The 215,180-nt window shown below is 58.1% G+C and carries 189 protein-coding genes and 2 pseudogenes (1 of these 191 only partly in view); 80 read left to right on the forward strand and 111 right to left on the reverse strand.

Features of this window, described 5'->3' with window-relative positions:
* From nspC to IFT84_RS07575, 3 genes are all read left to right on the forward strand, one after another.
* On the forward strand, positions 1-916 hold the 3' portion of the coding sequence (gene nspC, locus IFT84_RS07565; RefSeq protein WP_192118043.1) for a carboxynorspermidine decarboxylase. The gene continues 182 nt to the left of window position 1, outside the view; only the last 916 of its 1,098 coding nucleotides appear in the window; its start codon lies beyond the left edge, outside the window; it ends in the stop codon at positions 914-916.
* Between the two features lie 56 nt (positions 917-972).
* Positions 973-2,214: a saccharopine dehydrogenase family protein gene (locus IFT84_RS07570; protein WP_192118044.1), complete on the forward strand. Its 1,242-nt coding sequence runs from the start codon at positions 973-975 to the stop codon at positions 2,212-2,214.
* A 181-nt stretch (positions 2,215-2,395) separates the two neighbouring features.
* Positions 2,396-2,719 carry a hypothetical protein gene (locus IFT84_RS07575; RefSeq protein WP_192118045.1) on the forward strand — a complete coding sequence of 108 codons (324 nt, stop codon included), beginning with the start codon at positions 2,396-2,398 and terminating at the stop codon, positions 2,717-2,719.
* A gap of 143 nt (positions 2,720-2,862) precedes the next feature.
* Here IFT84_RS07575 and IFT84_RS07580 read toward each other — a convergent pair whose 3' ends face one another.
* Genes IFT84_RS07580 through IFT84_RS07590 form a run of 3 tightly spaced genes read right to left on the reverse strand, consistent with a single transcriptional unit; the run spans position 2,863 to position 4,650 of the window.
* Positions 2,863-3,351, reverse strand: a complete 489-nt coding sequence (locus tag IFT84_RS07580; RefSeq protein WP_192118046.1) for a nuclear transport factor 2 family protein — start codon at positions 3,349-3,351, stop codon at positions 2,863-2,865.
* 34 nt (positions 3,352-3,385) lie between these two features.
* Entirely contained in the window at positions 3,386-4,381 is a 996-nt protein-coding gene (locus IFT84_RS07585; RefSeq protein ID WP_192118047.1) for an SDR family oxidoreductase, read from the reverse strand.
* Positions 4,378-4,650: a hypothetical protein gene (locus IFT84_RS07590; RefSeq protein WP_192118048.1), complete on the reverse strand. Its 273-nt coding sequence runs from the start codon at positions 4,648-4,650 to the stop codon at positions 4,378-4,380. The genes IFT84_RS07585 and IFT84_RS07590 overlap by 4 nt, the downstream gene beginning before the upstream one ends.
* A gap of 142 nt (positions 4,651-4,792) precedes the next feature.
* On the opposite strand from IFT84_RS07590, the gene IFT84_RS07595 reads away from it, so the two are divergent.
* Entirely contained in the window at positions 4,793-5,011 is a 219-nt protein-coding gene (locus IFT84_RS07595; protein ID WP_192118049.1) for a DUF3072 domain-containing protein, read from the forward strand.
* Positions 5,012-5,051: 40 nt separating this feature from the next.
* Here IFT84_RS07595 and IFT84_RS07600 read toward each other — a convergent pair whose 3' ends face one another.
* On the reverse strand, positions 5,052-5,945 hold the full coding sequence (locus IFT84_RS07600; RefSeq protein WP_192118050.1) for a LysR family transcriptional regulator: 894 nt from the start codon (positions 5,943-5,945) through the stop codon (positions 5,052-5,054).
* Between the two features lie 123 nt (positions 5,946-6,068).
* Here IFT84_RS07600 and IFT84_RS07605 point away from each other — a divergent pair, with 123 nt between their 5' ends.
* The 14 genes and pseudogenes from IFT84_RS07605 (at position 6,069) to pta (ending at position 23,063) form a co-directional block, all read left to right on the forward strand.
* Positions 6,069-7,121 (forward strand): NAD(P)-dependent alcohol dehydrogenase, encoded by a 1,053-nt coding sequence (locus IFT84_RS07605; RefSeq protein ID WP_192118051.1) that lies wholly within the window; start codon positions 6,069-6,071, stop codon positions 7,119-7,121.
* Between the two features lie 38 nt (positions 7,122-7,159).
* The gene (locus tag IFT84_RS07610) at positions 7,160-7,555 is read left to right on the forward strand and encodes a (R)-mandelonitrile lyase (protein ID WP_192118052.1); all 396 of its coding nucleotides are present in this window, start codon (positions 7,160-7,162) and stop codon (positions 7,553-7,555) included.
* Positions 7,556-7,720: 165 nt separating this feature from the next.
* A complete protein-coding gene (locus IFT84_RS07615; RefSeq protein ID WP_192118354.1) occupies positions 7,721-8,710 on the forward strand; it encodes an aldo/keto reductase in 990 nt (329 codons plus the stop codon).
* 13 nt (positions 8,711-8,723) lie between these two features.
* Positions 8,724-9,482: pseudogene (locus IFT84_RS07620) on the forward strand (carboxymuconolactone decarboxylase family protein); the annotation flags it as partial.
* Between the two features lie 159 nt (positions 9,483-9,641).
* Positions 9,642-10,814 (forward strand): efflux RND transporter periplasmic adaptor subunit, encoded by a 1,173-nt coding sequence (locus IFT84_RS07625; RefSeq protein WP_192118054.1) that lies wholly within the window; start codon positions 9,642-9,644, stop codon positions 10,812-10,814.
* A complete protein-coding gene (locus tag IFT84_RS07630; RefSeq protein WP_192118055.1) occupies positions 10,811-12,748 on the forward strand; it encodes a MacB family efflux pump subunit in 1,938 nt (645 codons plus the stop codon). The genes IFT84_RS07625 and IFT84_RS07630 overlap by 4 nt, the downstream gene beginning before the upstream one ends.
* Positions 12,745-14,139 carry an efflux transporter outer membrane subunit gene (locus IFT84_RS07635; protein WP_192118056.1) on the forward strand — a complete coding sequence of 465 codons (1,395 nt, stop codon included), beginning with the start codon at positions 12,745-12,747 and terminating at the stop codon, positions 14,137-14,139. The genes IFT84_RS07630 and IFT84_RS07635 overlap by 4 nt, the downstream gene beginning before the upstream one ends.
* 133 nt (positions 14,140-14,272) lie before the next feature.
* Positions 14,273-15,403 (forward strand): metallophosphoesterase, encoded by a 1,131-nt coding sequence (locus tag IFT84_RS07640; RefSeq protein WP_192118057.1) that lies wholly within the window; start codon positions 14,273-14,275, stop codon positions 15,401-15,403.
* Between the two features lie 12 nt (positions 15,404-15,415).
* On the forward strand, positions 15,416-16,012 hold the full coding sequence (locus IFT84_RS07645) for a DedA family protein (RefSeq protein ID WP_192118058.1): 597 nt from the start codon (positions 15,416-15,418) through the stop codon (positions 16,010-16,012).
* Positions 16,009-16,506, forward strand: a complete 498-nt coding sequence (locus tag IFT84_RS07650; protein WP_192118059.1) for a 2'-5' RNA ligase family protein — start codon at positions 16,009-16,011, stop codon at positions 16,504-16,506. Before IFT84_RS07645 ends, IFT84_RS07650 begins: the two co-directional genes overlap by 4 nt.
* 126 nt (positions 16,507-16,632) lie before the next feature.
* The gene (locus IFT84_RS07655) at positions 16,633-18,105 is read left to right on the forward strand and encodes an MDR family MFS transporter (protein ID WP_192118060.1); all 1,473 of its coding nucleotides are present in this window, start codon (positions 16,633-16,635) and stop codon (positions 18,103-18,105) included.
* Positions 18,106-18,210: 105 nt separating this feature from the next.
* Positions 18,211-19,545: a solute carrier family 23 protein gene (locus IFT84_RS07660; protein ID WP_192118061.1), complete on the forward strand. Its 1,335-nt coding sequence runs from the start codon at positions 18,211-18,213 to the stop codon at positions 19,543-19,545.
* Between the two features lie 70 nt (positions 19,546-19,615).
* The gene (locus IFT84_RS07665) at positions 19,616-20,848 is read left to right on the forward strand and encodes an acetate/propionate family kinase (protein ID WP_192118062.1); all 1,233 of its coding nucleotides are present in this window, start codon (positions 19,616-19,618) and stop codon (positions 20,846-20,848) included.
* A gap of 70 nt (positions 20,849-20,918) precedes the next feature.
* Positions 20,919-23,063, forward strand: coding sequence for a phosphate acetyltransferase (gene pta / locus IFT84_RS07670; protein WP_192118063.1), 2,145 nt, complete (start codon positions 20,919-20,921; stop codon positions 23,061-23,063).
* A gap of 98 nt (positions 23,064-23,161) precedes the next feature.
* On the opposite strand, the gene IFT84_RS07675 is transcribed toward pta, so the two are convergent.
* The 9 genes from IFT84_RS07675 to IFT84_RS07715 form a co-directional block, all read right to left on the reverse strand.
* On the reverse strand, positions 23,162-24,862 hold the full coding sequence (locus IFT84_RS07675; protein ID WP_192118064.1) for a GMC family oxidoreductase: 1,701 nt from the start codon (positions 24,860-24,862) through the stop codon (positions 23,162-23,164).
* 9 nt (positions 24,863-24,871) lie between these two features.
* Positions 24,872-25,261, reverse strand: coding sequence for a RidA family protein (locus IFT84_RS07680; RefSeq protein WP_197975472.1), 390 nt, complete (start codon positions 25,259-25,261; stop codon positions 24,872-24,874).
* Between the two features lie 20 nt (positions 25,262-25,281).
* A complete protein-coding gene (locus IFT84_RS07685; protein ID WP_192118065.1) occupies positions 25,282-26,808 on the reverse strand; it encodes an aldehyde dehydrogenase family protein in 1,527 nt (508 codons plus the stop codon).
* Positions 26,805-27,602 carry a creatininase family protein gene (locus IFT84_RS07690; protein WP_192118066.1) on the reverse strand — a complete coding sequence of 266 codons (798 nt, stop codon included), beginning with the start codon at positions 27,600-27,602 and terminating at the stop codon, positions 26,805-26,807. The genes IFT84_RS07685 and IFT84_RS07690 overlap by 4 nt, the downstream gene beginning before the upstream one ends.
* Positions 27,599-28,573 (reverse strand): ABC transporter permease, encoded by a 975-nt coding sequence (locus IFT84_RS07695; RefSeq protein ID WP_192118067.1) that lies wholly within the window; start codon positions 28,571-28,573, stop codon positions 27,599-27,601. Before IFT84_RS07695 ends, IFT84_RS07690 begins: the two co-directional genes overlap by 4 nt.
* Positions 28,570-31,131 (reverse strand): ATP-binding cassette domain-containing protein, encoded by a 2,562-nt coding sequence (locus IFT84_RS07700; protein ID WP_192118068.1) that lies wholly within the window; start codon positions 31,129-31,131, stop codon positions 28,570-28,572. Before IFT84_RS07700 ends, IFT84_RS07695 begins: the two co-directional genes overlap by 4 nt.
* A gap of 126 nt (positions 31,132-31,257) precedes the next feature.
* Positions 31,258-32,277 (reverse strand): sugar ABC transporter substrate-binding protein, encoded by a 1,020-nt coding sequence (locus tag IFT84_RS07705; RefSeq protein ID WP_192118069.1) that lies wholly within the window; start codon positions 32,275-32,277, stop codon positions 31,258-31,260.
* A 125-nt stretch (positions 32,278-32,402) separates the two neighbouring features.
* Positions 32,403-33,341 carry a threonine ammonia-lyase gene (locus IFT84_RS07710; RefSeq protein WP_192118070.1) on the reverse strand — a complete coding sequence of 313 codons (939 nt, stop codon included), beginning with the start codon at positions 33,339-33,341 and terminating at the stop codon, positions 32,403-32,405.
* Complete coding sequence (locus tag IFT84_RS07715; protein ID WP_244651129.1) at positions 33,331-34,422, reverse strand: succinylglutamate desuccinylase/aspartoacylase family protein; 1,092 nt, start codon at positions 34,420-34,422, stop codon at positions 33,331-33,333. The genes IFT84_RS07710 and IFT84_RS07715 overlap by 11 nt, the downstream gene beginning before the upstream one ends.
* Before the next feature lie 131 nt (positions 34,423-34,553).
* On the opposite strand from IFT84_RS07715, the gene IFT84_RS07720 reads away from it, so the two are divergent.
* Positions 34,554-35,366: an IclR family transcriptional regulator gene (locus IFT84_RS07720; RefSeq protein ID WP_192118071.1), complete on the forward strand. Its 813-nt coding sequence runs from the start codon at positions 34,554-34,556 to the stop codon at positions 35,364-35,366.
* A gap of 22 nt (positions 35,367-35,388) precedes the next feature.
* Here the strand turns inward: IFT84_RS07720 and IFT84_RS07725 are convergent, their stop codons facing one another.
* Complete coding sequence (locus IFT84_RS07725; RefSeq protein WP_192118072.1) at positions 35,389-36,978, reverse strand: putative N-acetylmannosamine-6-phosphate 2-epimerase; 1,590 nt, start codon at positions 36,976-36,978, stop codon at positions 35,389-35,391.
* Positions 36,979-37,139: 161 nt separating this feature from the next.
* Between IFT84_RS07725 and IFT84_RS07730 the strand changes: the two genes are divergently transcribed.
* Positions 37,140-37,910, forward strand: a complete 771-nt coding sequence (locus IFT84_RS07730; RefSeq protein WP_192118073.1) for a GntR family transcriptional regulator — start codon at positions 37,140-37,142, stop codon at positions 37,908-37,910.
* A 123-nt stretch (positions 37,911-38,033) separates the two neighbouring features.
* Here IFT84_RS07730 and IFT84_RS07735 read toward each other — a convergent pair whose 3' ends face one another.
* The 11 genes from IFT84_RS07735 to IFT84_RS07785 all read right to left on the reverse strand — a co-directional run bounded on the left by IFT84_RS07735 (position 38,034) and on the right by IFT84_RS07785 (position 51,282).
* The gene (locus tag IFT84_RS07735) at positions 38,034-39,059 is read right to left on the reverse strand and encodes a Gfo/Idh/MocA family oxidoreductase (RefSeq protein ID WP_192118074.1); all 1,026 of its coding nucleotides are present in this window, start codon (positions 39,057-39,059) and stop codon (positions 38,034-38,036) included.
* 145 nt (positions 39,060-39,204) lie between these two features.
* Positions 39,205-39,990 carry a TIM barrel protein gene (locus tag IFT84_RS07740; RefSeq protein ID WP_192118075.1) on the reverse strand — a complete coding sequence of 262 codons (786 nt, stop codon included), beginning with the start codon at positions 39,988-39,990 and terminating at the stop codon, positions 39,205-39,207.
* A 77-nt stretch (positions 39,991-40,067) separates the two neighbouring features.
* Positions 40,068-41,054: an inositol 2-dehydrogenase gene (iolG, locus tag IFT84_RS07745; protein ID WP_192118076.1), complete on the reverse strand. Its 987-nt coding sequence runs from the start codon at positions 41,052-41,054 to the stop codon at positions 40,068-40,070.
* A 113-nt stretch (positions 41,055-41,167) separates the two neighbouring features.
* Entirely contained in the window at positions 41,168-42,109 is a 942-nt protein-coding gene (locus IFT84_RS07750; protein ID WP_192118077.1) for a sugar ABC transporter substrate-binding protein, read from the reverse strand.
* 47 nt (positions 42,110-42,156) lie between these two features.
* Positions 42,157-43,212, reverse strand: coding sequence for an ABC transporter permease (locus tag IFT84_RS07755; RefSeq protein WP_192118078.1), 1,056 nt, complete (start codon positions 43,210-43,212; stop codon positions 42,157-42,159).
* Positions 43,213-43,229: 17 nt separating this feature from the next.
* A complete protein-coding gene (locus tag IFT84_RS07760; protein ID WP_192118079.1) occupies positions 43,230-44,750 on the reverse strand; it encodes a sugar ABC transporter ATP-binding protein in 1,521 nt (506 codons plus the stop codon).
* Between the two features lie 188 nt (positions 44,751-44,938).
* On the reverse strand, positions 44,939-45,751 hold the full coding sequence (gene iolB / locus IFT84_RS07765; RefSeq protein ID WP_192118080.1) for a 5-deoxy-glucuronate isomerase: 813 nt from the start codon (positions 45,749-45,751) through the stop codon (positions 44,939-44,941).
* Positions 45,748-46,659, reverse strand: a complete 912-nt coding sequence (gene iolE, locus IFT84_RS07770) for a myo-inosose-2 dehydratase (protein WP_192118081.1) — start codon at positions 46,657-46,659, stop codon at positions 45,748-45,750. Before iolE ends, iolB begins: the two co-directional genes overlap by 4 nt.
* 1 nt (position 46,660) lies before the next feature.
* A complete protein-coding gene (iolD, locus tag IFT84_RS07775; RefSeq protein ID WP_192118082.1) occupies positions 46,661-48,481 on the reverse strand; it encodes a 3D-(3,5/4)-trihydroxycyclohexane-1,2-dione acylhydrolase (decyclizing) in 1,821 nt (606 codons plus the stop codon).
* Positions 48,478-50,394, reverse strand: a complete 1,917-nt coding sequence (locus tag IFT84_RS07780) for a bifunctional 5-dehydro-2-deoxygluconokinase/5-dehydro-2-deoxyphosphogluconate aldolase (protein WP_192118083.1) — start codon at positions 50,392-50,394, stop codon at positions 48,478-48,480. Before IFT84_RS07780 ends, iolD begins: the two co-directional genes overlap by 4 nt.
* Positions 50,395-50,472: 78 nt before the next feature.
* Complete coding sequence (locus tag IFT84_RS07785; protein ID WP_192118084.1) at positions 50,473-51,282, reverse strand: SIS domain-containing protein; 810 nt, start codon at positions 51,280-51,282, stop codon at positions 50,473-50,475.
* A 120-nt stretch (positions 51,283-51,402) separates the two neighbouring features.
* Between IFT84_RS07785 and IFT84_RS07790 the strand changes: the two genes are divergently transcribed.
* The 3 genes from IFT84_RS07790 to IFT84_RS07800 all read left to right on the forward strand — a co-directional run bounded on the left by IFT84_RS07790 (position 51,403) and on the right by IFT84_RS07800 (position 53,774).
* On the forward strand, positions 51,403-52,410 hold the full coding sequence (locus tag IFT84_RS07790; RefSeq protein ID WP_192118085.1) for a Gfo/Idh/MocA family oxidoreductase: 1,008 nt from the start codon (positions 51,403-51,405) through the stop codon (positions 52,408-52,410).
* Positions 52,411-52,419: 9 nt separating this feature from the next.
* Positions 52,420-52,806: a VOC family protein gene (locus IFT84_RS07795; protein ID WP_192118086.1), complete on the forward strand. Its 387-nt coding sequence runs from the start codon at positions 52,420-52,422 to the stop codon at positions 52,804-52,806.
* Between the two features lie 92 nt (positions 52,807-52,898).
* Complete coding sequence (locus IFT84_RS07800; protein WP_192118087.1) at positions 52,899-53,774, forward strand: alpha/beta hydrolase; 876 nt, start codon at positions 52,899-52,901, stop codon at positions 53,772-53,774.
* A 6-nt stretch (positions 53,775-53,780) separates the two neighbouring features.
* Here the strand turns inward: IFT84_RS07800 and IFT84_RS07805 are convergent, their stop codons facing one another.
* The 8 genes from IFT84_RS07805 to IFT84_RS07840 form a co-directional block, all read right to left on the reverse strand.
* Positions 53,781-54,881 (reverse strand): hypothetical protein, encoded by a 1,101-nt coding sequence (locus IFT84_RS07805; RefSeq protein ID WP_192118088.1) that lies wholly within the window; start codon positions 54,879-54,881, stop codon positions 53,781-53,783.
* A 177-nt stretch (positions 54,882-55,058) separates the two neighbouring features.
* Entirely contained in the window at positions 55,059-56,747 is a 1,689-nt protein-coding gene (locus IFT84_RS07810; RefSeq protein WP_192118089.1) for a dihydroxyacetone kinase family protein, read from the reverse strand.
* A gap of 16 nt (positions 56,748-56,763) precedes the next feature.
* Complete coding sequence (locus IFT84_RS07815; protein WP_192118090.1) at positions 56,764-57,858, reverse strand: ABC transporter ATP-binding protein; 1,095 nt, start codon at positions 57,856-57,858, stop codon at positions 56,764-56,766.
* Positions 57,849-59,222 (reverse strand): FGGY-family carbohydrate kinase, encoded by a 1,374-nt coding sequence (locus IFT84_RS07820; protein WP_192118091.1) that lies wholly within the window; start codon positions 59,220-59,222, stop codon positions 57,849-57,851. Before IFT84_RS07820 ends, IFT84_RS07815 begins: the two co-directional genes overlap by 10 nt.
* An 86-nt stretch (positions 59,223-59,308) precedes the next feature.
* On the reverse strand, positions 59,309-60,349 hold the full coding sequence (locus IFT84_RS07825) for an alcohol dehydrogenase catalytic domain-containing protein (protein WP_192118092.1): 1,041 nt from the start codon (positions 60,347-60,349) through the stop codon (positions 59,309-59,311).
* Positions 60,346-61,167, reverse strand: a complete 822-nt coding sequence (locus IFT84_RS07830; protein ID WP_192118093.1) for a carbohydrate ABC transporter permease — start codon at positions 61,165-61,167, stop codon at positions 60,346-60,348. The genes IFT84_RS07825 and IFT84_RS07830 overlap by 4 nt, the downstream gene beginning before the upstream one ends.
* Positions 61,164-62,093 carry a carbohydrate ABC transporter permease gene (locus IFT84_RS07835; protein ID WP_192118094.1) on the reverse strand — a complete coding sequence of 310 codons (930 nt, stop codon included), beginning with the start codon at positions 62,091-62,093 and terminating at the stop codon, positions 61,164-61,166. Before IFT84_RS07835 ends, IFT84_RS07830 begins: the two co-directional genes overlap by 4 nt.
* Positions 62,094-62,167: 74 nt before the next feature.
* Entirely contained in the window at positions 62,168-63,532 is a 1,365-nt protein-coding gene (locus IFT84_RS07840; protein WP_192118095.1) for an ABC transporter substrate-binding protein, read from the reverse strand.
* A gap of 253 nt (positions 63,533-63,785) precedes the next feature.
* On the opposite strand from IFT84_RS07840, the gene IFT84_RS07845 reads away from it, so the two are divergent.
* From IFT84_RS07845 to IFT84_RS07855, 3 genes are all read left to right on the forward strand, one after another.
* Complete coding sequence (locus tag IFT84_RS07845; RefSeq protein ID WP_192118096.1) at positions 63,786-64,562, forward strand: GntR family transcriptional regulator; 777 nt, start codon at positions 63,786-63,788, stop codon at positions 64,560-64,562.
* A 250-nt stretch (positions 64,563-64,812) separates the two neighbouring features.
* Positions 64,813-65,595, forward strand: coding sequence for a class I fructose-bisphosphate aldolase (locus IFT84_RS07850; RefSeq protein WP_192118097.1), 783 nt, complete (start codon positions 64,813-64,815; stop codon positions 65,593-65,595).
* An 88-nt stretch (positions 65,596-65,683) separates the two neighbouring features.
* Positions 65,684-66,619 carry an ABC transporter substrate-binding protein gene (locus IFT84_RS07855; protein WP_192118098.1) on the forward strand — a complete coding sequence of 312 codons (936 nt, stop codon included), beginning with the start codon at positions 65,684-65,686 and terminating at the stop codon, positions 66,617-66,619.
* A 147-nt stretch (positions 66,620-66,766) separates the two neighbouring features.
* Here the strand turns inward: IFT84_RS07855 and IFT84_RS07860 are convergent, their stop codons facing one another.
* The gene (locus IFT84_RS07860) at positions 66,767-67,054 is read right to left on the reverse strand and encodes a hypothetical protein (protein WP_244651131.1); all 288 of its coding nucleotides are present in this window, start codon (positions 67,052-67,054) and stop codon (positions 66,767-66,769) included.
* A 59-nt stretch (positions 67,055-67,113) separates the two neighbouring features.
* Between IFT84_RS07860 and IFT84_RS07865 the strand changes: the two genes are divergently transcribed.
* Entirely contained in the window at positions 67,114-67,890 is a 777-nt protein-coding gene (locus IFT84_RS07865) for a phosphodiester glycosidase family protein (protein WP_192118100.1), read from the forward strand.
* A 6-nt stretch (positions 67,891-67,896) separates the two neighbouring features.
* Here the strand turns inward: IFT84_RS07865 and IFT84_RS07870 are convergent, their stop codons facing one another.
* Complete coding sequence (locus IFT84_RS07870; protein WP_192118101.1) at positions 67,897-68,772, reverse strand: alpha/beta fold hydrolase; 876 nt, start codon at positions 68,770-68,772, stop codon at positions 67,897-67,899.
* A 61-nt stretch (positions 68,773-68,833) separates the two neighbouring features.
* Entirely contained in the window at positions 68,834-69,535 is a 702-nt protein-coding gene (locus IFT84_RS07875; protein ID WP_192118102.1) for a glutathione S-transferase, read from the reverse strand.
* A gap of 170 nt (positions 69,536-69,705) precedes the next feature.
* On the opposite strand from IFT84_RS07875, the gene IFT84_RS07880 reads away from it, so the two are divergent.
* Complete coding sequence (locus tag IFT84_RS07880) at positions 69,706-72,087, forward strand: diguanylate cyclase domain-containing protein (protein ID WP_192118103.1); 2,382 nt, start codon at positions 69,706-69,708, stop codon at positions 72,085-72,087.
* A gap of 95 nt (positions 72,088-72,182) precedes the next feature.
* On the opposite strand, the gene IFT84_RS07885 is transcribed toward IFT84_RS07880, so the two are convergent.
* Positions 72,183-73,592, reverse strand: coding sequence for an FAD/NAD(P)-binding protein (locus IFT84_RS07885; protein WP_342212843.1), 1,410 nt, complete (start codon positions 73,590-73,592; stop codon positions 72,183-72,185).
* 196 nt (positions 73,593-73,788) lie between these two features.
* On the opposite strand from IFT84_RS07885, the gene IFT84_RS07890 reads away from it, so the two are divergent.
* Entirely contained in the window at positions 73,789-74,250 is a 462-nt protein-coding gene (locus IFT84_RS07890) for an RrF2 family transcriptional regulator (RefSeq protein ID WP_192118105.1), read from the forward strand.
* Positions 74,251-74,262: 12 nt separating this feature from the next.
* Here IFT84_RS07890 and IFT84_RS07895 read toward each other — a convergent pair whose 3' ends face one another.
* Entirely contained in the window at positions 74,263-74,847 is a 585-nt protein-coding gene (locus IFT84_RS07895) for a hypothetical protein (RefSeq protein ID WP_192118106.1), read from the reverse strand.
* A 361-nt stretch (positions 74,848-75,208) separates the two neighbouring features.
* Between IFT84_RS07895 and IFT84_RS07900 the strand changes: the two genes are divergently transcribed.
* From IFT84_RS07900 to IFT84_RS07910, 3 genes are read left to right on the forward strand one after another with little or no spacing between them, the layout of a single operon-like run.
* Complete coding sequence (locus IFT84_RS07900; protein WP_192118107.1) at positions 75,209-76,687, forward strand: DUF4153 domain-containing protein; 1,479 nt, start codon at positions 75,209-75,211, stop codon at positions 76,685-76,687.
* A gap of 15 nt (positions 76,688-76,702) precedes the next feature.
* Positions 76,703-77,392, forward strand: coding sequence for a response regulator (locus tag IFT84_RS07905; RefSeq protein ID WP_192118108.1), 690 nt, complete (start codon positions 76,703-76,705; stop codon positions 77,390-77,392).
* A complete protein-coding gene (locus tag IFT84_RS07910; RefSeq protein ID WP_192118109.1) occupies positions 77,389-78,414 on the forward strand; it encodes a sensor histidine kinase in 1,026 nt (341 codons plus the stop codon). Before IFT84_RS07905 ends, IFT84_RS07910 begins: the two co-directional genes overlap by 4 nt.
* Before the next feature lie 8 nt (positions 78,415-78,422).
* On the opposite strand, the gene IFT84_RS07915 is transcribed toward IFT84_RS07910, so the two are convergent.
* From IFT84_RS07915 to IFT84_RS07940, 6 genes are all read right to left on the reverse strand, one after another.
* On the reverse strand, positions 78,423-79,799 hold the full coding sequence (locus IFT84_RS07915; protein WP_192118110.1) for an FAD/NAD(P)-binding protein: 1,377 nt from the start codon (positions 79,797-79,799) through the stop codon (positions 78,423-78,425).
* A 79-nt stretch (positions 79,800-79,878) separates the two neighbouring features.
* The gene (gene msuE, locus IFT84_RS07920; RefSeq protein ID WP_192118111.1) at positions 79,879-80,439 is read right to left on the reverse strand and encodes an FMN reductase; all 561 of its coding nucleotides are present in this window, start codon (positions 80,437-80,439) and stop codon (positions 79,879-79,881) included.
* A gap of 176 nt (positions 80,440-80,615) precedes the next feature.
* The gene (purU, locus tag IFT84_RS07925; RefSeq protein ID WP_192118112.1) at positions 80,616-81,509 is read right to left on the reverse strand and encodes a formyltetrahydrofolate deformylase; all 894 of its coding nucleotides are present in this window, start codon (positions 81,507-81,509) and stop codon (positions 80,616-80,618) included.
* Positions 81,510-81,609: 100 nt separating this feature from the next.
* Complete coding sequence (locus tag IFT84_RS07930; RefSeq protein WP_342212844.1) at positions 81,610-81,963, reverse strand: MarR family winged helix-turn-helix transcriptional regulator; 354 nt, start codon at positions 81,961-81,963, stop codon at positions 81,610-81,612.
* Positions 81,964-82,181: 218 nt separating this feature from the next.
* Positions 82,182-82,550, reverse strand: a complete 369-nt coding sequence (locus tag IFT84_RS07935) for a DMT family transporter (protein WP_192118114.1) — start codon at positions 82,548-82,550, stop codon at positions 82,182-82,184.
* Between the two features lie 30 nt (positions 82,551-82,580).
* The gene (locus IFT84_RS07940) at positions 82,581-82,901 is read right to left on the reverse strand and encodes a DMT family transporter (RefSeq protein ID WP_192118115.1); all 321 of its coding nucleotides are present in this window, start codon (positions 82,899-82,901) and stop codon (positions 82,581-82,583) included.
* 181 nt (positions 82,902-83,082) lie between these two features.
* Here IFT84_RS07940 and IFT84_RS07945 point away from each other — a divergent pair, with 181 nt between their 5' ends.
* Positions 83,083-83,583 (forward strand): ferritin, encoded by a 501-nt coding sequence (locus IFT84_RS07945; RefSeq protein ID WP_192118116.1) that lies wholly within the window; start codon positions 83,083-83,085, stop codon positions 83,581-83,583.
* A 50-nt stretch (positions 83,584-83,633) separates the two neighbouring features.
* Here the strand turns inward: IFT84_RS07945 and IFT84_RS07950 are convergent, their stop codons facing one another.
* From IFT84_RS07950 to IFT84_RS07985, 8 genes are all read right to left on the reverse strand, one after another.
* Complete coding sequence (locus IFT84_RS07950; RefSeq protein WP_192118117.1) at positions 83,634-84,089, reverse strand: response regulator; 456 nt, start codon at positions 84,087-84,089, stop codon at positions 83,634-83,636.
* A 1-nt stretch (position 84,090) separates the two neighbouring features.
* On the reverse strand, positions 84,091-85,179 hold the full coding sequence (locus IFT84_RS07955) for a histidine kinase dimerization/phosphoacceptor domain -containing protein (protein WP_192118118.1): 1,089 nt from the start codon (positions 85,177-85,179) through the stop codon (positions 84,091-84,093).
* A 107-nt stretch (positions 85,180-85,286) separates the two neighbouring features.
* Positions 85,287-86,549, reverse strand: coding sequence for a capsule biosynthesis protein (locus IFT84_RS07960; RefSeq protein WP_244651132.1), 1,263 nt, complete (start codon positions 86,547-86,549; stop codon positions 85,287-85,289).
* On the reverse strand, positions 86,515-88,056 hold the full coding sequence (locus tag IFT84_RS07965) for an LTA synthase family protein (protein ID WP_192118119.1): 1,542 nt from the start codon (positions 88,054-88,056) through the stop codon (positions 86,515-86,517). Before IFT84_RS07965 ends, IFT84_RS07960 begins: the two co-directional genes overlap by 35 nt.
* A 259-nt stretch (positions 88,057-88,315) precedes the next feature.
* Complete coding sequence (locus IFT84_RS07970; RefSeq protein ID WP_192118120.1) at positions 88,316-89,131, reverse strand: SDR family NAD(P)-dependent oxidoreductase; 816 nt, start codon at positions 89,129-89,131, stop codon at positions 88,316-88,318.
* 7 nt (positions 89,132-89,138) lie between these two features.
* Positions 89,139-90,509, reverse strand: coding sequence for an aminotransferase class I/II-fold pyridoxal phosphate-dependent enzyme (locus IFT84_RS07975; RefSeq protein ID WP_192118121.1), 1,371 nt, complete (start codon positions 90,507-90,509; stop codon positions 89,139-89,141).
* On the reverse strand, positions 90,506-98,005 hold the full coding sequence (locus IFT84_RS07980) for a type I polyketide synthase (RefSeq protein WP_192118122.1): 7,500 nt from the start codon (positions 98,003-98,005) through the stop codon (positions 90,506-90,508). Before IFT84_RS07980 ends, IFT84_RS07975 begins: the two co-directional genes overlap by 4 nt.
* Positions 98,006-98,273: 268 nt before the next feature.
* Positions 98,274-98,621, reverse strand: a complete 348-nt coding sequence (locus IFT84_RS07985) for a hypothetical protein (protein WP_192118123.1) — start codon at positions 98,619-98,621, stop codon at positions 98,274-98,276.
* Between the two features lie 277 nt (positions 98,622-98,898).
* Between IFT84_RS07985 and IFT84_RS07990 the strand changes: the two genes are divergently transcribed.
* The 5 genes from IFT84_RS07990 to IFT84_RS08010 all read left to right on the forward strand — a co-directional run bounded on the left by IFT84_RS07990 (position 98,899) and on the right by IFT84_RS08010 (position 104,498).
* On the forward strand, positions 98,899-100,269 hold the full coding sequence (locus IFT84_RS07990) for a glycosyltransferase family 4 protein (RefSeq protein ID WP_192118124.1): 1,371 nt from the start codon (positions 98,899-98,901) through the stop codon (positions 100,267-100,269).
* A gap of 5 nt (positions 100,270-100,274) precedes the next feature.
* Complete coding sequence (locus IFT84_RS07995) at positions 100,275-101,480, forward strand: hypothetical protein (protein ID WP_192118125.1); 1,206 nt, start codon at positions 100,275-100,277, stop codon at positions 101,478-101,480.
* A gap of 1 nt (position 101,481) precedes the next feature.
* A complete protein-coding gene (locus tag IFT84_RS08000) occupies positions 101,482-102,303 on the forward strand; it encodes an ABC transporter permease (RefSeq protein WP_192118126.1) in 822 nt (273 codons plus the stop codon).
* Between the two features lie 74 nt (positions 102,304-102,377).
* Entirely contained in the window at positions 102,378-103,136 is a 759-nt protein-coding gene (locus IFT84_RS08005; protein ID WP_192118127.1) for an ATP-binding cassette domain-containing protein, read from the forward strand.
* A gap of 93 nt (positions 103,137-103,229) precedes the next feature.
* On the forward strand, positions 103,230-104,498 hold the full coding sequence (locus tag IFT84_RS08010) for a hypothetical protein (protein ID WP_192118128.1): 1,269 nt from the start codon (positions 103,230-103,232) through the stop codon (positions 104,496-104,498).
* 147 nt (positions 104,499-104,645) lie between these two features.
* On the opposite strand, the gene IFT84_RS08015 is transcribed toward IFT84_RS08010, so the two are convergent.
* The 6 genes from IFT84_RS08015 to IFT84_RS08040 all read right to left on the reverse strand — a co-directional run bounded on the left by IFT84_RS08015 (position 104,646) and on the right by IFT84_RS08040 (position 113,449).
* Complete coding sequence (locus IFT84_RS08015; protein WP_192118129.1) at positions 104,646-106,145, reverse strand: glycosyltransferase family 61 protein; 1,500 nt, start codon at positions 106,143-106,145, stop codon at positions 104,646-104,648.
* A 90-nt stretch (positions 106,146-106,235) separates the two neighbouring features.
* Complete coding sequence (locus tag IFT84_RS08020; RefSeq protein WP_192118130.1) at positions 106,236-108,353, reverse strand: polysaccharide pyruvyl transferase family protein; 2,118 nt, start codon at positions 108,351-108,353, stop codon at positions 106,236-106,238.
* Between the two features lie 3 nt (positions 108,354-108,356).
* Positions 108,357-109,460: a polysaccharide pyruvyl transferase family protein gene (locus IFT84_RS08025; protein ID WP_192118131.1), complete on the reverse strand. Its 1,104-nt coding sequence runs from the start codon at positions 109,458-109,460 to the stop codon at positions 108,357-108,359.
* Positions 109,457-110,917, reverse strand: coding sequence for a glycosyltransferase family 4 protein (locus tag IFT84_RS08030; RefSeq protein ID WP_244651133.1), 1,461 nt, complete (start codon positions 110,915-110,917; stop codon positions 109,457-109,459). The genes IFT84_RS08025 and IFT84_RS08030 overlap by 4 nt, the downstream gene beginning before the upstream one ends.
* Positions 110,918-111,000: 83 nt before the next feature.
* Entirely contained in the window at positions 111,001-112,134 is a 1,134-nt protein-coding gene (locus IFT84_RS08035; protein ID WP_192118132.1) for a polysaccharide biosynthesis/export family protein, read from the reverse strand.
* Positions 112,135-112,540: 406 nt separating this feature from the next.
* Complete coding sequence (locus tag IFT84_RS08040; protein WP_192118133.1) at positions 112,541-113,449, reverse strand: LysR family transcriptional regulator ArgP; 909 nt, start codon at positions 113,447-113,449, stop codon at positions 112,541-112,543.
* 99 nt (positions 113,450-113,548) lie between these two features.
* Between IFT84_RS08040 and IFT84_RS08045 the strand changes: the two genes are divergently transcribed.
* Both IFT84_RS08045 and IFT84_RS08050 read left to right on the forward strand, forming a co-directional pair.
* On the forward strand, positions 113,549-114,157 hold the full coding sequence (locus IFT84_RS08045; RefSeq protein WP_192118134.1) for a LysE/ArgO family amino acid transporter: 609 nt from the start codon (positions 113,549-113,551) through the stop codon (positions 114,155-114,157).
* Positions 114,158-114,267: 110 nt separating this feature from the next.
* Positions 114,268-115,305 carry a LacI family DNA-binding transcriptional regulator gene (locus IFT84_RS08050; protein WP_244651134.1) on the forward strand — a complete coding sequence of 346 codons (1,038 nt, stop codon included), beginning with the start codon at positions 114,268-114,270 and terminating at the stop codon, positions 115,303-115,305.
* A 13-nt stretch (positions 115,306-115,318) separates the two neighbouring features.
* Here the strand turns inward: IFT84_RS08050 and IFT84_RS08055 are convergent, their stop codons facing one another.
* Positions 115,319-116,350 (reverse strand): L-idonate 5-dehydrogenase, encoded by a 1,032-nt coding sequence (locus IFT84_RS08055; protein WP_192118136.1) that lies wholly within the window; start codon positions 116,348-116,350, stop codon positions 115,319-115,321.
* Positions 116,351-116,359: 9 nt separating this feature from the next.
* Positions 116,360-117,304 (reverse strand): 2-hydroxyacid dehydrogenase, encoded by a 945-nt coding sequence (locus IFT84_RS08060; RefSeq protein ID WP_192118137.1) that lies wholly within the window; start codon positions 117,302-117,304, stop codon positions 116,360-116,362.
* A 117-nt stretch (positions 117,305-117,421) separates the two neighbouring features.
* On the opposite strand from IFT84_RS08060, the gene IFT84_RS08065 reads away from it, so the two are divergent.
* Positions 117,422-118,189, forward strand: coding sequence for an SDR family oxidoreductase (locus IFT84_RS08065; protein WP_192118138.1), 768 nt, complete (start codon positions 117,422-117,424; stop codon positions 118,187-118,189).
* A 61-nt stretch (positions 118,190-118,250) separates the two neighbouring features.
* Here the strand turns inward: IFT84_RS08065 and IFT84_RS08070 are convergent, their stop codons facing one another.
* From IFT84_RS08070 to IFT84_RS08095, 6 genes are all read right to left on the reverse strand, one after another.
* Positions 118,251-118,925 carry a 4-carboxy-4-hydroxy-2-oxoadipate aldolase/oxaloacetate decarboxylase gene (locus IFT84_RS08070; protein WP_192118139.1) on the reverse strand — a complete coding sequence of 225 codons (675 nt, stop codon included), beginning with the start codon at positions 118,923-118,925 and terminating at the stop codon, positions 118,251-118,253.
* A 90-nt stretch (positions 118,926-119,015) separates the two neighbouring features.
* On the reverse strand, positions 119,016-119,852 hold the full coding sequence (locus IFT84_RS08075) for an ABC transporter substrate-binding protein (RefSeq protein ID WP_192118140.1): 837 nt from the start codon (positions 119,850-119,852) through the stop codon (positions 119,016-119,018).
* 36 nt (positions 119,853-119,888) lie between these two features.
* A complete protein-coding gene (locus IFT84_RS08080) occupies positions 119,889-120,656 on the reverse strand; it encodes an amino acid ABC transporter ATP-binding protein (protein ID WP_192118141.1) in 768 nt (255 codons plus the stop codon).
* Positions 120,653-121,411: an amino acid ABC transporter permease gene (locus tag IFT84_RS08085; protein ID WP_192118142.1), complete on the reverse strand. Its 759-nt coding sequence runs from the start codon at positions 121,409-121,411 to the stop codon at positions 120,653-120,655. The genes IFT84_RS08080 and IFT84_RS08085 overlap by 4 nt, the downstream gene beginning before the upstream one ends.
* The gene (locus IFT84_RS08090) at positions 121,408-122,115 is read right to left on the reverse strand and encodes an ABC transporter permease subunit (RefSeq protein WP_192118143.1); all 708 of its coding nucleotides are present in this window, start codon (positions 122,113-122,115) and stop codon (positions 121,408-121,410) included. Before IFT84_RS08090 ends, IFT84_RS08085 begins: the two co-directional genes overlap by 4 nt.
* Entirely contained in the window at positions 122,112-122,891 is a 780-nt protein-coding gene (locus IFT84_RS08095; protein ID WP_192118144.1) for an SDR family oxidoreductase, read from the reverse strand. The genes IFT84_RS08090 and IFT84_RS08095 overlap by 4 nt, the downstream gene beginning before the upstream one ends.
* Positions 122,892-123,120: 229 nt before the next feature.
* On the opposite strand from IFT84_RS08095, the gene nac reads away from it, so the two are divergent.
* The gene (gene nac / locus IFT84_RS08100) at positions 123,121-124,026 is read left to right on the forward strand and encodes a nitrogen assimilation transcriptional regulator NAC (protein WP_192118145.1); all 906 of its coding nucleotides are present in this window, start codon (positions 123,121-123,123) and stop codon (positions 124,024-124,026) included.
* Positions 124,027-124,038: 12 nt separating this feature from the next.
* Here the strand turns inward: nac and IFT84_RS08105 are convergent, their stop codons facing one another.
* From IFT84_RS08105 to IFT84_RS08140, 8 genes are all read right to left on the reverse strand, one after another.
* Complete coding sequence (locus tag IFT84_RS08105) at positions 124,039-125,241, reverse strand: pyridoxal phosphate-dependent aminotransferase (RefSeq protein ID WP_192118146.1); 1,203 nt, start codon at positions 125,239-125,241, stop codon at positions 124,039-124,041.
* A gap of 48 nt (positions 125,242-125,289) precedes the next feature.
* The gene (locus IFT84_RS08110) at positions 125,290-126,057 is read right to left on the reverse strand and encodes a 5-oxoprolinase subunit PxpA (RefSeq protein WP_192118147.1); all 768 of its coding nucleotides are present in this window, start codon (positions 126,055-126,057) and stop codon (positions 125,290-125,292) included.
* 51 nt (positions 126,058-126,108) lie between these two features.
* The gene (locus IFT84_RS08115; RefSeq protein ID WP_192118148.1) at positions 126,109-127,104 is read right to left on the reverse strand and encodes a 5-oxoprolinase subunit C family protein; all 996 of its coding nucleotides are present in this window, start codon (positions 127,102-127,104) and stop codon (positions 126,109-126,111) included.
* A complete protein-coding gene (pxpB, locus tag IFT84_RS08120) occupies positions 127,101-127,805 on the reverse strand; it encodes a 5-oxoprolinase subunit PxpB (protein WP_192118149.1) in 705 nt (234 codons plus the stop codon). The genes IFT84_RS08115 and pxpB overlap by 4 nt, the downstream gene beginning before the upstream one ends.
* Complete coding sequence (locus IFT84_RS08125; protein ID WP_192118150.1) at positions 127,802-128,197, reverse strand: acetyl-CoA carboxylase; 396 nt, start codon at positions 128,195-128,197, stop codon at positions 127,802-127,804. Before IFT84_RS08125 ends, pxpB begins: the two co-directional genes overlap by 4 nt.
* Positions 128,194-129,564 (reverse strand): acetyl-CoA carboxylase biotin carboxylase subunit, encoded by a 1,371-nt coding sequence (gene accC, locus IFT84_RS08130; RefSeq protein WP_192118151.1) that lies wholly within the window; start codon positions 129,562-129,564, stop codon positions 128,194-128,196. The genes IFT84_RS08125 and accC overlap by 4 nt, the downstream gene beginning before the upstream one ends.
* On the reverse strand, positions 129,561-129,989 hold the full coding sequence (locus IFT84_RS08135) for an acetyl-CoA carboxylase biotin carboxyl carrier protein (protein WP_192118152.1): 429 nt from the start codon (positions 129,987-129,989) through the stop codon (positions 129,561-129,563). The genes accC and IFT84_RS08135 overlap by 4 nt, the downstream gene beginning before the upstream one ends.
* Before the next feature lie 167 nt (positions 129,990-130,156).
* On the reverse strand, positions 130,157-131,227 hold the full coding sequence (locus IFT84_RS08140; RefSeq protein ID WP_192118363.1) for a substrate-binding domain-containing protein: 1,071 nt from the start codon (positions 131,225-131,227) through the stop codon (positions 130,157-130,159).
* Between the two features lie 193 nt (positions 131,228-131,420).
* On the opposite strand from IFT84_RS08140, the gene IFT84_RS08145 reads away from it, so the two are divergent.
* From IFT84_RS08145 to IFT84_RS08170, 6 genes are all read left to right on the forward strand, one after another.
* On the forward strand, positions 131,421-132,410 hold the full coding sequence (locus tag IFT84_RS08145; RefSeq protein ID WP_192118153.1) for an autoinducer 2 ABC transporter substrate-binding protein: 990 nt from the start codon (positions 131,421-131,423) through the stop codon (positions 132,408-132,410).
* Between the two features lie 82 nt (positions 132,411-132,492).
* Positions 132,493-134,007 (forward strand): sugar ABC transporter ATP-binding protein, encoded by a 1,515-nt coding sequence (locus IFT84_RS08150; protein WP_192118154.1) that lies wholly within the window; start codon positions 132,493-132,495, stop codon positions 134,005-134,007.
* The gene (locus IFT84_RS08155; RefSeq protein ID WP_192118155.1) at positions 134,000-134,992 is read left to right on the forward strand and encodes an ABC transporter permease; all 993 of its coding nucleotides are present in this window, start codon (positions 134,000-134,002) and stop codon (positions 134,990-134,992) included. The genes IFT84_RS08150 and IFT84_RS08155 overlap by 8 nt, the downstream gene beginning before the upstream one ends.
* Positions 134,989-135,984 (forward strand): ABC transporter permease, encoded by a 996-nt coding sequence (locus IFT84_RS08160; RefSeq protein ID WP_192118156.1) that lies wholly within the window; start codon positions 134,989-134,991, stop codon positions 135,982-135,984. Before IFT84_RS08155 ends, IFT84_RS08160 begins: the two co-directional genes overlap by 4 nt.
* Positions 135,985-135,988: 4 nt before the next feature.
* Positions 135,989-136,837 (forward strand): sugar phosphate isomerase/epimerase family protein, encoded by an 849-nt coding sequence (locus IFT84_RS08165; protein ID WP_192118157.1) that lies wholly within the window; start codon positions 135,989-135,991, stop codon positions 136,835-136,837.
* Positions 136,838-136,895: 58 nt separating this feature from the next.
* Entirely contained in the window at positions 136,896-137,531 is a 636-nt protein-coding gene (locus IFT84_RS08170; RefSeq protein WP_192118158.1) for a nucleoside/nucleotide kinase family protein, read from the forward strand.
* A 14-nt stretch (positions 137,532-137,545) separates the two neighbouring features.
* Here the strand turns inward: IFT84_RS08170 and nadC are convergent, their stop codons facing one another.
* The 8 genes from nadC to IFT84_RS08210 all read right to left on the reverse strand — a co-directional run bounded on the left by nadC (position 137,546) and on the right by IFT84_RS08210 (position 144,594).
* The gene (gene nadC / locus IFT84_RS08175) at positions 137,546-138,406 is read right to left on the reverse strand and encodes a carboxylating nicotinate-nucleotide diphosphorylase (RefSeq protein ID WP_192118159.1); all 861 of its coding nucleotides are present in this window, start codon (positions 138,404-138,406) and stop codon (positions 137,546-137,548) included.
* Positions 138,403-139,923, reverse strand: a complete 1,521-nt coding sequence (locus IFT84_RS08180) for an L-aspartate oxidase (RefSeq protein WP_192118160.1) — start codon at positions 139,921-139,923, stop codon at positions 138,403-138,405. The genes nadC and IFT84_RS08180 overlap by 4 nt, the downstream gene beginning before the upstream one ends.
* A 3-nt stretch (positions 139,924-139,926) precedes the next feature.
* On the reverse strand, positions 139,927-140,994 hold the full coding sequence (nadA, locus tag IFT84_RS08185) for a quinolinate synthase NadA (protein WP_192118161.1): 1,068 nt from the start codon (positions 140,992-140,994) through the stop codon (positions 139,927-139,929).
* A gap of 96 nt (positions 140,995-141,090) precedes the next feature.
* Positions 141,091-141,459, reverse strand: a complete 369-nt coding sequence (locus IFT84_RS08190; protein WP_192118162.1) for a YkvA family protein — start codon at positions 141,457-141,459, stop codon at positions 141,091-141,093.
* 49 nt (positions 141,460-141,508) lie between these two features.
* Positions 141,509-142,066 (reverse strand): VTT domain-containing protein, encoded by a 558-nt coding sequence (locus IFT84_RS08195; protein WP_192118163.1) that lies wholly within the window; start codon positions 142,064-142,066, stop codon positions 141,509-141,511.
* A gap of 113 nt (positions 142,067-142,179) precedes the next feature.
* A complete protein-coding gene (locus tag IFT84_RS08200; protein ID WP_192118164.1) occupies positions 142,180-143,406 on the reverse strand; it encodes an FAD-dependent monooxygenase in 1,227 nt (408 codons plus the stop codon).
* A 31-nt stretch (positions 143,407-143,437) separates the two neighbouring features.
* Complete coding sequence (locus tag IFT84_RS08205) at positions 143,438-143,908, reverse strand: MarR family winged helix-turn-helix transcriptional regulator (RefSeq protein ID WP_192118165.1); 471 nt, start codon at positions 143,906-143,908, stop codon at positions 143,438-143,440.
* Positions 143,909-143,991: 83 nt separating this feature from the next.
* Positions 143,992-144,594, reverse strand: coding sequence for a TetR family transcriptional regulator (locus IFT84_RS08210; protein WP_192118166.1), 603 nt, complete (start codon positions 144,592-144,594; stop codon positions 143,992-143,994).
* Between the two features lie 250 nt (positions 144,595-144,844).
* Here IFT84_RS08210 and IFT84_RS08215 point away from each other — a divergent pair, with 250 nt between their 5' ends.
* The 4 genes from IFT84_RS08215 (at position 144,845) to IFT84_RS08230 (ending at position 151,244) form a co-directional block, all read left to right on the forward strand.
* On the forward strand, positions 144,845-146,146 hold the full coding sequence (locus IFT84_RS08215; protein WP_192118167.1) for an MFS transporter: 1,302 nt from the start codon (positions 144,845-144,847) through the stop codon (positions 146,144-146,146).
* A complete protein-coding gene (locus IFT84_RS08220; RefSeq protein ID WP_206757398.1) occupies positions 146,146-148,665 on the forward strand; it encodes a beta-glucosidase family protein in 2,520 nt (839 codons plus the stop codon). The genes IFT84_RS08215 and IFT84_RS08220 overlap by 1 nt, the downstream gene beginning before the upstream one ends.
* On the forward strand, positions 148,662-149,903 hold the full coding sequence (locus IFT84_RS08225; protein WP_342212845.1) for a multidrug effflux MFS transporter: 1,242 nt from the start codon (positions 148,662-148,664) through the stop codon (positions 149,901-149,903). The genes IFT84_RS08220 and IFT84_RS08225 overlap by 4 nt, the downstream gene beginning before the upstream one ends.
* Positions 149,904-150,065: 162 nt before the next feature.
* Positions 150,066-151,244 carry a porin gene (locus IFT84_RS08230; RefSeq protein ID WP_192118171.1) on the forward strand — a complete coding sequence of 393 codons (1,179 nt, stop codon included), beginning with the start codon at positions 150,066-150,068 and terminating at the stop codon, positions 151,242-151,244.
* Positions 151,245-151,578: 334 nt separating this feature from the next.
* Here the strand turns inward: IFT84_RS08230 and IFT84_RS08235 are convergent, their stop codons facing one another.
* Positions 151,579-153,969 carry a membrane-bound PQQ-dependent dehydrogenase, glucose/quinate/shikimate family gene (locus IFT84_RS08235; RefSeq protein WP_274603591.1) on the reverse strand — a complete coding sequence of 797 codons (2,391 nt, stop codon included), beginning with the start codon at positions 153,967-153,969 and terminating at the stop codon, positions 151,579-151,581.
* A 465-nt stretch (positions 153,970-154,434) separates the two neighbouring features.
* Here IFT84_RS08235 and IFT84_RS08240 point away from each other — a divergent pair, with 465 nt between their 5' ends.
* Positions 154,435-155,634 carry an MFS transporter gene (locus IFT84_RS08240; protein WP_192118174.1) on the forward strand — a complete coding sequence of 400 codons (1,200 nt, stop codon included), beginning with the start codon at positions 154,435-154,437 and terminating at the stop codon, positions 155,632-155,634.
* A 63-nt stretch (positions 155,635-155,697) separates the two neighbouring features.
* On the opposite strand, the gene IFT84_RS08245 is transcribed toward IFT84_RS08240, so the two are convergent.
* The 7 genes from IFT84_RS08245 to IFT84_RS08275 all read right to left on the reverse strand — a co-directional run bounded on the left by IFT84_RS08245 (position 155,698) and on the right by IFT84_RS08275 (position 163,123).
* Positions 155,698-156,720: a hypothetical protein gene (locus IFT84_RS08245; RefSeq protein WP_192118176.1), complete on the reverse strand. Its 1,023-nt coding sequence runs from the start codon at positions 156,718-156,720 to the stop codon at positions 155,698-155,700.
* A gap of 65 nt (positions 156,721-156,785) precedes the next feature.
* Complete coding sequence (locus tag IFT84_RS08250) at positions 156,786-157,898, reverse strand: mannonate dehydratase (protein ID WP_192118178.1); 1,113 nt, start codon at positions 157,896-157,898, stop codon at positions 156,786-156,788.
* Positions 157,899-157,916: 18 nt separating this feature from the next.
* On the reverse strand, positions 157,917-158,702 hold the full coding sequence (locus tag IFT84_RS08255; protein ID WP_192118180.1) for an SDR family NAD(P)-dependent oxidoreductase: 786 nt from the start codon (positions 158,700-158,702) through the stop codon (positions 157,917-157,919).
* Positions 158,703-158,718: 16 nt separating this feature from the next.
* Entirely contained in the window at positions 158,719-159,711 is a 993-nt protein-coding gene (locus tag IFT84_RS08260) for an ABC transporter permease (RefSeq protein WP_192118182.1), read from the reverse strand.
* Entirely contained in the window at positions 159,708-161,252 is a 1,545-nt protein-coding gene (locus IFT84_RS08265; RefSeq protein ID WP_192118184.1) for a sugar ABC transporter ATP-binding protein, read from the reverse strand. Before IFT84_RS08265 ends, IFT84_RS08260 begins: the two co-directional genes overlap by 4 nt.
* Before the next feature lie 57 nt (positions 161,253-161,309).
* The gene (locus IFT84_RS08270; RefSeq protein WP_192118186.1) at positions 161,310-162,275 is read right to left on the reverse strand and encodes a substrate-binding domain-containing protein; all 966 of its coding nucleotides are present in this window, start codon (positions 162,273-162,275) and stop codon (positions 161,310-161,312) included.
* Between the two features lie 116 nt (positions 162,276-162,391).
* Positions 162,392-163,123: a FadR/GntR family transcriptional regulator gene (locus tag IFT84_RS08275; RefSeq protein ID WP_192118188.1), complete on the reverse strand. Its 732-nt coding sequence runs from the start codon at positions 163,121-163,123 to the stop codon at positions 162,392-162,394.
* Positions 163,124-163,590: 467 nt separating this feature from the next.
* On the opposite strand from IFT84_RS08275, the gene IFT84_RS21735 reads away from it, so the two are divergent.
* Positions 163,591-163,737: a BBE domain-containing protein gene (locus IFT84_RS21735; protein WP_192118369.1), complete on the forward strand. Its 147-nt coding sequence runs from the start codon at positions 163,591-163,593 to the stop codon at positions 163,735-163,737.
* Here IFT84_RS21735 and IFT84_RS08285 read toward each other — a convergent pair.
* A complete protein-coding gene (locus IFT84_RS08285) occupies positions 163,734-164,618 on the reverse strand; it encodes an NAD(P)-dependent oxidoreductase (RefSeq protein ID WP_192118190.1) in 885 nt (294 codons plus the stop codon). The two genes, IFT84_RS21735 and IFT84_RS08285, sit on opposite strands and share 4 nt — an antisense overlap.
* A 286-nt stretch (positions 164,619-164,904) precedes the next feature.
* On the opposite strand from IFT84_RS08285, the gene gcvA reads away from it, so the two are divergent.
* The 9 genes from gcvA (at position 164,905) to dhaL (ending at position 174,600) form a co-directional block, all read left to right on the forward strand.
* A complete protein-coding gene (gene gcvA, locus IFT84_RS08290) occupies positions 164,905-165,846 on the forward strand; it encodes a transcriptional regulator GcvA (RefSeq protein ID WP_192118192.1) in 942 nt (313 codons plus the stop codon).
* A 331-nt stretch (positions 165,847-166,177) separates the two neighbouring features.
* The gene (locus IFT84_RS08295; protein WP_192118194.1) at positions 166,178-167,185 is read left to right on the forward strand and encodes a TRAP transporter substrate-binding protein; all 1,008 of its coding nucleotides are present in this window, start codon (positions 166,178-166,180) and stop codon (positions 167,183-167,185) included.
* Between the two features lie 2 nt (positions 167,186-167,187).
* Entirely contained in the window at positions 167,188-167,781 is a 594-nt protein-coding gene (locus tag IFT84_RS08300) for a TRAP transporter small permease (protein ID WP_192118196.1), read from the forward strand.
* Positions 167,781-169,040: a TRAP transporter large permease gene (locus IFT84_RS08305; protein WP_192118371.1), complete on the forward strand. Its 1,260-nt coding sequence runs from the start codon at positions 167,781-167,783 to the stop codon at positions 169,038-169,040. Before IFT84_RS08300 ends, IFT84_RS08305 begins: the two co-directional genes overlap by 1 nt.
* A 160-nt stretch (positions 169,041-169,200) precedes the next feature.
* Positions 169,201-170,052: a transketolase gene (locus IFT84_RS08310; RefSeq protein ID WP_192118198.1), complete on the forward strand. Its 852-nt coding sequence runs from the start codon at positions 169,201-169,203 to the stop codon at positions 170,050-170,052.
* Positions 170,053-170,066: 14 nt separating this feature from the next.
* A complete protein-coding gene (locus IFT84_RS08315) occupies positions 170,067-171,107 on the forward strand; it encodes a transketolase family protein (protein ID WP_192118200.1) in 1,041 nt (346 codons plus the stop codon).
* A 71-nt stretch (positions 171,108-171,178) separates the two neighbouring features.
* Positions 171,179-171,937 (forward strand): SDR family NAD(P)-dependent oxidoreductase, encoded by a 759-nt coding sequence (locus tag IFT84_RS08320; protein ID WP_192118202.1) that lies wholly within the window; start codon positions 171,179-171,181, stop codon positions 171,935-171,937.
* Between the two features lie 37 nt (positions 171,938-171,974).
* On the forward strand, positions 171,975-172,793 hold the full coding sequence (locus IFT84_RS08325) for a sugar phosphate isomerase/epimerase family protein (RefSeq protein ID WP_192118204.1): 819 nt from the start codon (positions 171,975-171,977) through the stop codon (positions 172,791-172,793).
* A 37-nt stretch (positions 172,794-172,830) separates the two neighbouring features.
* Entirely contained in the window at positions 172,831-174,600 is a 1,770-nt protein-coding gene (gene dhaL, locus IFT84_RS08330) for a dihydroxyacetone kinase subunit DhaL (protein WP_192118206.1), read from the forward strand.
* Between the two features lie 22 nt (positions 174,601-174,622).
* On the opposite strand, the gene IFT84_RS08335 is transcribed toward dhaL, so the two are convergent.
* Both IFT84_RS08335 and IFT84_RS08340 read right to left on the reverse strand, forming a co-directional pair.
* On the reverse strand, positions 174,623-175,267 hold the full coding sequence (locus IFT84_RS08335; RefSeq protein WP_192118208.1) for a pyridoxine/pyridoxamine 5'-phosphate oxidase: 645 nt from the start codon (positions 175,265-175,267) through the stop codon (positions 174,623-174,625).
* Positions 175,264-176,052, reverse strand: coding sequence for a class I SAM-dependent methyltransferase (locus IFT84_RS08340; protein ID WP_192118210.1), 789 nt, complete (start codon positions 176,050-176,052; stop codon positions 175,264-175,266). Before IFT84_RS08340 ends, IFT84_RS08335 begins: the two co-directional genes overlap by 4 nt.
* A gap of 145 nt (positions 176,053-176,197) precedes the next feature.
* Between IFT84_RS08340 and IFT84_RS08345 the strand changes: the two genes are divergently transcribed.
* A complete protein-coding gene (locus tag IFT84_RS08345) occupies positions 176,198-177,097 on the forward strand; it encodes a LysR family transcriptional regulator (protein ID WP_192118212.1) in 900 nt (299 codons plus the stop codon).
* Between the two features lie 17 nt (positions 177,098-177,114).
* On the opposite strand, the gene IFT84_RS08350 is transcribed toward IFT84_RS08345, so the two are convergent.
* From IFT84_RS08350 to dapA, 7 genes are all read right to left on the reverse strand, one after another.
* Positions 177,115-177,651 (reverse strand): MAPEG family protein, encoded by a 537-nt coding sequence (locus tag IFT84_RS08350; protein ID WP_192118214.1) that lies wholly within the window; start codon positions 177,649-177,651, stop codon positions 177,115-177,117.
* Positions 177,651-178,532, reverse strand: a complete 882-nt coding sequence (locus tag IFT84_RS08355) for a GGDEF domain-containing protein (RefSeq protein WP_192118216.1) — start codon at positions 178,530-178,532, stop codon at positions 177,651-177,653. The genes IFT84_RS08350 and IFT84_RS08355 overlap by 1 nt, the downstream gene beginning before the upstream one ends.
* 146 nt (positions 178,533-178,678) lie before the next feature.
* On the reverse strand, positions 178,679-179,449 hold the full coding sequence (locus tag IFT84_RS08360) for an amino acid ABC transporter ATP-binding protein (RefSeq protein WP_192118218.1): 771 nt from the start codon (positions 179,447-179,449) through the stop codon (positions 178,679-178,681).
* Positions 179,450-179,456: 7 nt separating this feature from the next.
* Complete coding sequence (locus tag IFT84_RS08365) at positions 179,457-180,119, reverse strand: amino acid ABC transporter permease (RefSeq protein WP_192118219.1); 663 nt, start codon at positions 180,117-180,119, stop codon at positions 179,457-179,459.
* Positions 180,120-180,177: 58 nt separating this feature from the next.
* Entirely contained in the window at positions 180,178-181,032 is an 855-nt protein-coding gene (locus IFT84_RS08370; protein ID WP_192118220.1) for a transporter substrate-binding domain-containing protein, read from the reverse strand.
* An 81-nt stretch (positions 181,033-181,113) separates the two neighbouring features.
* The gene (locus tag IFT84_RS08375; RefSeq protein ID WP_192118221.1) at positions 181,114-182,532 is read right to left on the reverse strand and encodes an FAD-binding oxidoreductase; all 1,419 of its coding nucleotides are present in this window, start codon (positions 182,530-182,532) and stop codon (positions 181,114-181,116) included.
* Positions 182,533-182,544: 12 nt separating this feature from the next.
* Positions 182,545-183,444, reverse strand: coding sequence for a 4-hydroxy-tetrahydrodipicolinate synthase (gene dapA / locus IFT84_RS08380; protein WP_192118222.1), 900 nt, complete (start codon positions 183,442-183,444; stop codon positions 182,545-182,547).
* A 256-nt stretch (positions 183,445-183,700) separates the two neighbouring features.
* Between dapA and IFT84_RS08385 the strand changes: the two genes are divergently transcribed.
* Entirely contained in the window at positions 183,701-184,357 is a 657-nt protein-coding gene (locus IFT84_RS08385; protein ID WP_342212846.1) for a helix-turn-helix domain-containing protein, read from the forward strand.
* An 80-nt stretch (positions 184,358-184,437) separates the two neighbouring features.
* A complete protein-coding gene (locus IFT84_RS08390; protein ID WP_192118223.1) occupies positions 184,438-185,589 on the forward strand; it encodes an alpha-hydroxy acid oxidase in 1,152 nt (383 codons plus the stop codon).
* On the opposite strand, the gene IFT84_RS08395 is transcribed toward IFT84_RS08390, so the two are convergent.
* The 6 genes from IFT84_RS08395 to IFT84_RS08425 all read right to left on the reverse strand — a co-directional run bounded on the left by IFT84_RS08395 (position 185,586) and on the right by IFT84_RS08425 (position 194,531).
* Entirely contained in the window at positions 185,586-186,278 is a 693-nt protein-coding gene (locus IFT84_RS08395) for a response regulator transcription factor (protein ID WP_192118224.1), read from the reverse strand. The two genes, IFT84_RS08390 and IFT84_RS08395, sit on opposite strands and share 4 nt — an antisense overlap.
* Positions 186,275-188,974: a sensor histidine kinase gene (locus IFT84_RS08400; RefSeq protein WP_192118226.1), complete on the reverse strand. Its 2,700-nt coding sequence runs from the start codon at positions 188,972-188,974 to the stop codon at positions 186,275-186,277. The genes IFT84_RS08395 and IFT84_RS08400 overlap by 4 nt, the downstream gene beginning before the upstream one ends.
* Positions 188,975-189,031: 57 nt before the next feature.
* Positions 189,032-189,592, reverse strand: a complete 561-nt coding sequence (locus IFT84_RS08405; RefSeq protein ID WP_192118228.1) for a potassium-transporting ATPase subunit C — start codon at positions 189,590-189,592, stop codon at positions 189,032-189,034.
* Between the two features lie 12 nt (positions 189,593-189,604).
* Positions 189,605-191,281, reverse strand: a complete 1,677-nt coding sequence (kdpA, locus tag IFT84_RS08410; RefSeq protein ID WP_192118230.1) for a potassium-transporting ATPase subunit KdpA — start codon at positions 191,279-191,281, stop codon at positions 189,605-189,607.
* Positions 191,282-191,391: 110 nt separating this feature from the next.
* Positions 191,392-193,461 carry a potassium-transporting ATPase subunit KdpB gene (gene kdpB, locus IFT84_RS08415; protein ID WP_192118232.1) on the reverse strand — a complete coding sequence of 690 codons (2,070 nt, stop codon included), beginning with the start codon at positions 193,459-193,461 and terminating at the stop codon, positions 191,392-191,394.
* A 464-nt stretch (positions 193,462-193,925) separates the two neighbouring features.
* Positions 193,926-194,531 carry a CDP-alcohol phosphatidyltransferase family protein gene (locus IFT84_RS08425; protein WP_192118236.1) on the reverse strand — a complete coding sequence of 202 codons (606 nt, stop codon included), beginning with the start codon at positions 194,529-194,531 and terminating at the stop codon, positions 193,926-193,928.
* A 114-nt stretch (positions 194,532-194,645) separates the two neighbouring features.
* Between IFT84_RS08425 and IFT84_RS08430 the strand changes: the two genes are divergently transcribed.
* The 5 genes from IFT84_RS08430 to IFT84_RS08450 are packed head-to-tail and all read left to right on the forward strand — an operon-like array spanning position 194,646 to position 199,728.
* Positions 194,646-196,382: a bifunctional alpha/beta hydrolase/class I SAM-dependent methyltransferase gene (locus tag IFT84_RS08430; protein ID WP_192118238.1), complete on the forward strand. Its 1,737-nt coding sequence runs from the start codon at positions 194,646-194,648 to the stop codon at positions 196,380-196,382.
* A gap of 8 nt (positions 196,383-196,390) precedes the next feature.
* Positions 196,391-197,725: a phosphatase PAP2/dual specificity phosphatase family protein gene (locus tag IFT84_RS08435; RefSeq protein ID WP_192118240.1), complete on the forward strand. Its 1,335-nt coding sequence runs from the start codon at positions 196,391-196,393 to the stop codon at positions 197,723-197,725.
* Positions 197,722-198,144 carry a hypothetical protein gene (locus tag IFT84_RS08440; protein WP_192118241.1) on the forward strand — a complete coding sequence of 141 codons (423 nt, stop codon included), beginning with the start codon at positions 197,722-197,724 and terminating at the stop codon, positions 198,142-198,144. Before IFT84_RS08435 ends, IFT84_RS08440 begins: the two co-directional genes overlap by 4 nt.
* On the forward strand, positions 198,144-198,806 hold the full coding sequence (locus tag IFT84_RS08445; protein WP_192118243.1) for a lysophospholipid acyltransferase family protein: 663 nt from the start codon (positions 198,144-198,146) through the stop codon (positions 198,804-198,806). The genes IFT84_RS08440 and IFT84_RS08445 overlap by 1 nt, the downstream gene beginning before the upstream one ends.
* The gene (locus tag IFT84_RS08450) at positions 198,799-199,728 is read left to right on the forward strand and encodes a phosphatidate cytidylyltransferase (RefSeq protein WP_192118245.1); all 930 of its coding nucleotides are present in this window, start codon (positions 198,799-198,801) and stop codon (positions 199,726-199,728) included. Before IFT84_RS08445 ends, IFT84_RS08450 begins: the two co-directional genes overlap by 8 nt.
* A 62-nt stretch (positions 199,729-199,790) precedes the next feature.
* Here IFT84_RS08450 and IFT84_RS08455 read toward each other — a convergent pair whose 3' ends face one another.
* On the reverse strand, positions 199,791-200,483 hold the full coding sequence (locus IFT84_RS08455; protein WP_192118247.1) for a class I SAM-dependent methyltransferase: 693 nt from the start codon (positions 200,481-200,483) through the stop codon (positions 199,791-199,793).
* Between the two features lie 134 nt (positions 200,484-200,617).
* Here IFT84_RS08455 and IFT84_RS08460 point away from each other — a divergent pair, with 134 nt between their 5' ends.
* The gene (locus IFT84_RS08460; protein WP_192118249.1) at positions 200,618-201,067 is read left to right on the forward strand and encodes an Rrf2 family transcriptional regulator; all 450 of its coding nucleotides are present in this window, start codon (positions 200,618-200,620) and stop codon (positions 201,065-201,067) included.
* A 161-nt stretch (positions 201,068-201,228) separates the two neighbouring features.
* On the opposite strand, the gene IFT84_RS08465 is transcribed toward IFT84_RS08460, so the two are convergent.
* Positions 201,229-202,143, reverse strand: coding sequence for a LysR family transcriptional regulator (locus IFT84_RS08465; protein ID WP_192118251.1), 915 nt, complete (start codon positions 202,141-202,143; stop codon positions 201,229-201,231).
* Positions 202,144-202,274: 131 nt separating this feature from the next.
* Between IFT84_RS08465 and IFT84_RS08470 the strand changes: the two genes are divergently transcribed.
* From IFT84_RS08470 to pyk, 4 genes are read left to right on the forward strand one after another with little or no spacing between them, the layout of a single operon-like run.
* Positions 202,275-203,573: a D-galactonate transporter gene (locus tag IFT84_RS08470; protein ID WP_192118253.1), complete on the forward strand. Its 1,299-nt coding sequence runs from the start codon at positions 202,275-202,277 to the stop codon at positions 203,571-203,573.
* 24 nt (positions 203,574-203,597) lie between these two features.
* Positions 203,598-204,671 carry a tartrate dehydrogenase gene (locus IFT84_RS08475; RefSeq protein WP_192118256.1) on the forward strand — a complete coding sequence of 358 codons (1,074 nt, stop codon included), beginning with the start codon at positions 203,598-203,600 and terminating at the stop codon, positions 204,669-204,671.
* Positions 204,672-204,680: 9 nt separating this feature from the next.
* A complete protein-coding gene (locus IFT84_RS08480; RefSeq protein WP_192118258.1) occupies positions 204,681-205,949 on the forward strand; it encodes a glycerate kinase type-2 family protein in 1,269 nt (422 codons plus the stop codon).
* A 56-nt stretch (positions 205,950-206,005) separates the two neighbouring features.
* Positions 206,006-207,409 carry a pyruvate kinase gene (pyk, locus tag IFT84_RS08485; RefSeq protein ID WP_192118260.1) on the forward strand — a complete coding sequence of 468 codons (1,404 nt, stop codon included), beginning with the start codon at positions 206,006-206,008 and terminating at the stop codon, positions 207,407-207,409.
* A 169-nt stretch (positions 207,410-207,578) separates the two neighbouring features.
* Here pyk and IFT84_RS08490 read toward each other — a convergent pair whose 3' ends face one another.
* Entirely contained in the window at positions 207,579-208,385 is an 807-nt protein-coding gene (locus tag IFT84_RS08490; protein ID WP_192118375.1) for a MerR family transcriptional regulator, read from the reverse strand.
* Positions 208,386-208,493: 108 nt separating this feature from the next.
* On the opposite strand from IFT84_RS08490, the gene IFT84_RS08495 reads away from it, so the two are divergent.
* Positions 208,494-209,765: a 4-aminobutyrate--2-oxoglutarate transaminase gene (locus tag IFT84_RS08495; protein ID WP_192118262.1), complete on the forward strand. Its 1,272-nt coding sequence runs from the start codon at positions 208,494-208,496 to the stop codon at positions 209,763-209,765.
* Between the two features lie 40 nt (positions 209,766-209,805).
* Positions 209,806-211,284: an NAD-dependent succinate-semialdehyde dehydrogenase gene (locus tag IFT84_RS08500; protein WP_192118264.1), complete on the forward strand. Its 1,479-nt coding sequence runs from the start codon at positions 209,806-209,808 to the stop codon at positions 211,282-211,284.
* Positions 211,285-211,354: 70 nt separating this feature from the next.
* Here the strand turns inward: IFT84_RS08500 and IFT84_RS08505 are convergent, their stop codons facing one another.
* A complete protein-coding gene (locus tag IFT84_RS08505; RefSeq protein ID WP_192118266.1) occupies positions 211,355-212,668 on the reverse strand; it encodes an amidase in 1,314 nt (437 codons plus the stop codon).
* A 15-nt stretch (positions 212,669-212,683) separates the two neighbouring features.
* Positions 212,684-213,487, reverse strand: a pseudogene (locus IFT84_RS08510) (transporter substrate-binding protein); the annotation flags it as partial.
* A gap of 74 nt (positions 213,488-213,561) precedes the next feature.
* On the opposite strand from IFT84_RS08510, the gene IFT84_RS08515 reads away from it, so the two are divergent.
* Together IFT84_RS08515 and IFT84_RS08520 are read left to right on the forward strand one after the other, a co-directional pair.
* The gene (locus IFT84_RS08515) at positions 213,562-214,632 is read left to right on the forward strand and encodes a hypothetical protein (protein ID WP_192118268.1); all 1,071 of its coding nucleotides are present in this window, start codon (positions 213,562-213,564) and stop codon (positions 214,630-214,632) included.
* Entirely contained in the window at positions 214,613-214,918 is a 306-nt protein-coding gene (locus IFT84_RS08520) for a hypothetical protein (RefSeq protein WP_192118270.1), read from the forward strand. Before IFT84_RS08515 ends, IFT84_RS08520 begins: the two co-directional genes overlap by 20 nt.
* Positions 214,919-215,180 lie beyond the last annotated feature (262 nt).

A 215,180-nucleotide genomic window follows, 5' to 3' on the forward strand; every position in this document is an offset into this window, starting at 1 on the left:
TGAGGTGAAGCTTGGTCGCCAGAAATTCGGCGGTGAGACCCACGCCTATTCCGTGGCCTATGCGGACAATGAAATTGCCGAGGTTCTGGACAACTGTGACAAGATCATTTTCAACTCCATTGGACAATTGACCCGTTTTGCCGACGTATCCAAGGGCAAGGTGCGCGGTTTGCGTGTCAACCCGCAGGTGTCCAGTTCGGATTTCGATCTGGCTGATCCGGCACGGCCGTTCAGCCGTCTGGGCGAATGGGACCCGGCCCGCATCGAAACCGTCATGGACCAGATTTCCGGCTTCATGTTCCACAACAATTGTGAGAACGGTGATTTTGCCCTGTTTGACAGCATGTTGGGCGTGATCGAAGAGCGGTTCGGCGATCTGATTGCGCGGGCTGACTGGGTTAGCCTTGGCGGTGGCATCCACTTTACCGGCGACGATTATCCGCTGGACGCTTTCTGCGATCGACTCAAGGCCTTTGCGGAAAAATATGGCATTCAGGTCTATCTGGAGCCCGGCGAAGCGGCAATCACCAAAAGCACGACGCTGGAAGTGTCCGTGCTGGACACGCTCTATAATGGCAAGAACCTCGCCATCGTCGATAGTTCCATCGAAGCTCACATGCTGGATCTGTTGATCTACCGCCAGAGCGCCAAGATGGAGCCGAACACCGGTGACCACAGCTATATGATCTGCGGCAAATCGTGCCTCGCCGGTGACATCTTCGGCGAATTCCAGTTCGACCACCAACTGAAAATTGGTGAACGTCTGTCCATGGCCGATGCTGCCGGGTACACGATGGTCAAGAAGAACTGGTTCAATGGCGTTAAAATGCCATCCATCGCCGTGCGCCAGCTGGATGGCACGGTTGAGGTGATCAAGCAGTTCACTTTTGATGATTTTGCGGCCAGCCTGTCGTAAGGCTGGTGCGAAAAAGACCCAATCAACACACCATTTAATGGAGGCTTACGTGTGAGATGAAGAAGAATGTCCTTATTATCGGCGCCGGTGGCGTAGCTCAGGTTGTCGCGCACAAATGCGCACAAAACAACGATATTCTCGGCGATATTCACATTGCGTCGCGCACAAAATCGAAGTGCGATGCCATTGTGGACAGCGTGCGCGAGAAGAACAGCATGAAGGTGGAAGCGGGCTTGACTGCCCATGCGCTCGACGCTCTCGACATTGCCGCGACAAAGGCGCTGATCGAGACCACGGGCGTGGAAATCGTCATCAATGTCGGTTCAGCTTTCGTCAACATGTCGGTTTTGCAAGCCTGCATCGAAACCGGCGTGGCCTATATGGACACTGCAATCCACGAAGACCCCGCCAAGATCTGCGAGACCCCGCCGTGGTACGGCAACCACGAGTGGAAGCGCCGCGAACTCTGCGCTGAAAAAGGCATCACCGCTATTCTGGGCGTCGGGTTTGATCCGGGCGTGGTCAATGCCTATGCCAGGCTCGCCAGTGACGACTATTTCGACACGATCACCGATATTGACATTGTCGATATCAATGCCGGTAGCCATGGCAAGTATTTCGCTACCAACTTCGATCCCGAAATCAACTTCCGCGAATTTACCGGCGTTGTGTATTCCTGGCAGAACGGCCAGTGGCAGACCAACACAATGTTTGAGATCGGCAAGGAATTCGATCTTCCGGTCGTCGGCACTTGCAAGGCCTATATGACCGGCCACGACGAAATTCATTCCCTGTCCAGGAACATGGGCGGTGCCGATGTGCGCTTCTGGATGGGATTTGGCGACCATTACATCAACGTTTTCACGGTGCTGAACAATCTTGGCCTGCTGTCCGAGCAACCGGTGAAAACCGCCGAGGGGCTGGACGTGGTGCCGCTCAAGGTGGTGAAAGCCGTTCTGCCCGATCCGTCCTCGCTTGCGCCGGGCTATGAAGGCAAGACCTGCATTGGCGATTTCGTCAAAGGCTCGAAAAATGGCGAACCGCGCGAAGTTTTCATCTACAATGTAGCCGACCACAAGGAAGCTTACGAGGAAGTCGGCTCGCAGGGCATCTCCTACACAGCCGGTGTTCCACCGGTTGCCGCTGCGCTGCTGATTGCATCCGGCGAATGGGATGTGAAAACCATGGTGAATGTTGAGGAACTGCCCCCCAAGCCCTTCCTCGACATTCTGAACCGGATTGGCCTGCCAACCCGCATTAAGGATAGCGAAGGCGACCGCGCTTTGTCGTTCAGCTAAAGCATTTCCAGTGAAAACGAAGGGGTTTTCACGTCGGACAATGCGATAAAACAATGCTAGAGCATTTCCAGTGAAAACGAAGTCGTTTTCACGTCCGGACAATGCGACAAAACAAAGAGTTAGAGCACTTCCGGTGAACACGTGTTTATCGGAAGTGCTCTAGCGGCCGGGTAGGATCGATATGACCAAATCACCGACCTACCCGGATACGCCCGATGGCCGCTACTTTATCGTGCGCGGTCGCCTGTGGCGCAAAAGCAATCCTGCCCTCGACGATGACGAGCGGCAGGTGCTGGTGCGGCAATTGATGGCCGCAAGGCGCGCCGTGCGGGATGCAAAGGGCGACCCGGTTGCCACAGCGGCCGCACGCCAGCACGTGGATCACGCAAAAATAGGGCTTGGCGAGCGTGGGCCAGTTTGGTGGTCGGACGGCGCACCGGATTACAACCGCCATCTGGTGAAGAACACCCCTTATGCCGAATGGTTTGAAACCCTGCCGTTGTAATTCGGGAACCATTCGGGTGAGCAACCGTTTCATAGACGGCTATGACGACGCGGTGCGATTTGGGTCAAGGACTTCCCCGGCAATGACCGGATAGCAAATGACCTGAACACGCCGCGTCAGCCGCTTTCTTTCATCAATATCGATCAGCTATAGCCGCCTTCGGCGCGTTGTACTGCGGCATCTCGCTGGGCTTCGTCGAGGTCCTCCGGTGTTTCTGATGTCCGGGTGACCGGTTTTGACGCCTTGTGATCGTCGGCCTCATTTTCCGATACCGTCAGCTGCTTGGAGTCGAAATAGGCCCGAAACGCAGTAATCTTGTCACCGCTGATCTCCAATACGCTGACACCGCCGTAGTTTACCGGTTTGCCATCTATCGACCCTTCGCTCCGCCATTCCAGAAATGCTGCTCCATCGCCATCTACGATATGCAGAAATTCGGAATGGATGGTCTCGAAGGCTTCGCGGTAACCGCTCCAGAATGCCTCGGCAGGGTTGCCTTCCGTAGCTGCATGTTTGACCAGCGGGTTGGAAAGTTTCGCGTCATCCGAAAACAGCGAGGCGATGGTCTCCACATCCTTGCTCTCTTCCAGACTATGCAGGGCATTTACAAAATCGTCAGTTGTCTTGCTCATTGCAGTGTCCTTTTTTTGATGGTTATCGTCTCATTTATCGGTGGCGCATGCGCGACACCGCCGCGCCCAAAATGGTGCCAAAGCCGATCAGGCCTCCGGCAAGCCCCAGTTTCAGCATGTCGCGCTGGCGCGATGTGAAGAACTCGGACCGGGTGGTAATCGTCCTGTCTGTCGATTGCCCGTCAATCCGGGCGGGACCGGATACCGGCACATCCAGATTGCCGGTCTTGTCGCCGGTCTTTTTGCCGAGCTGCTTGTCGCGCATGCCGCTCGCCTGCCTGTCGGCAAAACCCGGCATCAGCGCCTGAGCGATGCTCATCATGACCGTGGAACGCCCCACCCAGATTTCCCGCTGCGGATCATCAATGGCCGATACAATGGCCTTGGCGCACAGGCGCGGATCAAACAATGGATCGGGCAGAACCTGGGCGTGGCCCGTATGGTTGCGTGCCCAGCCCGGCTGTGGCGTGTTGACCGCTGGCAAGTATACAACGGAGAGCGTCACCGGTACATCGTCGGCAATCAGCTCCGAGCGCAAAGAATCCGTAAAACCGGAAACAGCGAATTTCGCGCCGCAATAGGCAGCCTGCAGTGGTGCGGCCCGAATACCCAGCCCCGATGATATCTGAATGATCGCACCCTTGCGTCTTGGCTTCATATGGCGAAGAGCAGCAAGTGTGCCATGGACCTGGCTGAGATAGGTTGTGGCGGTCACGCGGGCATATTCTGCCGCGGTGATTTGATCGGCGGGGGCCACTACGGTTGACATGGCGTTGTTGACCCATGCGTCAATGGGCCCAAGCTCCCGCTCGATGCGGTCTGCGGCGGCGTCGACCGCTTCTGCATCAGCCACGTCAGCGGAGATCGCCAGCACCTTGGTCCCGGATGTGGCAAGCAGTTTACGTGCCCCGTCCAGCCGGGCCTCATCGCGCGCGATGATGGCGACATTCCAGCCAGCGGAAGCCAGATGCTGCGCTGTCGCCAGCCCAATTCCGGCGCTGCCGCCGGTGATAACTGCGGTCTTGCTCATTCGTTTTCCTTAAATGCTTCGCCCGTTACATTCGGTGGAACCCGACCCGTGTGGTGCGTGGGGTTGGTCTGGGCCGTCTCAACCGGTGCTTCATCATTGCGTGTGGACGCACCGAATGGCAGCGGTGGCTTGGTGTTTGTGTTGGATTCGGTATCCGGCGCCGTGTCGGGCAGCGCTTCGCGCTCCACATCCACGGCAGATGGCGTCGGCGCATCGGTTTGAATCGTCATCGGCGTTGATGGGTTGGTCGGTTGCTTTGAATCGCTCATCGTTTTGCTCCTCGCTGATTGTGCGGACCAACCCCCGCACCTTCGAAAGGTTCCGCCAGCGCGCGCGAGACCGCTAAATTAAGAGCTACGCGGAACCCGATCTGGAGCAGAACGTTTCAGATACAACCAAGGGAGAAACACAATGGTCGACAACGTCAAAACAGATACATCTTCGAATACCGAGAAAGACCCGGATGACTGGGTCAGCGGCGATGAACCCATGACCGGCGCGCAGCGCTCATACCTTAAAACGCTGTCCGAGCAGGCTCATAAGCCGGAAGCGTTTGCCGAGGATCTAACCAAGGCCGATGCGTCCAAGCGCATTGACGAGCTGAAACAGGCACTCGACCTGAATTCCTGAACGCATAAATGCCGGCCTGACAGCCGGCATTTTCGCCTGCCTACTTGCGATAGCGCAACGCATTGACCAGTATCTCGAACGCCGGGGATTGTTGTCGGCGGCTGGGATAGTACAGGTGATAGCCGGGAAACGGCGGGCACCAGTCTTCCAGCACGCGGATAAGGCGGCCATCGTCCAGCATTGGCTGTAGCTGGTCCTCCGGCAAACATACCAGCCCCAGGCCTTTCGTTGCTGCGCTGACAATCATTGCCACATCATTGCAGATGAAATTGCCATCCACCCGCACATTGAGCGCGCGTCCGTCCTTTTCCAGTTCCCATGCATAAAGACCGCCCAGCGTAGGCAGGCGCAGGTTGATGCACACATGCTGGGTCAGGTCATGGGGCAGCTTAGGTGCCGGATGCTTGGCGAAATAATCCGGTGAACCGGCAACCGCCATGCGCATATCGGGGCCAATCGGCACCGCGATCATGTCTTTTTCCACCTGCTCACCCAGTCGCACACCGGCATCGTAGCGTTCCGCCACCAGATCGGTTAGCTTTTGATCAACGGAGAGTTCCACCTTCACATCCGGGTAATTCTGCATCAGTTGGAGCACCACCGGCATCAGAATTGCTTCGCCCGCCGTGCGGCTGGTGGTAATGCGAATGGTGCCTGCCGGTTTGTGGCGCAGCGCCGTCATCGAATCCAGCCGCGCCTGAATGTCGTTGAATGCCGGTTGCAGCGTGGATAGCAATTGCTCGCCCGCCTCCGTGGTGGAAACATTGCGTGTGGTGCGGGTCAACAATCGTAGACCCATGCGCTCTTCCATCCGCCGGATCGTATGGCTAAGCGACGATTGCGAGGTGCCGAGCTTGGCCGCTGCGCGGGTAAAACTGCATTCTTGTGCCACGGTTAAAAACACGGCAAGATCACCCAGTTCATCGCGTTTCATTTATGAATTCTCCGCATAAGCTCATGTATCATAACCTCCCTAATCACATAGGTGCGACGGTGCTAGTTTGACAGTCAAACGGCGCATCCGTTTTGCGACCGATAACAATGACTGGTGATCTTCATGAAAACACTTGGCTTTGCCTGCACCTCCGCCGATGCCCCTCTGGCTCCGTTTTCGTTTGAGCGGCGCGCCCCGCGCCCCGATGATGTGGTGATGGAAATTCTCTACTGCGGCGTTTGTCACTCCGACCTGCACTGGTCGCGCAATGATTGGGGCTGGACTATCTTTCCGGCCATTCCAGGCCATGAAATCATTGGCCGTGTCATCGAGATCGGAAGCGCGGTGACGCAGTACACGGTGGGGGATCATGTGGCTGTTGGCTGCATGGTCGATAGCTGCCAGCAGTGCGACCAGTGCCGCAAAGGCCAGGAGCAGCTTTGCCGGGAAGGCAATACCGGCACCTATGGCGGGTTTGATCGCTACACCAAGGAGTACACGCTGGGGGGCTATTCCAAAAATCTGGTCGTGCGTCAGGAATTTTGCCTGCGTATTCCCGAAGGGCTGGATATTGCCCGTGCGGCACCTCTGCTGTGCGCGGGCATTACCACGTACTCACCCCTGAAAACATGGGATGTGCGCCCTGGCAGCCGCGTCGGCGTCATTGGTCTTGGCGGCCTCGGCCATATGGCAGTCAAGCTGGCTGCCGGCATGGGTGCCCACGTCACCGTGCTCAGCCGGTCGGCAGACAAGGCAGACGATGCTCGCGCACTGGGTGCCCACGCCCTGCTGGTTTCCAGCGATAAAGCAGCGATGGAAGCCGCAGCCGACAGCTTTGATCTGATCATCGATACGGTTCCGGTCAAGCACGACCTGAATCCCTACATGCCGCTCCTGGACGTCGACGGCACTCTGGTCATCGTTGGGCAGATCGGCCCCCTGGCCGAGCCCAGCACGGTGCCGCTGGTTCTGGGTCGACGCAGGATTGCCGGCTCCCCCATCGGTGGCATTGCCGAAACACAGGAGATGCTGGATTTCTGCGCAGTGAACAACATTCTGCCTGATGTGGAAATGATCCGGATGGACGAAATCAACCACGCATTTGAGCGGATGGAAAAATCCGATGTGCGCTATCGCTTTGTCATCGACATGGCTTCGCTGGAACTGGCGCAATAAGCATTTGAAGCCCCATTAGGGCTTGAGGGAGACTTTCTATGAAAATCACCAGATCGGGCTCGGCCCCGTCGCAAAAAGGCCCTGCCGAATATTTCACCGGTACGGTGCGCATTGATGCGCGCTTTCAGGCCGATGCCCCGGCAAAGGTTGGCGGTGCCACCGTCACGTTTGAGCCGGGAGCACGCACCGCCTGGCACACACACCCGCTCGGCCAGACCCTTCTGGTCCTGTCGGGGCTGGGCCTGACCCAGCGCGAAGTTGGCCCTGTCGAGGAGCTCCGCCCCGGCGATATCGTATGGTTTTCACCCGGAGAACGACACTGGCACGGCGCTTCGCCCAGCACCGCCATGAGCCATATTGCCATCGCCGAGGCGCAGGATGGTTCATCTGTCGAGTGGCTGGAACACGTCACCGACGCTGAATACCAGCCTTGATCGAATGGCTAGAGCATAATCCGACCGGAGCGAAGCGAGGATCGAAAAGATTATGCTTACAAGTAAAGGACTTAGAGCTCCGATCTGATTCAATCAGATCGAACAGCGCTCTAACGCCTGCGTCGCATTCAAAACCCGGCTGTTAAGAAAGATTCGATCATGACAATGGAAAAACGGACACTTGGAACAAATGGCTTGACGGTTTCCGCCCTCGGTTTCGGCTGCATGGGCCTGAACTTCGGCTACGGCACCCAGCTTCCCAAAGCAGAAGCCATCGGCCTCATCCGGCAGGCCGCAGACCGTGGCGTCACGCTGTTCGATACGGCAGAGGTCTATGGTCCTTACACCAACGAGGAAATTGTTGGCGAGGCGCTGGCACCGATCCGGGATCAGGTGGTTATCGCCACCAAATTTGGTTTCGATATCGTCGATGGCAAATCTGTCGGCACGAACAGCCGTCCCGAGCAGATCAGAAACGTTGCCGAAGGCTCGTTGAAACGGCTGGGCGTGGAGGTGATCGACCTGTTCTATCAGCATCGCGTCGATCCCAATGTGCCGATTGAGGACGTGGCGGGTGCCGTGAAGGACCTGATTGCGCAAGGCAAGGTCCGCAATTTCGGGCTATCCGAGCCGGGTGCGCAGACCGTGCGCCGTGCTCATGCGGTGCAGCCTGTGGCCGCGTTGCAAAACGAGTATTCACTCTGGACACGCGGACCGGAAACCAACGGCATTCTGGAGGCGTGCGAGGAGCTGGGCATCGGTTTTGTTGCCTACAGCCCGCTCGGAAAGGGCTTCCTGACGGGCGCGATGAGCAAGGACACACAGATCAGCGACGGTGATTTTCGCAAGATCCTGCCACGCTTCACAGCCGAGGCCATGGAGAAAAATCAGGCGCTGATCGACCTGATCAAGCGGATTGCGCACGACAAAGGCGCAACGGCTGCGCAAATCGCTCTGGCATGGCTGCTGGCGCAAAAGCCGTGGATCGTGCCCATTCCCGGCACCACCAAGCTGCATCGTCTGGAAGAAAATCTGGGCGGTGCGCAGATCGCTCTGTCCGCTGCCGACATTTCGCAGATTCAGTCCGCCGCTGCTGAGATAGAGGTGGAAGGCGAACGCTACCCTGAGCAGATACTCAAGGGCACCGGGCTTTAAAGGAGGTTTTCCCATGAAGACAATTGCGGCCAGCATCGCCTTGTCGGCCTTCGCCGCTTCTGGTGCCGAAGCACAGGAGGGTAAACGCCCGCGGGTAGCCCCCGCAGCGGTTTATGAGGTGGCACCCGGCCTGGGGCATTTCACCGACGATGTTCTGTTTGGGGAAGTGTGGCTTCGCAAGGACCTGTCGCCCCGCGACCGCAGCCTTGTCACGGTTGCGACGCTGGTAGCGACCGGCAAATCCGCGCAGATTGGTGGCCATGTCGGCAGGGCGCTGGACAATGGCGTCACGCCCGCTGAAATTGGCGAGCTGATAACCCATCTTGCATTCTACACCGGTTGGCCCAACGCTATCTCTGCCGTTAACGAGACGAGGGCGGTGTTTGAAAAGCGCAGTATTGCAACCGTAACAGAGAGCGATGCTGGCAGACTCACGCTTGAGCCAGAGGCCGAAGCAGCGCGCGCCCATACCGTCAACACCACCATTGCCCCCACTGCCCCCGCGTTGGCGGATCTTACCAATCGTGTCGTGTTCGGCGACCTCTGGCAGCGCCCCGACCTCTCGGCGCGCGACCGCAGCCTCGTGACCATGGCGGCACTGATTGCCATCGGGCAACCGGAACAGTTGCCCTTCCATGCCAACAGGGCCATGGATAACGGACTAACGCAAAAGGAAGCGGCGGAGCTCGCGGCGCATCTGGCGTTTTACGCTGGCTGGCCTCGCGCCATGTCTGCCGTGCCGGTGCTTCAAAAAGTCTTCGAGACACGCAAAACACGTTAGTTGCCAGAGGGTGCTGCCTGACCGGATGCCTCACGGCGGTATCAACGGCTCATGATGAAAATAATATATATATTTCTGCTAATAACAGGTTTATGACACGGTCAAATGCTGGCTATCCAGCGATAGAATCTGTTTTTATCGAATGTCGTCATGAAATACCGTTTTCTTGTTACAGTTGTGGTTCTGGCGGGACTATCATTCGCGCTATGGACCTATCTTGCTGGAAGCCGTGAACCGGATACCGCCAGCCTGCTCACGGCCAAGGTTCGCCGTGGTCCCCTCGCAGACATCGTCAGCGCGACCGGCATCCTTGAGCCCTCCCGTCTGGTCCAGATCGGCGCACAGGTTTCCGGCCAGCTGAAAACCGTTCATGTGCGGTTGAACGACACCGTGCGAACCGGCGATCTGATTGCAGAAATCGACTCGCTGCAACAGCAGGATGAGTTGCGTCTGGCACAGGCGTCCCTTGCCGAAATACAGGCAGCGAATCGCTCGCGGACGTTCCAGTTGGAGAAAGCGGAAGAGACCCTGCGTCGCCAACGCGCACTGTATGCCGGTCGTGCCGGCTCCGGCGCGGAGTTGAAAGACGCACAATCCGCCGTCCACATCGCCCGAGCCGAGCTGGATCTGTCGATCGCGCAGATCGAGCGAGCGACCATCGAAGTCAAAAAGGCGCAGACCAAGCTGCAATATACCCGCATCACCTCCCCCATGGACGGCCGGGTTATCGGGCTGATATCCAAGCCGGGTCAGACGCTGAATGCTGCCCAAACAACGCCGGTCATTGCACTGATTGCACAAACCGACCCGATGCTTGTGAAGGTGCAGATTCCGGAGTCCGATGTCAGCCGGGTGAAAGCCGGACAGCCGCTTGAATTTACCACGTTTTCTGAAAGAACCGTCAATCGTGCCAGCACACTGACGGAGGTCCAGCCTGCCCCAGCCTCCATGCTGACCAGTGCCGACACCGTTGCGTCCAGCCAAAGCGGGTCTTCAGCGCAAGCGGTTTACTACAGCGCACTGTTCCATGCCGACAATGCCGATAGCAAGCTGTTGCCGATGATGACAGCGGACGTAACCATAACCACATCCAAGCTGGAAAACGTGGTGGTCGCACCGTTGACAGCGTTGGATGGGCCAGATGACGAAGGCGTCTTTACGGCAACGGTTAACAAGCCGGACGGGGCACTTGATGAGCGCAAGGTGCGCGTGGGGCTGACCACCCGCGACGATGCGGAAATTCTTGAAGGCCTGACCGAGGGTGAAGAGGTGGTGCTGAACGCTGACAGCGGCCCGACAACAACCGAGATGCTGCTGGAATGACGGCTGCGCGTCTTGACCTGTCCGGCATCCGGCGGCTCTACCGCAATGGTGAGGAAACCATTGCCGCGCTCGATGGCATAGACTTGACAATAGAACCGGGAGAGCTGGTTGCCATTGTCGGTGCGTCCGGCTCGGGCAAATCCACGCTGATGAATATTCTTGGCTGCCTCGACAAGCCGGACCATGGCACCTACCGCGTTGGCGGGCAGGATGTTGCCGCGCTTGATCCGAACGGACTGGCCTATCTGCGGCGCGAGCATTTCGGCTTCGTGTTTCAGCGTTATCATCTCGTAGCCGCGCTAACGGCGAGCGCCAATGTGGAACTGCCGGGTATTTACGCCGGTCTGTCCACCGATCAGCGCCGCTCTCGTGCGGCAGGCCTGCTCAGGCGGCTTGGTCTGGCAGATCGCCTGCAATCGCGGCCAAACCAGCTTTCGGGCGGCCAGCAGCAGCGCGTTGCCATAGCGCGTGCGTTGATGAACGGTGGCGGCGTGATCCTTGCCGATGAGCCGACCGGCGCGCTGGACAGCCGTTCGGGTGAAACCGTGCTGGCACTGCTCAAGGAGTTGAATGCGGAAGGCAGAACGGTCGTCATTATCACGCACGACCGGGCCGTGGCGGCCCATGCCCACCGCGTTATCGAGATTGCCGATGGGGTCATCCAGTCCGATAGCCGGATACCGAAAGAAGCCTCCGTTTCGCCATGCCAGACAGACAACACTGCGCCCCGGCTGCCCCGCTCGGTGTCCCTTTCCGGCGTTGGCAGTGCGTTCAGCATGTCACTGCGGTCTATGGCTGCACAGAAAATGCGCAGCGCACTGACCATGATCGGGATTGTCATCGGCATCGCCTCCGTTGTGTCGGTTGTCGGCCTTGGGGAGGGCATGAAGGCCGAATCCTTGGCGCAAATGAGCGATCTGGGCAGCAGTACGCTCACCGTTTACCGGGGTAAGGATTTTAGCGATCCGAACTACGACAAGATCACCAGCCTGACGGTGGCGGATTCGCTGGCTCTGGCGCGCCAGCCCTATGTTGAAAGTGTAACGCCGGAAACGGTGATCACCCAAAAGGTGCGGTATGCAAGCATCAGCACCGATGCGCAAGTGTATGGCGTAGCGCCGTCCTATTTCCATACAGGGGGTTATTCGCTGGAGAAAGGCATTGGCCTGATGGACCGGGACATGAATGAAGCGCGCGCCAATGTGGTGCTGTCGCCTGTTGCCGCCACCACCTTGTTCAAGAAAGCCGATCCTTTGGGAAAGTCGATCATGATTGGCAATCTCAAGGCCACCGTGGTTGGCGTGCTGGCCGAACGGGCCAATTCCGGACGCGTTGTGGCGGTCTACCTGAGCTATAATGCCTTGCGCGAACGACTGACGGGAGCCATGCCGCTGGGCAGTATCGTGGTGCGCATCAGGGATCATATCGATACCAAATCAGCAGAACGCGCCATCATGCACTTGCTGACGCGCCGCCACGGCCTCAAGGATTTTTTCATCTACAATCAGGATGAGATCCGCAAATCAATGATGCGGATGATCGGCCTTTTCAACGTGCTGATCACCGCACTGGCCGCCATTGCGCTGGTTGTCGGCGGGGTTGGTGTCATGAACATCATGCTGATTTCGGTGACTGAGCGCACCCGCGAAATTGGCCTGCGCATGGCCGTGGGTGCCAGACGACAGGATATTATGATGCAGTTCATCATCGAGGCACTGGCTGTGTGCTTCGTCGGCGGCGCCATCGGCATGGCAACTGCGTTTGCCATTGCCGGGCTTGCCGGTGCGCTCGGACTGCCGCTTCCCATCCTCATCAACGGCCAGGCTGTTGCCCTTGCAAGCGTGGCAACACTGCTGATCGGCCTGATCTTTGGCTACCTGCCCGCACGCAATGCGGCACGGCTTGACCCGGTCGAGGCCTTGGCACGCGAATGACAGGTTTTTACGCAATGTTCCGCCGCTTCATTCTCCTTTTCCCGCTGCTTCTTCTGGCTGGCTGCTTGAACCCAGCCCAGTATATCCGCCCGGATGTGCCCGCCGGTATCGCCTGGCCAACGACCGAAAACACATCACAACCGACGCCCGTGGATGAATGGTGGCGGAGTTTTGGCGATGCCGGTTTGAACAAACTGATCCCCGTCGTGCTGGCCGCCAACAATGATCTGTTCGCCGCCAGCCTCCGTGCCCGCCGGGCGCTGCTTGATGCAGATTCCACCAATCTGAATGCCATTCCTCAATTCAACGGCACAACCAGTCTGTCGGGCAGCAAACAACTTCAAGGTCAACCATCATCGCGCAGCGTCAGTTCCAGCCTTGGCTTGTCCTACGATCTGGACCTGTGGGGAAAACTGGCAGCAAAACGCGACATGGCGGCATGGGAAGCAACAGCCACACGTGAGGACCGGGAGGCAATGCGCCTGACCGTTATCGCCAACACCATGACCGCATGGTGGCAGCTTGCACACACCAACCAGACAATTCGCAGTGCCGAAAGCAGCCTTGCGGTCGCACGTCGCATCCAAAGCATTGTTAACACGAAGATCGCGGCAGAAACCGCATCCGATCTTGAAGCGTCCCAAGCCACATATTCGATTAACATGCAGCTCGCTGCGCTGGAGAGTCTTAAATTGCAGCGCGATAGGCAGCGTGTGGAATTGGCGGTGCTGCTGAATGGTGCAAACAGTCCCGCACCGGAGCCGACACGTCTTCCTTCAAGCAGTCTGCCTCCTTTACAACCCGGCCTGCCCGCTAGTCTTATTGGGCGTCGGCCTGATTTGCGTGCCGGCGAACTACGGCTGCGTTCCGCGTTGCGCAACGTGGACGAGAAAAAAGCCAGCTTCTACCCGTCGATACCTTTAACCGGCAGTCTGGGCACCAGCAGCCGTGATCTCGCAAATTTTCTGGCCAACCCGGTCGGTTCGCTCGGCGCAAGCACAGCCCTGCCTTTCCTGAACGTTGCCGACATGAAGCTGCAAATTCGCGTGTCAGAGGTGCAGTATGAAGCGGCCGTGACGGCATTTCGGGGCGCCATGCTAACGGCTCTTTCGGAAGTTGCGAACGGCATCGCCGCGCGGCAATCCTACCAGCGGCAGGCGGTGCACCTTGCCCGTGCACTCGCCACGCAACGAAGGGTGGAAGCATTGTATGAAACCCAGTTCAAAGAAGGATCGATCTCACTGCAACCCCTGCTGGACGCGCAGGAACGGACACGCTCGGCACAGACAGCCGTTATTGATCTCGCTTTGAAACGCCTTCTGAACGAAGCCACATTGTACCGCGCTCTGGGCGGCACGCCCAGCCCGGCCTCATCCGTTATGGCGCCGTGACGATCATCATGCTTTTCTGTGTCTGGAACCTAACTCCGCCCGAATCCTACGAGAACGGATAGTGTTTAAGGCATCTGTGGATTGATCCTTTTCCTCAATCTATCGTATGCAGCACAACAACACAGGCGTTCTCATGTTTCATCTTATATTCGGCTTTCCATGGCTGGTTGTCGTTCTGCGATTTATTCTGCCGCTGCCATGGGTCTGGACCGCCAAGGTGGGGCTGGCGCTGGTCTTGCTGCTGGCCTCGCAATATCACATGGTCGCCAAGCTCTCGTCCGGGTCCGTGTTTTCGCCGGAATTTCCGCGCCCGTTTATCCTGATGTTCAACGTGGCGTTTGGTGCCATTCTGCTGTTAATGGTGTTTCAACTGCTGCTGGACGTCGTATCTCTGGCTCTGTTGGCTGTCAGAGGTCATTTCCCCGCAGTCCCGGCAACCCTGCGCTATGCCATGGGCGTCACTGCCCTCGCTTTGGCTGGCTTTGGGGTCAGTCAGGCTGTGCGGGTTCCGCCGATCAAGGATATCGACATTGCCATCGCAGACCTGCCACCGGCATTTGATGGCTACAAAATTGTTCAACTGACTGACCTTCATATCAGCCGCCTGTTTCCTGCCGCATGGACTGAGCGAGTCGTCACCCGCGCAAATGGGCTTGACGTTGATCTCATTCTCATGACCGGCGACCTGATTGACGGACGTGTGGAAGATCGCCGCCTTGACGTTGAGCCGTTGCTCAAACTGCACGCACGCGACGGTATCTATGCCGTTCCCGGCAATCATGAGTATTTCTTCGGCTATCCGCAGTGGATGCAGGAGTACGAACGGTTGAAGCTGCGGCCTCTCATCAACAGCCACACAGCGCTGGAACGGGGCACAGACCGATTGATGATTGCGGGTGTCACGGACGTATCGGCCCCGGCCACCGGCTTTCCGGGTCCGAATGTGGCGGCGGCCATCCGTGGCGCACCAGAGCGAGTTCCGGTCATCCTGATGGATCACCAGCCGCGTGAGGCGGACAAAACGGCGAAACTGAACATTGCCCTTCAACTGTCCGGACACACCCATGGCGGCATGATCATCGGGTTTGATCGCATTTTGGCCCTGTTCAACAACGGCTTCGTTTCCGGCCTGTATCAGGTTGGCGCCATGCAACTCTATGTCAACAATGGCACGGCGCTGTGGCCCGGCTTTGCGCTGCGGCTCGGCAAACCCGCCGAGTTGACCCGCATCACGCTGCGGCGCGCACCAACCGGCAATCAATAAGGATCAATCATCATGGAGGCTTTTGTCCATTCGACCATGGAGCAATTCGGCGTTTTCGGCATAGCGTTTTTAATGTTTCTGGAAAACATCTTTCCGCCGATCCCATCCGAACTGATCATGCCACTGGCTGGCTATCTGGCCACGCGGGACGGTATCAGCATCTTCGGCGTCATTGCCGCAGGGTCGGTCGGTTCCGTGCTGGGCATTATTCCGTGGTATTTTCTGGGCCGTTATCTGGGGGAGCAGAGGCTGAAATCCCTCGCCGCCCGCCATGGCCGGTGGTTGACCATGTCTCCCGGTGATATTGACGAGGCCAAGCAGCGCTTCCGCAGGCATGGACGAACTTCGGTGCTGTTCGGTCGCCTGATACCGACCGTCAGAACCCTGATTTCGGTGCCAGCGGGCGTGGTGCATATGCCATTCTGGCAGTTTCTGAGCTATTCGGCGGTCGGCAGTGTTATCTGGACATCCGCTCTGGCACTGGCCGGATTTGCGCTGGGTCAAGCCTATGAAACCGTTAAGGATTATGTCGATCCCGTTGCAACCGGCGTTCTCATTGCCATCATTATCGCCTATGTCTACCGCGTCGCGACGTTTAAACCTCAATGACACACCCGCTTATCCTCACAGCCCGTATCAGCGACGGCGATCTTGAGCCGTTTGATCGGCTCCGCCGCCAGCATTTTCCGGCGGAGCGCAATTTTTTGCGCGCGCACCTGACCTTGTTTCATCACCTGCCTGCGGACGAGTTCGACCGAATTGTTGAACTGGCGCAACAGGGCTTATCGCGTGTGGATTTGCCGATGCCCGTCGAAGTCACCGGCGTGCGCCATATGGGCGCTGGTGTAGCTTATACACTGGAGAGCCCGGCGTTGCAGGCGGTTCGCGCACATCTGGTCGCAGGCGTTCGTGCATGGTTAAAACCGCAGGACCTGCAAGGCTGGAGACCGCACATCACCGTGCAAAACAAAGTTTCGAAGGCCAAGGCTGACACTCTGTTTCAGGACTTGAGAACATCCTTTCGACCACAAACAATCGCCTCCACAGGGCTGGATATCTGGAGTTACCTCGGGGGCCCATGGCGGCTTGAGACGTCGCTATAAGTTGTACTTCCAGCGTTTGTTTCTTGACGACAGGATCAAGGGGACTAAATAACGGCTAACACTCCATCTTGCTCTGGCCAGACAACCGTTTTTCAAACGGGTCTTTGCTGGTTTTGAAAGTTCCCCATGAAAGAAAAGACGTCCCATCGCGGGCTTGTTGTTGCCGCGATTATGGCCAGCATGGCGATGATTGCCATTGAGGCGACCATTGTTTCAACAGCAATGCCGCAGATCGCCGCACAGTTCGGCCAGATCGAACTGTACTCCTGGGTCTTTTCGTCCTTCCTTCTGACCCAGACCGCCACGACCGTGGTGTTCGGCAAGCTTTCCGATATCTATGGGCGCAAGCCGATGATGCTGTGGGGCATTGGCCTGTTTCTGTTTGCCTCCATTCTGGCGGGCTTTGCGTGGTCCATGCCGTCGATGATTGCCTTTCGTCTGCTGCAAGGCATTGGCGCGGGCGCCATTCAGCCCGTTGCCATGACGATTGTTGCCGATCTCTTCCCCGGAAATCAGCGCGGCAAGGTGCAAGGCTATCTCGCCAGCGTGTGGGCACTGTCAGCCGTTATCGGTCCGCTTCTGGGCAGTCTGATCATCCATAATCTCCCCTGGGCCTGGGTGTTCTGGATCAACGTTCCCGTCGGCATTCTGGCCGCACTGGGCTTTGTGTTCTTTCTCCATGAGGAAAAACGACCCCGTATCGTCTCGATCGATATTTTGGGCGCTGCGTTTTTCGCCATCTCCATCTCCGCGCTGATGATTGCGCTGACGAAGCTCGAAAGCGCCATTTCCGGGCAGGCGATTGCCGCAGCAATCGTCTTTGTTTTCGCGCTTGCAGCCTTTCTCTGGCAGGAACGAAGGGCGGAAGCGCCGATGGTTGCGCCTGATCTGTGGCTGAAACGACCCGTTGCCTTTTCCAACATAGCGGTGTTTTTCGCCAGCATGTCCATCATGGGCCTTACCACCTTCCTGCCCATGTATGTGCAAACGGTCTTGAACCGCTCGCCGCTTGTGGCGGGTTTTGCCTTGACCATGCTGCTTCTGGGCTGGCCGCTGGGCGCGACCATTGCGTCGCGCCAGTTCGCACGCATCGGCCTGCGGCCCATCATGATCACTGGTAGCCTCTTCATTCCCGTGGGCACGTTTCTTCTGGTCCTGCTGACGCCGTCAAGTTCACCTATACTGGCCGGTGCTGGCTCGCTGATCATGGGTCTTGGCATGGGCCTGCTCAACATCGGCGCACTCATTCTAACGCAGGATAGTGTTGGTGCGATGGAGCGCGGCAGCGCCACGGCCTCCAATGTCTTTTCCCGCAATCTTGGCAGCACACTGGGCGCAGCCGTGCTGGGTGCCGTGCTGACCTACGGCCTGGCCCATACCACCAACGGGCAGGCCATTACGCCGGAGCAGTTGCGCGGGCTTTTGAACGGTGCAGGTGCTGCGCTGAGTGATGCGGGCGAAATCCGCTCGGCACTGCAACAGGGGCTGCACGCAACCTTCATCGCCATGCTGTTCATCGCGGTGCTGATCGTCCCCACCTGCCTGCTTGTCCCCTCCCGTCTTCCAGCTTCCCAGCCAAAATCAGCCGAACAGGCCTGATGACATTGCCTGCTGGACTCTGTATCGAAGAGAAGAGAGCGGATTTATCCCTGTGAAAACAGGGGTTCCAATCCGGGGCAGATTCCAGAATACGGGGCAAGAACAATGCGTGATACGGGTGGCTATTTTCCGCGCTGGCGGCTGAAGACGGAAGGGCGCATTCTGCCCGATGAGCGCTTGCCTGCGGGGCAGACCGCCGTGCTGGGGCTGCAACATGTGGTGGCCATGTTCGGCTCCACGGTGCTTGCACCTATCATCATGGGGTTTGATCCTAATGTCTCCATCCTGTTTTCCGGGCTATCGACCCTCATTTTCTTCATAGCGGTCGGTGGTCGGGTGCCGAGCTATCTCGGCTCGTCGTTCGCCTTTATCGGTCCGGTTCTGGTGGCAACCGGCGCGGTGGCGGGATCGCCCAACCCCAACATTGCCCTGGCGCTCGGCGGCATCATTCTGGCCGGTGCCCTCTATACGCTGATCGGCCTGATCGTGATGTTTGCAGGGCACCGATGGATCGAAAGGCTGATGCCGCCGGTGCTGACCGGCGCGATCGTGGCCGCCATTGGCCTTGTGCTGGCACCGATTGCCATTGCCAGCGCGTCCGGCACCGGCCCGGCAACGCCCGATGGCAACCAGCTTTCGCGCTGGATTGCCATTCTGACATTTGCTGCTGTTGGCCTCGTCGCGGTCTATGCGCCCGGCATGACACGTCGCTTGCCCATTCTGATTGGCGGCGCGCTCGCCTATATCGCCTATCTTATCCTCACCAACGGGTTTGGGCTCGGTGAGCCCATCGATTTTTCCGGTGTCGCCAACGCGCCTTGGTTCGGTTGGCCTCAGTTTACCGCACCGGTGTTTTCGGCCTCAGCCATGACATTGATTGCGCCCGTGGTGGTTATTCTCGTGGCCGAAAACCTCGGCCATATCAAAGCCATTGGCGCGATGACGGGCCGTAATCTCGATCCGTATCTCGGCCGCGCCTTTATCGGCGATGGTCTGGCGACGATGTTTTCTGGCGCCTTTGGCGGTACGGGCATGACGACCTATGCCGAAAACATGGGCGTAATGGCGGTCACGCGTATTTTCTCCACGCTCGTGTTTCTGGTGGCCGCCGCCGTTGCCATCCTGCTCGGCTTTTCGCCAAAATTTGGCGCGCTCATTCAAACAATTCCCGGTCCGGTCATCGGTGGTCTGTCTATCGTCGTATTTGGCCTCATTGCAGCCACAGCCGGACGCATTTGGGTGGAAAACAAGGTGGATTTTGCCGAGCCCCGCAACCTCATCACCGTGGGCGTGGCGCTTGTTCTGGGTGCGGGCAATTTCAAGCTGAATCTCGCAGGCTTCACGCTCGATGGCATCGGTACCGCCACCATTGGTGCTATCATACTCTACCATGCGCTCGGTTGGGGTCGCTCCATCAAGGAACCGGATGAGGTAATTTAGATCAACTCGTTTATTGTATACCAGAAGAGTCTACTATAAGGAGTGACGCGCGTCGGCGTTAAGACTGTTCATGCCCCAGACAGAAGGAGCCCTTGGCTTGGTCGATCATCGCTCACTCGTTCTCGTGATCAATTGCGGCAGCTCGTCCTTGAAGTTCTCGCTATTTTCCGGGGACGACAGCTCGTCCCTCCTGTCCGGGCTGGCGGAAAATCTGGGGCAGGCTGACAGCCGCCTGACTTTGAAGGAGAACGGCGGAAAGACCACGGTCGCGCTCGATGGTGGGCACGAGGTTGCGCTTCGCACCCTGATGACCATTCTGGATGAGAAGAATCTTCTCCATTCCATCGGCGCGGTCGGCCATCGCATCGTCCATGGCGGCGAGCGCTTTACCGCCTCCATCCGCATTGATGACGCGGTGCTGGCTGATCTGGAATCCGTGTCGCGTCTGGCCCCGCTGCACAACCCGGCCAATCTTCTGGGGGTAAGGGTTGCACGGCAAGTGCTCGGTTGGGTGCCACACGTGGCGGTTTTCGATACGGCCTTCCACGCAACCATGCGGCCTGGAGCCTATCGATACGCCATTCCCACCGAATATTACCGTGATCATGGCGTGCGGCGCTACGGCTTCCACGGCACCAGTGCCCGTTACGTGGCGGCTCAAGCTGTTGAGTTTCTGGGCCTCGATCCCGACGATCATGGGCTGGTGATCGCCCATCTCGGCAACGGTGCTTCTGCCACCGCCGTGCGAAACGGACAAAGCGTTGATACCTCCATGGGGCTGACCCCGCTGGAAGGTCTGGTCATGGGAACCCGCTCCGGGGATATCGACCCCGGCGCGATTTTCCACATTGCCCGCTCCGCCGGTTTGAGCATCGACGATCTGGACGCGATGCTGAACCGCAGGAGCGGACTGCTCGGCCTGTCCGGCCTTTCAAACGATTGCCGAACGCTGGAAACAGCGGCCTCAGAGGGACACGAGGGCGCACAATTGGCTCTGGATGTTTTCGTCCATCGCCTTGCGCGCATCATGGCCGGTCTTGTGACCTCGCTCCATCGTCTGGATGCTGTTGTCTTTACTGGCGGCATTGGTGAGAACTCCGTACTGTTGCGCCAGAAGACCGTTGAACGCCTTGGGCTTCTGGGCCTGACGCTGGACGAACAGGCCAATGCACGGATGTTTGGGGGCGTATCTGGCCATATTGGTTCAGCGGACCGCAAACCGTCCTCGCTGGTGATTGCAACCAATGAAGAATGGATGATTGCCTGTGACACGCGATCCTTAAGCAGCATGAGCATCTCATAACCGCGTCACGGACTGCGGATTTGGGAGGAGTCCGCAGTCATTCGATAAATTGTAAATTGAAGGAAACGACATGGCCGCACGTATCATCTTCCTCGCCCCGGTTGCGCAGAATGTTGGCCTGACATCCGTAACCCTTGGTCTGGTGCGCGCGCTGCAACGCGATGGCTTGAAAGTGGGCTTCGTCAAGCCCATCGCCCAGCCGTCCACCGCCGAACATACCGGGCCGCGCGATGGCAGTGGCGATACGTCCAGCTATTTTGCCCGCACACTGTGCCTGACGGATTCCCCGGAATCGATCCCCTTTACCCAAGCCGAAGATATGGTGCGCAAAGGCGAAATCGACGGTCTGCTGGAAGACATCGCCAAGATGACCGATGCGCTGCGCATCGAGCACGACGTGGTGGTGGTGGAAGGGCTGATCCCGCTGGCCAGCATGCAGATCGCCATTCGGCTGAACCTGCGCATTGCGCGAAGCCTTGGCGCGGAAGTTATTCCGGTGCTGAATGGCGGGGAGCTTGACCCCAAGGCGCTGGCCGATACGGCATCCATTGCGCAGCGCCAATACCTGCGCGAGGGAAACCTGAACTTTCCCGGCGTGTTGATCAACAAGCTGCCCGAGAGCAGCGACTTGACAGCGTTGCAGATGGAACTATCGAAACTCAATGCGTCCTCCGGCACCATTATCGGTGCCATTCCCTTCCAGCCGAATCTGAACGCGCCGCGCTTGTCCGATATCGTATCCTCGCTGGGCCTCACCATCGAGCAGGGCGAGGATCTGAACGCCGTGCGGGTGCACGATATTGTGGTGGCGGCCCGCTCCGTTGAAAAGATGATTGACCGTCTTGGCCCCGCAACCCTTGTGGTGATGCCGGGGGACCGAAGCGACGTTGCGCTTGCCACCGCGCTTGCGCATATGCGCGGCATTCCGATTGCCGGGATGCTTTTGACCTGCGGCGCGCTGCTGGCGCCCCCGGTTGCCGAACTCATCGCCTCCTCCGGCCCCACAAGCCTGCCGATCCTGTCCACGCCGGATGATACCTATATCACAGCCTCGCGTCTGTCCCACCTCAGCTACCATGTCAGCAAGGATGACAACACGCAGATGGAGCGGGTCATCGACTTTATGGCCGAGCATATTGACACCAGTGCGCTGCGCAAACGCATTGGCATGCCCTCGGAGGCGCGCCTGTCGCCGCCCCGGTTCCGCAATCAGTTGATCGAGTTTGCCCGTCGCGCCAATAAGCGCATCGTCCTGCCGGAAGGCGAAGAGCCGCGCACCCTGCAAGCCGCCGCCATATGCCACCGCAAGGGCATTGCCCGTTGCGTTCTGCTTGGCAACCCGAACGTCATCCGCGAAGTGGCGAAAGCGCGCCAGATCGAACTTCCCGACGATCTGGAAATTCTTGATCCACAGGATGTGCGCGCACACTATGTGGATGCGATGGTAGAACTGCGCCGCTCCAAGAACATGACACCGCCGCAAGCGCTGGCGCAACTGGAAGACGCCGTGGTGCTCGGCACCATGATGCTGGCCGTTGGCGAGGTTGACGGGCTGGTGTCCGGTGCGGTTCACACGACCGCCAGCACGGTGCGCCCTGCCCTGCAGCTGATCAAGACCGAGCCGGGCCAGAGTATTGTATCCTCGGTTTTCTTCATGCTGATGCCGGATCAGGTGCTGGTGTATGGCGACTGCGCCATCAATCCCAACCCGACAGCCGAGCAACTGGCTGAAATCGCCGTTCAGTCCGCCGATACGGCCAAGGCATTTGGCATAGAGCCGCGTGTCGCAATGATCTCCTACTCCACCGGCACGTCCGGCACGGGTGGAGATGTGGATAAGGTGCGCGAGGCGACAGCACTGGTGCGCGCGCGCCGACCTGATATCGTCATCGACGGCCCCATGCAGTATGATGCCGCAAGCGTGGAGAGCGTTGGACGCTCCAAGGCACCCGACAGTCCGGTTGCAGGCCGCGCCAGCGTGTTCGTTTTCCCGGATCTCAATACCGGCAACACAACCTACAAGGCCGTGCAACGCTCCGCCGATGTGGTGAGCGTTGGCCCCATGTTGCAGGGCCTGCGCAAGCCGGTCAACGACCTGTCACGCGGCGCTCTGGTAGACGATATTGTCTTTACCATCGCGCTCACCTCCATACAGGCGGACCGCCAGCCCGCGGGTGGGTTTGAGGGCGCAACGACGATGTCTGCGAAACGCTAGAGCATAATCCGATCGGAGTGAAACGAGGATCGATAAGATTATGCTTACTTACCAAGGGGTTAGAGCGCCAACCTGATTGAATCAGATCGAATGGCGCTTTAAACCTTCGCCTTTATCGCATCGGCGATCTTTTCCGCCATCATGATTGTCGGCACGTTCGTGTTGGCGCAGGGAATGGTGGGCATGAGTGAGGCATCGCAGACGGACAGGCCCTCCATGCCGCGCACCGCACCAGTCGCATCGGTCACCGCCATACGGTCCCCGGCAGCACCCATGCGGCATGTACCGGAAGGGTGCCAGACGCCGCCAACGGTCTGCGAAATATAGGCTTCCAGATCTGCGCGGTTGGACGCCAGGCGCTTGGGGTCGTCATAATTGGCGAGCATGAAGGGCAGAACTTTTTCCCGCAGGCTTCCGATTGCATCCAGTCCGACCGCGCCGACAGCGGTCACGATCTTCCCGAAGGTAGAAGGCTTGGAGAACCGCTTTCCAATCTCTGACATGCCGCCTGCATAAATGCCCGAGATCACCGCGCCAAGGCTCGGATCGGAGGTGAGACGCACGGCACGTTCAAACGCATCGGCCAGACGCACGAGGTCGCGGCGGTCGGACAACATGCGGAAATCGATCCGGGGCGGTCCGTCCGGTGACGCCGGGTTCAGCAGCAACTGGCCACGGGAATAGGATTTGTTGACCCAGAAAAACACAGAGCCCAGCTGTTTGCCGACAGAATGCCATGCTGCACGGGTTACGAAGTTCATGTGCATATCACCCTCTGGACAGCCGTTGAGACCGGAGGAGAAACGGTAGCCAATGGGGATGTGGTAGTCCGGCACGCCTTTCTGGCGGGCATCCCGCTTGAGATAGGGCACGAGACCGGCCGAAGGATGCTCCATAAGGTTTTGCCCGATGCCCGGAAGGTCATTCAACACCTCCACGCCGCAATCGACCAGATGGGTGGCCGGACCAACGCCGGAGCGCATGAGGATGGCAGGCGTCGCCAGCGCGCCCAGCGACAGGATAATGCGCCCGGCACGCAACTCTTCTTTGACCCCGTCGCGCACCGCAATCACGCCCTCGGCTTTTCGCCCGTCGAAAAGGATGCGCGAGACCGTGGTTTCCGTGCGGATTTCCAGATTGGGGCGTCGGCGGACCTCCGGCGTCAGATAGGCCCAGGCGGTGCTGACCCGACGCGCCTTCTCGTCCATGTTGACAGCCATTTCAAACAGCCCCTCCTGCCAGACGCCATTCTGGTCCGGCAAAAAGGGAATGCCCCGCTTCTCGCAAATGGCGAGCATGGCCCGGGTAAATGGCGTCCACAGCACTTCGCCACGGCGGCGAATGGGAAACGGCCCGGTCTGGCCGTGCAACTCATTGTCAAAATCGAGGTCACGCTCCAGCTTTTTGAAGTATGGCAGGCAGGCCTCCCACGACCAGCCCTCCACGCCCATCGCGCCCCACTCGTCATAGTCCTCAGGGCTGCCCCGGTTGGCACCGACGCCATTAATGGCGGAGCCGCCGCCCAGCACCCGGGCCTGCTCATAGCGTGCGGCTTTTCCCTCCGGGCGATTGGACCCGGTAAACCCGTAGGATGCCGTCATACCCGCCCAGGTATAGCGCGGGTTGGAATAGGCAACGCCTGGATAGGGGTTGGCGAGATCGGGAAAATCCTCCGGACGCGCTGCGTCGATGCCCGCCTCCAGAAGAAGCACGCGTACGCCCGGGTTTTCCGATAGCCGGGACGCCAGAACGCAGCCTGCGGACCCACCGCCGACAATGATGTAATCCGCAACAGTCATGGTCCGTCCTTAATTGGCTTTGAAGGCGATACAATCGACTTCGACCTTGCAGTCGACGACCATGCGGGATTCGACGCAGCACCGTGCCGGTGGATGGTCCCCGAAATAGCCTTCGAACACGGCGTTGAAGCTCCAGAAGTCGCGGGCATCGTCCAGCCACACACCAACCCGCACGATATCGGACGGCTGATAGCCTGCGTCGCGCACGATGGTCAGCATGTTTTCAATGGCTACCTTGGCCTGCTCGGCAATGGCAGTGCCGATGATTTCGCCGTCACGCATCGGTGTCTGGCCGGAGACATACAGCCAGCCATTCGCCTCTACCGCCTTCGCAAACGGCAAAGTCTTGCCGCCTGAACCACGCCCTTCGCCCACGCCGTGCCGTGTAATTGTCGTCATAGGTTCTCTCTCTCCCAATGTTAACGTGTCACGTCGATTGTCATGGTTTTGAGATCGCACATCTCCACCAGCGTATGCCGCCCGCCAGTACGCCCGAGCCCGCTATTGGTGCCGGACGCGCCGCCCGCCGGAATATGCGGCTCCCAGTAGCAGCTCTTCTCGTTGACGTTGACGATACCGACCCGCAGATTTTCGGTGTAGAAAAACGCCCGCTTGATGGAGCTGGTAAACACTGCCGCACTCAGGCCGTAGGGGCTGGATGCCGCCAGTTGCAGCGCCTCTTCATCGCTGTCGAAGGTCAGGACCGGCGCGACCGGGCCAAAGGATTCCTCCTTGTTCAACAGGCTGTCTGAGGTCAGGCCCGTGACGATGGTCGGCTGGAAGTAGAGGTTGGTGGGCATGTCTGCGGCGACCTTGCCACCGCGCACCACATCGGCCTTTCGTTCGTGGGCATCCTCCATGTGGCTCAACATCTTGTCGAGTGCGGTGGCATTGTTGATCGGGCCCATCGTGGTTGCGGGATCAAAGGGGTCGCCCATGCGAACCTTTTCAGCGGCCTTGATCAGACCGTCGATGAAGCGGTTCTCAATGGACTTGTGCACCAGCACACGCTCGGTTGCCGTGCAGATCTGCCCTGCATTGGCAAAGCAACCTGCACCCACCAGTTCAGCTGCCATATCGACATCGGCATCCGAGAGCACGATTGTCGGGCCATTGCCGCCCATTTCCAGAAGCAGGGGCTTGCCCGCACCGCGCCGCGCAATGGTTGCACCGGTGGCAGAGCTGCCGGTAAAGCCAACGGCATGGGTGCCCGGATGAACGACAGCCTCGTCCCCTACTTCCGCGCCATCGCCCAGCACGAGGTTGATGACGCCATCAGGCAGACCGGCATCGATCATGCACTCCATCAGCGCAACGGCAATCAGCGATGTGGTGGGTGCCGGAACCCAAACGACCGTGTTGCCGGTCGCAACGGCGGGACCGAGATAATAGAGGCAAGGCAAGCCCAGCGGGAAATTCCACGGGGTGATAATGGCCAGCACGCCCTTCGGCTGCAAAAAGCTGAAGGCGCGCTTGTTGGCATCGGCCACCGGAAAGGCTGCGGTCTCCAGCCATTTCATCTGCTCGCCCGCATTGCGAAACCCGAGCGAGGCACTGCCGACTTCGCCCTTGGCCTCGGTGTGGAACGGCTTTCCCTGCTCCAGGCACAACAGGCGCGCCAGTTCATCGGTGCGGCGGTCGATCTCGTCGGCAATTTTGAAGCACAGGGCAGCGCGCTGAAACACACCCATCTTGCCGATCAACGGGCGGGCAGCCTCCGCCGCAGCAACGGCCTTACCAACATCGGCGCGGGTGGAGAGAGCGAGATAGCCCAGTTCCTCCCCGGTGGAGGGGCTATCCACCCGCAGGAACTTGCCGGAACTGCCGGGTATCCATTGGGAACCAATGCGGTTGGTTCCGACACGCAAGCCGCTTGCGGGTTCCAGTACGATAGGCATGCCCCGCAAATGGGGGACGTCCAGCGAGGACTTGAATTGAACCGTCATGGGATACTCCTTTGACCGAATTCCGATTGAATTTTGAGAATGGTTTGACGACTGCGCGTGACGGCCTCGGCAAAAAGACGGGCACCGGCTTGCGGTGTTGCCTGCGACGGCGTGCCGATCACGCCGTTGTCGCGGATCGCCTCGAACGGACGCCACACGCTGACAGCAGGCCCGGCATAAAGATGCGGGTCCGGCCAGCACGGCGGGGTCGTGCCTTGCGGGATCAGGTCCGTGCGCACACTTTGCGCCAGCACGCGCATCATCAGCGAGGTTTCCAGCGCGCAGGCATGGCCGGTGCCACCAGCGGCATCCGGCAAGACCTCCGCTGCGACATCGGCCAAAAGATCGAAATAGGAAAACCCTGCGGATACGATGCCCTGCCCGCCCAGCGTGGTAATCGCCACCTGAATGGCCGCACGGTTGCCACCATGGCCGTTGAGGATGACGGGCAGAAACCCGTCTTCCCACAGGCAGGCGCAGAGATCGACCAGCACTGCGATGAAGGTTTGCGGCTTGAGGCTCATCGTTCCCGCAAATGCCCGGTGGTGCTGTGAGGAGCCGTAGGGCAACGGCTCGCATACGCGGATACCGGGTTGCGTTTCCGCTGCCGCGAAGGCAACGGCGGTTGCCAGCCAGATATCTAGACCGAGCGGCAAATGCGGCCCGTGCTGCTCGACCGCACCGGTCGGCAGAAGGGCTACCGGACGCAAGGCAGCTTGCCCGGCCATTGCAGCAGCCTCCCGCGACGTCATGAAGGCGAATGCGTCGGGCCCGCGCTCCCACAGGCCGCTCATCGGGCTGGCTCCATCAATCGCGCCTTGGCAAGGGTCATGCCGGTATCTGCCAACAGCGCGGCCATGATGATCGCACCCTTGTAAAGCTCAAGGCTGGAGGGATCGGTGCCAAAGATTCGGAGCGCGGTCGTCAACAGGCTGACAATCAACGCGCCCGTCACCGTGCCCCAGACCGTGCCGCGCCCCCCGAAAATGCTGGTGCCGCCAAGCACCGTTGCCGCGATGGCATCCAGCAGAAGCGTGGTGCCGCCGATATTGGGCGTGACGACCGGCACACGGCTGATCATGACGACTGCTGTCAGAAACACAAACAGCCCGGAGACCGCGTAGATCATGATGGTGTGCCGGGTCACAGGAATACCTGCCAGTTCCGCAGCACTCGCATCCGAGCCGAGCGCGTAGGTGCGCAGGCCAAACCGCGTCATCCGCATCAGCACCCCGGCGCCCAGAATGATCATCAGGGTCGCAAACACGACATGCGGCATACCGAATGTCCGCTCAATGCCGACAAAGCGCAGCACCGGATCCTTTAGCATCAACACGCCTTTTGAGGCGACGGCCAGCGTTGTTCCCTGCAGCACCACCATGGCGGCAAGCGTGGTGACGAAAGGCGGTATTTTCAGGAGTGCAATGACCACACCGTTGATAAAGCCAACGAACACCATGACCGCCAGCCCGATGGCGAGCGACGCCGGCAACCCGAACCCCGCATCCACGAGACTGGCAATCAGCACAGCGCAAAAGGCAACGCCGACGCCTGCCGCAAGATCAATGCCGCCGGTCAGAAGCACGATCAATGCGCCGAGCGCCAGCACGGCAATCGGCGTTGCCTGTGCCACGATGTTGATCAGGCTCTGGCTGGAAACGACGCGCGGATCGACTACGGCAAAGACGATCATCAACGCAATGAGTAAAAGAAGCGGAGAGAGATCGAGAACACGTTTCGTCATAAGGTTGTGTGAGGACATCATACCGCGCTTGCTCCCAGAACGAATGGATGGGCAGGGACTGTTGCTGGCGGCACCTTTGTCCGCCGGACACGCGTGGTCTCGCCAAAGGCCAGCGCCATCACCTCTTCTTCCGTCGCGCCGCGCTTGAGCTCGCCGACAGAGCGGCCCTCGCACATGACGATGATGCGGTCCGCGACACCCAGCACCTCCGGCAGTTCACTGGACACCATGAGAATGGCCGCCCCCTGCTGCTTGAGCTTGGCGATGAGGTGGTGCAGATCGGATTTTGCGCCGACATCCACGCCTCGGGTCGGCTCGTCCAGCAGGATGATACGCGGCTTGGTTGCCAGCCATTTGCCGATGACAACCTTCTGCTGATTGCCGCCGGATAGCTCTATGGTCATCTTTTCCGGTTGTGCCGGACGCACGCCGAGCGAGCCGATTAACTCACGCGCCATCTCGCCGATTTTGCGCATGGGCAGAAGGCCAAAGCGGCTGTGCTCGCGTATCCATGCCAGCGACAGGTTCTCCCGGATGGACAGCGTGCCGACAAAGCCTTCCAGATGACGGTCTTCGGGAATGTAGACGATTCCCGCGCGGTTGGCCGCTTTGATATCTCCGCCGCTTTCGCGTTTGCCGAAAACATCGATGGTTCCGTTTTGCGGGGTTTCCAACCCGGCAATCAGGCGCAGCACTTCAGAGCGTCCGCTGCCCATCAGTCCCGCCAGCGCAACAATCTCACCGCACCGCACCGAGAGTGATGCCGATGTCAGCAGCTTGCCGTTGGAAATGTCCTTCACCTCAATAGCGGTTTCGCCAAGTTCGGCAGGCAGATGCGGGAAGATGTCACCGACATCGCGACCCACCATCATGGACACGATTTCCGCCTCGGTGGTTTCATCCGTGGCACGCTCGCCGATGAATTTGCCATCGCGCAAAACCACCACGCGGTCACACTGGTTGAAGATCTCTTCCATCTTGTGGGAGATATACAGAATGCCCGCACCGCGCGCTCTGAGCTTGGCAATGAGCACATACAACTGGTCGCGCTCACGGTTCGACAAGGCGCTGGTGGGTTCATCCATCACCATGAACCAGGCATCGGCCAGCACGGCGCGCGCAATTTCCACCATTTGCTGACGCCCGACCGAGAGAGTGCGCAACTGCGCATCGACATCAATATCCAGCGACAGTTCCTGTAAAATGGCCTGCGCTTCGATGCGCATCTTGCGACGGTCGAGCAGCCCTAGAACGGTGCGCGGCTCGCGCCCAACGAACATGTTCTCTGCCACTGTCAGGTCGGGTGACAGACTGAAATGCTGGTGAATGACACTGATGCCCTTGGCATCGTTGGGCGAGGCGAATGTGACCGGCGCTCCGTCGATCACGAGTTGCCCCTCATCAGGCCGGTAAACACCGGAGATACACTTGACCAGCGTGGATTTACCAGCACCATTCTCGCCGGCAAGCGCGACAACTTCACCCGCCGAAACGGTAAAAGACACGCCATCCAGTGCTTTTACGCCGGGGAATATCTTGCCGATACCCTGTAGGGATATCGAATGTGCGCCGGTCGTCTGCGGAACGGTGGGGGATGTGGCGGAAGCGGTGCGGCGACGGATGGAACGCAGGAGCTGCGCCACACTTTCCGGCTGGCTGGACAGCACGGCAATCACAATCAGCGCGCCGGTGATGTAATAAATGATGATCTGCGGAACCTGCAAAAAAGACAGGCCGGTATTGATGACGCCCAGCAGCAACGCCCCAATGGCCGTACCCCAGATGGAGCCCTGCCCGCCCGACAGCTTTGTGCCGCCGATGATCGCCGCCGTGATGGCGGTGAATTCCAGCCCGGCGCCCGCAAGAGGCTGCGCCGAGCCGAGGCGACCGATGGTCAGGATAGCACCAAGCCCTGCTGTTGCACCGGCAATGAGATACACGGAGATGCGCACGAGGTTGACCGGAACCATGGAAACACGGGCGGCTTCTGCATTGCCGCCGATGGCATAGATCCAGCGCCCGTAAACAGTGCGGCGCAGCACGAACCACCAGATGCACAACAACAGCGCGGCAATGATCACCGACACCGGCAGCAGACCCACGCTCGCACGTCCCGCGTACAGAACGGCGGGATCGGGAATGGACAAACTGGATGCGCCCGATAGAGACAGCGACAGGCCGCGCGCAAAAGCCATCGTGGCCAGCGTGGCGATGAAGGGTGAAATACCGGCAAAGCCGATCAACAACCCGTTGAGAAGGCCGATGCTGGCACCGCTGACAATGGCGGCCAGCAGCGTAAGCGTTGCCGAGCCTGTGGAAGTGAATACGATGCCTGCGGCCACACCGGCAAAAGCCAAGGTGCTGCCAACGGAAATGTCGATACCACGGGCGATGATCACCGCCGTCATGGCGAACGCCACCAGCGCGATCACCGCGCTTTGCTGGGCAATGCTGACGAAATTACCGGCTGACCAGAACCGGGGATCGAGCCAACCGAAGACGAGGACGGCGAGCGCCAGCACGACAACCAGAACCGGTTCGTTGCGGCGCAAGAGTGATGTGATCCGGGAATGGGACATGGGCACCCTTCTTCGAGTTGGGTGGCACGCCTCGCCGTCGGCAAGGCGATGCGGCAAGGCAATGCGGATGTGAAACCATGGGCGACCGGCGTGGGAGTGCGCGCCGGTCGCCCGGGATGACGTCGCTTACTTTCCGACAGTCATCGCCGACGCCGCGACCTTCGGTCCCAGCTGCTCGGTATAGTTTTTCGCCTCAACAGCCTGTTTCTCGGTGTTGATGGACTCGAAGGTCAGACCAGCCGCCTTCAGTTTCGCCGCCGTCTCATCCGACGTGACGAAATAGGTCGGCATATAAAGATCCTTCGGCAGTTTCTCGCCATTGGCAAGACGTGCCGCCACCGCGATGTTCCAGTATCCGACACGGTACGCGCCGGTCATGACATCCATGACCATCTTGCCGCTATCGATCAGGTCTTTCATCTCCGCGTCACCGTCATAGCCGCCATAGATCAGCTCCGTACCGGTTGCGCTGGCAACGGAGTCGGCGGCAAGGCACAAACTATCGGAAATACAGGCAATAGCCTTGAGATCAGGATAGGTGGTGAGCCACGTCTGCGCGGCATTGGTGGCCTTGGCGGCATCCCAGCCGGTTGGCTCCACACCGACAATCTTGATATCGGGGAATTCCTTGGCCATGGTTTCGACAAAGCCCTTTTCACGCGTATCGGACACGAAATTGCCGCGTGAGCCGACGAGAAGCGCAATCTCTCCCTTCCCGCCAAGTGTCGTGCCAATAGCGCGTGCGACCATCGCCATGTTCTCGTAATCCGGGTAGAGCGTGGAGAAATTATCGCCCGCTTCCACCTTGTTGCCCATGGTGATGACGGGAATGCCCGCCGCCGTAGCTTTCTGGATGGCCGGGATCACGGCATTCTTGTCAATCGGATCAATCAGAATGGCGCTGACGCCCTGATTGACGAAGTTCTCGATAATGCCAACCTGTTTTTCCAGGCTGCCTTCGGCGCTCTGCCAAGTGGATTTCACGCCGTAGTCGGAGGCTGCTACATCGCCTGCTTCCTTCATACGGACAAAGAACGAGTTCTGGAGATCGATGGCCGCAAGGCCAAGGACCTTTTCCTGTGCAAGCGATGGCGTGGCCAGTGCAAGGGCAATCAAGGCGACAGATGTTTTGAGAAGTGTACGCATGTTTCGGTTCCCTCCTGCTTTCAGCAGTTTTTGAATGATGACATTCCGGGCGTTTGCCGCCTCTTTGTCTTTCTCCTGAAACCGTTTGTGTTTTCAGGAGTCATGCTCTTCGAAAAGCATCCGCGCTAACCGCCGATGCCATCCACTCCGGCGCCACAAACCAGCCCGGCAATTCTTTCACCTTTCTTCGGTGTTACAGCACCCGCCATCAGCGCCGCCAGTGAAGCGGCCCCGCTGAGATCGGCAGCGATGCCAAACTCGAACCACAACAGGTCGGCAGCGCGTTGCATGTCGTCATCCTCGATCAGAACGATGTCATCAACCAGATGCCGCGACGTCTCGTAGATCGCCTCATCCGTACGGCCGCACGCCATGGTCGCTACGCGCGTGGTGATCTGCGGCAGACGCACAACCTTACCGGCCTGAAAAGACGCGTGCAGCGTTGGCGAACCGACCGGTTCCACACCGATGATGCGCGCGTCGGGATTGGCGGCCTTGATCACCTGCGACATGCCCGTAATCAGCCCACCACCGCCGATCGCGATGATATAGACATCGGTTTGCGGGATTTGCTCCAGCATTTCCACAGCCACGGTGCCTTGGCCGGACACAATCGCATCATCGGCAAAGGGGTGCATGTAGAACGCGCCGCATTCGCTCGCAAAGGCTTGGGCCGCCTCATGCGCCTCATCCCAGACGGACCCGGCATAGCGCACATCCGCACCCCATTGTTTGAGCTTGCGCTCCTTGATGGGGCTGGCATTGGTTGGCAGAAAAATGGTTGCCGGAACGCCACTCTGGCGCGCCATATAGGCGGTGGCAAGGCCGTGATTGCCGCCGGATGCTGCCACCAGACCATTGGCCAACTGCTCCGCCGCCAAGGTCTTTACGCGGTTGACCGCGCCCCGTGCCTTGAAAGACCCGCTGATCTGCAAGCATTCAAGCTTCAGGTAAAACTCGTCGGGCAGCGTTGCGCCGGCGCAGTGCTCCAGTTTGAGAACCGGCGTACGACGAATATAGGGTTGAATGCGCTTGGCTGCGGCAGTGATGCTGTCAACTGTCATCCGGCCCTCCCTCATCGGCAAAGGCCTCAGGATATTCATTGGCCAGCACGAAGCAGCAATTGCCGGGGCGAACCCGTCCGGGCCAGCGTTTGGCAAACACGGTTCCGTCGATGGGATGGGTCAGTACCACCGGTTCGCGTTGCGGGGTGCGCAGAAAATGGATGCGTCCGGCAATATCGCCTTTCTTCACCGTGGCGCCCAGTTCGCTGATCGGCTCAAATACGCCGTCCTCGTCTGACATGATGTAGCCTTCTGCACCCGGAACTTTCAGCACGCGGGCATTGGCATTGGCTGGCGTATCCAACTCGCCTTTGAGAATACCGGCATGTTTCAGCACATTGCGGATACCACGACGGCAGATTGCCAGCGCGTCCGGGCTCACCAGACCACCGCCCGCCATTTCGCTGCCAATAACGATCAGGCCCTGCAAGTTGGCCGACGCGGTCGACGTGCGGGTCTCGCCGAGATTGTCGACCATGACCACAGTCGGCGCACCGAAGGCCAAGGTGGCCTTGATGTTTCGCTTGTGGCCATCGGGCGTTGGCGAAGGCTCGATGATGGCGCTCGGCAGGATCATCAGTGACGAGCCACCGGAGTGAAGATCGAGAAAGTAATCCGAGATCGGAAACAGGCAATCATGCACGTAGGCGGAAATCTGGTTCGTTAGGGTTCCGTTGAAATCGCCGGGAAAGGTGCGGTTGAAGTTCAGCCCATCGACTGGCGAGGTGCGCGTGCCTGCCTCGACCGCACGCACATTAATGGCAGGAATGGCGATAATGCGTCCGCTGATATCGGCAGGATCAATATCGCGCAGCAACTCGCCCAGCGCAATCGGGCCTTCATATTCATCACCATGGTTGCCCGCCTCGATCAGAATTGTCGGGCCGACGCCGTTCTTGACAACCGCCAGCGGCACCTGCACCGAACCCCATGCATCATCATGCGGGGACTGGGGAATGTTGAAAGTGCCGATCTGCTTGCCGTCGCGCTCGAAATCAACCGCTGTGAAGACGCTGTGACGACGCGGAACAACCCGGCTGCGTTCGGATGTGACGGTTTTTACCACTGTCAGATTGGTCATTGAACCCACTCATTATCTTGTCGTTGAGGTCAGCATGACAGTTTTATATATGATGTCAAGTTCCGATATAAAACAGATGACACCATCAATGTTTGTTCTTTATGGTGGGATGCAACGTAAGGATTCGATGTATGAGCACGCTTGAAAACGAGCCGGGCAAGCCCGCCTATTCCGCGCCCGCCCTGACCAAGGGGCTGGAAGTGCTGGAACTGCTGGCCGAGGCCCGTAACCCGCTGACAATGAAGGAAATTGCCGATGGTCTCGGCCGTTCCAAGAGCGAAATTTTCCGCATGCTCGTGGCCCTTCAGGACCGCGCCTACATTGATCGCGACCCGGAAACCGACGCCTATCGTCTGACGGACCGACTGTTTAAACTCGGCCTGCATACGCCAAGCGCGCAGGACTTGATGACCGCGGCGATGCCGGAACTCTCGACTATCGCCTATGAGTGCCGCCAGTCGCCCCATCTGGTTGTTATCAACCATGGGCTGACCGTGGTGACTGCCGCCGTTCCGGGCGGGGACGACATGTCGTTTACCCTGCGGCTTGGGTATGGCCGTGTGGCGTCTGATTCCACCTCCGGGCAGGTGATGCTGGCGTTCCAGACCCCGGAGATTGCCGCGCGGATGATGGATGCCTGCGATGCCCATGCAGCCAGCCCAATCGACCGGGTAGCGCTTGGCACTTATCTTTCGACGATCCGGGCGCGTGGATACGAGTTGCATGACAGCCGGGATTTTGTCGGCATCACCGACATTTGCTGCCCGGTCATGGGCGCCGATGGCAATGCCGTGGCCGCCGTCATCATTGCCTATGTCAATCGCCATCGCCATGAAAATCGTCATGCCCACACCCTCACCGTGTTGCAGGCGGCGTGCAACCGCATGTCCGCCAAACTGTCAAACCGCATCCGGCCGATGCAGGATTTAGAGCATTTCTGGTGAACACGGGTTCACCGGAAATGCTCTAACCTCTTGTTTTGACGCATTTTCCGGACGTAAAAGCGATTCCGCTTTTCCTGGAAATGCTATAGAGCGCCATCCGATCTGATTGGGCCAGATCGGCAATACCGATAATTCCTGCCTCGTGCCCCAGTCGTGCCGCCTGCAACTGCGGCGCTGCCGCCGGACACATGCGCGCAATGTGCTGCTGCACCCGCTCTATGAAACCGTCGGCCAGTCCCACACCGCCGCCGATGACGATCCGTGCGGGATCCAGCATGACCTGAATATCGCAGCACAGCCGGGCAAACCGGGCACTGACGGCATCGATAATTCCCATTGCCCAGTCTTCACCTGCAATGGCTGCATCAAACACATACTTTGGCTGACACGCGTGGCCAAGGCGGTGCGCCTCTGCCGCAATCCATGGGCCGCACAGCGTTGCTTCCAGCGGCTCGTCTCCAACGCGCATCTGGCCGAAATGCCCGGCAAGGCCCTGCATCAGCCTGCCCTGCGCGACGATACCGCCGCCAAGCCCCGTCGATAGCGTCAGGAAAACCAGATCGGACGGATCGGCACTCGCGCGAAATTCACCCCACGCCGCTGCCTGCGCATCATTGGCGATGGTCACCGGCACACCGAATATTGCTTCCGCCTGCGCTTGAAGAGGAAAGTCGCCTTCAAGTCCCAGAGTCGCCGTGTTCATGGCCCTCCATGCACCATTGCGCACAGCGCCTGTTACAGCCATGCCGACCCGCGCATAGCGCCCGCGCCAGAGCAAGGTTGCATCGGAAATAGCACGAAGCCAGCCATCCGGCTGGCCCGCACGGTCTGTCGCAAACACAACCGTATCCAGCACCGCACCGGCCTGTACCAGAGACGCACGGATTTTCGTGCCACCGAGATCGACCCCCAACACCATTGGCAACACGACAGGCACGGGTGCATACACCGCATCCAGCGCTCGGGCGAACCAGTCCGTCACATGCTCGGTGCGCGTGATGGCGGAGCCAACCACCACGCAGGCAGCCCCCGCCTTGGCCGCGGCCTGCGCCTGTTCCGGCGTGCGGATGCGGCCTTCGGCGATTACGTTGGGGGTCAATGCGCGCAGGCGCGCCACCAGTTCAATATCCGGCTCTGTCGGCTCCGGCCCACCGGTATAGCCGGACATGGTGGAGCCCACATAATCGACACCGGCGGCCAAGGCCCGCCGCGCGTCGTCCACGGAGGAGCAATCGGCCATTGACAATTTGCCCGCATCGCGCACTGCCTGGGCCAGCGCCTCCACGTTAGCAGGGCGAACCCGGTCTGTAGCATCGAATGCGATGATATCAGCCCCGGCCTGCGCAAGGGCGAAAACGTCATCAACAAAGGGGGTGATCCGCACCGGGCTATCGGTAAGATCACGTTTAACCAGGCCGATGATCGGTGCGGGCGTTGCTTGCCTCACCGCCGCAACATAGCGCGCCGATTCGATACGAACGCCGCGAGCCCCTGCTGACAGTGCCGCCAGCGCAAAGCCGACCACATAAACGTCGTCGTCCATGGCCCCACCCGGAACCGGCTGGCACGATACAATCAAACCGTTGTTCAAAGATTCTATCTGCACGTTCATCCAGCCTTATCGTTGTCAGAACGCTATGCCAGATAATACCAGATTACAACCAGTTTAATTCCTAAATTTGTACTGGTATTGTCTCTCCTGCTAAGCGCTTGATAAGTGACGCTATAATGCGCCATATGTTACGTGAGCCATGTAACCGAGGTATCCCACTGTTGACCGAGCGCGCCGAGCAAACCGGGGCCACCGCCCTTCTGGACCGTCTGGCCGCTGGCATGGAAAGCACGGACGACCACTCGCCAATCTACGCCCGACTGGCGTTGGCACTCGCGCAGGCAATCGATGATGGCCATATCGTGCGCGGCGGTAGCCTACCCGGCGAGCGGCTGCTGGCCGAGCGACTGAACATTTCCCGCGTTTCGGTGCGCCGTGCCATTGCGGAACTGGAAAGCGACGGGCGCGTCAGCCGCCGCCATGGCGCGCGCACCGTGGCGGTGACGCGGGTGCGAAAAGACCTCCCCAATCTCACTGGTTTTTCACAGGATATCCGCGCACGCGGCATGGAGCCCAGCGTGTCCTGGATTTTTCGCGGCGCGGTTGTTGGTAGCCTGCATGAAACAATGGCGCTCGGGTTGCCAGCGCACAGCGAGGTTATCCGGCTGATACGGGTGCGTCTGGCCGATGGCTCCCCCATCGCGCTGGAACGAGCCGTGGTACCAAAATCGATCCTGCCCGACGCCATGCTTGTCACACATTCACTTTACGACGCGCTGGCGTCTCTGAACGCGACACCGCACCACGGATTCCAGCGCATCCGCGCCGATGTCATGTCGGCAGCCGAGGCAGAACTGCTACAGGCAGCCCCCATGACCCCCATGCTGGTGGCCGACCGCCGGTGTTTTCTGGAGGATGGGCGCGCCGTGGAGTTTACCGAAACCCGCTACAACGGCAGGGTCTACGATTTCATTTCAGATCTGCATATTTAGAGCATAGTCCGACCGGAGCGCAGCGAGGATCGAAGAGATTATGCTTTAAGACGATAGATTTAGAGCGCCGATCTGATTCAATCAGATCGAACAGCGCTCTAAAGAGACCAGTCCGGCACCAGTTTACCCCACCACCAGCGCATCGCGCATCCGCGCCGCCAGTGCGGTAGCCTGACGCGCGTCGTGCAGGCCGAGGGGGGAGGGTTGTCCGGTCTGGATGGCGGATACGAAGGCGCGGGCCTCGGCCAGAAAAGCGTCGTTGAAGCGGTCGAAGAAATCAGTCTGTCCATGAACATGGCGTGCGCCATCGCTGTCCAGCACCAGCGGCAGTTTGCTGAGACCCCGCCCGATTTCCAGCGTTCCTTTCGTGCCAATAATCGTCATCGTGGCTTCGTAACCGCGATGCGATGTGCGTGATACGTGGAAAGTGGCCACTTTTCCGCCGTCGAAATTTACCGTCGCAAACGCCGTATCCACATCGTTGCAGGCAGCGAGGTCCGGATACATCACACGGCTACCGGCAGAGGACACATGCGTGGCGGACGCGCCATCCAGCATCCAGCGGACCAGATCGACATCGTGGATGCAGCAATCAAGGAAAATGCCGCCGGATGTTGGGGCAAATCGCACGAAAAAGCCATTGGGATCCACCGGATCTTCCGAGCGGCAGGCGATGGCGAAGACGTCCCCCAACGCGCCCGCGTCGATGCGCCGCTTGGCTTCGGCGTAAGCCGGATCGAAACGCCGCATAAACCCGACCATGGCAACCTGATCGGGGAAGCGGTCGGCGACCGCGATCACGCGGTCGCAATCGCCGATCTCCAGCGCCAGCGGCTTTTCGCAGAACACGTGTTTGCCAGCTTCCAGTACGGTAATAATCTGGTCCGCATGGAGTGAGGTTGGCGTGACCAGCCAGACAGCATCAAGCCCCTCATGGGCCAAAAGGCCGGGAAGGTCCTCGTAAACGGCGATACCGGGAAACGCTCTTTGGGCCGTTGCTCGCTCCTGCTCCACGGGGCTTGCAGCGGCCACAAGGCGCGCGCCCGCAACCCGATCGCTGAGATTCTCGGCGTGGCGGCTTCCGAGGCGGCCAAGGCCGACAATGCCGATGCGGACGGGAGGTGCGGAACTGGCTAAAGCTTCAGTCATGGGACATCCTGAACGTTAGAGCATTTCCGGTGAAAACGGAGAGGTTTTCACGTCCGGACAATGCGACAAAGCAAGGGAGCTAGAGCATTTCCGGTGAACACATTTTTATCGGAATTGCTCTGGCTAAAAGAAGGGCGGCAAAGCGCTATTGCAGGGTGAAAGCACTGTGGAACGCTTCCAAAGCCTGCTCAACATTGCCCTTGGCAAAGGCTTCCATGCCCACCGGGCCGCGATAGCCCATATCGTACAGCGCTCTGGCGATAACCGGGTAGTTGATTTCACCCGTCCCGGGTTCAAACCGTCCGGGCACATCGGCAACTTGCACTTCACCAATCCAGGGCAGGCAGGATTTGCAGGTTTCGATCAGGTTCCCCTCGCCGATCTGCACATGGTAGAGATCGAGATTGAGCCGCAATCTCGGATGATTGACCGCCGATACCAGCGCCAGCGTGTCCTGCACCCTGCCAAAGGGCGTCCCGGGATGATCCACGGGCAAATTGAGGTTTTCGAGCGTAAAGACAACGCCCTCCTCTTCCGCCATATCGGCAATCCGGCACAATGTATCGCGCGCCTTCAGCCACATCTGGCCGGTGACGACCTCACTGGGCTGCACCGGCAGACCACCCTCTCCCAGCCCCGTTCCGTGCAGATTAAGCCGGGCAACGCCCAGCCGTTTGCCCACCTGTGCCGTCTCGCGTGCGGACCGCAACAGTTCCTCGGCACCATCGTCATCGGCCAGACGGCCGGTGAGGTAACCATTCATAATGGAGAATGTTGCGCCGGATTGCTCAAGGGCGGTCAGGTCGTGCTCCGGCCAGTTCCAAAGCCCCACCTGAAAATTCATCTCCGCAAGGCGCGAGCAACGCCATGCGATCGGCTTGTCGCGCCAGATCATCTCGGCGCAAACGGCGAGTGCGAAAGGTTCAGTCATGCGTTCGGTTCCTGCAATAGATGTCGGCGGCGGTTTCGGGCGAGCGCGTCTGCGCGCACCCGCCACAGAGCCTGTCATTAGAGATGGACGGTTGACCCTGATTTTGCCGATTGCGTGGCCGCTTCGGCCAGTTCCAGCGCAAGAACACCGTCGGCAAGGGTAACGGGTATCTTGCCTTCGTCCTGCACAGCGCTGACGAATGCGTTCCATTCGGCAGCATAGGCGCGCATGTATCGCTCAAGGAAAAAGTACTCGGGCTTGGCGCTGGTAACACCCGCAGTCGTTGCCTTGGAAACGGTGTTTTCCAGAACATTGGCAGCCGACAGCAAGCCTTCTGATCCCAACAGTTCCACGCGCTGGTCGTATCCATAGACCGCGCGGCGGCTGTTCTTGATCACCGCAATGCACCCATCATCATAGGTCAAGGTCACAACAGCGGTATCAACATCGCCGGCGGCACCGATTTCAGGATCAACGATAGACGTTCCAACGGCATGAACGGACTTCGGGCTACGCCCCATGATGAAGTTGGCCATGTCAAAATCGTGGATCATCATGTCCCGGAACAACCCGCCCGAGACTTTGACATAGCTGACCGGTGGCGGGGATGGATCGAACGAGGTGATGGACAACAGTTCCGGCCTGCCGATCTCGCCCGCATCGGCAGCGGCCTTGACCTGTGCGAAATTTGGATCGAAGCGCCGGTTAAACCCGATCATGATGGGCTTGCTGGCATCCTTGACCGTATTCAGGCACGCCTTGGCGCGGGCCAGAGACAGGTCAACCGGCTTTTCGCACAGAACAGCCTTGCCGGCAGCGCTTGCCCGCTCGATCAGGTCCGAGTGTGTATCGGTTGACGATGCAATCAGTACGGCATCAATCGTGTTGTCCTGGAGAATGTCTTCAACGGTGCGCGCTTGTGCGCCATACGTTTGCGCAAGGGCCTGTGCCGCTGAGGCATTCACGTCCGATACCGCTGCCAATTGGCTCGCCGCATGTCCGGCGATGTTTACAGCGTGGACATGGCCAATACGGCCTGCCCCAATCAAAGCCACTTTCAGCATAAAACCTCCATTATCGGCAGCGCCCCCGCTGCCATGTACACATAGAATTCTGATAGAACGCACTGGGATATTGGAGCACAGACCCTTCGGCGTGCTCCAATAGTGTTGCTCGCTTATTTTACCTTGCTACGGAAATCGACCAGTTCCTGTGCATTGTCTTTGGTGATGAGCTTTGCACCGGAATCGATCCGTTTCTCGATCTCCTTGCCATTGATGACCTCAAGTGCTTTCTCGACAGCAATCTGGCCCATTTCGTAATTGCCCTGTGCAATCGTGCCGTACATATCGCCCGCCAGAATGGCTTTCAGGTTATCGCTGTTGCCATCGACACCAAGGACGGGAATCGACTTGTTGGACTGTTGAAGTGCGCGCAATGCACCCAGCGCCATTTCATCGCTGGACGCAAATACGCCAGCCACATCCGGTGTTGATTGCAGAATATTCTGCATGACGGTGTAGGCCTTCTCGCGGTCGGAATAGCCGGGCTGCTTGCTGGCGATTTCCAGCCCTGCGTCAACCAGCACCTGTTCTGCACCCTTGATGCGGTCGTTGGTGGCGGGGTTGCCAGGTGTGCCATCGATCAGCACAACCTTGTCACCCTTTTTCAGGATCTTGGCGAGGGTTTCCCCACCCACCTTTCCGGCTGCGATATTGTCCGTACCGATGAAGGTCGAGTAATCGGTAAATTTCTCAGGCAGGCCGGTATCCACCAGCAAGACCGGGATACCGGCCTTGCGGGCTTTCGTAACGACGTTCACTGCGGTTGTCGGCTGCGACGGCGAGAAAATCAGCGCCGCTGGCTTCTGGGCGATAACATCCTCAACCATGTTGATCTGCTGCTCAACCGCGTCTTCGGTTGGTGGTCCGAGTACGATCAGTTCCACATTGTTAGCATCTGCGGCGGCCTGCGCACCCGCAGCCACAACTTTCCAGTACTGGCTGCTGAGCGTTTTCAGCACCACGGCAATCTTGACCTGTTCGGCCGCGCTCGCCGCTGTTATTCCGAAGGCTGCGACACCTGCAATCAGTGACGCGATAAACAATCTTCTTTTCATCGTCTCTCTCCCGGTTGATATCTTTTCTGGACTTGCCCGACGCCTCCTCAGCGACCGGATTTCAGAACGTTCTGGCGCAACACATCGATGGCAACCGCAATGACGATGACGGCACCGATGGCAAAGGTCTGGTAAGCACTATCGACGTTGAGAAGATTGAGGCCGTTGCGAAGCACCGCAATCAACAGCACGCCGATAATCGTATTGCCGATGGAGCCGACGCCGCCGAAGAAGCTGGCACCACCGATGATAACCGCCGCAATGGCATCGGTCTCATAATCAAGACCCGCCAGCGGGTAGACCGCATTGACACGGCCCGCCAGCACAAGGCCTGCCAGCGCTGCGGTCAAGCCGCTGATCGTGTAGACGAGGTTCAGTATGCGATCCACCTTGATACCCGACAGACGCGCCGCTTCCTTATTGCCACCCACCGCATAGATATGACGCCCGGTGGAGGTGCGCGTCAGAAACAACCACATGCCGATATACAGAACCCCGACCAGCAGAAAGCTGACCGGCATACCGCCGACCGACGCACTGCCGAGATACTGAACCTGATCGGGGAACATGCTGATCGGGGCGGCGGCTGTGACCACCAGCGCAATGCCACGCGCCATTTTCTGCATACCGAGCGTGGAAATAAACGGATGCGGCAATCGCAGTTTCGTGAGCAACAGGCCGTTGATCAGGCCAAGACCGGCCCCTGTACCAAGGCAAATCGCGATGGACGTATAGGGCCCAAAGCCCCAGCGATCGGACGCGATGCCCATCATCATGGCGGACAGCGCCAGAACCGAGCCGACCGACAGGTCGATACCCGCCGTTAGAATGGCCAGGAACATGCCAATGGAAATGATGGCGCTGACGGCGGCTTGCGCTGCAACATTTGTGAGATTGTCAAGCGTCAGAAACCGCGGTGACAGGAAGCTCATGATAACGCAAAGGATGACCAGACTGAGCAGCACGCCGAGCTGATAGAGCTTATCGCCCACCAGCTGCTTGCGTCCGGGTATTGCCAGCCCCTTTGGCTCTGGCCCTGTTGACTCAATCGCTGCCGTTGTGACGCCCGCATTCTCCGGCGGCTGTTGTGTTGTATTGGCCATAGCCCTCTCTCCCAAAATCAACCGGCTTTTGCAGGCCGGATTTCCATCCCCGATGCCGCATACATGATCTTCTCCTGCGTCGCCTCCTCGCGGCTCAGCTCGCCGGTAATGCGGCCCTCGTGCATAACCAGAATGCGGTCTGCCATGCCCATCACCTCCTCCATTTCCGAGCACACGATGATGACGCCCGCGCCCTTGGCCACCAGCTCGTTGATCAACCGGTATACCTCCACCTTCGCGCCCACATCGATGCCGCGCGTCGGCTCGTCGAAAATGAAAATCTTCGCCTTCGACATCAGCCATTTGGCGATGACGACCTTCTGCTGATTGCCGCCGGATAGCTTGCCCACCGGCGTGGCAAGGCCCGCCGCCTTCAGCCGCAGGCCGTTGACGACCTTCATCGCCTCATCGCGCGCACGACCGAGCGACAACACGCCGAATTTCGAGAAATCGCCCAGCTTCACCAGAGTGGCATTGAACTCCACGCTCTGGATCAACACGAGGCCTTGTTCCTTGCGGCTTTCTGTCAGAAACGCGATGCCTGCCTTGATCGAATCCTCAGGCGACCTGATAGTGGTGTCCTTGCCAAACACCTTGATCTTGCCCGCATCGGATGGGTCTGCGCCGGTGACGAGCCGCATGGTTTCGGTCCGGCCTGCCCCCACCAACCCGGCAAAGCCCAAGACCTCACCGGCATGAAGCTGGAACGACACATTGTTGACAACACCTTTGCGCGTCAGCCCCTGCACGTCCAGTATCACATCGCCGCGGTTGGCCACTTCTTTGGGATATTTGTTCTGAATATTGCGCCCGACCATCAACTGGATAATGTCGTCGATGGACGAGTCCTTCATGGCAAAGGTGGAGACGGATTTGCCATCCCGCATGATCGTCACACGGTCGCAATTGGCGCGCACCTCATCCAGCCGGTGCGAGATGAACAGAACGGAGACGCCGCGCGACTTGACCCGCGCTATGATGCGAAACAGGTCCTTGGCTTCCTTCTCCGATAGCGATGATGTCGGCTCGTCCATGATTATCAACTTGGCATCGGCCCAGACAGCGCGGCAGATTTCCACCATCTGCTGGTGGCCGACGCCAAGCGTGCCGAGGCGTGCCTCCGGGCGGATATGCAGATCCAGATCAGCCAGCAATTCGGCGGCCTTCGTATTCATCGTCTTTCGGTCGAGGATATCGAAGGCCTTGGAGCGAAAAATCTCGCGACCGAGAAAAATGTTTTCGGCAACGCTCAAATGCGGGATGAGGTTCAATTCCTGATAGATGCAGGCGATGCCGATATCCATGGCCTTGCGCGGGCTCAGCGCCGGGCAAACCTCGCCTTCAAACGCAATCGTGCCTTCGTCGGGACGGTACGCGCCGGTCAGCATTTTGATGAGCGTGGATTTGCCCGCACCGTTTTCTCCGCAGATGGCATGAACCTCGCCGCGCGCGATGTCGAGGTTGACATCATCCAGCGCCAGCACGCCCGGAAAGCGTTTGGTGAGGCCCTCAACCTTCATCAACAGGGTGTCGGTCATGCAGCGTCCTCCTCGCAACAATCACAGGCAGCACGGACTCTCCCGATCCGGGCCAGTGTCTCGGCGGCACAAAAGAATGTATGTGCCAATTTTTGAAACAATAGAATATTTAAATCATAACTAATAGGCGGCGTCAATTGAATTTGTTTATTTCCGGCGACACAGGCACCCAAAATGGAACGAAAATATTATTCCTGCCGGTCGCGCTGGAATATCCAGTCGTGATCGGGGTGGTTCTGAAATCGCCATTTGCGCAGCGGTCCGGCCATGACGTTCAGATAATACATCTCATAGCCATAGGGTGCGCCGCAGGGGTGGTGTCCTTTTGGGACCAGCACCACGTCGCCATCCGACACCGCCATGGTTTCATCCAGCGAACCGTCGTCGGTAAATACGCGCTGAAAACCAAAGCCCTGCGCCGGATTCAGCCGATGGTAATAGGTTTCTTCCAGATAGGTCATGTCGGGGAAGTTGTCCTCGTCATGCCGGTGCGGCGGGTAGGAGGACCAGTTGCCCTGCGGGGTAAACACTTCCGTCACCAGCAGGCTGTCGGCCACATCCCGGTCTTCCATGGCAATGGCGTAGACCTCTCTGGTATTGGCGCCCTTGCCACGGGTGGCAAGCGTTATGCCCTGCGGGCCGATGATCTGCGCTTCCCGTCCCGGTTTTGCCGGTGCGGTGCAGACTGCCAGCACGCAATCGGTCGTCGCCGTGGCGGACCAGGACGATCCCGCCGGGATATACACGCAGTGCGGCGGCTTCTTTTCAAACACGCTCATCCGGTCGCCCAGTTCGCCGAAATCGGTATCCTCGGAGCGGATCGTTGCCTTGCCTTCAACCAGAACCAGAATGACTTCCGTATCGCCAGTCGGCTCAACGGCCGCCTCGCCTGCAGACAGCCGGTAGAGGCCGAACCCGACATACCCCCAGTTCGCGGTTTCGGGCGTTATGTCATGGACCTTGCCGGTTTTTGCGACGGGTTTGCGCAGAAGCGAGGTCATGCCGACACCCCTTCTGCCACCAGCCCGCCTTCAGCCGCAAAGGCTTTCAGCGATTTCAGGCCAAGGCTCTGGTACTGGAGGGGATTGCGAACAGACGGGTCCTGCTCCGCTTCGATCACAAGCCAGCCGGAATAGTTGTGGTCGGCGGCAACTTTCAACACGGACACGAAGTCCACACCGCCTTCGCTATCGCCCGGCACCGTGAAGACACCCCGGCGTACCCCTTCCAGAAACGACAGTTTTTCATCGCGCACCTGTTGGGCGATCACGGGCCGCACGTTCTTGGCGTGGATATGGCCCACGCGGTGCATGTACTTCTTCGCCACCCGCTCCGGGTCACCACCACCAAACAGGCAATGACCCGTGTCCAGCAGCAGGTGGGTTTTTGGCCCCGTATGCTGCATCAGCAAGTCAATTTCCTCTTCACTTTCGACCACGGTGCCCATGTGGTGATGATAGACGAGCGTGATACCCTGACCTGCCGCAAAGTCTGCCAGCGCTTCCACGCCTGCGCCAAACTCCGCCCACTGGGTATTCGCCAGACGGGGGCGGTCTGCCAGTGCCTGATCATCCGCGCCGTGAATGGCATTGGAGGTTTCGCAGACGATGATGACCGTAGAGCCCATGGCTTTCAACAGGTCCAGAGCCGGTTGCATGGCCTGTTTTTCTGCCTCAACGCTGTTGGTCAACAGGTTCAGCGAATGCCAGCCGGACACGAACCGGAGGTTTCGTGGCTCAAGAACGGCTTTCAAGGATTCCGGTGTTACCGGAAATTTATGGCCCTTTTCAATTCCGTCGAAACCGATCTCGGCTGTTTCATTCAGGCAGCGCTCCAGGCTGATATCGGAACCCAGCGAACGGTCATCATCATTGGACCAGGCAATCGGATTGGTGCCGAAAAGGATCATGTTACTGTCTCTCCTGTAGCTGAGCTTCATAGCGGGCGCGCGCTTCGTTGACTTCCGGGCGTTTTGAGACTTCCGGAACGGCAACGTCCCAGAAATATCCACCGGCCTCCGGCGTGGGATAAGGGTCTGTGTCAATCACGATGACGGTGCTGCGCGTGGCGTCGCGGGCCTGCGCAAGGGCTGCGTCAAGGTCCGCAATGGTGGCAACTTTCACCGCGTCTGCACCCATCGAGCCCGCATGGGCGACGAAATCAATCGCAATCGGGCTGACATTGGTATGGTTATAAAGATTGTTGAACTCGGCCCCGCCGGTGCCCATCTGCAAACGGTTGATGCAGCCGTAGCCCCGGTTGTCGGTGATGACGAGCGTGATCTTCAGCCCCATGCCCACAGCGGTCGCCAGTTCCGAATTCATCATCATGTAGGAGCCATCCCCCACCATGACGATGACATCGCGGTCCGTCTCGGCCATCTTGATGCCAAGCCCGCCAGCCACCTCATAGCCCATGCAGGAAAACCCGTATTCCATATGATAGGACAGGGGCGCACCTGCCTTCCAGAGCTGGTGCAGTTCGCCCGGCATGGTGCCTGCCGCGCACATCACCACCGTATTGTCGCGGGCGGAGCGCTGCACCGCGCCGATAACCTGCATGTCGGTCGGCAGCGCATTGGTATCATGGGGCAGGTTGGTGGTTGCATCGGCCTTGGCAAACCAGTCGGCGCGCAGTGCCGCGTCCGGTTCGCTGTACCGGTGGTCCCCGAGCGCCGCCGTCAAGCGTTCCAGACCGATTTTCGCATCCGCTGTCAGCGGTAGAGCATCGTGCTTGGTGCTGTCATAGGCCTGTACGTTCAGCGCCAGAATGCGCCGGTCCGGGTTTTTGAACAGCGCCCAGGAGCCGGTGGTAAAATCCTGAAACCGCGTGCCGATGCCGAAGATGAGATCGGCCTGCTCGCAGACGATATTGGCGCTTGTAGACCCGGTCACGCCGACGGGGCCGAAGTTGAGATCGTCATCCCATGGCAGCGCGGATTTGCCGGCTTGCGTTTCCACCACGGGAATGCGGTGCTTGGCCGCGAATGCTTTCAGCGTATCCGTGGCACCGGCAAAATGCACCCCGCCACCGGCCACGATCACCGGATTGCTGGCCGCCTTTAACGCCGCGACGGCGGCTTCCAACTCACGCGCATCCGGCTCCGGGCGGCGCTGATACCACATGCGCTTGTCAAAAAATTTTACTGGATAGTCATAGGCTTCCGCCTGCACGTCCTGACAAAAGGCCAGTGTTACCGGTCCGCAATCGGCGGGGTCGGTCAGCGTGCGCAGCGCGCGCGGCAGCGCGGTCAACAGATGTTCAGGCCGCATGATCCGGTCAAAATAGCGGCTGACGGGGCGGAAGCAGTCATTGACCGAGACCGTGCCATCGCCGAAATCTTCCACCTGCTGTAACACCGGGTCTGGCCCACGATTGGCAAACACATCGCCGGGAATAAACAGCACCGGCAGGCGGTTGACATGGGCCACGCCCGCCGCCGTCACCATGTTCAGCGCGCCGGGGCCGATGGACGAGCTGACCGCCATGGCTCGTCTGCGCCGCAACTGCTTCGCATAAGCGATAGCCGCATGGGCCATGGACTGCTCGTTCTGGCCGCGAAAGGTCGGCAATTCATCGCGGATTCCGTGCAGCGCTTCCCCAAGGCCCGCCACATTGCCATGGCCGAAAATAGCCCAGACCCCGGCAAAATAGGGCTCGTTATCCTCGTTATATTGGTTGGCGAGATAGCGAACCAACGCCTGCGCCGCTGTCAGTCGGATCGTGTTCACGCTGCTTCTCCTTTTTGCGCTCGCGCTTCATTCCAGATTGCGCAAAGCTGCCGGTAACGCTGCGCCATATCGCTGATCGCCGCATCATCCCCGATACTTCCAGCAAACCATTGGCGTGCCGCCTCACCGAAGATCGTGCGACCCACCGCAAAGCCTTTGACCAGATCAAACCCGGCGGCCAGCCGGAAGCTTGCTGCCAGATCGGCCTCCGGCGCATCCAGCCCCAGCACCACAATGCCGCGCGTATAGGGGTCGTTGCGCGTGACCGCATTGCACGCGTTCTCCCAGGAGGCCCGGGTTTTCATCGGCTCCAGCTTCCACCAGTCAGGATAGATGCCGATGGCGTAGAAGCGCTCGATAATATCAGCCACGGTGTTGTCATCGGTGGGCGCCACCTTGGACGGAATGATTTCCAGCAGCATTTCCAGCCGGTTGCGCCGCGCGGCGTGAAACAGGCGGGTGACGGTTGCTTCCTGCTCGGCGCGCATCTCGTCCGTATCGTCCGGGTGGTAGAAACACAGCACCTTGACGACATTATCCAGCGGCCATTCCGATAGACCACCGAAATCCGGGCCGATTTCCGGCTCCAGCGTCAAGGGCCTTGAACCCGGCCATTCCACCGGTCGCCCGATCCACAAGCCGCTGCCACTGGCGGCATGAAGCGCATCCCGGCCCAGCCGGTTGTCACATAAGATACCATAGCCGGTTTGCCCGCCCGATACGGTGAGCGCCACCTGCAAGCACAATTCCTTGAACCGACCGATCTCAGCCTCATCCGCCCCGGCTTCCTCTGCGATAGCCTGCAACTGCATGCGGTGATCGAATGCGAAGACACGCATGGTCGGCCAGTCCACCTTGCGGTTGGTGGACCAGTGCACCTGTTCCAGCGCTTCATCCTTGCGCAGCGCCTTGTTGCGAATGCCAGTGCGGAAGAAATATTGCAGTTCTTCCCAGCTTGGATAAGCGGGCGTGCAGCCATGGCGCGACACCGCGAAGGCGCCGCAGGCATTGGCGTATTTCAGTATCGTCGGCCAGTCCTCGCCCGTCAGCCAGCCACGAAACAGGCCGGCCATGAAGCCATCGCCCGCGCCCAGCACGTTGAACACCTCAATGGGGAATCCTTCGCCGGTCTGGCCCTTATCGAAACTCTCCGGAATAGGCCCATCAAACACCACCGCGCCCATTGGCCCGCGCTTGCACACCAGTGTGGCGGAGGAGACCTGCCGCACGGCGCGGAGCGCCGCCAGCGTATCGGTGGAACCGCCTGCAATATGGAATTCTTCTTCCGTGCCGACGATCAGGTCAAACAGATGCAGCGTGGATTGCAACTTGGCGGTCACTTTTTCCGACTCGATGAACCGGCTTTCCCCGGCATCGTGCCCTGCGAGACCCCAGAGATTGGGCCGGTAATCGATGTCGAGCGCCGTTTTGGCCCCGTTTTCGCGCGCCAGTCTGAGCGCTTTCAGCACAGCAGCCTCGGTTCTGGGGTGGGAAAGGTGCGTTCCCGTGGCGCAGACGCAAGCTGCCTCGGCAATGTAGGCCGGGTCGATATCCTCTTCCGAGAGGGCCATATCGGCGCAGTTCTCGCGGTAGAAGATCAGCGGAAACTGGTTGCTGTCGCGAATGCCCAGCAGCACCAGAGCGGTCAGCCGTGCCGGGTCGGTTTTCACCCCGCGCACGTCCACGCCTTCGCGCACCAGCTGCTCGCGAATGAAGCGGCCCATATGCTCGGCCCCGACGCGCGTGATCAGCCCAGATTTCAGACCGAGACGGGCAACGCCGGCTGCGATGTTGGTGGGGGAGCCGCCGATATATTTGTTGAAGGAGGACATATCCTCCAGCCGCCCGCCAACCTGCGCGCCGTAAAGATCCACGGACGAACGCCCGATGGTGATCAGATCGAGTGTCTTCACGGTTCCCCTCCCAGGACATGTACCAACCGTTTTAGACTTTAAATTCCATTTATAAGAATTTCAACAGAAATATTCGATCTATTTTTTCGTCCCTACAGCCACGGCCAGCGTGATGGCAATACAGAGCGTTGCCGAGAGTGAGCGGAACGCGCCAAAATCCACCTCACTGACCGAAATCAGCATTGCACCCAGCTTGCGCAACTGGCTGACGGTGGTGTCCGTCAGCGCCACCACGGGGATATCGCGGGCGCGGGCGGCGGTGATAAACTCCACCGTTTCATCCGAGTAGGGCGAAAACGTTACGGCCAGCACCGCATCACCGGAGCGCACCGCATTGCGGTTGTCCAGCTTGCCCACGGTATCATGCAGAATGGCGGGTACGTTCATCTTTTCAAAGGCATAGGCCAGGTAGCTGGCCACTGGAAACGACCGCCGCAGGCCCATGATGTGGATCATCTCTGCCTTTGCCAGAATGCTCACCGCCGCGTCCAGCTCTTGGGGATTCACGGTTTTCAGCAGGTTTTCCAGCGAAGCGCGCCCCGCCTCCACAAACTCCGCCACGAGACCGGCAGCACTCTCGCCACCCTTTTCACGCAGGTGATCGAGCCGCGTAGTATAGTCCGGCCACCCGCCCACATAGGATTCGCGAAACAGCCGCTGCATTTCCGAAAAGCCGGAAAACCCCATGATTTGACAGAACCGCATGAAAGCAGAAGGCTGCACGCCCGCACCTTCCGCCATTTCAGCCACGGTGGACACGGCAATGCGGTCCTGATTGGCGGCCACATACTGCGCACACTGGCGCAATCTCTTTGGTAATGCGAGGGATATCTCGATCAGTTTATCTTCAAATTCCTTTGCCGTACCCGGTGCTTGCGGTTCACTCACGCGCCATCCTTTCTTGCTTGACTTCACTTCAGCACCATTCTAACAAAATGGAATTTATATTCCAGACCGTTTTGTAAAACTAATGGCTTTGCTTTTCAGGCTTGAGGGAGGGCTTGCGCCATGACAGTGCGAATTGCGATCATCGGCGCAGGCATTATGGGGGCGGACCACGCCCGTATATTGGCACAGGACGTGCCGGGAGCCGTGCTTCAAGTGGTGTGCGATGCCTCGCAGGACCGCGCGCGCGCCGTTGCTGATGCATGTTCGGCGGCGGATGTCTCCACCGATCCCTTAGCGACCATCAGCCGTGATGATGTGGACGCTGTCCTGATTGCCAGCCCCGATGACACACATGCGCCGCTTGCGCGCGCGGCCATTGCCGCTGGCAAACCGGTGCTGTGCGAAAAGCCGCTGTCGCAAAGCCCCGAGGATTGCCTTTCGGTCATCGAAGCCGAGACGGCACACGGCCAGCGGCTGGTACAACTGGGCTTCATGCGGCGGTTTGATCCATCCTACCGCGAGATGAAGGATGCGCTGCTTCGAGGGCTGATCGGCAAGCCGATCATGATGCACAATTTCCACCGCAACGTGGAAGCCCTGCCCAACTTTACCGGCAAAATGGCCATCACCAATTCCGCTCCGCACGAGTTTGACGTGGCGCGGTTTATTCTGGATACCGACTACCGTGCCATATCTGTGTTCCAGCCGTCCGCCATCAATACGGCGAAAGCGGGTGCGCCGGTGTTCATGGTGCTGGAAACGGACGGTGGGCAACTGGTCAACATCGAAATCAACAACAATGCGGCCTACGGTTATGATGTGCGCGGCGAACTGGTTGGTGAAAGCGGTTCTGTTGAGATCAACACGCCGGTGCACACGCGCGTCAACAGCGCGATGACGGCATCTGAACGCTATGCTCCGGACTGGCGCCCCCGGTTCGCGGAAGCGTACCGCCTGCAAAATATTGCCTTTGTCCGTTTCGTCCAGACCGGAATATTTCCGGATATCGCATCTGACGCATGGGATGGCTACTGTGCTACAGTCGTTGCGGCGGCGGGTGTAAAGGCGCTGGAAAGCGGCCAGCGCATTCTCATTTCCCATATCGGCAAACCCAAGCTTTACGCTTAAGGCTTCGTCATGTTTTCACACATTACCATCGGCGTAACAGATGTCGCTCGGGCAACGGATTTCTACGCGCCGATCCTTGAAGTCCTTGGGCTCACTCTAAAATTCTCCGATGATCGCTGGTCCGGCTGGAAACATCCGCAAGAAGACCGCCCCTTGTTTGTCATCACCCGGCCGTTCGACGACCAGCGCCCTGCGCCGGGAAATGGAAACATGGTCGCATTTCTGGCCGAAAGTCGCAGCCTTGTGCAGCGTTGTTACCATATGGCCATCGCTTGCGGCGGCACCGACGCAGGGCAGCCCGGCTTGCGGCCTCAGTACCACGCGCACTTTTATGGCGCTTATTTTCGCGATCTGGATGGCAACAAAATCTGCATCTGCTGCCACGCGCCTGAATAGACGTCGGCACTTTTGGCGCACGCCCGTAAACTGGACAGTGCCGATAAGACCGATTAGATCGGCCTCGTCACATTTCAGCAAGCGAGACCGGCATGAACGAAGCGCGCCCCTATTCCATCAGCGGAACCACCTGTTTCGATCTGGCTCCCTCAAATGGCGGCGCGGCATACCGTATTTTCCTGTCCATCCCAACAGGTGCGCCGCCACCGCAGGGCTGGCCACTGCTCGTTTTGACCGATGGAAACGCCATGTTTCCCTTTGCTGTTGCCTGTCAAGCCACGCAAGCGCCCTATACCGCAAGCACCAATGTGGGCTGGGGCGTCATCGCCGCAATTGGTTACCCCGATCAGGATTGGTATGACCCGACGCGGCGCTCGCTCGACCTGACGCCACCGCCGGGGCGAGCCTATCCGCCGTTTTTCGAGAATGGTCCTGCGGTCGCGACCGGAGGCGCAAACGGGTTGCTGGCTTTCATCGAGGACGTGTTTCTTCCGCATCTCGCAACGCTGGCACCGCTGGACGCGCAGCGCAGAACGCTGTTTGGCCACTCTTTCGGCGGTCTGTTTGCGCTGTTTGCCTTGTTTGTCCGGCCCGGCCTGTTTGGCCGTTTTGTTGCTGCCAGTCCATCAATCTATTGGGAGGATTGCCAGATCCTGCACTGCGAGGCCGAACGCCAGCTGGCTCCGGGCAATACGCCCTTTCTACACCTGTCCGCTGGCGAACATGAAGGCGATGCGCTGGCACCGTTCCAGCGCACAAACGAGGATGCCGCACAGCGACTGGAGGCAAAGAAGCTGGCGCAAACCATTACACGCGCCCGCGATATGGCGGAACGCCTGAACGGCACCGTCGACGGCTTGAGAACCGCTTTCGAGGTCTATGCGGACGAAACTCACATGTCGGTTCTGGCTCCTGCCATCAACCGCGCCCTGAATATTGCCTTTGCGGTCAAGCCGGATGGGGGCTAAGCCCCGTCATTTCCAGCTTGTGTAATCGTCGGCCACGCAGCCGAACGGTGCGCGATCCTGACCGAAACGCTTCTGCAGTTGATCGCATCCCCATTCGTTCAGCGGCGCGGGCATGAGATTGTTGATATCCATGCCCGGGGACTGGAACTGCGTGGACGAACTGGTGACATACCAGAGCCAGAAGCCGAACACGCCCACCACAATCAGCAACAGGACGCCGACAACCATCCCCAGCCGCTTCCACAGCGAAACGGTTTGCTGCTGCTCTTCGACCAGCACCGGCCCATGCCCGTCATCTGTGCGCTCTTGCGCGAAGGGTGCAAGTGCTGCGGCCCGCTCAGCGTCTGTCAGCACGATGCGGTGAAGATTGTCGTCCAGCAGCACCGGCAGCGCCGTGGTTCCATGCCGCACGGCCAGCCCAACTGCCTTGCCACCGGCCTCGCCGACGATGAACGGCTCCTGCCCGCCTTTGAAACGGGTGTAGGCGGAGCGCCCGGTTTTGTCGCTCGCAATCTTGTCATTGTAGGTGACGGACAGAACGCCGCGCTTGCGGTCAAACGCAGTCAGTTCCACTGGAACCGGAGTGAGAACGGCAGGGCTTCGCAACTGCCCTTTGACGCGCCAGATGCGAAAGGCCAGAAACACCATGCCCAAACTCAAGCCTCCCAGAAACAACACAAACAGGCTGAGCGTAATGATGCGGTTCCACAGCATATCCAGACCAAGGCTCATGGTCGCCAGCTCGGGATGGTCGGCGGAGATCACGATACCGGTCTCGTAGTCCCCCATATGGAAATCGACAAACATGACCTCGACTTCCGTATCGTAATCTTTCCCGTCGTAACTGTAGACAAGGCGCGCCTCACAATCGGTGAAAACCGCCTTTCGGGTCGTACATTTCCCGTCCCGCACATCGCCCTCTTCCAGCACCAGCGGGTTGCGACTGATCTGGAAGTCCCGCAGCACGCCCGGCCCCTCCCACACGAACAGAAACACAGCCAGCGCCAGCAGGATCGGTGTCGACCAGAAATAGGCGTTGGGGGTGGAGATCACATTATCTGTTACTGACAGAGGACGGCTGGGAAGAACAAGCGGAGGAAAGGACATTGGCACTCTTTAAATGTATCGCAGGATGCGCAGGACGAAGGCGCCGCGAGGATAGAAAGGTGCAAAGGGGTGTCAATACGGGATTTATGATAGTCAAACGACCCAAGTACCGACCCAAGGACCATTGCTAACGCTGTCGAAGTCACCGACAGCGTTAGCCGCTTCAACCATTCAAATTCAGGGCAATCGGATGGCCTGAAGCCATAGTGTTACGGCCACCGCGCCGCCATCCGGGTGCCCAAGCACGCGATCTCCAAGATAGCTTGCGCGGCCCAGCCGAGGGCGCATGGCGGCGGTCGCCTCAGCACCCGCTATGCCCGCATCCACCGCCTTTTGCCAGGCAACTGCGCCCGGTTGCCCGTCCGCGAGCGCCTGCGCAAATGTATGGGCCGCCGGAGATAGCGCGTCGATCATCGTTCTATCGCCAGGCTTAGCGCCGCCGAGATCTGACACGGCCTGAACGGCTGCCAGAAACGCCTGCGCACACTGGTCGGCTGTCGGCGCATCGATACCCGCAAGGTGACGGGAGGCCCGCATCAAACCGGTAGCGTAGAACGGCCCGGAACTGCCACCGATGGCTTTGCGCATGGCATTTGCCAGAGCCATCAGGCCACTGCCCACATCGGGAAAGTCCTGTGCCGGCAACGCCAACACCGCTTCGGCACCGCGCGTCATGCTTGTTCCGAGGTCACCATCCCCGGCAACGCTGTCGAGGTCCGTCAGACGCTTCTCGGCATCCATCAACGCTCTCGCGATTTCCTGAACAACGCTGTGCAGATGTGTGCCTGCTGGCGTCGTCCGCTTGGAAACAGTGTCCGTTTTGCGGACCGCGTCAGACGCGGTCACACGGTTGCGGTTGACGGACCCGCCGCGTGGCCAGGCGGTTGCGTCGGTTGTGGAATCGATCAAGGCAAGATCTGAGTCCGACACTGGCAGGACAGACAGAGAAAAGCCCGGCATATCCAGCGCAGATAAAAATGTTCCGGCCCAGGCCCGTTCAACAGTCACGCCTGCGTCCTCCAGCACCGTCACGGCAGATCGGGCGACGATCGACAGTTCCATCGGGGGCGTAGACCCAAGCCCGTTGATCAGCAGAACAACCCGATCGCCGCTCTTGACCTTCCCATCCGCCTTGATCGTATCGACGATAAGCGAGGTGAGGTGTTCTGCGGACGCGAGCGGCATGCGCCGCACGCCCTGCTCTCCGTGAATACCCAGCCCAACTTCGATTTCATCCTCGCCCAGAACGAAGCCGGGTTTGCCGACGGCCGGGAGGGTGCAAGACCCCAGAGCGATGCCCATCGAGGCAAGACGATCGGCAGCCGAACGCGCGATGCGCGCCACCTCGGAGAGCGGCAGGCCTTGCTCCGCAGCCGCACCGGCCAGCTTGTGCACCAGAATGGTTCCGGCAATGCCACGCCGCCGCTCGACAGGAACGGTATCCTTCAGCGCCACATCGTCGGCGACGACGACGATTTCAACCGGAATACCCTCCGCCCGGGCAAGCTCGGCAGCTAAGCCGAAATTAAGCCGGTCTCCCGTATAATTCTTGACGATGACCAGCGCCCCGGCAGGTCCGGCGACAGCGCGGATGCCAGCCAGCACCGCATCCGTGCTGGGCGATGTGAACACATCGCCAGCGACGGCTGCTGTCAGCAGCCCATGGCCCACATAGCCCGCATGGGCCGGTTCATGGCCGCTGCCACCACCGGAAAGAACCGCAACCCTGCGTTGATCCACCGGTGGAAGATCGGCCCGTATCACGACGTTTTCGTCGGCGAGCAAAATGGTGGCCGGGGAGAGTGCGACCACGCCCTCCAACATATCGCGAACCACGGTAGAGGGATCGTTGATCAGCTTTTTCATAGGGTCTCCCTTACAGTCAATTGGCAGGCGCAAGCACAGAACGCTCGCTTACGCTATCAAAGGCATGAAGTGCATCAGGCCGATGCACCAGCACGATGTCTTTTCCCACGGCCACCTCCGGCCCTCGCTCAAACTGGGCGGAGATCAAATGACCGCCCACCGATACCTGTATCATAATCTGAGAGCCGAGTGGCTCAATAAGTTCGATACATCCCCAGATTGTACCAGGTGTGTTCGGAACGGCGGCAGGCCGGGGTGCCAGATGTTCGGGCCGAACGCCTGCAATGACCGTGCCCGTCCGGTGACCGATGGCCGTGCCGACGGGGCCGTTTGGCACCAGATTGAAGCCGGGGGCGACAAGCGTGCCATTTTCGATTGTAGCGTTCAGGAAGTTCATCGGCGGGCTTCCGATAAACCCGGCAACAAACGTGTTGACCGGGGTATCATAAATATTTTGTGGCGTGTCGATCTGCTGGGCAATGCCCCCCTTCATCACCACAATCCGGTGTCCCATGGTCAGCGCTTCCAGCTGGTCGTGAGTTACATAGAATGTCGTAATCTTGAGACGGCGGCAGAGCTTGACGATCTCCGCCCGCATTTCGATGCGCAGCTTCGCGTCCAGATTGGACAGGGGTTCATCCATCAAAAACACACGGGGCTCGCGTACAATGGCACGACCAAGCGCCACACGCTGACGCTGGCCGCCCGACAGCGCAGACGGCTTGCGCTCGAGCAGCGCCTCAATATCCAGCGCCTTGGCTGTTTTGCGAACCTGCGTATCGATCTCGTCTTTCGACCATTTCCTGACCTTAAGGCAGAACGCCATGTTCTCGTACACAGTCAGATGCGGGTAAAGCGCGTAGTTCTGGAACACCATTGCCACATCCCGCTCGGACGGGCTTTGGTCCGTCACGCTTTCCCCGTCGATGCGGATTGTGCCGGATGTGGAGCTTTCCAGACCTGCTATCATGCGCATGGTCGTGGTTTTGCCGCAGCCGGATGGACCCACCAGCACGACGAACTCACCGTCTTCCGTAGTCAGGTCCAGATTATCGACGGCGTTGAAGGCACCAAAGGATTTGTTCAGGTTTTCGATTGCGATCACGGACATGGCTGGCTTCCTTGGGTTGGTGCAGTTGGTATCAATCGATCTGGCGGGTTGAGGCGATGTAAAGCGGTCTGGTAGTGCTGTTCGTAGATTTCCGCCCAACGCGGGTCCGGATCGGCAGTGTGTGTCGTGATTGCGCTGAGGAAATTGACGCCCTGCGGCAGCGCTTCCGCCGCCAGCAGGGCCGCACCCACCACGGCGGGTTCATCGAGACTCAAAACTTTGATGGGCTCGCCGAAGATGCTGGCCCGAAGTTCAAGCAGACTACGTGAACGGCTCCATCCCCCCGTGGCATAGATGTCTCCATCCGGCACGCCAGCCAGCCGCATGTGATCAAACATGCGCCGGGCGGTCATACCCGCCATTTCCAGAACGGAGCGGGCATTGGTCAGATGCGACATTGGTTCGCCCGGTATGCGCGAAAGCGCCAGAGTGGCGCGAATATCCGTGCCCTTGGATTGAAGAGCCTGAACTGCCGATGAGAACTCGTAAACGCCAAGACAAGCAAGACCGGCTGCGGCCCGCACGGGCACCATGAAAGCCAGATACGGATCAAACCGGTCAAGGTCGAATGACGACGTTTCACCGTAAATGACATTGGCCGTTCCAATGGAATCCACCCGTGCGGACGGATCGATCCTCTGGATGAGCGCTGCGGCGACAGGATGGTCATGTCCCCCGGCAACAAGGAGCGTTCGGGGGCTTGCAACGCCCGCAGCCGTCAGGCGGCCAGTGCGCATGGTGCCAACACAATCGCCCGCATGGCGCACCGGTGGCAGCGCGGGTGAACCGCACAGGGCGAGCAGGTCAGCGATCCACATGCGCTTGGCCACATCGTAGCAACCGGTGCGCGATGCCAGCGATTCACTCATGAACGGTTCGCCAGACCAGACAACGCAGGGATAGTCCGTCAGCGCGACCCACTTGTAAGCCGAGGTGAACAGGTCTGGCTGATGGCGACTGAGCCACAGCCATTTTGCGCCTGTGCGGGTATCATCCATCTCCATACCGGCGAGGGGCGTGGCGGCGGCGCTTGCGCGTATTTCTGCCGCCTCACTGAACGCACGCCGATCATACCAGGCTATGGCCGGTCCCAGCGGGGTCAGCGTCCGGTTGATAAAAATGCCGTCTTCGCCCACGCCGGTGGTTGTGATAGCCTGAAGTGGCAGGCCTGCACACGAGACCCGCCAGCCCTCGATCATCAGATCTTCTATTGTGCGGAGGAGCTCGCCTGCGTCAACAGTTGCGTTGCGGTCCTGCGACATGCGTGGTGTCGGCACCGCCTTTGTCCACACAACGAAACCGGCGGCATCAACGATGGCGACTTTCAGATTGGTCGATCCGATATCGACGCCACATACGTGCATTCGATCATCTCCTGCCTAGAGCACAATTCGATCGGAGCAAAACAAGGATCGAAAAATTATGCTTCAAATAAAGGGATCAAAGCGCTTTAGGAAAAGCGCAGCTGTGTTTTAATCGACCGCCCCGCCTGCATGTTCTGCACCGCCGTATCAAAACTCCACACCGGAAAACTTTCGCCAATCAGGCGCTGCGCTTTGTCACGGATATCCGGCATGAGGTCCACGGCAGCGCTGAACTTGTCGGCACAGGAATTGGATCCAATGAAGCGAAATTCCTGCTCATAAAGTTTGAATGGCGTGAACGACGCCTGCGCGTGTTCGTCATGCACACCGACCTGAACATAAACCCCAGTTTTTTCTACCAGTTGAAGCCCTTGCTCCAGCGCGGATGCAACACCTGCGGCCTCGAAGACAACATCGAAGCGCTGCTGCCCCTCCTGCCCAAGGTTGCCCGGTTGCACAGCTGCGTCCACACCCACACCCCTGGCAATATCCAGTTTGGCACTGGCGGGGTCGGCAAGGGTCACATGTCCAGCACCGGCGTGTTTGGCAGCAATCGCAATGAGCAGGCCCATCGTCCCGCCGCCCAGCACCAGAACCTGTCGGTCCCGGATGCCCTGCGCGGAGTCCACCGCATGGAGCGCACAGGCCAGCGGTTCAATGAGGGCTGCCACATCCGAACCGATGGATTCATTGACTGGAAACGCGTTTCGCGCTGGCACTGCCACGTATTCCGCGGCCGCCCCAGCCCGTCCTACACCGATTGGCGTCAGATGCAGGCAAAGGTTTGGCCTGCCAGCCTTGCACCAGCGGCATGTACCGCACACCACATTTGGATCGACCGCTACAAAATCCCCCACTTTGACAGTGCGCACTAAGCGACCGGCAGCCACGATATGCCCGGCAAATTCATGGCCCGGTGTAACCGGGTAGTTTGTTCCGACGAAACCGTGTTTCAAAATATGGAGGTCCGTGCCGCAAATTCCGCAGCAGGTTGGTTTGATCAGCACCTCATCGGCGGCCACTGCGGGCACGGTCGTTTCAATAACGCTGATCTGATGATTTTGCGTGATCCGAACGGCTTTCATTGTTCCTTTTGGCGCGCCACCAAACAAACTGTCCATAATCATTTTACTGCTCCAAATGTCAGACCGCGCGTCAAGCTTTTCTGGGCCAACCAGCCCGCCACCACGACAGGAATGTTGATGAGGGTCGCAACGGCTGCAACCTGCGCCGTGTAGAGTTTGCCGAAGCTCAGAAATTTCTGCAGGAAAACAGGCAAGGTGCTGACCGTTGTCGTCAAATTGACGGCCAGAAAGAACTCGTTCCATGAAAAGATGGCACACAGCAACGCCGTGGAGGCCAGACCCGGCTTGATCAACGGGACGATGATCTGAACCATTTCCCGCACGCGCCCTGCCCCATCAACCGCAACAGCGTCAAACACGTCGCGCGGGATTTCCACCATGAAGGACCGGATCATCCAGATTGCCAACGGCAAATTCATCGACGTGTAAACGATGATGAGCACCGCAGATGTGTTCAGCAGATCAAAGGTGCGCGCTACAAGGTAAATGGGCACAATACCAGCCGCAATCGGCATCATCTTGGTGGATATGAAGAAAAACAGGATATCCCGCCACTTGGGCACCGGTCGCACGGTTAGCGCGAAGGCGGCCGGAACGGCCAGCAGAATGACAATCAAGGTGGAGACCACCGTCACCAGCACGGATACCGTGGCAAACGACACGAAATCATTTTCAAAAATGCGGCGATAGTGATCAAGTGTCGGGGTAAAGAACAATTTTGGCGGATAGCTGACCGCATCCTCCTCGGTCTTGAAGCTCGTCAGGATCATCCAGGCAATCGGCAAAAACATGATCAGTGTTCCAATCCAGGTCAGAAGGGTCAGCAGCGGATCGAGTGCGCTGGCGCGACGGCGGTTCATGCGCGTCCTCCTTCCTTGAAAATGCCCGAGACCACCCGCAGCATGGGGATGGTCAGTGCCATGGCCAAAGCGAGCGAAATCATTCCGAATGCCGATGCACGACCAAGATCAAACGCACTAAACGCCTCAAGATAGACGTAGTAGGACAGGTTGGTGGTTGCATAGGCCGGGCCGCCATTGGTCAAAATCGCAATGGCAGCGAAATTTTCCAGCACATACATCGCAACAAGAAGGGCTGTCAGCTCTATGAAGGGCCTTAAATGCGGCAACATCAAACGGCGAAACGTGTAAAACCGGTTGGCACCGTCGACCTCCGCAGCTTCGGCGACTTCCGTGGGGAAGGACTGCATTCCGGCCAGAAGGATGAGCAGCGCAAAGGCCGACCACTGCCATGTGGTAATGATGATGATTGTCAGTTTGGGATACTGGCTGATCCAGTTGATGCGCCCGATGCCCATCTCATCCGTGATCCAGCCGAGAATACCGAATGTCGGATCATAGACGCCGGTTTTCCAGAACAGGGCGGCGGCCACCGGCATGATGAAAAACGGCGTAATGGCCAGAGTCCGTGCGATGGTGCGTCCGCGAAAGTCGCGGTTCAGGCCAGCAGCCAGCAGACCGCCGACGACCACCGACGCAACAACGATGGACAGCGTCATAATGCCCGTATTCGCCACTGCTTTGAGAAAGGTGACATCAGAGGCTGCATTGACGAAGTTCCTGAACCACACGAACCGTGGGGGATTGGTTGAAACCAGATTCCAGCGTTGGAGACTGTAATAGAGCGTAATGACAAACGGCAACTGGGTGACGAGAAGCACGAAAACAAGCGCCGGAAGCAAGGGAAGGCGGTCCCACCAACCCTTGGTAAAACCTGCGCGGGCACGCGTGGTTTGGGGACCGCGTGAGTGCGTAACTGATGTCATGAATAATCATCCGCATGAAATATGCCACGAATTGGCAACGGGCCGCCAGGAACAGCGACCCGTCATCTGCGCCGTTACTTGATGTAGCCTGCGTCTTCCATGATCTCGCGGATCTTGGTTTCACTGGCTGCGATCGCTTCATCCGCACTCATCTGGCCGCTGATGGCGCCTGCCAGTTGCTGGGACGTAAAGTCCCCGATCTGCTCGAACTCCGGGATCGTCACATATTGCACGCCCGTATAGGGCACCGGATCGACCGTTGGTTTCAGGGGATTGGCCGCGTTGATCGACTTCAATGTCAGGTCCGCATAGTCTTTCGTCGCAGCCGCATACTCCGCCAGCTTGTAGGTGGACTGGCGCGAACCCGGGGGAACCGTGCCCCAGCCTGCCTTTTCGCCCGCAAGCTTGATGTAGTCTTCACTGGTTAGCCAGGAAATCAGTTTCCAGGCCGCATCCTGATGCTTGCTGGTTGTGGGAATGGATAGCCCCCATGCCCAGAGCCAGCCCGAGCCGGGCTTTTCCTTGACCGGAGCCAGCGCAAAGCCGACATTGCCCTTCACCTCGGCATTGGCCTGATCGATCACAGGTCCGGCAAAGACCGTATCGTCGTACCACATGGCCGTCTTGCCCTGCGTAAAGAGTTGCAGGCACTCCTGCCAGCCGTCCTTGGCCGCATCCTGTTGCCCGTGTTCTTTCAGCAGATTGACGTAGAAGTTGATGGCGGCCTTGCTTTTTTCAGAGCTGAGTTGCGGCTCCCAGCTCTCATTGAACCATCGACCGCCATAGGTGTTGATGACGGTTGTAAGCGGGGCCAGGCTTTGGCCCCAGCCGGGAATACCGCGCAGGCAAATGCCGGAAACCGCATTGGCATCATCATCAAGCTTTGCAGCGAAATCCGCCACTTGATCCCATGTCGGCTGCTCCGGCATGGTTAACCCGGCTTTTTGAAATAGGTCCTTGCGGTAGAACATAAAGGATGACGACCCGTAGAATGGTGTCGCAAACATATCGCCTTCATAGGACACCAGATCGCGGATCGGGGTCAAAAGATCATCGGCCTTCCAAGCGGCATCATCGGCCACAAATTCCTTGCTGAGATTGGTGATCCAACCCTTCTGCGCCCAGAGCGGCACCTCATAGGCTCCGATCATCACAACATCGAACTGACCGGATTTCGTCGCGACGTCTTTCAGAACCGTCGGGCGCAGCTGGTTTTCCGGTAAGGTCTGGAATTTGACCTTGATATCCGGATATTTGGTGTAGAAATTATCGATCAGCTTTGCTGCGGTTTCCATCTGTGGATTGGCCGCCAGCGCAACCGTCAGCGTTACCTCCTCCGCATAGCCGGGCTGTGCGGCAAACAGGCCAAGCAGACATGACAGTGCAAGCGTGCTTACAGGTGCGCTGGAATAAGCCAGTCGCCACTTCAACTTAGGCATGAAACGTCCTCTCCCAAAACGATCCGACACAATTGTCAGACAGGTCAATGGTGGCTCTTGCGCACCCTACCCACAGACAAGCCTCTCACTCCACCCAGAAGCTCATACTGTATGATCTGTACGTACAGAACTGGCGAGCCTTCGTCAATGCCTTTGTGGTTTAAACTGGAGCAACCCCATTGGTAGCGATCCCTCCGTAGACGACCGCACGTCAATTGGTGTAGGTTTCGTGCGGACACAAATGAGAGTGCGTATGCAAAACATCGATCGGACGTCGGCGGAGCCCTACTATCTGCAACTTGCCCGGATCATTGAAGGACATATTCGAACTGGCACCTACAAGATAGGCGACCGCGTCCCCGGTGAAACAGAACTTTGCCGATCCTTCGACCTTGCGCGATCAACGGTGCGGGAAACGTTGCGTGTGCTGGAGCACCAGCGCCTGATCCGCATCGTGCCAAGACGCGGTGCATTTGTTTCCGACCCGACGGATAATCAATGGAAATTGCAGGTAACGCAAGGTTTTCTGGAAACCGGTGCACATTCGCCCGACCGTTTCATCGAAACCTCGGTGGTGCGAAGCGGGTTTGAAGTGCTGCCGGATGTCGCCGCCGAAGCCTTGAAAATTTCCAAGGGGGAAAGCGGTTTCGTCATTGAACGAATCCGCCATATCGACGGAAAAGCAGCCATGCATTCCATCAATTATCTCCCGTCCGATGTCGGCTCTACGCTCGTGGGCAAGCCGGTACTGGAGGGAACGGCATCGCTGAACCAGACGCTGAACGAAGGTGGGTTTTCCATCTACGCTGCGCGACGAGAGGTGGCTGCGATCGGTGCACCAGCCGATACGGCCAAAATGCTGGGTCTGTCGAAAGGTGCCCCTGTTCTGTTTGTACAGTCCACCTCGCGCTCAGAGGCCGGACGGGTCTTTGACTTTTATCAGTCCTTCGTCCGAAGCGACGTCGTGACCATCTCGGTAGACGCGGAAGCCTCCGCCGACGCAAGCCAGCCATCCGGCACCGTTGAGTAGCAACCTCGTCCAGCATCGCCCTGATGTAGGCCTCCGTTTCTTCCATCATACCCTCTGTTCTGCACAGCAGCTGAAAGGCTGGCCCACCGCGCCGGCCCACCACCTGCGAGCGTTTTCCAGTTTCTCCTTGACACCCGTCAGCGCGGCACCGTAAATAACATTCGTCCGTCTTGTACGTACAACGCGACAGGACTGGGGTGGAGAACACGGAACGGTGGATAACGCTGCCGAAAACAACAGGAAAAATATTATGTCGATGGAATATCGCCTTCGTCGTACCTTGCCGAGCCATCGCGCGGCGATCATTATGCCGGTTGATCACGGCCTGATTTTCGATCGTATCGAAGGCCTTGAAACGCCGTCTGCCCCATTCGCGGCATGGGCGGACAACGACGTCACCGGATTCATGATGACCCCCGGTCAGGTCAAACAGACCGAATCGTTCTTTGCAGCCCACCCGCACCTGACGCGGGTTCTAACGATTGATACCTACAATGATTACCGTGAACTTGATGGCGGCGGGTCGCATGACCTCATCACCTCTGTCGAGGAAGCGGTTCGCATGGGTGTCGATGCGGTTAAAATGCTGTTTCCCTGGAACATGTCGCGAGAAGAGCGCGTGAAAATGTGCGCCCGCGTGGGCCGTGTCGTCGCTTCTTGCGATCGCTGGGACATTCCGCTGGTTCTTGAACCCGTTATCATGGGAGCGCCGCGCACGCAGGAGGTCATTGAAGAGGAAGAGAAGGTTGCACGCATCGCCTACGACCTCGGTGCCCATATTATCAAGATCGCTTTCCCGGGCGAGGAGCGCACCAAGCGACTGGCGGACGAGCTGAAAGTGCCTTTGGTCATTGCCGGTGGTCCGCTGTCCGGCCCGCCATCGGAGACCGTGGACGCGGTTGCCCAGACCCTGCGCGGCGGCGCACGCGGGGTTATTGTAGGCCGCAATATCTGGCAGCGTGATCGCCAGTCCGGGGTCGATACGCTGGCGCAGATTGCCAAGCTGACACGCAATGTAACGTTCAACGACTAAACCCAACCGGCGACATCGAAGCCGAAGCGGGCAGTTGAACAGAGAGGTGGATTGTTCGGCTGCCCGTTCACCACGAGGAGGAGATACCATGAAAACGTTCGCACGACTTGCCGCATGTGTTGCACTGAGTATGCCCACGCTTGTTTGCGCCGCAGACAATCTAACGACAGCCGGAATAACGGTCGGCACCCTCGGCAACCCCTTTTTCGTCCCGTTGATCAAAGGGGCAGAGGACGGATTAAAGGCAAAGAACGCAGATGTCCGTGTCACGGTCGTCGGTGCTGATTATGATTTGAACAAGCAGGCCTCGCAGATCGACAGTTTTATTGCCAGCGGCGCGCAGATCGTCATGCTAAACGCGGTCGACGCAGTTGCGGTCAAACCGTTCGTGGAAAAGGCGAAGGCGGCGGGTGCAATTGTGGCCGCGATGGACGTATCGGCAGCGGGCTCAAATCTCACCGTCATGACGAACAATGTTCAGGCCGGAGAACTCGCCTGTACCGATCTGGCTGAACGCCTGAAGGGTAAGAGCGATGTGGTGATCATCAACGGGCCACCGGTCTCATCGATCATAGACCGGGTCAAAGGCTGCAAGCAGGCTTTCGAAAAATATCCCGACATTAAAATTCTGTCTGACAATCAGGATGGCAAGGCATCACGCGAAGGCGGGCTGGCGGTCATGCAGGCCCTGCTGACACGGTTTGAAAAAATAGACGCCGTGTTTGGCGCAAACGACCCGACCGCCATCGGCGCCGATATCGCAGCCAAGCAACTTAATCGCTCAGAAATGATTATCTCGGCTGTAGATGGCAGTCCGGATATTGTTGCTTCACTGAAAAGCGGCACCAGCCTGATCGTTTCATCATCGTCCCAAGACCCCTATGGAATGGCCAAGCAAGCGGCTGAAAAGGCCGTTGATCTTCTGAATGGCAAGCAGCCGGATCAAGAGATTACATTGCTAGACACCACGCTCGTGACAAAAAAGAATGTAGACCAGTACGTTGGATGGGACGCAGAGCGCTAAAGTCTCGTTCGCCCAGGTAAAAACGAGGGCTGACATGTTATCACCTGAAAGCAACAACGGATGGCACTGATAGACTCCGTCTGATTGAACAGAACTTTAATGTTTCAGGCGGCGCAAATGCCGCCTTTTTTCATTCTCGATGTGACTTTAGCGATCGCCGGTTGTGACTGCATCGTCCATGCGAAAACCGAGTACAAAGGCGATGACCGTGTCCAGGGACATTTCACAGGGCTTGATTTCGACGCCGGACGTCAGTCGGTAGAGGTTGAAGCTGACGATATCCGTGCCGGACAGATCCTCTGCATACAGCCACATTCGTTTGTGGTCGGCTGAGCGCTTCACCGTCGCGCCCCACCGTTGTGCGTTGAAGACACCTTCACAGGTGCCATCCGGAAACGCGGCCAGCGCGCGGTCAAATGTCTGTGTGTTCACCATTGAAACCATCCCGTCTATGATAGGTATGATGGCGATGTTTGAGAAGATGGGAAACAGGAATGATCGTTATGAACCGCCGCTTCATCGCTATGGCAATCACGCTGAGCGCCGTGTTGCTCGGTCGCCAGACCGCTGCCGCGCAGAGCTGCGTGCCGGACGTGTTTGAGCAGACCAACTATGTTGTCTGTACGGCTGATCCGGTGAAGGCAGATCTTCGGCTGTTCTGGAAAGATGCCAACGACAAACCCTATCGCACCTTTTTCGCCGTTGCCGAGGCGGTCAAGGTTGAACAGAAGTCACTGACCTTTGCGATGAATGCAGGCATGTACAAGCCGGATTTTTCACCCATTGGCCTCTATGTCGAAGGCGGTAAACAGCTCGTTTCCGCCGATACCAAAACCTTGAAAGGCAGCGCGGGCCAGATACCGAACTTCTACAAAAAGCCGAATGGTATTTTTTATCTTGGAAAAGATGGCGCTGGTATTCTGCCAACAGATGCATTTGCAAAAGCCGCACCAGACGTGACATTCGCGACCCAGTCCGGTCCCATGCTTGTCATCCGCAACAGGCTTCATCCCGCCTTTATAGCGGGGTCGACCGATCGCACCTATCGCAGCGGCGTGGGTGTGTGTGCCGGGGGTCAGGTCCGTTTTGCCATCAGCCGTGACAAGGTGAATTTTCACACCTTTGCCCGCCTGTTCCGTGACCACCTGCAATGCCCGAACGCGCTGTTCTTCGATGGCGGCAATGGTTCGGGCATCTTCAGCCCGAAGATGAACCTGAACGACATCTCCTGGCATGGCGGGTTTGGCCCCATGATCGGGTTGATCGAATAAGCGTCTTCATCGGGTGAGAAACAGCTTCAATTCCTTGCTCACCGTTTCGGGGTCCTCGCGCTGCGGGAAATGCCCGACATTTTGCAGCAGGATGCGGCTGAACGGTCCGGAAAATTTCTCCGACACGTTCTGCGAAACCGCTGGCGGATTAACCCCGTCCTCTCGTCCCTGAAAATAGAGGACGGGAAGCGCCAGTGTCTTGGTGTCCTCTATGCGCGTTTCCAGCCACTGGCTGCGCGGGTCGGGCTCGGCCTCGTCCCACCGGGCCCGATAGCTGTGCAACGTGACTGGCACCCAATCGGGGTTTTCGAACGATTTTGCCACTGCATTGAACGTTGCCTCGTCAAACCAGCCGTCCGGGCTCCAGTTCGTCCAGTGGATATGCGCAAATTCTTTCGGGTCATTTGCAACCGCTTCAGCACCGCGATCAGTCGCCATAAACCAGTGATACCACTGCAACTGCGCGTGCCAGAACGGGGAGGTTTTCGCCCCGCCGAGCCGCGGTGGACTGGCGAGAAGCGCCATGCGCTGCACCCGGTCCGGCCAGCCAACCGCCAGCGCTTCGGCAATGTTTGAACCCCAATCGTGACCCACGACCGAAAACCGGTCTATGCCGAGGCCATCCATCAGCGCTATCGCGTCCAGCGCCAGAATGCCGCTATTGGCCGTTCGGGGCGTCTCAGCATTGCGGAACACCGTCTGGCCAAAACCGCGCAAGGTGGGGATGATCAGACGGAGCGGCTCGCTCTGAAGTCGTTCTGCCACGTTGTCCCAAGTGGATGCGTCGTCAGGCCAACCGTGGAGAAAAAGCACCGGATCCCCATCCGGCTTACCCATATCCTCGTATGCGATGCTCAGATCGTCAGTCTCCAGATGCGGCATGGCGTCTCTCCTTTTTTGGCAAGCCGAAACGAGCGGCCGTCAGCAGATGTTCCCGGCACCATCAGCCGCCCGCAACGGCACGCAGCGATTTTTCAATTTCGCCACCACAAAAGGACCCGCCGTAGGCACGGTCCGATGCTTCCTTCAACGCGTGTAAAGCGGGTGTTTCCTGCAACCGTTTGCTTAAGCGTGCCGTGCGCGGCGCCACGTCTTCGAGCATTTTGCCGATTGATGGGAAATGGTCGCCGAGCGTCGACCAGAGCGTGCTGGTGACAATATCCGCAACCCCGGCCGTGTCTGTGCCAAGCAAGAACGCATCCTGGCCATGCGCGTTGTTATGCGTCAGCATCGCCTCCCACATCAGCATCCAGCGCTGCAATCGTGGCTGGAATGTCTCCCAGTTCTCCGGGGTCCACATTTCCCGCCCGCCATCCAGCGTCATTTCGTCGATTACGTCATTGGCGTCATTGACAACCTTTGCCGTCAGGGCGCGCAGGTCTTCTGCCTTCGGAATGAGATCGTGGCGCGCACCGAGATAAACGGCGATGGCTGGCATTTGTGATAGCGCAAAGCCCGTTGCGGTGTCGATCAGCACCGGCGGGCCCATGAAGGGCACCGGCTGCCGGTCAGGCTCCGCCTGCATCAGGTCCGTTATCGCGTCTGCGTCGAACTCCTCCCAGGTCTTGCCTGCGTAGGCGAGGATCGCACGTACGAACTGGCCACGAAACGGTACATTCCAGTAGTACAGCTTGTAATCAGACATTCCATTCTCCCTTCTATGGACCGGCGTCAACAACCGGATGTATGTCGATCGGGACAATGCGCAACCCAACCATGGATGTTGAGTGGCTTTCATGCCAAGATTTGCGGGGTGGACAAAACCCACCGATGGCTTAGGTCGCAGTGCAAAGCATGGGTGCTTTGGGAGAGCGAATGTCGAAGCTGATGCGTTACTGGATCCTGATCGCATTCCTGATGATCGGGTTTTGCGGCGCATCGGCTGTGATGCTGGTGGAACTGCGGCGTGACAGTTGGACCAGTGCCAATGCCGGGGCACAAAACCTGCTTGCGGTTTTGTCTCAGGATATCGAAGGCAGCATTCAGTCCTATGATCGTGTGCTGTCGGGTATCGTCACCCGATTGGAAAAGGCGGATCTGAACCGGTTTCCTGCCGACCTGCAGCAGTCGCTCCTGTTTGATGGCACGCTCAACGAAACCTATTTTACCAGCGTTCTGGTGCTGGATGCATCCGGCAACGTCATCCGCGATGCCGGTGCACTTCCGCACCGCAGGGACAACTTCGCCGACAGAGCCTATTTTCAGGCCCATGCGCAGGGCAACGCACCGGGGCTTTATATCAGCACGCCGTTCCAGCGCCGCCTGACCGGGGACGACGATGTGCTGGGCTTGAGCAGGCGCATCAATGCGCCGGATGGCAGCTTTGCGGGTGTTGTGGTCGGAACCTTGAAACTCAGCTACTTCCGCGATCTGTTCGAAAAAACCCGGCTGAACCCGGAGGATTCCATCAATCTGTTTTCCGAGAGCGGCACGCTTGTCATGCGCATGCCCTACCTTGCAGACCAGATCGGGCGCGACCTTTCGAAGACAGACAATGTGCGGCGTTTCCAGTCCGAGTCTTCCGGGACATTTTCCGGTGTATCCGCCATTGACGGTATCACCCGCGTCTATAACTTCGTCCACGTCGGCTCGCTGCCGCTGATCATCAATGTGGCGCTGTCGCATTCCGAAATCTTTGCCACCTGGCGTACGCAGGCCGCACTTATCGGCAGTATTCTCGTTATCCTGTGTCTACTCACCGGCGTTCTGGCTGTCATGGTGCGGCGTGAGTTTGTGCGCACCGCGCGGGCTGAGACGGAAACGCGCAGAAGCGAGGCGCAGTACCGGCTGCTGGCCGATCACGCCACCGATGTGATCATCCGTCTCGATCAGGATCTCGTGCGCCGATACGTCTCGCCTGCATCAAGGGATATGCTGGGCATGGACCCGGCCGATCTGGTGGACATGAGTGCTGCGAATATTATTCACCCGGACGATTGGCCAGTGGTGCAATCCATGGCTCAGGAAGCGCGCGCCTCCGGCCTGCCGGTGGAGGCGATCTACCGCCTGCGCCACCGGGATGGACACTATGTCTGGGTGGAAGGCAAATACCGGCATATTACGGATCATGACGGGTTTATCGTCGTGCTGCGCGACATTTCCAAACGCAAGGTTGCGGAAACCAGACTGCAGGCCGCGAGTGCCGAACTGGCCCGCCGGGCCAACACCGATGGACTGACAGGGCTGGCCAACCGGCGCCGTTTCGATGAAGCGCTGGAAACCGCGAGCAACGACGCAGCGGCTTCGGGCAAATCGCTCTCCCTGTTGCTGATCGATGTCGACAGGTTCAAGCGTTTCAATGACACCTATGGCCATCAGGCGGGCGATGATTGTCTGCGCCGCGTTGCCCAAGCGATTGAAAGCAGTGCCCGCCCCACGGACCTGTGCGCCCGCTATGGCGGCGAGGAAATCGCCGTGATCCTGCCCGGTGCCTCACAAAGCGACGCGCAGCGGGTTGGCGAGCGCGTCCGTGACGCGGTCGAGGGGCTGAACATTGTCCACGCGGGCAATGAGCGCGGGCGAGTGACGATCAGCGTCGGCTGTTCGACTGTGCCACCGTCAAGTCCGATCGACCCGGCCAAGCTGATTCAGGAGGCCGACCGCGTGCTGTATGAGGCAAAACGGACGGGCCGCAACAAGGTTCTGTCAGCAACCTCGCCCGAGCTATCGCAGACAACCCCGCCGGAGTTCGACGAAACGGCCCGGCTGAACGTGGTTGACCTGTACCAAAAGAAACAAAAGGACCACGCCCAACTCGATCTGGTTGCCCGCAGCGCGGCCAAGCTTCTGGATAGCCCCATCGGATTCATTACTCTAGTGGGAGAACATGATTTGACGCTGATTGGGCGCCATGGCATCGAGACGGAGACCGTGCCCCGGGATATTGCCTTTTGCAGCCACACCATCACCGGCACGGAAACCATGATTGTGGCCGACCTGCAAGACGACCCGCGCTTTCGGGATAACCCTTTGGTCACACCCTCCGATGGCCTGCGCTTTTACGCCGGCGCACCGCTGGTCGACCCCGACAGCGGAGAGACCGTCGGCACTCTCTGCGTCGCCGACACCAAACCACACGAGGGCGCGAGTGACGAGAAGCGCCAGATCCTGAGCGATCTGTCCGAGTTGGTCATGAAAGATCTTAGCGCGAGCACCGAACCAGTTCAGCCACAGACGGATCGTAAACATAGTCGGTGATGGTGTTGTCCCTGATCTTGATATCGAGCCGCGTGTGCGAGAGAAGACACTGCCTGCTTTGGGTCAGGACTTTTCTAAGTGCGTCATGCAATCTCTTAATCGCTTATTGCATCCGCAACCGTTTGGGCCACCAGCACGGCATGTTCGCTGACCTGCGGTAGCCCCATCAGCTCGCCGAAATATCCTCGCGCCAGCGGTCCGGCGATCAGCAGGCTTTTGTCCGGCTCGCCCTTTGTATCCAGCGCCTGCGAGCGTGCGTTGCACGCAAGGCCAAGGCCTGTGGGGTCCAGATGCACATGGCCGTCCGCTGCCAGTTGGCGCAGCCAGCCGGACTGGCCGAAAATCTGACCGTGGGCCGGACCCGTGGTTACCACCACCGCATCAAACGCCAGTTCCTGCACCGGCGCACCCCTGCCCGCCAGTGTTACCAAAATGGTTTCGCCGGACGTGCGCACCGCGCCAATACCGGCGCGCTCCACCTGCAGCCGACCCTCGGCAAGCGCCGTGTTGATCACGTCTTCCACCTGTGGCGCGATGCGAAACCGGTGCACATCCCAGTACGGTCGCAGGTGGCGCACCACCTGTCGGCGCTCGTGTACGGGCAGATGGCTCCAGATCTCTTGCCCGCCTATGCGCACCTGATCGATGACGGCGTGCCATGTCAGCCCTGACTTTCCCGCGTCGCGGATCGCTGCGCGGATGCGCACCAGCAGTTCCAGCGCCGTCTTTGCGGGCGTGTTGAGAAAGTCGCCAAACGGCTCCTGCGTCAACGGGGCGTGGCCGCGCGACCTTAAACCCCGGCGCGAAACGGAGACAAGACTGCCCGTATGCCCCCGGCGCGTGAGCGAGGCAATGACATCGGCGGACGTCAATCCGTTGCCCACGATCAGAACACGGTCCTGCGGGCGGATGACATCAAGGCACCCCGGCGCCAGCGGATCAGCGATAAAACGCGGATGCTGCGCCAACACCTGTGCCAGCCGAAGCGGCGCAGAGGGTGCGGGATGCGTCGTTGCGATGACCACGACATCGGCAATGACGGTTTCGCCATTACTGGCTGTCACCTCCCACGGGCCTCCGATTTTGGTCACGCTGCGGACTTCGGTGCGGGCGTGGCGCACAGCGCCGCTTTGCAGCAGGGGCGATAGCTGGTCATGCACATAGGCGCCGAACACACCACGGCGCGGATACACATCGCCATTGGGGCGGGCCGCATCGGGGTCGTCAGCCACCACCGCCTGCTGTTCCACCCAGCGTGCAAAGTGGTCAGGGTCGTCGGGCAACAGGCTCATGCGGGTTGCGGGCACATTGATGCGGTGTGACGGGTCTGCCGTATCATAGGCCAGCCCTTTGCCAATGCTTTCGCGCGGTTCAAACACGGTAATATCAGTGTGCTCCCGCCCTCCCAGCGCCAGATGATAGGCCACCGCGGCACCGCTGAAGCCGCCGCCAAGGATTGCAACTGTCTGGGACACGGGTTTGGTCTGCACGAGAGAATTTGTCACGGATACGCCATCTGCCAGGAATCGATTTGCCACTGTAGTCCGGGACGCCGTCCGTTGGGCAAGAGATAATTCTATAGTTTCACTGGAGAAAGAAACTTCCTTCCGCCAGAGTTCACGTCTATTGTTGCATTGAATTGCAAGCCGCTGTCCGATATCGGTGGGCCGTCCTTTGACACTGACGGGATTTCTTGCACACATGCTGACGAAAAAAGGGAAGTACGGGCTGAAGGCGCTGATCCATCTTGCGCGGTTGGAGCCGGGCAAAACGGCATTCGTCAGCGATGTTGCGCTGCAAAACAATATTTCCAAGAAGTTTCTGGATGCCATTTTGCTGGAACTGCGCAAAGGTGGAATTCTTCGGTCCAAAAAGGGCCCCGGTGGCGGCTACGCTCTGTCGCGTCCCGCATCGCAGATTTATGTGGGCCAAGCGGTGCGCATTCTGGATGGTCCGCTGGCGCCTATCCGCTGTGCCAGTACAACGGCGTTCGAGCCTTGCAGCGACTGTCATGACCCGCAGGACTGTCAGGTGCGTCACGCCATGACCGACGTGCGTGACGCCATTGCCTCCGTGCTGGACAATATGACGCTGGAACAGATGGTGGCGAAGCGTTCAAGCGGCACGGCGAGCGAATTTGGCAGGGCGCTGATTGGCGAATAGCGGCGTCTATCGTTACTGCAACACATCATAGGTGTCCAGAATCCAGGTGATCTGGTAGATATTGGCAAAGCACACAAGGGCCAATTGGTACCGCTTGTTGGCGATCTGCATGGCGCTGACGGCCAGCACAAAAAACACCACCTGATGGATGGGATAGCCCCGGCCCAGCGACTGGTAATAGGCCTCTCCCTTCATCATGGTATCGCCGATATCCAGAAGCGTCGTGATGGCCAACAGCCCGAAAAACCAGTTTTTCCGGGTGTGGAAGTAGTCTTCAAATCCGTTATAACCGCCCATCTGGTCCGGAAACAGCAGTGCGGTCAGCGCCGCGAAGCTCATCGTGTACACAATCAGAAAGAAATAAATCGGAAACGTCCACTCCCGCACCAGCGAGAGGTGGAATTCGTACCACCAGAAATGCACGGTGGAAATCAGCATGAAGATAACCCAGCCGATGTGCACCGGATAGATCTGGATGGTGCCGGGGTGCTGCACAAACCGGGTTAACCCATTGACGAGCCGCGCCAGACTGAGGCCCAGAATCATACCCATGATGGTGCGCACGTGGGCAAAATACTCTGGATCGGGTGCTGCCATGCTTTTGCGCGTCCTCATCTTTGGTGACACAGAGAAACAGGGCGCACGAAATTGTGCAACACTATAATTTCATGGGTGCATCGCCTTCGGTCTAGCGGGCAATCGGTGAATTGGCCATCGGTAACCGACCCTGAGCATTTTCCTGAAAACATGCAGCCGCTCTGCACAAAATCTGCACGCGGGCGGCGCATTCCTGCGCCATGAGCATATCACATGACACACCCCCCTCACCCCTCGTTCCAACCCTGCCTTACGGCCTGCGCACCGATGGATGGTGGCTGGCAGAACGTCCGCGACCGGTGCCGATACCGCCCTCGCCGCGGCTCGCCATCATTGCGCGTTCCGTGGGAAACAGCCAATCATGCAGCCAATAACCGCAATCCCGATAACCACCCGGCGCTTTGCTGCTGCGTTCGGGTTGGTGGCCATCGCGGATTTCCTGATCTTCGGGTATCAGCCGGGCCTTAATCTGTTCATCTTCGCCGCTTTTCTGTCGCTCACCCTCATCCTTCTAGGACGACGTCGCTATCCGCTTGTCAATGAAGCGCTCCTGTTTGCCTTTTGCCTGTTGGCGAGCGCGCCGCTTTTGCAGGAAACCACCGGTCTTGCCATCATCACCAGCCTTGTCGGCGTGACGTTCACTGCACTGATCAAGGCAGGCCTATCGCCACGACAGTGGATCGAGTTTCCCTTTCTGTTGTTCCGGTTTGTGGCCGGTCTGCCATGGCGAACGATCCAAGCCTGCATGCCAAGACCCAAAAGTCGCGCAAACCCGGTGCTCACGTCCAGGCTGCGTCGGACGGTGCGGCTTTGGCTGCTGCCGGTTGGGTTTACCAGCGTGTTTCTGCTTCTGTTTCTGTCAGCCAATCCACTTTTTGAAATTATTTTGAAAGAAATTCGCTTCGATGTCCTGCTGCGCTTTCTGGAAATTGGTCGCATCCTGTTCTGGCTGCTAATTTTCAGCCTTGCCTGTGCGTTTATGTGGCCCCGCCTGCTGAACCGCAGAAAACCGAAGACAATGACCAAGGTCACTCACTCGTCCGGCCTGCTGGTGCGCTGCCTTGTGCTGTTCAATCTGCTGTTTGCCGTACAAACGATACTCGATTGCATCTATCTTTGGGGCGGCGCGGCTTTGCCGGAGGGGATGACATACGCGCAATACGCCCATCGTGGTGCATATTCTCTGCTCGTCACGGCGCTTCTTGCTGCTGGTTTTGTTTTGGTGGCGCTGCGCCCGGACGGTCCGGATGAGAACAATCGACTGGCCCGCGTTCTGGTGACGCTTTGGATCTGCCAGAACATCTTTCTGTGCATCTCCTCCATCCTGCGGCTCGATCTTTACGTGGATACCTATGCACTGACACATATGCGGCTGAATGCAGCGGTCTGGATGGGCCTCGTGGCAGTCGGCCTCGGCCTGATATCTCTGCGGATCCACCTGCGCCGCTCCAACACCTGGCTAATCGCGTACAGCACGCTGACGCTGGCGCTGACGATCTACGGTTATACGTTGGCTGACCGCTCGGGCTTCATCGCCCGCTTCAATGTGGCTCATTGCGTGGAACGAAGCGGCAAAAACTGTAAACTGGACATTGGTCACATGTACGAGCTTGGCCCATCTGCCATTCCGGCACTGGATCGCTACATCTCGATTTTGCCGCCCGATGCGTTAGACACAATCGATACCGCACGCGCATTTCGTCAGGATTTGCTCGATGACTTTCATAGGGATGTCTCCGGCTGGCGCAGCTGGACATGGCAAAGGCAGCGACTGAACACCTATCTTGCCACCACTGCCCCCTTTGCACAGGATGAGCATATGCGTAAACAGGACGAGTGAAACCGGAGCAGCCTTATGCCGCGCATTCTCGTCGTCGATGACGAACCCCATATTCGCGACGTTATCTGCTTTGCGCTGGAGCGTGCCGGCATGGCAACCACCACCGCGCGCAACGGCGGCGAGGCCATGATGGCCTTTCGCAAAGGCGGCATAGACCTGATCGTGCTGGATATTGGCATGCCCGATATGGATGGGCTGGAGGTCTGCCGCCAGATCCGTGCGCTGTCAGCCCTGCCAATCCTGTTTCTGTCGGCGCGCGACGATGAAATTGACCGCATTCTGGGGCTGGAAATCGGCGGGGACGATTATGTGACCAAGCCCTTCAGCCCTCGTGAACTGGTGGCGCGGGTCAAGGCCATTCTGAAACGGTCGCACGGCAGCATTTCGCCCAAAAATGCGTTGTCCTGTGGGTCCCTTCGGCTGGATCGTGCCGGGCGGGCCGTATCTTTCAACAGCCTTGCCATCGCCTTCACCGCGCTGGAATTTGCCATTCTGGAAACGCTGTTGGCCCGCCCGGAGCGTGTGTTCAGCCGGGAGCAATTGATGGAAGCCGCCTATGGCGCTCACACCTATGTGGCCGACCGCACCATTGACAGCCATATCCGCAACATCCGCGCCAAGCTGACAGCGGCGGGCGCAACGGGCATCATCGCCACCGTTCACGGCATCGGGTTCAAGCTGGCGCAGACAGGCGCGCAACCATGAAGCCCAGCCCCCGCGTTAAACTAAAATGGCGGCCAGCACTGGCCCTGATCGTCTCCGTTGTGCTTTTGGCCGTGATGGCGCTGCCTGTGTTGCTGCTGGTGTGGTTTCGGGCGGTGGAATTAGGCTCCAGCCCGATGACAACCACGGAACTCTGCGCACTCATGGCTGTTCTGCTGCTCACGCTTCTGGTTGCCTATGTGCTGTCGCGCACCATTACCGCGCCCATCCATGGGTTGATTGCACGCGCAGATGCCATCAGCCGGGGCGGACGTGGCGCTATCCGCCCCCTCGACAGCTACGGCACGCGGGAAATCGCTTTGCTGACGCAAAGCTTTCTCGATCTGGCCGGGAAACTTGTCGATCATTCCGATTACGTCCGCTCCTTTGCGGCACATGTCTCGCACGAGCTGAAATCACCGCTGACCGCCATCAAAGGTGCAGCGGAACTGCTGCGCGATGATGCACAGGATGGCGTTATGTCGGCGAGCCAGCAACAGCAGTTTCTGGACAACATCATCTGCGATGCCGACCGCCTGAATGGGCTGCTGCTCCGCCTGCGCGAACTGGCACAGACCGAACTGGCTGCCCCGCAAGGACACACCAGCCTTAACGAAATCACCTCACATTTGCGCACCCGCATACCGGCCCTTGATATTGCCGCATCAGGCGATACGGCCGTTTTCATGGCTCTGTCGAGCGAAGCGGCGGGTGTCATTTTCACCAATATGGCCGACAATGCCGCGCAGCACGGCGCAACCACGCTGACACTGACCGCCAAGCGTGACGGCGCGACACTGCGCATCACGCTTCAAGACAACGGCCACGGCATTGCCGCCGCCAATCGCGAGCGCATTTTTCAGCCGTTCTTTTCCACACGACGTGACAGCGGCGGCACTGGAATGGGGCTGGATATTGTGCGCGCCATGCTGGGTGCCCATGGCGGCACGGTTCACCTGATCGACTCACATGGCCCGGGCGCAGCCTTCGACATTGCGGTGCCGCTGGCAGGCAGCAACCGATAGAACATCAATCAGGCCGCCGTTTCCTCCAGCGCCTGGCTTGCGTGTATCCGGTGCGAGATGGCTTCGGCCACTTTCTTGGCCTGCACCCGGATATCCGGCACGGCCGTAATTTCCCAGAATTGTCCCGCCGTCAGCGCACCCACCGCAAACAGGTTGGGCTGGTGCTCCTTTTCGGCATTCAACACCCGAGAATCGCGGTCCACGCAGATGCCCAGTCCCAGATCGGCACTGGCGATCAGGCCATCGTCGCGCATCTGGCGCAGCAGGGGGGAGTGGGCAATGCCCGCCCGCTCCATGCCGGTGCAGTTGATCACCCAATCGGCGTTCAGCGTGGTGCTTTGCGCTGCACCGCGCGGGCGAAAGCTTAAGGAGAGATGCTCACCGTCCGGCTCTATCGTCTGTAAGAAGCCTTTGTGGACGTTGAGCGTTCCATCCTGGAGAAGCGTTTCGAGCTGGCGCGAGACTTCCGGGGCCAGCCGGTGCCGGTGAATGTTCCACCAGGCCAGTCCATGACGGAGAAACCGGCTGCGCTGCGCGCGCGACAAATCCTGCCACAAACCTTGCGTCAGGGGCCGCAGGCCGTCCATGACGCCGCGCCAGCTTCCGCTTGTGCGCGCAGTCTGGCGCAGCGCGGCGAGAATGTGGCTGATCTCGCGCGAAGGCGGCAGGTCCGGCGCAACGGGTTCAATCTTGCTTTCGAGATGCGGATGGGCCACCAGCCCCCGGCGTGAGAGCACCTCGATCTGGCCGCGATGCCCATGGGCGCGCAGCGCCAGCACCTGATCCACCATGGTCAGGCCGGAGCCAAGAATACAGATTCGATCCGTTGCCCCCACATGCGACAGCCAGCCGAGACGCCAGGGGTTGCGCACCACCCGCTCATCTTCCTCGCCAAGCGAGGGTTCTACCGGCAGCTCGGCATTGCCCACGCCTAAACATAGCACCACATTGGCCGCTTCCAGCGTGCGCCCGTTATCAAGCTGAAAGACCGCGCGTTCAGGCGTACACACATCGCAGGCTTTTGCCTTGGCCTTGATGAAATGCAGTGTGGGCCGATTTTCACGGTTGCGCAGCAGTCCCGCCAACCGGTCTCGCAGGTAGCGACCAAAATCATCGCGGGAGGCAAACCCGTCCTGCGGCACATCACGGTTCTGCTCGCGTAGCCACAGACAGAAGTCGTCGGGCTCATCGGGAAATATGCTCATGCGGCCCGCAGCCACATTCAGCCGGTGCACGTGCAGCTCGGTGCGGTAGGCCGTTCCGCGCCCAAAGCCCGGATCATCCCCTACCACAACGATGGAGGCGGACGGCGGCAACAGCCGCAGAAAATGGATGGACTCAGCAATGGCTGAAAAGCCAGACCCGACGATGGCAACATCATACATTGTTCGTATCCCCTGAAGATGGCTCTTTGTGGAGCCGCGACCTTCTGCGGATCGCTGACGGCATTTATCGATTGTAGCGTTATTCAGCGGCAATCACATCCCGGTGCAGCACAGGCACAAAGGCCGCGATTTCGTCTACCGCCTGCGCCGCGCGCGCCAGTGCGGGCTGCGATGTCAGCTTATAATTTTCAAAATCCCGGTCCGACGCGTAAACCGCGCTTGGCAGTGTATGGGACATGAAGAAGCCGAAGAGCGGGCGAAGCTGGTGCTCCACCATCAGCGCATGACGGTCGCCGCCACCGGTTGCTGTCAGCAATACCGGCTTGCCGCGCAGCGCCAGCGGATCCAGCAGGTCAATAAAATGCTTGAACAAGCCGGGATAGCTGCCTTTGTAGGTGGGGGAGCCGATCACAAGCACATCGGCATCCACCACGCGCTGCACAATATTCTTTGCCTGCGCGTCGAGTTGATCGGGCCACTGGGCAAGACCGAGCGAGGGGCCAACATCCGTCAGATCATAGATCTCGGTAGCAAGCCCGTACCGGTTCTGAGCCAACTGGCCAATGGTTTCCACCAGCGCCGCAGACTTGGAAGGCCGGTTGTAACTGCCAACAAGGCCAACGAGCGTGAGACGAGACATTCCTAATTCCCTTCAGGTGCGTATGGGGACAGGCGTCCCAGTTGGGCCGCGCTGTCTTACACCCGATATTATCTAGTGAATGACTGGACTACAGAGACCTATGTTTCGTTCTGAACGCAGTTCCTGAAAAAATCCTCCGTCTTTGCGGCCTTTGCCGCAAACCGGCTGAATGATAATCAACCCATCCGCTCAGAAGCATGGCTTCCCGGACTTGCGGGAAACACGATTGTGCGGTTGCCATTCATAAACACACGGTGGTGAATGTGTGCGTGAATTGCGCGGGCCAATACCTGGCTCTCCACGTCCCGGCCAATGGATACGTAATCATCAGGGCTTTGCGCATGGGTAATGCGGGCCAGATCCTGCTCGATGATTGGGCCTTCATCCAGATCCTCGGTCACGTAGTGCGCGGTGGCGCCGATCAGCTTCACCCCGCGCTGGTATGCCTGCTTGTAGGGGTTTGCCCCTTTGAAGGACGGCAGGAAGGAGTGGTGGATGTTGATAATGCGCCCGGACATTTTCTTGCACACGGCATCAGACAGAACCTGCATGTAGCGAGCCAGCACGATGAGTTCGGCATTGGATTCCTCGACCACCTGCATCAACCGCGCTTCAGCCTCTGCCTTGTTGGCCTTCGTCACGGGAATGTGGTGGAAGGGAATATCATGATTGACGACCACCTTCTGGTAATCGAAATGATTGGAGACCACACCAACGATATCGATGGGCAGCGCGCCGATTTTCCATCGATAGAGCAAATCGTTGAGGCAATGACCAAAACGCGAGACCATCAGCAGCACTTTCATGCGCTCAGCCGAATCGTGAAACTTGTAGACCATGCCGAACTTTTCGCCGATGGGCATAAAACCGGATTCGATCTCCTCCTCCCCCACATTCTCTTCGCTGATGAACGTGACGCGCATAAAGAAATTGCCGGTATCGACATCATCGAACTGCGAACTATCAACGATGTTGCAGCCCTTCTCGGCCAGATAGCCTGAAATGGCCGCGACAATGCCCCGGGTGGACCGGCAGCTTACCGTCAAAACATGGGTATTTGGAGAAGTCATGGTTGGCCCCTTGGTGCAGTTTGCAGCAGTGTAGGCCAAGGTTTTTGCAAGCAACTGCGAAAAAACGCAACCCGCTACGACGCTTGCGACAAAATGATGTTTACGTCTGTTTGATTGTCAGCATATTCGCATCAAGGCGATGGGTTTTTACTAAATCTTTCAGCGCCGCGTCGTAATCGCCCTCGGCGCGGGAAAGACAGTCCCGTCCCGCATCGGTCAAAACCGTATAAACTCCGCGCTTGTCATCCGGACACAGGTCACGCAGCGCAAGCCCGCGACGTTCCAAACGCTCGGCCATGCGCGAAACCGAACTTTGATTCAATTGCATATGCGCTGCCAAGTCCTGCATGCGAAGTTCGTTATTTGGCGATTTCGCCAATATTTTTAGTGCTCGCAGTTCCGACAGCCCAAGTCCATGCTGTCTTTGCAAGAACCGCCCCAGATCCGCTTCCACAGCGGCGACCGCATGGGTTAGGTTCAACCAAGCGTCGCTCGTTCCCGACATTTCCTAAAGCCTCCCATCAGTTTGCACCGTGCATATGTATGGGCATGCAAGCATAAACTCAAGAGGTGGCCCGCTGGTGAGGTAGACCAAGCGGGCCTAGAGCTGTTTTATCGCATTGTCCGACCGTGAAAACCGCTCCGTTTTCACTGGAAATGCTCCAGGTTCATTCACGCAGGGCTAGCTTTCAGCTTCGCGCTATCGGCCAACTTCAACCAGACAACACCGGCGATAATGACAGCGAGCCACAATGCCTTTGTGCCACTCAGAGGCTGATCCAGGACCACACTGCCCAACGCTGCCGCGCCAACGGAGCCTATGCCCGCCCAGACCGCATAACCGATACCCACGTCAATGAACCGTAAGGCGGCGCTGAGGAAGTAAAGCGTGGCGAGAAAAAACAGGATCGCGGCGACTGACCACCCCATCACTGTAAACGCCTTGCTGCCTGCCACGCTCAGCGCATAGCCGACTTCAAATAGCCCCGCGAGCATCAACTGCGCCCATGCACGCCCGTTACCAATCGTCTTGTCTGTCATGATTTCCCTTTCTATTTGTAAAACATGAACCTACGCAGCTCCGCTCAGGCGCAGGCCGACAACTCCGCCAATGATCAGGAGAATGCCGAGGATCTTTTGGAACGTGAGATGTTGCCCGAAGAACAAACTGCCCAGAACAACAATCCCGACACCGGAAATCGACGTCCAAAGTGCATACCCAACCCCCACATCAAAGGAGAGAAGTGCGAGGCTGAGGAAAAAGGTAGCAATTGCGCCGCTGACCAGCGTGGCAATGGTCCATTTCAGATTGGTAAAGCCTTTCGCATTTCCCGCAGAAATGGCCACGGCGATCTCAAAGATCACTGCTACGGCGAGATAAAACCAGTTCATCGATATTGTCTCCATTGATCACTAACAGATAGCAAATCATTTGCATGCACATACATATCTCGGGACCAAGCTTTCGTCAACTTATTTGCATGCGCAATCATATAGAACATGAGGCATTGGTCTTGAAGACAATACATTAGCATGTAATGATGCGCGCGGAACTGAACTACAAGGACAAGTTATGGCGAACCATAAGATTGAAGCGACACTGACAGAACTCTTGAACGGAGAACTGCGTGCCCATCACAACTACCTGCAGGCCGCCGCCTGGGCCGCCGCTCGGGATCTGGACGGTTGCACCCGTTTTCTGCTGAAACACGCGGCGGAAGAGATGGAACATATGCACAAGCTGTTCCGCTATATGAACGATATCGGCGCGACCGTGACATTCGGCGCGCTTCCCGCGCCACAAATCTTGGCGAACGATGTCAAGGGCCTCTTTACCCTCGTGGCGGAACAGGAAATGGCTGTAACCCAAGCCTATGACCGCGCCGTTGACCTGACACGGGCTGAAAACGATCACGCTACGCTCTCATTCCTGCAATGGTTCGTCGATGAGCAGCATGAGGAAAACACGCTGTGCCGCGCGGTCCTCGCCAAAATCAATCTGATTGGCGATGGTCCGAACGCACTGTATCTGATCGATCGCGAGATCGGCAAATTTGCGGACAAGCACGAATAGCGTTTGCCGCATATCCGGTGAACGGGTGTTCGCCGGATATGATCAAATAGCTACACTTTCCACGTCGCCGCGAAGGCAGGCGATGCCGTGAAGCTGTTGGGCTGCATAACCGTGGGTGGCGGGTCGCACACGCCTTTCTGTAAGTACTGCATGGCGGCCATGAAGCCACTGCGCGACAGTGGCTTTGGAATAACGCCATGAGCACCGTCAAATCCGTCCGGAATAATTTTGGGGTTGGCGGTCACGAAAACGATGATGGTATCGGGCCAGCGCTTTTGTATCAGCTTGGATACATCCAGCCCACTGGTCTGGCGTGCCAGTTGAACATCGATAAAAGCCAGATGTGGAGAAAGATCATTGCTCCACGCCTCCGCGTCATAGAGCGATGTTGCCTCCGCAATAACGGTATGTCCCGCATCTTCCACCATCATTTCAATATCCAGCGCGATCAGAGGCTCATCTTCGACGACGATGACGTTCAACGGCGGTTTTGGACGCGTAACCATGTTACTCACTTCTCGGTATGTAAACGCTTGCCGAATGGCCGGTGCGGGTCACAGACCAGTCGACGCGGGCGTTCAATGGGGTGCTCAGTCGCTTGATGAGCGTTTTGCTGATGGCCGAAGCTTCCAGCGGCTGCATGGCGAGTGTCGATTCACTGGCCAGAACGATGGTGATCCCATCGTCTTCGTGTTGCGATGACAGGTGCATACTGTGCACCCCGACCCGGCTGCTAAGCAGATACAGCAGAATCTCGTTCAGCAAGAGGCCCACAGAGGCGGCCTGCTGCGACGGCAAATCTGCCCGCTGAACGCTGGTTTTCAGAAAAATCTGCCGGTCGCGCCCGGTGCTGATCGCATCCTGCACCAGATTGAGTGCAAAGGAGGAAACGTCGAAGTAGCGCACGTCATTGGCTTGATACAACCGCCGATGCACCGCTGCCAGGGCATCGACGCGTTCCATTGTGGTGCGCAGCGCAGCGCGGGTCGCAGGCTCATCCGCCTCGCGGATTTGTAGCCGGATCAACGAGCCGATAACAGACAGGTTGTTTTTAACCCGGTGATCAACCTCATGCAGCAGCATGGTCTGCGCTTCCAGTGCAGCTTCCAGATCGGCCGTGCGACGGCTGACCTGATGATCAACAATTTCTTTCTGGTTGATCAGTTGTTGCTGCGCTTCTACGCGCTCGCTCACATCCAGTTGCGAAGCAAAGTAAAATTGAATATTGCCATCCCGCCCTTTGACCGGGCTCAGATACAGCGCGTTCCAGAATGTGGTTCCATCTTTGCGGTAATTGAGAAGGTCAACCGCGATATCCGTGCCGTTCTTGACGCACTGGCGAACCTGGTCAACGACCTCCATATTCGTATCCGGCCCCTGTAGAAAACGACAGTTGCGGCCGAGGCATTCATCAAGACTGTAACCGGTCAGTTCCTGAAACGCTTCGTTGACGAATACAATGGGATTATCGGGCTGGCTGGGATCGGTTATGACCATGGCCATGCGTGTGGCGCGCACGGCCGCAGCAAACGGATCACCCCGGCCATGCTCATATCCAAGCATCTCCGTCAGCTGCCAATCATCCTTCTGCTTCATGCGTGCGAAGACCTTTTACTCATTTATCAAGTGAACCCAAACGTTAGACCTCTGTCGTTGTTCCCTCGCCTACCACCAGAAGTTTTGGTTTCCGTGTGGATAACCCATCATTTTTTCGGTTGCTTTCGCGGTAGGTCGGCGACATAGCCGCCGGGCTGATTCACAGTGTTTGTATGCAGCCGAAGCGCAATATCGCGCGCGGCGTTCCGCACCCCGTCCCGCGAGTAGAAATTGCCCCGAACATGGATGGATGCAGCAATCAACCGGATGAACGCGGCACACAGGTCCGCATCCGGCGGCAGCGGATTTTGCCAGAACTGGTCCAGCGGCTGCTGGTCCGTCAGCCCCGGAACGTCGAACACCGCGCAGCCCAGCACCCGCACCGGCTTGCCCGCCCGCAGGGCCGTGAGCCCCACGGTGGAATTGACCGTGACCACGCCGCGGCTCACCGCAATCATCGGGTCCAGAGCGCCGCCATCGGCGAAGCGAACCCGGGTGGCAATGGCCAGCGCCTGTGCTTTTTCGTGAATATAGGTTTCCCAGTCGAACAGGACAGGATCGAGCGGATGCTGCTTGACGATCAGTATCGCATCAGCAGGCGCACTCCGCGCAAAGGATTCCAGCACCAGATCGATAGCAGCCTGTTGATCACCAAAAGGAGAATGCGCGCGAAGCTGGAAATCCGTCTGCAATTGCAGCGGATAGAGAAAGGTCGGGGCGGACCGGTCCAATACCACTGTGTGTCTTTTCCGCAAAGCCTTGCGCACCCATCCCGCATACTCCAGCAGCGGATGATACAGCCCGTGGAAGCGATAATGCGGATAGGCAAACCACCCCAGCGCAGCAGGCAGGTTATAGGCCAGATCGCTCAGTGCTTCGCGCGTAAAGGTCTGGATATAGCGCCGGGTGAAGTCCGGCTCCTCCAGATGTTTTGCGGCGGCCAGAATATGATCGGCGTCGGCCGGGAAGTGTGAGTTGGACGACATGCCCGTGCGCTCCAGCACAATCCAGTCTGGCCGCAGATATCCCATTTCCACCACCGCGATATCGATGTTTCTGCGGGCCGCCGCCGCGCAGGCAACGCGGTGATAGGGCCGCTCTTCCCCCAGCAGCACCAGATCGGTTACATGGTTCTCGTCCAGAAATCGGTTGATAAAGGCAGGCCAGTCCTTTTGTCTGCCCCGGTAGGCCATGCCACCCTTGCGCCGCCAGAACAGTTGATCACCAAGATTGAGGTTTATGCGCAGGCAGGTATTGCCAAGCCGGGCAAGGTTATCGGCAATATCCGAAAACAACAGCGACGATGGTCCTTGCAGGAACAGAAAGACGCGACCCTCACCCGGCATTGGCTGGCTCGATGAAACCGGCATGGCGAAACAGGGAGGAGAGCAGTTGCCACGGATGCTCGTCCGTTGGTTCGACGGTGTCCGGGTGGCGGGCTGTCCCCAATGGAACAATGAGATAATCGGTACGGGGATCGGTGAACGGATCGGCAAAGGCTTTGAGCAGCGGTGCGTGGTCACCGTAAAACACCAGCCAGACAGGCCGCTCGAAGGCATCCAGTTCGCTGACCAACCGGCCAAGGGCAGCATCGGACCGCTGAAGGATGTCCCTATAGATATCCACTGGATCGGTGAGTCCAGGGCGTCGCTCCGCCTCCCATGGTCCGTGGTTTTCCATGGATGCCGCGAAAATGACGGCGGGTTGATCGTCGGTCTGGTGTCTTGCGAGGTCCAGCACGGTGTCAGTCAGGGTTGCGTCATCAACGTAGAGACCGTCGCGTGTCTCGTCGTGGGCGAAAGCATCAAGCATACGGACATGTGCAAAGCCAAGCTGTGGCATGGCCTTGTGGCGCATGAAAAAAGTCGCCTCGTATGGATGCACGAAATGCGTATCCCAACCGGCCTTTTGCAGTTTGGTTGGCCATGCAACGGCAGAGTAATGCCCCGCGCGCAGATAGGGATATCCGGCATCTGCATGGGTTTGGTCCGGGGACAGGCCGGTCAGCACGGCAAATTCCGTGCGCAACGTATAGCCGCCTTCAAAGATATTGGTCAGCCGTCCCCACTGCGCCGCTCGGCGGCGCAGAGAGTCGATGGTGGGCAGGTTCAGGTGAACGCCGAAATGACGCAAATCGATAAAGGATTCCGATTGCCAGATGATGACCAGCGGTGCTCTTTGGCTTGCGTCCACTCGAAAAACGTCTTGAGGAACGCTGAGACTGTCCCGAACACGATCGTCGCGGCCATTTCCAAGCCAAACCAGAAAATGGTAGACGACGGACGCGAAGGTACCGAACCGCTGCGTGTTGGCCAGCACATCCAGAGAGCCGAGCAACCGTTCCGCGCTGCGGGAAAGGGCTTTGGCATAGGGCGGGTAAAACAGCGCGAGCCATGGCACCCCCGCCACCAGCACAACAAGAGCGACAGCGAGTCCACGTCCGTGGATCGGGGCTACGTGCGGCTCAAACACCATGAACAGCGCGCTTGCACCGAAAACATAGGTGAGTGCCACGGCCCAGAACAGAAGGTTGAGCCGGGTGGCGTAGAAGAGGGTCTTATGTTTGAAAACATCCAGCACCAGCGCGATATCCGAAAAGACCAGCGGTTCCCGGATAAACTCGTATTTCGCACGCGAGATGCCTGTGAAGATCACAAAAAAGCTGATCGTTCCAGCCGCTGCATAGATCGGACGCCAGGAAAAGGAGAAGAATAACAGGAAGACGAGCGCGATGATCGGCAACCGCGCCAGCGTGTCGGTGATCGTGCGTTTTTGGGTCCGATTGCGTCGGTTGGCGGGCAAGGCAAAGGAGTCTGTGACAAATACGATGAGCGCGGCAACGGCGTAGCAGCAGAGGGTGAGAAGAACCGGGGTCATGGCCGCGCGTGTCCGGTTGGGTGGGGAGAGTGTTCCCGTGTCGGTGGATTCCTGTGACAAGCACAGGAATGAGGGGGGAGAGATGGAGGGGCGGCAGGGAGAGTTCTGCGTTTGCCTATGGTCTTGGGTACAGGGCGGAATTTTCCGCCGACCTGACGGTTTCCTGCACCACGAATCTCCAAGACAAAGCCACCACCCCCTCCTCCCTCATTCCTGTGCTTGTCACAGGAATCCACCCACACGGGGCCACGCGCCACCATCAAAGGGGCCTCCTCGCCAGCAGGCGGCGGTTGTAGAGCCAATACAGGACCGGTTTGACCAGTGAACCGAAATATCCGAGCGCCGTCAGCGATACCCCGCAGAACACGGCAAATTCACCTCGCTCCAACCCTCGTGCCGCCCGCCGGGCTACAGCGTCCGCCGTCCACACCCGCGCCGCACCCATCAGCATTTCGGCCTCCACGGGACGTTTCAGCCGTTCAGCAGTCAGTTGTGGCGTATCCGTATCAGGTGGACAACAGATGGAAATACCCACACCCGCAGGGCGTGCTTCCGTCGCCAGGGCCTCGGCAAAGCCGTGGAGGGCCGCTTTCGAGGCGCAATAGGCGCTGTAGCTGTGGATGCCGATCAAGGCCGCCCCGGAGGAAATCATCAGGATATGGCCTGCGCGCCGCGCCTTCATAGCCGGATAAACCGCCCGCACCGCATAAACAGTGCCGGAAAAATTAGTTTGCATCTGGCTGTCGAAATCTGCGCTCGATTGCGTCTCGAACGCTGCCGGTTCCACCAGCCCTGCGGAGGTGATCAGCAGATCACACGGCCCAAACCGTACCTGTGCTTCGGTAATTGCCGTTGCCACAGCTGCCTCATCCGTTACATCCGCAGCCTCGATGGCGGTATTGACGACACCCGAGGCAACCAGCCGTTCAGCGGCCTGTGCAAGACGTTCAGGAGAGCGGGCAATCAGGGTGATGCGGGCGCCCTGCTGCCCGTACAACGCTGCCAGAGCCAGCCCGATCCCACTGGAACCGCCGGTAATGATGACATGCCGAGGCGTGTTCGTGAGCGTGTGCACGTGCTCCTCAAAGCTGTTGCAGGCTGGCGGCAATCTCGATGAGATCCTGTGCCTTGGGGCCGAAATTCTGCTCCCGCAACCGGGCCAGTGCTGCCGCCGTCAAGCGCACGGTTTCGTGGATTTGGTCCTGCGTATGCGCGCTGGTGATGAAGAACCGCAGCCGCGCCATGCCCTCCGGCACCGCCGGGTAGATGATTGGCATGGCATTGACGCCTTGGGCCAGAAGTTCATTGGAAAGCTGCACCGCGCGCATGGAATCGCCCACCAGCACCGGCACCACCGACAGCCCTTCACTCAAGCCCGTATCCAGCCCTGCCGCCTCCGCCGTCTGCTTGAACAGGCGTCCATTGGCCTTCAGCGCGGCTACGCGCTCCGGCTCGCGTTTCAGCACGGCAAGGCTGGCAATGGCGGCACCTGCCAGCACCGGGGCCAGCCCCACGCTGTAGACGAAGCCTCCGGCTCTGGCCTTCATTAGCGTAACCAGCGCCTCGCTTCCCGCGATATAGCCGCCGCAACTCGATGTGGTCTTGGACAGTGTGCCCATCCAGATGTCCACATCGGTGGCATCAACGCCGAAATGCTCAAACGTGCCGCGCCCGGTTTCTCCAAGCACGCCTAGCGCATGGGCCTCATCCACCATCAACCAGAAACCGTAGCTTTTCTTCAGGGCGATAATGTCGGGCAGCGGGGTAACGTCGCCGTCCATGGAATACACGCCCTCGACGATCACCAGAATATTGCGGAACTGCCCGCTTTGCGTGTTGAGAATATGCTCCAGATCGGCCACGTCATTATGGCGAAACGAACGCCGTGCTGCACCGGAAAGACCAATGCCCGCCAGCGCACTGTTGTGGATGAACTCGTCGTGGATGACGAGATCGGGAGCGGCCACCAGACAACTGATTGCGGCGACATTCGTCAGATACCCACTAACGAAACACACGGCTTCGTCCACGCCGTAAAGCCCGGCAAGTGCCCGTTCCAGTTCCGCGTGGAGGGGCCGCTCGCCCGCCACCAACCGGCTGGCGGATGCCGACATCCCATAGCGCGCCATCGCGTCGCTTGCCGCCGCCAGCACCTCGCCGTGGTGGTTGAGGTCGAGATAATCATAGGAGGAGAAATTGATCAGCGGCTGGCCGTTGATTACGGTCGTGGCGCCCGCGCCGACATCATGGGCACGGTAGAAGGGATTCTCGATGCCGAAATGCTCGCCCGCCAATTGCTGCACCATGACTTTTTTATAGTCCGGCAGGTCTGCAAAGCCCATCTGTGTGCGCACGGGCCGCGTGGTCGTCTGCACGCGTTCCATATCGTTTGTGCGCGCATCGCGGTTGATGGTGCGCATACGGGCAAGCAGGGCTTCGCGCGCGCCGGTCATGCCGCACCCACCTGACGCACATCGGTATCGACATGCTGACGCGCCATATCCTGAATCAGCCGGTCTTCATCCCGCGCTGGCGAATCCTCATCACCTTCACGGCTGGCAACCCGGTCGTAAAGCTTACGCACCAGATCGGTTACCGTGGTACTATCGCCAATGCCGCTCAGCGGCAGTTCGATGCCGGTGGTTTTCTGAAAGTTCATGTTCAGCTCCACCGCCATCAGGCTGTCGAGGCCGATATCCTTCAGCACCTTGGCGGGCGTTATGCTTTCGCGCGAAACGCGCAAAATTCCGGCAATTTCACCGGCAACCAGGTTAAACAGAACGGTTTCTGCCTCCTGCTGGGATTTGCCCGCAATCATGGCCGCCACGTCGATGGCACCGTCAACACCCGCCACATCACGGGCACCGCGCAGCATCACCTCAAACAACGGGCTGCCCACCACCGGGAGTGCGCGCGCGGCGTTCCAGTCGAGTTCCGAAATCATCACCACGCCATCTTCCGCGTCACGGCCCTCTTCCACGTCATGGGAGGTGGCTCGCATGGTGGCTTCCACCATATTGAGCGCTGTGCGGGCCGTCAGCGCCAGCTTACCGATCTTCTTGGCCAGCACATCACCCACCTGCGCATTGGCGGCGAGATAGCCCCTGTCCGCAATGGCACCGAAGCCAATGGCCAAGGCTGGCAAGCCTTCTGCCCGCCGGGCCCGCGCCAGTCCTTCCAGATAGCCGTTGGCGGCCACGTAATTGGCCTGTCCGGGATTTCCGATGAGTGTCGTGGCCGACGAAAACAGGATGAAGTTGTCAAGGTTATCGTTGCGCGTCAATTGATCCAGCCACGTCGCTCCGCTTGCCTTGACGGCGATGACGGCGCGGTTGCGCTCGCGGGTGAGGTTGCGCAGCAAAGCATCATCCAGAACCATGGCAGCGTGGATAATCGTTTTCAGTGGCCCGATGGCCCGCAAGCGCGTGAGAAGCGCTGCGACCTCCGCCTCCACGGTCACGTCCACCGCGTCGATGACGGTGTTAACGCCAAGGCGCTTCCATTTGTCGATCACTGCTTGCGTTTCGGCATCCGCAACGCCCCGGCGCGAGCAGAGCGCTATGGTGCGCGCGCCTTTTTCAACCAGCCATTCCGCACTGGCAAGGCCGAAGCCGCCGATACCGCCTACCACGAGGTGCACACCGTCGGGATCGACACGGAACTGTCCTTGGGACGCTTTGGCAATCCTATCTTTGCCCGCAACTGGCGGCAGCACGACGATTTTGCCGATATGCCCCGCATTCTGCATCAGCCGGAAAGCATCGGCAATTTCATCATGGGCGAAGGCACGTGTTGGCAGCGGGTGATAGGCCCCTTGCGCGAACAAGGCGCCAATGTCGGCAAACAATTGCCGCGTCAACTCCGGCTCGCACACCATCAACTGGTCGGCATCGATGCCGAAATAGCTGATATTGCGCCGGAAGGGTCTGAGCCCGATTTTGCTATCGGCATAGAAATCGCGCTTGCCGAGTTCCAGAAACCGCCCGAAGGGTTTGACCAGCGACAGGCTCTGTTCCATCGCCTCGCCAAACAGCGAGTTCAGCACGAGATCAACACCCGCGCCGCCTGTCACCGCCTTCACATCCTGCACGAAGGAGAGGCTGCGGGAGTTGAAGACGTGATCAGCCCCAAGCATGTCAAGAAAGTGCCGCTTCTCCGGCGAGCCTGCGGTGGCAATCACCGTTGCGCCTTTGTGTTTGGCCACCTGCAATGCAGCAAGCCCCACACCGCCCGCAGCGCCATGGATCAGCACCGTATTACCGGGGCGGATGCGCCCCAGTTCCACCAGCGCATAATAGGCGGTGAGGAACGCAACCGGCAGCGATGCGGCTGCGACGGTATCGACCGCATCATCCAGCTTGACCACGCCCGCACGGTTGACAACCGCGTGGGTGGAAAAGGCCGATGCGCCAATGGCCATCACCCGGTCGCCGATTTTCAAATCCCGCACAGCGGAGCAGACACCGGACACGACGCCGGAAAACTCCATGCCGATGGTGGCACCGGCAAAACCGTCTTCCAGCGCTTCTTCCGGCAGCAGGCCCATGGCCCACATCACATCCCGGAAGTTCAGCCCCGTTGCAGCCACCTTGATGGCCACCTCGTTCTCACCCGCGACTGGCAGCGCACACGCCTGCCAGACGATGCTGGAAACCTGCGCGCTGGCCGTCTGGGCAATGGTGGCTGCCGCAAAGTCGCTGGTGGTGGTGGCCTGACCTGAGGCGGAGCCGGACACGGCGCGCACTTCCCGGCCCGCACCGGTGTGGGCGTCAAACACCCATTCGCGATTTTGCGTGTCTGCTGACAGAACCGTCCGGGCAATATCAATGGCGTGTTGTGCATCATCGACATTGGTGTCGATGCTCGTTACCGTCAGGCCATCCACTTCATTTTGCAGCACGCGCAGAAACGTCCATAGCCCGGAATGGGTGGCAGAGGGCGTTTGTGTGGACGCCAACGGGGCACCGCCCGCAAGCAACGCGGCCAGTTGCACAGGCGGCAGCTTGGCTTCAAGCGCGGTTTCCCGCAGCGCCTCAGCCAGCGCACTGAAAATCTGCACATGGTTCTGAAGAGCAAGCGAGGGGTCCTGCGCATCCTCGGTTTGTGATGGCAGATAGACCAGCCGCAGGGTTTGCGTTGGGTCTGACAGCAAGGCAGCAAAAGCGGATTTCATTCCCTCGAAATCGGTTGCTTCGGGCAGGCTGACCGGCACGATATCGTCAGCTTGCGGTAAGAGCATGTTGCCATTACTGATCACATGCACGGTATCGCGGTGGGTTTCCACCGCCGTCAGCAGGGCCGATTTGCTGCGCATTTCCAGCGCAATGATGCGGCCGCAGGCGGTTTCCACCTCATCGACGGTGAAATCTGTCAGGCCCAGACCCGACAATCCCTCCTGCCATTGCGCGTGTGTTGCAAGCTGCCCGATGGGAAATTCAGAGAGCTGACTGCGGCTGAACCAGCCGTCGCGCAGGCCGAAGGCGAAATCGCTGAACCGGCCCGGTGCCGTCAACGCCGCAATGATTGTACGGAGCGAGGAGCGGTTGTCGGTGACAAATTTCCGCACCGCCAGATTTTCAATCAAATTGGCAAACAGCGCGCTGGATGCGCTGATCAACGCATCGACAGGGCCGCAGGTCTCCAGATCGTCCTGCGAGAGGACAAAAACGTGCGGATCATTCTCGAAAGCGAGTTCCAGTTCGCGCCGCGCTGCCTCGCGCGGTTCCAGCACCAGCAGCCGTGCATTGTGGGAGCGCGCAAGGTTTCCAAAGCGGCGGGTGGCTGAGGCGGATACACTGCCCAGTTCCAGCACGGAACCAACCGGCGTTTCGCGTGCTGTCAGCAGCGTTTTCAGGCCCTGTTCCACAAGGTTCACACACTGGCCTGCCATAGGCGAGTGGGCTGTCTGATGGCTGAAGCTTGCAGCACTTGTGCTATCAGCCGCTTCGCCAGTCAGTCCACTTGTCAGCCGCTCCGTCGCATCGCGATAGGCATTATTGATCAACACCGCTTCCACGGTGCGCTCCGGCGCAACGTTGCGCAGTTCGATCAAGGCTTCCGCCACGGTTGGCAGGTCGGAGTCGGGTGCCAGTGTCCAGATACCATCGCTATTGGTGGCAAGACCCGCATCTTCCAGCAGGTACAGGCAGTGGGTCAGGAAACAGCGGAGTGCAAAATCCTCGTGCGAGAGATGCGCATCGATCTGCCCATCAGGTCCGGCCATGCGCTGCGCCAGATCATGTGCGCCGCGCAAAATGGCGGCATCGGCAAACAGTGTTGCATCATCGCTTTGCACTGGCTGCGGCAGGGTCAGAAGCTTCCGCAGGCTGTGGGGCACACCTTCGCGGGGCCGTGGCGCGAGGGAAAGCGTGGACGCGATGCCCTCGTAATGCACCGACAGATCCGCCAGCGTTTTCTTCTGCGTGAGGAAGGTTCGGCGGAAGCGGCAATCGGTCAGCGTTGCCCGGATCTGCCCGTCCGCGTCGATAAAGGTCAAATTGGCCTTGACCGAGGAGGCGCTGACGCGCTCGATCTCGATCAGCGCCCGGACAATCGGCGTGGTCCCCGCGCCGGCAATTCGCACCGCGCCAAAGCGCACCGGAATATAGGGCGCACCGTCCGCTTCGCCCGCAATCTGGCCGAACAGCGCGACGAGGCCGTGAAACGCCGCATCCACGGAGATGGGATGCAGGCCGTAGGTCACCATCGGGTGGCCGTTGGCACCGGGCGGCAGAAGATCGACCTCCACCACCCGCCCCGCCTCAAATTTACCCGCCTCGAACGCACCGGTGTGAAACCGCGCACGCGACAGCAACCGGAACCGTGGTCCATAATCCAGTCCAAAACGGCGCGCAGTTTCATAGGCCGCATCGGCCTCCACCTCTTCCACGTCGTCGCCGGTCATCGGTGTGGGCACGGTTTCAAAGCGGGCATCGGTGCGCTTGCGCACTCGGCCAACGGCGTGCAGCGCCCAGTCGTCGTCACTCAGGCGTTCGCGGGAGCGGATTTCGATATCGCCGGTCTCCGGCGAAATCACCGTTGACACTTCCATCATGGTTTCGGTGGACAGTTCCAGCGAACGCAGGATTTCCAGATTGCTGACCTCGATCTCCGTCACGCCGAAGAAGTGCTGAGCGGCGGAAACGGCAATATCGATGAAGCCGCTTCCCGGCAGAATGGAGATACCGTCTACCACATGCTCCGCCAGATCGGGAAACAGGTGCGCATCCACATGGTTCTTCCAGTTACCGCTCTGCGGATCGGTGCGCCAGCCCGCCAGAGTATAGGGATGCTCAGCGTTGCGGCCAAACACATCCATGCGGTCGCTGGTGATGGTCGGGTGCAGTTCCACCGCATCGAAGGGCACCGGAGGCAAGCCGACATACGCGTTGCGCGCGCCAAACAGCGTGCGCGGATCATGCCCTGCCCCGTGCGCTACGGCGCGCGCCAGCGCCCGGCGCACGGGATCGCCAGATGCATCCGTCCGCGACAGCGTAGAAACGATATTGGCAGCAACTCCAGCCGTCTTGGCGCTATCACGCAAGTAGGAGGACAGAACGGGCTTGGGCGAAATTTCCACAAACACCGTGCAGCCGGCATCGAGCGCCGCGAGCGTCGCACCCAGAAACTGTACCGGATCGCGCACATTGCGCCACCAATAGGCCGCATCCAGTTGTGAGCCGGAGAGCGGCCCCCCTGTGACGGTGGACACGAACATTCCCGTTCCGGCCTGCGGCTGGAAATGACCGATATCGGCCAGAAAGGCTTCACGCTCCCGGTCGATGGCCGGATGGTGGAACGGATAGTTGATATCCAAGGGCTGCACGGCAATCTTGGCCTTGCGCGCCAGGGCACGGTACGTCTTGATATCCTCGACCGGGCCGGAGATCGTGACCGATCCGGCGGAATTAATGGCGGCCACGCACACCTGATCGAGCCCGTTATCCGTTGCAAAGGCGGCGGCCTGTTCGGCGCTGAGCAGCACGGCGGCCATGGTGCCGATGCCTTTGAGCCGGCTCTGGTGCGCAGAGCGCTTCGCGACGATCTCCACTGCTTCGGGCAGCGTCAAGGCGCTGGATGTATAGGCGGCAGCGATTTCGCCGATGGAGTGACCGAAGGCGATATCCGGGCGTAGGCCACCGGCGATCAATGTATCAGACAGCGCAACCTGAATGGCAAAAAGGAGAGGCTGTGCCACCTCCGTATCGGTAATGACCGTTTCCAGTGCCGGATCGTGAAGTCGCTCGGCCAGACTGAAGCCAACATGGTTGCGAAACACCGCATCGATCTTGTCGAAGACGTTTCTGAAGCTGTCATTGTGGCGATAGGCTTCTATTCCCATCCCGGCCCATTGCGCACCATTGCCGGAAAAGACGAAGGCAAGCTTGCCCTTGACCGTCGGGATTTCCCCGAACTCAGCAAGCCCCAGCCCCGTGCCGGACAAATGGCTGTCAATGCTATCGATCACATCCGACGCTTCACCCGCCACCACGAAACGGTGCGCGAGCAATGGACGGTTGGCACCCGATGCCGCAATGATGTTTTGTGCCTCATCAGGCCTTTCAGCCAGCAGGGTGCGATAGCTTTCCAGTAGCCCGTGCAGACTGTCGCCCGTATGGGCGCTAGCAATGAACACCGGTTGCGAAGGCTGGTCAGGCACCGGAAAGTCCGCTGCTTCAGGCGCATCGGCAATCACCACATGCGCATTCGCCCCGCCAAAACCGAAGGAGTTGATGGCGGCATAGCGCATATGCTCCGATGGTTGCAGTGCCAGCGGTGTGCTTTGCACGTTCACATTCAGCGCGTCAAAGTCGATATCGTCATTCAGCTCATCGACATGCAGCGTCGCGGGAAACAGATCATTGTCCAGCGACAGCATCGCCTTCAGCACCCCGAACAGGCCCGAGGCAGGCTCCAGATGGCCGATATTGGATTTGACCGAGCCGACCGGCAACGGCGTATCCCGCCCAGCCGCCAGCACGGTGCCAATGGCCCAGATTTCTGCGGGATCGCCCACCTTGGTGCCAGTGCCATGCCCTTCCACAAAAGCGAGCTGCGCCGGATCAATAGCATTGCCATCGTAGATGGATCGCAGCAGATCCGCCTGTGCCTCGCGTGATGGCAGGGCAATGCCGTTGGTCCGACCCGCAGAATTGACACCTGTTGCAACCACGGTTGCAAAACTGCGGTCGCCCGCATTCGCTGCCGCTGTTTCGCTGCGCAGGATCAGCACCGCGCCGCCTTCGGCGCGCACATAACCCTCACCGTGATTATCATAGGCGCGGCAAAGACCTTCCGGCGACAACATGCGCGCCTGCGCAAAGCCGACAAATGGCAGTGGGTGATCCAGCACATTGATGCCACCCACAATCGCCGTATCGATATCCCCTGAACGGATAGCTTCTACCGCCTGATGCATCGCCACCAGTGACGAGGAGCAGGCGGTATCGATGGTCATGCTCGGGCCGCTCAACCCGAAGATGTGCGAAATACGATTCGAAACGATGGACAGCGTATTGCCGGTCATGAAATGCGGACCGCCGGAAGCGGGGTCTTCGCTGACCAAATTGGCATGGTCGAGACTGGAGGCGCCGACATACACCCCGACCCGCGCACCGATCAACGTCGCCGGATCAATATTGGCGTCTTCAAACGCGCGCCATGTCAATTGCAGCAACAGCCGTTGCTGCGGGTCCATTGTCATGGCCTCGCGGCGGGAAAGACCAAACAGAGCGGGATCGAATTTGTAGATGTTATCAAGCACGCCTGCGGCGTAACTGTAAGTTTTACCGGGTGTACTGGGCACAGGGTGCCAGAAACGGGCCTTGCCCCAGCGGTTATCCGGAATTTCGGTAATGTTGCAGACACCGGAGGTCAAAAGTTGCATCAGCCCTTCCGGCGATTCAACCCCTGCCGCAATACAAGCACGACCGATTATTTGTACATTCATCTGTAGGCGGAACTCTTTATTTGAAAAGGCAAGCTCAAGTCACGAATATTAGGAAAAATAAAAGCATGAAATGCACAAACTTAGAGTTGCACATTCCATGCTTTCTCCGATTCATTGATATTACTCACAAACGGCCACAAGTGAATAATTATTTTCTATCTCTTCACCATTTTATGTATTGAAAAGAAATAATATTCTAAATCAGTGGTTGCAACTTTATGAGCCGTTGGGAGCAACTCCTGCCGTCGCGAAGCGGGGATGGTATGCCCTATGGTGCAACCGGCGCGGGCGCAGGCTGTACTGCCGGGTTTTGTGGTGTGGTTGGAGTGGGAGCATCCATCCTTACTGCGGACCGTCCATTGTTGACGATTTCGTTGACGACTGCGACCAGTTGCGTTTTGCCCTCTGGCGGCACGAACGAGAGAACGACGGCGGCAATCAAGGTTGCGGCAGTCACGGTGTATGCGAGCGATGTTAGAATGTTGATCCACCCCAGAAGCAGCGGAATAAGAGCAAGCATACCGGCCTGAACCGGCGTACCGCCGATTTTCAGGACAGAGAAGTACATGATCAGGCCCATGATAACGGGCTTGGCAAGCCTGGCTACAATTTCCATATCAGATCCTTGTAAAATAATTGCCAAGATTAGATGCCTACCACCGGCAAGTATTATTGGCTATACGCAATTATAATATTCATTTTGTCAAAATTTCTCATATGAATTTTTTTAATTTAGGCAAATACGTTAGTCTTATTTAACATGCCTCTACGTTTGCAATGATGAATATTTAATACATTCGGATGTGTATTTACATTCTGATGAATCAGTCTAACTTAAACAGCGGAGGAAGCAGAAAGAATATTATACTTATGACATATAGGATAATGGCTTGATGCGGATACTCCTTGATGTGACCCGGACGCTCGCCAGACGTTTCAATCGCACGCCCACGGGTATCGACCGTGTGGAGCTGGCATTCATCAAATGGACGATTGATCGCGCCAAAAAGGGTGAGATCGAAGCGTTTTTCATCATTTCGGCTGCGAACATGCACGCCGCGCTGACGGTCAGCGAAATCGCCAAGGTCATCCGCGAAGTTGAGGATAGCTGGGGCAAGGCCGGCTCCAACGACATGGAATACCATGAGCTTGTCAGCTTTCTGAAACGCCCCACACGCCGCGCTCCGCTGGAAGTTGGCGCTGCGCGTTTCAAGTGCGGCGGCGCGCAACGACGCACCTTCAGCCATCCCTATTTTCTCATCGGCAAACTGCTGATCAACGGTCGCAACCGGTTTGTGCGGCTGATGGTTCATGCTCGCAAGGTTGAAACCATCTATGTCCACACCGGTCATGATCAGGTGGAATTGAAGGGCCTGTTCGGTTGGCTGGAAACGCACAAGATCCGCAGTGTTTTCTTCGTGCATGATACCATTCCGCTCGATTATCCCGAGTTTTGTGGACAGAATTCCCGCCTGACGCACCTCAAGCGCATGGACACCATTGCGACCTATGCCAGCCATATCGTCGTGAATTCCCAGTATACGAAAGACCGGCTGGCCGCCTATCTTCCGCCGGAAGCGGGCATCAGCATCACGGTTTCCGGGCTTGGTACCACAATCGACCAGTATGAGGGCCGCACGGTCCACCCGATCAAAACCGCGACACCCTATTTCGTCTGCCTCGGCACCATTGAGGGTCGGAAAAATATTGCCCATCTCATCAGCGTCTGGCGGCAGATTTTCAGTGATGTCGGGCCGAAGGCGACGCCCCGCCTGCTGCTTGTCGGCAAACGCGGTTGGGAATGTGAAACAATTTTCGACGTGCTGGACAGAACCGCCGAGCTCGCACCCTATATTGCCGAGGTTGAAGGCCTGAAAGACGTGCAGCTTGCCAATTTGATTGAAGGCGCGGCCGCACTTCTGGCTCCCTCCTGGGTCGAAGGGTTCAGCCTGCCTCCGGTGGAGGCCGTGTGCCGTGGTGTTCCGGTGATCGCATCCGATATTCCGGTCCACCGGGAAATTCTCAAAGACCACGCCCTGCTTCTGGACCCCACCGATGGCATCGGCTGGAAAAATGCCATTCTCGATCTTGCCTGGAACCCGGAAAGCCGGGAGCGCAGCAGCCAGAGAGCTGGTCAGTTCCCGCAGAAAACGTGGGATTCCTTTGTCACCGATTGCTTTGAAGGCCTGCCGCCCCGCGTGCAGAGACCAGCGCCGCGTGCCCGCTACGAAGACTTGGCGATGCCGCATGCGCGGGCTGGCTGAACACCATGATGCCCTCCAATAGCGCCGAAATGCCAACCCAGCAGGCCAAGCCGACCGGGTTTAATCGTCTTTTTTACGGCGCGGCAGGGCTGGCAGCGACGTTGCTGTGCGCTTTTGTCGCACCGCCCGCGCACGCTAACGAAGACGCTGACCTCTTCGATTTCATGGTTATGAATGTCTGTGTCGATGGCAGCGACCAAGCCATCCCCGGTCTCTCTCCGATCTCGCCAGACTGTAAACGCCAGCGCGATATTCGCGAAAGCGATGCCGTTCCGTACCATCTGACTTCGTTCGGGCAGGACGCCATCAAATGTCCGGGCCACGTGACGGTCAACGATAATCTGCCCGTGACCCGTAACGGCGTCGTGCGCGTGGTGAAGACCGTGCGAGTCGATTACCAGAACTGTCGCCCTAAAAACGCACCCGTTCCGGCCTATTATTCGGTGCGCTGGTTTGATGATCAATTTGCCTTCATCATGGGTGCCTGGTCGCGGGGGAAAGATGGCGGCAAGGTCGGCGGCGGCATTACGCCACAGTGCGAAGCCGCAGGCGATACCAGCCGAACGACATCGCGCCGCTATTTCCGCAACTGGGTTCTGTTCGACCGCGCAACGGCAGCCTCCGGCAAAACCGGTTTCGAAGCGTTCAGCAAAGCCAGCGCCATTCATGGTCTGCCGGCGCTCGATTCGGCCTGCCCTGCCGAGTATCGGGCGCGCTATCTGGCCGTGTGGACACGCGGGCAGTATACCTATCGCTCCGGCGCGACGCTTGAAACGCTGATTTCTCATCCCTACAGCCAGTCTGATGCCACCGGCACCACGCCAGCAGGCGGCAAACAGATGGAACGCACCTATTGGACGCGCGAATTCGGTCAGTCCCGCTGGGAGAACTGGAAACGCGACGATTACACCAACAAGAAATCCGGTGAAACTGCCGTCGAGCTGGCGAAAGCCACCTTTTCCTCCGGCGAATGCGGCAAGCCTTTTGCCATGGTCAGCGAGCCGACACCCGGCATCACACTTGGGCCCATCGAAGAAAACGGCACTTACAGCCAGACATTGACCGATCGGCGAACCGGGCAAACCCATCGCTGGTACATGGCAGGGTGTCAGGACATTACCAATGTGGTACAACCACAGAACAAGAATGGCGATCCCTATCCGGATTTTTCGGTGATCAATCCGAAATTCTGGGAGTTCTGGTCAGGTTGATATGACAGATACCTTCTCTCACGCCTTGGAAAACCAGTTCAGATCACTGCGCTCGCTGATCTATTTTGAAAGCAACCTGCGATTTGCCCGCCGTTCCATCGGCGTGATCGAAGAACTGGCGGGTATCCTCATTCACGTGGCAGGCTTTGCTGCATTGCGCTATCTCGCGGGCGCTCCCACCCATTATTCCATGCCCGCCATACCGTTCATGACATCGGGCATTTTCGCTTTCTGGATGCTGCGGTCCAATATCATGCAGGCCTCGAACTTCAACATCGCCAAAAACCGCTACATGGTGTTGCCGCGTGTGACCCAGTTGGACGTTTTGACGGCACGATGCATTGTCAATACGCTGCTGTACATCGGCGTCGCGATGTCGGTCTTCTACTTGTTCTATTTTCTGGGAATCGGTCCTGCGCCCTATGCGCCTTGGACGCTGATCATGATTTTCTGCGCTTGCAGCCTCTGGGGCTATGGCACGGGTCTGGTTCTTGGCAGTGTGTTTCTGTTCCTGCCGGTGGTCCGCACGATTTTCGGCGGGTTCACCCGCGTGCTGATGTACACCAGCGGCATTATGTTCATTTGGCCGGAAGTGCCTTATTCCTTCCGCTATATTGTGGAAAAAAACCCGCTGTTTCATATGGTTGAGTTTGTGCGTGAAGCGTATTTCGGCACCTATATTTCCGCCATGGCGGATCCGTTCTACGTGTTCAAATGGATTATCTTGTCGCTGGCGCTGGGTCTGGTGGTGGAGCGCCTGTGCAGGCCCTATGCGCTGATGTCGACGCACCGCGGCGACGACGCCGATTTTGATACGATCTAAAGCATGTCCACAAGTGGACACCGGTTTTGGAACAAAGACATGCACAAAACAAACCTTGAAGCGGGACGTACGACGTGAACCCAAGGGACCACACCAGACCTGTGCCGCTGCGCCTCGTGGAACCGCCCGCGCACCTGCCGGGCGTCGAGTTTCGTAACGTGTCCAAATTTATTGGCCATGGCAAGAAGGCGCGTCTGGTTCTGTCCAATGTCAATGCAACCTTTTCACGCGGCAAATTCATCGCGGTTCTTGGACAAAAAGGTTCGGGCAAAACCACGCTTGCCAATCTTCTGAACGGCAATACCCGTCCCGATCAGGGTGAAATCAGCCATGGTGCGACGGTATCCTGGCCGACCGGTGCGCGCCGCATCCTCAACAACACCACCAGCCTGCGGGCCAATATCCGCTTTCTGGCCGGTGTCTACGGCTTTCCCATCGAGGATCTGATCGAGGATGTCCGGACTTTTGCCAGCATTGGTGCGCAGGATTTTGATCGTCCCATCCGAGATTTGCCCAATGAAATCGGCAACCGCGCAACCACTGCGCTGTCGCTTGCCGCACCCTTTGATATTCTTGTCACGGACGACACCATGTTTCTGGGCAGCAATGCTTTTCGCAAGAAAGCCATGGACCGCCTTGCTTCCATGAAAGGTACGCGGGGCGTCATTGGCATTACCCGGAACATAGCGCTCGTTCGCGAATTGTTTGAGGACTGCATGACCCTGTCGGACGGCCGCCTGATAACCCACGCCAACCGGGGCGATGCGATCCGCGCATTCAAAGCGCAGGATCGTCAGCCCGATCAGGACCAGAACGACGATGACGATTCGTAATCTGCCGCCCGTTGCGGCCAACATTGTTATATTTCCCATTAAATGCTATGGGTTTATCATGGCACCTAGGGCTCTCACCGGAAAGATTTGGGCATGAATATCTATGATAAGATAATGTCTCCCAAAACCATCGATAAGCCAAAGGGCTTTACCGACGACCGGGAGCCGCCAAAGGCATTTGTGCGCACCCGCGAGAACGAGCGCGAAACGGTGCGACCGGAAGAGCGGATCATACCGGAACCTCCCCGTCTGGAGTCGCCATCCAAGATCTGGAACCAGCGTTCCCGCCTGTTCAACCTGATCGTTATTCCGCTGCCCATTATTGCGGGTGCCATCTATTTTTATGGGTTCGCGTCCGACGCCTATGTGGTGCAGTCGATCTATGCGATCCGCAACCCGACCTCTTCCATGGCACAGCAATCGGCTCCGATGACCTTTGCGGGTGGTTCAACCACGGCAGAGCGGGCCATTGACGAGTCCTATGCGGTGGTCAACTACATCCGGTCGCGGTCTGCTTTTGAGGAGTTGGAAAAGGGCCTGAACCTGTCCAGCCGCTTTTCCGTACCGTCGATTGACTGGCTGGGTCGCCTGCCGGAAAACGCAACCTCCGAGCAGCGCTACCAGTATTACACCAAGCACGTAACCGTGTCGTACAACGACGTGGAAGGCCAGATCAATCTGGACACGAGAGCCTATGACGCGGATACGGCTTTCCAGATGTCGCAGTTGCTGGCGAAAGCCAGTGAGAAACTGGTCAACGAGTTTAACGAGCGCGCGCGCTCCGATCTCATCAAGCTGGCGGAAGAGCAGGTAGCAATGTCGGCAGCGCAAATGCGTCAAGCCAATGATGCCATCACCGCATTCCAGCAGCAGAACAGCACCATCGATCCGTCCATGGACGTGGCGTCGCTAAACAGCGTTATCACGCAGTTGCGCGGTGAAACGGCTACCAAGCAGGCCCAGCGCAACGCGCTCGGCGACGATTCGACCAAGACCGGTCCGCGCGCGACGGAAACCAACAATCTGTTGAAGGCGCTTCAGTCCCAGATCGCAGCCGAGCAGGCCCGCCTGACTGGCCAGACGGATGCGGTGGCGCCGCTCATCAACAAATACAAGCTGTTGTCTGTGGATCAACAGTTGATGCAGCAGAAATATTCCGCCTCCATCAGCATGTTGCAGAATGCGCAGCTTCAGGCGGAGCACCAGAAACTTTATATCGTCAATGTCGTGAGCCCCTCGCAGCCCGACCAGCCGGTGTTGCCGGACCGGCACCGCCGTATGCTGGAAATCATCGCGCTGACGGCTGTTAGCTGGCTGATCCTGCGCATGATCTTTGCTTCTGTCAGGGACCACCGGATTTAGGGTTTACCGGCCCGTTTTGCGTAGTATTCGACAGCCTTACCCCTGTGATTGGTTAACAGGGGCCCACCTTCACGGGAAATTTCTCCACTTTCATCCGTGGAGAGCAACGTGTGCCGAGAAGGCATTTCCGTTGCAGTACTCTCTACCTTACAGTTCGCTCAGTTTCGTTTCCAAAAGTTGCATCAACCTATCGATATCAACGGTCCATCCTTGCGACACCGGATCCACGGCTTCCAGCCACATCGTGTGATGATGGCCGCGAGCTTGCGACAAACGCGCAAAGTTGAACCTTAGATTATGTGACCCGATCTGAGACGGCATCAGTTCCACCACCTGCAAGCCCGGCTTGGCAGCAATCAGATGGGTAAGCCCGGCCCCATGGGGTGCAATAACCATTTTTGCAAACTGGACCTGCTGGACCTGCTCCGCAAGAGACATCTCGGAAAACAGGCAGATTTGTACACCAAGCGCCTGTAGCCTCGTTTCAAGCTCCACCTCATTCGCCATAACGCGCCTGTCAGAATCGCGACGCGATATGTAAATGGCGTCGAAGGGGCGGATGTGGTGTGCAATGCGCGGTGAGTTCTCTCGGATCAGGTCGTAAGTCCGGGCAAAGTACGACCATTGCGCCAGCCGATCTATGCTGATGTGTGGCACATAACATTCGGCACACCGGACAGCGCCCGGAATCTTGAGACTTTGCGGACGGAAGGGGCTCAGCAAATCCAGCGTTTCCTCTTGAAAGGAACGGGAATGCTCGCCAAACAAAACGGTCGCCTTCAGGTCCGGTGCATACAGGTGCCAACTCAATGCTGGCAGATGCTCGGCAAACCAGTGATAGAAACCTCTGGTCGCATTGGTGGAAAGGATCGCCGTGTCGACCTGCGCGTAGGGCGGCGTGGTCGTCATGTCTTCGAGTGGACGATGGGCATTGCGGAGAATATCTCCGTTTTCGCGCCACATCTGCCCAAGCGAGTTGACGAACACATCTCGGTAAACAGTCACAGTTGGACGCCGTTTATTGGCCACCCGCCCTTCCATTTTTTTCCACAACTCAACATTGATCGTTCTGTGTTCCGGTGCCAATCCTTCGAAATGAAGAATGTCCAGTGTACCCGCCGCACTCTGCTCGTCGGTGGGTTCAGAAACGAACTGATACCGAGAGCGCTCGCCGGGTTCGGGTTTATCCTGCTCGGAATACTGGAGCGAACTGCCCGTATGCACATGTAGAACCTCGTTGAGGATACGCGCGGCCTTGGCTTCTATCTCCTTATCCTGCGTTCCCTTCATAATCCGCTGACAAAGCGCAGAAAACCGTACCGGGTCTTCAGCATGGTTCATATCGGCGATGATCTGCCACGCCTCATCAGTTTTAGCCCAACTGACCAGTTTTGATGCGACCCCGACAGCCACGGCATGGGGCACTTTGGTTCTGGCACAGCGTTCTGTAATGCCCTGAATGGTTTCCGTGTCGCCTTTTTCCAACGCCAGACTCAGGAGTTGCGGCAGGTCTCGTGACCGCACTCTCATATAGCGAGGCTTGCGTTTGGGCCGTTCGCCCACCGTTTCCGGCAGCACGACCGAATGTCGGGGCCAGAAACGGTTCAGTGCATGCCGAAATTTTGATCTGATAGCATCTATAAACATGGGCACCCGCGAGCGTTTGTTACAACGCAGTGTAGCGTGTGAAAAACGTCATTTGTGCGTCTCTGTCAGACGCCCAAATGACTAAGCACATCAGTAATTCAGCGTAGATTCAGCCTCAGGGGTAACCTCCCACAACCCATCCGCATTCACCGCAGCCACTGGCACCGGAAAGGCGGTGAGCAGCGCATCGGCGGTGTAGGAGAGCGGCGTCCAGTTCTCCGCCACGAAGCGGATTGCGTCTTCCCACGGCGTTTCCCGGTCGCGCACCAGCCCATAGGTCAGCACCGTTTTGGCACCGGCACCCAGATAGAAATCCCGGATACGATGGTCGATTCGTGCCGTCTCATCCTCAAGATCGAGGTGCATGCCCTCGCCCTCTCCATAGGTCGCAAACCAAGCGCAGGGAATACCGTAGGTTTCGGCAATCACAAGGCCATGCAAACTGGTGGACAGGATCATGTCGCAGGCGACGATCTCCTGAACCCGCTCCTCAAGAGCGGCGGTGGTGCGCTCTGTCACAGTGTTGATAATGCGGATCTGGTCGTGAAGCTCGGGTGGAATACCGTAGCGGATCAGTTCGGCTTTCGTGCGGGCCTCCGGCGTATAGCCATCCAGCTCCGTCAAATGCACAATCACGCCGAGGCGGTGAGTTTTGACACCCTTGGCTGGCCAGATGCGGGGCAACAGCCAGACCGGATCACCATAAACATGCTGCACACCGTCAATGCCCGCCTGCTCCAGCACCTGTGCGGTGCGCGGGCCACGCGTCGCATGAATACGGTAATCGGTATCGGGTGCTTTGGCGAAGGCCTTCAATGACGGATCAAACGCATTGCGTGTGGCATCCAGCCCCGTTCCCCAATAGTGGAGAATGCCGTTTTTCTGCGCATGGCCGATGGTTCCCACCCCGACCATGCGCTCGATTGGCTGATCAAACCCGGCATGCACCACCGGACGCCCGGAAATGGCTGCAACCACCACCGCACTCAGCGCATCGCCCAGATTGGCATAGGGCACATTTGTGGTGCTCGCCGCCCAGGACAGCGGTATCTGTGGCCAGTCGGGGGTCAGCGACCCATCAACTTGTTGAGCGCCGACTTGATCCCCCCCTGAACTCCCCCTTGCGTCAGAAGTTTTTTTTTGAGCCGCTCCACCGGAGGTGGCCAGTTTATCGGCACGCCGCAGTTCGCTGACATCATGTTGCAGCTTTAGCCCGGTCAGCGCCGGATGCTCCCATATGGTTTTGCCTTCCTCCGGCACAACCGGATTGTAAGCAAGCGGGAAGGCCGCAATCAAACGGTCCTCGTCCAGCGTCACCGGCTTCCACGCCTGATCGATAGCAGCCATCACCTTGCGCCAGTCGGTCGGCTTGTTGCGTGGCTGCACATAGGCTTGCACCGTTTCCTGGCCAAGACCGCGATAAAGATCGACAATTCGCAGATCCAGATCGCCTTCCGGGTCAAGCGCCAGCGTCTGCAAGCCGGGACCAGGGCCGCCGGGCGAGAAATACAGGCAAGGAATGCCATAGCTTTCCGCAATCACCATGCCGTGTAGACTGGTGGACACAATGCGTTCGCAGGCCAGAATCTCGTCCATCTTGTCGCGCATCGCGGCCATGCTGATGGGCGTAACGGTGCTGATCAGATGCACATCGTCCTTCAGATCATCGGGGATATCAAAACGCTTGATCGTGTCACGCGGTTTGGCTTCCACACCCCGGTCTGCCAGTTCCGACAGATGCAAAATTGCACCGACCTTCCATTTCTTCTTGATGTCCGGGCGGTAGAAGCGCGGCAGCAACCAGACGGGGTCGCCATAGACATGCGGCTTGTCGCCGTCCGGGCCGGCCAGCAGCGCTTCCGAAACCGGGCCGCGTGTAGCCGTCACGACAAAGTTGGAGCCTTCCGGCACGGTGAATTTTACCTTTTCGCCAGCGGGTGCCGAAGGATTTTTCCAGTTGGAGCAGCCCGTGCCCCAGAAGTAGACGTCCCCGCCTTCAAAACCATGGCCGATGGTGCCCACACAGCCCATGCGCAGCGACTTCGATTTCGTCGGCACGCGCGTAATGTCGCGTCCGCTCATCAGCGCCACCATCACGGGGCTCAGCGCATCGCCGAAGTTGAGATAGTCCATATCCATGGTCGATCCGGCCCAGGCGAGCGGGATGGCGGCGGTATCGTTCAGCCTTTCGGCAAAGTCTTGGCGCATGTGTCAGTCCTTCTTGCTTCTACCGCTAAACAGTCTTGGGAGTGCATTGAACAAGGATGCCGCCTTCTGGCGGCGCGGTGTCGTCGTCTGTCCGCCGCGTATGGGGACAGCGCGGATCAACGGATCGTCGAAAATGGAAGCCCCGGCTTTTGCCTCTACCGGCTTGTAAGGCAATGGAAAACGCTCGATCAGCGGGCCGCTATCAAATGCGGTTGGCTGCCACGCGCGGTCGACGGCACGCATGACATCCTGCCAATCGGTGCGTGTGCGCCGGTCCTGCACATAAACCGGAATGGAGGTATGGCCGAGGCCACTGTAAAGATCGGCAAACCGCAGGTCTATCGCCCGGTCATCGCCGAACTGCACGGTCGACAGCCCCGGCGTTTTGCCACGAACGGCAAAATACAGGCAGGGAATGCCATAGCTCTCGGCAAACACCATGCCGTGCAGACTGGTGGATACGATGCGCTCGCAAGACAGAATCAGATCCAGTCGCGCCTGCATCGCCTCCACGCTCGGCTCGGTGACTGTGTTGATCAGCACGATATCCTGCGCCTCTTCAGGCGAAAGGGCGTAGCGGACCAGTTCCGGCTTGGGATTGGCAGTGGTTGAACGGTCGGCCAGATCAGCCAGATGGATGATGACGCCAAGCTTCCAGCGCTTTTTGACCGGTGGCCGGTAGAACTGCGGCAGCAGCCAGACCGGATCGCCATACACCGCCGGTCCGGTTGCGTTTGCCTCACCCAGAATGGCGCGGGTAACGGGTCCGCGCGTGGCCAGCACCCGAAATCTGGAGCGCGGCCCCGGCTTGAACAGTTCTTTTTCCACACCCGCCGGTGCCAATGGATTGGCGTAGCGCGAGGAGCCGGTGCCCCATACCCAGACGTCGCCGCCCTTATCCAGATTTTGCGCGATGGTGCCGACTGCTGCCAAGCGCGGCCGGGGAGAATCATGGGCCATATGGGTGCATGGCAGACCGCTCATCAGCGATACCATCACCGGTGAGAGGGCATCGCCAAGGTTGATGTAGGTCTGCTCGGCCGTGGCCGCAACGAATGACAGCGGAATGGCGCCCTCATCGGCTGCGATGCGCGTCAGTTCCTTCATGCGGCGGTTTCACTTGAGCTTGCGTCGCCGGAGTCGGCACCGCCGGACACCGTATCGCCCGCATTGGTATCGCTCGGGCCTGCATCGTTGCCGCGCTCATTGGGCTCAATCGGCTGCGGGCGCGGGCTGAACGTGTTTTTCGGCGTATACCGCGCATACACATCGGCCAACCGCTCGCGGTATTTTTCAGGCGAAAACAGCGCCGCCTGCTTCACGCCAGCGGTCGACAAACGATCACGCAGCCCTTCATTGCGGTCAATTTCCACGAAGGCATCGGCAAGCGCGCGTGCGTCATAGGGGTTGACCATGAAGGCTGCATCGCCCGCCACCTCAAGCGTCGCACCCTCGGTGGAGGTGATGACCGGGGTGCCGAGCAACATGCCTTCCAGCACCGGCAGACCAAACCCCTCATAAAGCGATGGGAACACCAGCGCTTTCGCCCCCTTGATCAGGCTGACCAGAAGCGGAAATGGCGCGTAATCGAACTGGCGAATACGGTCACGCAGCAGGGTGACATTGCCGATCTGCTCCAGATAGCGGTTGGTGGTTTCGTTCACCAGCCGCAGTTCCTCCTCCGAACGCCAGGCCTGCGCGCCCACGATCACCAGCGGCCCCTCCACCTTGCTGGCGAGATAGGCCTCGATGATACGGCCAATGTTCTTCTTCGGCTCGATGGAGCCGTAGAACAGGAAGTAGTTCTTGTAGGGCAAGCCAAAGGCACCCTCCACTTCGCGCTTGACCACTTCCGGCGTTTTGTTGGCATAGACTGCCGGAATTTCCACTGACTGGTAGGTGTTGGACACCTTGCGCTCCGGGCAGCCCAGAAGGTTGATGATGTCGTTGCGCGAGGTTTCCGACACGGTGACAATATGGTCGGCCTTGCGCACGATGCGCTGCATCAGCTTGAAATAGCGGCGCTTCACATCCAGCGTGGTAAACGGCAGGCGCAGCGGCACCAGATCGTGCAGCGTATAGATATTGGCCGCACCGGGCATGCGCACCGGCAGCGGATAGGTCCAGTGCATGATATCGGGCGTCTTGACGCCATTGACTTTGATGAACCGGCTGTAGGTCCGGAACATATCGTCCGCCTTGTTGTACAGGTTCGGTGCATTCCAGATCTGGTCGTAATAGGGCAGACGCGAACGGTACGTGGTGGCAATAACCGCGCCGGTGATCGGCACGCGGGATGCCTTGACCCCCATGGGGCTGGTCAGGCTGCTTTGAATGGCGCGCCAGATTTCCAGCCAGCGCGGGGTTTTGCCCACATGCGCATCGAAGAAAGCAATTTCCTTCAACAGCGGGTGCATGCCGGGTGCCGCCCGGGTGCCGTACAGCACCTCCGAACGCAGGCCGAGATTGTGGATTTCGTAGCTCAGATTGCGGGCGTAGGTCGCAATGCCGGTGCCTTTGTCAAGGTTCAGGTTGAACCCGTCGATCATAACGGTTGGAGCCATGAAGCACCTTATCTGCTATCAACCGGGGCCAAGCCGCCCCGGTTTTCCATAAATTTCAAGCTGCGCGACGTGCCCGCGCAACCTTATTTCGACAGGGCGCGCGTGGTGACCGCCGCCTGTATGAAGGGTGATGTGGTGGTGTTGATCAGGGTCGTGAACTTGCGGATTTCAGCCAGCGACGAGTTCGCGACATAGACCAGGTCCTTGTCGTAGATTTCGAAATTCTTCAGCAGGAAGAAGCCATTCGGGTCGGTCAGATCGATCTGATAGATGACATTGGTGGTTCTGCCGTTCGTCACGATTGGCTTGCCCGGCACGAGGCTGCGCACCAGTTCGGCCGGTTCCGTGCGGTAGATGAAGATGCCCCGCGCATTGGCGCGCTCGTCGTTCAAACCACCGGTTTTGGCCAGAGCCTGATTGAGATACAGCCGTGGCTCATCAAACTGGAATGCCGCGTTGGAGGTGACCGCGCCGAACATGGTGAAGCTGCGCGGCTGGCGCGTGAGCGTAATCAGATCACCCGGACGCACGAAGATGTTTTCGGATGGATCGTTCATCAATTGCTCAAGGGGCACACTTTGAATGCGGCCGTTGCGCGCAATCTGCACGGACAACTGGTGCGCTTCAGTGCGCGGCCCACCGGCCAGCGCAATCACGTCCAGGAGGCTTTCGCCCCTTGCCGTCAAAGGTATCTGCCCGCTGGACGCTACTTCGCCAGTCACCGTCACGGTGTTGGCCACGTTCTTGACCACGCGGACCAGAATTTGCGGCTCGATGGCCTTGCTCACCAGCGCACGCTCAATCAGGCTTTTAACCTCTTCGGGCGAGCGTCCGGCCACCTTGATCGTTCCGGCATAGGGAATGGAGATGGTGCCACTGGAGGACACCGGCTGCTCGGGGATGGTGGCATTGGAGCCCGTCTGCGCGCTGAACAGACCGCCATCGGCAGACTCCCAGATCGACACGATCACGCTATCGCCAATGCCAATGCGGGCGGAATCCACACGACGGGAATTTCCGAACGTACTGCGCAGATTGGCATTGCGCCCATTGCTAATGTAGGATATAATCGGCTGCGTGACCTTGATGAGCGTATAAGGTTCTTCAAGCGCCTCATTGATGATTGCTCCGGCACTTGGGCCGGACGTGGGAAGTGCCGTGCAAGAGCACAGCGCGATGCCCATGCCGAGCGTGACCGTTAAACGTGTTAGCACCATATACGGGTCAGTTCCTTGTCACTCATGCCGAAAAGCAGGCAGACGCTTGAACGAGCGCAGCGTCATCGTGCTGTTACAACGGTCAGTTGATTTCTAAAATATATCCTGGAGCATCGCAATTTAATTCTGTCGGGACAGTGTCCAGAACTGTGCAAAATTGATTTAAATCCACTTAAGAAGTAAGGTAAACACACTTTCGGTGGGTGTCCGTGGCATTTTTGCAAGTCTATCACAGCTTAGATTAAGATTGACTACAATATAGATTTCTTTATTAAATGTTTTATTGTTTATATATTAGATTTATTTTACTTTAATGGTTCAAGAGGCTGCAGCGTGTCGGCATCTCACTCTGTTTCCGTTTCGTGATGGCTTCTGTGACCGGCTAACGGGTCCATCTGCCATTCGCTCACAATGGTGATTGGTGAAGCGTGCGCCGGGCAACATCGAGAACGTGTTTGGTCAAGGATTTGAGATTGTCCGCCGCGATCCGGTTGATATGCCAGTATAGTGGGATGACGAGTGGACTGTCAGAGACGAGTTCTACCAGTCGGTCGCTTTCGAGATGCTCCTTGACCAGAGGTGCCGGATTCATGCCCCATCCCATTCCCCTCAGGCTGGCGTCTACGAAACTGTGCGTTGAGGGCAACCAATGCGTTGGAAGGTTGACAGCTCGTCCCATCGTTTGCGAAACCCACTGCGCTTGAAGTCGATCTTTCTGATTGAAGGTCAGACAGGGTGCTTGGGAAAGTGTCTCCGGCGTTACGCCTTCTGCAAAGTAACGCGCAACGAATGCAGGGCTGGCAACAGCGTAATACACCAGTGCGCCGAGTGAGAAGCGGCGGCATCCGGGAATGGATGTCGCCGAACCGCTGACCGCCGCAACAACCTTTCCGTTTTGGAGCCAGTCGGCGGTGTGCTCCTGATCATCGACCGAAAGGTTCAACAGGTAGCCCGATGAGGTCACGAAATCAGCCATGGGCTCCAGGAACCATGTTCCGAGACTGTCGGCGTTCGTTGCAATGCTAAGCGTAATCCGGTGCTGCACATCATCAATCTTGGCAGACGGCGGCAGCCTGTTGGCAAGATCGTGCTCCAATATACCGACATTTTCCATATGGCGACACAGCTGCTCGCCTATGTCTGTCGCCACGCACGGGCTGCCACGCACAATCAGCGCCGCACCGAAACGCTCCTCCAGTTGCTTGATCCTTTGCGACACAGCCGATGGCGTAACATTCAGGGCGACCGCCGCCCTGTCAAAGCTACCCGTTTGAGCCACAGCCACCAGTACACGGAGAGCCGAATAGTCGATCATGGATTAGCGCTGCTTAATTGCCTGTAGTCACTTTAAATAGCCTAATCTTCAAATTCCGTCTATCCGCCGTGCAACGTGATCAGCATCTTGGGTACAGACATGGACATGACGACTTACCTTACCGGAATGACGATGGGGCTGAGCCTGATTGTAGCAATCGGTGCACAGAATGCTTTTGTCTTACGGCAGGGGCTTCGTAATCAGTATGTGTTTGCCGTGTGCCTCACCTGCGCCCTTTCCGATGCCATTCTCATTATCATCGGCGTAACCAGTCTTGAGCGGATTGTCGGTCTTCTGCCGTTGCTCAATCCCGTCATGCGGTATGGCGGTGCAGCATTCCTGATCTGGTATGGTGGCAAAAGTGCCCTGTCTGCATTTCGGGGGTCCGGTGTTCTGGATGTCGCTGCTGACGCACCGGCCAGTTTCGCCGCAACATTCGCCACGTGTCTCGCGCTGACCTGGCTGAACCCGCATGTGTACCTTGATACGGTGGTGCTTCTTGGCACGATTTCCACACGCTTCCCCGGTCACCAGTTCGAGTTTGCAGCGGGCGCAGTGACAGGGTCGTTCCTGTTCTTTTTCTCGCTGGGCTATGGTGCAGTTCGCCTCAGACCGATCTTCTCCCGGCCATCGACATGGCGTGTTCTGGACGCAATCATTGCCTGCACCATGTGGGTGATTGCGTGGAAGCTGCTGAGCAGCGCTTGATTGCGTGAGTGCGCAGTCATCAACGACCCCGTCGTATGGGTGTCCAATCCGCCTTGACGCGAAGCCAGAAGCACGGTTTCAGTCCGTTCATCGTTTGAACGGAAAAGATGATGCCGACCAAGCAAAAGCAGCAGCCTGCCGAGGGCAATAGCAGTGCACCCACCATGGCCGATGTCGGGCGGATCGCTGGCGTCTCGGCCATGACGGTGTCGCGCGCCCTCAAAGGCAACGCCTACATTGCGAAAGGCACACTGGACCGGATTCTGGCAGCGGTCGATCAGCTCGGTTATGTGCTGGACCAGTCTGCGGGTAGCCTGTCATCACGGCGCACCGGGTTTATCGCCGCCATCGTGCCGTCCATCGATAATTCCAATTTTGCCGACACCGCACGCGGCATTACCGAAGCGCTTGCGCGCACAAATATGCAACTGTTGCTGGGATATTCCAACTATTCTGTCGAGCGGGAAGAGGAATTGATCGAATCCATGCTGCGGCGGCGACCGGAAGGCATCATCCTTACCGGCGGCCACCATACGCGAAAGGCAAGAGGAATGCTGTCAAATGCAGGCATTCCCGTCATCGAAACCTGGGACAGGCCGGAAAACCCGGTGGACGCCGTTGTCGGCTTTTCCAACGCTGATGCGATGGAAGCGCTGGTCGACAGCCTTGTGGAACAGGGATATTCGCGATTTGGTTTCATCAGTGGGTCCGAAACCTCCGACACCCGTGGCCAGCAGCGTCAGAGCGGCTTCAGCCGTGCGCTGTCGCGGCACGGGTTCAGCAGCGAACGCAGAGTGGCTGTCGAGGCCGTGCCCCTGCGCATGTCAGACGGCGGTACGGCAATCCGACAGTTGCTCAACCGCTTTCCCGATACCGATGTGGCGGTGTGTGTGTCGGATCTTGTTGCGTTCGGTGCCATTATGGAATGCAGAAGAATGGGGCTGAGTGTACCGCACGACATCGCCATCGCTGGTTTTGGGGACTACGAAATTGCGTCCGTGTCGGAACCCGGTATTACCACCGTCAACGTCGACAGCTACGGAATCGGCACACAGGCCGCAGGTCAAATGATCGCCATGCTCGATCATCGCGGGCATAGCGCAACGATTTCCACAAACTATCACGTACTGCTTCGCGGCAGCACGTGATCTGGTTTGTGTGTCAGAAACTGAGCTGAACCTTCATGGCGCGGCTGCGGTCGCCCGCGATTTCAAACGCTTTTACCGCGTCGGCAACGGGAAAGATTTCCGATAGAAGTGGAGAGAAATCGACGCGCTTCTGGTTGATCAGATCAACAGCGAGGCCAAATTCGTCGTGAAAACGGAACGTGCCCTTAATCTCGATTTCCTTGGCCACAATGGTGTTCTGCGGTAGTGATATCTCAGCCCCAAGGCCGAGCTGGACGAGAATGCCTCTGGGCTTCAGCACATCCAGTCCCGAGCGTATGGCACGCTCATTGCCTGAAGCCTCAAAATGCACGTCAAAAGTGCCCTTGTTCGCACTATAAACGTTCAGGGCATCCGGCTGCGAGACCACATTGATGGTACGGTCGGCACCGATCAAACCCGCCGTTTTCAAAACCGGGTCCATAACATCCGTGGCGACCACCTCGCGGGCACCATGCAGGCGTGCGGCGATAATGGCGAGCACGCCGATTGGCCCGCACCCCGTTACCAGCACGCGCTTGCCCTGGAGCGAACCGGCGCGAGACACGCCGTGCAGTGTCACCGCGAATGGCTCGGCGAAGGCGGCTTCGTTGATGGAAATATCCGTGTTGATCCTGTGGCACTGCGTGGCGTCAGCCACCAGCCGCTCACGAAACGCCCCCTGAATATGCGGCATGGGCATGGCGCTGCCGTAAAAACGCATGTTCAGGCAATGGTTCTGCTGCCCTTTCAGGCAATAGTCACAGTGGTTGCAGGGCCGGCTTGGCGATACAGCCACCCGGTCGCCAACAGCCAGATGGGACACCCCGCTTCCGAGCGCAACCACACGCCCGGCAACCTCATGACCGAGGATCATCGGTTCTCGAACGCGCACCGTGCCGAAGCCGCCGTGGTTGAAGTAATGGAGGTCGGACCCGCAGATCCCGCCTGCTTCCACCGCAATATCGACCTGTCCGGGACCAGCGGTGTCGATATCCCGCTCCTCGACGCGCAGATCCCTGGCAGAATGAATAACAACAGCTTTCATGACCCGTCCTCAGATAATCGGAGTTAGGAGAGGCTGACCGGCAAAGTGCGCCGCCAGATTATCGCGAACAAGCTTACCCATTGCCTTGCGCGTTTCCACCGTGCCGGACGCATGGTGTGGCTGCAACAGCACGTTTTCCAAAGCCAGGAAACGCGGGTTCAGGCGTGGTTCGCCCTCAAAAACGTCGAGTGCCGCCGATCCGAGCGAACCGGTTTGCAGCGCGTCTAGCAACGCGTCCTCATCGATGTTGGAGGCGCGGGAAATATTGATCAGCATGCCGTCCGGCCCAAGCGCGTCAATGACCGCTTTTGAAACAATATGGCGCGTGGCAGCAGATGCAGCAAGCGTCACAAACAGAAAATCGGAATGGCGTGCCAGCGCAACCGGATCGGCAAGATAGCTCATGCCTTCGGCATATTGCTTTTCCGATGTGTCGCTATAGGCAATATCCATATCGAAGCCCCGCAGCCGCTTGGCAACTTCAAAGCCGATACGGCCAAGTCCCAGCACGCCCGCCTTGCGGCCCCAGACCTTGCGCTTGAGGGGGTACAGACCTTTTGCCGCCCAACTCCCGTCCCTCACCCATCGCTCCGCCCCAATCATACCGCGAGAATGGCACAGCATCATGCCAACGCCGAGATCAGCGACGTCATTGGTCAACACATCCGGCGTATTGGTGACACGGATTGCGCGTTTGCGGCAGGCATCCAGGTCGACCGCATCGTAGCCGACGCCATAGACCGAAACGATTTGCAGATTGGGAAGCCGGTCGATCAGGTCTGCCGACGCGCCAAGTTCTCCGCGTGTGGCAATTGCCGTAACTTGCTTGGCCGCTCCGTCGATAAACGCATCGCGATCCGTCGCCTCATAGAGTTTTTTCACGTCGTAGCTCTTTTCGAGCTCAACCATGTCCCATTCAGGATAAGGTCCGATAACCAGAATTTGCTGCTTCATATCTCGCTCCCTGTCACTCGAGAGATTGCATATGTTATCGATAACATCTATGTCAATAACAACCATCAGAGCGCTGTTCAGATCGAACAGCGCTACAAGACGTTAAGAGGGTTTTCCATGGCGTTTCCATTATTCGATCTGACAGGCAAAACGGCGCTGATAACCGGTTCCAGCCAGGGAATCGGCTTTGCGCTCGCGCGCGGCCTTGCCGAGCACGGAGCCACCGTTATTCTCAACGGCCGTGATGAAGCCAAACTGGCGGCCGCGCAGAAGCAGCTTGCGGCTGATGGGATAACCGCCGACAGCGTTGCCTTCGATGCAACAAACCCACAGTCAGTCGCAGCCGGTATTGACAGGGTGGAAGTCGACATTGCGCCCATTGATATCCTCATCAACAATGCCGGCATGCAGCACCGCTCCCCGTTGGAGGAGTTTCCTGTCGACAAGTGGCAGCAGTTGCTGGCTACCAACATCTCTAGCGTTTTCTATGTGGGCCAGGCCGTTGCCCGGTATATGATTGCCCGCGGTGAGGGTAAGATCATCAACATCGCCTCTGTACAGAGTGAGCTTGCCCGTCCGGGCATCGCCCCCTACACGGCGACCAAAGGCGCTGTCAAAAATCTGACCAGGGGCATGTCAACCGACTGGGCAAAGCATGGCCTCCAGATTAACGCCATTGCGCCGGGCTACTTCAAGACCCCGCTTAATCAGGCACTGGTCGACAACCCGGAATTTTCCGGCTGGCTGGAAAAGCGCACGCCGGCTGCGCGCTGGGGCAATGTCGATGAGCTAGTGGGAGCAGCCGTTTTCCTGTCCGGCAAGGGTTCTTCCTTCGTGAACGGACACACGTTGTATGTCGATGGCGGCATTACCATCAGTCTTTAATCCGGAGTTGGTTGGGAGCATGCTCCCAACCTTTCGGGCGTAAACCCTACCCGCATGGGTATCACATATCAACAATCAGACCCTTGGCCGCCAGCACCGGCTCCAGTTTGCTGACGTCAACGACCGAACGCCCGGATTTGTAAGCCTCGATGAAAGCGGCCTCCGCATCCTCGCGGGCCTGAGAAAGCTTTGCCACCTCCGCGACCTCGTCGCGGCGCACGACCACCAGACCATCGGCATCGCCAACGATGACATCGCCCGGATGGATGATTTCTCCACCGACCATAAGAGTATCATTTGTTGTGCCGAGCGTTTCCTTGACCGTACCCTTGATGCAGACGCTGAGTGAAAAGACCGGAAAACCCAGATCCCGCAATTGCAGCGTGTCGCGCACGCCGGTATCCGTCACCAACCCGCCAATGCCCTTGGCAAGGCACGCATTGGCGAGAACATCGCCAAACGAACCCGCTTCCTCATATTCACCAGCCGAAACGACGATAATGTCGCCCGGTTTGGCGTAGTTGATGGCCAGTTGCAACATGATGTTGTCGCGCGGCGATGACTTCACCGTGAACGCTGGGCCACATAGTTTCATGCGGTAATCAACCGGCTTCAGACGCGACGACAACGCCCCGCGCCGCCCTTGCGCCTCATGAATAGTTGCGGGCGAGTAGCGCGCAAGCGCCGCTATATCCTCTTGCGAGGGGCGTTGCGGAATATCCTTGATATGTGTCATGCGGCCCTCCTGTAGGCCATGGTGATGCCGCACAGCGGCGGCACCGGCGCTGTTGGCAAAGTCAGATTTTACGGAATTACTGAGCGACGTTCAGGGAATGGGGTCGAATTTCAGCTCGGACAGCGGCACGACCTTGTCTGTGCGGGTCATCTTGTACTCGGTTGCCTGCCCGAGCCATTTGTCCCAGATGGTGTTGATCTCGCCATCGGCATCGAGCTTGCGCAAAACCTCGTTGATTTTCGTCGTCAGCGCCGGCTGGTCCTTCTGCATGCCAATGCCAATCGGCTGATACAACATCGGCTCTTCAATCATTCGCATTTCCTTGCCGCGAGACTTTGACTCGTTAACGAACTTGGTCGTCGTCATGGTATTGGCCACCATTCCGCGTGCCTTGCCCTGCTGAACGGCGAGATAGGCGGACGCCGTATCCTGAAACGTCAGCGGCTCGGATTTGTTGAGCTTGATCGACATTTCGGAGGTTGACCCCTTGGCCGACGCAATCCGCTGGCCGACATAATCTGCTTTAACCTTGCCTTCATCGGCTACCTTCACGATCAGCATTTCCTTGGCGAGATAATAGGGATCACTGAACTGGATCTGTTCGGCGCGGCTTTGAGTATAGGCCAGATTGGCAACCGTGATATCAACGCGTCCGAGCTTGACCTCTGGAACGCGGGCTTCAACGGAAACCGGCTTGACCTCTGCCGTCACACCCAACTCTCGAGCGATAGCGTGGCAGAGATCAACATCGAACCCCACCATCTCCCGGGTCTTCGGGTCCGGGGCTGAAAACGGCGGCACATCAGCAAACGTTGCGCAGCGCAATGTCTTTGCCGACAGGATATCGGCAAGCTGGTCTGCCTTGGCGGGCGAGACCACAGCCGCGCTGGCCATCACCGATGCAAGAGTTACAAATTTCCAGTTCATATGCTGTTCTCCATTGTTATTGTGTGAGGAAGGCAGTCAGTGTCGCAGATCAGCGAGGAAACGTTGCGCGCGCGGATGCCGCGGATTTTGAAAGAAATCCTCTGGAGGCGCGCTTTCCAGAATTTCACCCTTGTCGATGAACCAGATCCGATCCGCGACATCGCGCGCAAAGCCCATTTCATGGGTCACACACAGCATCGTCATGCCGTCGGCCGCCAGACTTTTCATGACGCTCAGAACCTCGCCGACCATCTCCGGGTCCAGCGCACTGGTTGGCTCATCAAACAGCATGACGGGCGGCTCCATGGCCAGTGCACGCGCGATTGCCACGCGCTGCTGCTGACCACCGGATAGCTGGCCTGGATAGGCATTTGCTTTCTCCGCAAGGCCGACACGGTCCAGAAGTTTCAGCGCAGTGTCATGGGCCTGATCCACGGGAAGGCCCCTCACCCGGATTGGCGACATGGACACATTGTCCACCACGGAAAGATGGGGGAACAGATTGAAGCTCTGAAAAACAAAGCCGATGCGGCTGCGCAGCGTGTTCAAATCCCGTGCGCGCATGGGCGTATGGATATCATGCCCCTCGAACGTGATAGCGCCACTGCTGATTTCTTCCAACCGGTTGACGGTGCGGATCAGCGTGGACTTGCCGGAGCCGGAAGGCCCGCAGATGACGACAACCTCGCCCCGGGCAACCTCGGCAGTGATGTTCCTGAGCACCCGATAATCGCCGTAGCTTTTGCAAACATCCGTTATGCGAATGGCAGGGGCGGCGTGCGGTTCAGATATGGAGGTGCTCATAGCTGCTCCCGAATGGTGATAAGAGGGGCGGCGTCGTCACGCAGGCGCGCATTGCGCGGCCCGGCGCGCCGGCGAGTGATGCGCCGCTCGATTGTGTTGGCGGCAAACGTCAGGCTCCAGCAAATGATGTAGTAGACCACTGCCAGAATAAGGAACACCTGAAAGGGCTGGGTAAGCAACTGATTGTTGACCTGGCTGGCGGCAAATGTCAGGTCCGGCACGTTGATAACGTAGCCCAGCGTCGTGTCCTTGATGGTTGAAACGAACGTGGAAATCATGCTGGGAATCATGTTGTACAACGCCTGCGGCAAGATGACGAAGCGCATCGCCCCCATATAGCCATGGCCGAGCGCCCGCGCCGCATCCATTTGTCCCTGCCCCAGCGATACGATACCGGCGCGAACGACTTCACTTAAGAACGCCCCCTGATAAACAACCAGCGTGACCAGCATGATGAAAAAGCTTGGAACGTCCGCACCGGTCCATAACGGGATTACGAAATAACACCAGAGGATCAGCATCAGCAGCGGTACGCCGCGGGTCACGTAAACAAGACCTGTTACAGGCCAGCGGAGCAGACGCCATTTGGAAAGTCGGGCCAGTGCCATCAGAATGCTGATCGGAAATGCCAGCCCAATCGCCAGCACCGACAGGATGATGGTATTGGCGAGGCCACCCAATGGACCGTTCGGATACTGCCCGATCAGCAGCAGCAACCAGTAGTCCTGAATGATGGTGACGAAATCCCGGATCATGCGCGCGCCCTCCGGGCGGGGTCTGCCCGCATCGACAGGTATGCGCCGATCGCCATGATGATGAGCGAAAAGAAGAGATAGGTGACCGTGCCAATCGTGTAGATCTCAAAAGTTCGGAAGCTGAGGTTTTCGACTTCCTTGATCGCATGGGTCAGTTCCGGCGCACCGATCACAATCGCGAGGCTGCTGTTTTTGAAAAGCGAAACACTGTGATTGATCAGTGGTGGCATCGCATTGCGAACCCCCTGCGGCATGATCACGAAACGCATGGCCGATGCATAGCCGTGGCCGAGCGCCTGCGCTGCCTCCATCTGACCCGTGCCAACCGAGCGAAGCCCGGACCGCAGGTCTTCGCTGAAATAAGCTGCCTGACACAGGCCTAGGCCGATGACGGCAAAAACCACTTCGGCATTATGGTTTGCCAGCCAGTCCGATACCCCCTGCGGCATCAGGGTGAAAATGCCGAAATACCACAGCATCAGTTGCACGAGTGTGGGAACATTGCGGTGGTAGGAGACATAGGCGGCGACAATCCGTTCTCCCATACGAAACGGAGAGACCCGCAAGGCAAGAAGCAGGATAGCCAGTGTCATCGCCCACAGCCATGAGCCGAAGAAGATGACAAAGGTCATCTGAATGCCGTGCAGAAGCATCGACATATAGTCCGGATTGGAAAGGATCGCCGAAAGATCGAACCCGCTCACCGCTTTGCCCTTTCCGCACTGCTTTCGGCGGCGGTAGTTTGAGGCTTGGCAGTTTGAAGACCGCCCATGACCTGGAGAGTTGGCGTTATTTCCATATGACCAATATTCACCGCGATTGGCGCAGCGATGACATAGGCAACGGCGTCGGCAATGTCGGACGCTTGCGGCAGTTCGTACCCGTCAATAAACCGTTCGGCGATAGAGGGATCGTTGCCATGGACATGGTAGAAGATATCGGTCGCGACGCGCCCCGGGCAAATTTCGGTTACCCGCACCCGCTTGCCGAACGTATCGATACGCAGTTGGCTGGACAACATGGCAACGCCGGCCTTGACGGCGTGATAGGTCGAATTGCCCGCAAAATTGTAGTTACCCGCAATGGACGAGATATTGATGACATGCCCGCGGTCGCGCGCCGCCATGCCGGGTACGACCATGCGGCAGAGGTGAAGCACCGCGCGCAGGTTGACATCAATCAGCAGATCGATATCGCCGTTTTCCGCTTCAAGAAATTTTTTCGGTCTATCGACACCGGCATTGTTGACGAGCACATCGAACGCCACCCGGTCCGTCAGGTCCGCCAGCGCATTGCGATCGGTTACATCGATCACGTGGGCGATGCAGCCGGTACGCGCCGCAAGCGCCTGCAATGGCTCGGCGCTGCGCGCTATCGCATGGACCTCCAGCCCTTCGCGGCACAGTCTTTCGACGATCGCTGCACCAATTCCCGATGAGGCACCAGTCACCAGAGCAGTCTTGTATTTGGAAAATGGCATATTATTCCCCTTTGTTAAGACAAGAGTAGCGAAGCTTTTTTGACTTGCCTAAGACCGATTATTTTTGGGCTAATAAGCAACCGTTATGGAGATGACCAGCGCCCGTGCCGACAGGCTTTGCGCAAACCTGCATGCGCCCGACCGCTGCCCCCGCATGGAAACTCTCGGTTGCAATCACGTGCGCGCGCTGTAAACATGGCCCGGAATGAACAGGTAGATTTGCCCGCCCATGGATACCAGACGTTTCAAATCCTTTATCGTCATTGTCGACAGCGGCAGCATTACCCGCGCAGCCGATATACTCCATGTGGCTCAGCCAGCGTTGAGCCAGCAACTGGCCGCCCTTGAAGAGCACTTCGGGCAAAAACTTTTGATCCGCAGCCAGCAGGGCGTTACCATGACCGATGCAGGCCAAGCGGTGTACCGGCACGCGCAGATCATTTTACGGCAGATGGAGCAAGCGCGGGCAGACGTCTCGGCTGCCGGAAACTCGCTGGCGGGGCGTGTCTCCGTCGGTCTGGTTCCGTTCAGCAGTGCAGCCACGCTGTCGGTTGATCTTCTTGCTGAAACGCGCAAGCGGCATCCTGGAATTCTGTTGCATCTGACCGAGAGCGTGGGACAGACCTATAGCCAGATGATCATGAACGGCCGATTAGAAATGGCACTTATTCATGGAACAGGTCCGATCAAGGGGGTCCGGTTCGAGCCGCTTTTGAAGGAAGAGTTTTATCTCGTCGCCCATCGCGAGTTTGGGATCAAGGCCGACGATGCGGCCCTTCCGATTTCAGCACTGGATGGAGTCCCCATGCTCATGCCGCCCGCCTACAATTTTGTCCGAAGGGCTGTCGATACCGCCTTTTCGCGCAGCAAGATCAGCTTGAAAGTTGTCGCGGAGGTCGAAATTGTGCGCACGCTCGGCCGGTCGGTCGATCAGGGGCTGGGTGCCACGATCATGCCGAAGGCTATTGCCGACCGGCTGATGGGCGAGTCGCGTGAACCTTTGGTCTGCCGCCTGATCTCACCACGGCTGGAGGAGACACTGTCTCTCTGCGTATCAGACCAGACGCGATTGTCCGAACCCGCGTCCGCCGTGAAAGACATTCTTACAGAACTCGCGAGCCGATTGCAGGCGTAACGCTATCTTAGTTTACTTCAAGTCTTTGCAGAATTGCGCTATGCGGTTGCAGCCCTCCTCCAGCATGTCCATGCTTGTTGCGTAGGATATGCGGAAATAAGGGCTCATCCCGTAGGCCGCGCCCTGCACGGTTGCGACATGGTGCTCATCAATAAGGCCCATGACGAAGTCCACGTCCGTTTCGATCTTGCGACCGCCCTTGCTGGTTTTGCCGATCAGGTCCGAAATGTTGGGGAAGAGGTAAAACGCACCTTCCGGTTTGTGGGCACGCAACCCATTGATTTCTTTAAGTCTTTCAAGAACGTAATCGCGGCGAGACTTGTAGATGGACGACCGTTCCTTGAGCAGGTCCTGTGGTCCATTGAGCGCGGCCACCGCCGCCGCCTGGCTCAGTGTGGAGGTGCCGCCGCTGTTCTGGCCGTTGACATTGCTGATGGCGGCAATGAGATCTTTTGGCCCACCGCAGTAACCAAGCCGCCAGCCGGTCATGGCATAGGCTTTTGAAACGCCGTTCATGGTCAGGACGCGGTCGTAAAGACGCGGCTCCACCTCGGCGATGGTGCAGAACTCGAAATCGTCATAGACAAGGTGCTCGTATATATCGTCCGTCAGAATCCAGACATCCGGGTACCGCAGCATGACCTCTGCAATCTCCGCCATGTCCGCACGCGAGCACGCCGCACCTGTCGGGTTATTGGGAAAATTGAGAAACAGCCATTTCGTGCGTTGCGTCATTGCCGCTTCAAGATCTGCGGCTCGCAATTTGAACCCCGTGCTTTCGGGGCACGGCACGGATACGGGAATGCCGCCAGCAAACTTTACGATGTCGGCATAACTCACCCATGAGGGTGCCGGGATCACCACCTCATCACCTGGGTTGCAGGTTGCCAGAACCGCATTGAAAATGACCTGTTTACCGCCGCCGGACACAACAATCTGATTGGCCTCATACTCAAGATTGTTGTCGCGCTTGAACTTGGCGATGATGGCGGCCTTCATCGCTGGCGTTCCGTCCATCGTCGGATATTTGGTATCACCGGCAAGAGCAGCCGCGTAAGCGGCTTCGGTAGCGTGGGTGGGCGTCCGAAAATCCGGTTCACCCGATGACATGCTGACCACTTTGATGCCCTTAGCAGCCAGTTCTCGTGCGCGTTGCGTCATGGCGGCAGAGGCGGATATGGATACGTTCTTCAATCGATCGGCAACTGTACGCATGGTCTTGTCTTTCCGTGGATATGGGTTTGTTCGGTTGTGCTAAGGACGTCAGCCCACGACGGCAGACGCAGGCGCAAGCGTGCCACCGGTAGCCTCAATCTCGCTGCGGACAGTTCGTGCCAGTTCGACAGAGCCAGGCGTGTCGCTATGAACGAGGATCGACTGTGCAGGCATGGGAATGGTTGCGCCGTCCAGCGTGGTCACGGTGCCGCTCAGCAGGAACTGGCGCACGCGTGCACGCACCGCGTCCTCCTCCTTGATCAAGGCACCCGGCAGCCCCCGGGCAACCAGACGGCCCTGCCCGTCATAGGCGCGGTCGGCTAGAAACAGCAGCAACGTCTTCAACGAAGCGCGTTTGGCCGCGCGTTCGATCTCACTGTCCGGCATGGCCAGAATGATAAGCTGTGGATCGACGGTGCGGATGGCATCCATCATCATATCCGCCAGCTTTGGGTCCCTGTTGACCATATTTCCCATGGCGGCATGAAAGCTGAAGTGCTGAACACGCTGGCCTTCACTGGCCGCAATGGCGCCAAGCGCACCCAGTTGATAGAGCATTTGCTGACGCAGTTCGTCCAACTGGTAAGGTATCTCGCGTCGGCCAAATCCAGCCCGGTCGGGAAGCCCTGGATGAGCGCCGATGCCAACACCGTTCGCCTTGGCAAGGCGTACCATGCGCGCCATCGTATCGGGATCGCCGCCATGAAACCCGCAGGCAATATTGGCGGATGACACGATTGTCATCATCGCTTCGTCATCACACAGACGGTAAGGCCCAAAGCCTTCGCCCATGTCAGAATTCAGATCGATTTTCACCCGTTCCTCCCATCAATTCTCTCAGGCATTGTCTGCACGTTTCGCTTGCTGTCAGGCCAGGGCCATCAAGGCACGCTTGACCATTCCCGACGTTCTGCGGACGTCTTCGACGAAACCATTCATCGCCTTCTCAATCGCCACTGCCTCTGCGTGCGAGGATTGAACGAAGCGTATCGTGCTACCAATGCGTGCCTGCCCCAGCCGCCACAGATCGGGTTCAATGACACCGGCAATTTTTGGATAGCCGCCTGCGGTATTGGCATCAGCCATCTGGATGATCGGCTGACCGGCGGGTGGCACCTGCACAACACCGGGCACGATACCGTGAGAGCGCATTTCAACGGGCGTCACCGGCCTGATCGGTTCACCACTCAGACGGTAACCGGTGCGGTCGCTCTGCGGTGAAAGTTTCCACGTCTGATTCCAGAACCGTTCAGCATCTGCGCCAAAAAGACCGTGCTCACCGGCTGGAATAGCGCGCACCAACAGCGCTCCATCCGGTGCGACCGGAAAGACATCCGCCAGCATCACCGCCGGTTCAACCATGGCAAGACCGCACGGGGGAATATCCCCGGCCCGGTTCGCCAGCCCAAGCGCAAGCCGATCCCCAACGGCAAGAAAGCGGCCCCCATTGCCGCCGAAGCCACCGCGCAAGGATGTGCTGCACGAGCCCATCACGGCGGCAACATCCACGCCACCTGCCAGGCAGACATAGGCTCTTGCCCCGTGGCGCGGGTGTGCAGTGTCCAGCACCTGTCCTGCGTCAGCGGTTGCGGCGCACCACGGCAAAACCGTCTGTCCATCCAGCGTGGCTTCGCAGTCCACACCGGTAATGACAAAGGCCGTGGAGGCCGAGAACCGAAGCTGAAAGGGAAAAGTTTGAACCTCGATGGCCGCCGAACCGCCATCGTTGCCCAGCAAAGCATTGCCGAGTTTCAGTGCAAACGGGTCCATGGCACCACTTGCGGTTACGCCGATATGGCGAAACCCGGGGCGTCCCAAATCCTGAACCGTGTTGAAGGGGCTGGTTCGGGTAATCTCGATCATAGGTCTACGCTCGCGGCAACGAAACGCACGGTATCACCCGGTGCCATGATGGCTGGAGTGTCCGACAGCGGATCAAACATCTGCAGTTCAGCAAAACCAATCGAGTTCCAACCATTCGGCCCGGTCAGAACAGCAATTCCGGTCTGCATGCCGCCAATCGTTACGCAGCCTCGTGCCATATGAAGCGAGGGCACGGTCTTGCGTGGCATGTAAATGCGCTGGTCAAGGCCGTGCAAATAGCCAAACCCCGGTGCGCTTCCCAAAGCAAAAACCCGGTAGATACCTTCGGAATGGATGCGCACCACGTCCCGGTCCGAAAGGCCGGAATAGTTACACAGCGCCGCCAGATCGGTTGCGTGTTCACCGCCATATTGTACGGCGATTTCAATTGTTCTACCCACAATATCGATGGGCTCAGCCCGATCCCAGGCATCCAGCAGTCGCCGGACCACCGCTTCCGGGTCCTCCGGCGTGTGGCGCAACACAATCAGCAGATTGGTCATGCCAGGCACGATTTCCGCCTTGTCCTCCCACGCTGCGATAGTGTGCGACAAGGCCCAGATACGGCGCTGCGCGGCGAGGTCAAATTCCCCTGTCGTTTCCAGCAGAAAGGCTTTGGAGCCAATCGGCGCAACCCGCGCTCCATTGCGGTCCAGCATCACCAGCGGTGTATCGGTCTTGCCAACCAAGACATTCATCATTGTGAGGTGATCTCCGCTATCGGATCGCCGAAACCGACAATCGTTTCATGGTCCACAAGGTACCGGTGAACGCAGGCAGCCGTTTCGGTCTTGACCGGCAACAGCATCGGGCCGACCCGCAGAAATCCGAGGGTGTCGGCGGGACGTTTGCGTGTCTGGCAGCCCGGCACGGCGGGTAGATCGCACAGGAACTGCCCAGCCATGGGTGCTTTTACAATTTTAGCTTGAAACGTATCTGACACAGACACGGTGTGGGCAGGCGCAGTCCCACTTATGACGATCCGCAGGCTCTGGCCGGGTCGGGTGATCTCCAGACCATCGACACCAGCCGCTTCCAGTGCGGCGGTCAGTGTTTCTATCGTGGCCGGCGCGCTGAGATCCATCTTGCTCATGCCGCACTCCGGTTTTTCAGCCATGTTTCGAGGTAGTGAATATCGGTCTCGCCGTCTGCAAAGGCCTCGTCCTGGAACAGGTCACGCAGCAGCGGAATGGTGGTCGCCACCCCCTCAACCTCGAAACCTGCAAGCGCCCTGCGCATGCGGGCCATCGCCTCTCTTCGGTCCGGTCCGTGTACAATCAACTTGGCAATCAGAGAGTCGTAATAGGGCGATACCTTGTAGCCGACCTCAATATGCGTATCGACGCGCACCCCGGGGCCGCTGGGCAACTCCAGAGCCGTAATCACCCCGGCCGACGGCATGAAGGTCAAAGGATCTTCCGCGTTGATGCGGCATTCCATCGAATGGCCCTCGCAGACAATAGCGTCCTGCGCCATCGGTAAGACATCTCCCCGCGCAATACCAATTTGCTGGCACACGATATCGACACCACTGGTCATTTCCGTCACCGGATGCTCGACCTGCAGTCGCGTGTTCATCTCGATGAAATAAAAGGCACCGTCCTCAAACAGGAATTCGAACGTTCCGACACCCCGATAGCCGATCTGGCGGCAGGCCTGAACGCAGGCTGCGCCCACCGGCGCAATCAAGGAACTGGAGATGCCGGGCGCTGGCGCTTCCTCAACAACCTTCTGGTGGCGGCGCTGCATGGAGCAATCGCGATGCCCGAGCCACACGGCATTGCCATGAATATCACACAGAACCTGAATTTCGATGTGACGCGGATGCTGGAGAAATTTCTCCATATAAAGTGCAGGCGAACCAAAAGCTTTGCGCGCCTCCTCACGCGTCAGCGCGACTGCCTCTATAAGGCTCGCCTCATCGGGCACCACACGCATACCGCGGCCTCCACCGCCGCCTGCTGCCTTGATGATCACGGGATAACCGATTTTTGAGGCGATCTGCCGGATTTGATCAACCTCGCCCGGCAGTTCGCAGTCTGGCCCGGGCACGCAAGGAACGCCCGCGGCCACCATGGCGCTTTTGGCAGCGATTTTGTCCCCCATCGTGGCGATGGACGTGGCATCCGGCCCGATGAAAATGAGCCCCGCGTCTTCAGTGGCCGCTGAAAACCCGGCTCTCTCGGATAAAAAGCCATAGCCGGGATGGATGGCATCGGCTCCGGTCAGCCGTGCTGCCAGCAGGATCGCGTCCTGGTTCAGATAACTTTTCGACGCAGCGGCCGGTCCAATACACACAGACTGGTCCGCACTTTTGACATAGGCGGCGTCCCGGTCTGCTTGCGAGCATACGACGACTGTTTTGAGGCCCATGTTCCGGCACGCTCGCATGATCCGAAGCGCAATTTCCCCGCGATTGGCAATAAGCACCGTTTGCAAATTTCGCGTCGTTTGCATCATTCAATCTCCGCCAGCATGTCCCCGGCAGCCACGTCCGAGCCGTTGACATCGGTCAGGCGAAGAATTCGCCCGGCGCATGGCGACGTGACCGTATTGAAGACTTTCATGGCCTCGATGATAAACAGGGTCTGCCCCTCCACCACATGATCGCCTGCCGCAACGAAGGGCGGATCACCGGGGGCTGGAGAGGTATGAAGAATGCCGAAGACGGGCGCAGTTACAACAAGGCCCGCTTGCGGCTTCGCCGCTTCCGTTTGCCGAACCTCTGATAAGTTCTGGCCACCAACACCGATATCGGGGAAGGCAGCTCTGCCGGGTCTGTTTCGAAAGATACGAACGGTCGTTTCGTTCTCGGAAACCGCCAATTCGGTGACTTGCGATCTGCCGACGAAATCAATGAGTGTTTTTATTTTCGACAGATCCATTCCACGGTCCACACGGCTGTGTGAGCTGTATCTGACTGATCAATGGGCGACGCTCACAGGACCCCGTGCTACCATAGCAAATGGGATAATGGGGTCAGACGAAGTTTTGATGGACTGGATGAAAGGCGCTCGTTACCGGCAGGTTTCTGATGCGTTCAGTAAGTCCATTAAACGTTTCCTAACAAAACATCGCGAAGCTTATCCAACGGTCCCTCAAGAGCGGTGCGCGGCAAAACCAGTCGGGACGGTAGCATGTGGATTTCAGGCTTACCCGCGGCATTATCAATCAGTTCAAAGGCGGTACGTACAATTCCTTCCACATCCTGACGCATCATGAGCACCGGAAACGGTAGAAACGAGCCAAACGGATCATAATCATAACAACCAACAACAATATCGGCGAAGACCTCATGGGGATAACCCGCCATAAAGCGCAAAAGGCCCTCGAAGTTGATTGAAGAATTGATGAACATTGCGCGTGGAAGGCGCCCCGTTTTGTTGAAAAAGCGCTCGTAGGCCAGTCGTGCAGTCTCTGGCGAATACCCGGTGGGTTGAACAGCGTCGTCCAGACTTCCGCCGAGCAATTCAAGTTTGATGTCCCTGAAACCTCGAATGCGCTCGCGGCTGGCGTGGTCGTTGCGGCCACCGAACAGGCACAGGTCGTCTGCTGACAGTGGATTATCAGCTGGAAACTGCTCGATAATCGCTTTGGTCAATACACGGCTGCCCTCATAATTGTCACTAATGACAGAATGAGCCTTCGTGCCCGGAAGATCGATATTGATGTGTCGCAGACCAGCAGCCTTGCACACGTCATGAACCCCATCCGGATCAGTGGCCCCGCAGATGAACAACTGATCTATAGAGTAGGAGATGAGCGTTTCTGCGGTGCGCCGCTCTTCATCTGGATCGCGGGTGGTACTCACCACAATAGGGCACTGGCCGCGCTCGCGCACATACGCTTCAAATGTTTGCGCCATCGATGAGAAATAACGGTTGTCGTAGACAGGCAACATCAGGCCCACAAGACCCGAGCGGGAACTGCGAAGTCCCTGCGCCTGCCGGTTGGCGGTATAGTTGTGTTCCTCCGCCAATGCACGGATGAGGCTGGCCGTGCTTTCCTTGATCCGTCGCTTTCGCCATGTGCCGTTCAAAACCGCGCTGACGGTCGAGGCTGAAATGCCTGAGAGAACGGATAGATCGTAAATTGTTGCTTTTTTCTTGCTGTCATTTGCCATTGTCATCTCCGTCGCTTCCCATATCGAAAAATTAGGCTTGACGATAGAATAGAACTCGGTAATATTCATTGCACCATCGATTGTGCAGTCTTGAAATATCGATTGTGCAGCTGGGTTCCTGTTCCGGGGATGGAGACAGGAGGGAGTTGGATACCTGCGGGGCTAGATTGCCCGCGGGCATGGGAGGAGAATCATGAAAAAGTTTCTAGTGGCTGCACTTGCAGCATCGCTGTCGCTGGCGACGGCAACTGTGCTTTATGCGCAGGAGAAGGGCAAGGTTGGCGTTGTGGTCAAGATTGGCGGCATTCCATGGTTCAACGCCATGGAGGCTGGCATTCTCGAACAGGGCAAAAAGCTTGGAGTCGATGCTACGATGATTGGCCCGACAAGTGCCGACCCCGCGCTCCAAGTGCGTGCCATCGAGGATTTAATCGCGCAGGGCGTAAAGGTTATCGGTGTCGTTCCCAACGATTCCAAAGTGCTTGAGCCAGTACTCACCAAGGCTCGCGACAACGGCATCATCGTGATCACCCATGAGTCACCCAATCAGAAAGGTGCAGATTGGGATTTCGAACTGGCGTCCGCAACCGGATTTGGCGAGGCCCACGGGAAACTGCTGGCTGAAAAGATGGGCGGCAAGGGGGAATATGCAGTCTTTGTTGGCTCACTCACTGTCCCCCTTCATAATGCGTGGGCCGACGCAGCAATTGCCTACATTCAGAAAAACCACCCCGACATGAAGCTTGTGGGCGACCGATACGGCGTTGCGGAGGATGTTGACAAAAGCCGCTCAACCGCACTGGATCTGATCTCAGCCAATCCAGGCCTGAAAGGATTTCTTGCTTTCGGCAGTCAGGGACCGATTGGCGCAGGCCGCGCAGTGCAGGAACGCCGCAAGGTCGGTGAGATTTTCGTACTCGGACCATTTTCGCCCGGGCAGGGCCAGAAGCTGGTGAAAGCGGATGCTATTTCCGGCGGTTTCATGTGGAATCCAAAACAGGCTGGAGAGGTGTTCGTCACATTGGCGGACAAGCTGATGAAGGGCGAACAACCGAAGGATGGCGAGGAGGTCGAAGGCTTGGGCGTCATCCGCCCGGACTTTGAAAACCGCAACATTATCGTTGATCAGCTGGTATCCATCAACAAAGACACCGTCGCGGACCTCGCCGCGCTTGGGCTGTAAGCCTTACTGTCTTCTCGCGGTAGATCGGTGTCCGTGACTTAGGCCCGATCTACCTCCTCTTCCACAGACTGGCGGGATATCCATGGCCCTGACCGACCACACGCTGGACAGCGTGCGACCCTTGCTGTCGCTACAAAATATCAACATCAGTTTTGGTGGTGTGCAGGCACTGAAGAATGTTTCGTTCGACGTGCTGCCGGGCGAGGTCCATTGCCTTGCCGGTGAAAACGGCTCCGGCAAAAGCACGCTGATCAAGATCATTACTGGGGTCTATCAGCCCGCCGGAGGTGCCAGCATCAGTTTCGACGGACAGAGTTACGACCATATGTCGCCGGTTGTGGCGCAGTCCAAGGGCATTCAGGTCATCTGGCAGGATCTCGCGTTGTTCCCGGAAATGACAGTTGCTGAGAATATCGCGTTCCAAACGGTTCTGGGGCGCTGGCCCCGCCTGGTCAACTATCGCCATATGCGTGAACTGGCAATACAGGCGCTGGATCGTCTGGGTGTGCTGCTGGATGTGGACGCACCCTTGAAATCATTCCCGATTGCCCAACGGCAGATCGTAGCCATCGCACGGGCGCTGGTCGGCGAAGCAAAAGTTGTTTTCATGGATGAGCCGACGGCGTCGCTCACGCAGTCGGAAACCGACCACTTGCTGAACATCGTCCGAACCCTATCCGGCAGAGGTGTGGCCGTTGTCTTCGTCAGCCACCGGCTCGCCGAAGTGTTGGATATATCCAGTCGCCTGACTGTTCTGCGCGATGGTGGACTGGTGGGCGTATACCCCACCGCCGGAATGACGCAATCTCGCATCACGGAACTGATGACCGGAAAGACCTTTGACAATCATGTGCGCGCTGCTGATCGCACCACCGGTTCAAAGGTGCTCAAAGTGGACGGGCTGACCCGCCGGGGCGAATTTGATAGCGTATCGTTTACGGTGCGCGAAGGCGAGACGCTTGGTATTATCGGACTGCTAGGGGCAGGCCGTACCGAACTGGCCTTGACGCTTTTTGGCATGTCGAAGCCTGATTCAGGTGCGATAACGCTGAATGGTCACAGCGTTCAATTTCAGTCCAACCGCGCCGCCATCGATGCCGGAATAGCGTATCTGTCCGAGGATCGATTGTCGCTCGGGCTGATCCAGCCGCAGTCTATTGCCGATAATCTGGTGATTTCATCCCTGCACAAAATCCAGAAGAATGGCGTTTTGTCCGATAGTAGAAAACAGCAACTGGTGGCAGGCTGGATCGCCGAACTGGGTGTGAAGATCGGCCAACAAGGTGACGCGATTTCAACGCTATCGGGTGGGAACCAGCAACGTGTTGCCATCGCAAAATGGCTGGCAACGGACCCAAAACTGCTCATTCTCGACGCGCCGACGGTTGGCGTCGATGTTGGCGCGCGGGCGGGTATTTTCGACATTGTCGCAAAACTGGCGGACGCCGGTCTCGCAATCATCCTCATCTCGGACGAGGTGCCGGAAGTCTATTTCAACGCTGACCGGGTCTTGCATATGGCTCAAGGCCAAATCGTCGGCACATTCGATCCGCGCTCATGTACACTTCAGGATATAGAGGCTGCCGTCTATGCGTAGGTTCATTCGTACCCATGGAACAGAAAGCGCGCTTTTCGGCGTGATCCTGATCATTTCGATCTTTCTATCTTTCTCCACGGACAACTTCTTTTCATTTGGCAACGGTTTCGACCTACTCAACATCAGCTCGGTCAATATTATTTTTGCCGTAGGGCTGCTGGTCGTCCTGATTGCGGGTGGGATTGATATCTCCTTTGCCGTCGGTGCTTCCGTTGTTCAATATGTGAGTGTTCTGGCACTCGGTACCCTTGGCGGGGGCGGCTGGGTTTCCGGCTTGATGATCGCCGGCGCGCTGGGCATTGCGCTGGGGATGTTGAACGCGTTTCTCATCGAGCGCTTTCGCATCATTTCGATCGTGGTCACGATCGCTACCTTCAATATCTATTTCGGTCTGTTGATGTTCTTTACGAAGGGCGTATCGATCTACGATTTGCCGGAGTGGCTCACGACCCGCGTGGTGCTGTTTGAACATCAGTTAACCGACGGAAGCTGGATTGAGATCACGCTGCCTGTTCTGGTGATGCTGGTGTGCGTCGTGGCAACATGGGCATTCATCACGCACACCACGGTGGGACGCCAGCTTTATGCGTTCGGGGATAATCCCGAAGGGGCAAGGCGGTTTGGTATCAATGTCCACGCCATGCAGTTTATTGCCTTCGGATGGCTTGGCCTGATGTCCGGGATCGGTGGATTGATGCAAGCGCATTACGCGCAGGAAGTGGTGCCGAACGCGCTCTACGGGCGCGAGTTGGATGTGCTGGCGGCGGTTGTTTTGGGCGGTGCACGCCTTGGCGGGGGCAAAGGCTCGGTGCTTGGCTGCGTTCTGGGCGTTTTGCTGATTTCCATCACGCAAAATGGTCTCAACCTGATGGGTGTTTCACCGTTCGCTTTCAAGATGATTATCGGCGCCATTATTCTGATTGCAATCACACTATCCAACGCACCGCTGGAGCGGATGATGCGCAGGGAGGGGCGTGGCAAATGACCAGATTTGTTGAACTGTTTCAAAACCGTTTGGGTCGGGAACTGGCGGGGCCCCTGCTTGCGCTTCTGGCCGTGCTTGTGATTTTTGGTCTCTCATCACCGCAGTTTTTCAGCCAGGCGACGTTCGGTTCCGTTGCTTTTCAGCTTCCGGAGCTTGGATTGCTGACCCTCGCCATGCTTTTCCCGCTACTGACAGGGGGACTCAATCTGGCGATTACTTTCACCGCCAATTTTGCCGGGCTGACACTGGCATGGGCCCTGAAATCTCAAGGCGGTCTGGACGCAGGCCCGGCAGCCATGGTTCTGGGATGCATACTTGCCATCGGCGCGGGCGCAGCGACAGGCTTGGTCATGGGTCTTGTTCTGGCCTACACGCGGGCACATCCTATTTTAGTCTCGCTGTCGATGATGATTTTCATCCGTGGCCTCGGTGAATTTCTGACACGGGGTGGGGATATCTCCGGTTTCCCCGATTTTATTCGTCCGCTGGGGCATGGTTCACTTCTTGGAATTCCTGTTCCACTGATCCTGTTGATCGCGTGCGTTGCGCTCTGGCATTTTCTGCTGATGCGCACCAAGCTGGGCTTCAACACCTATATGGTTGGCTCCAATATCGAGGCGGTACGCTACTCGGGCATCAATACCCGAAAGGTTATCATCCTCGTTTACACCCTGTCGGGCGCCATGAGCGCGGTCGCAGGTATCATCATGCTCGCGCGTTTCAATTCCGTGCGGGTTGGGCATGGCGAGTCTTATCTGCTTATTACCGTTCTGGCCTGCTTCTTGGGCGGCATCAATCCATTTGGCGGGTTTGGGCGGGTCCTGCCGGTCTTCGTGGCCCTAGTGGTCCTTCAGCTTCTGTCATCAGGGCTGAACCTTTTGGGCGCGAACCAGCATCTGGCCACCGCCGTCTGGGGTCTGCTGCTGGTCGGCATCATGATCCTGCGTTGGGTCGCCTCTCAATACAAATCTATCAACACATCAAAAGGATAAGACAATGGAAGGTTTTGGCGTACATACCAGCATGTGGACCATGAACTGGGACCGGGAAGGAGCAGAACGGGCGGTCGCGGCGGCTGTAAAATACAGCGTTGATTTCATTGAAATTCCCATGCTCAACCCACCGGCGATCGACACGGCTCACACCCGGTCTCTTCTGGAGAAAAACAATCTTCGCGCGGTTTGCTCTCTCGGCCTGCCGGAACGCGCCTGGGCGTCGGTGCGTCCGGACGTCGCCATCGACTATCTTGCCCTTGCCATCGACAAGACGGCCGATCTTGGGGGCGAAGCGTTGTCGGGCGTGATCTACGGCGGCATTGGTGAGCGAACCGGCGTTCCCCCTACCGAGGCTGAATACGACAATGTTGCGCGCGTGCTACAGGCCGCAGCCAAACACGCAAGATCACGGGGGCTGGAACTCGGCGTGGAAGCCGTCAACCGTTATGAAAACCATCTGATCAATACAGGCCAGCAAGCCGTGGACATGATCGAGCGTGTTGGAGCAGACAACGTCTTCGTTCACCTCGATACCTACCACATGAACATCGAGGAAAAAGGTGCGGCCAACGGCATTCTGGCCGCACGGGATCACATCAAATACATTCATTTGTCGGAAAGCGACAGGGGAACACCGGGCTACGGCACCTGTGACTGGGACGAGATTTTTGCAACTCTGGCCGCAATCGGCTTCAAGGGCGGGCTGGCTATGGAAAGCTTCATCAACATGCCGCCCGAACTGGCATACGGTCTTTCCGTTTGGCGACCAGTCGCCCGGGACGAGGAAGAGGTTATGGGCAATGGTCTGCCATTCCTGCGCAACAAAGCCCGGCAGTATGGCTTGATTTGAAACTGTCGGCGCGGCCTTTGACCCATCGGCGGAGTCCCAGTCAACCGGGAAGGTGAGCATGAGTTCCATTGTCGTGACGCTGGATCAACTGGCACAAGACGTGCTGTCTCGTTTCAAAGGTCAGCGCCTGCTGGTGGGCATTGCCGGTCCACCTGGCAGCGGCAAGTCAACCTTGGCCGATAAACTGGCCGATGGCACCAACAGGATCCATTCGTCTCTCGCTGCTGTGCTGCCGATGGATGGTTATCATTACGATGATCAGGTTCTGAGCGCTCTGTCCTTGTTACCGCGCAAAGGCGCGCCCGAAACCTTCGATACCGGCGGACTTCGACACATGCTCAACCGTCTGCACCGCAATGATGAGCCAACCATCGCGGTTCCGGTTTTTGACAGATCGATTGAAATTGCGCGGGCTGGTGCTCGGTTGATCCCGCGCGAAACTGGAATCGTCATTGTTGAAGGCAACTATCTGCTTCTCAATCGTCCGGGCTGGCACGCAATTCCTGATGCTTTTGCTGTAACGGCGATGATCGAGACCCAGCCGATGGACCTGCGCCAACGTCTGCTTGAGCGATGGCGACACTACGGTCTCTCGCCGGATGAGATTGACTGCAAGTTGAACGACAACGATCTGCCCAACGGGCAGGTCGTCATCAACGAGAGTGTTGAACCGATGTTTGTCATCCGGAACTGATAACGCAAACGCGATTATCCGATAGCGATATCCAACCCCATATCCAGCGGCATCGCGGCCATGGTGATGCGGGAGGTGGAGATGTAGTCGACGCCGGTTTCCGCAATGGCGCGCACAGTTGTAAGGTCCACATTGCCGGAAGCCTCCAGACGGCACCGGCCATTGACCAGCGCCACCGCCTGACGCAGCATGTCCAAACGCATATTATCGAGCAGGATAACGTCCGGCGCACATTCGACCGCCTCGCGCACCTGTTCCAGCGTATCTGCCTCCACCTCCAGCATGACCATATGGCCAGCAGCGGCACGGGCGGCGTGGATGGCGGCAGCGACGCCGCCGACAACGGCGATATGGTTGTCCTTGATCAGGAGGGCGTCATCCAGCCCGAACCGATGGTTGGAGCCGCCACCCACCTTGACTGCGTATTTCTGCAACAGCCGAAGGCCCGGAAACGTCTTTCGCGTGCAGCAGATACGGGCATGGGTATGGGCAATTTCCGCCGCAAATTGGGCCGTGGCCGTCGCAACGCCGGAGAGATGCATGAGCATATTGAGTGCGACACGCTCCGCTGAAAGCATCGCGCCTGCCGCACCCGTCAGCCGTGCCAGCACGGTATCGGCCGTCACCACCTGCCCATCCTCAATCAGAACCTCGAATGCCATGTCCGGGTCCATCAGCCGGAAGGCGGTTCTTGCAACCTCTATCCCTGCAATTGTTCCGGGCCCGTGCGACACCAGAACAGCCTCCGCCTGCGCGTGTGCCGGAATGGTAGCAGCGGTGGTGATGTCACCGCGACGGCCCAAATCCTCCAGAAGTGCTGCCCGCACCTGCTCTTCCACCAGCAAATGCGGCAGTGTCGGTTTCAACGTCATCACGCGCTCTCCATCATCTCTGCCAGTACGGCATCTGCTTGTTCCAGCGTCAAACGCGTGCGCTCTGCCCATGCCGGCGAAGTTTCGGGATAATCTTCACGATACTGCGCGCCACGGCTTTCGGTGCGCAGGTATGCGCCCACCGCCATCAGCTTTGCCGCAGTCAGCGCGTTGGAGTGCGGGCTAGCCTGCTCCATTCCAGCGATAGCGCGCAAGGCCGCTTTCAATCCATCTTCGGTGCGAATGACGCCTACATGCTCACTCATGATCTTGCGCAGGACAGCAAGATCACCGCCGGCGGGCGTGATCTGCGGCACCATTTTTGGCGCACCGACCGCGCCAGCGGACCGCCCATCAATGTCCTGCGCCACCCGCGCGGAAAACACCACCGCCTCCAGCAGCGAGTTGGACGCCAGCCGGTTGGCACCGTGGACTCCGGTACAGGCCACCTCGCCCGCCGCCCACAGGCCGGAAAGCGAAGTGCGCCCTGCAGCATCTGTCAGCACGCCGCCCATATGGTAATGCGCCGCAGGCACCACTGGAATAGGCTGCGCCGCCGGGTCGAGTCCGCCCTTCAGGCAGGCGGCATACACGGTTGGAAAGCGCGCAGCAAACGCTGCGCCCACAGCCTGTCTGCAATCGAGATAGGCGCCCCGCCCAGCCTGCACCTGCGCAAACACCGCCCGCGCCACGATATCGCGCGGTGCCAGATCACCATCCGCATGATGCGACGCCATAAAGGCATGGCCATCGCTGTCCACCAGGCAAGCCCCCTCGCCACGAAGCGCTTCGGTTGCCAGTGGAGCAGGATCACCCGCAAGGTCGATGGCGGTGGGATGAAACTGTACAAACTCCGGGTCCGCAATCACCGCCCCGGCGCGTGCGGCCATGCCCAGACCCCGCCCGCAGGACTGCGCCGGATTGGTCGTGATACGGTAGAGATGCCCCGCACCCCCGCAGCACAACACAACCGCCCGCGCGCCAAAAACCAAGCGTTCGCCCTGTCGACCTTGCGCCACAACACCGTTCACGCGCCCAACATCCAGCAAAAGCGTCTCGGCTGTCAGTCCATCCAGCACGCGGATGCTGGGCGTTCTTGACACCGCAGCGATCAGCGCCTGCATAATCGCATGGCCCGCGCGGTCTCCCCCTACCCGCACAATGCGCCGCTCGCCGTGCGCCGCCTCGCGTGACAGCACCAGCGCGCCCGCTAGATCTCTGTCAAACGGAACGCCGTAACCCAGCAGATCCTCAATTCGCGCCGCTGCCTCGCCGATCATGCCAGCGGCCATATCGGCATCCACCAGCCCCGCACCGGCCGCCAGCGTGTCGGCCAGATGCTTTTCCACCGTATCACCCGGCCCGATAGCCGCCGCTATGCCGCCCTGTGCCCAGACCGATGACGCCCCGGTGCCAAGCGGTGCCGCTGTCATCAGCGTCACCGGCCGCGGCGCCAGTTTCAGTGCGCAGAACAGACCCGCCAGCCCTGCCCCGATGATGATGGTGTCGTCGCTTGCCATTGTCTACCGACTCAATTCGATCATGCGTTCCACCGCCAGCCGTGCACGATCGGCGATTGCGGGGTCCACCAGCACTTCCTCCGTCATATCCAGCAGGCTGGTCAGAATTTTCGGCAGGGTAATGCGCTTCATATGTGGACACAGATTGCATGGCTTGACGAATTCCACGCCCGGCGTTTCCGCCTCGATATTGGAGGCCATGGAGCACTCCGTGACCAGCAGCACCTTTGGCGGACGCTCGGTTTTCACATAGTTGATCATGCCTGCCGTAGAGCCGGAAAAATCACACACGGCAATCACATCCGGGTGGCATTCCGGGTGGCCGATAATCTGGATATTGGGATCAGCTTCCTTGTAGGCCAGCAGTTCCTCCGGCGTAAACCGCTCATGCACCTCGCAGCGGCCCTTCCATGTCAGGATTTTCTTTTTCGTCTGCTTGGCAACATTCAGCGCCAGATATTCATCGGGAATGCACAGCACCGTATCACTTTCCAGACTTTCCACGATGGAAACCACGTTGGATGAGGTGCAGCAGATATCCGTTTCCGCCTTCACATCGGCGGATGTGTTGACGTAGGTCACAACCGGTACGCCGGGAAAGCGGCTTTTCAGCATCCGCACATCCGCGCCCGTGATGGATTCCGACAGCGAGCAGCCCGCTTCACCATCGGGTATCAACACGGTCTTTTCCGGGTTCAACAGCTTGGACGTTTCAGCCATGAAATGGACACCGCACTGGATGATGATTTCGGCATCCACCTTGGTTGCATCCCGCGCCAGTTGCAGGCTATCGCCGACAATATCGGCGACACAGTGAAAGATATCGGGGCTCTGGTAATTGTGCGCAAGGATAACCGCGTTGCGCTCTTTTTTGATGCGGTTGATGGCATGGACATAAGGCGCATACACTGCCCACTCCATCGGCGGAATGAAGTGTTTGACCCGCTCATAGAGGGGCATTGTTTCCTTCAAAATCGTGGGTGTTACCGTCAGGTCTGGCATGGGTAAACGCCCGTACCGCTGCTGCGCGGTCTGAAAAACCTCGCGTCTTGCAACTGCGTAACCGACCATGTCCAGCGCTCCTGTATTGCTCAGAATGAGTATAACTAAATCAAACGTAGCGGGAAGTTCTGCAAGGCGCAACTCATATTTTATATGAAGTTTAAATTATCTATAATACATCAGCACTGCAAACGCCGCCGCAAGCAGCCAGATGGCGACAATCACCACCATTGCCACGCGGCTGACGGGGCGCTCCCCGCGTTCAGTTGCCACACGGCGAAGCTCTTCGATCAGCGCGGCAGGGATCAGTCGCACGGCCAAGAGTATGCCGAGCGGCACGAGGATCATATCATCGACAAGCCCAAGCGCCGGAATGAAATCCGGTATGAGATCAATGGGTGACAGCGCATAGGCTGCCACTGCACCCGCCACCAGCTTGGCGGCAAGCGATGTTCGCTGGTCGCGTGCCGCCAGCCAAAGCGCAATCACGTCGCGTTTGATGGTTTTTGCCCAGCGCTTGAGGGTTTTCAGCATAGTGGACACCCGTTATGATAGCATTGCTTATCCCATAAGTGTCTTCTAATCAATGCCGCCTGTAAGCCACATGGAAAGCCACAAAACCGGCAATGATCAAGACCACAATGACGAAGATTGCGGCATGGGGATCAATCGGTAGCTGGCTCATAATTCTTTGGATGGTTGTTCCGAACACATAGCCGACACCCGCAATCAGCGGCCCCCATATGGCTGCAGCAACAGCATTCAGCACCACGAACTTGCCCGTAGGCACCTGCGACACACCGATGGCGATGGGGCTGATGGTGCGCATGCCATAGATAAATCGAAACGCGAGAATAAACGCTGTTGGATATTGTTCCAGCAGGCCGGTGACCCGAACGAAGATCGGGCGTGCCATGGCAGCCTGAACCCGCGCACTGCCACGCGCATAGCGCCCGATCAAAAAGAAAATTTGGTCCGCCACAAACGAGCCGATAGACGCGGCGATTGCGACGCCGGTGAATGACAACAAGCCACGATGCGCCAGCACGCCGCCAATGAACACCACCGTTTCCCCCTCCACCGCCGCGCCCAAAAGTATGGCGAACAAGCCGTATTGTGCAATCAGCGTTTCGATGGCCACGTTTTATCCTCTCGATAAGAAAGGACTAGGTGTGATCAGCACGCGCGGGAAGTCAACCTGCTAGAACAAGGGCGGGTGCGGGTCTTGTAGCGCACACTTCGGCAAACAGAGAGTTAGCGTCGTCCCACACCAGCCGAGCCCCGGTCGCCAATCAACACATCGTATCGCGTCAAATCAGGACCAACGGGTTCACTGGCAAACACTTTGGTAAAAACACTGCGAACGCTTGGCTGTGCTGCCATCTTGAGAGCACCATGGAGCAGATGAATGCCAAGCCGGGTTTGGGGATTCATGAGGCGAGGTGCCAGTTTCGGGATACCTTGTCCTTTCCTCACCATGGGTCGCATTGCGCGCTCATAAGAGGCGAAAGCCTCCGCGCAATCAGCACTGCGTTTCAACTCGCTGGCCAGCACATAGCCACCAGTCACAGCGAGGGTGGCACCAATGCCCGCGAGCGGCGTTGCACACCAGGCGGCATCGCCGGTCAAAACCACGCGGCCGTTTGACCACCGTTTCAAGCGCACCTGTCGCAGCACATCGAAGTAGAAATCGTCGGTGTCATCCATTGCGGCCAGCACCCTTGGCGCCTCCCAGCCAGCATCGGCAAACCGTTCGTGAAGGTAGGCTTTCTGCTTGTCAACGGTCCAGTCCTGCTCACCGGCGGGTGGTTGGCGGATCGACAGCATGGCACGCGTGGTTCCCTGCCTGTCGGGCCGGAGCGATATGCTGCGCCCGTCGGTGGCATTGTACCAGCGCCACATCCGGTCATCGTCAGCCTGTCGCGGTATGGTGAAATATCCGATGGTAAGGTCCATCCAGCGAGGATCATTCTCGCCGCGAAACACCATCTCCCTGGTTGCCGAGCCTACGCCTTCCGCAACAATCACCGAATCAAAGTATTCGGTTTTCCCGCTGGCGAATGTGACGGCAGCAGACCCATCGCCGTCTTCAATCGTCTGAATTTGATCGCCGAAGCGGTAGGTGGCGCGTTTGCGGGCCGGTTCATACAGAAGACGCGCGAGATCACCGCGCAGAATTTCCATTTCTGCTGTCGGGCCATCGCCGCCGAGTTCGTCCGTGATGAATCTGGCGACAGCCTGACCGTGTTCGTCGATCCAGACGGTGCCCTCTTCTCCCGTACCGAGGTCCAGTGCCGTCTGCTCCAATCCCATACGCCGGAGCACCTCCCGCCCGACGCCTCTGATATCGATATTCTGACCACCCTCTCGAAATTCCGGGGCGCGCTCGACGACTGTTACGTCAAAGCCATACCGGCCAAGCCACCACGCGGCTGTATTTCCGGCGACGCTGGCACCGGTAATGAGAATGCGACGGGACATATGAACGATCTCCTTTTGCAAAGAACATCACTCATGATATATTTGTTCCGTCCTGTCGCTCCAGATTGTCGATGAGCCGCTGAAACAGATGCACAATCGACTTTGCCTCGTCAGGCGAAAACCCTTCCAGACCCTGCGCGTTTGCGGCAAGAAGTGCCTGACGTCCGAAGACTGCGGCTTCCAATCCTTTTTCTGTCAGTTCCACCATCGCAGCCCGGCGGTCGGTTGAGGATGGCGTACGGCTGATCAGCAGCATGGCCTCAAGCTTGTCGAGCAATGCGACCATGGCCGGTTGCTTCACGGCAGACGATCGGACGAGGTCGCGCTGGAGCATCGGCCCTTTCCAGGAAAGAAGCATGACTGGCCCAATCAGCGACAGGGAAAGACCATGCGGGCGCAAAGCAGTATCCACCAGCCGGTTGAACACCCGTGCGGCGTGGTTGGCAAGATAACCAGGGGCAACCGCCGCTTCCGGATGAATGTGATCGTCGTTATCGGGCATAGGTCTTTCTAGGCCATCCCCGGCCGGGTTGCCAGTCCCCGAGGCTCGGATCGTTCAGGATGAAGCCGGTAGGCGCACCCCTGTTAAGACAACTTGACGATGATCTCCATCAAAGCTTGAAATTCGCCGGACAGATCTTCATTCGGATCGATCAACCATTGGGTTTGAAGCCCATCCATGGCTGCGGTGATAATTCGCGCCGCATGGGCTGGCGTCCAGCCGGGGTTGAGCAGACCCTTGGCCTGGCAACCAGACAAAAGCTCGGTCAACCGGTCCAGAAGAAAGGCATAGCGGCGCACGAAAAAATCATGGCCGGGATGTTTGGGATCAATCGCCTCGCCCGCCATCATACTGTGAAGAACAACATCCAGTCGGTTTTCATGATTGAATTTCATGAGAAGACAAAGCGCCCTCATGGATTCCAACGGAAAGTTTGTATCGAGTGGCGATATGTTAACAGCCTTTGCGTCTCGGCGTTCCAGAATAGAGAGAAGCAATTCATCCTTGCTTTTGAAGTAACGAAATATCAGTGGCTGCGCGACACCAACTCTATCCGTAATCGCCTTCAATGTTGCGCCGTGATAGCCAACCTCTCCAAATATCTCGTAGGCTGCAAGCATAATGGATTCGCGCGTTTCTGCTGATTTGGCATACGGACCGCGAACTTTTCGTGTTTTTTCAGTCACCTTTTCCTGTCTAATCCTTCACATCATTTTACGTCGAGAATGTCTCGACAATCCGCGTCCTGCCACGATCAACGTCCACACGTCGTTGTTATAATCGCAAGTCTGCGGTCCTAGAAGCAAATTATCTCCCCGCCACCTTGAAATTTTGAATCATCTATTTTACTAAAAAATTATATCCGAATCAAAATTCGGAAGGCAGTCTGATTTTGCCGTCAGCTGCCCATCAGCAACCTTTGGGAGGAGGGTCACCATGACATCTTTGAGTGGGTCATTGGAGCGGGACGTAACAGATAGTCCGGGCATAACGTCCGAGCCGTTAATGCTGGAAAAGCGCGTGAGCTGGCTGTTCATAGCTGTGCTGTTTTGCGCTCAGACACTGTTTTTCATTTCACTGCTTGGGCCGGCCATCATCGGCATCAGCGTCAAGGTGCAAACTCTTGTGCCAGCGGACCAGAAGACCACCGCGCTCGCACTGGTCGCGACACTGGGTGCCTTGTCGGCGGTATTTTCCAATGTCATTTTCGGTCGCCTGTCGGATAGAACCACGGGACGCTTTGGCCGCAGACGGCCATGGATCATTGGCGGCACGATCACCATGTTGTGCGGTCTGGCAGGGGTTGCTGCAGCGCCCACCACGATTGCGATGGCCCTTGCATGGGCGTTGACCCAAGCCGGTGCAAATATGGTCATTGCTCCGTTTTATGCCAGCGCAGCGGATCGCGTTCCAAAGTCCCAAAGAGGTCTGGTGACGTCCCTGATGGGGCTTTCTCCCAGCCTTGGCGTGATGGGCGGCGTCTACATCGCAAAGGCTTTTGTTGCCAACATGTGGCTGCTGTTCGTGCCGATGGCGCTCATCGCAGTGGTTGCTATGCTGCTGTATTGCATCGTTCTTCCCGATCAGCGGATGTCGGTTCCGCCGCCGCGCTTGTCATGGAAGGAAATCCTTCAGACATTCTACGTGAACCCACGGCTGTTTCCCGACTTTAGCTACGCATGGCTGTCTCGCTGCCTGATCGAGATTGCGATGTATTTGTTCGTGACCTACCGGTTGTTCTTCATTCAGGATCGCCTGATGCTTCCGGTTGCCGAAGCTGCGCTCATCGTCAGCACCGGCGTCCTCTGCTACACGCTGGCGCTCATGCCATCGGCTTTGATAGCCGGCAAACTTTCTGACAAAACCGGAAAACGAAAGGTCTTTGTCGGCTTTTCCGCTGTTGTCTTTGCTATCGGAACAGTCCTGCTCGCCTTCGTTCATGATGCACAAACGTTCTACATCGTTGAGGCGCTTCTCGGTCTCTCCTACGGTGTTTATATGGGTGTTGACCTTGCGCTGGTGATGGATGTGCTTCCGGACCAGAAAAACCCCGGCAAGGATCTCGGCATCTTCAATATCGCAAAGGCTTTCCCGCAGGCTGCCGCTCCGGCAATCGGCGCGACGTTGCTGGCCGTGGGTGCCGACGGCGCAAAGAACTACACCTTCCTGCTTGTGGTTGCCGGGATCATCGGGATCGGCGGCGCGTTGGCAGTCATTCCAATCAAAAAGGTACGTTGATGTCGGTAGAACCTATGAACACAACAGGCGGGATCGAAGAAGACATTCTACAAGCGCTCGCTGTCCTGTCGCTGGAAGAGAAGGTTGCGCTCGTCCGGGGAGCCGATTTCTGGTCTACCACCCCAATCGAGAGGATCGGACTGCGCCGCATCGTCTTCTCGGATGGACCATCGGGTGTGCGGGGCGAGCGCTGGGACGAGCGCTCACCCTCCCTCAGCCTGCCCTGCGGCTCGGCCATGGCTGCTTCGTTCGATGTTGAACTGGCTTACCAGTATGGCGCGGTATGTGCGCAGGAAGCGGTGCGCAAGGGCGTTGATGTCGTGCTTGGCCCAACGATCAATCTGCATCGCTCACCCCGTGGCGGGCGCCATTTCGAATGCCTCAGTGAAGACCCGTGGCTGACGGCCGACATGGCAGCGGCCTATGTCAAAGGGGTGCAGGAGCAAGGCATCGCCGCGACACCCAAGCACTACATCGCCAATGATTCAGAAACAGAACGATATACGGTCGATGTTCGGGTCTGCGAAAAAACCCTGCGGGAACTGTACCTGATCCCGTTCGAGTCCGCTGTGAAGGCCGGTGCATGGGCCTTGATGAGCGCCTATAACAGTGTCAACGGCGTGACCATGTCCGAACACGACCTGCTGACCGCGCCTCTCGATCACGAATGGGGTTTCGACGGTGCGATTGTGTCCGACTGGACCGGTGTGCGCAGCCTGAAATCCGCCTCTGCGGGTCAGGATCTGGCGATGCCCGGACCCGCGCCGGCATGGGCCAACCTGTCGCAAGCGGTGCGCGACGGCGAGATTCGCGAGGCTGATCTGGACAGGAAAGTCATCCGTCTGCTTCGTCTGGCCGCGCGTGTCGGAGCCTTTGGCACCGCCAAACGGACGTCCACGGTTTCAGGCGAAACCGATATTGATCGGGACTCGACCAACCGGGATCTCAGCAAAACGTTTGCGGTGTCCGGCATGGTGCTGCTGAAAAACGAAAGCATGTTGCCGCTCTCCCCCGCCGACGTCAAAAGCATTGCGGTAATCGGGCAAAATGCGGTCGAAGGACGGTTCCAGGGCGGCGGCAGCGCGACAGTGTTGCCCAACCGGGTCGTCAGTCCGCTCGAAGGCATAAAAACATCGTTCGCGGATGCAGCGGTGCAATACAGCCAGGGTTACAACATCAATGAGGGGCTGATACCGTTTCCTGTGGAATGGCTGGTTAATCCCCGGACCGGTGAGCGGGGGCTGATCGCCACCTTCTACGACGAAGACAACAACATTCTCCAACAGGATGACAGGTTTGCGGCTCGTTTGGTCTGGATGAATGGTGACGCGCCGCTTGATACGGCCCGCAAACTCGTCTTGCGCACCAACCTGCAAGCGCCAGCATTTGCCCGTATGGAAATGGGCGTCGGCACGACGCTGAACACCCGTTTCACCGTCAACGGACAAACAGTCTTCGACTGCGCTCCGACAAAAGGCGACCGGCAACTGGGCGCATCGTTCGCTTTCCCGCCGCTTGAGACCGCAACAGTGGATCTGGAGGCCTCGAATATCATTGAGGTGGAATTCGACCTACAGTCTTCCAGAGGCCATTTTACCAGCGCAATCGGTATCACGCTCGGCTACGTTCAGATGCCGCAGGACCATGACGCTTTGTTGGCGGAGGCAGTCGAGACTGCGCGTGCCTGCGAGGTGGCAGTCGTCGTGGTCGGCACCAATTTTCGACATGAGGCGGAGGGCAGAGACCGCGCTCTGCTGAAACTGCCGGGACATCAGGATGCGTTGGTCCGTGCCGTTGTGGCGGCGAACCCCAATACCATTGTTATCGTCAATGCGGGTGCACCGGTCGAGATGCCATGGCGGCACGACGTCAAGGCCTTGCTGATATCGTGGTTTGGCGGACAGGAGTTCGGCAGAGCCATCGGCGATATTCTGACAGGTGAAGCCGAGCCCGGAGGACGCTTGCCGACAACGTGGCCGAGCACGCTGGAGGAAACCCCCGTCAGCGAGGTTGTTCCCACCGACGGGATGCTGACATACAGCGAAGGCATTCACATTGGCTATCGAAGCTGGTTGCGCGCGGGAAAAACCCCGGCCTATCCGTTCGGTTTCGGTCTGGGTTACACGACCTGGGAACTGCGCGACCTGCGCGTGGCGAGGCAGGATGACAGCGCTGTTGAGGTGTGTGTCTGTGTCGCCAACACGGGGCAGCGGTCCGGTACGCAAGTCATTCAGATCTTTGCGGAAAAGAAAGATACTGTGGTCGACCGCCCGGTGCGGTGGCTCGTGGGCGTCAAAAAGATATATGCCAACGCGCAGCACGCAATTATCACGCGCCTGTCCATCGAAACGCGCCGCTTTGCGCATTGGGATAACGGGTGGATGCTTGAGGACGGGGAATTCACCATTCGAGCCGGATTCTGCGTTAATGATTTGAGCATGGCTCAGACCATCCGTCTTTCCGATACTGCCGCTGCCGAGGTTGCTGTGGCCAAAGAAAAAAGGCGGCAGACGTCGTGACCGGCTCGGACCAAAGCATGGGGCGGACGGTGGAAACACAGATTTCCGGTAACGCACTGAAATTTCGCTTTCTGGCGCTGCTGGCGACCCTGATGGGTTTTGCGTCGATATCGACCGATCTCTATCTGCCTGCAATGCCCGTTATGGGCAAAGAATTGCAGGCAGATACCGGAACGATGGAATTGACGATCACGGGATTTCTGATCGGCTTTAGCGTCGGTCAGTTGTTCTGGGGGCCGTTGGGAGATCGCTTCGGACGAAGACTGCCAATTGCACTTGGGATTTTGCTGTTTGTTGTGGGATCAATCGGTTGCGGTCTGTCTGCGTCGCCGACGCAGATCATGGTGTGGCGGATCGTACAGGCAGCCGGTGCTTGTTCCGGGGTTGTCCTTGCGCGCGCAATGGTTCGCGACGTTTACACGGGCGCAGAAGCGGCGCGCATGTTGTCCACCCTGCTGACAGTCATGGCGGTTGCGCCATTGCTGGGCCCTTTCCTTGGTGCCTATATCCTTGAGCACTTCGGATGGCGGATGATATTCTTCGTCCTGGCAGCCATTGGAGCAATCACAATTGCTGCGTTGTTCAGTGTCCCGGAAACGCTACCGGCTGACAAGCGTTTGTCCGGCAGCCTGTCGGCTGTCTTCCGTTCGTACGGACAGATTATATCAGACTTCAAATTTTTGAGCTTCTCGATTTCCGCAGGCTTCTTTTATCTGGGTGTCTACGCCTACGTGGCGGGAACGCCATTTGCATTTATCCAATATTACGGCGTCGATCCGAAGCATTACGGGGTGTTGTTTGCTCTTGGCGTGGTCGGTATCATCGTGACCAACACGATAAACCGGCGATTGCTGCGGCATTTCAATCACGTGACGCTGTTGCTCTGCGGCGCAGCCGGCGCGGCAACAATTGGTATTGCCACCGCTGCAATCGAGGTTCTGGGTTACGGCCAGCTCTGGTTGCTCGTGGTTCTGCTGTTCTTGTTCATCTCGTTTTCCGGGTTAATTCTGGCGAATTCCATGACCGGGGCCATGCAGGATTTTCCACAGCGTGCAGGTGCAGCGTCGGCGCTTGCGGGTGCAATTCAATACGGTTTCGGCATTTTCGGTTCTGCTGCAATTGGCTTCCTTGCCAATGGTACGCCGGGGCCACTTGCGGTTGTCATCTGTGTTTCCGGGCTTGGGTGCCTGACCTTCAGCCTGTGTTCGTTTCTGATCACGGCTCGGCATCGACATTAAACCCGGCGACACCAAGCGTCGACATTGAAGACGCCAGTTTTAACCCAAGCAGGTTCACATGCTTCGCATTCCCAGGGAATGCGATGGGGCTGCGTGCAGCCATTTTCCGGACGACCAGTCCGCCCCGTACACACACATTCATAAGTTAAAGGGAGGTTATCAATGAATATCCATGGTCTGCTACTCGGATCTGCAGCGGTACTTGCAACGGTGTCACACACGAATGCGGCCGATGCCATCGTGGCTGCAGGGCCTGAGCCACTCGAATATGTGCGCGTTTGCGATGCGTTTGGGACCGGTTACTTCTATATTCCCGGCACAGAAACATGCCTGAAGTTCGGCGGTTATGTGCGCACGGATTTCAGAGGCGGCGATCCCAGTGCACTGATTGCCCGTCAACACGTATTGAGCAGGAACGGTTCCCGGATTCTTGATGGTGGTGCCGACGTGCGCTCCCGGTTTACGCTCAACCTCTCCACCGCGTCCGATACGGAATTTGGCGCACTGAAAACCTACGCCGAAGCGCGTTTTAACGTCGATGACGCACGGATCGACAATAACGACAAGCTTGTGCTGTCGTTTGGTTACATCGATCTCGGTGGTTTGCGCGTCGGGCTTGCAGAGTCGGCGTTCTCGACATTTGTGGGCTTTACCGGAACTGTTATTGCCGATGCCATTATTCCAGCCGGTCCGGCCCGCACGACGCTTTTGTCCTACTCGTTCGATGATGGGAATGGGTTCAGTGGTATTGTGTCGCTTGAGGATGATGAAAATACCAACGTCACGACATACACGTTCAACGCTGATGGTTCGCTGGCCGGCACGCGGGTGGAAACGCGCAACAACTACGCTCCAAACCTGGCTGCGGGCGTAGGGTATACGTCAGGCGGTTTCGGGCTTAAACTCGTTGGCGGCTACGATGGCGAAGCCAGTGAGGGCGCTGTCAAAGCGCGTCTGGATGCAACAGTCGGCTCGGTCACCGGCTTCCTGATGGCGGGTTTGAGTACGGATGGCAATCGGGTTGCCCAGTATACCGAGGCAAATCGTGCTGCCGGTCGTCGATCTGTTCTGGGGTCGAACTACTACGCATTGTGGGCTGGAGACTGGGGCCTCTGGGCCGGTTTCAATGTTTCGTTGAGCCCGAAAATCAAACTAAACGCACAGGTTTCCTATGATGAGTCTGCGAATTTTGCATCCGTCGCTAATGTCAATTTCACGGTCGTTCCGGGTTTCGTCATCACGCCGGAAATTGCCTATGCGAAGATCGATGACAGAGGACTTCCCGCCGGTGCAAAAGACGATCTGGTGGCTGGCCGCATCCGGTTCCAGCGGTCTTTCTAGAGTAGGGACGCGGGCGGCTTCATCTTATCCGGCAACGCTGCTCATATCAGCGTTGCGATAATGGAAATAGCAAGGGTAGCGGGCTGGACCATGGAGGTCCGCTACCGCAGGATATTTGTGTGCGGTATTTCTCGCGCTAGAGAACATTGGCCGACAGTGATTGAGGTCGTTTCGCACATTTCTCAAGTCTCACAGGGCGTAGAAGGCAGGAAAAGCCTGATTCTCACTCCGTTCCGGCAAATGACCATGGTCGCGGTTGCTACAGGCATGTGCTGGCGGTGTTGACAGTATCTGTACCATCCACCCTCCGGCACATGCCCTATAGTACATCTGTTTACTTCGGTTGGGTCGATTGGGGCAGCGCGAAGGCGATGATATAGTCGCCCCGGATTGACGTCGATCGATTGCCTCCGGCACTGATGACCACGTATTGCCGTCCGGTTTTCGGTGAAATGTACGTCATTGGCGTCGTCTCTCCTCCCACCGGCAATCGTCCCTTCCACAGCTCGCGGCCTGTGCGCACGTCAAGCGCGCGAATATAATAGTCCTGAGTGCCTGCCATGAAGATGATGCCCGACGCTGTTGTGACGGGTCCTCCAAGCGTAGGCAGCCCGATTGGTATCGGCAGTTTCAAAGGGATTCCCAGTGGGCCCGTGTCTTCCACCGTACCAAGCGGCATCGACCACACGATCTGTTTCGTTGCAAGATCGATTGCCGTTATCGTGCCGTAAGGCGGCAGCTGGCAGGGTATATCGATTGGCGATAAGAAACGGTGTTGCTGAATACCCCATGGTGTACCAGCCTGAGGCGCATTGCCTCCATGGAGTTCGCCGTTCGATACAGCGGCGTCGTATTCTGTCCGGGGTATCAGGCGATTGACGATCCCGATCCGAATATCGTTGACGATCAGATATCCCAGATTTTCGGCAACCGAGGACGAGCCCCAGTTCATACCGCCAGACCAACCGGGGTAGATCAATGTCGGTTTCTCACTCAGCGGCGTAAATTCCCCTTCGTAGCGGTAGCGACGAAAGTTGATACGGCACACGAGCTGGTCAAGCAGGGTCGCACCCCACATCCGGGACTCACTCAACGGTTCCGTGCCTATGGACGGCATGCCGACAGAATACGGTTGCGTCGGCGCTGTGCGGTCATCTGCCACCCCGCCCTGAGGCACGGGCCGCTCCTCAACATCGGCAATCGGTTTGCCGTCGCGTCTGTCGAGCAGGAAAATCTGTCCGCGCTTTGTTGTCTGGATCAGCGCGGGTACCGTTCCACCCTTTCCATCGGGAACATCGTAGAGCGCGGGTTGCGAGGCAATATCATAATCCCAGATATCGTGATGAACTGTCTGGAAGCGCCAACGTTCGCGCCCGGTGCCAATGTCGAGTGCAACAACCGCGGACGCGTATTTTTCCGCAGCCTCAGTCCGGTGACCGCCCCAGAAATCAGGCGTTGCATTTCCCGTCGGCAGGTAAATCAGGCCAAGACTGTCGTCGAAAGCAGGTGTGGACCAGACATTTGGCGTCCCGCGCGAGTAACTTTGGCCCTCAGGAGGAAGGCCGGTCATGGCTGGATTGCCGAGATCCCAAGCCCAAACCAGTTCGCCCGTTGTTACGCTGAAAGCGCGCACAACGCCGGAGGGTTCATTCACCTCCATATTGTCATAGACCCAACCGCCGACAATCACCACGTCACGCGCGACCGTAGGTGCAGACGTCTGGAAGTAATAGCCAGGCTTGACCTCACCCATGCCGGTGCGAAGATCGACAATGCCAGCGTTACCAAAGTCGGGGCAAGGCGCGCCATTTTCCGCATCCAGAGCAACAAGTCTTGCGTCAACCGTCGTCGTTAGAATGCGTCGGACGCAAAGGCGTGCAGGTGCAGGGCTTGGTTGGGCTTGCGCAATGCCGCTTGTAGCATCGTGATAGCTTACGCCCCGGCACCGGGGATAGATCTTCCCTTGCGCCTTGGGATCAAACCGCCAAAGCTGCTTGCCGGTATCGGCATCCAACGCAAATGTAACGTTTGATTGCGTGCATCCATACAGGACCCCATCAACATGGAGCGGCGTTACAACGTGCGCCTCGCCGCCAGCAGGCACCTCGCCCGTTCTGTATGTCCATGCTGTTTTAAGGCTGGCCACATTTTCAAGGTTGATCTGATCGAACGGCGCAAACCGTGTTCCGGACGGCGTCCGTCCATACTGACTCCAGTTGGCCCCTGTAATTGTACCAACTGCCTTGCCGGGGACCGGCGAAGGACTATTATCCGCAATTGCAAGCGGGATAGGCTGGAACGCAGCATAGCCGGTTGCCACAATTGCCAGACCAATTACACCCGCCAGACCGTAGCTGACTTTTAACTGCGCTGCACGAACCCGAGGACGAAATGCCGGCAGTGACAACAAGACCGGCAAAGCCAGCACCGCAGGCGCCAGAAGGCGGGAAACGAGAGGCCAGAATGCCAATCCCACCTCCCACACGGCCCAGCCGCATGTGGCAGCGAACACAATAACGTATAGCGCCACGCCAGCCGAGCGGCGCATGGCAAGAAGGACACCGGCGACCGAGAGACCCAGACCGGCGGGCGCAAAATACCACGAGCCGCCAAGTACAATGAGATAGCCTCCCCCACCCAACATAAACAACCCGGTTGCAAGGATGATGCAACCAAGGCAAACAAGCAGGATCTGCCCGATGCCAGCCAAATTTCTTGGAACCAAGTTTTAGTCTCCCTTAACTGCTTTAACGGTCTGTGCACTGCGCGGTTCAACCAACATGCGGATCGGCGTTATAGTTGAACGAGTTAATTTTTTACTGTGACACTACGGTTTGTACTTTTCGCATCACCCAAATTTCTCACGACGTGGGAACGGCTTCCCCTCGTGTTGAATGCTTTTTGAATGGCTACTCAGTTTTCGCGCTAAAATTAAATTAGCATAAGCTACTCGCCTTTCAAGCGAATATTTATTGTGTTATAAAATTTCGCTGGATATAGCCCGGGCCTCGGCTTAATGGGTCATGAAATTCCTTCACGGAGGACTTTCGCGGTCGCCAGCTTTCAGGATCGCTCAACACGTTTTATCGTCGGTAACAGACGTGGTCGTAAGCGGGGCCGCTGATGGTAACGCACAGGCTGATGGCAGCATTTGCATCTGCACATCGTATCGCGGTGAGGAACACAACGAATGTCCAAATTGCTCTCTGACAATCCAGGATCAGCCGGAATATCGAAGGGGCTTACCCTGCTGTTTGCAATCTCCGGCGGAGTTGCTGTCGGCAATCTGTATTGGGCACAGCCGCTGCTGTCAGATATTGCCGGCTCGTTTCATGTCTCTGTCGGCGCAGCCGGAAGCCTGATCACGGTGACGCAGATCGGCTATGCTCTAGGCATTCTGCTGATCGTTCCGCTTGGAGACACGATGAACAGGAAACGCCTGATCCCGCTCATTATGATGTGTTCCGCACTCGCGCTTGTGGCGTGCGCTCTGGCACCCGGTTTTGCCACGCTGCTCATGGCACTGACGGCCGTCGGTCTCACAACCGTTGCTGGCCAGTTGCTGACGCCCTTTGCCGGTGACCTGGCCTTGCCCGATCAGCGGGGCCGCGTGGTTGGAACAATCGTTTCCGGGCTTATCACCGGTATACTTCTATCGCGTACGATCAGCGGTTTTCTCGCCCATGCCATGGGCTGGCGTGCGATATATAGCGTGGCAGCGTTTGTGATTGTGGTTCTTGCTGTTTTTCTTGCACGGGCTCTGCCATCCGAAAAGCCGAAACCGGCAGTTTCTTACGGACAGCTTCTTCTATCCATTTATACGGTTGTGCGTGGGCATCGCAGCGTGCAGGTAACGCTGATAATCGGCGCAAGTGTCTTTGGCGCATTCACGCTGTTCTGGACTGGCCTCACCTTCCTTCTGAGCTCACCGCCGTTCACCTATACGGTCCAGCAGATTGGTCTGGTTGGGCTTGTTGGTCTTGCGGGCGCGCTCGCGGCACGCAATGCAGGCCTGCTCCATGATCGGGGCATGTCAGTTCAAGGAACGGGTGCAGCACTCGCTTTGGCGCTGGTTTCGCTCGTGATCGCGCTCTACGGTTCAACCCATATCATTCCCGTTCTGATCGCAGTTCTTCTGCTGGATGTGGCCGTCCAAGCCACAAATGTTCTCAATCAGTCAAGGTTGCTGTCTCTCGATCCGGCTGCCCGAAGCCGTTTAAACACCGCTTTTGTCGCCTGCAATTTTGTTGGCGGTGCGATTGGCTCAATGCTGGCAGGTGTCCTGTGGCAGCATGGCGGTTGGGTGGCACTGGTGGCTGGGGGAGCCGTGTTGATCGTGCTGGCGCTTGTGGTGTGGGCGACCCAACGCAAGTCACTTGTGGTTCAATGATGAGTAAAGCCTCGTTCGCGGATGACAGCGTGCGATGGAAACGGTATGCCGTGCTGTAAATCATCACCCCGTTCCCGTCGGCTCGACCGAAATTCGATAGCGTGTTGTGAAGAGCCGATGCGGCTGAAAGGCGATGCTTGTTGGCACACCGGCTGTTGATATCGGATTTTCGCTGGTCGAAGCGACGGATCCCAGATCGAAAGCCGAAGCCACCGGTTCCATCCCCAGTGCCACATGCCGCCCGTTCCACGGATAGTCCGTGCGCCCACGGTTGCTGTACCACAGCAAAAGACTGGGAAAATGCTCCTTTTGCCACGACAGCCTTACACGAAACGCTTCGTCAACATAGTGAAGCGACGCGTGTCCGTCACTGCCAGCCAATTGCAACAGGTCCTCGGTTTCCGATGCCAGCGGCACCTGCGTTGCATCAACGAAGGTTCCACGTCGCGTCTCGATATGGCCAAGCGAAGACCAGCTTTGGTTCTGCGCAAACAGGGCTTTGCCCGGTTCAACGTCACCGGGAAAACTGTAGACGCGGCGATAGTTACCGGGCTCAATGCGCACAGCGCCGGGCCTTGAAGGCAAACGGAGGGTCGGATGCAGGCCGATGGGCAGACGGCAGGCGTGGCGTGCCTGAATGTCCAGTGTGATATCCAGTGCGGCGGTCTTGGGATCGGGAACGATCGTTCGTCGAAGAGACTGTATCGCATGATGCTCGGGGTACTGGCAGGTCAGGGTGATGTGATCGTTGTCGCAACGGCCCCAATCCCAATGGACATGGGAACTGTGGCCATGGGGCGGCTCGAGGTCTTCATGACGAGCACCCGGTCTTGCCCACCCCTCAGGGAGATTGCACGCCGTGGCGCTGCCAAACGGCACGCACGGCCATTCGCCGCGCAAGTCCTGCAGCATCGCGGGCAAGGTTTCCCGTTTCCGGTCATCCCCCCATGGCGCAACGTGAAGCGGACTGACCGAGCGACCATTCGCAAGATGAAACGTGACGGGACCCAGCATGCCGCCAAGCGATTGCACCGAAAGGCTGCCATGCGCCCAGGCCAGCGTCTTGCGGGTCGTGGCGAGCGTCACGTCACGAGACCTCCGTAGCGGTGGGCTGGGAGTGTCGGGTCGACAACCACGAGATCGGACCTTTCTTACTGCGGAGCAAGGCTGATTGGCTGCGAACGCGACGGCCCGAGCGCCTCCGCATTCTGCACCAGTGCCCGCATATACCCAAGTGCAAAAGCCTTGCCTGCATGCCAGGACGCTCCGCAGGTCATGGCGGGTGTATGGTCCGGGACCATCACACCCTGATAGTTCTCATCGCGCAAAATGCGAACAATCTCGGCCATGTCGATATCACCCTCGTCCACGAACGTCTCCACATAATGCGGCATCCGACCCCGCACATTGCGGAAGTGGATATAACCGACGCGACCGGAACGGGCGAAACGACGAACATGATCATAGATGTCGCCACCCGGCATTTCCTGTAGTGACCCCAGGCAGAGTTCCAGCCCGTTGGACGGAGAGTCGACGATATCCATCAGCCGGTCGTATTTTTCAACGCGATTGACCAGTCGCGCCGTGCCACGCAGCTCTTCGGCTGGCGGATCATCCGGGTGCGCGCCGAGCACGACACCGGCCTCTTCGGCAACCGGCACAATGTCTTGCAGAAAGCGGGTCAGGCGGTCCCACAAATCCGTCGGGCTGACAGAAATGGCGGCTGCACCCGCGACCGGAGGACGGTAGCGCATATTCCAGACCATACCATCGGGTATGGGTGCGTCAGGATCGGGGGCTGTACTTCCGGGAACGCCAAAACCCACAGATTCCGCGCCACCACGCGCATAGGGCCCACGCGTCCAGCCATAGACCCCGGCGAGTGAAAAATTATAGCCGATGCAGGGAATGCCCGCGCGCCCTGCGTCGCGGATCAATTGTTTCAGCCCTTCCATTTGAGAAGCTCGCTCCGGCCCATCCAGAAGAATATCGGACCAGAATTTCGGCGAGAAATTCTCGATGGCCGCCACGTCAAGTCCTGACGCACGGACATCTGCAACCAACCCTGACAGTTCCTCGAAAGACCAGAGGCGGTCGCCCGAACAATCACCCCAACCACCGGCGTCTCCGCTATCGATCTTGGGGTCTTTTCCAGCAAAATAATTCGTGAGATGCGCCACAACATGGGTTGCGCCCGCCTGCACGGCAAATTGATAATTGTCGGGGTTCAGTTGCTCCCGGTAGAGCCCAAGGCCAATTTTCATGCTCTTGCTTCCTGTTTATTAGCTGACACCAATGCCTGCCGTCAGTCCGCCATCGATGCGAAAATCAGAGCCGGTGATAAAACTCGCGCGATCGGACACAAGGTAGGCAACAAGGTCGGCCACCTCTTCCGGTTCGCCAATGCGGCCAATGGGGTGGGCTGCACCAAACCGGGCGAAGGCGTCTTCCTCGCTCACGCCCTCACCGCCATAGGTGCGCGCTGCAAGCGAAAGCAGCGGGGTGCGCACCGAGCCGGGGCTGATAGAATTCACGCGGATACCCGCAGCCGCATGATCAAGCGCCATGGCACGTGTCAGAGCATGGATCGCGCCCTTGGAGGCAACATAGGCAGCCACATTCCGTTGGCAGGCATGCCCCTGCACGGACGAGATGTTGACGATTGCGCCGCCACCGCGCTTGGCCAGTTCGGGAATGCCGAACCGCCCGGTGAGGTAGATCGAACCCACATTGACGGTCAGGCAACGGCTCCATGTCTCGACGCTGGTGTCAAGGACGGTTCCGAAGGGGTGGACGGCTGCGGCGTTGACGATGATGTCCAGACCGCCATAGCGCGACACCACATTGCCCACTGCTGCCTCAACCTCCGCCTCGACCGAGACGTCTACCATCCGGGCTGACATGGACAAACCGCGTGCTCTGGCAATGCCGTCCAGCACAGCGTTGGCGGACGCATCGTTGCCGCACGCCAGCACCGTTGCTCCCCGCGTGGCAAGACCTATGGCCGAGGCAAGACCAATTCCGGAGGTGCCGGTGACGAGCGCAATTTTTCCTGCAAATTCCGTCATGTTGCTATCCACACTTTCAGCGTACGCGGTCCAGAACCTGATTGAGAAGCACAGCACCCAGAATGATTCCGCCGCGCACCACGTATTGCCAGTACTCACTGACATTCATCAGCGTCATGCCGTTGGAGATGCAGCCGAGGAACAAAACACCAATCAGGGTGCCCCAGATGCGGCCCTTGCCCCCGAACAACGATGTGCCCCCAATGATGACAGCGGCGATCACGTCCAGCTCCATGCCGGTTGCAGTCGTGCCTGTCCCCGCCCCGATCTGAGAAGCGATCAGTGTGCCGGAGACGGCAGTCAAAGCGCCGGTCAGCCCCAGTGTCCATGCCTTTATCCGCCAGATGTCGATGCCCGACAGCCGCGCAGCCTCCATATTGCCCCCGACAGCGTACACTTCCCGCCCGAAACTCGTGTATTTCATGAGAATATGCATGCCGACGAAAGTGAGCGCGAAGATGTAGACGGGAAACGGGATGCCGAAGAGATAACCACCGCCGAGAAAATCAAAGCCCGATGGAAAAGACGACAGGGGAAAGCCGCCGGTTATCAGATTGGCAAAGCCGCGCAGCGCAGCAAACAGTGCCAGTGTGGTGATAAACGTTGGCACGTTGAACCATTGGCGAAAACGACCGGTGAGATAGCCAAGCGTAAAGCCGAGCAGCAGCGCGGCTGCAAAGCCAACGATGACCGCGCCCCACTCCCCGAACACGCCGGAAAACTGATCACCGAACCACGCAACAATACAGCCGGCCAAGGCTGCACCGGCCCCGACCGACAGATCGATTTCACCGCAGACAATGACGGCAGTCATGCCAAAGGCGATGATGCCCAGCATGGCGACCGTTCTCAACACATTGAGAATGTTGCCGGTAGAGGCAAAGCCCGGTGCTACGGCAATCAGAAAAATGACGAGCAGCGTGAGGATGATTTCCATCGTGTAGGTCTTGAGTAGGCGAAGCGGCACGTTGTGTCGGCGCGACGGCGCAGTGTGGCTCACGAGGCTCATTGCCGGGCTCCTTCCATGCAGATGCTATAGAGTTCGGTCAAATTGGTTCGGGTCGGATCAACTTCAGCGACCACGGCACCGAGATGCATGACAAGGACACGGTCCGCCACTTCCAGAACCTCTTCCAGTTCGGTGGATACAAACAGACTGGCAAGGCCGTCTGCTGCCTTCTGCCAGATGATTTCGAAGATCTGGCGCTTGGCCTGCACATCGACGCCGCGGCTTGGCTCATCGAAGAACATGACGGAGGGATGCCGGTTCATCCATTTGCCGATCACCACCTTCTGCTGGTTGCCGCCGGAGAGCGAGGAGACCGGCATGTCCGGATCGCCGCACTTGATGTGCAGGTCTGTGATCTGGCGGCCAATGAAAGGGCGCTCCCGGCGGCGCGACACAAAACCGCTGACGGAGATTGCGCCGAGGCTCGCCATGCAGAGATTATCGGCTGTAGACAGGGACTGGACGAGTCCGACTTCCTTGCGGTTTTCCGGTGTGTAGCCCAGCCCCGCCTTGCGCATATCGCGCGGGCTTTTACCGGTCATCACCACGCCATCAAGCCGGACAGTGCCCGAATGGATCGGGTCCGCGCCGAAGATCGCCCGCATCAATTCCGTTCTTCCCGCGCCCAGAAGTCCGGCTATGCCCAGGATTTCGCCCGGATACAGATCGAATGACACATCGTGAAAATGACCGGACCGGGTGAGATTGCGCACCTCCAGCACCGGCTTTGTCGTTCGATCCGTAGTGCGACGGGGCGGGCGGGTGGCATGCGCTGCGTCGCCGAACATCATATCCACGATGGCCGTGGGCGTCGTCGTCGCCATCTCGACCGAGCCAATGTAAAGTCCGTCCCGGATCACCGTGCAGGTATCGGCGATTTCAAACAGCTCGCTCATGCGGTGGGTGATGTAAATAATTGTGACACCGCGCGCGCGCAACCGATGGACCAGCGCGAACAGCTGATTGACCTCACGGGTTGCCAGTGCCGACGTGGGCTCGTCCAGCAGCAGGATCGAGGGATTGAAGGACATGGCCTTGACGATTTCCACCACCTGCTGCTGGCCAAGGCTCAAGGCCGACACGGGCTGGCGTGAATCCATATCCAGACCCATGCTGGAAAGCAGTTCGCCAGCGCGGGTATGCAAGCCAGCCCAGTCGACAACGCTGAATCCAGCCTTGTGACGGTGGGGCAAGCGCCCCAGAAAAATGTTTTCCCCAACCGACAGCTCGGGAACGAGCGATAGCTCCTGATGCACGGTGACGATGCCTGCGGCGAACGCGTCGTGCGGCGAGGCAAAATGGCGCTCCTCGCCGTTGATGGTGATCGTACCGGAGGTCGGCCCGGTCACCCCGGCAAGCAATTTGACAAGGGTAGACTTGCCGGAACCGTTCTTGCCCATAAGGGCATGGACGCGGCCGGGCGTGAAGCTGTGGGTAAACTCGGAGAGAGCGACCGTCGGGCCGTAACGCTTGGTTACACCACGAAAATCCAGCCGTCCCTGCGTTCCCTGCTCCGAAGTGGTGCGGTGCGAAAGGGTCATGCGGTTTTCCTGCTGAGCATGGCAAAGATTGGCGGGCGTGACGCCCGCCAATCTCCGTTACTTCATGGCCTTCAAGCCTTCCTTGAAGGCGTTGACACCGTCAGCGTTCGCACGCGTCAACGGCAGCACGGGGACATTGACCTTGGGTTCGACGGTCTTGCCCGCAATCAGATTTTGTGCGGCCTCGACAGCCTGACGCCCCACTTCCAGCGGCTGCTGCGCTGTGGTTGCCTGCAGCACGTTATCAGCGTTCAGCAGCATATTGGCGAGCTGCTCGGACCCATCCGTGCCGAACACGAACACCTTGCCTTCCAGCCCGGCTTTCTTGACCGCCTGCACGGCACCGATCGTACCACCTTCATTGGCGGCGTAGATAACGCGGATATCGGGATTGGCCGTGAGCATGTCGCTGGCGACCGCGAGCGCCTTTTCCGCCAGCCACGCATCCTGTTGCGCCTTGATATCGATCTGATCCGAAACAACGCTCAGGAAGCCATCCACGCGGGCGTTTGACTGCTCCGGAAGCAGCGCCTTGAACGCCAGCATACCCACTTTAACCTTGCCGCCACCGTCAAGCGTTTTCATAAATTCGGCGGCAGCCTTGCCGGTGCTGATACCAATATCACGGTCCGAACTCATGACCGCTGCCTGCGCGACATCGCTGTTGACCGAGGTGCCGTAGGTCACGACGGAAATCCCGGCATCGCGCGCCTTTTTGAGCGCCGGGATGGAGGCGTCTGCCGACAGGGGCGCCATGACGATTGCGTTGACACCCCGCGCGATGTAGGTGTCGATCAACTGCGCCTCTTTCTCCAGCTTGCTATCGCTGTTGCCGGCAAGCAACTCGTCGCCAGCCGCTTCGGCGGCCTTTTCCATGCCGATCTGAATACCGCGGAAATACTGGTCCTGCTGGAAGACAATACCGGCGATGGCCTTGCCTTCGGCGAGCGCATTCTGCGGGACAAAGCTTGTGGTCGCCAGCAGAGCGGCGAGTATCAGAAAATTGCGTTTGGTCGTAATCATGTGTGGTTCTCCTCCAGGGTGCCCTCCTCAGTCTGCCGATCCCATGGGCGACGGGATGCGGCAATAATCGTTCCGCGCCGTCCTCTTCGGCGCGGTTTGGTCTCATCCCACCGTTGTCACGGCTGCTTTGCCGTCTCCTCCTCGACAAAGCGGAGACCAAATTCCAGATGATCGCTCATCAGATACTCGTAGGCGATGCGGTCGCGCGCGCGCAGTGCGCGGATGATCTTGGCATGGGCTTCGAAGGTTACCGCATGCACGGGACGTTGCGCCTTACCAAGACGCATGACCTCTTCGATGACCGAGCGCAGCATGTTGTAGGCGGCGAGCGTGGTGCGGTTGCCTGATAACTCGACAATGGCGGCATGAAACGCGTAATCGCAGCGCGCCGCCTCCTCAATGCTCTCCGCCCTCAGCATTCTTTCGTTGATCAGATCCAACCGGTCAAAATCAGCTGCCTCGGCAGTCAGGATGATGTGTTCGCCCACGCCGGTTTCCAAAATCCGGCGGAAGCCCTGCAAGTCCCGGAACGAGTCCGGCGAGATGCCATTGTGAAACGCAAACAGCTTGCGCAGCGCTTCGCCATGCCCCCCGCTGATGACCGCGCCGACCTTTGGTCTCGTCTCTACCATGCCGTAAGCACGCAGCACCTGCAGCGCCTCCCGCACCGTGTTGCGCCCCGCCTGAAACTGTTCGCCAAGGTCACGCTCGGTCGGCAGCGCATCGCCAATTCCCAGCCCGCTGGCCGAAATCATATCGCGTATCTGCTCTACCAGACGGTCCACCGCCGAGGTCTTACCTTTCCCAGAGACCTCCAATGGTAAGCCATCATCACTCTGAACCGACATGCTGAATTTTACCCCGCTTCCATTTAGTATTTGTTGGACCAATTCTATACCTTCGTCAATCAGTTTCGAAGATTGTTCATGAAAATAGGCATGTCAGGTTATAAACCCGTTTCGTGGCCCCATAATAAAGGTTGTTTTAGTAGCATGTCCGCGAATGTGGGCGTAGCAACCCGCTGCGTCGACGATGTGCGACGCCTATCAACGTGAATGCTCATAATGCTCTGCCGGTCACCGACAGGTTGTTTGCCGTAATCGATCAGGCAACCAACAGGCCGACACCCGCATTTTGTTGAAAACACAACGGATTACCGTCTTAGGCTGGCAGCAACCCAGTGGAACTGACCTTGCTGGGACAGTTCACTTGCGACAAAAGCCAGCTTGATAACTTACTCAACCGGTCTTCAAGGAAGACGATCTCGAAAGCTGCACCTGTTGGAATGGCCAGACGTTTCTAAAGTTGCGAGCATATCGCCTATCAGAACTTTCCGGACCCAGCACTCAATCCCGATGAGTGGCGCTCAAAGTATTATGACCGCAATCTTGGGCGTCTCCAGCAAGCGAAATATCAGTTTGATCGCTATGATGTGTTTTCTCACCCTCAGTCCATCATCTAAGCCGATGATCGAGGCTGGTTCAAAAGGTTGTAAGATCGGATCACCTGACTATCGTCTGCAGCGCCTTCACCCCTGCCGCTGGTTGCCAGAAACATCTGGTAGGCAGCCGCGGCAAGAGGCAGGGCCGCCTTGGCTTCGCGACCCGCGTCCAGCACCAGGCCCAGATCTTTCACGAAAATGTCGACAGCGCTTGACACAGCAGGATCCTCCTCCAACATGCGTGGCCCCCTGTCCTTTAGCATCCAGCTTGCAGCGGATGATCCGGCAAGAATCTCCAAAATAATCTTGGGATCGACACCAACTTTTTTCGCAAGCGCAAAGCCTTCGGCAGCCACAGCAATATGAACGCCACACAGCAGCTGGTTGACGACTTTGACCGTAGCGCCCTGCCCCGCCTCGGTTCCCACATGAAACAATTTGTCGCCGAGTGCGCGGAATACAGGGGAAAGCCGCTGGAAGCTTTCGTCCGACGCACCAACGATAATTGTCAGCGTTGCCGCCTCGGCACCTGCAACTCCACCCGAAACCGGAGCATCCACAAAGGATCGTCCGGTTCGTTCCACGCGGTCTGCCATGGATTTTACTGCTCCCGGAGGGCAGGTTGCCATCAGCACGACGGTGCCGTTGGGAGCAAGCACATCCAGCACACCATCGCTGAACAGCACGTCCTGCGCCTGCGCCGCATTGACGACCATGAGAATAACCACGTCGGCATTGGCAGCGGCCTCGGCTGCACTCAGACCCGGCCTTCCGCCATGCGCTGCAAAAACGCTAAGAGCTTTCGGGTTGGCATCGTACCCATGAATCTGAAAACCGGCTGACATCAGATTGCGCGCCATGGGTATACCCATGGAACCAAGCCCTATAAAAGCAATAGTCATGTTCAATTCCTCGAATAAAGCGATGCGCCATTCGGGGATTGTCGTTGTTTCAGGCTGCAACAAAGCCGTTCATGGCTCTTCAACGGTCCGCTGTGGGCTTCGGACCGCCACCTCCCCGTACACGACGCTCCTCCGCCCCGATAAACTTCGTCCCCACCAGTCGAAGCGTAGGAGAGTATCCACTGGGCTTCAAACGAATTCCTGTCAGCGATTATTGAATTCAGTTTGCCCAAATGCCAACATCGCACCTCACAATTCATCTGTCGAACCGATGGGAGCCGCGTGAATGAGAAAAATTCCGTCCCTGAAAGCACTCCAGGCATTTGAGGCAGCGGCCCGGCGTGGGTCTTTCGCTGCTGCCGCCGACGAACTGCACGTAACGGCCAGTGCTATCAGTCACCAGATCCGGTTTCTGGAACAGGAGGTCGGTGTCAGCCTGTTTCACCGCAACACCCGAACGATTGCTCTGACGGATGTGGGGGAGAATTTTTTCCAGAGTATTTCCGAAGCCTTCATTACAATCGAAGCGGCCACCCGTGACATCGAACGGCATGGCAAGTCCGATATTTTGACCGTTCATGCAGTTCCCAGCTTTGCGGCCCAGTGGCTCATGCCACGTTTGGCTCGCTTTAGCGCGCAGCACAGCAGTATCGACGTTCGCCTTTATGCCTCAGCCGATCCGGTTGATCTGAATGCCGGCCTTGTTGATGTAGACATCCGCTATGGCAGTGTGTTGCCAATCCGTGGTGTCGTTACCCTGCCATTGCCGGAAGAGGCCATCATGCCCTTTTGTTCGCCTGACTTTATTGCCCGGACACCGCATCACTTGCGACAGCCGAGCGATCTATGTCAGTGCACACTGATCCACTCGGAAGTGAACTTGTTGAGTTGGCGCGGCTGGGCAAAGAGGCATGATAATGTCCCACTGGATTTTGACAGGGGACCACGTTTCGACCGGTCCTTCATGGCCATCAGCGCTGCGGTCGATGGTCTTGGCGTTTGTCTGGAGAGCCATCTTCTGGTTGAACGGGAGCTTCAAACCGGTCGCCTTGTTCCGCTGTTTGAAGACAAGCGCAGCATGGTCGCATGCCACAGCCTGTCCACGCTGAAGGCCAAGCAGAACGTTCCAAAAATCAAGGCGTTCGAAAAATGGATTTTGAATGAGCTCGCTCGCTCACAGTACAAGCAGTTTGCCGAGGGCAAGGCGGGCTTGCCTCCTTTGGCATGAAATCATTTCATGAATAGCGTTTCATTTCGCGTTTGACCTAATGGAGGGTCCAAACAAATAGTAGTGACAGAGGGCCAGTTGGAGGAAACGCTGACCCTTTGGCAGAGCACGCTGCAACCGGACATGTCCGGCTTGATGTCCGTGAGGGAGGAACTTCGCATGTTGTCAGTCCGCAAGGATACCAGGCACTGTTGTGTGCTGGACGCTGTCTTGTAACAGCATGAAGGGCACCATTTCTTTTTCGCCACGCTAGCAATGGACGACCGCGCCGGGAGGAGACCGGGCGTGATCGCTTCCGTTCAACACCATCGCCACAGGGAGGCATTCAACAATGACTATGACGCTCAACAGACGCGGCTTTTTGGCTGGAACAACGGCCCTTCTCGCAGCCCCTGCAATCCTGTGTCTGCCGCGCGGTGCGCAGGCCGCCGTTGTCATGACACTTGGGCACAACGCAGCCCCCGGTAATCCGCGTGGCATTGCAGCAGACGAGTTTGCGCGCCTCGTTGCCGAAAAAACGGGCGGTGAGTACTCCGTGCGTGTTGCGGGTGCCGAACAGCTTGGCAACGAACAATCGCTGCTGACCAGCCTGCGCACCGGGGCCATTGATATGACGATCAACAGTCAGGGCTCCTGTGCTGCCCTTGTGCCGGAAATTGCGACCCTCGGCCTGCCCTTCCTGTTCGACACCAGTGACGCTGCTTTCAAGGTTCTCGAAGGGGATACCGGCAAGGCGCTGACGGAGCGGTTTGCGTCGATCAATATGGTTCCGCTCGGCTGGTGGGATAACGGCATTCGCCAGATCACCAATTCAAAACGCCCGATCAACAAGGTTGCCGATCTTGCCGGGCTGACCATCCGCACACCATCAGACCCGATGACAATCGACATTTTCAGAACTCTGGGTGCAAACACCGAGCAAATCAGCTTTGGCGAGCTGTATATCGCGCTCCAGCAAGGCGTTGTCGACGGACAAGAAAATCCGCTCACGAATATCGCCAGCTCCAAGCTTTACGAGGTGAACCCCTTCATTTCCATGTCAGGGCACAAGTGGGAAGTTTCACCTTTTCTGATATCGCAAATTCGCTGGACACGGTTCAACGATACGCAAAAGACTGCCATTCAGGAAGCCGCTGATGCAGCAACCCGGATGCAGCGCGGGCTCATCAAGCAAGCCGAGGCCAAGCATCTGGAAACCTTCAAGGCCAATGCAAACCTGAAGATCAACGAGGTCGACAAGGACGACTTTCGCAAGGCATCCGCACCGGTCGCGGAATTGTGGAAGGCCAAGCCCTTTGGGGAGTTCGTCAGCAACCTTATCGCAGCCACGAAGGCGTGACGATGAACGGCCCTGACGAGACACAAAGGGAGAACCTTAGCGCGTTCGCCATGGTATCCCGCCATCCGCTGACACCGATGTTGAGGCTCGCAAACGGGCTCGATCGCGTCGTCTCCTTGATTGCGCGGGCTATCGTGCTCACCGCTGGCTGTGCCTTGCTGCTGTTGCTGTTCAGTAACGTGGTTGCCCGCTATGCTCTGGGCGGCGGCTTCTCTTTCGCGCAAGAAATGCCAGAGCGCATCTTCCCGTTCTTCATTATGGCGGGGGTTGCGCTTGGCGTGCAGCATGGCGGGCACATGGCTGTCGAAATGCTGCCGGAAATGTTGGGCCGACGGGCTGAGCAGGTCTTTCGGATCATAGCGCAGACAATCGTGATCATCGGTCACGCGGTTCTGGTCTACGTTACATTCGATGTAGCCAGTCTGTCATGGATCGACGTCAGCCCTGTGCTGAACCTGCCGGCAAGCTACAGCTATTATGCCCTTACCGGGGGATCGGCAGCGGTCATCATTGCAACACTGGCGCTGGTCATTCGCGTGACGATCATCGGACCCGAAGCCATGCCGGTGCCCACGCCAGAGGAGACGGGGCAATGATGAGTCTTGCGATGATCATTATTTTCTGCATCCTGATGATGCTGGCTGTGCCCGTTGGACATGCGCTGATCATATCGTCGTCCGCTGCCATATACTTCTTCGGGGGCCTGCCCTTGAGCATCGTGGCCCAGCAACTCTACCAGCAAACCCAATCGTTCCCCATGCTGGCCATGCCCTTCTTCATGCTTGCCGGAACGCTGATGCTGGGCGGCAAACTGGGTGCGGAGCTGCTCAGCTTTGCGTCGAAGGTCATGGAACGTTGGCGCGGCGGGCCCTTGGCAACGACAGTCGTTGCTTCGGTCGTCTTTGGTGGCGTATCGGGCTCCGCCGTTGCCAATGCCAGCGCCCTCGGCTCGGTGCTCATTCCCTGGCAAAAGAAGCAGGGGTATCCGGCCGCCCTGTGCTCGGCCAACAACTCGACGTCCGCCGTTATCGACATCTTAATTCCCCCGTCTATCCCACTCATCCTGTATTCGTTGGTCAGCGGCACATCGATTGCGGATCTGTTCGTCGCTGGTCTTCTGCCTGGTGTTCTGCTTGCCGTCGGGCTTTTGTTGACCTGCAACTGGATTGCGCGTCGCCGCGGCTTCACTGCCCCCGAGCGGTCCGCCAACTTTCAGGAACTCAGCCGTCTTGCCTTCGTCTCCAGCCCGGCCCTGCTGTTGCCGGTCCTAATCCTGCTTGGATTGCGGTTCGGTATTGCCACCCCAACCGAAATTGCCGTCCTGGCGGTTGTCTATGCGCTGGTAATGAGTGTGTTCTTCTACCGAGACATTACCTGGAAACGATTCCGCGACAACATGGTTGAAGCTGGCATTGCAACCGGTGTCGTCATGCTGGTTATCATCGGCAGTGCGGTTTGCGGCTGGATTCTGACCTTTGACCAGGTTCCCGAACGCTTCGCGGAATGGATCGGAGCCACTGTCCAGAATCCGATCCTGATCATTCTGTCCATGAACATTCTGCTGCTGATTGTTGGGATGCCGCTGGACCTGCCGCCTGCAATTCTGCTTCTCGGTCCAATCTTCGTGCCGCTGGCAGCATCCATCGGGCTTGATCCCGTTCAGCTGGGGTTGATCATGGTGCTGAACCTCGGCATCGGGCTCTACACGCCGCCCATTGGCACGACCCTGTTCATATCCGCGTCTATCGCCAAAACGTCCCTTGGTGCCACAACGCGCGAGCTTTGGCCGTTCTTTCTGGTGTCGATGATCGTTCTGGCACTGGTCAGCTACGTCCCGGCGCTGACGATATACTGACCCTGGCAACGCGGCGGGGATGACCGCCGCGCTGCTCCTGATGCTGCACAAAAAAGGCATCACACCAACCCTGTTTTCACACGTGTCGGCGATCAGCGGATTGCCGGGTGGTCCTTGCTGTGCCGACGCAAGCCACCTTCAGAGAAACAAAGGAGCGAACATGAGCGGTATCTCCGCCAGCCAGTTGCCAAACATGAGCCTGCCACGGCGCGCATGGGAAATCCGCCGCAAAGCCGTACGCATGGGCCAGGTTCAGGGGCAAGGTTATGTCGGTCAAGCCTTGGGCGTAGCCGATGTGCTTGCCGTGTCGTACTTCCACGCACTGAACTATCGCGCTGACGATCCCGAATGGGCGGGCAGAGACCGGTTTTTGTTGTCCATTGGCCATTACGCTATTGCGCTCTATTCAGCGCTGATCGAGGCGGGTATCCTGCCCGATCAGGAACTTGAAACCTACGGCGCCGACGACAGCCGCCTGCCAATGTCTGGCATGGCTGCCTACACGCCCGGTATGGAAATAACCGGCGGCTCGCTGGGTCAGGGGCTTGGGATCGGCGTTGGAATGGCGCTTGCCCTGAGAGCCAAAAACAATCCGGCCTTCGTCTTCAACCTGATGTCGGATGGCGAACTCGGCGAAGGCTCTACCTGGGAGGCTGCCATGTCGGCGGCCCACCACAAGTTGTCCAACCTGATCTGCATTGTGGATTTCAATGATCAGCAGGCGGACGGCAAATCCACCCAAACGCTCAGTGCCGAACCGCTTGCGGACAAATGGGCAGCTTTTGGCTGGCATACACAGCGGGTCGACGGCAACGATATAGATGCGCTGGTCGCCGCTTTCGATACAGCCCGCAATCTGCCGGACCCTAAACCGCGCGTCATCATCTGCGATACACTGATGTGCAAGGGCATACCTTTCCTCGAAGCCCGTGAAATGGCGCATTTCGTTCGCGTGGAGCCCGACGAATGGCAAAAAGCGCTCGATGTTCTCGATGAAACCCGCCCGGCTTGAAGGACACGGACAGAATGGTAACACGAACTTACGATCCGCACCGCAAATGGGAGCCTCGCATCCCCACGCCTGGTGAAGGCGGAAAAACCTCTGCAATGATCGCGTCGCTGGCCGCCGAAGGTTATGATGCGGTACCGGCGCCCTTTGGCCATGCGCTTGTCGCACAGGCCCGCAGCGACGCCCGCATCGTCGGCCTTACCGCCGATCTGGCAAAATACACCGATCTGCACATCTTCGCGGAAGCCTTTCCCGAACGGTTCTACCAGATGGGCATGGCAGAACAGGTCATGATCTCGGCTGCGGCAGGCATGGCACGGGAAGGCTTTATCCCTTTCGCCACGACCTACGCAGTCTTTGCGTCACGGCGCGCCTATGACTTCATCGCCATGGCAATCGCAGAGGAAAATCTGCCCGTCAAGATCGTTTGCGCCTTGCCGGGCCTTACAACCGGGTATGGCCCCAGCCATCAGGCAACAGAGGATTTCGCAATATTCCGCGGCCTTCCCAATCTGACAATTGTCGACCCATGCGACGCGATTGATGTTGCGCAAGCCGTACCGGCGCTCGTCGCGCATGACGGCCCTGTGTACATGCGCCTTCTCCGTGGCAAGGTCCCATCCGTCATTCACAAACATTGCCCGGACTATCAGTTCGAACTGGGCAAAGCCAAACTGTTGCGGGATGGCAAGGATGTGCTCGTCATTGCATCCGGCTTTATGACCATGCGCGCCCTGGACGCAGCAGTGGAGGCTGAAAAGGATGGTATTTCGATTGCCGTGCTGCACTGCCCGACGATCAAACCGCTCGATACGGACACGATTCTGGCGCAAGCTGGACAACCCGGTCGTCTCGTTGTCACGGCGGAAAACCATACGCGCATTGGTGGTCTTGGCGAAGCGGTAGCATCGACGCTGCTGACCAACGGCGTGACCCCGAAGTTCCGGATGATCGGCCTGCCGGACCAGTTTCTGGATGCGGGTGCCTTGCCGACGCTGCACGACCGCTACGGCATTTCGACCACCGCGATACTCTCGCAGATCCGTGGCTGGCTCTGACACGTCCACATCTCATCGTATTTTACATTCGCCCACGCCAAGCTCGGTGGGCACAGACAAAGGATATCTAGATGGCAACCGCTTTACTTGATGGAACATTCGCAGTGGTCACCGGTGCGGCGTCGAAGCGTGGTCTCGGCAAGGCTACCGCCCAACTTTTCGCCGATCACGGCGCAACCGTCGCAATTCTCGACCTTGAGGCAAGCGCCGCTATAGACGCCGCCGCCGATCTTGGATCACAGCACCTTGGCATGGCTTGCAATGTTACGGATCTCGAGAGCGTTCGAAAGGTCGTTGACGAGTTGGTCACCCGGTGGGGACAGATCGATATCCTCGTCAACAATGCCGGCATCACGCAACCCTTGAAGATCCTGGATATCGCGCCCGAGAATTACGACGCCGTTCTGGATGTTAACCTGCGCGGCACATTGTATTGCAGTCAGGCAGTCATTCCCCATATGCGGGCTCGCCAAAGCGGCAAGATCATCAATATGTCCTCCGTCTCCGCGCAGCGCGGCGGTGGCATTTTCGGTGGGCCCCATTATTCTGCCGCGAAGGCCGGTGTTCTGGGCCTCACCAAAGCCATGGCTCGTGAACTTGCACCCGATAATGTGCGCGTAAATGCTATTTGCCCTGGCTTTATAGCGACCGACATCACCGCAGGCATGCTGACACCGGACAAGCTGGAGGAGATCAAGGCGGGCATTCCAATGGGCCGTGCGGGAACCGCTTCCGATGTGGCGGGCTGCGCCCTTTTCCTTGCCTCCGACCTGTCCGCCTACGTCACCGGCTCGGAAGTCGATGTCAATGGCGGATCCTTGATCCACTGATACGCGGTCGACGCAATTCTTGCAGGAGAACAGCACGATGAAACTTGGACTGGGCAGTTATGCCTTTCGCTGGTCTATTGGCATAAAGGACGTGCAACCCGCCACGCCCATGACGGCAATGGAGGTTCTTGAGATTGCCCATCTCCATGGCTTGCACGTCGTGCAATATGCCGACAATCTGCCGCTAGACCGGCTGACGCCCCATGATCACCACGCCCTGAAGGCACGCGCGGATGACTATGGCATGGCGCTGGAACTGGGCACGCAATCTTTCAACGCTGCGGAACTCGCCCGCTATATTCCCATCGGCGAGCGTATCGGTGCCAGAATCCTGAGAGTGGCGCTTGATGCGGAGGATGCGTTGATTCCTGTACCGGAACTAGCCGCCGAAATCCGCGATCTGCTTCCGGATGGAAGGAAAGCTGGCCTGCGCTTTGCCATTGAAAACCACTTCAACTACCCCTCTTCGAAGATGGTTCAGTTGCTCGATACGGTCGCAGATGATGCGCTGGGCGTATGCCTGGATGTGGCCAATTCCATCTGCGCTGGCGAATGGCCAATGACAACGGTCAAGATGCTGGCACCCTACGCGATCAACCTGCACCTGAAAGACTATCAGATCACACCGGATCCTTATGGAGTGGGGTTCCGCATTCATGGTACACCGCTGGGCGAAGGGCGCGCCGAGATTGCCGAGATACTTGAACAGCTTGCGCATTGCCCTGATGATATGAGTTGCATCCTCGAGCACTGGTTGCCGCAGACGACAGATATCGAAGCGACCTGCCGTCAGGAACATGCGTGGTTGCAACGCACCGTAGCGGCGGCAAAAAGGTTCGTACCCGGCAACCCTTGAACCCGGCCAATGTGTCAGTTTACGAAGCGAAAGAACCATGATCCACAAAACAAAAAAGCTCATCAACGCCCCCGAAAACATCATCCCGGAATTTATAGAGGGGTTCGTGGGTTCACATTCGGATTTGCTGACCGTGGAAGGTCCAACAGGCCGCGCGGTCGTGGCACGTCATGGCCCGAGGGACGGGAAAGTCGGTATCGTCATCGGCGGAGGCTCAGGGCATGAACCGGCGTTTCTCGGGTATGTGGGTCAGGGTTTGGCCGATGCCGCTGCGGTCGGAAACGTTTTTGCGTCTCCATCACCCGAGCATATTCTCGATGCCGGACGTGCCGCCGACGGGGGAAAGGGTGTTCTGTTTCTCTACGGCAACTACACCGGTGATGTTTTGAACTTCACAATGGCTTCGGAAGACTTGGCTGCGGAAGGCACGCCGGTTAAGCAGTTTGCGGTAACGGATGATATCGCTTCGGCACCGCTTGAACGGCATCGCGAACGGCGTGGTGTGGCTGGCGATTTCTTTGTTTTTAAATGTGCCGGTGCAGCGGCCAGTCTTGGTGAAAGCCTTGACAGCGTCCATGCTGCAGCAACTCTGGCCAATGACCGGTGCCGTTCCATGGGCGTCGCACTCGGCGCATGTTCATTGCCGCAAACGGCGACGCCGAACTTCGAGATCGGCCCGGAAGATATGGAAATCGGCATGGGTATCCATGGCGAGCCGGGAATGCGCCGCGCCAGATTGGCACCTGCCGACACGGTTACCGATATGTTGATGGAACCGGTTGTGCAGGAACTGGACCTCAAGAGCGGCGACCGGGTGGCCGTGCTGGTTAACGGTTTGGGAGCAACGACGCAGCTAGAACTCTTTCTGGTGTACCGTCGTGTCCAGCAGATCCTTCAAACCAGAGGCATACTTATCCACGCCAACTGGGTTGGTAATTACACAACGTCGCTGGAGATGGCGGGGGCCTCGGTCACACTGTTGAAGCTTGACGATCGTTTGACGCAACTGCTCGACCACCCCTGCCACACACCCGCGCTGACAGTGGGACCAATCAAGACACCGGAACCGACGGCAACGCGCTTCGAACGCAAGGTGCAAAGCGTCAACGCAGAAGCGGTGGTAGTGCGTGAGACGCTTGCAACATCGGGTCGCATCTCACCCGCGATCTTTGTTGGCATGATGCGGGCGGTTGCCGATACGATCCACGCAGAGAAGGATCATTTATCCCGCCTTGATGGCGTGCTGGGCGACGGGGATCATGGCGTTACCATGGATATCGGCTGGACTGCTGTGTGTCAGGCGTTTGCTGACCGGGACAAGGACGAGGTGATCAGCCAAACCTGCGAGCGAATGGCCCACGCGTTTCTCACCGCCGTTGGCGCATCGTCGGGGCCGCTCTATGCGAGCGCCTTGCGCGCCGCTGGAAAGGCCGTCGCCGATCGTTTAAACTTGGACGGCACGGCAACAGCAGCCTGGATCAAGGGCATGGTGGACGGAATTTTGGATCGGGGCGGAGCCAAACCGGGCGACAAAACGATGGTCGACGCCTGGGTGCCTGCCGCAGAGGCCGCAGTCGAAGCGGCTCGGGCGGGCGGCGATGAACTCGCGGTTCTGACAGCCGCACGCGATGCAGCCAAGGCCGGCGCGCACCATTCCGCAGGGCTTGTGAGTACCCGCGGGCGTTCTGCGAAGCTTGGCGAACGATCCATCGGCCATATCGATCCGGGCGCAATGTCAGCCTATCTGATGATCAATGCAATGACAGGCGCTCTGGAAGCGCTATGGTCATCCTCGGAAACCCTTTAACGTGCTGTCGCGAAGGGTGCCATTATGGCCACAACTGCCCGCGTCGCCAGATGGCATTCTCGCGCGTGTACAGCAGCCGGTGATGTCGCCTGTCTTTCGCCCCCTGCCAAAATTCGACCTCATGCGGTGAAACGATAAAGAGCGCCCAATTTAACGAAACGCGGTCCGGCGTTTCAACCAAGACGCGCTCATAGGCAGCGAGAGTTTCCGCCAGTTCCTGTCTTGATGACAGGGGCTGGCTTTGTCGTCCGGCGAAAACATTTGCTTTCGCTGCGGCGGATCGGGCTAAGAAGTCGGCGTCTCGCTCATGATCGTCAGCCTTGAAGGCACGGCCACGGATACGAACCTGCCGACCGAGCGGAGACCAATAAAATGTGAGAGAGACGTTGGGGTTCGCTTCTATCTGGCCGCCCTTCGGTCCATTGCCTGTTGTTGCGAAATGCCAACCCCTTGCATCGAGGTTTTTGAGAATGAGCACGCGGGCATCCGGCTGGCCGGTCTCGTCTACCGTCGATAGTACCATCGTGTGTGGCTCCTGAATGCCGGCATTGATCGCATCCTGTAACCAGACGCCGAAGAGCTCAATGGGATCGGCAGGGGTTGTGGTCATATCGAAATCCGGGAATGGGCCCGCCAGGGATGGCAGGGCACGCAATACGTCTTTCATCGTTTGTCTCCCGGTTTTGCGACGATCAGTCGAAGGGATCCTTCGAAGAACGGCTGTCTGCGCAGCCCGCCATAGCGCGCATCCCAGGTACCATCGGAAAGATCCCGTCTGAGGTCCGCCACAAACCGGTCCCCGACGCTCGGGTCGACAAAACTCCATGCCGAATTGGCAAGCCGCGCTCCCGCCTCCAACAGGCGTTCGGGTCTTCCGTAATAGGCCTCGCTAAATCCATCGGTGCAGCTGAGTGGTATAGGGACAGACAGACTATCGACATGACCGCCCAATCCCTCCGCAATTGTACTAATCGCAGGATAGCGGCGGGCCTCGACAGCGATCATTTCAGGCGCATAGTCATTCAGCCAGCAACGCGTCAGTTCGCTCGGATCGCAGGTGAGGATGAGAACCGGCCCGCGCGTAACACGCCGCATTTCCAACAGCCCGGCCTTCAGATCAGGCCATTGATGCACGGTGAACGTTGCCATGCTCGCGTCGAAGCTTTGGTCGGAAAAGGGTAAGGTCTCGGCAACCGCATCGATTGCGACGGGGAGATGCGCCGGGCGTTGCGCCCGCATGGATGCTGATGGTTCTACAGCAGTCACGGCGCGATCGACCGGCTCGTAGGATCCGGCACCAGCGCCAACATTCAATACCGTCTTCGCATTGCCCAGTGACTGTCGAATAACCTCTGCAATATGTGGGTCCGGCTGGCGGTAGTTCGAATAGCCCTTGCCGATGATGCCATAATCGGCATCGCCAGCGCTGCCATCGTCATGTCGAGTGTCCATTGTTCGTTTCCCTTGATTGAAAGAGCAGTTCACCGCAGAGTCAGGTCCACAAATGGTGTGCCTGACGCGATCTCTGCGAAGACAACCCTATCTTTTGCGGTATGGAAACCGATATGATCGAACATTCATTGTTCGGAAAACGCACATGGCTCGACATATACCTTCCCTGAATGCTCTTCGCGCTTTTGAGGCCGCCGGTCGGCTTGGGCGCATGACGCTGGCGGCCATCGAGCTTAACGTGACCCATAGCGCTATCAGCCGCCAGGTCCAAAATCTCGAGGCTGTTCTGGGTGTGCCTTTGTTCGAAGGCCCGAAAAACCGTTTGCGGCTGACTGAAGCGGGAGTCACGCTACTGGCTGGTCTGGGCACTGCATTTGATCAGATTGACGCTTCGGTGCGTTCGGTTGCCGATACCGACGAAGGCCCGCTCGATGTTTCCTGCCCGGGAACGTTCACGATGCGGTGGCTTATTCCACGGCTTTACCGGTTTCAGACGGACTACCCAAACATCGATGTGCGGCTGACTGCGTCATCCAAGCCCGTGGACTTCGAGCGCGATGGTTTTGACGTGGCTATCCGGGTGGGCGATCCTCCCTGGCCCGCAGGTGCTGATGTTATTGCGCTCTTTCCGGAACAGATCGGCCCGGTTCTGGCTGCAATGCCTGCCACCGGACAGGTTGAAAGTCTGCATGGCTTTCCCGAACTGCACACCCGCACACGACCCAGCGCGTGGCCAGACTGGCGGGCGCGCTCCGGACGCTCGATTGCCGCAGGTCCAAAGGTCGATTATGAGCATTTTTATTTTATGCTGGAGGCGGCACGGGCAGGACTTGGGGTCTGCGCCGCGCCTTGGCCCTATGTGGCCGATGACATCAAAGCGCACAGGCTTGTAGCCCCATTCGGCTTTATCGATAGCGGTCATAGCTACGTGGCGCTGCGTCGCTCACGGCGCAATCGCAAGGCCAGCCTGTTCTGCGATTGGCTTCAAGCGGAGGCCGAACATTTTCAGCAATCGGATCCCGCCGAACCAGGCGGTGCCTTATAGACAATGTCCGGTGATGGTCAAATGACCATCGCTGCAAGGCACGCCAGAAGCCCAAGGACGTTCGGATAAAACGTCATTGCAAAGCCGAATGCCCGCCCTTTTGCGCCGTATCGGTAGCCTGCCCAGAACAAAAATCGGCCAGCGCTAAACAGGCACGTCATGGCTGTTATCAGCGCGACGGAGTGGTCAAATGTTGCGACGATGACCATATGCGTAAAGATCGCGAGAACGGTCTGCTCAAGGGTATTCTGCAGAATCGCACTTGCCTGCCGAACATCTGCAGAGCCAGATCCGGAACTGCTCCCGGCGATATCCTGCGACGAGAAAAATCGGTAGCGCGCTACATTTCCAATTGCCGCTGCCAGCCAGATGACGACGAACAGGTCAACGCATAGAACGGCTTTCAAACGGTCTGTAAACATCAGAACCGGTGTTGCATGATCCCGCAAGGCCACACCCGCCATCACCGCGACCACCAGAACCAAAGCGCAGCCCATCGCGACCAAAACACCGCGTTGCTCTCGTTTAAACTCCGCGGCGGTCAAGGTATCCATTATCGCACGACGCTTCGGTTTCGGCCATGCGATTTGGCTTCATAGAGGTTGGCGTCGGCACGCCGGTAGACCTCCATGAATGACCTATCGGTTTTGGTTAAAGCCGTAGCGCCCATACTGATGGTGAGTTCAATATCCGGCGGAAGCGATGTCACCAATCGCCCAACCGAGGCGTGGATGCTGGACGTCAGCAATTCCAGATCAACCGCGTGCTCGAAGCTCATGATGCAAAACTCATCACCGCCGATGCGCACGACCTTGTCCTCACCGGACGTCGCAGCCCGCAATCCCTCGCACACCGCAATGATTGCCTGATCGCCGACGGCGTGGCCCCAAACATCATTGATGGTTTTGAAACGGTCAATATCGATAAGGATCAGCGCCGCGTCCGACCCCTTCTCGATTGCCGTTTCGAAATCAGGACGTCCAACTTCATTCAGCCAGCGCCGGTTCAGCGTGTGGGTCATGCCATCGGTATAGGCAGCCCGTGTAATCGTCAGCAGTTCCTGATCAAGATGCTCCAGTGTCTGCTGCACGCCAGCCATAAGACGCCCCGCCTCGTCTTCGTATTGAACGGGCAGAAGTGGTAGAACATGTTTGTCGGAGTAATCTTGCAGCGCCTTCGCCGATCGCAACAGCGGCTCAAGCATTCCGGCCAGTGTCACGAATGTGAAACCGGTGCCGATGATGGTTCCGAGCAGAACGACACTGATAACCTCGATGGATATTGTCAGATTCGATTTGGCGAGTGCCCAGACAACCAGTCCGATCAGCGGCACATGCGTTCCGATGAAGCAAACGAGCAGGATGCGACCGACAAAGGATTTCGGCCAACGAAGTTTTTGCATGCGTCGGTAGATGTACATTTTCGAACTCTTCATTCCCGTCGCCTGTGCGATACAGGCTTAGAAATGTGTGTTCAACAACAAACATCATACAGATCAATAGTATTATACTGCATCATATGCAGTATATCTTATTTATCAAAGAGACAAGCGGCGACGATTGCGCCACAGGTCGTGGATCTTCAATTTCTCGTATGAAAATGCTTGAGAAACGAGCGTGTTGCTTCCTGCACGGGATTGTCGATCACCGTGCGAGCGGGTCCCTCCTCGACAACCACGCCATCGCGCATGAACACCACGGTATCTGCGACTTCCCGCGCAAACGCAATTTCGTGGGTAACGATGATCATCGTCATGCCCTCGGCCGCCAGATCTTTCATGACAGACAGAACTTCGGAAACCAGTTCCGGGTCGAGAGCAGAGGTCGCCTCGTCGAATAACATCACGTCCGGTTCCATCGCAAGCGCCCGGGCAATTGCCACACGCTGCTTTTGTCCGCCGGAAAGGCGCTGCGGATAGACGTCGGCTTTTTCGGCCAGACCGACTTTCGCCAACAGCTTGCGGGCCAATACAGCGGCTTCAGCCTTGGGGGTTCCTTTGGCTGATACCGGCCCCTCCATGACGTTTTGAAGCACAGTCATGTGCGGGAAGAGGTTGAAGTGCTGAAACACCATCCCCGTGCCCATGCGGAAACGTGCCTGCTGTTGGCCGGACGGCAGGCGTGTGCCGGGGCCGAAGGAGAACGCATCCTTGCCGATCTGCACCGTGCCGCCATCGGGAATGATCAGCAGGTTCATGCACCGCAGAAGGGTGGACTTGCCCGATCCCGAAGGGCCGATGAGGGCAACCACGTCACCGGTTGGAACCTTGAGATTAATGTCCCGCAGAACGACCAGATCGCCGAATTGCTTCTTCAGCCCGTTGATATCAATTTTGTAGCTGTCAGTGCTCATATCAGCCTCAATCGCTTGCCCGCAGGGATTTTTCGCTTTTCTTGACGATAGCTGTCAGCGGCACGAGAACCACGAAATAGATGATCGCAATGACGGTGTAGACTTCCAGCGGCCTGTAGGTTTCGGTGGCGGCCGCCTGACCCTGATACAGCAGGTCCGGCACGGCAAGCACCGAAACGAGCGACGTATTCTTGAACTGGATGATCGACTGGTTCATCAAAGGCGGGATCATCTGCTTGACGGCCTGTGGAAGGACAATGCGGCGCATGACCTTGCCGGACGTCAGGCCCAGTGCAAGGCCGGCCTCGCGCTGGCCGGTGTCGATCGACTGGATGCCGCCACGGATCACCTCGGCGTAGAACGATCCGCCATACAGCGCCAGCGTCAGGATCGAGGCCGTTATGGCCGTCATCTCGATCCCGATCAGAAGCGGAAGCGCATAGTAGAACCAGAGCAACTGGACCAGCAGAGGCGTACAGCGAAACAGTTCGATATATCCCCAGGACAGCCAACGCAGCGCTGCAAAACGCGAGAGCTGTGCCAGCCCTGCGACAAGACCAATCATCAGCCCAAGAACGATGACTGCCGCCGTCAGCGCTATCGTGACCAGCGTGCCTTCGAAGAGGAGCCCGCGATAGCTCCAGAGGATACTGAAATCCCATTGATACATGATGTCTCGCCCTTTGCTTCAGTCCGGCGCGCGCACATTGCGCGCGCCATCTCGTCCATCAGAAAGTTACGCCGGAGGGCAGGTCTTCCAGAGTGATATCAACCTTCAGAAGGCTGTTCAGCACCGCTTCGCGAACGAGGCCAAGCCCCTGAGCGTAGACGATCCAGGTATTGAGGAAGTCGCGCATCGTCTTGTCCGTCTCGCGGCGAACCGCAGCATTGGATGTGGAGCCGAACAGCGGCAACGGCGCAATACACGTGCCAAGGCGCGGATTGGTCTTCACGGCCTTGACGCCGCCCTGCCAGAAGATGGCCTGAGCATCGGCCCGACCGGTGGACAGAGCCATCGTCGCTTCGTCCAGTGTCTTCAGGCGCGTGATCGTCGCGTTCGGGCACAGCCGCGACGCGACCTGATCATGGGCCGAGCCCATATCAACGACCAGTTTCACCTCCGGCTTGTTGAGATCAGCCCACGTCTTGGGCTCAAAGCCCGGCTTTGCGATGACGGTCAGTGCGCTGTTGTAGACAGGAACGGTAAAATCAACCGCCAGAGCGCGCTTTGGTGTCGGGTTCATGCCGAACATGACATCCAGCTTGTTTGCCTGAAGATCGAGAATACCCGTGCCCCAGGTTGTTTCCACCATCTCCAGTTCAACCTCCATATCGGTGGCAAGTGCCTTGCCGATATCGTAGAACTGGCCGCCCCATTGACCGGTTTCCCTGTCCCGTACGGTCCATGGCGCACCCGTCGGTACGCCGCCGATGCGCAGCTTCTTGGAGCTCATGACCTGCTGGAACGTCGTCGTTGCTGCGGACGCCGCCTGTGCGTTTGCGGCTTTCGAGCTTGCGCCGACAGCCGCCGCCACGATTGCGCCGCCGCCCAGAAGCCCGGCAAATTCTCGTCTGGTTACCATGCTATTCCCCTTTTTTCCTTAGGTTATTGCGCCTGCCCATCGGGCATCGGTCACAAACGCATGGGCGAATGCCCACACGCATTACGGCATCAGTAAAACGCCCGGATTCATCAGGTTCTGCGGATCGAAGAGCTGTTTGATGCTCTTCATCATGTCGTAGCGGAGCGGATCGGCGAGACGCGCCAGTTCTTCCGGCAGCTTCCGTCCCACACCGTGCTCAGCGCTGAAGGTTCCGCCGAACTGCGCTCCCACGTCGTGAATGGCGCGCTCCACGTCAAGGGCAAAGGCGTCCTTGTCCGGGATCGTTGCCCAATGCTCATGTGGAAACATCAGGATATAGTGAACATTGCCATCGCCCAGATGACAGACGACCTGCGTGACAGCCTGCGGAAAACGCTCTGCGGATACTGTGTCGGCGGCCTCGATAAAACCGGGTACGCAGGAGGTGCGCACGGCAACGTCATGGACGATGCCGACACCTTCCTTCTTGTTGGCTTCCGAAACCGAGTGCCGGACGTGCCAGATTTCCTCAGCCTGCTGCTTGGACGAGGCAACGACCGCATCGCGGATCAGGCCCGCCTCAAAGCTTGCCTCCAGCAGCTCACCCATCATCGCGTCGAGATCGGTGTGGGCGTCCGATGTGCTGAGCTCCACCATCAGGGACCATTCCGGCAATGCTGAAAACGGAATGCGGACACGGTCGACATGGCGTTGCACCAGCGCGAACTGCGATGCCGAAACCAGTTCGAAAGCCTCGATGAACTGGCCCGCCGTCGCGCGAAACGCAGAGAGCAATTTTACCGCATCGGCTGGCGAGGCAACGTCGATCCATGCATGCGCGCTGTTGGACAGTTTCGGGAAGAGCTTGAGTGCGGCACCGGTGATGACCCCGAGCGTGCCTTCTGCACCGATGAAGAGGTGGCGCAGCTGGTATCCGGTATTGTCTTTGCGCAGGGCTGCCAGATCTTTCAGAATACGGCCATCGGCCAGAACCACTTCCAGACCCGCAACCAGATCACGCATGGGGCCGTACCGCACAACGGCGGTTCCCCCGGCATTGGTGGAGATCAAGCCGCCGATCTGGGCGCTTCCTTCGGCTCCCAGATGCATGGGAAACTGCCGCTCGACATTGTCCGCCGCCTGATGGACCTCCGCCAGAATAGCGCCAGCATCAACCGTGATGACATCCGATATGACGTCGATGTCGCGGATGCGGTTCATCCGGCGCAGCGACAGAACGATGCCGGGCTTGTCCACATTGCGGCTTTCCGGCACAGCGCCGTAGCAAAGGCCGGTATTGCCGCCCAATGGAAAGACCGGCTGCTGCAGCTCAAACGCCAGCTTCAAGACCGCCGATACCTCCTCGGTGGAGGCGGGAAGCACGACGCAGAGTGCGTTGCCATGCTTTCTTTCACGCCAGTCCGTCAGGTAGGGATGCATATCCGTCGCATCCGTGATGACGCCTTTGGGCCCTACAATGTGCAGCAGTCGATCAATCATTGAACGTCTTTCTCAGGCGAGTTTGGCAGACAGTGCCTGCTTGGCAAGGTTTTGCAGCTTGGCAAGCGTTGCCTCACTCGGGTCCTGCAGCGGCAGCCTGACACTACCGACCGGCATACCGACCAGTTCCATGTACTTTTTCAACGGGCCGGGGTTGGTTTCCAGAAACAACGTCTGGACGATGCTGTTCACGGATTCCTGATGGGAGAGCGCATCGCGCAGCTTGCCTTGTGCCGCCAGCTCGAAAATCTCGACCCAGACCTTGGGATAAATGGTGGCCGATGCCAGCACGCCGCCGCGGGCGCCAAGGGAAACATGGGTTGCGAAAAGAGGCTCTTCGCCGCTGAGAATGGCAATCTTGTCGCCTGCGGCTTTAACCGTCTTGATAAATTCCGGGACATCGTAGGAGGAGTATTTCATCCCGACAATTGACCCATCCTCTGCCATTCCGGCTATTGTGTCGGCGCTAACAGAGACATTGGTACGATAGGGAATCTGGTACAGAAGCACCGGCAGGTCGACTTCCTGGCGATAAGCCTTGAAGTACGAGCGGATCGCCTCCTGCGTTCCGGTGGCGTAATAGGGCGTAACCGTCATGACACCCGATGCGCCGACGGATGCAAAATCCTTGCCCGCCTCGACCGCATCCTGAAACCCGGGCGAAACCACGCCGGGGATAACCGGCTTGCCCTTAGCTGCTTCCACGCAGGCTTCAACGATCGCCTTGCGCTCGGAGCGCGAAAAGGCAGGATATTCGCCGGTCCCGCCGATTGGAACCACTCCGGAAGCGCCGCTGTCCAACTGATAGCGGACGAGCTTTCTAAGCGCATCGAAATCGACCGACTTGTCGCTCTTCAACGGTGTCACGATAGCCGTGTATAGGCCGCGAATGCTGTCTGCGGATAGTGTCATAAATCTGATTGCCCCTGGCTGGGACCGCCGCGAATACGCAAGAAATCTTGTGTGATCGCGGCCGTTCCCCGGTTTTCTCGTTGTGTTGATCGCTTCACAAGGGCAATAATCGATGACGAAGGTGTGCATGTCAATCGATTGAGAAAATAAATTTACTATAGGAAAAATATGCACTATTCGGTAATACGTGGGCAGCAGTCGATGGCAATGGCATAGTGTGAATCTGGAACGGGGGTCAGAAGCAGTGGATGAGATAGTGGCAAGTCAACCTATTCACGATCAGAAACTGTTCATTCAGGAGGTGATTCGACGCAAGACGGACGAAAGCGCCGTCGCCCGGGAGCAGGTTTTCAGTGCTGTCGATATTGGTGCCCGCCTGCGTGAAATCAGAAAAAGCCGGAAAATGACACTGCATGACCTGAGCAAGGCAACCGGTGTTTCGGCCTCGGCCTTTTCCAAGATAGAACGTAACGATCTGTCTCCGACGATTGGCACCCTCCAGCGCATAGCGCACGGTCTGGGAATGGATGTCATGGAGTTTCTTAACGAACCGCCGACCACGCCCAATACCTATGGTCGCCGCAGCATAACGCGGTCCGGCAGCGGCAAAGTTCATGAAACGAACACGTGTTCGAACAATTTTCTCTGCTCCGACCTGCGCAACAAAAAGATGACCCCGATGGTGACCAACGTTTCGGCACGGTCGACGGATGACTATCAGGCATGGGCAAATTCCGACGCGGAAATTTTCCTGACCGTTCTGGAGGGGACCTTGATCGTGCACAGCAAGCTGTATGAGCCGCTCACCCTCAATCAGGGTGACTCGTTTTATTACGACGCCAATGTGGAACATGCCTGGACCTCTGCCGGGCCAACCGACGCCAAGGTTCTCTGGGTTCTGGCTCTGGCCTAGAGCTTCTTGTTTTGCCGCATTGTCCAGACGCAAAAGCGATTTCGCGTTTGCTGGACATGCTCTAGCGGGGTTTGCCTGTCATGCCGCATCTCCTGAATGCACACGATTATCGTGCGGCTGCCCGCCGCTTTCTTCCAAAGGCGTTATTCGACTATATCGACCGTGGCGCGGAGGACGAGAATGCGCTTCGAAAACTGCGTGATACCCTGGACGCGGTCCGTCTGGTTCCCAGCGTTCTGACGGGCCATACGGATCGGGATTTGACCGCCGATGTCCTGGGTCAGAGGATGGCGATACCCGTTATCATCGCCCCCACAGCGCTGGCTGGAATGGTCTCCCATAACGGTGAAATCAAGATCGCGCGGGCTGCCGAACGCATGGGCATTCCCACATGCGTCAGCACCCAGTCCGTAGCAACGATTGAAGACATTCGATCGGGATGTCCCGCCGCAAACCTCTGGTTTCAGCTCTACCTGTGGAAGGACCGCGCGCTTACGGCATCCCTGCTCGAACGGGTCCGAATGGCAGGCGTGGATACCCTCGTTGTTACCGCCGACACGCCCGCAGGGCCCAAACGGGAGTACAACCAGCGAAATGGCTTCGCAATTCCGATCCAGTATTCGGCGCGTCTCGGTTTCGATGTCCTGTCCCATCCGCGTTGGCTGATCGGCGTTTTGCTGCGATACATGGCGACGACGGGAATGCCCACCTACGGCCATTATCCGGAGGAGTTTCGCAGCTCCGTCACACGAGCACAGCTTGCCGAACGTGTCCGGTTGGAAAACCATTTGAACTGGGAGGATATCCGCGAACTGCGACGCTTGTGGACGGGAAAGCTCGTTATTAAGGGCATTCTCAGCGTCGCAGATGCCGAACGATGCCACGCCGCCGGTGCGGACGGAATCGTCGTCTCGTCACACGGTGCCCGCAATCTCGATGTGCTGCCATCACCGGTGGAAATTCTGCCGAAGATTGCCGATGGATTTGCGGATAAGCTCGACATCATTGCCGACAGCGGTGTCCAGCGGGGAAGCGATATCATCAAATATATTGCTCTGGGTGCAAAGGCCGTGATGACCGGGAGATTGCCGCTTTGGGGCCTTGCTGCGCGCGGCGAGACCGGCGCCGATGCTCTGCTCGCCATGCTGCGCAACGAGATCGATCTGACACTGGCCCTGCTCGGTCGCAAGACGGCGCAGGACTGCGAAATCTTTGACCATCGCGGTCCTTAGGCAATATCCGCCAAACGATAGCCGACGCCCGTTTCGGTCAGGATGTGGTGAGGCTGATCCGGGCTTTTTTCAATCTTCTGCCTCAACTGCCGAACGTAGACGCGCAGGTACTGGACGTCGGCGATTTCACCCCAAACCTTTTCGAGGATGAAACGGTGGGTCAGTACGCGGCCCGCATGTTGCACCAGCAGCCGAAGAATCTCATATTCCTTCGGTGTCAACTTTACCTCGGTGCCACTCACCTTCACCCGTCTTTTCACCAGATCGACGGAAAGATCACCGGACGTGAACACCGCATTTTCGCCTTGCGTCTGAAGCCGGTGGCGAAGCGCAAGACGAATGCGGGCGACCAATTCGTTCATGCCGAAGGGCTTTGTCACGTAATCATCCGCGCCGAGTTCCAGGGCCTGAACGATCCCGGCCTCATCCGTCCGGCTTGACAGGATGATGACAGGGAAAGAGACCTTGTCTGCACGCCATTTTGCCAACAGTGTCTGTCCGCCCATATCGGGAAGCCCAAGGTCGAGCAAGGCGAGGTCCGGAGGCTGCGTTGACGCCATTTGAATGGCGGTTTGTGCATTGGGCGCACCCTGAACGACAAAGCCCTGAGACGACAAGCCGACATCTAGCAGCCTGCGAATGGGTGTCTCGTCGTCGATCACCAAAATTCTGAGGCCGGGTTGGGTCATAACGATACCTTTTGCGTTTCCAGCGGCTTCGGCAGGTCGATGATGAAAATCGCGCCGGGCCTGTCCGTTCTGTTCGTCGCCGTGATACTGCCACCCATCGCCTCGACAAACCCTCTGCAAATGGACAGGCCAAGACCTGTACCAGCCTTGATGTGATCAATCTTGCGCACGCGATAGAAACTGTCGAATATTCTCTCCAGATCACCAGACGGAATACCCTGCCCTTCGTCAATCACCCGCAGCCGGATATGCGTATCGGTGGCCGTTGCGTCAATGTGGATCGCTGTCGCCTCAGGCGCGTATTTGGCTGCGTTGTCAATCAGATTGAACAGCACTTGCTCAAACAGAACGGGATCAACCTTCACCATTGGCAGATCATCGGGTATTGACACGGCAATCGAATGACCCGCCGTTATCTTGGTCGAACGCGCCAGCGCCGATCCCACGATGTCACCGACATAGTGCAACGCAGAGTTTGGCTCCATGGCACCGGAGCCGATGCGCGTCATGTCGAGCAGATTGGCAATGAAGCGGTTCAGCCGCTCCGATTCATCAATAATCGTCGTCAGCAACTCGTCCTTTGCCGCGTCTGAAAGCGCGTTTCCGAAATCCTTGATCGCGTCCGCCGAGCCGAGAATTGCGGCCAGCGGCGTCTTGAGATCGTGAGAAATGGAGGTGAGCAGCGCGGCTTTCAGCCGATCTGTTTCGGCGGCAAGTCTGGCCGTTTCCACATCGGCAACGAGATGGATGCGCTCGATAGCAAGAGCGGCCTGATCGGCAAGGGCGTCAAACAGGCGCTGTTCATCGGCGTTCAGCATCGGCCCCTGCCGGTCGTTGTCCAGTCCGATCACGCCAATGACGCCGCGTCCGGTTCTCAAGGGCAGGTACAGCCGTCTGGCGCCCGGCAACGTGTCGGCAGCCCGGCCCGCCGGTCGGTCGTGTTCCCAAGCCCATTTGGCGGCTGCGATATCGGCGTCCAGCAGCGTGTCATCCGGGGGATAGCCGGCTCTCACGGCAAGCGTACCGTCTTGCGGCAGCAGAACGACCACGCGGACCTTCAGCATGGATGCAATCTGGTAGGCTGTTACCCACAGGACGTCATCAAGCGTCCCGGTCCCCGCCAATTTTCGTGAGAAAAGATAGAGGTCCTCGGTCGTTCGCGCGCGCTGCCGGGCCGCCGTTGCCTGTCGTTGGACAGCCGCCGTCAGATTGCTGGACACCAGCGCGGTGCCAAGAAAAAACAGAAGCGCCACAACGCTTTCCAGATCGCGAATGGTCAAGGTGTAGCGCGGTTCCAGAAAGAAAAAGTTGAACGCGACGGCACTAAGGACCGAGGCGAAGATGCCGGGGCCAAGCCCCCCTCTGACCGTTGCGGCAAGAACACCCATGAGAAAGACGAGCGCAAGATTTTGAACATTCAGCGCCTGTTCCAGCAGGATGCCGAAGATGACTGCGAGCGACACGAAAGCGACGCCGAAAAGGTAGTTTTTAGGCTTGAACTTGCGGGCGGAGGAAACAGTCCGAACGCCCCTCGACACCACTTCATCCGCACCACCGCACAGGATGTGCACGCTGATCGCGCCGCAATGCCGGATCAGGTCATGGGTGACGGAACCCTGTAGAATTTCCCTCCAGCGCGGTTTGTCAGACTTTCCAATAATCAGATGGTTGAAATTATTGGCATTGGCATAGGCAATCAGTTCCCGGGATATATGAGCGGCGGGAAGCGTGATGGTTTCAGCACCCAATTGCTCGGCGAGCCGCATGGAGGCCGCCAGACGATCCTTGTCGGCATCGGCAAGAAAGGCAGCTCTGGGTGTTTCCAAATAAATGGCGGTCCAGGGTGCGCGCAGCCTCTCGGCCCGCCGTCGGGCGTAGCGCACAAGGGCTGCGGCATTGCGACCGTGGTCCAGACAGACCAGAATGCGTTCACCCGCCGCCCAGGGGCCGGAAATCGCATGCGCCTGCATATGGTTCAACAACTGGTCATCCACGCGCTGGGCGGTTCTGCGCAAGGCCAGTTCTCGCAGGGCAGTGAGGTTGCCGGGTGAGAAGTAATTCTCCATGGCACGCCGCGCTGTTTTGGGAAGGTAGACCTTGCCATCCTGCAGCCGCTTGATCAGGTCCTGCGGCGTTATATCGACAATCTCGATTTCGTCGGCGCGATCGATAATGGAATCCGGCACGGTTTCGCGAACCCGGATGCGGGTAATCTGGGCAACGATGTCGTTCAGGCTTTCAACATGCTGGATGTTGAGGGTCGTATACACATCGATGCCGTTGGTCAGTAGCTCCAGCACATCCAGATAGCGCTTGGGATGGCGGCTGCCGGGCGCGTTGGTATGGGCGAGTTCATCAACGAGCACCAGAGCGGGATGGCGCGCAAGAATGCCATCGAGGTCCATCTCACCCAGTGCCTGCCCTTTGTAGACAGTGGAACTGCGCGCCACGGTCTCAAGCCCGTGCACAAGGCCTTCGGTTTCGCGTCGGCCGTGTGTTTCGACAAGGCCGATGACGACATCGCACCCTTCTGCCTTGCGCGCTCTGGCCGACATGAGCATTTCATAGGTCTTGCCGACGCCCGGTGCCGCGCCAAGAAAGATCTTCAGTTTGCCACGGCTTTCCTGATCCGCCTGCTCCAGAAGCGCTTCCGGAGACGGGCGGCGTTGCCATCTGGTTTCCGTGTCATTGGCCATAGTCAGCTCCACGCAGACGGCAGCTCATACATGGCAGCTGCCGTCTCCCTTGTCATTTCAGCGTGTACCCAACTTGTCCAGTGCAAGGTTCATGTCCAGCACGTTCACCAGCCTTTCGGGCGTGAAGGGCCCGCCGGGTGCAAAAGCAGTTCGCTCGATCACATCACTCACGACGTCGACGGGCATGTTGCGAGCCTGCGCGATGCGTTGGGCCTGATAGCGCGCCGCCCGTTCGGTGATATGCGGGTCCAGTCCTGCGCCGGAGGCTGCGGCAAGCTCGGCAGGAAGCGGGTTGTCAGCAGTCGCCCCGTAGGCGGCCACCGTCTGTGCGGCGCGGTCCGTCAAATCTGTGCTGGTTGGCGATTTGTTGGAGCCCCCGGCGCCCGCGCCATTGAAATCAACTGCCGATGGGCGAGGCCAGAAGTACCGCGGCTGGGTGAAGGCCTGCGCGATCTGCCTGCTGCCAACCACCTTTCCATCCGGCGTCCTGATAAGGGAGCCGTCAGCCGTTTGTGGCGTCACAGCCCGGCCAATGGCCCAGACCACCCCGGTATATCCACACACGCAGAGCACCATGGATGCGAGCGTGATGCGCAGACTTGCGAGAAACGTTTTCATAATCGATCGTCCTTAGTTCATAAACATGACGTGTTCGGCAATCGGGCCGAGGGTGGCGGCGGGAAAGAAGGTCAGTGCACCCACGATAATTACGGTGGCCGTCAACATGCCGGCAAAGGTCCCGTCTTCGACCGACAGCGTTCCGCTGGATTCGGTGGCGCGACGTTTGGCCGATAGCGAACCAACGATTGCCAGGGGCAGAATGATCGGGATGAAGCGTGCAAGCAGCATCACCGTGCCAGTGGCAATGTTCCAGGCAACCGTGTTGTCGCCAAGGCCCTCGAAACCGGAGCCATTGTTGGCAGCTGCGGATGTAAACTCATAGAGAATTTCACTGAAACCATGTGGGCCGGTGTTGGCGAGCGTATCGGCACCCCATGGCGTGACCGCAAAGATTGCCGTGCCAACGAGGATGAAGAAGCCATGGGACAGAAGGCCCAACATGGCAAATTTAACTTCCTTGGCTTCGACGCGCCAGCCGAGATATTCCGGCGTGCGGCCAATCATCATACCGGCGATGAAGACACCCACGATGATATACATGAACATATTGACCATGCCGACGCCGACACCGCCAAAGTCTTCATTCAGCCACATGCCTATCATCGGCATCATACCGGTCAGCGGATTGAGGCTGTCGTGCATGGCGTTGACGGAGCCGTTGCTGGTGGAGGTGGTGACCACCGACCAGAGCGGACCCGCAGCCGCGCCGAAACGCAGTTCCTTTCCTTCGAGATTGCCCACATCCTGTGTAATGGGCAGTGATGCGAACGCATGTGTCGGTTCAGCCTCAAACCCGACGGACGCCACGACGCGAGCCCCCATCAGAACCAGCATAACCGCAAACAGCACGGCAGCGTGCTTCGTGCGACCGATGATACGGCCGAACATCCAGACACACGCCATCGGGATGAGGATAATGGACACTGTCTGAACCACGTTCGACCAGAATGTCGGATTTTCCAGCGGATGCGCACTGTTGGGGCCAAAGAAGCCGCCGCCATTGGTGCCCAGCTGCTTGATGGCCACGAAAGCGGCCACGGGGCCCCGCGCAATCGTCTGCTGCACACCTTCCAGCGTGGTTGCGACGATGGACCCTTCAAATGTCATGGGGAGCCCGGTCAATAACAGAAGGATGGACACAATGAGCGCAAGCGGCAGCAAGACAAGGAAGGTGGCGCGTTGCACATCAACAAAGAAGTTTCCAAGCGCACGGCCCGCAAGGCCACGCGCCAGTGCTGCCAGCGCCGCCAGTCCAACGGCTGCCGATACGAACTGCAGCCACATCAGGCCAGCCAGTTGCGACAGATAGCTCATCGAGACTTCGCCGGAGTAATGCTGGAGGTTTGTGTTGGATGTGAACGACGCGGCAGTGTTGTAGATCAGGCTGCCTTCCAGTGCCTGTTTCCCATCCGGGTTGAACGGCAGGTCTTGCTGAAAGGCCAGAACAGCGAAAACCACCATGAACATGACGATGTTGAAACCCAGAAGCGAGAACACATACGCCTTCCAGGTCTGATCGCCGGTGGATGCGGAGCCGCCGATGGCCTGGAACAGACCGGTGAAGCCATTGCGGTCCTTCCTGCCCGCAGCCGGGTCCATCGCCCAGGCCAGATAACGGCCGAGCGGCCAGGACAGGAGCGCCGTGCCTGCGATAATCATGACGACAAAGAGAATTGCTTGTACCATTTGGATATCTCCGGCATCAGGCCTTATCGAGGGCAGATGCCAAGGCAAACAGCAGTCCGAAGACGGCAAGGCCGAGGATGAGGGTGAGGAGTGTCATATCGTTGATCCGATCAGGCGAGATGGAGGGCCGAAACAACCATGTCGATGAGCTTGATGCCGATGAACGGCACGATCAGACCGCCAAGGCCGTAGATCAGCAGGTTTCGGCGAAGCAGCGGCCCGGCGCCGATTGCCTTGTAGGCCACACCCTTCAGCGCCAGCGGAATGAGGGCGATGATGATGAGAGCGTTGAAGATGATGGCTGACAGAATGGCGCTCTGCGGCGTCGACAGCCGCATAATGTTGAGGCTGTCGAGCTGAGGGTAAAGCACGACGAACATGGCCGGGAGGATGGCAAAATACTTTGCCACATCGTTGGCGATTGAGAATGTCGTCAGCGAGCCACGGGTCATCAGCAATTGCTTGCCGATCTCCACGATTTCAATCAGCTTGGTGGGATCGCTGTCGAGATCCACCATGTTCCCGGCTTCGCGCGCGGCAACCGTGCCGGTATTCATGGCCACACCCACATCAGCCTGCGCAAGCGCTGGCGCGTCATTGGTGCCATCGCCACACATGGCCACCAGTTTGCCTTTGGCCTGCTCCTCGCGGATCAGGTGCAGCTTGTTTTCGGGCGTTGCCTGAGCGAGAAAATCATCGACACCCGCTTCCGCCGCAATGGCGGCAGCAGTCATGGGATTGTCGCCGGTGATCATCACAGTGCGGATACCCATCCGGCGCAGTTCGGCAAAGCGCTCCTTTATACCGCCCTTGACGATATCCTTGAGATGAATGACGCCGAGCAATTGCCCATCCCGTGCCACGGCGAGCGGTGTACCGCCTTCCCTGGCAATGGTATCGGCAATGGCCTGCCCCTCTCGGGCAACAGCCTCGGGCAATGCACTACCGCCAGCCATGGATCGGGACTGGAGGTATTTGAGGACTGAATCAACCGCACCCTTGCGGATCGACGCGCCCTCGAGGTCCACACCCGACATCCGGCTTTGTGCCGTGAACGGTACGAATGTGGCGTTCAGGCCGGTCATGTCACGGGCACGGATGCCGTATTTTTCCTTTGCCAGCACCGTGATGGAGCGCCCTTCCGGCGTTTCGTCCGCAAGGGACGCCAACTGTGCTGCATCGGCCAGCTCCTGCTCGCTCACGCCCGTGACTGGACGGAATTCCGTCGCCTGACGGTTGCCGAGCGTGATGGTGCCGGTTTTGTCGAGCAGCAAGGTATCGATGTCGCCCGCAGCCTCGACAGCCCGGCCCGACATGGCCAGTACGTTGAAGCGCACAAGGCGGTCCATACCGGCAATACCGATGGCCGACAACAGAGCGCCGATGGTTGTGGGTATCAGCGTTACGAAAAGGGCAACCAGCACGATGATGGGAATAGCGCCGCCCGCATAGCTCGCGAAGGCCGGGATGGTTGCCGTCGCCATGACAAAGATCAGCGTCATCGCGGCGAGAAGAATATTCAGAGCGATTTCGTTGGGTGTCTTCTGACGCTCGGCACCTTCGACAAGCGCGATCATGCGGTCGATAAAGGTGGATCCGGCGGCAGCGGTAATTCTGACCTTGATCCAATCCGACAGAACCTGTGTGCCGCCCGTCACCGCTGATCGGTCGCCGCCCGACTCACGAATGACCGGAGCGGATTCGCCCGTGATGGCAGCTTCATTGACCGAAGCAATGCCTTCGACAATCTCACCATCGGACGGGATGATATCGCCTGCTTCCACAAGGACGACATCATTTACTTTCAAAGAATCGCCGGGAACATCCTTCCAGTCGCGACCGTCGGCGTTCAGGAGCAGCTTCGCCTGGGTTTGTGAGCGAGTGCGGCGCAGCGACTCCGCCTGTGCCTTGCCACGCCCTTCCGCAACGGCCTCTGCAAAGTTGGCAAACAGCACGGTAAACCAAAGCCAGAGAATGATCTGGAACGAAAAACCCAGTCCCTCGGCACCGGTTATCAGGTCCTTGAAAAACAGGATTGTTGTCAGCAGTGAAACGACAGCGACGACGAACATGACCGGGTTTCGGGCCAGCGTGCGTGGATCGAGTTTGACAAAGGCACCGCCAATGGCAGGAATAAGAATGCGAGTATCAAGAACACTCGCGGATGTGGGCTGACTCATAGGAGACCCCGATGTGAATGGTTGATAGGACAATGGTCCATGGGCTGCTGCCACGCGCCCGGTAAGCGCCGCGACGCCCGTTGTGCCTGTATGGTGATCAGTTTGAAAAAGGATGTGGCGCGCTCGACGGGCCGCCGGGACGAGAACGACCTTAAAATCGCTCGGGCCGCCATAGGGCGTAGGCCAGGTAAGCCGTTATGAAAACGGTGACACCACCGCTCAGAATATAATCGAATGTCATCTTCCACCTATCGTTCGTGTCGTGGTCCAGGCTCACGCATGAACAATGGACGACCGAATATGCATCCGATCTCCATAGAGATTCGAGAGGGAAGGAAGAGCGAAGATATAAAGAAACTATAGTGATTCTGGTCGGGATCGTTTCAACCAGCCCTGCCTGTGACACGCTTTGTTTTGCCGCATGTCGTCATCGCAAAACCGCTGCACACTTTTGCGCGACATGCTCAGGCTTCAGCCGATATCGTCAGGCCCTGCCGGATACGGTTGATGACGGTCAGGATCGTGGCAAACGCAATTGCGGGCTGCACCCACCAGGCCCATGCGGGAAGAAAGTCAGCGAGGGCGACCCAAACGCCCAGAAGCGCAAATACGAAAGCGCGATCACTTTTACCCAGCGGCCCATCGTACCGGCGTCCATTTCCGTGAACGACCCCCAGCACACCCGCAAACTCGGACAATACCGAAAGCAGAATGATTGCGCTGATCCAAGGCCCCGTGAACGGTGCAACAAGTGCAAACGGCGCATACAGCGCTGCGTCAGAGACAACATCGCCCAGTTCATTGAGATAGCCGCCAAGCGGTGTCTGCTGCCCGTGCTCCCGCGCAAGCATTCCATCCACGGCATTCAGGCCCATGCGAAGCAGCATCCAGACGGGAATCAGAAGGAACAGTGCGCGGACATCCGTGACCCACAGCAAACCGCCAATCACCACCGAGACCAGCGCTGCCAGCAGTGTAACCTGATTGGCCGTAACCCCGGCCTTTGCCAGACTGTTGACCAGCGGACGCAGCAGCGTTTGGAATGAGGATTTCAGTTTGTAGATTGACACGAATATTGATTCCGAATTTACCAGAGTGCGACTGTACGGCGCGACCCTTGAAAATCAATGGGAAATTCCCCCGCAGCCGGACATATGGGTCGAGTACCACTGGAGGAGCAAGACATGTTGGAAACCGAATTTGCAAGCCATGACGGCGAGACGCTGTTTTACCGGCACTGGCCTGCACAATCGGATGCTCCCAAAGGTGCCATCGTGCTGCTTCATCGCGGCCATGAGCACAGCGGCCGGGTCGCCCACCTCGTCGATGAACTGAAGCTGGATGACTTCGCGTTCTACGCCTGGGATGCGCGTGGCAATGGCCAGTCTCCGGGAGAGCGCGGCTCTGCGCCCTCTTTTGCCCATCTGGTGCAGGATCTTGATTGTTTCATTCGTCACATCTGCCGGATCGATGGCTTTCAGCCGGAGCAGATCGTTGTCATTGCCCAAAGCGTGGGTGCCGTGATTGCATCAACATGGGTGCATGATTATGCCCCGCGTATCCGTGCTCTCGTGCTCGCCTCGCCCGCGTTTGATGTCAAACTCTATGTTCCCTTCGCCAGAGAGGGCATTGCGCTGTGGCAAAACGTCAAAGGCCCGTTTTTCGTCAATTCCTATGTGAAGGCGCGCTTTCTGACCCATGATCCGGAGCGGATTGCATCGTTTGAAACGGACCCTCTGATTACACGGCCTATCGCATCCAACATTCTGCTGGAGCTACACCAGACGGCCAGCCGTGTCGTGAAAGATGCCCGCGCCATAACGGTGCCGACGCTGTTGTTGATCTCCGGCAGCGACTTCGTCGTTTGGCATGGGCCGCAGCACCGATTTTATGAAAATCTCGGCAGCAGGATCAAGGAACGTGTTGTTCTGAAGGGTTTCTACCACGATACGTTGGGCGAGAAAGAGCGGGAAAAGGCGCTGGAACCCATCCGGCGTTTCATCCATGCCCGTTTCGCCGCCGAGCCCGAGTTTATCGATCAGACCCAAAACCATCTTTCCGGTTATACGCGTGACGAAGCCGACCGGCTGGCGACGCCGTTATCCCTGTTCTCACCAAAAGGGCTGTACTGGGCCTTCTCCCGCGCCAACATCAGACTGGGCAGCCTGTTTTCCAAGGGCATTGCCACGGGCAACAAGACGGGCTTTGATTCCGGCTCCACGCTCGATTATGTCTATGAGAACGAGCCGCGCGGACTTGGCCCCGGCGGGCGGCTGATTGATCGCGTCTTTTTGAACGCAATCGGCTGGCGTGGCATCCGCCAGCGCAAAATCCATCTGGAGGACCTGATCCGCACGGCCATGCAGCAGTTGCAGGAGGCGGGTACGCCAGTGCGCATTCTCGATATCGCTGCCGGTCACGGCCGTTACGTGCTCGACGCTGTTGCGAGTTCAAACATAACGCCGGAAAGCATACGCCTTCAGGATTATTCTCCGCTGAATGTGGAAAAAGGACGCGCGCTGATTGCCGAGCGTCACCTTCAGCATGTGGCCTCCTTCCATCAGGCCGATGCATTCGACACGGACGCCGTGGCAGCGGTGACCCCGAGGCCGACACTTGCCATTGCATCCGGTCTCTATGAACTGTTTCCCGATAACGATCTGATTAAAGCGTCGCTTGAGGGGCTCGCCCGTGCATTGGAGCCCGGCTCTATTCTGCTGTACACCTGCCAGCCCTGGCATCCGCAACTGGAAATGATTGCGCGCGCACTCACCTCGCATCGCGGCGGTGCCGCGTGGGTCATGCGGCGGCGCACACAGCAGGAAATGGATCAACTGGTGGCGGCAGCCGGTTTCCAGAAGCAGAGCCAGCGCATCGACACCTGGGGCATCTTTACCGTTTCCATCGCGACCCGCGTCTGATCCCGGCAATGGACAGGCAGGCCACAAAACCATCCCGCGCGAACCAACGCGCTGTCTTCAAAACGGCAGCGCTCTGGCTTCTGTTTCTCGGGCCGTTCTTTTACGCAAGCTATGGGCTGGCCAACTGGCTGGCGGGCCGTCACGCCCAAGTGCCGAGCCTGCTTTTTGCGTGGGAACGCCACATTCCATTCGTGGCCTGGACGATCCTGCCCTACTGGTCGCTGAATGTGTTTTACACCCTGTCATTGTTCATCAACGATACGCCGCTGCATGTCAGCCGTCTGGCAAAACGCTACCTGACGGCTCAGGTGATCGCTGTCCTCTGCTTCATTACCTTTCCCCTGCAAGTTACGTTCCTGCGCCCGGAAACACAGGGGCTTGCGGGGGCCATGTTCGGCCTTCTCGGCGGTTTTGATAAGCCCTTCAATCAGGCACCGTCGCTGCATATTGCGCTCGCCATACTTGTTTGGGATCATTTGAGAACACGTTTTTCCGGCCCATGGCGGTGGGCATGGCACCTCTGGTGTCTGTTGATCGGCTTTTCGGTGCTGACGACATGGCAGCATCACAGCATGGATATGCCGACCGGCGCTTTGCTGGGCCTGTTTGCACTCTGGCTGTTTCCCAAGGACCGTGTTTGCCCACTGGCTGGCTTTCGCCTGACGCGCGACCGCAAATCCCGACGACTTGCGGGCTGGTATCTGCTTGGCGCACTGGCGCTGCTCATAGGCGCATATCACATCACCACACTGTCCGGGGCTGGTCTGTTTCTTCTCTGGCCCTCGGTATCTCTGTTTCTTGTTGCCTTGGGCTATGCGGGTGGCCGTCCGGAGATTTTCCAGAAGAATGCAAACGGAAACGTGAGTCTCGCCAGCAAATGGCTGTTCATGCCCTATCGGCTGTGTGTGCGGCTTAATATTGTCTTCTGGACCTCGTCGCTGCCTGCATCCGTGTCCATTGCCCCAGATGTTGATCTGGGGCGCTTTCCATCCGCCTCGCAAGCACGCCGATATGCTGCCGTTCTGGATGTAACGGCAGAGTTGCCCGGCCTGTCGCACAGCGGCGTGGATTGGCACGCGGTGCCCATGCTGGATCTCGTGCCGATGAACCCGCAGCAACTGCGACAGGCTGCCGATAAGTTGGAAACGTTGCGTCGACAAGGCCCTGTGCTGGTCTGTTGTGCGCTCGGCTTCCAGCGCAGCGCCTCTGTGGTGGCCTGCTGGCTGTTGCAAACGGGGCAGGCGAAAACCATGGCTGACGCACAGGCGGTTCTCCAGGCATCCGGACGCCGGGTTCATCTGCCCGCTTCATCCGCAGAAACGATCATCGAGGCGGCACGATGACGGACTGGCGGGCCGATATGGGTCGGGCGATCACGACGCAGCGCATTTTCGGTTTCGTCGGCATAGCCTTTGCCGTGGTGGCGTTGCTGTTGATGACCGTTGGCCAGCACGATGACAGGTTTCTCTTGAATATCGCTCTTGTGCTCGCGGGTTTGACCACATTGGGAGCCAGCCTGCATTTGGTTCTGGATGCGGCCCTCTTCCAACTTGCGCTGACGCGGGACAGTGAGCAGAGCGGACTGGCAGCCATTGACCACACCCTTGCGGACATGGGGCTGCGCCCGCTTCCCGTGAAAGCGGCCTCTCTCAGCGTGCGGCTTGCGGGAACCAGACGTATTCTGCTGCGCCAGATTGCAGCGTTGGTCATCCTGATCAGTTTGACGGGGTTTCACATTTACAGCCAGACAGGATTGAGTTGATGGGGACATCGCACGCGCCAACGCTGATGCAACGCATAGCAGGCCGGTGTCTGGCCGGTCTTGCCTGGGCGGTCACTGGCGTTCGCCCGATCTGGGACGGATGTGGGCCGGGACAGCGCCAGCGTATCTACTACGCCAACCACACCAGCCACGGCGATTTCATTCTGATTTTTGCCTGCCTGCGGGCCAAAGAGCGGGAGCGAACGGCAGCCGTTGCGGGCGCCGATTACTGGCACGCCGGACCCATCAGGCGCTTTGTCGCCGATCATCTGCTGCGCACCGTTCTTGTGGAACGCAACTGGGTGGAGCGCAGCCAGGACCCCATCAGCACCATGCTGGCGGCGCTGGATCAGGGCCAATCGCTCATCCTGTTCCCGGAGGGCACCCGCAATATGACGGATGAACGGCTTTTGCGGTTCAAATCCGGGCTGTTTAATCTGGTCGCGGCCCGGCCAGATATCGAATTGATACCCTGCTGGATTGAAAACATGGCCCGCGTTATGCCCAAAGGGGCGGTGCTGCCGGTGCCATTTTTGTGCCGCGTGGTTTTTGGACCGCCGCTTGTGTACACACCGGACGAAGACCGCAAAGTTTTTCTTCAAAAAGCACGCGACGCGCTGCTCCGTCTGGCCCCTTTCGAAACGGACCTGCAAGATGAGTGAAACAACGAGACTTTTCCTAGGCTTGGCTGTGGTCCTGACGAGTGCCAGCGCCATAGCCGCATTCCTGTCATGGCGCAGCCCCAAGCCGCTCTCATCCACGCTGCAGAACCTGAATGTCCGCATCAAGGCCTGGTGGATTATGATCGCGGCCATCAGCATCGCGTTCCTGTTTGGTCAAGGCGGCGTCATCCTGCTGTTCGCCTTCGTTTCTTTCGCCGCATTGCGCGAATATGCGACACTGACCAACACCCGCCACGCCGACCGCTGGACGTTGCTCAGCATGTTCATTGTGATTATCCCGGTGCAGTATTATCTCATCTGGATAGACTGGTACGGGCTCTATTCGATCTTCATTCCGGTCTATTGCTTCCTCGCCATGCCCGCGCTCACCGCGTTGCGAGGCGATACGCAGCACTTTCTGGAGCGCGTCAGCGAACAGCAATGGGGTATCATGCTGTCTGTGTACTGCATCAGCCATGTTCCGGCGCTGATGACGCTTCCCATTCCCGCCTACCAAAGTCGCGGACTGCTGTTGATTGCGTTTCTCATCGTCACCGTGCAGGGAAGCGACGTGCTGCAATATATTTTTGGCAAGCTTTTCGGAAAACACCGCATCTCCCCAAAGGTCTCGCCCTCCAAGACCTGGGAGGGTCTGGTGGGTGGCATTCTGAGTGCCGCCGCACTCGGCGCGGCCCTCTACTGGCTCACCCCCTTTTCACCCTTTGAAGCCGGGGCGCTTGCGGGGCTTGCCTGCATCATGGGCTTTCTGGGTGGACTGGTTGCCTCGGCCATCAAGCGGGATCGCGGGGTCAAGGATTGGGGCCACATGATCGAGGGCCACGGCGGCATGATGGATCGTGCCGACAGCCTCGTCTTTGCCGCACCTGTGTTCTTCCATGTGGTCCGTTATGCCTGGACGTGATGCAGGCGTTGTCCGGCCTTTCGCGGCGATAGAGACTGGTCAACACCCTTGTTTTGCGCCCGTCACTGAAGAGAACGGGATACTACCCATCCCCTGAACGAGAAGGCTGCGTAGAAAAGCTCCACGTCAACGAAGCCTGCTTCTCGCAGCAGCTCTTCCTCTTCATGGGGGCTGAGCAGTGGCAGGCTTTTCGCCATGGCTCGGCCGGAAGCGGCGGCCTGCTCCCCGAACTGATCCGCACGGTCGGCGAATGCGGCAGAACGCGTCAACCAGCCAACAGCATCGTCGCGTCCTGCACTATGATGGGCGACAACCAACCTTGCACCGGGCTTCAACCGGCGCTGTATTTCCGTCAATGTGTGAAGCCGTTCTTCCTTATCGAGGAAGTGGAGCGTCAGCAGACATGTTGCGCCGTCGAATGCTTCCACCGGGGCAGCGTCCACGGTCCCCTCAATGAACTGAACCCGATCAGCGATGGACCCGACGTTGCGGCGGGCGAGGTCCAGCATGGCTGCGGACGGATCAACGCCCACAAAAGCCCATCCTGGCTGCGCTTCACCAATGGCCTTCACTTCCAGTCCGCCTCCGGCACCAACGACAAGAATCCGGGCATCGCTGTTTGCCTGCTCCTGCAAAAGCAGCATTGTCATGCGGTGCAGATCGGCCAACCCCGGCACCTTTCGTGGGGTATTCTCGGCGTAAGTCGCTATCAATTCAGCATTGCCAAACGGATTGGCGTGTACCCCTTTGTTCATATCGCTACCTTTCATCTCTCGACACATCATAAGTGTCATAACAGTAAACTTGTCAACACTCATGCAACATCGATTGTGACGATATGGATCAGATGGTATGCTACCATCATTGGAAATGTGGATTGGGATGCGCCATGAGACAGGACAGCCGATTATCGAGGATGTTGCACGTCCTCATTCATATGGGCCGGCATGACGGCGCAATGACGTCCGACAGGATCGCATCCATGCTGGACGCCAATGCCGTTGTCATTCGCCGGACAATGGCGGGCCTTCGAGAAAAGGGCTATGTGCATTCAGTAAAGGGCCACGGCGGCGGCTGGACGTTGGCCCGCCCTCTCTGCGAACTGACGCTTCTCGACATTCACCGGGCAGTTGGTGAGCCATCCATCTTCGCTGTTGGTCCCGCATACGATATGCCGGGTTGTCCAATCGAAAAAGCAGTGAACGCCACGCTGGAAGGCGTTCTTGAGGACGCAAGACGACTGCTGATGGAAAGGTTTGCCAGCGTGACCCTTGCCGATATCGCAGGGTCCTTTCCAGAAGCTGACAAAGTCGAAGAGGTCATGGACCGCAACGGATGACAGGACCGTCGACACGACAATAACACCATCAAGTTTTACCAAACCGACCCCGATTTCTAAAATTCAGCCTTCAGGTCGTGCTCCATCCAGAGTACCGCCCCGCGGAGCACAGACAAGTATCCCGTTTGAAGCAGACTCAATGGCTATCGCGCGGGCCCCGGTCAGGCTACCCTCGCGTACATCGGTATATTCTGTTTCAGGACGGTAAGAAGGTTATCCCGAGTGGGATCACGCACCCCTTTGGTCCACGCAACTGACAAAGGCAGCTTGTTGAACGCCCCGGTTTCGGGCATGTCGAGCTCGATATAGCAAACCCCTTCAACAGCAAGCCGTGATGTCCATTGTGGCACGATAGCAAGACCGATATTGGCCGCGACCAGATTGACGATGGTCTGCTTTTCATCTGCCAACTGTGCAACCCGGGCCTGAAGTCCGGCTTCAATGAACAGGCGCATCGTTAGATCGTGACTGTGAGGACGCGAACGCCTCTCTGGCACGATCAGCGGTTCATCCGCCAGATCCTTGATACGGATACGATTGCAGGACGCCAAGCGATGCGATGTCGACATCGCCACAACCGCAGTCTCGTAAAACAGAAACTCGGTTTTCAACTTCGGATCGACGACGTCGGGCGCTCGGATGAATGCCAGATCAAGCCGCCCGGAAAGCAGCCTCGGGACAAGTTTGATGGTTTTGTCTTCCATCAACTGGATGGGCACGTTGGGATAGCGTTCACGAAAATCATACAGTAACAAGGGCAGCAAACCTGCGGCCGCGCTGTCGATTGCCCCGATCCGCAGACCCGGCGAGCGTTCATGCCGCAACTGCCTGAAACGGTCCCTCATTGCGTCGGTTCTCATAAGCACGTCTCGTGCCTCTTCAAGTAGAGCCTGACCATCGGCAGTCAACGCAACATGGCGTGTCGTGCGGGCCATCAGCCGGGTGCCAAGCGACTCCTCCAGCAAACGGATATGCCGCGACAGTGATGCAGGCATCAAGCCCAGTTTCTGAGCCGCGCGGCCGAAATGAAGTTCGTCGGCAACCGTTACAAAACACCGCAGTTGATTTAAATCCATTGCTTAAATGCGCCCTATTATATCAATTTTTTATATAAATTACTGCGCATTGAGAGACAAGGGCAGGATTGTCATAGATGTGGAGGCGCTGGAGGCGCGCTCAGTTAAGATCAATTCGGGAGGAGAGTGTCGTGACAAACGACCTGGAAACGCGTGTGCTGCGAAAAATCACCTATCGTATCGTTCCCTTCATCATGCTTTTGTACTTCATTGCATTTCTTGACCGGGTTAACATCGGCTTCGCTGCGTTGACCATGAATCAGGATCTGGGTTTCTCCTCGACGATTTACGGGGTTGGTGCCGGTATCTTCTTCCTCGGTTACTTCCTGTTTGAAGTGCCGTCCAACCTAATCCTCGACAAGGTCGGCGCGCGCATATGGATTGCCCGTGTCATGATCAGTTGGGGTATCGTATCCGGCTTGATGGCATTCGTGCAGGGTACGACCAGCTTTTATACGTTGCGGTTTCTTCTGGGCGTGGCCGAGGCCGGCTTTTTCCCCGGCATTATCTTGTACCTCAGCTACTGGTTCCCCGGTCGACGGCGGGCCGCAGTAACGGCCATATTCATGGCCGCCGCGCCATTGTCGACCGTCCTTGGATCGCCAATCTCCGGCGCATTGCTGGAAATGGACGGGTTTCTCGGACTGCACGGTTGGCAGTGGATGTTCCTGATCGAAGCAGCACCGGCCGTCATCCTCGGCGTTGTCGTTCTTTTCTACCTCACTGATCGTCCCGAAGTAGCGAAATGGCTAACGACAGAAGAGCGTGATTGGCTGGTCAACACGATGAATGCCGAGCGGGCGGCCAAGGGCTCCGGGGCCAAACACAGCATTCTGGCTGGACTTGCGGATGTTCGCGTCATCGCTCTGGCGCTCGTATACTTCGGCACATCCGCCGGCCTTTATACGCTGGGAATATGGGCACCGCAGATCATCAAGCAGTTCGGCATGTCGTCTATCCAGGTTGGATTCATCAACGCGATACCCGGTATCTTCGCGGTCGTTGCCATGGTGCTTTGGGCACGTCACTCTGATAAAACCGGTGAACGGACATGGCATGTCGTCGGTGCCTGCATGTTGGCGGCTGCGGGACTGGCTTTCGCAACCGGTGCAACGACGATCGTTACCGTGCTGATTGCGCTCACACTCGTCAACATCGGTGTCAGTTGCGCCAAGCCTCCGCTGTGGAGCATGCCAACTCTGTTCCTGTCGGGCCCCGCCGCGGCCGCCGGTATCGCAACGATCAACTCAATCGGAAACCTTGGCGGCTTCGTTGGTCCATCCATGATCGGCTGGATCAAAGACCTGACAGGCAGCTTTGCTGGCGGTCTATACTTTGTCGCGGGGCTTCTGGTTTTCTCGTCTATCCTCACCCTCATTCTGGCGCGCAGCGGTCCAAAAACTGCGGACAACACCGCCGCCCAACACTAACACCAATACAAACTGGAGAATACCATGCGTGAATATGCAATTGCGACCATCCCGGCTGACGGTATCGGTCCCGAGGTTATCGCCGCCGGAACGCAAGTTCTGGCTGCCCTCGAAAAACGAGAGGGTCACATCAAGTTCAATATCGAGAATTTTGACTGGGGTTCCGATTACTACAAAAAATACGGCGTGATGATGCCCGCCGATGGTCTGGCGCAACTCAAAAAATTTGACGCTATATATTTTGGTGCGGTCGGTGCCCCAGATGTTGCGGACCATATTACGCTCTGGGGTCTGCGGCTGCCGATTTGCCAAGGGTTCGACCAATACGCCAATGTGCGTCCAACCAAGATCCTGCCTGGCATTACCCCGCCTTTGCGCAATTGCGGCCCGGGCGATCTGGACTGGGTTATCGTGCGCGAAAACTCTGAAGGTGAGTACTCCGGACACGGCGGTCGCGCGCACAAAGGACTTCCCGAAGAGGTCGGTACGGAAGTGGCCATCTTTACCCGCGTTGGTGTAACCCGCATCATGCGGTATGCATTCAAGCTTGCCCAGGCCCGCCCCCGCAAGCTTTTGACTGTCGTGACGAAATCGAACGCGCAGCGCCACGGCATGGTGATGTGGGACGAAATTGCTGCAGAGGTGGCCGAGGAATTCCCGGATGTGACCTGGGACAAAATGCTGGTGGATGCGATGACCGTTCGCATGACACTCAATCCCAAAAGCCTCGATACAATCGTGGCAACCAACCTTCATGCCGATATCTTGTCGGACCTTGCCGGTGCGCTTGCCGGCAGCCTTGGGGTTGCTCCAACTGCCAATATCGATCCGGAGCGTCGTTTCCCATCAATGTTCGAGCCTATCCATGGCTCCGCGTTCGATATCACCGGAAAGGGTATTGCCAACCCTGTGGCGACGTTCTGGACAGCAGCACAGATGCTGGAGCATCTGGGCGAGGCAGACGCATCGGCGCGGCTGATGCGCGCGGTCGAAAAGGTGACAGGCGCTGGTGTGCTCACACCGGATGTTGGTGGCACGGCCAACACGCAGGACGTGACCGACGCCGTTATTGACGCGATCTACTCCTCCAACGTTTGATTGTGCATCATGACATGGTCCGATCAACACGCCCGCGATACGCTGCGTCATATTTTTGACGCGGCCGTTGAGAGCGCCAGCCCCAGGCTGGCGGTTTTCAACCATCTCCCCGAAAAACCGAAAGGCCGATGCGTCGTCGTGGGGGCCGGAAAAGCCTCCGCCGCCATGGCAGCAGCGCTGGATGCTGCCTGGCCTGATGTCGATGTGTCGGGCCTTGTCGTAACACGGTATGGCCATGCAGTTTCCGCCGGACGCATTAGCGTCTTGGGAGCGTCCCATCCGGTCCCGGATGCAAAGAGTGAAGAAGCAGCAAGCCTCATCTTGCAGGCGGTACACGGGCTTACTGCCGATGATCTGGTCATAGCGCTGATGTCAGGTGGCGGTTCCGCACTCATGGTTGCTCCCGCAGGAAATATGACGTTAGCCGACAAGCAGGCGGTCAACCGGTCGTTGCTGTCCAGCGGCGCAACCATTGGCGAAATGAATGTTGTGAGAAAGCATCTTTCACGCATTAAGGGCGGGCGTCTGGGCCACGCGGCTCAACCGGCGCGACTGGTCACGCTGGTTATTTCGGACGTGCCTGGTGACGATCCTGCATGGGTCGCGTCAGGACCAACGGTCTCCAGTGCATCGACGCTGGAAGACGCCCGCAGCATTGTATCCCGGTACGATATTCGCCTGCCTGAGGCCGCCAGCGCAGTGCTTCATGACATAACAAAAAAGCCGGACGCCGAAGACTATGTCGGTGAGGTTCATATTGTTGCAGCACCATCGCTTGCCCTCGACGCCGCAGCAGACGCAGCAATCAAGGCCGGACTGCGTCCCCTTATTCTGGGCGATGCGCTGGAAGGAGAAGCCCGTGAATTGGGCATCGTCATGGCCGGTATAGCAAAGTCCGTAAAAGCCAAGGGCGTTCCGGTAGACGCACCGGCCGTATTGCTGTCCGGGGGCGAGGCAACTGTTACAATCCGGAATGGATCGGCCGGACGGGGCGGACGCAACACCGAGTTTCTTCTGTCTCTCGCTGTCGCTCTGAACGGGCATTCTGGCATATGGGCGCTGGCAGGCGATTCAGACGGGATAGACGGGAGCGAGGACGCAGCCGGTGCGTTGATAACTCCGGACACGTTGAGGCGCGGAACCGACATGGGCCTGCATGCGCGAACGTACCTATCCGCCCATGATAGCTACACATTCTTCGACGCTACGGACGACCTTGTCAGGACCGGGCCGACCCTGACCAATGTCAATGATATTAGGGCCGTGCTCGTCGTTTGAGTATCAGACCTGCGACAAAAGCTGTACGCCCGCCTCCGTTTTCCAAAGGACACTTCATGTACCGTAATCGACGAGCGAAAATTGTTGCAACGATCGGCCCTGCAAGCTCATCGCCGGATATGTTGAAACGCTTGTTTGAAGCGGGAGTTGATACCTTTCGTATGAATTTCAGCCACGGCTCCCACCAAGATCACGCGGCAGTGTTTCGGGCCATTCGAACACTGGAAAAGGAAATGGGATGCCCGATCGGCATTCTGCAGGATCTGCAAGGCCCCAAAATTCGCGTTGGACAAATTCCAAACGGGAGGATGACCGTTAAAACCGGTGACACTCTACGGTTTTGCCTGTCGACCGACGACCATGCCGGGGCCATTCTTCTTCCTCATCGTGAGATATATACGGCTGTGACGGCGGGAGATGATCTGCTGATTGATGATGGCAGGGTCCGCGTGCGGGTTTTGGACGCGAAGGCCGAAGTGCTGGAAACCGTCGTCATTGTGGGCGGAATTATTTCGGATCGAAAAGGCGTGAACATTCCCAATGCAGTTCTCGATATATCGCCTTTGACAACCAAGGACCGGCGCGATCTGGAGTTCGGGTTGGAACTGGGTGTCGACTGGGTGGCGCTATCCTTCGTCCAAAAGGCAAGTGACCTGGCGGAAGCGCGGTCGTTGATCAGCCAGCGTGCTGGCCTTATCGCCAAGATTGAAAAGCCCTCAGCCCTGATAGAAATAGACAGCATTATCCAACTGGCAGATGGCATCATGGTTGCCCGTGGCGATCTCGGTGTAGAAATTCCGCCGGAAGACGTACCCGGTCGTCAGAAGGAGCTTGTCCGAGCATGCCGCGCTGCCGAAAAGCCTGTCATCGTTGCGACACAAATGCTGGACTCCATGATTTCTGCGCCCACGCCTACCCGAGCGGAGGCAACGGATGTGGCGATGGCCGTCTATGACGGCGCCGATGCCGTGATGCTGTCTGCGGAAACGGCAGCTGGCATCTACCCGGTTGAAACCGTCGAAATTATGGATCGTATCATTCGCAGCACCGAGAACCATAAATTCTACAAATCCTTGATGGCCGATGCAGATTTTAATGACCCACTTTCGGTGCCGCAGGCGGTTGCATCCGTCGCAGCGGATCTCGCAACATCGATAGGTGCCCCTTTAATTGCAGCATTTACTTCCAGTGGCATGACTGCCGCTCGGGTTGCGCGCAAGCGCCCTGCCTTACCGATTCTAGCTATAACACCCGTCGAAATCGTGGCACGCCAACTGTGCCTGCTTTGGGGTGCCGTCAGCATTCACTCCAAAGACATCACCACATACGAGCAGGCAGTTTCACAGGCTCGAACCATCGGTTCGGCGTTGAAACTGGTTGGCGAGAAGGACAACATAGTCGTGGTTGCCAGTGTCCCTTTCGGTCATACGGGAACAACCAATTCGCTGCGTGTCGTCTAATCACAATGCAGATGTGTTGCTTTTGGACCGGCACTCGGCGATCGTCGTCTGGTGCCTTACGTCGACTGACCCTACGCGTGTTACCCCGCTGCGCCTTTGGAAGGGTTCAAAACACCTTACCAAGATTGGGATGTAAAATGTGAGCCTACGACCAGTCAAGCGACGTAAGCTAGAAAGTAGGAGGGGTGTTGATCCAAAGCAGAAGGGTTTCCCCATCGGCAGTGTTGCGCCATGAATGGGGCCTGTTGCTCTCAAAGTAAAAGCTATCGCCCGGATGAAGCTCAAAAAAACGTTCGCCGTCCAGAACGATTTCCAGACTGCCACTCAAGACGTGAATGAACTCCTCACCCACATGCTGGTAGGCACCTTCGCTGGAGGCACCGGCGGCGAGCTGAAAACGGTGGCATTCCATTTGCAGATCACCGGAAGCCAGTACCTGCACCGAGACACCTGAGGATGTTCGCGGCAGGCTTTTCCAATCCCCAGCGCGGATGAGCGACTCTTTACCATCAATACGCTGCTCGCTCAGGGCCGCGACCGTTGTACCCAAATGGGCCGCAAGGGCGTGCAAAGCGGTGAAAGACAAGCCCGTGGAGGTCCGCTCGAAAGTGGACAGTATTGAAACAGGCAACCCGGTTGCATGCCCGACCGCCGCCAGAGTCTGGCGCAATTCCAAGCGCAACCGGCGTATCTTTTGACCAATCGGCACTTCCGCCGAATGGTCCATCGTCGAGGGAGATACGGTCTCACCCTCCCCGCTGAGGGCCGCACGAATGGCCGCAGGGTTCAAACCGCGTTCGCTTCTCAACCATACAATCTTTTGAAGCCGTGCAACGAGATGGTGGTCGTACAGGCGCTGCCCCGATGGGGTGCGCACCGGGTCAATCAACCCCTGCGCCTCCCACAGTCTCAAGGTCGATGCGGAGACGCCGGCCATTCTGGCAGCATCCGCAATTTTATAGGCAGTATTGTCCATGACCACCAGTGCGCTGAAACCCAAGCCACGTCTTAACGCGCCAAAACGAGATTGCAACTCTACAGAAAATATGTAGAGATAGCGCAACATCATCCGGGAGACATTCTCATGACCAATGCGCAGATTGCCGCCCGCCGCACCGACGCCATCGCGCGCGGGGTTGGCGTCACCACGCAGATTTACGCCGACAGGGCTGAAAATGCGGAAATATGGGATGTCGAGGGTCGTCGCTATATCGATTTTGCCGCAGGCATTGCCGTGGTCAATACCGGGCACCGCCATCCCAAGATCATTGCAGCCGTCAAGGACCAGCTCGACCGTTTCACCCATACATGCCATCAGGTTGTGCCTTACGAAAACTATGTTCGTCTTGCCGAGCGCTTGAACGATCTCGTTCCGGGCGACTTCCAGAAAAAAACGATCTTCGTGACCACGGGCGCGGAAGCGGTGGAGAATGCCGTGAAAATCGCACGCGCTGCGACGCGCCGGTCGGCGATCATTGCCTTTACCGGCGGCTTTCACGGTCGCACCTTCATGGGCATGAGCCTGACCGGAAAGGTGGTGCCCTACAAGACCGGCTTTGGTGCCATGTTGCCGGACGTTTTCCACATCCCCTTCCCGGTTGAATTGCACGGCCAGTCTGTTGATGCGACGTTTGCAGCCCTCGACACGCTGTTCAAGGCCGATGTGGACCCCAATTGCGTCGCCGCCTTTATCATTGAACCCGTGCAGGGCGAAGGCGGCTTCTATGAAGCCCCGCGTGCCTTTATGCAAAAGCTTCGTGAACTGGCGGACAAGCACAACATTCTGCTGATTGCCGATGAGGTGCAGACAGGCTTTTCGCGCACCGGCAAAACCTTTGCCATGGAGCATTATGGGGTGGCGGCGGATATCACCACCATGGCCAAGGGACTGGGCGGCGGCTTTCCGATTGCTGCGGTGACAGGACGCGCCGACATTATGGATGCGCCGGGACCGGGTGGGCTGGGCGGTACATACGGCGGCAACCCCATTGGCATTGCCGCGGGCAACGCCGTTCTCGATGTGATTGAAGATGAAAAGCTCAACGAACGGGCAGACCTGCTGGGCGCGCGCCTAAAGCAGCGTTTGCAGTCGCTCGTCAGCGCTGTGCCCCAGATTGCCGATATCCGTGGACCCGGATTCATGAATGCGGTGGAGTTCCATTTCCCCGGCAACAAGACGCCAAACGCTGATTTTACCCACAAGGTTCGTGAGCGCGCATTGGAAAAGGGCCTTATTCTGCTAACCTGTGGCGTGTACGGAAATGTCATCCGCTTCCTCGCACCCATCACGATTCAGGATAATGTGTTTGCCGAGGCACTGGATATTCTGGATGAAACGCTGCGCGAATGCGCCTGAGCATGAGCATGAGCATTTGTTTTGACGAGAGGCCTGATCGATGATTGCACATTCTTTTGTATCCAAGCTCAAAGACCCCTCGCTTCTGACGAGCAAGGCGCTGATTGCCGGACAATGGGTTGATGCGGGCGGTAATGGCACGACATTTGATGTGACCAACCCCTCCACCGGTGAGGTTATTGCCACCCTGCCCGATCTGGGACGGACCGATGCCGGACGCGCCATCGACGCCGCCTACACCGCCCAGAAGGCATGGGCCAAACGAACCGGCAAGGAACGCGCCGCCGTGCTGCGCAGACTTTTTGACCTGATGGTTGCCAATGCCGATGACCTCGCCATTATCCTGACGATGGAGATGGGCAAACCGCTGGCGGAGGCGAAGGGCGAAGTCCTCTATGGCGCGTCCTACGTGGAGTGGTTCGCCGAAGAAGCCAAGCGCGTTTATGGCGATACCATTCCCGGGCACCAGCAAGACAAGCGCATCATCGTCATCAAGCAGCCAGTTGGCGTGGTTGCAGCCATCACGCCGTGGAACTTCCCCAATGCCATGCTGGCTCGCAAATTTGCGCCTGCCATTGCAGCGGGCTGTGCCATGGTTTCCAAACCCGCAGCCGAAACGCCGCTATCGGCCTTGGCGCTGGCGCTGCTTGCCGAGCGCGCCGGGCTTCCGGCTGGCCTGTTCAGTGTGGTCACATCACGCGATTCCGTTGCCATTGGCAAGGAGTTCACTGAAAACGAAAAGGTCCGCAAACTGACCTTTACCGGCTCGACACAGGTCGGCAAGATTTTGATGCGCCAGGGTGCCGATCAGGTGATGAAGCTTGGTCTGGAGCTTGGCGGCAATGCGCCGTTCATCGTCTTTGACGATGCCGATCTGGATGCGGCTGTTGAAGGTGCAATGGTTTCCAAATACCGCAACAACGGTCAGACCTGCGTTTGCGCCAACCGGCTCTATGTGCAGGCCGGTGTGTACGATGCGTTTGCTGATAAGCTGGCAGCCAAGGTTCGCGCTTTGAAGGTGGGCGATGGTTTTGAGCCGAATGTTTCCGCCGGCCCGCTGATCACGCAGAAAGCGGTGGAGAAAGTCGAGCAGCACATTGCCGACGCCTTGTCGAAAGGGGCCAAGGTTGCCGTTGGCGGGCAGCGGCATGAAAAAGGCGGGCTGTTCTTCCAGCCGACCATTCTGACCGGTGTCACCCCGCAGATGGTGGTGGCGAAAGAGGAAACGTTTGGCCCGGTTGCGCCGCTGTTCCAGTTCGAAACCGAGGAGGATGTCATTGCCATGGCCAATGATACCGAATTCGGATTGGCATCCTACTTCTATGCCAAGGATTTATCTCGTGTCTTCCGCGTGGCCGAAGCCCTGGAATATGGCATGGTTGGCATCAATACAGGCCTAATCTCCACCGAAGTCGCCCCGTTTGGCGGCATCAAACAATCCGGTCAGGGCCGTGAAGGCTCCAAATACGGTATCGATGACTATCTGGAAATCAAGTACATGTGCCTCGGTCTAACCTGACTGGCTGCGGTGACGCTGGCTTGGAGCATTTCCAGCGAACACGCGTTCGCCTGAAATGCTCTCGCGACCGCTACAGGGTCAGCAAGTCCCGTTCGATTGCTTGTCCAAAATCTAGAAGTCGCTGCTCGTCATGCCGTCGCCCCACGAGTTGCACACTCGGCGGTGGATTTGTGCCTTCTTTGTCCAGCGGCATCGCCAAAGCGGGGTGTCCCGTATGGTTGAACAGGCAGGTTTGACGCACCAGACCCAAGGTAAAATCATGGTCTCGTCCGCCAATTCTCACAGTGTCGGCATCGCGGCGGGGATGGAGCACAGACAGCGTCGGCGTCACGAACACATCGACATCATCCAGCAGCCGGTTGACGTGAGCCGTCAAAGACTGACGCTGAACGCACGCCGTGACGTAATCGGACACCGGCAGCGCCTGAGCGGCTTTAAACCAGTCGCGCGCCATCTCTGGATAATCCGGAATGTCCTGCGTGTAGTGCGCATAATGGTGGGCTGCACTTTCAACGAAGAAGATTGTTCCATGCATTTTTGAGATGGCGTCGAGGTCGGGGAGATCAACAATTTTCGCAATGATACCCACACTTCCCAATCGTTCCAGATGAGACCAGAACGCATTGGCGACTGGCGCTTCTGCATCGCGGACCCATTTCGGATCGTAGCCGATGACCTTGACCCCGGCAGTCGGGCTGCGGCTGTCTTGGAGCGCGTCCCACATCAGGGCAAGGTCGCCGACCGTCCTGGCCATCGGGCCGATGTGGTCGAGCGTAGGCACCAGCGGATAGACCCCCGTCATTGGCAACACCGAAAAGGTCGGCTTTAAGCCGGCGGTGCCACAGCAAGCCGAAGGAATACGGATTGACCCGCCCGTATCGGTTCCAATGGCCGCCAGACAGTAGCCCGCCACCAGCGCTGCAGCCGAACCACCGCTGGAGCCTCCGACGGTCAAATCAGCATTCGCGGGATAGGTGACGTCCAGCGTCCGCACGCCGAAGGCTCCGGGATCGCTGACCGATACACCGATGATAACCGCGCCTGCCTGCCGCAAGCGGGCGACAAGCGGGGCATCGGTATCGGGCCGGTTGTTAGCGCGGAAATCCAGTCCTGCGGAGCAGGGAGCGCCCGCCGTATCGCAGTTTTCCTTGATGACGATGGGTATGCCGGTCAGGGGGCCGAATGCAGTGCCCGTCTTTATTGTCAGGTCCAGTGCACGCGCGGTTTCGAGCGCCTGTTCACTTGCTACAAAACGAAGGGCATGAGTTTGCCCGTTCGTTTGCGCAATGGTTGAAAGACAATGAGATGTCAGCGCTTCCACGCTGACCTCCCCTTTGGCAATGGCAGCGCTTGCTGCCGTGGCACTGGTCAAAAACGCGCTCATCGTGCGCTGCCTGTGTTAAAGACTGCATCCGACAACCTCGGGATCGACCTGCCCGAAGTTTTCAACGATATCCCACTGCCCCTTATCGTTACCGCGTGCCAGCAGGCTGTTGGACCGCATCACATTGTTTTTCGCAAAGTTAACCTTGCCTTGTGGCGCATCGAACTCCACCTGCCGGAAAGCGTCGATGACCGCCTGGCTTTCGGTCGATTTGGCGTGTTCGACGGCCAGTTTGTAGAGATAAACCGCATCATAAGCTGCTTCGCCGATGGCATTGATCGGTTTGTCCGCGCCGAACATCGCACCATAGGCGGCTTTGAAGGCGGTGTTCTTTTCATTTTCCAGCCCCATGAAATAGGCCTGATTGGACAATGTTCCGGATGTCAATTCAGGGTGGGCAAAGGAAAATGTTTCATCCAGACCATTGGAGAAGAGCTGCTGCTTGAACCCGAAACTCTTATACTGCTTAAGGCAGGTGATCAGGTCATTACCGGCAACCATGACCCAGACGAAATCGGGGTTTGCGGCTCGAACCCGGTCAAACACCGGCCCAAAATCCTGCGTACCAAACGGCAGGAAGTCCGTACCCACGACCTTGCCGCCTTTGGCTTCCATGGCGCTGGTTATTTCCTCAGCACTTTTGCGCGGCCAGACATAGTCGGAGCCGATGATGTCGGTAGATTTCCCCTCGTTCGCAGTCAACCAGTTTGCTGATGGCACGATCTGCTGGTTGGGAACCTGACCGGTTGAGAAGAAGTGCGGCTCACACACGCCGCCCTCGTAGTAGGTCGTATAGATCAGCAGTTTCTTGGCGGGGGTGGTGACGCTGCGGGCGTGTGGTCGATGACACCTGCGACAGCAAAGGTGTGTGCTTCAAGGAAAACGCCGTCTATATGCCCAAGGACCTTGTTGAGGGAAGCCGGGTCTACTTCCTGAATGCTGGCAGCTACACCACCGCCTACGTCATGGAGCTGTTCAACCGCACCAAGGCTTTGAGCGCCTTCTGCTTTCCGGACCCTCTGACCAACAACCCCGATCCTCGTCCCTGGATGAAAGGCGTTGTGACGCAAGGTGAAGCCGCCCATCCGGGCAAGGACTTCAAGGCGCTGCGTACGGCGTACCGCGCGCTCAATACCGATGTGGGTCGCCGCCGCTTCCTGACCGAAAACCTGCCCGGTGCTGGCACCCTTGGCATGGGCCTTCTGCCCGCCAGCCAGATCAAGCGCGTTCGTGAGTTGAACGACGCCATTTTGAAACACAACACCAGCCTTCCCGGTGATGGGCTCCAAATCGGCTTTCAGCCGCAGATGCTGTTCAAGACCATTGAGGAGGGCTGGGTTGCCAACTCATCCATCATGTCCCTTGATGATTGGCAGAAGTTCAGCAACATTCAAGCCAAAGGCGGCGCCAAGGCATATTTCTGTATTCAAAACCAGCACCAGAGCAGCGGCAAGCTTTGTACTCTGATGCACGCAACGCTTGTCGTTGTGCCTGAGAACAAGGCAGACGGCCCCACCAAATTTCTGGAGATGAACTACAACCCTTATGTTTGCGATGGTCTGGACGAGGCGTGGTCAAGCGTGCATTTGGCAAGCACTTGCGCAACGAGAACCGTTACCGCGATCCCGCTGGCATCATCGAGCAGCTCATGGTCGGTGCCACGCTTGCGCCGACATTTGCGACGGCTGATCTTGCCTGGGGTGGATCGCTTAACGAGCGCGAGCCCTTGTCCGTCTACTGGCCTGATGCGACCGCAAAAGCCGGCAAGAAGCGCCCGATCGAGCTCGAAGGCGCCTTGGTCTTTGATCTCAACGCCGAGCAACATTCGGTTATGTTGCAGTACTTCGCGTTCATGGATGCCTCCTACGCCAAGGCCATGCCGTATCCAACCGTGCCCATGTCGATGCCAACTCCTGCCTGCGGACCACCATCCGCGTGCTCACCATGGCTCTTACTGGACGTGACCAGCACTTCGGCTACGACTGGCCCACCGACAGCGTTATCGAACACTTGGCCAAGGTTGCGGCCACGTGCCTTTGGACCGACAAGAAGGGCGAGAGCATTTCCGACCTTGAGCGGTTCAAGAAGGGTAGCAAGACCATCGACCAGGAGGCGTTCACCGCCAACGTTCAAGCCATTTTGAGCCACCCCACCACGGAGCCCAAGCTTTTTAGATCCATTCCCTATGTCTTTGATTTGCTCTTGGACCACCGGTCGACGCGGTTTGCTTCCGCGACTATTGGCGCGTAACTTTCCATCTGTGGTTCTTCAACAAACGAAACAACTCCGATGGGTCGCAACACGATACGGCAAGCTGCTTGCAAACGTTGTGGGTTTCGTCAAACTCGCAGCTTGCGCTATACGGCTCAAATAGTTTAATCGCCACTACTGTGCAATTCGGTAACCTCTCGTGATTGTCTCAGAGAGCTTTCTGCAATTCTGGCAGAAAATCAAAGATATCCCCGACAAGGCCGTAATCGGCGACCTGAAAGATCGGCGCTTCCTCGTCCTT

The organism is Rhizobium sp. CFBP 8762, assembly GCF_014841565.1.
Taxonomy (GTDB): Bacteria; Pseudomonadota; Alphaproteobacteria; order Rhizobiales; family Rhizobiaceae; genus CFBP-8762.

Excerpts from the sequence above, each read along its gene's own strand:
- IFT84_RS07660 (WP_192118061.1), top strand. The coding sequence starts at position 18,211 with ATGCGTGATACGGGTGGCTATTTTCCGCGCTGGCGGCTGAAGACGGAA.
- IFT84_RS07995 (WP_192118125.1), top strand. The coding sequence starts at position 100,275 with ATGATGCCCTCCAATAGCGCCGAAATGCCAACCCAGCAGGCCAAGCCG.
- IFT84_RS07615 (WP_192118354.1), top strand. The coding sequence starts at position 7,721 with ATGGAAAAACGGACACTTGGAACAAATGGCTTGACGGTTTCCGCCCTC.
- IFT84_RS07625 (WP_192118054.1), top strand. The coding sequence starts at position 9,642 with ATGAAATACCGTTTTCTTGTTACAGTTGTGGTTCTGGCGGGACTATCA.
- IFT84_RS08035 (WP_192118132.1), bottom strand. The coding sequence starts at position 112,134 with ATGGTGCTAACACGTTTAACGGTCACGCTCGGCATGGGCATCGCGCTG.
- IFT84_RS07795 (WP_192118086.1), top strand. The coding sequence starts at position 52,420 with ATGTTTTCACACATTACCATCGGCGTAACAGATGTCGCTCGGGCAACG.
- IFT84_RS07880 (WP_192118103.1), top strand. The coding sequence starts at position 69,706 with ATGTCGAAGCTGATGCGTTACTGGATCCTGATCGCATTCCTGATGATC.
- IFT84_RS07750 (WP_192118077.1), bottom strand. The coding sequence starts at position 42,109 with ATGAAAAGAAGATTGTTTATCGCGTCACTGATTGCAGGTGTCGCAGCC.
- IFT84_RS08105 (WP_192118146.1), bottom strand. The coding sequence starts at position 125,241 with ATGCGTACAGTTGCCGATCGATTGAAGAACGTATCCATATCCGCCTCT.
- IFT84_RS08390 (WP_192118223.1), top strand. The coding sequence starts at position 184,438 with ATGCCGCATCTCCTGAATGCACACGATTATCGTGCGGCTGCCCGCCGC.
- msuE (WP_192118111.1), bottom strand. The coding sequence starts at position 80,439 with ATGTCTCGTCTCACGCTCGTTGGCCTTGTTGGCAGTTACAACCGGCCT.
- IFT84_RS07915 (WP_192118110.1), bottom strand. The coding sequence starts at position 79,799 with ATGTATGATGTTGCCATCGTCGGGTCTGGCTTTTCAGCCATTGCTGAG.
- IFT84_RS07940 (WP_192118115.1), bottom strand. The coding sequence starts at position 82,901 with ATGAACTGGTTTTATCTCGCCGTAGCAGTGATCTTTGAGATCGCCGTG.
- IFT84_RS08505 (WP_192118266.1), bottom strand. The coding sequence starts at position 212,668 with ATGAGCGCGTTTTTGACCAGTGCCACGGCAGCAAGCGCTGCCATTGCC.
- IFT84_RS08200 (WP_192118164.1), bottom strand. The coding sequence starts at position 143,406 with ATGTCCCGTCGCATTCTCATTACCGGTGCCAGCGTCGCCGGAAATACA.
- purU (WP_192118112.1), bottom strand. The coding sequence starts at position 81,509 with ATGACTTCTCCAAATACCCATGTTTTGACGGTAAGCTGCCGGTCCACC.
- IFT84_RS08060 (WP_192118137.1), bottom strand. The coding sequence starts at position 117,304 with ATGAAGCAGCAAATTCTGGTTATCGGACCTTATCCTGAATGGGACATG.
- IFT84_RS07965 (WP_192118119.1), bottom strand. The coding sequence starts at position 88,056 with ATGACCCCGGTTCTTCTCACCCTCTGCTGCTACGCCGTTGCCGCGCTC.
- IFT84_RS08065 (WP_192118138.1), top strand. The coding sequence starts at position 117,422 with ATGGCGTTTCCATTATTCGATCTGACAGGCAAAACGGCGCTGATAACC.
- IFT84_RS07815 (WP_192118090.1), bottom strand. The coding sequence starts at position 57,858 with ATGTCCGTGATCGCAATCGAAAACCTGAACAAATCCTTTGGTGCCTTC.
- IFT84_RS07960 (WP_244651132.1), bottom strand. The coding sequence starts at position 86,549 with ATGCCGGTTTCATCGAGCCAGCCAATGCCGGGTGAGGGTCGCGTCTTT.
- IFT84_RS07840 (WP_192118095.1), bottom strand. The coding sequence starts at position 63,532 with ATGCCTAAGTTGAAGTGGCGACTGGCTTATTCCAGCGCACCTGTAAGC.
- IFT84_RS07870 (WP_192118101.1), bottom strand. The coding sequence starts at position 68,772 with ATGCCGCATCTGGAGACTGACGATCTGAGCATCGCATACGAGGATATG.
- IFT84_RS07825 (WP_192118092.1), bottom strand. The coding sequence starts at position 60,349 with ATGATTATGGACAGTTTGTTTGGTGGCGCGCCAAAAGGAACAATGAAA.
- IFT84_RS07650 (WP_192118059.1), top strand. The coding sequence starts at position 16,009 with ATGACACACCCGCTTATCCTCACAGCCCGTATCAGCGACGGCGATCTT.
- IFT84_RS07695 (WP_192118067.1), bottom strand. The coding sequence starts at position 28,573 with ATGATGTCCTCACACAACCTTATGACGAAACGTGTTCTCGATCTCTCT.
- IFT84_RS08085 (WP_192118142.1), bottom strand. The coding sequence starts at position 121,411 with ATGATCCGGGATTTCGTCACCATCATTCAGGACTACTGGTTGCTGCTG.
- IFT84_RS07980 (WP_192118122.1), bottom strand. The coding sequence starts at position 98,005 with ATGAATGTACAAATAATCGGTCGTGCTTGTATTGCGGCAGGGGTTGAA.
- IFT84_RS07705 (WP_192118069.1), bottom strand. The coding sequence starts at position 32,277 with ATGCGTACACTTCTCAAAACATCTGTCGCCTTGATTGCCCTTGCACTG.
- IFT84_RS08220 (WP_206757398.1), top strand. The coding sequence starts at position 146,146 with ATGTCGGTAGAACCTATGAACACAACAGGCGGGATCGAAGAAGACATT.
- IFT84_RS08180 (WP_192118160.1), bottom strand. The coding sequence starts at position 139,923 with ATGGCAAGCGACGACACCATCATCATCGGGGCAGGGCTGGCGGGTCTG.
- IFT84_RS07640 (WP_192118057.1), top strand. The coding sequence starts at position 14,273 with ATGTTTCATCTTATATTCGGCTTTCCATGGCTGGTTGTCGTTCTGCGA.
- IFT84_RS08095 (WP_192118144.1), bottom strand. The coding sequence starts at position 122,891 with ATGCCATTTTCCAAATACAAGACTGCTCTGGTGACTGGTGCCTCATCG.
- IFT84_RS08020 (WP_192118130.1), bottom strand. The coding sequence starts at position 108,353 with ATGCGCCAAGACTTTGCCGAAAGGCTGAACGATACCGCCGCCATCCCG.
- IFT84_RS08030 (WP_244651133.1), bottom strand. The coding sequence starts at position 110,917 with ATGGCTCCAACCGTTATGATCGACGGGTTCAACCTGAACCTTGACAAA.
- IFT84_RS07805 (WP_192118088.1), bottom strand. The coding sequence starts at position 54,881 with ATGTCCTTTCCTCCGCTTGTTCTTCCCAGCCGTCCTCTGTCAGTAACA.
- IFT84_RS08450 (WP_192118245.1), top strand. The coding sequence starts at position 198,799 with ATGAGTGAAACAACGAGACTTTTCCTAGGCTTGGCTGTGGTCCTGACG.
- IFT84_RS07935 (WP_192118114.1), bottom strand. The coding sequence starts at position 82,550 with ATGACAGACAAGACGATTGGTAACGGGCGTGCATGGGCGCAGTTGATG.
- IFT84_RS08495 (WP_192118262.1), top strand. The coding sequence starts at position 208,494 with ATGACCAATGCGCAGATTGCCGCCCGCCGCACCGACGCCATCGCGCGC.
- dapA (WP_192118222.1), bottom strand. The coding sequence starts at position 183,444 with ATGACACTATCCGCAGACAGCATTCGCGGCCTATACACGGCTATCGTG.
- IFT84_RS08520 (WP_192118270.1), top strand. The coding sequence starts at position 214,613 with ATGGCTCTTACTGGACGTGACCAGCACTTCGGCTACGACTGGCCCACC.
- IFT84_RS08515 (WP_192118268.1), top strand. The coding sequence starts at position 213,562 with ATGCCCAAGGACCTTGTTGAGGGAAGCCGGGTCTACTTCCTGAATGCT.
- IFT84_RS07945 (WP_192118116.1), top strand. The coding sequence starts at position 83,083 with ATGGCGAACCATAAGATTGAAGCGACACTGACAGAACTCTTGAACGGA.
- IFT84_RS08150 (WP_192118154.1), top strand. The coding sequence starts at position 132,493 with ATGGCCCTGACCGACCACACGCTGGACAGCGTGCGACCCTTGCTGTCG.
- IFT84_RS08435 (WP_192118240.1), top strand. The coding sequence starts at position 196,391 with ATGGACAGGCAGGCCACAAAACCATCCCGCGCGAACCAACGCGCTGTC.
- IFT84_RS08270 (WP_192118186.1), bottom strand. The coding sequence starts at position 162,275 with ATGATTACGACCAAACGCAATTTTCTGATACTCGCCGCTCTGCTGGCG.
- IFT84_RS08455 (WP_192118247.1), bottom strand. The coding sequence starts at position 200,483 with ATGAACAAAGGGGTACACGCCAATCCGTTTGGCAATGCTGAATTGATA.
- dhaL (WP_192118206.1), top strand. The coding sequence starts at position 172,831 with ATGATCCACAAAACAAAAAAGCTCATCAACGCCCCCGAAAACATCATC.
- IFT84_RS08160 (WP_192118156.1), top strand. The coding sequence starts at position 134,989 with ATGACCAGATTTGTTGAACTGTTTCAAAACCGTTTGGGTCGGGAACTG.
- IFT84_RS07905 (WP_192118108.1), top strand. The coding sequence starts at position 76,703 with ATGCCGCGCATTCTCGTCGTCGATGACGAACCCCATATTCGCGACGTT.
- IFT84_RS08365 (WP_192118219.1), bottom strand. The coding sequence starts at position 180,119 with ATGTATCAATGGGATTTCAGTATCCTCTGGAGCTATCGCGGGCTCCTC.
- IFT84_RS08255 (WP_192118180.1), bottom strand. The coding sequence starts at position 158,702 with ATGACGGAATTTGCAGGAAAAATTGCGCTCGTCACCGGCACCTCCGGA.
- IFT84_RS07865 (WP_192118100.1), top strand. The coding sequence starts at position 67,114 with ATGATCGTTATGAACCGCCGCTTCATCGCTATGGCAATCACGCTGAGC.
- IFT84_RS08490 (WP_192118375.1), bottom strand. The coding sequence starts at position 208,385 with ATGGACAATACTGCCTATAAAATTGCGGATGCTGCCAGAATGGCCGGC.
- IFT84_RS08190 (WP_192118162.1), bottom strand. The coding sequence starts at position 141,459 with ATGCTGAAAACCCTCAAGCGCTGGGCAAAAACCATCAAACGCGACGTG.
- IFT84_RS08320 (WP_192118202.1), top strand. The coding sequence starts at position 171,179 with ATGGCAACCGCTTTACTTGATGGAACATTCGCAGTGGTCACCGGTGCG.
- IFT84_RS07645 (WP_192118058.1), top strand. The coding sequence starts at position 15,416 with ATGGAGGCTTTTGTCCATTCGACCATGGAGCAATTCGGCGTTTTCGGC.
- IFT84_RS08265 (WP_192118184.1), bottom strand. The coding sequence starts at position 161,252 with ATGACCCTTTCGCACCGCACCACTTCGGAGCAGGGAACGCAGGGACGG.
- IFT84_RS08315 (WP_192118200.1), top strand. The coding sequence starts at position 170,067 with ATGGTAACACGAACTTACGATCCGCACCGCAAATGGGAGCCTCGCATC.
- IFT84_RS08170 (WP_192118158.1), top strand. The coding sequence starts at position 136,896 with ATGAGTTCCATTGTCGTGACGCTGGATCAACTGGCACAAGACGTGCTG.
- IFT84_RS07760 (WP_192118079.1), bottom strand. The coding sequence starts at position 44,750 with ATGACCGACACCCTGTTGATGAAGGTTGAGGGCCTCACCAAACGCTTT.
- IFT84_RS08025 (WP_192118131.1), bottom strand. The coding sequence starts at position 109,460 with ATGAAGGAACTGACGCGCATCGCAGCCGATGAGGGCGCCATTCCGCTG.
- IFT84_RS08275 (WP_192118188.1), bottom strand. The coding sequence starts at position 163,123 with ATGTCGGTTCAGAGTGATGATGGCTTACCATTGGAGGTCTCTGGGAAA.
- IFT84_RS07610 (WP_192118052.1), top strand. The coding sequence starts at position 7,160 with ATGAAAATCACCAGATCGGGCTCGGCCCCGTCGCAAAAAGGCCCTGCC.
- iolE (WP_192118081.1), bottom strand. The coding sequence starts at position 46,659 with ATGATCCTTTTCGGCACCAATCCGATTGCCTGGTCCAATGATGATGAC.
- IFT84_RS07715 (WP_244651129.1), bottom strand. The coding sequence starts at position 34,422 with ATGACCAATCTGACAGTGGTAAAAACCGTCACATCCGAACGCAGCCGG.
- IFT84_RS07590 (WP_192118048.1), bottom strand. The coding sequence starts at position 4,650 with ATGAGCGATTCAAAGCAACCGACCAACCCATCAACGCCGATGACGATT.
- IFT84_RS08045 (WP_192118134.1), top strand. The coding sequence starts at position 113,549 with ATGGACATGACGACTTACCTTACCGGAATGACGATGGGGCTGAGCCTG.
- IFT84_RS08480 (WP_192118258.1), top strand. The coding sequence starts at position 204,681 with ATGACATGGTCCGATCAACACGCCCGCGATACGCTGCGTCATATTTTT.
- IFT84_RS07850 (WP_192118097.1), top strand. The coding sequence starts at position 64,813 with ATGTCGATGGAATATCGCCTTCGTCGTACCTTGCCGAGCCATCGCGCG.
- IFT84_RS07900 (WP_192118107.1), top strand. The coding sequence starts at position 75,209 with ATGCAGCCAATAACCGCAATCCCGATAACCACCCGGCGCTTTGCTGCT.
- IFT84_RS08445 (WP_192118243.1), top strand. The coding sequence starts at position 198,144 with ATGGGGACATCGCACGCGCCAACGCTGATGCAACGCATAGCAGGCCGG.
- IFT84_RS08115 (WP_192118148.1), bottom strand. The coding sequence starts at position 127,104 with ATGATCGAGATTACCCGAACCAGCCCCTTCAACACGGTTCAGGATTTG.
- IFT84_RS08460 (WP_192118249.1), top strand. The coding sequence starts at position 200,618 with ATGAGACAGGACAGCCGATTATCGAGGATGTTGCACGTCCTCATTCAT.
- nac (WP_192118145.1), top strand. The coding sequence starts at position 123,121 with ATGGATACCAGACGTTTCAAATCCTTTATCGTCATTGTCGACAGCGGC.
- IFT84_RS07790 (WP_192118085.1), top strand. The coding sequence starts at position 51,403 with ATGACAGTGCGAATTGCGATCATCGGCGCAGGCATTATGGGGGCGGAC.
- IFT84_RS08355 (WP_192118216.1), bottom strand. The coding sequence starts at position 178,532 with ATGAAGAGTTCGAAAATGTACATCTACCGACGCATGCAAAAACTTCGT.
- IFT84_RS08070 (WP_192118139.1), bottom strand. The coding sequence starts at position 118,925 with ATGACACATATCAAGGATATTCCGCAACGCCCCTCGCAAGAGGATATA.
- IFT84_RS07895 (WP_192118106.1), bottom strand. The coding sequence starts at position 74,847 with ATGGCAGCACCCGATCCAGAGTATTTTGCCCACGTGCGCACCATCATG.
- IFT84_RS07710 (WP_192118070.1), bottom strand. The coding sequence starts at position 33,341 with ATGACAGTTGACAGCATCACTGCCGCAGCCAAGCGCATTCAACCCTAT.
- IFT84_RS08215 (WP_192118167.1), top strand. The coding sequence starts at position 144,845 with ATGACATCTTTGAGTGGGTCATTGGAGCGGGACGTAACAGATAGTCCG.
- IFT84_RS07700 (WP_192118068.1), bottom strand. The coding sequence starts at position 31,131 with ATGTCCCATTCCCGGATCACATCACTCTTGCGCCGCAACGAACCGGTT.
- IFT84_RS07855 (WP_192118098.1), top strand. The coding sequence starts at position 65,684 with ATGAAAACGTTCGCACGACTTGCCGCATGTGTTGCACTGAGTATGCCC.
- IFT84_RS08230 (WP_192118171.1), top strand. The coding sequence starts at position 150,066 with ATGAATATCCATGGTCTGCTACTCGGATCTGCAGCGGTACTTGCAACG.
- IFT84_RS08440 (WP_192118241.1), top strand. The coding sequence starts at position 197,722 with ATGACGGACTGGCGGGCCGATATGGGTCGGGCGATCACGACGCAGCGC.
- IFT84_RS08500 (WP_192118264.1), top strand. The coding sequence starts at position 209,806 with ATGATTGCACATTCTTTTGTATCCAAGCTCAAAGACCCCTCGCTTCTG.
- IFT84_RS07680 (WP_197975472.1), bottom strand. The coding sequence starts at position 25,261 with ATGACGACAATTACACGGCACGGCGTGGGCGAAGGGCGTGGTTCAGGC.
- IFT84_RS07835 (WP_192118094.1), bottom strand. The coding sequence starts at position 62,093 with ATGACATCAGTTACGCACTCACGCGGTCCCCAAACCACGCGTGCCCGC.
- IFT84_RS08260 (WP_192118182.1), bottom strand. The coding sequence starts at position 159,711 with ATGAGCCTCGTGAGCCACACTGCGCCGTCGCGCCGACACAACGTGCCG.
- IFT84_RS07910 (WP_192118109.1), top strand. The coding sequence starts at position 77,389 with ATGAAGCCCAGCCCCCGCGTTAAACTAAAATGGCGGCCAGCACTGGCC.
- IFT84_RS07585 (WP_192118047.1), bottom strand. The coding sequence starts at position 4,381 with ATGAGCAAGACCGCAGTTATCACCGGCGGCAGCGCCGGAATTGGGCTG.
- IFT84_RS07600 (WP_192118050.1), bottom strand. The coding sequence starts at position 5,945 with ATGAAACGCGATGAACTGGGTGATCTTGCCGTGTTTTTAACCGTGGCA.
- IFT84_RS07975 (WP_192118121.1), bottom strand. The coding sequence starts at position 90,509 with ATGACCGGCGCGCGCGAAGCCCTGCTTGCCCGTATGCGCACCATCAAC.
- kdpA (WP_192118230.1), bottom strand. The coding sequence starts at position 191,281 with ATGGTACAAGCAATTCTCTTTGTCGTCATGATTATCGCAGGCACGGCG.
- IFT84_RS07580 (WP_192118046.1), bottom strand. The coding sequence starts at position 3,351 with ATGAGCAAGACAACTGACGATTTTGTAAATGCCCTGCATAGTCTGGAA.
- IFT84_RS08015 (WP_192118129.1), bottom strand. The coding sequence starts at position 106,145 with ATGTTTATAGATGCTATCAGATCAAAATTTCGGCATGCACTGAACCGT.
- IFT84_RS08205 (WP_192118165.1), bottom strand. The coding sequence starts at position 143,908 with ATGCCCGATAACGACGATCACATTCATCCGGAAGCGGCGGTTGCCCCT.
- IFT84_RS07720 (WP_192118071.1), top strand. The coding sequence starts at position 34,554 with ATGAGCACGCTTGAAAACGAGCCGGGCAAGCCCGCCTATTCCGCGCCC.
- pyk (WP_192118260.1), top strand. The coding sequence starts at position 206,006 with ATGTACCGTAATCGACGAGCGAAAATTGTTGCAACGATCGGCCCTGCA.
- IFT84_RS07630 (WP_192118055.1), top strand. The coding sequence starts at position 10,811 with ATGACGGCTGCGCGTCTTGACCTGTCCGGCATCCGGCGGCTCTACCGC.
- IFT84_RS08345 (WP_192118212.1), top strand. The coding sequence starts at position 176,198 with ATGGCTCGACATATACCTTCCCTGAATGCTCTTCGCGCTTTTGAGGCC.
- IFT84_RS08295 (WP_192118194.1), top strand. The coding sequence starts at position 166,178 with ATGACTATGACGCTCAACAGACGCGGCTTTTTGGCTGGAACAACGGCC.
- IFT84_RS07820 (WP_192118091.1), bottom strand. The coding sequence starts at position 59,222 with ATGCACGTATGTGGCGTCGATATCGGATCGACCAATCTGAAAGTCGCC.
- IFT84_RS07675 (WP_192118064.1), bottom strand. The coding sequence starts at position 24,862 with ATGACTGTTGCGGATTACATCATTGTCGGCGGTGGGTCCGCAGGCTGC.
- IFT84_RS08475 (WP_192118256.1), top strand. The coding sequence starts at position 203,598 with ATGCGTGAATATGCAATTGCGACCATCCCGGCTGACGGTATCGGTCCC.
- IFT84_RS07575 (WP_192118045.1), top strand. The coding sequence starts at position 2,396 with ATGACCAAATCACCGACCTACCCGGATACGCCCGATGGCCGCTACTTT.
- IFT84_RS08145 (WP_192118153.1), top strand. The coding sequence starts at position 131,421 with ATGAAAAAGTTTCTAGTGGCTGCACTTGCAGCATCGCTGTCGCTGGCG.
- IFT84_RS07830 (WP_192118093.1), bottom strand. The coding sequence starts at position 61,167 with ATGAACCGCCGTCGCGCCAGCGCACTCGATCCGCTGCTGACCCTTCTG.
- IFT84_RS08335 (WP_192118208.1), bottom strand. The coding sequence starts at position 175,267 with ATGAAAGACGTATTGCGTGCCCTGCCATCCCTGGCGGGCCCATTCCCG.
- IFT84_RS08350 (WP_192118214.1), bottom strand. The coding sequence starts at position 177,651 with ATGGATACCTTGACCGCCGCGGAGTTTAAACGAGAGCAACGCGGTGTT.
- kdpB (WP_192118232.1), bottom strand. The coding sequence starts at position 193,461 with ATGAGTCAGCCCACATCCGCGAGTGTTCTTGATACTCGCATTCTTATT.
- IFT84_RS07890 (WP_192118105.1), top strand. The coding sequence starts at position 73,789 with ATGCTGACGAAAAAAGGGAAGTACGGGCTGAAGGCGCTGATCCATCTT.
- IFT84_RS08300 (WP_192118196.1), top strand. The coding sequence starts at position 167,188 with ATGAACGGCCCTGACGAGACACAAAGGGAGAACCTTAGCGCGTTCGCC.
- IFT84_RS08075 (WP_192118140.1), bottom strand. The coding sequence starts at position 119,852 with ATGAACTGGAAATTTGTAACTCTTGCATCGGTGATGGCCAGCGCGGCT.
- pta (WP_192118063.1), top strand. The coding sequence starts at position 20,919 with ATGGCCGCACGTATCATCTTCCTCGCCCCGGTTGCGCAGAATGTTGGC.
- IFT84_RS08050 (WP_244651134.1), top strand. The coding sequence starts at position 114,268 with ATGCCGACCAAGCAAAAGCAGCAGCCTGCCGAGGGCAATAGCAGTGCA.
- IFT84_RS08370 (WP_192118220.1), bottom strand. The coding sequence starts at position 181,032 with ATGGTAACCAGACGAGAATTTGCCGGGCTTCTGGGCGGCGGCGCAATC.
- IFT84_RS08135 (WP_192118152.1), bottom strand. The coding sequence starts at position 129,989 with ATGGATCTGTCGAAAATAAAAACACTCATTGATTTCGTCGGCAGATCG.
- IFT84_RS08360 (WP_192118218.1), bottom strand. The coding sequence starts at position 179,449 with ATGAGCACTGACAGCTACAAAATTGATATCAACGGGCTGAAGAAGCAA.
- IFT84_RS07735 (WP_192118074.1), bottom strand. The coding sequence starts at position 39,059 with ATGACTGAAGCTTTAGCCAGTTCCGCACCTCCCGTCCGCATCGGCATT.
- IFT84_RS08285 (WP_192118190.1), bottom strand. The coding sequence starts at position 164,618 with ATGACTATTGCTTTTATAGGGCTTGGTTCCATGGGTATACCCATGGCG.
- IFT84_RS08010 (WP_192118128.1), top strand. The coding sequence starts at position 103,230 with ATGAATATCTATGATAAGATAATGTCTCCCAAAACCATCGATAAGCCA.
- IFT84_RS07800 (WP_192118087.1), top strand. The coding sequence starts at position 52,899 with ATGAACGAAGCGCGCCCCTATTCCATCAGCGGAACCACCTGTTTCGAT.
- IFT84_RS07810 (WP_192118089.1), bottom strand. The coding sequence starts at position 56,747 with ATGAAAAAGCTGATCAACGATCCCTCTACCGTGGTTCGCGATATGTTG.
- IFT84_RS07595 (WP_192118049.1), top strand. The coding sequence starts at position 4,793 with ATGGTCGACAACGTCAAAACAGATACATCTTCGAATACCGAGAAAGAC.
- IFT84_RS08340 (WP_192118210.1), bottom strand. The coding sequence starts at position 176,052 with ATGGACACTCGACATGACGATGGCAGCGCTGGCGATGCCGATTATGGC.
- IFT84_RS07655 (WP_192118060.1), top strand. The coding sequence starts at position 16,633 with ATGAAAGAAAAGACGTCCCATCGCGGGCTTGTTGTTGCCGCGATTATG.
- IFT84_RS08325 (WP_192118204.1), top strand. The coding sequence starts at position 171,975 with ATGAAACTTGGACTGGGCAGTTATGCCTTTCGCTGGTCTATTGGCATA.
- IFT84_RS08310 (WP_192118198.1), top strand. The coding sequence starts at position 169,201 with ATGAGCGGTATCTCCGCCAGCCAGTTGCCAAACATGAGCCTGCCACGG.
- IFT84_RS08395 (WP_192118224.1), bottom strand. The coding sequence starts at position 186,278 with ATGACCCAACCCGGCCTCAGAATTTTGGTGATCGACGACGAGACACCC.
- IFT84_RS07740 (WP_192118075.1), bottom strand. The coding sequence starts at position 39,990 with ATGACTGAACCTTTCGCACTCGCCGTTTGCGCCGAGATGATCTGGCGC.
- IFT84_RS08305 (WP_192118371.1), top strand. The coding sequence starts at position 167,781 with ATGAGTCTTGCGATGATCATTATTTTCTGCATCCTGATGATGCTGGCT.
- IFT84_RS07985 (WP_192118123.1), bottom strand. The coding sequence starts at position 98,621 with ATGGAAATTGTAGCCAGGCTTGCCAAGCCCGTTATCATGGGCCTGATC.
- IFT84_RS07665 (WP_192118062.1), top strand. The coding sequence starts at position 19,616 with ATGCCCCAGACAGAAGGAGCCCTTGGCTTGGTCGATCATCGCTCACTC.
- IFT84_RS07690 (WP_192118066.1), bottom strand. The coding sequence starts at position 27,602 with ATGAGCGGCCTGTGGGAGCGCGGGCCCGACGCATTCGCCTTCATGACG.
- IFT84_RS08000 (WP_192118126.1), top strand. The coding sequence starts at position 101,482 with ATGACAGATACCTTCTCTCACGCCTTGGAAAACCAGTTCAGATCACTG.
- IFT84_RS07570 (WP_192118044.1), top strand. The coding sequence starts at position 973 with ATGAAGAAGAATGTCCTTATTATCGGCGCCGGTGGCGTAGCTCAGGTT.
- IFT84_RS07755 (WP_192118078.1), bottom strand. The coding sequence starts at position 43,212 with ATGGCCAATACAACACAACAGCCGCCGGAGAATGCGGGCGTCACAACG.
- IFT84_RS08240 (WP_192118174.1), top strand. The coding sequence starts at position 154,435 with ATGTCCAAATTGCTCTCTGACAATCCAGGATCAGCCGGAATATCGAAG.
- gcvA (WP_192118192.1), top strand. The coding sequence starts at position 164,905 with ATGAGAAAAATTCCGTCCCTGAAAGCACTCCAGGCATTTGAGGCAGCG.
- IFT84_RS08430 (WP_192118238.1), top strand. The coding sequence starts at position 194,646 with ATGTTGGAAACCGAATTTGCAAGCCATGACGGCGAGACGCTGTTTTAC.
- IFT84_RS07605 (WP_192118051.1), top strand. The coding sequence starts at position 6,069 with ATGAAAACACTTGGCTTTGCCTGCACCTCCGCCGATGCCCCTCTGGCT.
- IFT84_RS07950 (WP_192118117.1), bottom strand. The coding sequence starts at position 84,089 with ATGGTTACGCGTCCAAAACCGCCGTTGAACGTCATCGTCGTCGAAGAT.
- IFT84_RS08465 (WP_192118251.1), bottom strand. The coding sequence starts at position 202,143 with ATGGATTTAAATCAACTGCGGTGTTTTGTAACGGTTGCCGACGAACTT.
- iolB (WP_192118080.1), bottom strand. The coding sequence starts at position 45,751 with ATGACCTCGCTTCTGCGCAAACCCGTCGCAAAAACCGGCAAGGTCCAT.
- IFT84_RS08250 (WP_192118178.1), bottom strand. The coding sequence starts at position 157,898 with ATGAAAATTGGCCTTGGGCTCTACCGGGAGCAACTGAACCCCGACAAT.
- IFT84_RS08140 (WP_192118363.1), bottom strand. The coding sequence starts at position 131,227 with ATGGCAAATGACAGCAAGAAAAAAGCAACAATTTACGATCTATCCGTT.
- IFT84_RS07990 (WP_192118124.1), top strand. The coding sequence starts at position 98,899 with ATGCGGATACTCCTTGATGTGACCCGGACGCTCGCCAGACGTTTCAAT.
- IFT84_RS07685 (WP_192118065.1), bottom strand. The coding sequence starts at position 26,808 with ATGACGGTTCAATTCAAGTCCTCGCTGGACGTCCCCCATTTGCGGGGC.
- pxpB (WP_192118149.1), bottom strand. The coding sequence starts at position 127,805 with ATGATGAATGTCTTGGTTGGCAAGACCGATACACCGCTGGTGATGCTG.
- iolG (WP_192118076.1), bottom strand. The coding sequence starts at position 41,054 with ATGCTGAAAGTGGCTTTGATTGGGGCAGGCCGTATTGGCCATGTCCAC.
- IFT84_RS07635 (WP_192118056.1), top strand. The coding sequence starts at position 12,745 with ATGACAGGTTTTTACGCAATGTTCCGCCGCTTCATTCTCCTTTTCCCG.
- IFT84_RS08080 (WP_192118141.1), bottom strand. The coding sequence starts at position 120,656 with ATGAGCACCTCCATATCTGAACCGCACGCCGCCCCTGCCATTCGCATA.
- IFT84_RS08055 (WP_192118136.1), bottom strand. The coding sequence starts at position 116,350 with ATGAAAGCTGTTGTTATTCATTCTGCCAGGGATCTGCGCGTCGAGGAG.
- IFT84_RS08165 (WP_192118157.1), top strand. The coding sequence starts at position 135,989 with ATGGAAGGTTTTGGCGTACATACCAGCATGTGGACCATGAACTGGGAC.
- IFT84_RS08040 (WP_192118133.1), bottom strand. The coding sequence starts at position 113,449 with ATGATCGACTATTCGGCTCTCCGTGTACTGGTGGCTGTGGCTCAAACG.
- IFT84_RS08155 (WP_192118155.1), top strand. The coding sequence starts at position 134,000 with ATGCGTAGGTTCATTCGTACCCATGGAACAGAAAGCGCGCTTTTCGGC.
- IFT84_RS08405 (WP_192118228.1), bottom strand. The coding sequence starts at position 189,592 with ATGAAAACGTTTCTCGCAAGTCTGCGCATCACGCTCGCATCCATGGTG.
- IFT84_RS07845 (WP_192118096.1), top strand. The coding sequence starts at position 63,786 with ATGCAAAACATCGATCGGACGTCGGCGGAGCCCTACTATCTGCAACTT.
- IFT84_RS08125 (WP_192118150.1), bottom strand. The coding sequence starts at position 128,197 with ATGAGCAAGATGGATCTCAGCGCGCCGGCCACGATAGAAACACTGACC.
- IFT84_RS07955 (WP_192118118.1), bottom strand. The coding sequence starts at position 85,179 with ATGAAGCAGAAGGATGATTGGCAGCTGACGGAGATGCTTGGATATGAG.
- accC (WP_192118151.1), bottom strand. The coding sequence starts at position 129,564 with ATGATGCAAACGACGCGAAATTTGCAAACGGTGCTTATTGCCAATCGC.
- IFT84_RS08375 (WP_192118221.1), bottom strand. The coding sequence starts at position 182,532 with ATGATTGATCGACTGCTGCACATTGTAGGGCCCAAAGGCGTCATCACG.
- IFT84_RS07860 (WP_244651131.1), bottom strand. The coding sequence starts at position 67,054 with ATGGTGAACACACAGACATTTGACCGCGCGCTGGCCGCGTTTCCGGAT.
- IFT84_RS07725 (WP_192118072.1), bottom strand. The coding sequence starts at position 36,978 with ATGAACGTGCAGATAGAATCTTTGAACAACGGTTTGATTGTATCGTGC.
- IFT84_RS07875 (WP_192118102.1), bottom strand. The coding sequence starts at position 69,535 with ATGTCTGATTACAAGCTGTACTACTGGAATGTACCGTTTCGTGGCCAG.
- nadA (WP_192118161.1), bottom strand. The coding sequence starts at position 140,994 with ATGGTCGGTTACGCAGTTGCAAGACGCGAGGTTTTTCAGACCGCGCAG.
- IFT84_RS08400 (WP_192118226.1), bottom strand. The coding sequence starts at position 188,974 with ATGGCCAATGACACGGAAACCAGATGGCAACGCCGCCCGTCTCCGGAA.